Origin of the sequence: Umezawaea sp. NPDC059074 (assembly GCF_042738955.1) — a bacterium.
Lineage (GTDB): Bacteria > Actinomycetota > Actinomycetes > Mycobacteriales > Pseudonocardiaceae > Umezawaea.
In genome coordinates this window covers 85,186-247,072 of the sequence record NZ_JBHYHC010000002.1, presented here as the reverse complement: position 1 = coordinate 247,072, position 161,887 = coordinate 85,186, and the positions used below count along the sequence as shown (strand labels likewise).

General features: G+C 72.5%; 66 protein-coding genes and 1 riboswitch. Of the genes, 30 read left to right on the top strand and 36 right to left on the bottom strand.

Going from position 1 to position 161,887, the window contains the following annotated elements; genetic code table 11:
• Positions 1–90: 90 nt before the first annotated feature.
• Positions 91–4,413, bottom strand: coding sequence for a GDSL-type esterase/lipase family protein (locus tag ACFWW9_RS01915; RefSeq protein ID WP_390370491.1), 4,323 nt, complete (start codon positions 4,411–4,413; stop codon positions 91–93).
• A 285-nt stretch (positions 4,414–4,698) separates the two neighbouring features.
• On the opposite strand from ACFWW9_RS01915, the gene ACFWW9_RS01910 reads away from it, so the two are divergent.
• Positions 4,699–5,400: a GntR family transcriptional regulator gene (locus ACFWW9_RS01910; protein ID WP_390370490.1), complete on the top strand. Its 702-nt coding sequence runs from the start codon at positions 4,699–4,701 to the stop codon at positions 5,398–5,400.
• A 187-nt stretch (positions 5,401–5,587) separates the two neighbouring features.
• The gene (locus ACFWW9_RS01905; RefSeq protein ID WP_390370489.1) at positions 5,588–6,247 is read left to right on the top strand and encodes a restriction endonuclease; all 660 of its coding nucleotides are present in this window, start codon (positions 5,588–5,590) and stop codon (positions 6,245–6,247) included.
• On the opposite strand, the gene ACFWW9_RS01900 is transcribed toward ACFWW9_RS01905, so the two are convergent.
• Genes ACFWW9_RS01900 through ACFWW9_RS01880 form a run of 5 tightly spaced genes read right to left on the bottom strand, consistent with a single transcriptional unit; the run spans position 6,180 to position 11,817 of the window.
• Positions 6,180–7,679, bottom strand: a complete 1,500-nt coding sequence (locus ACFWW9_RS01900; protein ID WP_390370488.1) for a sugar ABC transporter ATP-binding protein — start codon at positions 7,677–7,679, stop codon at positions 6,180–6,182. The genes ACFWW9_RS01905 and ACFWW9_RS01900 overlap by 68 nt on opposite strands.
• The gene (locus ACFWW9_RS01895) at positions 7,679–8,626 is read right to left on the bottom strand and encodes an ABC transporter permease (RefSeq protein WP_390370487.1); all 948 of its coding nucleotides are present in this window, start codon (positions 8,624–8,626) and stop codon (positions 7,679–7,681) included. The genes ACFWW9_RS01900 and ACFWW9_RS01895 overlap by 1 nt, the downstream gene beginning before the upstream one ends.
• The gene (locus ACFWW9_RS01890; protein WP_390370486.1) at positions 8,623–9,642 is read right to left on the bottom strand and encodes an ABC transporter permease; all 1,020 of its coding nucleotides are present in this window, start codon (positions 9,640–9,642) and stop codon (positions 8,623–8,625) included. The genes ACFWW9_RS01895 and ACFWW9_RS01890 overlap by 4 nt, the downstream gene beginning before the upstream one ends.
• On the bottom strand, positions 9,639–10,727 hold the full coding sequence (locus ACFWW9_RS01885) for a mandelate racemase/muconate lactonizing enzyme family protein (RefSeq protein ID WP_390370485.1): 1,089 nt from the start codon (positions 10,725–10,727) through the stop codon (positions 9,639–9,641). Before ACFWW9_RS01885 ends, ACFWW9_RS01890 begins: the two co-directional genes overlap by 4 nt.
• Before the next feature lie 28 nt (positions 10,728–10,755).
• Positions 10,756–11,817, bottom strand: a complete 1,062-nt coding sequence (locus tag ACFWW9_RS01880) for a sugar ABC transporter substrate-binding protein (protein WP_390370484.1) — start codon at positions 11,815–11,817, stop codon at positions 10,756–10,758.
• A gap of 194 nt (positions 11,818–12,011) precedes the next feature.
• Between ACFWW9_RS01880 and ACFWW9_RS01875 the strand changes: the two genes are divergently transcribed.
• Positions 12,012–13,088 (top strand): VanZ family protein, encoded by a 1,077-nt coding sequence (locus ACFWW9_RS01875; RefSeq protein WP_390370483.1) that lies wholly within the window; start codon positions 12,012–12,014, stop codon positions 13,086–13,088.
• Here the strand turns inward: ACFWW9_RS01875 and ACFWW9_RS01870 are convergent.
• Together ACFWW9_RS01870 and ACFWW9_RS01865 are read right to left on the bottom strand one after the other, a co-directional pair.
• A complete protein-coding gene (locus tag ACFWW9_RS01870; protein WP_390370482.1) occupies positions 13,060–14,814 on the bottom strand; it encodes a sensor histidine kinase in 1,755 nt (584 codons plus the stop codon). The genes ACFWW9_RS01875 and ACFWW9_RS01870 overlap by 29 nt on opposite strands.
• The gene (locus tag ACFWW9_RS01865; RefSeq protein WP_390370481.1) at positions 14,804–15,508 is read right to left on the bottom strand and encodes a response regulator transcription factor; all 705 of its coding nucleotides are present in this window, start codon (positions 15,506–15,508) and stop codon (positions 14,804–14,806) included. The genes ACFWW9_RS01870 and ACFWW9_RS01865 overlap by 11 nt, the downstream gene beginning before the upstream one ends.
• 100 nt (positions 15,509–15,608) lie before the next feature.
• Between ACFWW9_RS01865 and ACFWW9_RS01860 the strand changes: the two genes are divergently transcribed.
• The 4 genes from ACFWW9_RS01860 to ACFWW9_RS01845 are packed head-to-tail and all read left to right on the top strand — an operon-like array spanning position 15,609 to position 19,072.
• Positions 15,609–16,148 (top strand): hypothetical protein, encoded by a 540-nt coding sequence (locus ACFWW9_RS01860; protein ID WP_390370480.1) that lies wholly within the window; start codon positions 15,609–15,611, stop codon positions 16,146–16,148.
• Positions 16,141–17,199 carry a peptidoglycan-binding protein gene (locus ACFWW9_RS01855; protein WP_390370479.1) on the top strand — a complete coding sequence of 353 codons (1,059 nt, stop codon included), beginning with the start codon at positions 16,141–16,143 and terminating at the stop codon, positions 17,197–17,199. The genes ACFWW9_RS01860 and ACFWW9_RS01855 overlap by 8 nt, the downstream gene beginning before the upstream one ends.
• Positions 17,196–17,876, top strand: a complete 681-nt coding sequence (locus ACFWW9_RS01850) for an ABC transporter ATP-binding protein (RefSeq protein ID WP_390370478.1) — start codon at positions 17,196–17,198, stop codon at positions 17,874–17,876. Before ACFWW9_RS01855 ends, ACFWW9_RS01850 begins: the two co-directional genes overlap by 4 nt.
• A complete protein-coding gene (locus tag ACFWW9_RS01845; RefSeq protein WP_390370477.1) occupies positions 17,873–19,072 on the top strand; it encodes an ABC transporter permease in 1,200 nt (399 codons plus the stop codon). Before ACFWW9_RS01850 ends, ACFWW9_RS01845 begins: the two co-directional genes overlap by 4 nt.
• Here ACFWW9_RS01845 and ACFWW9_RS01840 read toward each other — a convergent pair.
• Positions 19,069–20,349 carry a cytochrome P450 gene (locus tag ACFWW9_RS01840; protein ID WP_390370476.1) on the bottom strand — a complete coding sequence of 427 codons (1,281 nt, stop codon included), beginning with the start codon at positions 20,347–20,349 and terminating at the stop codon, positions 19,069–19,071. The two genes, ACFWW9_RS01845 and ACFWW9_RS01840, sit on opposite strands and share 4 nt — an antisense overlap.
• A gap of 253 nt (positions 20,350–20,602) precedes the next feature.
• On the opposite strand from ACFWW9_RS01840, the gene ACFWW9_RS01835 reads away from it, so the two are divergent.
• Positions 20,603–23,545 carry a BTAD domain-containing putative transcriptional regulator gene (locus ACFWW9_RS01835; RefSeq protein ID WP_390370475.1) on the top strand — a complete coding sequence of 981 codons (2,943 nt, stop codon included), beginning with the start codon at positions 20,603–20,605 and terminating at the stop codon, positions 23,543–23,545.
• A gap of 99 nt (positions 23,546–23,644) precedes the next feature.
• Here ACFWW9_RS01835 and ACFWW9_RS01830 read toward each other — a convergent pair whose 3' ends face one another.
• Complete coding sequence (locus ACFWW9_RS01830) at positions 23,645–25,051, bottom strand: FAD-dependent monooxygenase (protein ID WP_390370474.1); 1,407 nt, start codon at positions 25,049–25,051, stop codon at positions 23,645–23,647.
• Positions 25,052–25,882: 831 nt separating this feature from the next.
• Here ACFWW9_RS01830 and ACFWW9_RS01825 point away from each other — a divergent pair.
• On the top strand, positions 25,883–26,698 hold the full coding sequence (locus tag ACFWW9_RS01825) for an SAM-dependent methyltransferase (protein WP_390370473.1): 816 nt from the start codon (positions 25,883–25,885) through the stop codon (positions 26,696–26,698).
• A gap of 54 nt (positions 26,699–26,752) precedes the next feature.
• Positions 26,753–27,934: an NAD(P)/FAD-dependent oxidoreductase gene (locus ACFWW9_RS01820; RefSeq protein ID WP_390370472.1), complete on the top strand. Its 1,182-nt coding sequence runs from the start codon at positions 26,753–26,755 to the stop codon at positions 27,932–27,934.
• A gap of 82 nt (positions 27,935–28,016) precedes the next feature.
• On the opposite strand, the gene soxR is transcribed toward ACFWW9_RS01820, so the two are convergent.
• On the bottom strand, positions 28,017–28,472 hold the full coding sequence (gene soxR / locus ACFWW9_RS01815; RefSeq protein ID WP_390370471.1) for a redox-sensitive transcriptional activator SoxR: 456 nt from the start codon (positions 28,470–28,472) through the stop codon (positions 28,017–28,019).
• Between the two features lie 52 nt (positions 28,473–28,524).
• Here soxR and ACFWW9_RS01810 point away from each other — a divergent pair, with 52 nt between their 5' ends.
• Together ACFWW9_RS01810 and ACFWW9_RS01805 are read left to right on the top strand one after the other, a co-directional pair.
• Positions 28,525–29,106: an NADPH-dependent FMN reductase gene (locus tag ACFWW9_RS01810; RefSeq protein ID WP_390370470.1), complete on the top strand. Its 582-nt coding sequence runs from the start codon at positions 28,525–28,527 to the stop codon at positions 29,104–29,106.
• A 15-nt stretch (positions 29,107–29,121) separates the two neighbouring features.
• Positions 29,122–29,709: a hypothetical protein gene (locus ACFWW9_RS01805; RefSeq protein ID WP_390370469.1), complete on the top strand. Its 588-nt coding sequence runs from the start codon at positions 29,122–29,124 to the stop codon at positions 29,707–29,709.
• A 176-nt stretch (positions 29,710–29,885) separates the two neighbouring features.
• On the opposite strand, the gene ACFWW9_RS01800 is transcribed toward ACFWW9_RS01805, so the two are convergent.
• Positions 29,886–30,329: a CGNR zinc finger domain-containing protein gene (locus tag ACFWW9_RS01800; RefSeq protein WP_390370468.1), complete on the bottom strand. Its 444-nt coding sequence runs from the start codon at positions 30,327–30,329 to the stop codon at positions 29,886–29,888.
• A 112-nt stretch (positions 30,330–30,441) separates the two neighbouring features.
• Here ACFWW9_RS01800 and ACFWW9_RS01795 point away from each other — a divergent pair, with 112 nt between their 5' ends.
• The 4 genes from ACFWW9_RS01795 to ACFWW9_RS01780 all read left to right on the top strand — a co-directional run bounded on the left by ACFWW9_RS01795 (position 30,442) and on the right by ACFWW9_RS01780 (position 34,847).
• Positions 30,442–31,425 (top strand): zinc-dependent alcohol dehydrogenase family protein, encoded by a 984-nt coding sequence (locus ACFWW9_RS01795; protein ID WP_390370467.1) that lies wholly within the window; start codon positions 30,442–30,444, stop codon positions 31,423–31,425.
• Between the two features lie 77 nt (positions 31,426–31,502).
• Complete coding sequence (locus ACFWW9_RS01790) at positions 31,503–33,272, top strand: peroxidase family protein (RefSeq protein ID WP_390370466.1); 1,770 nt, start codon at positions 31,503–31,505, stop codon at positions 33,270–33,272.
• A 10-nt stretch (positions 33,273–33,282) separates the two neighbouring features.
• The gene (locus ACFWW9_RS01785) at positions 33,283–34,242 is read left to right on the top strand and encodes a sensor histidine kinase (protein ID WP_390370465.1); all 960 of its coding nucleotides are present in this window, start codon (positions 33,283–33,285) and stop codon (positions 34,240–34,242) included.
• On the top strand, positions 34,242–34,847 hold the full coding sequence (locus tag ACFWW9_RS01780) for a response regulator (RefSeq protein ID WP_390370500.1): 606 nt from the start codon (positions 34,242–34,244) through the stop codon (positions 34,845–34,847). Before ACFWW9_RS01785 ends, ACFWW9_RS01780 begins: the two co-directional genes overlap by 1 nt.
• Here the strand turns inward: ACFWW9_RS01780 and ACFWW9_RS01775 are convergent.
• The gene (locus tag ACFWW9_RS01775; RefSeq protein WP_390370464.1) at positions 34,844–35,674 is read right to left on the bottom strand and encodes an SDR family oxidoreductase; all 831 of its coding nucleotides are present in this window, start codon (positions 35,672–35,674) and stop codon (positions 34,844–34,846) included. The genes ACFWW9_RS01780 and ACFWW9_RS01775 overlap by 4 nt on opposite strands.
• A gap of 124 nt (positions 35,675–35,798) precedes the next feature.
• Between ACFWW9_RS01775 and ACFWW9_RS01770 the strand changes: the two genes are divergently transcribed.
• The 5 genes from ACFWW9_RS01770 to ACFWW9_RS01750 all read left to right on the top strand — a co-directional run bounded on the left by ACFWW9_RS01770 (position 35,799) and on the right by ACFWW9_RS01750 (position 40,375).
• Positions 35,799–36,614, top strand: a complete 816-nt coding sequence (locus ACFWW9_RS01770; protein ID WP_390370463.1) for a helix-turn-helix domain-containing protein — start codon at positions 35,799–35,801, stop codon at positions 36,612–36,614.
• 526 nt (positions 36,615–37,140) lie between these two features.
• Positions 37,141–37,722 carry a TetR/AcrR family transcriptional regulator gene (locus tag ACFWW9_RS01765; protein WP_390370462.1) on the top strand — a complete coding sequence of 194 codons (582 nt, stop codon included), beginning with the start codon at positions 37,141–37,143 and terminating at the stop codon, positions 37,720–37,722.
• Positions 37,723–37,921: 199 nt separating this feature from the next.
• Complete coding sequence (locus ACFWW9_RS01760) at positions 37,922–38,359, top strand: cupin (protein WP_390370461.1); 438 nt, start codon at positions 37,922–37,924, stop codon at positions 38,357–38,359.
• The gene (locus ACFWW9_RS01755) at positions 38,356–39,558 is read left to right on the top strand and encodes a cytochrome P450 (protein ID WP_390370460.1); all 1,203 of its coding nucleotides are present in this window, start codon (positions 38,356–38,358) and stop codon (positions 39,556–39,558) included. Before ACFWW9_RS01760 ends, ACFWW9_RS01755 begins: the two co-directional genes overlap by 4 nt.
• A 31-nt stretch (positions 39,559–39,589) precedes the next feature.
• Positions 39,590–40,375, top strand: coding sequence for a maleylpyruvate isomerase family mycothiol-dependent enzyme (locus tag ACFWW9_RS01750; protein WP_390370459.1), 786 nt, complete (start codon positions 39,590–39,592; stop codon positions 40,373–40,375).
• Between the two features lie 3 nt (positions 40,376–40,378).
• Here ACFWW9_RS01750 and ACFWW9_RS01745 read toward each other — a convergent pair whose 3' ends face one another.
• On the bottom strand, positions 40,379–40,855 hold the full coding sequence (locus ACFWW9_RS01745; protein ID WP_390370458.1) for a molybdopterin-binding protein: 477 nt from the start codon (positions 40,853–40,855) through the stop codon (positions 40,379–40,381).
• A 178-nt stretch (positions 40,856–41,033) separates the two neighbouring features.
• On the opposite strand from ACFWW9_RS01745, the gene ACFWW9_RS01740 reads away from it, so the two are divergent.
• The 6 genes from ACFWW9_RS01740 to ACFWW9_RS01715 all read left to right on the top strand — a co-directional run bounded on the left by ACFWW9_RS01740 (position 41,034) and on the right by ACFWW9_RS01715 (position 45,587).
• Entirely contained in the window at positions 41,034–41,432 is a 399-nt protein-coding gene (locus ACFWW9_RS01740) for a molybdopterin-binding protein (protein ID WP_390370457.1), read from the top strand.
• Complete coding sequence (gene modA, locus ACFWW9_RS01735; protein WP_390370456.1) at positions 41,433–42,230, top strand: molybdate ABC transporter substrate-binding protein; 798 nt, start codon at positions 41,433–41,435, stop codon at positions 42,228–42,230.
• On the top strand, positions 42,227–43,030 hold the full coding sequence (modB, locus tag ACFWW9_RS01730) for a molybdate ABC transporter permease subunit (protein ID WP_390370455.1): 804 nt from the start codon (positions 42,227–42,229) through the stop codon (positions 43,028–43,030). Before modA ends, modB begins: the two co-directional genes overlap by 4 nt.
• Positions 43,027–44,076 (top strand): ABC transporter ATP-binding protein, encoded by a 1,050-nt coding sequence (locus tag ACFWW9_RS01725; RefSeq protein WP_390370454.1) that lies wholly within the window; start codon positions 43,027–43,029, stop codon positions 44,074–44,076. The genes modB and ACFWW9_RS01725 overlap by 4 nt, the downstream gene beginning before the upstream one ends.
• 9 nt (positions 44,077–44,085) lie before the next feature.
• On the top strand, positions 44,086–44,499 hold the full coding sequence (locus ACFWW9_RS01720; protein WP_390370453.1) for a VOC family protein: 414 nt from the start codon (positions 44,086–44,088) through the stop codon (positions 44,497–44,499).
• A gap of 98 nt (positions 44,500–44,597) precedes the next feature.
• Positions 44,598–45,587 (top strand): hypothetical protein, encoded by a 990-nt coding sequence (locus ACFWW9_RS01715; protein ID WP_390370452.1) that lies wholly within the window; start codon positions 44,598–44,600, stop codon positions 45,585–45,587.
• Positions 45,588–45,637: 50 nt separating this feature from the next.
• On the opposite strand, the gene ACFWW9_RS01710 is transcribed toward ACFWW9_RS01715, so the two are convergent.
• From ACFWW9_RS01710 to metE, 4 genes are all read right to left on the bottom strand, one after another.
• Entirely contained in the window at positions 45,638–46,843 is a 1,206-nt protein-coding gene (locus tag ACFWW9_RS01710; RefSeq protein ID WP_390370451.1) for a glycosyltransferase, read from the bottom strand.
• An 85-nt stretch (positions 46,844–46,928) separates the two neighbouring features.
• A complete protein-coding gene (locus ACFWW9_RS01705) occupies positions 46,929–47,756 on the bottom strand; it encodes an arylamine N-acetyltransferase (protein ID WP_390370450.1) in 828 nt (275 codons plus the stop codon).
• A 151-nt stretch (positions 47,757–47,907) separates the two neighbouring features.
• A complete protein-coding gene (locus ACFWW9_RS01700; protein ID WP_390370449.1) occupies positions 47,908–48,648 on the bottom strand; it encodes a hypothetical protein in 741 nt (246 codons plus the stop codon).
• A 222-nt stretch (positions 48,649–48,870) separates the two neighbouring features.
• On the bottom strand, positions 48,871–51,120 hold the full coding sequence (gene metE / locus ACFWW9_RS01695) for a 5-methyltetrahydropteroyltriglutamate--homocysteine S-methyltransferase (protein ID WP_390370448.1): 2,250 nt from the start codon (positions 51,118–51,120) through the stop codon (positions 48,871–48,873).
• Between the two features lie 125 nt (positions 51,121–51,245).
• Positions 51,246–51,465: riboswitch (cobalamin riboswitch) on the bottom strand.
• 197 nt (positions 51,466–51,662) lie between these two features.
• Between metE and ACFWW9_RS01690 the strand changes: the two genes are divergently transcribed.
• Positions 51,663–52,220: a hypothetical protein gene (locus ACFWW9_RS01690; RefSeq protein WP_390370447.1), complete on the top strand. Its 558-nt coding sequence runs from the start codon at positions 51,663–51,665 to the stop codon at positions 52,218–52,220.
• Positions 52,221–52,461: 241 nt separating this feature from the next.
• On the opposite strand, the gene ACFWW9_RS01685 is transcribed toward ACFWW9_RS01690, so the two are convergent.
• From ACFWW9_RS01685 to ACFWW9_RS01670, 4 genes are all read right to left on the bottom strand, one after another.
• A complete protein-coding gene (locus ACFWW9_RS01685) occupies positions 52,462–53,340 on the bottom strand; it encodes a hypothetical protein (RefSeq protein WP_390370446.1) in 879 nt (292 codons plus the stop codon).
• A 324-nt stretch (positions 53,341–53,664) separates the two neighbouring features.
• A complete protein-coding gene (locus ACFWW9_RS01680; protein ID WP_390370445.1) occupies positions 53,665–54,258 on the bottom strand; it encodes a type VII secretion system-associated protein in 594 nt (197 codons plus the stop codon).
• Between the two features lie 47 nt (positions 54,259–54,305).
• A complete protein-coding gene (locus tag ACFWW9_RS01675; protein WP_390370444.1) occupies positions 54,306–54,845 on the bottom strand; it encodes a type VII secretion system-associated protein in 540 nt (179 codons plus the stop codon).
• 70 nt (positions 54,846–54,915) lie between these two features.
• On the bottom strand, positions 54,916–94,152 hold the full coding sequence (locus ACFWW9_RS01670) for a hypothetical protein (RefSeq protein ID WP_390370443.1): 39,237 nt from the start codon (positions 94,150–94,152) through the stop codon (positions 54,916–54,918).
• On the opposite strand from ACFWW9_RS01670, the gene ACFWW9_RS01665 reads away from it, so the two are divergent.
• Positions 94,112–94,450, top strand: coding sequence for a hypothetical protein (locus ACFWW9_RS01665; RefSeq protein WP_390370442.1), 339 nt, complete (start codon positions 94,112–94,114; stop codon positions 94,448–94,450). The genes ACFWW9_RS01670 and ACFWW9_RS01665 overlap by 41 nt on opposite strands.
• Here the strand turns inward: ACFWW9_RS01665 and ACFWW9_RS01660 are convergent.
• The 14 genes from ACFWW9_RS01660 to ACFWW9_RS01595 all read right to left on the bottom strand — a co-directional run bounded on the left by ACFWW9_RS01660 (position 94,447) and on the right by ACFWW9_RS01595 (position 157,608).
• On the bottom strand, positions 94,447–136,044 hold the full coding sequence (locus ACFWW9_RS01660; RefSeq protein WP_390370441.1) for a hypothetical protein: 41,598 nt from the start codon (positions 136,042–136,044) through the stop codon (positions 94,447–94,449). The genes ACFWW9_RS01665 and ACFWW9_RS01660 overlap by 4 nt on opposite strands.
• 92 nt (positions 136,045–136,136) lie before the next feature.
• A complete protein-coding gene (locus tag ACFWW9_RS01655) occupies positions 136,137–136,604 on the bottom strand; it encodes a hypothetical protein (RefSeq protein WP_390370440.1) in 468 nt (155 codons plus the stop codon).
• 9 nt (positions 136,605–136,613) lie between these two features.
• Positions 136,614–137,021, bottom strand: a complete 408-nt coding sequence (locus ACFWW9_RS01650; protein ID WP_390370439.1) for a YbaB/EbfC family nucleoid-associated protein — start codon at positions 137,019–137,021, stop codon at positions 136,614–136,616.
• 134 nt (positions 137,022–137,155) lie between these two features.
• Entirely contained in the window at positions 137,156–140,479 is a 3,324-nt protein-coding gene (locus ACFWW9_RS01645) for a right-handed parallel beta-helix repeat-containing protein (protein ID WP_390370438.1), read from the bottom strand.
• Between the two features lie 14 nt (positions 140,480–140,493).
• The gene (locus ACFWW9_RS01640) at positions 140,494–143,202 is read right to left on the bottom strand and encodes a hypothetical protein (protein WP_390370437.1); all 2,709 of its coding nucleotides are present in this window, start codon (positions 143,200–143,202) and stop codon (positions 140,494–140,496) included.
• A gap of 5 nt (positions 143,203–143,207) precedes the next feature.
• Positions 143,208–144,560 carry a type VII secretion protein EccB gene (eccB, locus tag ACFWW9_RS01635; RefSeq protein WP_390370436.1) on the bottom strand — a complete coding sequence of 451 codons (1,353 nt, stop codon included), beginning with the start codon at positions 144,558–144,560 and terminating at the stop codon, positions 143,208–143,210.
• A gap of 7 nt (positions 144,561–144,567) precedes the next feature.
• Entirely contained in the window at positions 144,568–145,983 is a 1,416-nt protein-coding gene (gene eccD, locus ACFWW9_RS01630; protein WP_390370435.1) for a type VII secretion integral membrane protein EccD, read from the bottom strand.
• 37 nt (positions 145,984–146,020) lie between these two features.
• The gene (gene eccCa, locus ACFWW9_RS01625; protein ID WP_390370434.1) at positions 146,021–150,004 is read right to left on the bottom strand and encodes a type VII secretion protein EccCa; all 3,984 of its coding nucleotides are present in this window, start codon (positions 150,002–150,004) and stop codon (positions 146,021–146,023) included.
• Between the two features lie 37 nt (positions 150,005–150,041).
• On the bottom strand, positions 150,042–154,058 hold the full coding sequence (locus ACFWW9_RS01620; protein WP_390370433.1) for a hypothetical protein: 4,017 nt from the start codon (positions 154,056–154,058) through the stop codon (positions 150,042–150,044).
• Positions 154,059–154,215: 157 nt separating this feature from the next.
• A complete protein-coding gene (locus tag ACFWW9_RS01615; RefSeq protein ID WP_390370432.1) occupies positions 154,216–154,899 on the bottom strand; it encodes a hypothetical protein in 684 nt (227 codons plus the stop codon).
• A 195-nt stretch (positions 154,900–155,094) separates the two neighbouring features.
• Positions 155,095–155,391 carry a WXG100 family type VII secretion target gene (locus tag ACFWW9_RS01610; RefSeq protein WP_390370431.1) on the bottom strand — a complete coding sequence of 99 codons (297 nt, stop codon included), beginning with the start codon at positions 155,389–155,391 and terminating at the stop codon, positions 155,095–155,097.
• A 49-nt stretch (positions 155,392–155,440) separates the two neighbouring features.
• Positions 155,441–155,785 carry a WXG100 family type VII secretion target gene (locus ACFWW9_RS01605; RefSeq protein WP_390370430.1) on the bottom strand — a complete coding sequence of 115 codons (345 nt, stop codon included), beginning with the start codon at positions 155,783–155,785 and terminating at the stop codon, positions 155,441–155,443.
• Positions 155,786–156,054: 269 nt separating this feature from the next.
• A complete protein-coding gene (locus tag ACFWW9_RS01600) occupies positions 156,055–156,390 on the bottom strand; it encodes a response regulator transcription factor (protein WP_390370429.1) in 336 nt (111 codons plus the stop codon).
• 333 nt (positions 156,391–156,723) lie between these two features.
• Entirely contained in the window at positions 156,724–157,608 is an 885-nt protein-coding gene (locus ACFWW9_RS01595) for a DUF2199 domain-containing protein (protein WP_390370428.1), read from the bottom strand.
• A 375-nt stretch (positions 157,609–157,983) separates the two neighbouring features.
• Here ACFWW9_RS01595 and ACFWW9_RS01590 point away from each other — a divergent pair, with 375 nt between their 5' ends.
• Positions 157,984–161,673 (top strand): BTAD domain-containing putative transcriptional regulator, encoded by a 3,690-nt coding sequence (locus ACFWW9_RS01590; protein WP_390370427.1) that lies wholly within the window; start codon positions 157,984–157,986, stop codon positions 161,671–161,673.
• Positions 161,674–161,887 lie beyond the last annotated feature (214 nt).

Here is a 161,887-nt window from a genome sequence, read left to right as displayed (position 1 = left end):
GTGGTGGGGGGGGGGGGGGGCTTCTTCGCCGCGGGGGGGTGGGGGGGGGGGGGGCGTTGGTCTTCGGGGCCTCCCGACCGCTCACGGCCGCTAGAGCGTGCTCAGGTCGACCACCGCGGCCAGCGCGGCGTTGCCCGCGTCGGACGGGTGCAGGTGGTCACCCGAGTCGAACTCGGCCTTGAGCCGCAACGGGTCCTGCGGGTCGCGCAGGGCCGCGTCGAAGTCGAGGACGCCGTCGTACAGGCCGCCGGTGCGGATGAACTCGTTGATCGCGCCGCGAGTGGCCTCCATCCCGTCGGTGTAGGCGCCCCAGCCCTTGATGGGCGTGATGGTCGCGCCGAGCACCCGAATCCCCTTGGCGTGCATGCGGGCGACGAGTTCCTGGTACCCCGCGATGAACTTCCGCGGATCGGCTTGGCGCGGATCCTGGTGCAGGTCGTTGACGCCTTCGTAGAGGATCACCGTGCGCACGTTGGTGCGGTTGAGCACGTCGTCGTCGAGCCTGGCCAACGCGCTGCGCCCGTACGCCAGCTCCCCGCCGTCGAGCAGCACGCGGTTCGCGCTGATCCCGGAGTTGACCACGCCGAGCCGGGACGCGGCCGGGAGCTGCTTGAGCCGGTCGGCCAGGTAGTCCGGCCAGCGGTGGTTGGCGTCGGTGGTCGAGTACCCGCCGTCGGTGATCGAGTCGCCGAGCGCCACGACGGTGCCCTTGGCACGGGAGTCGCGGACGTCGACCTCCTCGACGTAGAACCAGGACCCGGTCCGGCGGTCGAACTTCGCGCCGGAGGTGTCCATCGTGAAGTCGCCCGCGTTGCTGAGGAACGACGTCTGCTGCGCCGACGGGTGGTAGCTCACCGGGCCCGCGGCGTACGTGCTGTGCGTGCTGATCAGCAGGTCCGCGTCCTCGGGCACGGTGAAGTCGAGCGGGTCGCTCTGGATCTCCGCGCCCGCCGGGATGCTGACGCTCTGCCGCCCGCTGAACGTCAACGGCCGCACCGATCCCTCGACCGCGTCGGCGTTGTCGGCGTTGGCCCGCAGGGCGATGGACGTGTGGTCGAGCACCAGCGGGCCGGTGCCGAACTTGTTGGAGAACCGCACGCGCGCCGCCGTGCCGCCGACGCTGGTGTGCACGACGCTGCGGATCGTCTCGCCGGTGAACCACCCCTGCGAGCCCACGATCGGCGCGGCCTGCGCCGTGCCCCACGTGCCGACCCAATCACCCGCCGGGGCGGGCTTGCCGCCATAGACCTCCACCTCGGCCAGCGTCAGGTAGTCCTTCTTGGACAGTTGGACCATCACGTACCGGCCGGCGACGCCGGGCTTCTCGACCGTCACGACCGGAGCGGGACCGGTGCGGTGGCTCGACCAGACCCCCGGCCTCGCGGCCTGCTGGGTCGGGGTCAGCGAGGTGTCGAACGGCTGGTCGGACACGAACGTCCAGTGGTCGTCGAGCCGTTGCGTGCAGCAGTCGGTGCGGTTCCACACGTTCACGGTGGAAAGCGGTGAACTCGCGCCGAGGTCGACCTGCCACCACGCGTACTCGTTCTCGTCGGTGTGGCTCACGGAGTTGTTGCCGAACACCCCGTTCGTGTCGCCGTCGACCACGCGGGAGGCCGCGCCGCCGTACGCCTCGGAGGACGAGACGGCGGGCTTGCCCTGCGCCAGGTTCGGGCTGCCCGCCAGCGCCATCGCGAAGATGTGCAGCGCGGGCACGTCCACGCCGACCTCGGAGCCCACCATCGGCAGCTTGACCGACTTCACCGTCTTGGCCGGGTCCAGCTTCACCTCGGCGGCGAAGATGTAGACGTTCCTGTTGTCCCGCCCGTTGTTCGGGGTGTTCCGGTACGGCATCGTGATCACCGGCGTGTGCCCGTCCGGCGGGGCTTCGGCCCAACTCGGGGCACCGATCGTGTAGTCCAGCGTCGTACCGTCGGTGTAGTTGACCGTGCCCGTGCCGGAGGTGGCGTAGGTGCTGGTCAGCAGGAAGCCCAACGTCGGCGACGACCCGATCAGGCCGACGGTCTGGCCCGCCGCCAGGGTGTTGTTCGGCGTGCCGGGGGACGCGGTGGGCCAGGTGTAGGTGATCCCGTTCCAGCGGACCGGGCCGCCGGGCACGACACCCTTGGTGGCCAACGCCTCCGCGGAGTAGGTGTAGCCGAAGCCGTCGACGTTGCCCGGCCCGGTGTTGCCGTCGTTGGTGACGCCGACGTTGCTCGCCGTCGTGCTCAAGCCGCGGCACAGCGTGGTCGTGGCGTCCACGTCGACCGCGCTCGTGCCCGCGCGAGTGGTGACCGAGACCGCGCCGCCGCTGGAGTCCTTCGGCAGCTTCACGGTCAGGTGGTTGGACGACACGAAGGTGACCGGCCGGACCTGCCTGCCCGCGACGGTGACCTTGGCCTGCGGCGTGAACCCGGACCCGGAGATGAGGATGTCGTCGGTGCACGTCGGACTGGCCAACGCCACCACGGGTGCGCGCTTCGTGGTCAGCTCGCGGTACTTGCCCTGCAAGCCCGCCGCCGCGAACACGGCGTTGGGCACCTCGCCTGCCTGCGGGTTCTGCCCGATCAGCTTGTTGCCGCCGAGGTCCTCCAGACCGACCGGCGCGGGCGCGCAGCCGAACGAGTTCATCGTGCCGACGCGGTAGTTGTCCTTGCGCCGCAGGTGACCCGTGGTCGAGCAGCCGCCGTTGAAGCCGCCGTTGTCGTTGTACTGGACGTTGCCGGTGATGGTGACGTAGTCGCCGCCCTCGTCGTTGTAGATCGAGTTCGCGGTCTTCCGCCCGCTGAAGTTCACGTTTCCCTGCACCGTGAGGCCGTGCTCGTAGCTCTTGCCCTGCGGTCCGCTGGTGTAGACGGCTCCACCGTCGTAGCGCACGAGCATGTCGCGGTACACCAGGTTGTAGGAGATGGTGTTGTCCCCGTTGTTGTTGGGGTTCTCGTCGGGGAACGTGGAGTTGGTGCGCCACCCGCCCCAGCCGGAGGAGATGCCGCTGTAGGGCACGTCGGTGATCTCGTTGTGGGTGATGCTCGTGCCGCGCGAGTAGCCGTTGACGATCGCGGGCGCGCCGGTGAACTCCACGCCCGTGTGGTGCACGCGGTTGTTGTCGATCGTGTTGCCGGTGGGGAACGCGTCCCCGGTGGCCTGCGGGTCGTCGACCGCGCCGAGCAGGATGCCGACGCCGGAGACGTCGGTGACCGTGTTGCCCCGCACCACGTTCCCGGTCACGCCGTGCTGGAAGCCCAGCCCGGCCCCGCCGAGGTGCTGGAACGTGTTGTCCAGGAAGGAGACGTTCTTGGTGCCGGTCAGGTCCACGGCGGCGTCGGGCCGGGTCCACGCGGCGAACGGGCAGGTGCCCTTGGGCTCGGAGTAGTTGCAGAGGCCCTGGGACTTGGAGCCGCCGACGCCGGTGATCGTGAAGTTGGCCTGCATCTCCACGAAGCCCTCGTCGGACGCCGGGCGCAGCCACGTCGAGTAGGCGAACTCCAGGCCCTGGAACGTGACGTCGTGCAGCGGCGCGGCGGCGGTGGTCGTCGTCCGGACCAGCCCGTCCAGCTTGGCCGCCGTGAAGTTCATCCGCCGCGGGTCCTCACCTTGCTTCGCCTGGTAGTACAGGACGTGCGTGGTGTCGTCGAGGTACCACTCGCCGTCGCTGATGAGCTCGAACGCGTTCTCGATCAGGCTCGGCTTCGCGTCGGTCGGGAAGGTCGGGAACCCGCCGTGCGGGTTGTCGCCGTACGGGCCGCGCGGGCCATCGGGCAGGTCGAGGTTGTCCCAGCACGGCTGGCGCATGGTGACGGCCGTGCCGCTGATGCCCGCGACGGCGCACCGCGGCTCGCTCCACGAGCCGTGCCCGTCGGCGAACACGAACTCCAGGCTTCCGGGGTTGCGCCAGGAGGCCATCGAGGTGTCCGCGGCGGTGTACCCGGTCGCCGTCTGCGTGAGGTCGACCGGGGCCGTGCCGCTCGCGCGGGTCAGCCGGGAGCCATCGGCGTAGAGCTGGCGGGTCTTCAGGTCCTTGGGGGCCTTGGCGCTCCACAGGTTGTTCGAGCCCTTGGTCCACCCGGAGATCGGCACGCCGCCGCTGAGCACCGGGGTGCGGCCGCCCGCGGCCTCCCAGCGGACCCGGTGGCCGTGGGTGCCGGAGTCGGCGGCGGTGAACGTGAGCTGCGAGGCGAGCTGGTACGTGCCGCCCTCCAGGCTCACGACGAGGTCGCCGCGCATCGACGGCGCGAGGTCGCGCACCCGCTGCTGGGCCCGCGTGATCGAGCAGGGCGAGCGGTCGGTGCACTGGGACCCGCCGCCTCCCGGCGAGACGTGCAGGGTGGTCGTCTGAGCCGCCGCCGCGGGCGTGGCCGCGACGGCCAGCGCGACGAGCGCGCCTGCCAGGACGGCGCTGAACGATCTCGACACCATTGTCGGTCTGTCCTTCCGGTGGAACCAGGGACCGGGACGATCAGATATCAGATATGAAACTGCTCCTTCCTACCGCCGCCTCGGGAGTGCGTCAATGGTCCGGAAGTCGGGCTCGTCAGGGCCCGCGCGATTCCTCCGGCCCAAATCGCCCAGATGCGGTAAGATCGGATATCAGATATGAAGTAGCCCTCTCCCGCCGCGAGCCGACTCGCTCACGGCAGCGGTCGGCGAACACCAGGCGCGGGCCTAAGATCGAACGACCGGGTCGGGAAGGAACGAGGGAGGATGACCACAGTGCCCAAGGACGCGCCGTCACGTCTGCCGCGGTTGACACCGCCCCCGCGGACGATGCTGCGCGACACGGTCTACGAGGCCATCAAAGGCATGCTGATGGACAACGACCTCGCTCCCGGCGCCCGGCTGTCCATCGACGGCATCGCGCGCGAGCTGGAGGTCTCCCCCACCCCGGTCCGCGAGGCGATGACCAAGCTCGAGTCCGACGGCCTGGTCGCGAAGCGCCCGCACGCCGGCTACATCGTCGCCCCGCTCATGGACCAGGTGTCCCTGGACAACCTGTACGAGTTCCGCCTGCTGATCGAACCCGCCGCTGCGGGCCTCGCCGCGGGCAGCGCCTCCAAGGCGCAGGTGAACCAGCTGCACAAGGTCATCAACGACATGGCGGGCCGTCCGCACGGCGAGAACTACCAGGGCTACCGGGACTTCGCCGTGCTGGACGCGCTGCTGCACCGCACGATCGCCGAGGCGTCGGGCAACCACCTCATCGTCGACGCCCTCGCCCGGCTGCACGCGCACACCCACAACTACCGCCTGTACTTCCGCACCGGCATGGCCGACGAGACCAAGCGGGAGCACGAGCTGGTGGTGCAGTCGATCGCCGACCAGGACCCCGCGGCCGCCGAGGCCGCCATGCGGGCGCACCTCGACTCCTCCAGGGCCCGGCTCCGCGCCGCCTACCCCCGGCAGTGATCCAGCCGCACGACGGCAGGCAGTGACCGCGGACCTCCTGGCACCACTGCCGATCCTCGGTCGGACGAGCAGCGGCCGAGGCGGGGCCCGCCCCCGAAACCACCCGATCGACGGCGTGCTCCCACCCGTCGGGACCTGTCCGCGTCGCCCGGCCGTCCAGCACCCTGGACGGCTACGAGGGGGGACGATGGCAGCACGCCGCCGCAAGAAGGCGTTCAGGGGTTGGCGGGTCGGCGGGTCGGTCGCCGCGGTGTGGCTGGGGGTGCTCTTCGTCCAAGCGCATCCGGGGTGGTCGGCCGCGATCTTCGCCGTGCTGTCGGTGATCGGCACCGCCGTGCTGGTGGTGCGGCGGAGGAGGCGGGTGGCCGCGGAGGCGTGGCAGGCCGAACTCGACCGGGCGATCGAGGTCACCGACGGCATGGGTGGGACCGAGTTCGAGTTGTGGACCGCTCGACTGCTGGGTCGGTCGGGGTGCGTGGACGTCGAGGTCGTCGGTGGTTCCGGGGACCTGGGCGCCGACGTCACGGCCATCGCGCCGGACGGTGGCCGGATCGTGGTCCAGTGCAAGCGCCACGGCACCGGCAACAAGGTCGGGTCCCCGGCGTTGCAGCGCTTCTCCGGCACCGCCCGCGCCGTCCACGGGGCGCACCACGCGGTGGTCGTCACGACGTCGACGTTCACCCGGCCCGCTCAGGACTTCGCGACGGCCATGGGCATCGTGCTGGTCGACCGCGATGCCCTGGCCGAGTGGGCGCGCACCGGTGTCGCGCCGATCGCGTTCACTCCGCGTCCTGGTGGATCAGTCCCATCACCTGGTGGCTGGTCGGCTCGTAGTCGTGGTCGTTGACGACCTCGCCGCACACGTGGAAGTCCCGCATCACCACGATCCGGTCGGCCAGCGTCACCATCTCCACCAGGTCGCTGGTGATCAGCAGCACCGCGAGCCCGTCCGTGGCGAGCTGCCAGATCAGCTCGTGGAACGCGGCCTTGGTGCGGACGTCGATGCCGACGGTCGGCTCGTCGATGATCAGGATCTCGGTCTCGGCCGCCAGCCACTTGGCCAGGCTGACCTTCTGCTGGTTGCCGCCGGACAGCTCACCCACGAGCTTGTCCGTCGAGGACAGCCGGATCCCCAGCCGTTCCACGTACTTCTCGGCCAGTTCCCGTTCGCGCTTCGTCGACACGCCGCCGAACGGCTTGGAGATCCGGTCCCACACGGCGACGGCGATGTTCTTCGTGACCGGCTGGTCCAGGAACAGGCCCTCCTCCTTGCGGTCCTCGGGCACGTACCCGATGCGGTGCGTGCGCAACGCGTCGCGCACGTCCTTGATCCGCACGGCCTTGCCGCGCACCCGGACCTCGCCGGAGGTGATCGCGGACAGCCCCAGCACGGCCTTCGCCAGCTCGCTGCGACCCGCGCCCACCAGCCCGTACAGACCGAGGATCTCCCCCGGCCGCAACGAGAGCGACACGTCCTCGTGCCCGACGGCGGTGGACACGCCCGCCAGTTCCAGCACCGGCTCGGCGACCACGGGCGGCCGCGCGGGCAGGTCGACGGCGCTGTGCGCGCGGCCGACCATCGCGGTGATGAGGTCCTGCTTCGCCAACTCCTTGAGCGGCATGGACTCCAGCACCGACACGCCGTCGCGCAGCACGGTCACGGTGTCGCAGAGCTCGTAGACCTCTTCCAGCTTGTGCGACACGAACAGCACCGCGGTCCCGTTGTCCCGCAGCTTGCGGATCACCTCGAACAGCCGCTCGACCTCGCTCGGCGTGCTCGCGGTGGTCGGCTCGTCGAGCAGCAGCACGCTGCTCTCCATCGACAGCGCCTTGGCCACCTCGATCAGCTGGAGCTGCGACACCGGCAGGCCCCGTACCCGGCGGTCCGGGTCGAGGTCCAGGTCCAGCAGGTCGAGGCACCGCTTGGCCTCCGCGCGGATCGCGGCCCGGTCCAGCAGGCCACCCTTGGCGGGCAGCCGTTGCAGCGCGATGTTCTCGCCGATGGAGAACTCCGGCACGAGGTTGCGCTCCTGGTGCACCACGCCCACGCCCGCGCGGGACGCCGCCTGCGGCGAGTCGAGGTGGACCTCCTCGCCGCCCACCGAGAGCGTGCCGCCGTCCGGCCGGTACACGCCGGTCAGGATCTTGATCAGCGTCGACTTGCCCGCGCCGTTCTCGCCGAGCAGCGCGTGCACCGAGCCGGGCTCGATCCGCAGGCTCGCCTTGTCCAGCGCCCGAACACCGGGGAACAGCTTCACCAGGTCCTGTGCGATCAGCATTACGCCGCCCCTCGACGGTGGGTGAGCACGACGGTGCCGAGCACCACCGCGCCGACGACGAAGTTGACCCAGCTGGGGTTGAGCGAGAACTGGGCGCGGGCCACGTCGACGAGCCGGATGATGATGGCCGCCAGCACGGTCCCGGACACCGACACCGCGCCGCCGGACAGCGCGACGCCGCCGATGATCGGGGCCGCGAAGCTGGCCAGCAGCCAGTCGCCGCCGATGCTCTGGTTCACGCCCGGCGCGGACGCCAGCGTGACGACCGCCGCCACGCCGATCAGCAGCCCGGACAGCGCGTGGGCCAGCACGATGGACCGGTTGTTCGAGATGCCGGAAAGCCTGGCCGCCAACGGGTTCCCGCCGCTCGCGAGCAGGTACCGGCCCCAGACCGCCCGGCGCAGGAACACCGCCAGCACGACCGCGACCGCCAGTGCCACCAGGAACACCACGGGGATGTGGAAGATCGCCGCGCGGCCCAGCGACCGCAGCACCGGCGAGTAGTCGGACACCGTGGCGGTGCCGACCATCTCGTACTGGAGGCCGGTCAGGATCGTCATGGTGGCCAGCGTGACGATGAACCCGTTGATGCGGGTGAGCACCACGAGCACGCCGTTGACCACGCCGACGAACGCGCCGAGCAGCAGCGCTCCGGGCACCGCGAGCCACACCGGCACCCCGTGCGTCGCCATGGCCACGCCGCCCGCGCAGGCGACGAACCCGCCGAGCGCGCCGACGGAGAGGTTCATCTGCCCCACGGCCAGCGCCACCAGCTGCGCCAGTCCGATGAGGACGGGGACGGCCAGGTAGGCGAAGAACGTCTCGATGGCCGAGCCGCTGAGCAGCGAGCCGCCGGACGTGACCGCCAGCGCGGCGTAGCCGACCACGGCCACCACGGCGAGCGTGGTCTCGTTGGACTTGAGCCGAGCAGCGTCGAGGGTGATCACCGCCGGACCGCCTTCCGCTCCGTGACGACCTGGCGCACGCGGTCCAGCGACAGCGCGGCCAGCAGGATGATGCCCAGCGAGATCGACAGGCTCTGCACGCTGGCGCCCAGCATGGTGAGGCCCTGCCGGATGACCTGCGTCAGCGACGTGCCGAGGAACGTGCCGATGATCGACACCGCGCCACCGGTCAGCAGCGTGCCGCCGAGCACCGGGCCGAGGAACGACGGGAGCATGAACTCCGAGCCGATCGTCGCGGTGAACGACCCGCTGGTGACCGCCAGCATGAAGCCCGCCAACGCCGCCAGCCCGCCGGACAGCGCGTGGGCGCCGACGATCCGCCGGTCCACCGGGATGCCGGACAGCTCGGCGGCGACGGGGTTGCTGCCGACCATGAGCATCTCGCGCCCGGTGCGGGCGCGGGAGAACAGGTAGCCGACCACGAGCATCGCCAGCACGGCGAAGATCGCGAGCTGCGGGATCGCCCCGGTGCCGCACACCGGGCCGACGCACACGTCCGCCAGCGAGAACGTCCGGAGTTCTTGCATGCCAGGCGGTTTCACCGTGAACGCGGCCGAGGTGGTCAGCTCGGAGTACACCAGCGACACGAACCCCAGCAGCGCGAAGTCCATCGCCAGCGTCACCACGAACGAGTTCACCCCGGACGAGGTGATGATCAGCCCGGTCAGCGCGCCGATCGCGGCCCCCGCGGCGACGCCGATGACCAGGCCGACGTACAGCGGCAGGTGCCACTGCTCGTAGGCCAGGCCCATGAACATCGCGCCGAACGCCGCCATCCGCCCGACCGCGATGTTGAGGTGCCCGATGGACAGCACCGCGAGCTGCGCCAGGCCGACCACGGTCAGCGTGGCCACGTCGCGCAGCAGCGGGAACACCACGAACCGCTCGTTGAAGAACGTCGGGATCAACGAGCCGAAGACGACGGCCAGCAGGACGAGCAGCAGCACCAGACCGGTGCGCTGGTCGGCGATGGACCGCCGGAGGAACCGGAGGGTCACGCGACTCTCCGGTCGTCCATGGCGTCGCGGTCCCAGGCGATGCCCAGGCCGGGAGCCTCGGGCGCGACGGCGTGGCCGTCCTCGACGGCCATCTCCGCCGTCGTGATCGCCCGCAGCTGCGGGATGTGCTCGACGTACCGGCCGTTGGGGATGGCCGCGGTGAGGCTCACGTGCAGCTCCATCAGGAAGTGCGGGCACACGGCGACGTTGAACGCCTCGGCGAGGTGCGCGACCTTGAGCCACGGCGTGATGCCGCCGACGCGGGCCACGTCCACCTGCACGACGGACGCCGCGCCGCGTTCGAGGTAGTCGCGGAACTGGCCGACGGAGTACAGCGACTCCCCGACCGCCACGGGGATGCTGGTGGAGCGGGCGAGCCGCTCGTGCCCGGCGACGTCGTCGGCGGGCAGCGGCTCCTCCAGCCAGAACAGGTCGACGGGCGCGAACGCCTCCGCCCGCCGGATGGCCTCGGCGGCCGTCATCGACTGGTTGGCGTCGACCATGAGGTCGAAGCGGGGGCCGACCGCGTCCCGAACGGCTTGGAGCCGTTCGAGGTCCTCGTGCGCGGTCGGCTTGCCCACCTTCACCTTGACGCCCTTCCAGCCGGCGTCGACGGCCGCCTTCGCGCCGACCACGAGCTCCTCGGTGCTCAGGTGCAGCCAGCCGCCTTCGGTGTCGTACAGGGGGACCTTCGGTCTGAACCCGCCCGCGACCCGCCAGAGCGGTTCACCGGCGCGTCGGCACTTCAGGTCCCACAGGGCCGTGTCGACCGCCGCGAGGGCGAGCGACGTGATCGCCCCGACCGTGGTGGCGCGGGTGGACGCGAACAGGTCGTGCCACACCCCCTCCACCCGGCGGGAGTCCTGGCCCACGAGCCTCGGCAGCAGGTGGTCGCGGAGCAGCGCGTGCACCGCGGACCCACCCGTGCCGATCGTGTAGGAGTAGCCCAGTCCGACAGCGCCGTCGTCCGTGGTCACCTCGACGAAGATGGTCTCCTGCTTGAGGAAGGCCTGCACCGCGTCGGTGCGGACCTGCTCGACCTCCAGGTCGACGACGAACGCCTCGGCCTTGCTGACGACAGCCACCGGCTGGTCCCCTCTTCGCTTGATCAGGTCAGGAGCACTTGAGGACGCTGCTCTTGAACTGCTCGGTGAGCTGCGTGGTCTTGGCCTTGCGCTCGGTGTCGTAGGTGTCGACGTTGGCCTTGGTGATCACGAACGAGCCGGAGTCGACCGTCGTGCCGGGGGTGGCCATGGTGCAGGCGCCGGTGGCGAGCTGCACGAGCGCCCAGCCGCCCACGTAGGCCTGGCCGGTCGGGTTCTGCGCGATGGTCGCCGCCACCGAGCCGTCCTTGATGCCGCTCAGGATGGTCGCGTCGTCGTCGATCGCCACGACCTTGATCGGGAGCCCGGAGGACTTCACGCCCGCCGCCGCCGCGACCGCCGGGTTGTACGCGGTGGTGACGATGCCCTGGATCTGGTTGCCCTGCGCGGAGAGGAGGTCCGCCACGGCCTTCTGCGCGGTCTGGAGGTCCTTGTCGATGTCCGGGATCGTGGTCAGGATCGTGACCTTGCCCCCGGTCTCGTCCACGGCCTTCTGCACGCCCGCGATCCGGCGCTGGGTGTTGGCGTCGACGTTGTTGCCGGTGAGGTGGACCAGCTTCCCGCTGCCGCCCATGGCCTCGATGGCGGTCTTGGCCGCCTTGTACGCGGCCTCGCCGACGTCGGTGGAGAGGCAGAAGTCGGCCTCGTCCTTGTCACCGGCCGGGCAGGAGCCCAAGGAGGCCACGGTGACTCCCTTGGCCTTCAGGTCGGTGAACGTGCTGTTGATGTCCGTCGGCGAGACGCCGAAGATGCCCATCGCGTTGTAACCCTGCGACGCCAACGAGTTCAGGGCGCTGTTCTGCTTCGCCTGGTCCCACTGGCTGGTCTCGTCGAACGTCGTCCCGCCGACCTTGAAGTCGGCCTTCACCTGGTCGGCGGCGGCCTTCCACGGCTGGAAGTACGGGTGCGGGCCGCCCGGCACGAGGGCGACCTTGACGCTCGACGCGTCCTTCTTGTCCGGCCCGGCAGCCGACTGCCCGGCGTCCGATCCCTTGGTGGTGCATCCGACCGTGACCGCGAGGAGCCCTACGGCCACCGCGCACAGCCTGGTCCGCTTCGCGAACGGCCTCATTGCCAGCCTCAATCCTATAGGATATTGGATAGCTGATTTCTACGACACGGTGAACGCGGTGTCAACAGGGGCGGCGGGCGGCACTGGGACAATCGTTACCAGCCGGCACGATGCGTGTCACGCCTGTGACGTAGGGGTGCCACCTCGGTGATCCACACCGGGCGGGAACGCCGCTCCGTGCTTACCCTCCGGTGATGTCTCAGTGGACCGGGCAGACCGTCTTGGCGCTGATGGGCGGGTTCGCCCTGGCGTTCGTGCTGGTGCTCCCCTTCGTGGCCCGCAGCTACCGGATCCGCGGGAGCGTGGGCGTCGGACGGGCGCTGACGGGGTTGGCGTTCCTCGTCTACGCGCTCGCGCTCGTGACGTACACGCTGCTGCCGCAACCGGTGGTCGACGAGGCGTTCTGCGCGGCGAACACCGCGCTCACGCACCCCGTGTGGAACCCGCTGGAGTTCCTCTCCGACATGCGCAAGTTCCACACCGGACTCCTGCGCAACCCGGCGTTGCAGCAGGTCGTGTTCAACGCGGCGCTGTTCGTGCCGTGGGGCTTCTTCCTGCGCAGGCTGTTCGGCCGGGGCCTGGCGACGGCGATCGGCACGGGGTTCCTGGTGTCGCTGGCGATCGAGTGCACGCAGCTCACCGGCGTCTGGTTCCTGTTCGAGTGCCCGTACCGGCTGTTCGACACCGGCGACCTGGCGGCCAACACGCTCGGCGCGGCCGTCGGCGCGCTGCTGACCCGGCCGCCCGCCGTCGTCGCCGCGGCCGACGCCGCCGCGCCCCGGCCCGTGACCACCGCGCGGCGGGTGCTCGGGATGGCGCTGGACCTGATCGCCGTCACCCTGACGGGTGCCGTGCTCGTGGTGGCGGCGGAGGCCTTCGAGTACCTCCGGTCCGCGGACCGGGTGCTCGCGGCGCACCCGCTGCGGGACGCGGTGCTCGGCACGTGGCTGCCCACCGTGGTGCTGCTGCTGGTCGTGCCGCTGCTCGGCAACGGGGCCACGCCCGGTCAGCGGGCCGTGCGGCTGCGACCCGCGGGCGACCCGGTGTTCGGAAGGGCGCTGGTCCGGTTCCTCGTCGGCTCCGGCGGGTACCTGCTGCTCAGCGGCCTGGACATGGCGAACTCGTGGAACGGGGTGCTGTCGCTGTGGCTGCTCGTGCACCTGGTCGCGGCGTGGCGGACCCGTGGCCACCGAGGGCTGTCCGGGGTCGTGGCCGGGCTGGAGGTCGTGGACTCGCGCTCGGTCAGCCGCGAACCGGTAGCCGCAGGGTGAACGTCGACCCCTGACCCAGCGCGCTGACGACGCCGACCGTCCCGCCGTGCGCCTCGACGAGGTCGCGGACGATGGCCAGCCCGAGCCCGCTGCCGCCCGCGTCCCGGTTGCGGGACTTCTCGGCCCGCCAGAAGCGCTCGAACACCCTGGGCAGGTCCTCCTCGGCGATGCCCGTGCCGGTGTCGGCGACCTCGACGACGGCCAGGTCGCCCTCGCGGCGGGCGACCACCGTGACGACGCCGCCGCGACCGGTGTGCCGCAGGGCGTTGCCGACCAGGTTGTCCACGATCTGCCGCACCCGCTTCGGGTCGGCCACCACGTCCACCTCGGCCGACCGCACCCGCAGCTCCACGCCGACCGCGTGGGCGCGCGCGGCGTGCGCGACGGCGACCTGCGCCAGCACGTCGGCGAGCCGCACGTCCTCCTTGCGCAGCCTCAGCTTGCCCGCGTCGGCCAGCGACAGGTCCTGGAGGTCGTCCACGATGTGCTGGAGCAGCAGGGTCTCCTCCAGCAGCGAGGCCACCAGTGCCTCGTCACGGTCGACCAGCCCGTCCTGGGTGCCCTCCAGCCACGCGCGGATGTTGCTCAACGGCGTGCGCAGCTCGTGCGCGACGTCGCTGACCATGGTCTTGCGCAGCTCCTCGTACTTCTCCCTGCTCGCGGACATCTCGTTGAACGCCGCCCCGAGCCGCGCGACCTCGTCCCGGCCGGTGACCGCCACCCGTGCGGTCATGTCGCCGTCCTGGAGGCTGCGGGCCGCGTCGGTGAGGGCGCGCAGCGGTCGGACGAGCCGCCGCCCGACCAGCACCGTGGCCACGACGGTCAGCAGCAGCACCAGCCCGGCGACCCCCGCGACACGGGCCTGGTTGCCCGCGGACAGGTCGAAGCCGAACGTCGCCGACGCGGGCGGGTTCGCCACGAACAGCAGCGCGGCGGGAGCGACGAACGGGGCCAGCTGCTCGCGGCGACCGGTCGTGACGCAGGACTGGACCGAGTCGTCGGCCTGGGCGGGGACCTCGGCGGGCACGGGGGCGGGCTCGGTCTGCCCCTTCCAGTGGAAGGTGGCGTCCACGGTCACCGGCGGCAGGTTCTTGCGCTTCAGGCAGGCGTCGACCACGGCGTCGAGCTGGTCGAGGGCGGCCTGCTCGGTCGGCGTGGCGGCCTCCAGCGCGTCCCCGCCGCAGGAGGAGTTCGAGGCCGGGAACCGGCTGTCGACGTACGGGTGGCCGTTGGGCCGGGTGAGGACCTCGCCGCTCTGCGTTCGGCCACGCACGCAGTAGAGGACCTCGTCGGCCTTGCCCGTCAACCGGTCCAGCTCGCCCTGCGGCAGCCGGTACGGCCCGACCGCGCGGGGGTCGATCCGGTCCGGGCCCGCGCCGGGCACGAGGGCGAGGTCCACGGCGAGCGGGTCGACGACGGCCGACGGCTGCGTGGCCGGGTCCGTTCCCGCGATCGGCTTGCGGTCCTGGCCGGTGAGGGTGATCCGCCGCCCGGTGGACCGCGCCAGCTCGTCCACCAGCGCGTCGACGCCCTCCCAGCTCGGGTGCACGGCCGCGTAGCCGAGGAGTTCGTTGTAGATCCTGGTGTCCTCGGCCAGCGCCCGACCTTGCTGCTGCTGGACCGCGACCGTCGCCGTGCGGGCCGCGAGCCACGCCGTCGCGGCGACGCTGCACAGCGCCACCAGCACGGAGACCAGCAGCAACCGGGTGAACAGGCTACGACGCACCCGCCCGCCTCCCGCCGCCGGTGAGCTTGTAGCCGACGCCGTAGACGGTCACGAGGTGGGCGGGTTTGCGCGGGTCGGGTTCGATCTTCTTGCGCAGGTTCATCACGTGCACGTCGATCGTCCGCCCGGTGATGTACCGGTCGAACCCGTGCATGTGCTCCAACAGCTGCTCCCGCGTGAACACCCGCTCGGGCTGCGCGGCCAACGCCTCCAACAGCCGGAACTCCCCCGGCGTGCACTCCACGGCCACGCCCTCGCGCGTCACCTCGTGCCGCAGCGGATCGACCACCAGTGGCCCCACCCGCAGCGCCGAGTCCTCCGGCGCGGCGACCCTGGCCCGCCGCAACAACGTCCGCACGCGGGCCATCAGCTCGCGCGGGCTGAACGGCTTGGTCAGGTAGTCGTCGGCCCCGAGGTCCAGCCCGAGCAGCAGATCGTCCTCAGTGGACCGAGCGGTCAGCATCAGCACCAGCACGTCGGACTCCGCGCGCAGGATCCGGCACACGTCGAGCCCGTCCACCTTGGGCATCATCACGTCGAGCACCAGCAGATCCGGCCGACTCGCGCGAACCACGTCGATCGCCGCCCGCCCGTCGTGCACGACGACCACGCTGTGCCGCTCGTGCTCCAGGTACCGGCGCACGATCTCGGCCTGCTTCTCGTCGTCCTCGGCGAGCACGATGTGTGCGCACATGCCCCGATCATAGGGACGCCCAAGCCCAGGTCAGGGCGGCGCCACGGGAGCACCACCAGCTCCTGACAGGTTCCTGACATCCGTCGGCGAGGGTCGCGGCATGACCCGATCCGCCCGGTGGGGCGCTCCCTGGTTCCTCGCCCTCGCCCTGGTGGCCGCCTGTTCCGCCACCGACACGGGCTCGGCCCCCAAGGTCGCCTCCATCCCGACGTCGTCCAGTGGCTCCCCCACGCTTTCCTCCGCGCCGCCCAGTGGCGAGTCACAGCGCCCGCAGTTGCGGCTGGACTCGTCCGACGAGGAGGAGAACCGGTACTGGGGGGCCTACGGCGACTGCAAGGCCGCGCACGGCGCGCCGATCGTCATGGGTGGCGACCAGGGCAAGAGCCCGAACGAGGCCGCGGCGACGAAGGCGTGCGAGAACCTGCTGCCGTTGCAGCCGCCGGAGCTGGACGAGTCCAAACCGGACTACAAGGACAAGTACCGGGTGTACCTCAAGTGCCTCAACGACGCCGGGTTGGCGATCGAGCCGGTCGAGCCGTTCGGCACGGGCTGGACCTACACCGACCGGTCGCCCGCGGACGCTTCCGAGCGCAGCCACGAGCTGGGGAAGAAGTGCCAGCTGGAGGCGTTCCGTGGCTAGGACCACGATCGTGGTGGCGCTGGTCGTCACGGCCGTGATCGGGACCGGGGCCGCGCTGCTCGTGGCGCGCGCCCAGACGCCGACGGCCGCGCCGCCGTCGTCGGCCCCGCTGAACACCACCGCGGTGGTGAAGGTCGACCTGTCCGACACGCAGTCGTTCGCGGGCACGCTCGGGTTCGGCGGGGCGCAGCCGGTGAAGGGCGCGGGCACGGGGTTGCTGACGAAGCTGCCGAAACCCGGTGACACGACGGAGCGGGGCACGTCGCTGTACTGGGTGAACGACCGGCCCGTCCCGGTGTTCTTCGGTGACACCCCGCTGTTCCGCAAGCTGGAGAAGCCCGAGAACGTCGGGCGGGACGTGGCCGTGGTCGCGGACAACCTCGTCGAACTCGGCTACGCCATCGGCACGCGCGCGAGCACCCCGGAGAAGACCGCGTACACGGAGGCGCTCGGGGCGGCGGTGAAGCTCTGGCAGCGCGACACCGGCCTGGAGCAGACCGGGACCCTCGACGTCGGCCAGGTGCTCGTACTGCCCGGCCCGGCGCGGGTGAACTCGGTCAAGGCGCAGCCCGGCGACGAGGTCGCGGGCGAGCTGATGTCGGTCACGTCGACCGCGAAGGTCGTGACCGTGCCGGTGGCGGCGACCGAGGTCTCGAAGCTGAAGGTCGGCGCGGCCGTCACGGTCGTGCGGCCGGACGCCAAGGAGGTCCCCGGCACGATCACCGCCGTCAGCACCACCGCCGTGGACCAGCAGAACGGCCAGTCGCAGCAGGGGACGCCGAAGGTCGACGTGACGGTCACGCCCGCCGACGCGGCGGCCGTCGCCGACCTCGACGCGGCTTCCGTGCAGGTGAAGGTGACCACCGAGACGCACGCGGGCGTGCTCGCGGTGCCGGTCGGCGCGCTGGTGGCCCTGCGCGAGGGCGGCTACGCCCTGCAACTGCCCGGCGGCGAGCTGAAGGCCGTGCAGACCGGCATGTTCGCCAAGGAGCTGGTGGAGGTCAAGGGCGCGGGCGTCGAGGCCGGGCTGAAGGTCGTGACGACGTCGTGACGCCGGTGCTGGCCGTCCACCGGGCGACCAAGAGCTATCCGGGCGGCGTGACGGCGCTCGACGACGTGTCGCTGTCCGTCCACGAGGGCGAGTTGCTGGCCATCGTCGGCCCGTCCGGGTCGGGGAAGTCCACGCTGCTCAACATCATCGGCACCCTCGACCTGCCCACCAGCGGCACCGTGGAGCTGGGCGGCCAGGACGTGACGCGGCTGAGCGACCGGCAGCTGTCGGCGTTGCGCGGCCGGTCGCTGGGGTTCGTGTTCCAGCAGTTCCACCTGACCGACGGGCTGAGCGCCGCGGACAACGTGGCCACCGGCCTCCTCTACGCCGGGGTCGCGCGCAAGCATCGGCGGCCGTTGGCGTTGCGGGCGTTGGACCGCGTCGGTCTCGCGCACCGCGTCGACCACCTGCCGCACCAGCTCTCCGGCGGGGAACGCCAGCGCGTCGCCATCGCGCGGGCCGTCGTGAACGAGCCGTCGCTGGTGCTGGCCGACGAGCCGACCGGCGCGCTGGACGTCGCCAACGGCCACGCGGTGCTGGAACTGCTGGCAGGTCTCAACCGCGACGGCACCACCATCGCCGTGATCACGCACGACCGGGACATCGCCGCCGCGCTCCCCCGCCAGGTGCGGATCAGCGACGGCCGGATCGTCTCCGACACCGGGAGCCCCTGTTGATCTCCACCACACCGGTGCGGCTGTCGTTCGGCGACGTGCTGCGCCTCGGGCTGCTCGGCGTCAGCACCCGCAAGACCCGTGCCGCGCTGTCCGCGCTGGGCATCTCCATCGGGATCGCCACGATGATCGTCGTGACCGGCATCCCCGCGTCGACCCAGGCCGGGTTGACGCGCGAGCTGTCCGCGCTGGGCACGAACATGCTGCGCGCCGAGCCCGTACCGAACCGCGACTCGCCCGTGCTGGTGCCGGAGGGCGCGGAGCGCAAGGCCGCCGCGATCGGGCCGGTGCTGTCGTCGGCCGCGGTCGCCAACGCCCACAGCGTGGTCCGGCGGTCCGACCGGGTGTCGCCGACCGACGGGTCCGGGCTGACGGTGCTGGCCAGCACGGCGAACCTCCTGGACACGGTCAACGGGAAGGTGCACTCGGGGAAGTTCCTGGACACGGCCACCGAGGACTTCCCGACCGTCGTGCTGGGGTTCAAGGCCGCGAGCAGGCTCGGGTTCGCCGAGATCACCCCCGGCCACGCCCCGCAGGTGATGATCGGGCAGACGTGGTTCACCGTGATCGGCGTCCTGGAGCCGATGCCGCTCGCGCCGGACCTCGAGCGGTCGGTGCTGATCGGGTGGGACGTGGCCCGCGCGGAACTCGGGTTCGACGGGCATCCCACGGTCGTCTACGTGAAGTCCCGCGAGGACGCGCTGGAGGACGTGCGCGCGGTCCTGCCCGCCACGCTCTACCCGCAGCTGCCGGGGCTGGTGCAGGTCAGCCGCCCGTCCGACGCGCTGGCCGCCAAGCGCGCTGCGGAGAACAGCTTCTCGTCGCTGTTCCTGGGACTGGCCGGGGTGGCGCTGCTGGTCGGCGGCATCGGCGTGGCCAACACCATGTTCATCTCGGTGCTCGAACGCCGTCGCGAGATCGGCCTGCGCCGAGCACTCGGGGCCACGCGCGGGCACATCCGCGGCCAGTTCCTGACCGAGGCCGTGGCGCTGTCCGGGCTGGGCGGCGTCGCGGGCACGGCCCTCGGCGTCCTGGCCACGATCGGCTACGCCGCCTACCGCCACCTGCCGCCGGTGATCCCGCTGTGGACGCTGGGAGCGGGGTTCGGCGGCGCGGTGGTCGTCGGCGTCCTCGCGGGCATCCACCCGTCGATCCGGGCGGCCCGGCTGACGCCGACGGAGGCGCTGGCGACGGTCTAGTCGGACAGCACCACGGGCAGGGCCTCGACGCCGTAGACCACGGACGTCTTGCGGAACACCAAGTCGTCCTGGGTGCCGTGCAGCCTCATGTTGGGGAACCGGCGCACCAGCGCCGGGTACGCGGCCCGCAGCTCCATCCGCGCCAGCTCCGCGCCGATGCAGCGGTGGATGCCGTGCCCGAACGCCAGGTGCGACGGGGACTTGCGGGTCGGGTCGAAGACCTCCATGTCGTCGCCCAACGACTCGTCGCGGTTCGCGCCGCTCAACGAGCACACGACGACGTCGCCCTTCGCGATGTGCTTGCCGCCGATCACCAGGTCGGTGCGGGCGAAGCGCGGGAACGCGACCTGCACCACGGTGAGGTGGCGCAGCAGCTCCTCGACGAACTGGTTGATGGCCGAGTCGTCGTCGCGGACCGTGGCGAACGCCTCGCGGTCCTCCAGCAGCACGAGCGCGCCGAGGGCGAGCATGCTGGCGGTGGTCTCGAAGCCGCCGGTGAGCACGCCGTCGGCCAGGCCCGCGAGCTCGCGGTCGCCAACCTCGTCGCCGTGCTCCTTGATGATCATGCCCAGCAGCCCGTCGCCGGGGTGTTCGCGCTGCTTCTTCACGACGTCCATGAAGTACGCGAGCGACTCGGACATCGCGCCCAGCGACGGGTTCGCGCCGGCGAACAGGTCGAACCTGGCCATGCTGAGGCGTTGGAAGTCGTCGCGGTCCTCGTAGGGGACCCCGAGCAGTTCGCAGATCGCCAGCGACGGGATGGGCAGCGCGAACGCCGACACCAGGTCGACCGGGCCGTCGGTGGCGGCCATCGCGTCCAAGCGCTCGGTCACGATGGCGTCGATGCGCGGCGCCAGCCTGCTCAGCCTGCGCATGGTGAACTCCGGCGTCAGCAGCCTGCGCAACCGGGTGTGCACGGGCGGGTCGGCCATGCCGAGGCCGCCGGGGTTGCTGTCCGACGAAAGACCGCCCGAGGTGCCGACCAGGTTGACGAAGTCGTTGCTGAATTCCTCGATCTTGCCGAGTACTTCTTTCGACTCCTCGTAACCGGTCACCAACCACACGTTGATGCCGAACGGCAGCTTCAGCTTGCTCACCGGCTCGCGCCTGCGGCGAACCCCTAGTTCCGGCACGGGATCGAGGCCGTCCCGGCGCAGCGGCATGAGCGCGGATTTCGGGAAGAACGACAACGTCGAGAGGTCGAGCGGCTTTTTCTGGAGCCGGGCGAAGTACCCCCGCCCGAGCCTGGCCAGCACGCGAGAGCGCAGATTCGCCATAGTCGACATTAACCCCACCGTCGTTCGGTTCTCAGTTCCGTCGGTGGGAGCGGCTCACCACCGGCGGGCCTCGCGACCCCTGGTAACGATAACCAACGATGCCGGAACGGACGACGTTCCGTCCGGCGCGTCCGGTTCGTTCGCCGGTGTCCCGCCCTTCGGGAAGTCGGAGGTCCCGCCGGTGATCCGGATAGGACGAACGCGCCACCGCATTCCGCGCGCGAGTTCTAAGCTGCCGTGGAATGGGGGCGTGATGCGGATCGGGATCCTGGGACCGCTGGAGGTGCACGGCGCCGACGGCTCGCCGATCGCGGTCGGGGGCGGCGGCCCGCGAGCGCTGCTGGTGCGGCTCGCGCTGGCGTCCGGCCGGGTCGTGGGGACGGCCGCGCTGTGCGCCGACCTGTGGCCGGACGAGCAGCCCTCGGACCCGACGGCGGCGTTGCAGTCGCTGGTGGCGAGGCTGCGGCGGGCGTTGGACGCGGACACCGGCGTTGGCAGGGCGGCCGTCGAGTCGCGGCCGACCGGGTACCGGCTGGCCCTTCCGGCGGACGCCGTGGACGCGTGGGAGTTCGAGCGGCTGGTCGCCGAGGCCCGTGCGGTCGAGCCGGCACGGGCGGCGGTGCTGCTGCGGGACGCGCTGGCGTTGTGGCGCGGCGACCCGCCGTCCTCCCGGCTGGTCGAGCTGCGGACCTCCGCACTGGAGGACCTGGCCGACACGGGCGTGGACGGGCTGGTGCCGGAGCTGACCGAGCTGTGCGCCGCGCACCCGCTGCGGGAACGGGCGCACGCGCGGCTGATGCGGGCGCTGTGCGCCGAGGGCAGGCACGCCGACGCGCTGCGGGCGTTCGACCGGGTCCGGCGCGCCCTGGCCGACGAGCTGGGCGCGGATCCCGGTCCGGAGCTGCGGGACGCGCAACGGGTGGCGCTGCGGGCCGAGGCGGCGCCCGCGCGGGGCAACGTGCCCGCGCGCTGGACGACGTTCGTCGGGCGGGACGCCGACCTCGCGCTCGTGCTGGACCGCCTGCGGGACACCAGGTTGGTGACGCTGACCGGGCCCGGTGGAGTCGGCAAGACCCGGCTCGCGGTCGAGGTGGCGGCCCGGTCGGGGGGCGAGGCGTGGGTGGTGGAGCTGGGGGCGGTGACGGATCCGGAACGGGTGGCGCCGACCGTGCTCGCGCAGCTCGGACGGGCGGGCGTCGGCGTGCTGCCGGGGCTGGTGGACGCCGTGGACCGGCTCGTCGAGGTGGTGGCGGACCGGCCGCTCCTGCTGGTGCTGGACAACTGCGAGCACCTGGTCGACGCCGTCGCGGCGCTGGTCGGGGCGCTGCTGGCGCGGTCGGTGGTGCGGGTGCTCGCGACCAGCCGGGAACCGCTCGGGCTCACCGGCGAGGCGCTGCACCCGGTGTCCACTTTGGACTCCGATGCGCAGGTCGCGCTGTTCGCCGACCGGGCGGCCGCCGTTCGGCCGGGGTTCACCGTGACGCCGGACGTCGAACGGGTGTGCCGGGAACTGGACGGGCTGCCGCTGGCGATCGAACTGGCCGCGGCCCGGCTGCGGTCGATGACCCCCGGTCAACTCGCCGCGCGGATCGGGGACCGGTTCCGGCTGCTCGACCGGGGAGAGCGCACGGCGGCGGCCCGGCACCGGACGTTGCGCGCGGTGGTCGACTGGAGCTGGGACCTGCTGGACGACGCCGAACGGCTGCTGCTGGCGCGGTTGTCGGTGTTCGTCGGCGGCGCCACGGCGGACGCGGTGCGGCGGGTGTGCGGCGAGGACGACCCGCTGGACCTGTTGTCCGCCTTGGTGGACAAGTCGCTGGTCGTGGTGTCGGAGCACGGCGACGAGGTGCGGTACGGGCTGCTGGCGACCGTGCGGGAGTACGCGGCGGGGAAGCTGGTCGAGTCCGTCGGCACGCGGCACGCGGCGTACTACGTGGAGCTGGCCGAGAGCGCGGACCCGTTGGTGCGCGGGCACGACCAGGCGCGGTGGATCGCGCTGCTGGACCGGGAGCGGGGCAACCTGGACGCCGCGCTGGACCACGTGCTGGCCGTCGGGCAGGGGGACCTGGCACTGCGGATGTTCGCGGCCCGGCTGTGGACGTGGTTCGTGCTCGGGGCGCGACGGGAAGCGGCCGAGCGGGCGGCGGCCGTGCGGGCGATCGCGCCGCCGGGGTCCTCGGACGCGCACGCGTTGTGCCGCTTGGCCTGCGGGGTGCCGGAGGTCGTGACGGTCGTGCACCCGGCGGTGTTCGCCGCGTGGACCATCAGCTCGTGGATCCCGGACGACCCGATCACTCAGGTGACCGCGCTGGCCGACCGGTTCGCCGGGCACCCCGACCCGTGGATGGACGCCTTCGGGCACCTGCTGCACGGGATCGTGGCCGCCGAGATGACCCCCGGCGGGACGCCGTCGGCGGAACGGCACCTGCTCGACGCGCTCAAGGGGTTCGATGTCGCGGGCGACCGGTGGGGGCGGACGTTCGCCTGCTACGAGCTGTCCGTGGTGCTGGACAACCGGGGTGACGCGGCGGGGGCCGTGACGGCGTTGGACGACGCCCGCGCGAGCAGCGCGGTCCTCGGCGGGGACGACGCGCTGCTCGGGCCGGTGATGCTGCTGACCACGTCGGCGCGGATGCGGGCGCGGGCGGGGCGGTGGGACGAGGCCGACGCGGAGGTGGAGCGGGCGGCGGAGGTCGCCGAGAAGGCCGACGCCACGGCGTTGGCCAGGGTCTTGCAGGCCCGAGGCGAAGTGGCCCGCCGCCGAGGTGACTGGGTCGCGGCGGAACGCTCGCTCGCCGAGGCGGGGCGGCTGGTGCGGGGCGCGGACTCCCGGCCGACCCCTCACTTCGTGGCGCTGCTGGACACGACGACCGCCGTGGTGCTGGGCGAGTTGGGACGCCTTGAGGAGGCCCGCGCCCTGCACCGGTCGGCGTTGGAGGGGTCGGCGGCGATCCTGGACGGGCCGGTGCGCGCCGGGGTGCTGGAGAACGCCGCCCGGTGGTGCCTTGACCGGGGGTTTCCCGAGTCGGCGGCGGTCGCGCTCGGTGCCGCGTTCGGGTTGCGCGGGATCACCGACACGCTCGATCCGGACGTCCTCGCCCTGCGGGACCGGTGCGTGGCCGCGTTGGGCGAGGAGGGGTACCGGACGGCACTGGCTCGCGGTCGTTCCGAGCCTCGGGCGGCGCTCCCGTTCTAGTTGTCCACAGGTAGTTATCCACAACCCCGGTAGTTATCCACAGTTCCAGGATTGCCGCTTTCCGCTTCCCCAGCCCGACCCTAGTTTCGAGTCATGCCTCTAACCCACGGACTCCAGGTACTCACCGACGGCACTCCGGTCCTCCGTCACCAGCCCGATGTAGCCGTCGGGCCGCACCAGCACGAACCCGTCGACCCCGTACGCGGCCCGTGCGTGCCCGCCGGTGTCCGCCAGCGTGCGCTCACCGGCCAGCACCGCACCGTCGCGGAACTCCAGCAGGGTCCACTGTGGACCCTGGAACACGTCGAACAGCCGCACCGCCTTGCCGTCCTCCTGGCAGGGCGCGTCCGGGGCGCGGTCCCCCGCCCGCACCGCCCCTGGCGTCGCGCGGTCGTCACGGCTCAACGGGCCGCCGCGGTAGTTCAACGCCAACTGGTGGAACTCGGAGCCGCGCTGGAGCGCGTCCTCGCCGCCCTCCATGTGCCGCCGCAACGTCCGCGCGGCCAACTCCAGCACCCCGTGCGCGATCGGCACCCGCTCGACCGCGTAGGTGTCGACCAGAGCGCGCGACCCCGCGAGCTTCCAGCCGAGGTTGTAGGCGTCCTGCACCCCGGTGTTCAGGCCTTGCCCACCGGTGGGCGGGCACACGTGCGCCGCGTCCCCGATCAACAGCACCCGCCCGTCCTGGAACCGCTCGGCCACCCGGACGTTGGATCGCCACACCGTCGCCCAGACGATCTCCCGCACCCGGATGTCGGTCCGCCCTGACGCCTCGTCCACCAACCGCTGCAACAGTTCCAGCGTCACCGACGCCCCGTCGGCGGGCGGCTGGCCCGAGATCGTGAACAGGTCCGTCCCCGCCAACGGCGACAGGGCGATCGTCCCGTTCACCCACGCGTACCCGAACGCGGAGTCGAGCCCGTCCACCCGAACGTCGGCGAGCATGGCGCTGATCGCCTCGTCGGTCTCCCCGGCGAACGCGATACCGGACCGCTTCCGCACCGTGCTCCGCCCCCCATCAGCCCCGACGAGGTAGTCGACCCGCACCTCCTCGTCCACCTCACCGCGGCGCAAGGTGGCCGTGACCCCGTCAGCGTCCTGCCGGAACTCCACCAACTCGGTCTCCAACTCGACCCGTCCCCCGAGTTCCTCCAACCGCGCCCGCAGGATCTCCTCGGTGCGGAACTGCGGCACGAACCACAGGTTGGGGTAGGGCACGTCCGGCGTCGGCTCGGTCGGCTCGGCCATCCGCATCTCGGCCACGACCTCCCCCGAGTCGAACACCCGCATCACCGGCGCGAAGTCCCCAGCGGCCAACACCGCCTCCAACACCCCAAGATCCTCGAACACCTCCAACGTCCGAGGCTGCAACCCATCCCCCCGCGACCCGAGGAAGAACGCGGCCGCCCTGTCCACCACCCTCACCCCAACCCCTCGCCGAGCAAGATCACACCCCAACACCAACCCAGACGGCCCCGCCCCAACAACTAACACCTGCACACCCATAACCACTCCACCCTTATCCATCAAAACCCACTCATTTCCACGAAACCGACAACCCCATCGACTCCACCAACCAGACCTCCACCCCAACCCCCGCCCCCCACTCCTGCCCTTTCCTCCTATTCCCCATTTCCCAACCCTCCCCTACCTCACATCTCACCTATCCACCCTTTCCCGAATCCCACCTACCCCACCCCTCCGATCTCCCCACCCCGCTCATCCCCCAGCCCCCTTCCTTCACCTGCCCGCATCACCCCTCCCTCTTCCCCTCTCGCTTCCCTCACCTCCCCACACCTCCTCCCCTTCACATTCCTTCTTCCCCCTTCCCTCTCACTCTTTCCCTCCCGCTCGCTCTCCCTGCTCCTTGCCGCTTCCCTCCTGCCACCCCTTCCAGCCGCACCCAAAGCGCTCCCCCTTTCCTCTCGCCCAAGACATCTCCCCTGCACCCCACCTCAGCCCTTCCACCCCTTCTCACTTCTCCTGCCTTCCTGCTTCCCCACCCCCGCCTCCCTACATCCCTGGCCTCTCCTCCTTCCTTCCACATCCCCAGCACTTCCCTCCTTCCTCTCCCAACGCATCTCCCCAGCCCCCAGCAGTTCTTCCCGGCCCCCTACTTCCCCTTTTTCAACCGCCTCTACGACTTCCCCTATCACTTTCTCCGCTTCAAGTTCGACACCCCGTCCGAATCTCCGCCTCACCCTTTCCCTTCAGTCCTCCTCTGGAGACTTCGCGGGCCCATCACGCGAACAGTCCGTTCCCGCTCTCGATCAACTGTGGATGGTGGCGCTGTCGAAGTTCCGTCAGTCCGCTGTCAAGGGCTGTCATGATGGGTGGGTGGCGCGACCTGATTGGGCACCGAACGAGATCGACCTGGAGCGACCGAGCATCGCGAGGGTTTACGACTACTGGTTGGGCGGTGCGCACAACTTCGCCGCTGACCGGGCGTTGGCCAACCAGGCGGTGGGGATCATGCCGAGTCTCAAGTCGGCGATCATGACGAACCGGGCGTTCCTGCGGCGGGCTGTGCGGTTCCTCGCGGGGGCCGGGGTTCGGCAGTTCCTGGATCTCGGGTCGGGGATTCCGACCGTGGGCAACGTGCACGAGGTGGCGCGGCAGGCCGCGCCGGAGTCGCGGGTCGTGTACGTCGACCTCGACCCGGTGGCCGTGGCGCACAGCCGGGCACTGCTGTCCGGCGATCCGCTCGTGACCGTGCTGCAAGCCGACATCCGCCACCCGGCGGATGTCCTGGACTCCCCGGAGGTGCGCGACCAACTGAACCTCGACGAACCGGTGGCGGTGCTGATGGTGGCGTTGCTGCACTTCGTCCCGGACTCCGAGAACCCGGCGGGCATCATCGCCGGCTACCGGGACCGCATGGTGCCCGGCAGCTATCTGGCGCTGTCCCAACTGGGCACGGAACCGGGTGAGGAACCCGAGGGGTGGCAGCGGTACCGCGACCTCTACGCCGCCTCGGTGACACCGCTGTCGTCGCGCCACCGGATCGAGGTCGAAGCGTTCTTCGACGGCTACGAGCTGGTGGAGCCCGGTGTGGCGCGGATGCCGCTGTGGCATCCCGAGTCGCCGGACGACCTGGAACCCGACGCCGACCGGTTCCCCGGCTTCGCCGGAGTGGGTCGCCTGCGCTCCTAGCCCTACCCCGTTCGCGTCCAGCCGACCGGTCGCGAAGGGTGTAGGAGTGGACCCATGACGATCGTGATCGTGGGTGGCGGGCTGGCTGGGGCCAAGTCGGCGGAAGCCCTGCGCGAGCAGGGGTACGAGGGTGCTCTGGTGCTGGTGGCGGGCGAGAACCACCACCCGTACGAGCGGCCGCCGTTGTCGAAGGGGTACCTCGGCGGCAAGGACGACCGGGCGAGCTTCAAGGCGTTGGACGACGGGTGGTACGCCGAGCACGACGTCGACCTGCGGCGCGGGGTGACCGCGACCTCGGTGGACTTCGCCGGGCACGAGGTGGTGCTCGACGACGGGTCGCGCCTCGGGTACGACAAGCTCGTGCTGGCCACCGGGGCGTCGCCGAGGGTGCCGTCGATTCCCGGAGCCGAGTCGGCGCTGTACCTGCGGACCGTCGAGGACTCCGACCGGTTGCGCGAGAGCTTCACGGCCGGGTCGCGACTGGTCGTGGTGGGTGCGGGCTGGATCGGCCTGGAAGCGGCCTCGGCGGCGCGACAGGCCGGGGTCGAGGTGACGGTGGTGCACTCGTCGTCGGCGCCGTTGCGACGTGCGCTCGGTGACGAGGTGGCGAAGGTGTTCGCCGACCTGCACGTCGAGCACGGGGTCGAGTTCCGGTTCGACGCCACGGTGGAGGAGATCACCGCAGGCGGGGTGCGGCTGGGTGACGGCACCGAGGTGCCCGCCGATCACGTGCTGGTGGCGGTCGGGGCGGTGCCGAACGTCGACCTGGCCGAAGGCCTGGACGTCGACAACGGCGTAGTGGTGGACGCGACGCTTCGCACCAGCGACCCGGACGTGTACGCCGTCGGCGACGTCGCGAACGCCTTCAACCCGACGCTGGGCAAGCACATCCGGGTCGAGCACTGGGCGAACGCCCTCAACCAGCCCGCGACCGTCGCGGCCGCGATCCTGGACAAGGGCGCGAGCTACCAGGCGCAGCCGTACTTCTTCACCGACCAGTACGACCTCGGCATGGAGTTCGTCGGCGACATCACGGGCTACGACCGGGTCGTGTTCCGCGGCGACGTGCAGGGCCGCGAGTTCATCGCGTTCTGGCTGAAGGACGGCACGGTCGTCGCGGGCATGAACGTCAACGTCTGGGACGTCAACGACACCCTCAAGTCACTGATCGGCACAACGCCGGACCTCGACCGCCTCGCCGACCCCGACGTGGACCTCGCCACCCTGGCCGGCTGAACCACCCGAACCCATCGCACTCCCCGGCACCAAGTCAGCCGGGGAGTGCGATGAGTTCGCTGCGCCAAGGGCCCGCAGATGGCTACGGGTCGAGCAGGCGTTTGGGGCCTACGCCCAGTGCGCCCAGGCGGTCGTCGGGGTTGACGAGGGCGCACTTGTCGAAGGAGAGGCAGCCGCAGCCGATGCACTCGGTGAAGCGGTCGCGCATGCGTTGGAGCTTCTCGATCCTGGCGTTGATCTCCTCGCTCCAGCAGCTCGACGCGCGTTCCCAGAACTCGCGGGTCGGGGGGACGCCCTCCGGAAGCAGGGCCAGGACGCCGCCGATCGAGGCCAGGGGGATGCCCAGGTGGTGGGAGGCGCGGATGAAGGCGACCTGGCGGAGGACCTCGCGGCCGTAGCGGCGCTGGTTGCCCGGTGTGCGGCGGCTGCGGATCAGGCCCTCCCGCTCGTAGAAGCGCAGGGCCGAGGTGGGGACGCCGCTGCGTTCGGAGAGTTCGCCGATGGTGATCTCGTGGACGTTCGCCGGGAGTTGGGCCATGGTGATCACGATAGCTTGACTTAAACCTCTGTTTAAGTTTGATGCTGGGCGCATGACGACACCACTTCGGCTCGCGGTCATCGTGAGCAGCACCCGTGACGGCCGGTTCGGTCCGGTTGTCGGTTCCTGGTTCGCCGACGTGGCTCGGCAGCGGCCGGAACTCGACGTCACGGTGGTCGACCTGGCCGAAACCCCGTTGCCCGCGACCATGAGCCACCATCCGTCGCCCGAGGACGCGGCGCTGCTGGGGGCGGTCACGCCGGTGTTCGCGGCGGCGGACGCGTTCGTGGTCGTGACGCCCGAGTACAACCACAGCTTCCCGGCGTCGCTGAAGAACGCGATCGACTGGCACTTCACGCAGTGGCAGGCGAAGCCGGTCGGGTTCGTGTCCTACGGCGGGGTGTCCGGCGGGCTGCGGGCGGTGGAGCACCTGCGGCAGGTGTTCGCCGAGCTGCACGCGGTGACGGTGCGCGACACGGTCAGCTTCCACAACGCGGGAGGGCTGTTCGACGGCGACGGGCAGCCGAAGGAACCCGAGGGCTGCGGGCGGGCGGCCGAGGTGCTGCTCGACCAGCTCGCCTGGTGGTCGAGCGCGTTGCGCGACGCCAAGACCAAGAACCCCTACGCGGCCTAGGAAAGCGAGCACACTATGCCTGATCTCGAACGTGGAGGGGTCGAGTCGATCCTGGTCACGCGCTGGACCGCACACGATCCTGAGGCGGCCGTAGCGGAAGCCATCGCCGGACCGAAACCGGAGGGGCTCGTGTCGGCGTCCGGGTACGCGGGGTTCGACGGGACATCAGCGCTGGTCTACCAGCAGTGGGAGGGAGATCCGGGCGAACGGCGGGCCGGGGCCGTCGAGTACCGGATGTACCGCGGCGCGACCCGGCCCAATCCGCCGGAGGTGGGGTGCGTGGTCATCGTCGAGGTGGAGTTCGCCGACGGCGTCGACCCGCGGACGTGGATCAACCTCGTGTTCGACGCACTGGAATCCGACGAGAACCCTGCGGAGGGTGGAATTTCCGCGCACTTCCACGTCAGCGTCGACGGACGACGGGCGCTGAACTACGCCGAGTGGACGTCCGAGGCCGCACACATCGCGGCACTGGCGAACTCCGGCCAGGGAACCGTGGGCAGCGGCGAGAAGTGGCTGCGGGTCAAGGAATACCCAGGTGTCATCCGCAACGGATTCACCAGATTCCGCCCAGCGCAAGAGAACCCAGAGCAAGAGATCTGACACCACCCGCGGGGCTCGACCCCGAGCCCCGCGGGCCAGACCGCGCGACTCGGCGGCAAGCCATGCGCCTCAGACCCGGCAGCAGGGTCGTGGTGCAGGCGACACGACCCAGTTGCAAGCCATGCGGCCCAAGCCGAGCAGCGGGGTAGGGCGCGTGTGGCTTGGGGACGTGGGGGTCAGGTTGTGCGGGCGCGGTGGGCTGCGACGTTGGTGCGGTTGCCGCAGATTTCGTACGAGTGCCAGCGGCGGGTGCGGCTGCGGGTGGTGTCGTAGAAGGCTGCCGCGCAGGGTTTGTTGGCGCACAGGCGGATGCGGGACCAGTTGCCTGACTGGACGAGGGTCGACACGGCGTTCACCAGGGTGCCTATGGTGGGGTCGCCCGCTGTTTGGTGGTGGTGGACCTCGCCTGGGGTGGAGAAGTCCTGGCGGAATTCGATGGTCGACACCCTGGCGCTGAAGGCGGCCCAGGCGTGGGTGGCGTCGGTCGGGTCGGCGATGACCGCCAAGAGGTCCGATCGCAGGGCGCGCAGGAGGTCGGCTGAGGGGTCCAGCGTGTCCTGGTGGATCGAGTGTTCCCGTGTGTTGAGCAGGTCCACGACCACTTGCGCGGCGTCGGTCATGGCACCGATCCTACCGTGAAATGGTCTAAACGCTGAGGAGCTTTACAGAGCTTCTTGTCACGTGCTAGACCTGTAAGTGTCTTCAGAAGAAAGCCACTTACGGGAGTGCAGCATGAGCCAGTTGGTCATCACCGAGTACGGCGACGTCGCCACCGCCCTCAAGCTCGACGAGAGCCCCGATCTGACCTTGGGGGCGGACGACGTGCTGGTGGCGCTCGAAGCCGCGTCGATCAACCCGTCCGACTTCCTCCTCGCGGGCGGCTACTACGCGTACCGACCCGAACTGCCCGCGCCCATCGGTGGTGAAGGGGTCGGGCGGGTCGTGGAGGTGGGTGCAGATGTCGACGCGGCGTTGGTGGGGCGGCGGGTCGTGGTGCTGCCGACGCAGCGGCAGGGCACGTGGGGCAGTCGGATCGTCGCGCCGTCCGGCAGTGTCGTGCCGGTGTCGGAGACCGCCGACGCGCTCCAGCTCGCGATGCTGCCGATCAACCCGGCGACGGCGTACCGGCTGCTGACCGCCTACGTGGACCTGAAGCCGGGCGACTGGGTGGGGCAGAACCTCGGCAACTCCGCCGTCGGCCAGTTCGTCATCGCGCTGGCGAAGCGGGCCGGGCTGCGGACGCTGAGCGTCGTGCGGCGCGAGGAGGCGGCCGAGCAGGTGCGGGCTCTCGGTGGGGACGTCGTGCTGGTGGACGGCGACGACCTGGGCGGCCGGATCCGCGAGGCGTTGGGCGGTGAGGAACTCAAGCTCGTGCTCGACGGTGCGGGCGGGTCGAGCTACAACGCCCTCGTCGGTGCACTGGAACTCGGTGGCACGTCGGTCGTGTACGCCTCGATCGGCGGCGAACGACCGGTGCTGCCGTTCCCGGACTTCCTGTTCCGCGACCTGCGGACGCACGGCATGTTCGTCGTCAACTGGGTGCGCGACGCGCCGCGCGAGGAGCTGGAGGCCGTCTACGCCGAGCTGTCCGGGCTGGTCGAGGACGGGGTGCTCAGCGCGGCCGTCGAGGCCACCTACCCGATCGAGCGGTACCAGGACGCCATCGCCCACGCGCGGCGCACCGGCCGCGGCGGCAAGGTCCTCTTCACGTTCTAGCGGCCGTTCGGCCTAGGGGATCGGCGCGGGCCCGCTACGGATGTGGTGGGCCGCGGTCCCGATCCAGCATGGTCGCCATGGGACACAGGAGAACGCTGGCGGTCGCGCTGGTGGTCGTGGCGGGGTCGTCGTTGCTGACCGGCACGGCGGAGGCAGGGGTCCCGTTCGAGGTGCAGAGCCTCGACGGGACGGGGAACAACCGGAGTCATCCGGGGTGGGGTGTGGCGGGGGCGAACTACTCGCGGGTGGCGCCCGCCCACTACGCGGACGGGATCGGCGTGCCGGTGGGCGGGCCCTCCGCGCGGTACCTGAGCAACCGGGTGTTCGCCGACGGCGGGGTGACGACGCCGTCGGCGCGGGTGACGCAGTGGGGCACGGCGTGGGGGCAGTTCCTCGACCACTCGTTCGGCCTGCGGGCCTCGGGGAACGAGCAGGGGAACATCCCGTTCGTCAACGGGGCCGCGATGGAGGACTTCCACAGCGACATCCCGTTCGTGCCGTTCGGGCGCAGCGCGGTGGCGCCGGGAACGGGGGTCACGACGCCCCGCGAGCAGCCGAACGAGCTGAACTCGTACCTCGACGCGGAAGCGGTGTACGGGACAGGGCCCGACCGGCTGGCGTGGATGCGGGACGGCGCGAAGCTGCTGATGCCCGACAACCTGCTGCCGCGGCGGGACGCCCGTGGGGACGTCAACACCGCCCCTGGGGCCGACGACCCGGTCGGGATGGGCGCGCGCGCCGTGGTCACCGGGGACGACCGGGGCAACGAGAACGTGTCGTTGACGGCCGTGCAGACGCTGTTCGCCCGCGAGCACAACCGGATCGTGTCGCTGCTGCCGTCGTGGCTGCCGGAGGAGCAGCGGTTCCAGCTCGCCCGGCGGGTGGTCATCGCGACGCAGCAGCACATCACCTACACCGAGTTCCTGCCCGCGATGGGCGTCCGGCTCGCGCCCTACCGCGGCTACGACCCGTCGGTCGACGCGACGCTGTCGAACGAGTTCGCGACCGTCGGGTACCGGGCGCACAGCATGTTGCGCGGCAACGTCCTGGTGAAGACGTCGGCCTCGCGCTACTCCCCCGCCGAGCTGGACGCCTTGCGCGCCAAGGGCGCCACGGTCGTCACGTCCGGCAACCGGGTGGAGATCACGATCCCGCCCGCGCTGGGGGCGTTCCGGCCGGAACTGGTGGGCGAGGTGCGGCTCGGGCCGCTGTTGCAGGGGCTGAGCCTCCAGGCGCAGTCGCGCAACGACGAGCGGATCGACGACGTGGTGCGCAGCCTGGCGTTGACGCCCGGCGGGTGCGCGCCGAACTGCCCCACGGCGATCTTCGACATCGCCGCGATCGACGTGGAACGCGGGCGGGACCACGGGATCGCGTCGTACAACGAGCTGCGCAAGGCGTACGGGCTGGCGCCGAAGGCGTCGTTCCAGGCCGTCACCGGCGAGGCGACCGAGGCGTTCCCGGTCGACCCCGAGCTGACGCCGGGCGCGGAGATCGACGACCCGGACAGCCTCGACTTCGTCGCGCCGGACGTGCGGCGGACGAGCGTCGCGGCCCGGCTGAAAGCCTTGTACGGGGACGTTTCCACGCTCGACGCGTTCGTCGGGATGGTGTCCGAGCCGCACGTGCCGGGCACGGAGTTCGGCGAGTTGCAGCTGGCGATCTGGACCAAGCAGTTCACCGCGATGCGCGACGGCGACCGGTTCTTCTCCGGCAACGACCCGGTGCTCGCGATGGTGAAGCAGCGGTTCGGCATCGACTACCGGCACGACCTGGGCGACCTGATCGCGCTGAACACCGACGTCCCCCGGCGCGATCTGGCCCGCGACGTGTTCCGCACCTCCTAGCATCCGCACCATGGGGACGCGCGGCTTGATCGTGCTGGGGTTCTTGGGGCTGCTGGGTTTCGGCGCGCTGTGGTGGGCCATCGTCCACACGCCGCGGCCGAGCCTGCCGGTGGTCGTCGTGATCATGCTGGCCGTGGTCACGACGACCGTCGGGCCGTGGGTGGCGCTCGCCCACCGGAAGGTCCGCCACGACGACGAGGCGGGCGGGCTGTCACGGGCGGCGGTGGCGACCGCGGTGGTGATCGCGGTCGGCGGGATCGCGGTGGCGGTGGCCTTCCGCGGCGACCTGTCGTCGCCGACGGTGATGCTGTCGGTGTTCGCCGCGGGCGGGATCGCGCTGGTCGGCGCGGCGGTGTTCCCCTGGCTGTTCGTCACGACCCGGATGCTGGCGCGGGAACGCGCCGCCAGGGCCCGCGCGGAGGAGCGCGCGGACCTGGCGGCGCACCTGCACGACTCGGTGCTCCAGGCGTTGACGATGATCCAGAAGCACGCGGAGACGACCGAGGTCCGCAAGTTGGCCCGCGGCACCGAACGGGACCTGCGGGCGTGGCTGTACGGGCGGCAGCCGGTGGCGGGCACCGACTTCGCCGCCGCGCTGACGGCGACGGCCGAGGTCGTGGAGGACACGTTCGACGTGGTGGTGGAGCTGGTGTCGGTCGGCACGTGCGAGCTGGACGCCCGGTCGCGGGCGGTGGTCGGCGCGGTGCGGGAGGCGCTGGCCAACGCCGCGAAGCACGGCGGGGTGCCGAGGGTGTCGGTGTTCGCGGAGGTGACGGAGGCGGAGGTGTTCGCGTTGGTGCGGGACCGGGGCCGGGGGTTCGACCCGGCCGTGCACGCCGGGTCGGGGCGGCGGGGCATCGCCGACTCCATCGAACGCCGGATGCGCCACGAGGGCGGTACGGCGGTGATCCGCACGATGGTGGGCGAGGGCACCGAGGTGGAGCTGCGGATGCCGGTGGGGCGTCCGTGATCCGGGTGCTGGTGGTCGACGACCACGCGCTGGTCAGGTCCGGGGTGCGGGCCGAGATCGGCGCGGAGGTCGAGGTGGTCGGCGAGGCCGAGGACGTGGCGTCCGCGCTGGCCGCCGTGCGCGCGCTGACGCCGGACGTGGTGCTGCTGGACGTGCACCTGCCCGGTGGCGGCGGGCGGGCGGTGCTGGAAGCGGCGGTCCCGGAGTTCCCGGCGGTGCGGTTCCTGGCGCTGTCGGTGTCCGACGCCGCGCGGGACGTGATCGCGGTGATCCGCGCGGGGGCGCGGGGGTACGTGACGAAGGCGATCACCGGCGCGGACCTGCGGGCCGCCATCCGCCAGGTCCACGAGGGCGACGCCTGCTTCTCGCCGCACCTCGCGGGTTTCGTGCTGGACGCGTTCCGCGGCGACCCGGACCTCGACGGCCTCACGCCGCGCGAGCGGGACGTGCTGCGGCTGGTCGCCGCGGGCTACACCTACCGCGAGGTCGGCGACCGGCTGTCGATCTCCGGGCGCACGGTCGAGACGCACGCCGCCGCCGTCCTGCGCAAACTGCAACTCCCGAACCGCCGCGCGCTGTCCCGGTGGGCGCGCTCGCGCTTCTAGCGCCAGTCGGTCGACGCCGCCCGCTCCTCCTGCGGCTCGATCTGCGCCAACCGGTCGCGCAGCGCGGTCGTGATGATCCGGTAGGAGTCGCTGCCCAGCACGAGCCGCAGTGGAGCCGGGGTCTCGTCGACGCTCGCGATGATCAGCTCGGCCATCTTCGCCGGGTCGCCGAGCGACGGGCGGCTCCGGTCCTGGATGCCGCGCACCAGCGCCGCGGGCGTGCCGTCGTAGGCGGCCATCGGGGTCGCCAGGGTGAGGCCGCCGTAGCGGAAGTCGGTGCGCGCGCCGCCCGGTTCGACGATCGTGACGCCGATGCCGAACGGCTCGACCTCCTTCGCGACGGCCTCCATGAAGCCCTCGATCCCCCACTTGCCCGCGTGGTAGAGCGATCCGCCCGCGTTGGTGGCCTGGCCGCCGTAGGTGGAGAGCTGCACGAGCCTGCCGCCACCCTGCGCCCGCAGGTGCGGGAGGGCCGCGCGGACGACCTGCATCGAGCCGAGCAGGTTGGTGGTGATCTGGTGCACGACCTGCTCGTCGGTCGCCTCCTCGGCCGCGCCGAACACGGCGTACCCGGCGTTGGTGACGATCACGTCGATCCGACCGAACTCGGCGAACGCGCTGTCCACCACGGGGCGCACGGCGGGCAGGTCGGTGAGGTCGAGGTGGTGGAGCCGCAGCCGGTCGCCGTGCTGGGCCACCAGGTCGTCGACCGCGCCTTCGCGGCGGACCGTGCCCGCGACGCGGTCGCCGCGGTCGAGGAGCTGTTCGGCGAGGTGGCGGCCGAAACCGCTGCTGACGCCGGTGATGAACCACGTGCGCTGAACCATGGACGTGCCTTTCCGAGGGGGTGCCCCGAGTCTGCGAGCCCGCCGCGGGCCGCGGCAGATCCCCCGTGTTCCGGGTAGTGCCAGGGGATACCCACGGCGTCCGGAGTGGACGTACCGTGGCCTGGTGGAGTCCGACAACGTCCTCGGAGCCTTCCTGCGCGCCCGCCGGGAACTGGTGCGCCCGGAGGAGGTCGGCCTGCGGTCCGGCGGTCTGCGCCGGGTGCCGGGGCTGCGGCGCGAGGAGGTCGCCCTGCTCGCGGGCATCAGCGCGGAGTACTACCTGCGGCTGGAACGGGGCCGGGATCGAAACCCCTCCACCCAGGTCTTGGACGCACTCGCCGCCGTGCTCCAGCTCGACGCCGAGAGCGCCGCGCACCTCGCCGAACTCGCCCGGCACCGGCCGCGCGCCCGCGTTCCCCAGCCGGTGGAGGAGGTGCCCGACGGCGTGCGGATGCTGCTGGACACGCTGACCGTGCCCGCGTTCGTCGTGAACCGGTACCGGGACGTGCTGGCCGCCAACCGCCTGGCGCAAGCGCTGTCGCCGCACATGGCGCCGGGCGAGAACCGGCTGCGCGCGCTGTTCACCGACCCGGACGGGGTGCGGTGCCACCCGGACTGGGAGGAGAACGCCGCGTCCCTCGTCGCCCAGCTGCGCGCGGAGGTCGGGGCCGACGTCGACGACCCGCACCTCGCGGCGCTCGTCGAGGAGCTGTCGCTGCTCAGCGACCGGTTCCGCAGGCTGTGGGCGCGCCACGACGTCCAGCGGGGCGGCAGTGTCACCACCGTCGTCCGACACCCCCGGTTCGGCGACCTGGAACTCCGGCTGGAGAAGTTCGCCGTCGTCGGGGCGGACCGGCTGCTCCTCGTGGTGTACCACGCCGAACCGGGCAGTCCGGCCGCCGAGGCGCTGGCGCTGCTGGACGCGGGCACGCGCGTGTAGCGACTCACTGGGTGTGCTCATCGTCACTCGCCGTTACCCCCCACTGGCGGCTGCCCTGGGGCTGGTTCGGTGAGTACCGTCCCTCTCGCCCGTTCCGCAGGGGGTGGACCGGGCGTCACACAGGGGGGACCACTTTGTCGACAGCTCTCTTCGGCGTGCCCGGAGGACACGGGCCGGACCGCGGCCGGAGTGCTCGCGGGGGTGCGCCGGTCGGCCCGCGGCGAGCACGCGGGCCGAGCGTCGGCGGCGCGACGAAGAACTGATCCGCGACCGGTTATCGGGTACCGTTCATTTTCCATTGTTCGGTGCCCTGATTTCGCGTGCCGAGGACTTCCCTCGCGCGGACGAGTGCCGCAGAAATGCGGAAATACCACCCCGGTGCCGAAAACGGGAGAGTTCACCGTTTCCGGGCACGGCCACCGGGTTCGCCCACCTCGCAGGCCCTCTCGGGCGTTACCTCCTACCGTGGCGAGATCGTGTGGGAATTCCACGTGAAATAGCGGAAAGCGATCGGTACCATAAAGCAATGGGGACTCCAAGCGCAGATGTCGCACCACCACCACTCAGCCCTCGCAAACGCCTGCTCGCGGCGTCGATCAGCCTGTTCTACCGGAACGGGATCCAGGCGACCGGTGTCAGCGAGCTGTGCGAGGTGGCGGGGGTCTCCAAGCGCACGCTCTACCAGCTCTACGGCGGTAAGGACGAGCTGATCGCCGCGTACCTGGCGCACCTGCGCGAGAAGCGGGTGTCGCCAGCCGAGCGGAACCTGTTCGACGACGCGCTCGCGCCGCGGGAGCGGTTGGCGCAGCTGTTCGACCGGCCGGACCCCGCGCGCTTCCGGGGGTGCGCGTTCCACAACGCGAGCGTGGAGCTGACGATGCCCGGCCACCCGGCGACGCCGGTGATCCACGAGTACAAGGAGAGCTTCGAGCGGCGGATCGCGCAGTCCGCGCGCGAAGCCGGGTGCAAGGAGCCCGAGGAACTGGGCCGGGCGCTGATGCTGCTGTTCGAGGGGGCGACGGCGCTGGCCACGTCGACCGGCGACCTGGCGGCGTTCGACGCCGCGAGGCCGGTGGCGGAGAAGCTGATCGGCGACGCGGCCGCCTGACCCGGTTCGGTCCACTGTGGAGCGGCATTCCTCGGGTCGGGAATGGCGACTTCACGCCACTCCTCCGGCCGGAAAACCCGGTGCTTCGCCTGGTAGGGCCGCGGGACGGGTTGTGGGGGGCGCGAACACCGCGCCCGCGCCACCGTCCGGGGCTCCTAGCATGGGGTCGTCCGGTACCGGCGAGGGAAGAAGTTCGGGGATGCGCAGCAACGTTTTCGGTCGTGCCGTGGTCGTCGGAGCCGTCGCGGTCGCCGCGTTGGGGGCCCTCACCGGGGTGTCGTCGGCGACGCCCGGCACGGGGGTGTCCGCGAAGCTGCTGTTCCAGCACACGGTGGGCGACAAGGACTACGTGGTCCGCGAGATCACCATCCAGCCCGGCGGCGCGACCGGGTGGCACTTCCACGAGGGCGAGCTGTACGGCCTGGTGAAGTCCGGCACGCTCACCCACTTCGGCCACGACTGCGCCGTGGACGGCGTGTACCCGGCGGGCGCGCCGATCACCGAGCCGAGCGGCGCGGACAACGTCCACATCGGACGCAACCTCGGCACGACGCCGATGGTGCTGGAGGTCCTGTACGTCCTGCCGACCGGCGCGCCGCTGTCGGACGACGCGCCCGCGCCCGCGTGCGACCGATGACCGACCTGCGCGCGGAGGAGCAGCCGCTGCGGGTCACCCGGCGGTTCGCGTTCTCCCCGCACGAGGTGTACCGCGAGATCCGCGAGACCGGGCCCGTGCGGCGGGTCACGATGTCCGCGGCCCCGGACGCCTGGCTGGTCACCGACTACGCCGAGGCACGCGCGCTGCTCGCCGACCCGCGCTTGGCCAAGGACCACAACCGTGCGCTGGAGCTGTACCCGGACGACGTGAACTCCGCGCTGTCGAGCGACCTGTCGCACAACATGCTCCAGAGCGACCCGCCGGACCACACCCGGCTCCGCAGGCTGGTCACGAAGGCGTTCACCGGCAAGGCCGTGGCGCGCCTGGCCCCGCAGGTCGAGCGGATCGTCGACGGCCTGCTCGACGACGTGGCCGCGCGGGGCCGCGCCGACCTGATCGAGTCGTTCGCCCTCCCGCTGCCGATCGAGGTCATCTCGGAACTGCTCGGCGTCCCGCTCGCGGACCGGGCGAAGATCCGCGACTGGTCGATGCCGTTCGTCGTCGGCTACTCCGAGGGTGTGGAGCGGGCGGGCCGGGAGATCAAGGCGTACTTCGCCGAGCTGATCGCGGTGAAGCGCGCCGACCCCGGCGAGGACCTGCTGTCGGACCTCGTGCACGTCATGGTGGACGGGGACCGGCTGTCCGAGGCGGAACTCGTGGCGATGGCGTTCCTGCTGGTCTTCGCGGGCCACGAGACGACCGCGAACCTCATCGGCAACGGCGTGCTGGCGCTGCTGCGGCACCCCGAGCAGCTGGCGGCGCTGCGCGCAGACCCGTCCGGCCTGCCCGCCGCGATCGAGGAGTTCCTCCGCTACGACAGCCCGATCCACATCGCGACCACGCGGTTCACCACCGAGCCGGTGCGCGTCGGCGACGTGGAGATCCCGGCCGACCAGTTCGTCATGATCTCCCTGCTGGGCGCCAACCACGACGGGGCGCGGTTCACCGACCCCGAGGTGCTCGACACCACCCGTGCCGCCGCGGGCCACCTGGCCTTCGGCCACGGGATCCACTACTGCGTCGGGGCCCCGCTGGCCCGGCTGGAGGCCCGGATCGCGCTCGGCGCGCTGCTGGCCCGGTTCGAGGTGCTGGAGCTGGACGCGGAGCCGGACGAGCTGGAGTGGCGCAAGAGCACCTTCGTGCGCGGGTTGAGCACGTTGCCGGTGCGCGTGCGCTGACCCGGTCCCCATGAACCAAAGGACGATGGCGATGGCTTCCACGAACACCCCGGTCGGCGCGCTGCGCCGCGGTCACGACGACCTGGTGGAGGTCGTGTCCGGTCTCTCCCCGGACGACCTCCTGCGCACGTCCGGCTCGGAGGACTGGACCGTCGCGCAGGTGCTGAGCCACCTCGGCAGCGGCGCGCGGATCGGCCTGGCCACGCTCGAGGCCGCCGTGAACGGGACCGAGGTCCCCGACCTCGAGTTCAACAGGTCCGTGTGGGCGCACTGGGACGCGCTGTCCCCGGCCGAGCAGGCGGCGGAGTTCGTCACCGCGAACGAGGACCTGACGGCCCGCTACGAGGGACTGGACCAGCGGACCCGTGACGAACTGCTGATCACGTTCCCGCACTTCCCCCGGCCGGTCGACGTCACGACCGCCGCCGCCATGAGGCTGAGCGAGTTCGCGCTGCACTCGTGGGACGCGCGGGTCGCGGTCGACCCGGCGGCCACGATCGCGCCGGAGGCCACCGGGATCCTGCTGGACGGCCTGGGGATGCTCGTCTCCTTCGCGGGCAGGGCCGACCGGTACGACGGCGGGCTGAGCCTGGTCGTGCGCACCTCGGAGCCGACCCGGACCCTCGGCCTGGTCGTCGGCGAGTCGGTGACCTTGGAGCCGGACGCGCCCGACGCGGCGGACGGCGACCTGGTCACGCCCGCGGAGTACCTGGTCCGCCTGGTCACCGGTCGCCACCAGCCCGCGCACACCCCGGCCTCGGTGTCGGCGACCGGCGTGGACCTGGACGACCTGCGGAAGCTCTTCCCCGGCTACTGAGGCCTACCGCTGGTCGACCCGCACCAGGTGCAGGCCGCACAGCCGCCGCACGTAGCGGCTGGAGCGGCCGTCCGTCGGCACCACGAGCGTCGGCCTGGTGAGGACCTCGCCGTTGTAGCGGGTCGCGAGCAGGGCTGGGCAGCCGCCGAACTCGGGGTCGACCTCGGCCCACGACAGCAGCACCTGGAAGCCGTCCTCGGAGCGGGCCTGGACCACGAAGTTGAGGTGGTCCATCTTGCGCCGCTCGTCGAGCAGGAGCCGGGTCCGCTGGAGCACCTGGTGCAGCGGGACGCCCTGCACGTGGTGGACCTCGCGGCGGCGGGTGGTGACGTAGTGGACGTCCACCGGCAGGCCCGCGTGGGCGTGCAGGTCCGGTGTGGTGATCACCCACTCCTGCCGGACGGCGCCGCTGACCAGCACCTCGTCCGCGCCCAGCGGCGGCCGCTGAGCGGGGACCCGCACCTCCGGCAGTAAGTCCATGACCCCCACGGTAAGTCCGGAGTGGTCGATCGCAGAAGCCACCAACAGTGGACAGTTTTCGCTCCGCGAATACGCATCGTCAATCGCTGATCACCGGCTTTTGCGGAGGTTGATCACGATTGGTGCCGCAGGTGCGGATGGCGTGGAATCCCGTGGTCGCGGCGATAGACTCCGCGGTATGCCGAATCTGCGGATCAGTGAAGCCGCGTCCCTCCTCGGGGTCAGCGACGACACCGTGCGCCGATGGGCCGACCAGGGCCGCCTGCCGGTCGTGAGCGGCGACAACGGGCGGATGGCCGTCGAGGGCAGCGCCCTCGCCGCGTTCGCCCAGCAGCTCGCGGACAACCCCGAACCGGGGGCCACGGTCGCGTCGACCGCCAGGAACCGGATGCGGGGCATCGTGACCCGCGTGGTGAAGGACGGCGTGATGGCCCAGGTCGAGATGCAGGCCGGACCGTTCCGGGTGGTGTCCCTGATGAGCCGGGAAGCCGCCGAGGAGCTCGGTCTGGAGGTCGGGGTGGTCGCCGTCGCCTCGATCAAGTCAACGCACGTCGTCGTCGAGATCCCGGAGGCCTGAATGTTCCGTCGCACAGGTGTGGTCGTGCTGGCCGCGGCCCTGTCGCTGGTCGGCTGCTCGGCGCAGGACACCGCGTCCACCGTCGCACCGTCCGCGTCGCCCACGTCCAGCGCGCCCGCCGTCACCGGGGCGCTGACCGTGTTCGCGGCCGCGTCGCTGACGGAGTCGTTCACCCAGCTCGGCAAGGACTTCGAGGCCGCGAACCCCGGTGTGAAGGTGACCTTCAACTTCGCGGGCAGCTCCGCGCTGGCCACCCAGATCAACTCCGGCGCGCCCGCGGACGTGTTCGCCTCCGCCGCGCCCGCCAACATGAAGACGGTCAGCGACGCGGGCGGCATCACCGGCACCGCGACGACGTTCGTGAAGAACAAGCTGGAGATCGCCGTCCCGAAGGGCAACCCGGCCAAGATCACCGGGCTGGCCGACTTCGGCAAGGCGGACCTGAAGATCGCGCTGTGCGCCGAGCAGGTCCCGTGCGGCGCGGCCGCGAAGAAGGTGTTCGAGACCGCGGGCATCACCGCCGCGCCGGACACGCTGGAGCAGGACGTGAAGGCCGTGCTCACCAAGGTGAAGCTCGGCGAGGTGGACGCGGCGCTGGTGTACAAGACGGACGTGAAGTCCGCGGGCGGTGACGTCGAGGGCATCGAGTTCCCGGAGTCCGACAAGGCCGTCAACGACTACCCGATCGCGCCGCTGGCGAAGGCGCCGAACGCGGCCGCCGCCAAGGCCTTCGTGGACTTCGTGCTGTCCGCCAAGGGCGTCTCGGTGCTGTCCGCCGCGGGCTTCGCCGCTCCGTGACGAAGCGTGCGGGCACCCGAGGGCGGCTACCGCTCGTCCTCGTGGTGCCCGCGGTGCTCGGCCTCGCGTTCCTCGTGGTCCCGTTGGCGGGACTGCTGGTCCGAGCCCCGTGGCCGACCCTGTTCGACCAGCTCTCCAGCCCGGCCGTCGGCCAGGCGCTCGGCCTGTCGCTGCTCTGCGCCAGCCTGGCCACGGTGATCTGCCTGTTCTTCGGCGTGCCGCTCGCGTGGCTGCTGGCCCGCGGCGACGTGCCGGGGCGCGGCCTCCTGCGGGCGCTGGTGACCGTTCCGCTGGTGCTGCCGCCCGTGGTCGGCGGCGTGGCGCTGCTGCTGGTGCTGGGGCGGCGCGGGCTGATCGGGTCGTACCTGGACTCGTGGTTCGGGCTGTCGCTGCCGTTCACCACGACCGGTGTCGTGATCGCCGAGGCGTTCGTGGCGATGCCGTTCCTGGTGATCTCGGTCGAGGGCGCGCTGCGCGCGGCCGATCCCCGGTTCGAGGAAGCGGCCGCGACGCTCGGCGCGTCGCGGTGGCTGACGTTCCGGCGGGTCACGCTGCCGACGATCCTGCCGGGCATCGTGGCGGGCACGGTCCTGTGCTGGGCGCGGGCGCTCGGCGAGTTCGGGGCCACGATCACGTTCGCGGGCAACTTCCCCGGCAAGACGACGACGATGCCGCTCGCGGTGTACCTGGCGCTGGAGACGGACCCGGACGCGGCGATCGTGCTGAGCATCGTGCTGCTGCTGGTGTCGGTGGTCGTGCTGGCGAGCCTGCGCGACCGGTGGATCAGCGGGGCGACATGACGTTGACGGCGGAGATCCAGGTCTCGCGGTCGGAGTTCCAGCTGGACCTGGGGCTGACCGTGGCCCCCGGTGAGGTGGTCGCGCTGCTGGGGCCCAACGGGGCCGGGAAGACGACGGCGCTGCGGGCGTTGGCCGGGCTGCTCCCGTTGGGGGGCGGGGAGATCCTGGTCGACGACGCGGTGTGGGACCGGCCGCCGTCGGTGTTCCTGCGGCCGGAGAAGCGGCCGGTCGGCGTGGTGTTCCAGGACTACCTGCTGTTCGGGCACCTGACGGCGGTGGAGAACGTGGCGTTCGGGCTGCGGGCACGGGGGATGGACCGGCGGGCCGCGCGGAAGATCGCGTTCGAGTGGCTGGAGCGGGTGGGGCTGGCCGAGTACGGCGGGACGCGGCCGGGGGCGTTGTCCGGTGGGCAGGCGCAGCGGGTGGCGTTGGCGCGGGCGTTGGCGACGGCGCCGTCGGTGCTGCTGCTGGACGAGCCGCTGGCGGCGCTGGACGCCGGGAACCGGCTGCTGGTGCGCACGGAACTGGGGCGGCACCTGGAGGAGTACACCGGGCGGACGCTGCTGGTGACGCACGACCCGCTGGACGCGATGGTGCTGGCCGACCGGCTGGTGATCGTGGAGCGGGGCCGGGTGGTGCAGACGGGGTCGCCCACCGAGGTCGCCCGGCAGCCGCGGACCGAGTACGTGGCGCAACTGGTGGGGCTGAACCTGTACCGGGGCACGGGGTCCGGGTCGGTGGTGGCGCTGGACGACGGCGGGTCGTTGACGGTCGCCGAGCCGGTGTCCGGGGCCGTGCACGTGGCGTTCCCGCCCTCCGCGGTGAGCCTGCACCCGACTCGGCCGACGGGGAGCCCGCGCAACACGTGGGAGGTCGTGGTGGTGGGGGTCGAGCAGCACGCGCACACCGTGCGGGTGCGGCTGGCCGGGGAACCGCCGGTGCTGGTCGACGTGACGACGGCCGTGGTGGCCGAACTGCGGCTGGTGCCGGGCGTGCGGCTGTGGGCGGCGCTGAAAGCCACCGAGGTGCACACGTACCCGGCGTAGGTTGCTGTCATGACGATCGGGTTGACGTTCGACTGCGCGAACGCCGCGGTGATGGCGGCGTTCTGGAAACTGGCGCTGGGCTACGAGGACGAGCCACCGCCCCCGCCCTTCGCGACGCGCGAGGAGTGGCTGGCCTCGTTCGACCTGCCCGAGGACGACGAGGGCGGCGGGGCGTGGCTGCACGACCCGACGGGCGTGGGGCCGCGGTTGTCGCTGCTGGAGGTGCCGGAGCCGAAGACCGCGAAGAACCGGCTGCACCTGGACATCCGGGTGTCCGGGCAGGGGACGGACGAGGAGCGGTGGGCGCGGGTGCTGGACCGGGTGGCGGTGCTGACGGAGGCGGGCGCGCGGACGTTGTGGGTCGCCGAGGGGCACCACGTCGTGATGGCGGATCCGGAGGGCAACGAGTTCTGCGTCTGCTGACCCCTTCGCGTCGTCTCGTTTGGTTGAAGGTTGAACGATCTGGGGCATAGTGGGGTGCCGCGACGTCACCACGGCGTCCCGGACTGAGGAGTGCTTCCGTGTCCCCACAACGGATTCTCGCGGTGTTCCTGCTCGCCCTGCCCCTGGTGGCCGTGCCCGCGGCGTCGGCGGCGAGCTCGAAGTTCTGCGACGGCGGCGGGTTCACCGTCCTGGGCAAGAGCGGGGCGTCGGAGTTCCGCGGCACCGTGCCCGCGCCCGCGGGCCGGTTCACCGTGCAGGGCAGGTACACCAGGTTCGACGTGGACCCGGCCACGCTCGGGATCTACGACTACGCCTTCACCGGCAGCCCGAACGTGGGCGACATGACCGGCGGCGTGGCGACCCCGGTGTACGCGAGCAAGGTGCCGGACCACCGCGGGCTGGCGTTGACCGGCGGCATCGACCTGCGGGTGCGCAAGGAGACCGTGGAGATCGGCCGGGCGGGCTCCGGGGTGAGCATGAAGATCACCGCGAAGGACTGCGCGCAGGGCGGGATCTTCCAGATGGAGCCGGAACGGGCGGACGGCACCCGCACGCGGATCGTGCACACCTTGGCGGACAACGCCTTCTACTACGACAACCCGGCGTTCCGCGCCCAGTTGGGCCAGTTCCTCGGTTCGGAGTGCACCAGCGTCACGGCAGGCCCGCCGTCGCAGTTCTGCGTGCAGGTGACCCCGCGGGTGAACATCGGCTCCGACGCGGCGCCGAAACTGGTGCTCCGCGACAGCGCCCAGGTCGCCACGCGCGTCCGGCAGGCGTCCTGCGGCCCCGACTTCACGAACCCGCTCGGCCTGTCCGAGACCCGCGACCACTGCGGCGCCACGAGCGTGTGGGACGTGGCCAGCGGAGGCCGGATGGGCATGGTCACCGGTGAGGACGCCACCGAGGTCGCCAACCCGCCCACCCCGTGCACCACCGACTGCAACGCGGGCAACGGCGTGAACGGCAGGCTCGCCGTGCTCGGCTTCCCCGCCACCGTCCCCGCGGACAGCCGCCTCACCCCCCGCACCTCCCCCGACGGCCTGGACAGCCCCCTCACCGCACCCTGACCGGGTCCGTCGTCGGGGGCGCGGCTCACGAAGCCGCGCCCCCGACGACGTCAGGCCGGCCCGTCGAGCAGCAGCTTCGCGGCCACCGCCGCCCCGTCGGAGCGGATCGAGGCCGCGACGGTCCTGGCCCGTGCCGCCGTCTCCGGGGCCAGTGCCGTGGTCAAGGCGGTGGACAGGGACGTCGGGGTCGGGTCGTCGTGGGTGGTGCCGATGCCCAGGTCGGTCACCCGCGCGGCCCAGTACGGCTGGTCCGCGATCAGGGGGATCACGACCTGGGGCGTTCCGGCTCGGGCGGCTGTCGTGGTGGTGCCCGCGCCGCCGTGGTGGACGACGGCGGCCACCCGGCTGAACAGCGCCTGCTGGTTGACCTCCCCCACGACGAGGCAGTCGTCGGCGTCGTCGATGGTCTCCAGGCCCGCCCACCCGCTGCCGAGCACGATCCGGCGGCCGTGGGCGCGGCCCGCTTCGATGGCCGACCTGGCCACGTCACGGGGCGCGTAGGCGGCCATGCTGCCGAAGCCCACGTACACCGGGGGCGGGCCCGCGGCCAGGAACGCCTCGACGTCGTCCGGCAGGGGGCGGTCGTCGGGGAGGATCCACGCGCCGGTCTGCACGACGTCGAGATCCGTCATGCCCTTCGACGGGCACAGCAGCGGGTCGGCCGCGAGCCACGGGTGGTCGGTGAAGACGTGGTCGCGGACGTTGTCCACCGGGGGCAGGTCGAGTGCCACACGGTGGGCCGCGAGGGCCGGGCCGTACAGGGCGTTCACCCGCTGGGCGTCCTCCTCCCACAGGACGCGGTGGTCGGTCTCGTCGGGCGAGGACGGCGTCCCCGGACGCCGACCGGGGCGGAAGTGCCGGGACGGCAGGCCCGCGAGGTGGAAGCACGCGTACACGTAGCGGATCCCCCGCTTCTCGGCCACGTCCCGCGCCCCGGCGGGCAGCAGACCGGTCGCCACCACGACGTCGCAGTCCTCGGCGGCCTCGCCCAGCACGGTGAACCGCGCGGCGACCAGGTCGGCGGCCAGGCGGAACGCGTCGTCGGCGGTCGGCGGCCGGGTGCCCGCCACGACCGAGCGCACCGTCGGCCCCAGCGGCACGAGCGGCACGCCGACCCGGTCCAGCAGTGCCGCGAAGTCGTCGTCCGGCGGCGCGCACACCCGGACCTCCGCCTCGAGATCGCGCAGGGCCACCGCCAAGCCGGCCAGCGGCTCGACGTCCCCGCGAGAACCCCACGTCGTCAGCAGAACACGCACAAGAATCCCCGTTTCCCCACGTCCTGGCGTCAAGGCGGGCAATTCTGGAGCACGCACGGGGTCTTGCGGCAAGCCCCCCGGTCGGCTATACGTTGAAGTGGGCGGAGAGCACTTCGCGCACGACCTTGGCGTCGACCTCGTCCAGCACCACGCCGAACACGTCGGCCAACGCCCCGACCACCTCGTCGACCCCAAGTTCCACGTCCACCCGCTCCTCCCCCGGCCGGTGGGTGGTCAGGCGGGTGTTCTCCAGCACGGTCAAGGAGTTCGCGGCCATCTGCTGCGCCATCACGCGGCCGTGGAACAGGGACCGGGGGTGGGTGGCCATGTAGTGGTTGGTCACCGCGAAGTCGATCGGGTAGCGGCGGGTCTCGGTGAAGGCGTGGACGTCCAGCCACCGGCCGTCGCGCCAGGAGTGCAGGACCCACTCCCCCGCGTCACTGGACAAGCGGTAGCGCCAGGCGTCCTGGGTGGATTCCGCGCCGTCGGCCAGCTCCACCGGTTCCAGCGGGCTGCTGCCGAAGCCGACGTCGCAGAGCCACACGCGGTCGTCCGCCACGACCCGGAGCACGTTGTGGCTCGACGGGCGGATCTCGGTGGAGCCCAGGCGGACCCGGCCCTGCATCCCGGTGAACGAGAAGCCGAGGCGGTCCAGGGCCGCGGCGAACAAGGTGGTGTGCTCGGAGCAGGTGCCGCCCCGGCCGCCCCGGACCAGCTTGGCCTGCAACGGTTCCAGTGCCAGGTCGACCGGGCGGGCCAGGACCATGTCCAGGTTCTCCCACGGGATCGCCGTGACGTGGGCGCGTTGGACCGCGCGCAGCACCGCCGCGGTCGGTCGCCGGTCGCCCTCGTACCCGATCCGGGCGAAGTAGGCGTCCAGGTCCAGCTCGTCCCCACCCCACAGCACGCTCATGCCTCGAACCTAGCCGGTGGCCACGACCTCCCCGAACGGTGCTCCACCGGGGCTCAGGCGAACCGGTACGACGACGCGGCGAAGCCGCCGGGCCCGAATGGCCCGGCGGCTACGGCGCACCGTGTCGGCGGTTCTCACACGTCCCCCGCGATCAGCCCGCGAAGCGGATGGAGGCGACCTGGCGGTCGAAGCCGAGCGCGCCGAGGTCGTTGACGTTGCCGGTCACGACCTTGGACTCGCCCTTGCAGTCGCCGCCCTTCCAGATCTTGTACGTGCCGCTCGCCTGGATGGAGCGGACCAGCGTGGGGCGCGTGACGTTGACGCAGCCGACACCGCTGACGCCCTGCGAGCCGTCGGGCTCGGACAGGTTCAGGCCGCTGTCGAGGATCGCGCTGGTCGCCGTCAGCGCGGCGTTGCCGGTGTTGCCGGGCGCGGTGCCGTTGTTCGAGCCGTTGTTGACTGGCGCGGGCGCGGTCTGGGTCGGCGCGCCCTTGGCCGGGGCGAAGCGGATCGACTGGATGGAGTTGTCGAACTTGCCGAGCCTGTTCACCTTGCCCTTGACGATCGCGGACTCGCCGGTGCAGTTCGGGCCGAGCCAGATCTTGATGGTGCCGTCGGCCTCCAGCGAGGACGCGGGCGACTTGCGGCCGAGGTCGACGCAGTCGTTGCCGCCGAGGGCCTGCGCGGCGCTGGTGTCCGGGAGGTTCTTGTCCTCGACGAGGCGGACCGACGTGCCGGTGAGCGTCACCTGGCCGCCCTTGACGCTGTCGACCTGCTCGACGCCGTCGGGCTGGTCGGTGGGCGCGGCGGCGTCCTGCGAGCCGCAGGCGGAGAGGAACGCGGCGCCCGCGGCGACGAAGGCGGCCAGAACCAGAACAGGTTTGCGGTACAAGGGGATTCTCCGATTTCGCGAGTGGTGCTTCCGTGTCGCTCGAACAACGTCAACACGGGAGCGGGTCGCGAACGGTTCAGCGGAACTTCCCCGGCGATCTCAACTGGAGGCCCGACGTTCGGGGCGCGAAGGCGTTGTGCGGCAAGGAGGTCTTGGCACAAGTGCGCCACTCCACTGTGGACCCCGAGGGGACGGTGGGCGTCGCCGTCCCCTCGGAGCGGATCAGCCCCGCGCGCGGTGCGCGGCGGCCACGAGGTGCCGCAGCGCCGGTTCCACCTCGGCGTAGCCGCGGGTCTTGAGGCCGCAGTCCGGGTTCACCCACAGGCGCTCGCCGGGCACGGCGTCCAGCGCGGCGCGCAGCAGGTCGACCACCTCGTCCTCGGTCGGCACGTTCGGCGAGTGGATGTCGTACACGCCAGGCCCGACCGCGCGGCTGAACCCGATGGCCTTCAGGTCGTCGAGCACCTCCATGCGGGACCGGGCGGCCTCGATGGTGGTCACGTCCGCGTCCAGCCCGTCGATGGCGTCGATGACGTCGCCGAACTCCGAGTAGCACAGGTGGGTGTGCACCTGGGTGGACGTGGCCGCGCCCGCCGTGGCCAGCCGGAACGAGCCGACGGCCCAGTCCAGGTAGGCCTCGCGGTGCTCCGCCCGCAGCGGCAGCAGTTCCCGCAGGGCGGGCTCGTCGACCTGCACGACGCCGATGCCCGCGGCCTCCAGGTCGCGGATCTCGTCGCGCAGCGCCAGCGCGACCTGCTCGGCGGTGTCGCCGAGCGGCTGGTCGTCGCGGACGAACGACCAGGCCAGGATGGTCACGGGGCCGGTGAGCATCCCCTTGACCGGCTTGGCCGTCAACGACTGCGCGTACGACGTCCACGCCACGGTGATCGGCTCCGGGCGGGACACGTCGCCGTGGATGATCGGCGGTCGCACGCAGCGCGACCCGTAGGACTGCACCCAGCCGAGTCGGGTCGACGCGAAGCCGTCCAGGTGCTCGGCGAAGTACTGCACCATGTCGTTGCGCTCGGGTTCGCCGTGCACCAGCACGTCCAGCCCGATCTCCTCCTGCAACCGGACGACCCGCTCGATCTCGGCGCGCATCCGCTCCGCGTACCCGGCCTCGTCCAGGGTGCCGTCGCGGAGGTCCGCCCTGGCACGGCGGACGTCGCCGGTCTGCGGGAACGAACCGATGGTCGTGGTGGCGAGCGGCGGCAGCGCGAGCCGGGCCCGCTGCACCTCGGCGCGCTCGGCGTAGGGGGCGCGGGTGCGGTGCTCGGGGCGCAGCGCGTCGATCCGGGCGCGGACCCGGCCGTCGAACGACGGGGCGCCCGCGGCGGCGTGGCTGATCCCGGTGTCGTTGTCGCGCAACGCCTTGCCGATCAGCACGACCTCCGCGACCTTCTGCCGGGCGAACGCCAGCCTGGCCACGACGGCCGGGTCCAGGTCCGTCTCGGCGTCCAGGTCGTACGGCACGTGCAGCAGCGAGCACGACGTCGACACGGCGAGCGAGCCGACCGACCCGAGCAGCGTCGCGGCCTTCGCCAGCGCGGCGGTGAGGTCCGTGCGCCACACGTTGCGGCCGTCCACGACCCCGGCGACCAGCGTCTTGTCCCGCAGCCCCGGCAGGCCCGCGATCCGGTTCACCGCGGCGGGCGCGGTGACCAGGTCGACCGCAACGGCCTCGACCGGGGTCTCCACGAGCACCGGCAGCGCCTCGCCGAGGTCGCCGAAGTAGCCCGCGACCAGGATCGCGGGCCGGGCGGTCGCCTCGCCGAGGCGGGTGTACGCGCGGCGCAGCGCGGCCAGTTCGGCCTCGGTGCGGTCCGCCGCGAACGCGGGCTCGTCGAGCTGCACCCACTCCGCGCCCGCGTCGGCCAGCGCCGCCAGCAGCTCGACGTACCGGTCGACCAGCCCGTCCAGCAGGTCCAGCGGCGTGAAGCCCTCTGGCGCGTCCGCCGAGGCCTTGGCCAGCAGCAGGAACGTCACCGGGCCGACGAGCACCGGCCGGGTCGGGACGCCGAGGTCGAGCGCCTCGCGGAACTCGGCGACAGGCTTGTCCCCGACCAGCGCGAACCGGGTCGACGGGTCCAGTTCCGGCACCAGGTAGTGGTAGTTGGTGTCGAACCACTTGGTCAGCTCCAGCGGCGGCACGCTGTCCCGCCCGCGGGCCGCGGCGAAGTAGGTGTCCACCGGGGACAGGCCTAGGTCGCAGAACCGCCGGGGCACGGCGTCGAACAGCACGGCCGTGTCGAGCACGTGGTCGTAGTAGGAGAACGTGTTGCCGGGCACGGAGTCGAGGCCGGCGGCGGCCAGCTCCCGCCACGTGTCCGCGCGCAGCTCGCGGGCGACCGCGGCCAGGACGTCCGCGTCGGCGCGGCCCGCCCAGTACGCCTCCACCGCGCGCTTGAGCTCGCGGCGCGGGCCGATCCTGGGGAAGCCCAGCACGGTGGTCCCGATTTCGGGGGTGTTCACAGCTCTCTCCTCGCGAGCGTGCCGACGAGACCGGGCCGTCGTGGGGGCACGCGAGAAGGGGCGGCGCGTGGCGCCACCCGTGTCCGCGCGGACCTTCCCACGAGGTCCCGGACTCCACGCGCACCGGTGGTGCGCGTGCCGGTGGCAGGTCTTCGGACTCGCGGGCACCCACCGGAGGACCGGTGGACCTACTGGCCGTCGCTTCCCAGGCCCGTCGGGCCCAGTGCTCTCGTGACGGCGGTCGTTCCCGCTCACCGCTGCGGGGCAGTCCCGGATTCCCACCGGGTTCCCTCTTGCCTCGCCGCGCCCCGAGGGGATCGGCGAACCACCAGCGGGCCGAGCCTAGCCGAGTCCCGACAGGCGGTCGGAGGTCGTCCGGATGGTGGGAGCCGGGTGGTTGCCAACGCAATGACCAGGGCCGGAGGGTGCGAAAGTGCAGTGCCGGGAGTACGGGTGACCACAGATCCCCGGTTTCCCGGCCGTCGGCGGAGCGCGGTGGTCTACTCGGGGGAAGACCACGTCCACGAGGAAGGCGTACGGCCATGATCTGCTGGGACCGGGTCGGCGACCACCTCGTGCTGGGCTTCTTCGACCAGGCCGAGGTCGACCGGCTGCGAGGCTACCTCGTCGGGCTGCGCGAGGTCCTCGACGCCAGGTTCGCCGAGTACACGACGGACTGCCCGCCCGGCAAGAAGCTCGGCGTGGCCTACCCGTTGGCCGAGACCGGCGACCGACGGCTGCGGGCGATCCTGCGCCGCCGCGTCGGCGAGGTCGGGCCGTGGCGGGAGCCGGAGGTGTTCCGGCCGCTGCACAAGGCGATCACGCGGGTCCTCGCGACGCTGCCCGACAAGGGCGGACTGGTCCAGCTGCACTCGATCGACTGCGCGGGCGCGTGGTCGCGGTCGTTGACCGACCTGCGGGTCGCGATGGCGGCCTCCGCCAGGGAGGCCGAGCCGGTGCTGGCCAGCCGCACCCGGTTCACCACCCGCTGGCTGAAGTCCGTGGTGCGCACGCTCGACGCCACGGCGACCAAGGAGGTCCAGCCGGTGCCGCAGGACCTGGTCGACAGCATCAACCAGGTCCGCACGTACTGGATCTGAAACGCCGAGGAGGCCCCGTTCCCGAGGCCCCTCCTTGAGCAGCAGGACACCTGCTGCGTGACTGCCTGGCGGCGCGTGCCTGCTGTTGAGAGGCCGGCTTTACTTGGGGGATTTGAGCCTTAAAATTTGTCGGGCTGCGGCTTCTGAACCTGCCGTTTTGGCCCGACAAAGGCTCAAATCTAGGGGCCCCAAGTCAAGCCGGCCGTCGCCAAACCTCTTCCGACGATGCCGTAGGCCAAGATCACCCGAGGAACACCGACGAGACTGCGTTGTCGAAGCCGACCGTCGACAGGTCCGCGATGTCCTTGTCCACGACCAGGGACTTGCCCTTGCAGTCCTTTTCGGACCAGAGCTTCACCTTGCCCTTGACCTTGACCGAGGACGCGGCCTTCGGGGAGGAGGCGTTGCGGCAGTCCAGACCGGACAGGCTCTCCCGGTTGCCGTCGACGAAGTCCTTCTTGTCGAACAGGTTCGCGGTGTTGTCGCTGCCGTCGCGGGTCACCGGCGTGCCCGCGGTCGCCTTGCCGCCGTCCGGGCGCAGCCCGAACCAGGTGCCGCCCACGCCCTGGCCGTTCGCGTCGCCGATCTGCGTGTCCTTGCTGTAGAAGTACGCGGGCCAGCCCTCGACCGTCAGCTGACGGGTGCCGTCGGCGCGCTCCAGGAACCCGATCGCCTTCTTCTCCACGTCCTTGAGGTAGATCGTCGCGCCCTTGCCGACCACGACCGGCGGCCACGTCTTCGCGCAGGCGTCCTCGCACGCGGACTTCGACGGCTTCGCCGTGTCCTTGTCGAACCGGTACATCGCCCGGCCACGACCGTTGAACAGCAACGGGTTCAGCTCGAACGTCGACCCCGACGCCACCTGGAGCCACTGCGCCTTCGCCTCCGGGGAGGCGCCCGGACCGGCCAGGTCGCCGGTGCCCGCCTCGACGCCGTTGGCCGTGGCCAATCCGTCGACGAACTTCACGTCCGTGTCGGACACGGCGGCGGCGCTCCCCGCGGGGGCCTTGACCTCCGGGGCGCCGGCCGACGCGGAACCCTTCGTCGGACCGCAGGCGCTGAGCAGAACCGCGCCCGCCGCAAGGAGGACGGCGACGGACGCAAGACGCTTGCTGATCATGGCGGTTGTCTCCCAAGTGGACCGGGTGGGCGTCGGAGTCGTTCCGAGCCTTCGGCCCACAACACGGGAGCGGACGGGAAACGGTTCACCGGACGATCGAGCAGATCCGACGGCACGAAAGAACACACGTGCGCCACGAAGATCGTCACGCGGGCACGGGCGCGCTACCTTCGACCAGGACGCGGAGCCCGACGCCGAACGGGCAGCCCCACCCGCGCCGACAAAAGGGCCCCGCGACTCCCGTCGCGGGGCCCTTTGGCGCACAACGGCCACCCGGCCGTCATGTACTCCGTGAAGATGTCGCCGGATCGACCGCCCGAAGACCTACTCGGCCACGTTGCGGGCGAACACCTCGCCGATCAGCCGCATCGACGACGGCGCGCCGGGGTTGAGCAGCAGGTCGACCCGCTGCTGGACCAGGAGGTCCGCCAACTCGACGGCGCTCACGTCGCGCCACTTGTCGGTGCGCACCCGGCCCTGGTGCAGCGGCGCGGTCGTCACGAGCAGCGACGGCACGTCGTCCGGCGACGGCGCCACCACCGGGGTGTCGTCGTCGTCCAGCGCCACCGCGAAGGTCGACTCCTTGATCACCGCGAACAGCATCTCGCTGGTCGACTCGCCGCGCACCACCAGTTGCAGCGTGGCGTCCACCGGGTCCGTCGGTGATCCGGGCGTCGACGGCTCGTAGTCCGGGTTGGGGTGGAACCGGCTCAGCGTCCCGTCGGCCGACGCCAGCCAGCCGCCCACGATCGCGGCCAACGGCACGCCGTCGTCCGGGTTCTCCGCCTGCCAGCCGGGGTCGACGAGGAACGCCCACTGATCGCCGGTCTGCTCGCCGGGGGTGAACCCCTGCCCGGTCAACTGGTCGACGACCTGCCGGATCTGCTCGGCCCTGTCGTCACTGCTCGGCGTGCTCATCACTTGCCCTTCTCGTCTGGCGCGGTCGGTTCACGTGGCGCACCGGGTCACTCCGCGACGTCGGCGAGGCTCTCCGCGAACACGTCGCCGACCAGCCTCGTGGACGCGGGGCCGCCGGGGTTCAGCAGCAGGTCGACGCGGTGCTCGCGGAGCAGGTCGCCCAACTCCGCCGCGGACACCCCGGTCCGCCAGTCGTCGGCGTGGACGCGGGGGCGCTGCGCGGGAGCCGTGGCCACCAGCAGCGACGGCACGTCGTCCGGCGAGGGCGCGATCAGCGGACTCCCGTCGGCGCCGAGCGCCACGTCGAACGCGCCCTCGCGCAGGACGGCGAACAGCGCGTCCGAGTCGACCTCGCCCCTGGCCAGCAGGTGCAGCGCCGCGTCGACGGGGTCCGTCGGCGACCCCGGTTCGGATGGCGCGTAGTCGGGGTTCGCGTGGAACCGGCCGATCCCACCGTCTGCCGCCGACAGCCACCCGCCGACGACGGCCTCCAGAGGCGGTGACGGCACCTCGCCGCCCGCCGGGGTGTCCGGATCCCACGCGGGGTCGATCAGGAACACCCACTGGTCGTCGCCTGCCGCGGTCATGTCGCACCCTTCTCGTCCGCCGGAGCCCCGACGAGTGTCCCCCACAGCGCTCCGGCCGCACGGCGGGCGCTCATCGGCGCAGCCGCCTGGCCAGCGCCGCGGCCGCGCTCTCGCCGCGCTCGTCGAGCAATGCCCTGATCTCCAGGACGTCCTGGAACACCTCGGCGGTCACCACGCCGGTCGCGGGCACAACGCCGTACCGAACGGCGATGGCGTACGCCCGCGTCGTCACGGCGGCCAGCGCCTCCGCCGCGGCGACGTCCTCGGCGAGCACGTCCTCCACGTCGCCCGCGAGCGCGTTCAGCTCGGTCCGCGCGCCGTCGTCGACGGCCGAGCCGTGCAGCAGGCCGCCCACCATGCCCGTGGTGTCGAGCAGCTCGAACGCGCGCGCCGTCCGCTCGGCCACCTCGGCCGCGACCGCGTCACCGTTCTGCACGACCTCGTAGGCGACCGCGCCGACGACGGCGAACAGCGCGGCCCCGAGCACCTCCGGGTCGGTGTCGCGGTCCAGCAGGAAGTCCGCCAGGCCGTGGTGCCACACCAGGTCCACGGCGGTGGCCAGCGCCCGCGCGGTGGCGGCCGCCGAGTCCAGGCCCTGCCCCTCGAGGGTGTCGCGCACGGCCCGGACGGCCGAGTCGAGCACGACCCCGATCCCGTCCGCGTGAACACCGCCGGCCGCCAGCCGGTCCACCAGGCCCGCCGAGTCGACGAGCACCATCGTGTCCGTGGTCAGGTCGAGGTCGCCGACCCCGCCGGTCGGTTCCGCGCCGGACCCGGTCTGGACCAGGCCGATCGTCCACAGCACGCCGCCGTCGGCCAGGTCGTCCGCGGACCTCGTGCGCGAGACGACCTTGAAGTCCGTGCCCGGCGCGAACACGATCTCGGCGTCCTGCCGGACACCGGTCGTCGAGTGGACGACGAAGACGACGTTCTCGCCGCCGAGCCACACCGGCTCCTCCGTGGCGCGGACGGCCGCGGTCTCCCGCACGACCGAGCCCGGCGCGTAGCGGTCCGCCAGCGCCGCCAGCCCGTCGACCGGGACGTGCCGGGTCAGCACCACGGCCCCGACGTGGTCCTCCCCGACCGGGTCGTCCGCGACCGCGGCGGGCTCGGGTTCGACGGCCGGAACACCGGCCTCGGTCGCCGCCAGGTCGTCCAGGTAGTGCCGGGCAGCGGTGTGCTGCTCGCGCACCTGGTGGGCGAGCACCACGTCCACGACCTCGGCGAAGCGCTGCCGCGCGGCGTCGCCGGAGAGGTCGGCGAACAGGGTGCCGAACAGCCCGTGCTCGCCGACCGCCTCGATGGCGGCGGCGATCCGCTCGGTGGGCTTGATGCCGCCGGTCGGACCCTCGATCGCCACCTCGCGGGCGATCACGTCGACGAACCGCGCCACCACCGCGCGCGCCGACTCCGGGTCACCGGTGGCGTCCGCGATGTGCGCGGTGACGCCGTGCAGGTCCAGCAGGTCGAGCGCCGTCCGCCTGCTGTCCTCGGACAGCTCCAGCTCGTCGTCGGACTCCACGACGTCGTCGACGGGACTGTAGACGCCGGGCAACCCGTCCTCCAGCGCCCGGCCCTGGCCCCAGCGCAGGGCGTCCGCGATCTCCTCCACCGTGAACCCGCCGGAGAACAGGGTGGACATGCCGGGCACGATCACCGGCTGGAAACCGTTGGCGAGCAACAACCTCGGCAGCAGCAGGTACACGTTGAGCCTGCCGTTGCCGTCGCCGAACAGGTGCATCACGTGCAGCGCGCGGATGGCGCGGGCGATGGCGCGCAGGCGGTCCTGGTCGCCGCCCGCCTCGGCCAGTTCGGCGTAGTACCGCTCGAACACGGCGTCGACCAGCGCGGGCACCTCGGCGGCGAGGTAGTCGGTGTTGACCTTCCAGCGGCCGCCCTCGACGGCCAGGAACGTGATCACGTCCGCCCGGCGCCCGGCGTCCACCTGCTCGGGCGCGGCCAGCGTCACGAGCGGGCGGCCCGCGACGGTCTCGTCCAGCAGGTCGGCGGCGGCGTTGCGGGCCAGCAGGTTGTGGCCGATGAACGCGTTCGCGCCCTGGCCGACGATCTCGAACAGGGTGTCGTCCGACTGGGCCAGCCGGGCCCGGCCGGTGGCCACGCCGTGCATGCGCAGGTACTCGGTCCAGTCGACCCGCGCGGCCAGCGCGGCGGGCGCGTCCAGGATCGTCCGGAACGCGGTGGCCATGTCCCTGCGGAAACCGGGTGAGCGGTCGGTGTCGTAGTAGCTGGCCGGGTTGCCCCGGTTGTTGGCCAGCGCGGCGGCGTGGTGCGCGGGGTCGATCTGGAGCAGCCACCACGACCGCTCGGGCAGGAACGTGCTCAGGGTGACCGGATCGGCGCTCGCCACGTCGCGCCTGTCGTGGTCGGCGTCGTGCAGGTCGTCCAGCCAGTCGCGGACCACGTCGGTCTGCTCGACCGGGTCGGCGATCCCGGCCAGCACCGGGAGGTCCGCGACCGGTGCGGTGGTCGGCTCGGTGACGGCGGGCGACGGTGCGGCACCGGGGTCGGCGGGGGCGACCGCGGGCGACGACGGGCGCGGGATGACGAGGGACGAGGGCTCGTCCCTCGGCGGAGCGGTGATCCGGGCCTCCGGGCTCGGGGAAGCCGAGCGCTGGGCGACGGAGTCCGAGACCCCGGTGCTCGGGCCGGCTTCCGGGACATCGGTGGTCCGGGACGCGGCGCGGAACTCGGCCAGCGCCGTCTTGAGCGCCGACAGCACGCGCGGGCCGACCTCGATCGTGACGTGGGCGCCGTTCGGGTCCGGCTGGGCGAAGACCCGCGTCGCGGGCAGCACCGGGTCCACGGACAGCGGCTCGGTGCCCAGCGGCGCCAACTTCGCCAGGTGCGCCGCGGTCACCTCGCGCAGGTCGGCGTGAACGGCCCGCGCCGAATCCCCGTCCGCGTCGTGACCGGTGACCGTCACGATCGGCGGCGCGAGTCCGTCCGCCCGGTGCTCGACGGCGAGCCGCGCAAGCGCCTCGCCCACCTCCTCGATCCGGGCCCGGTCGACCTCCCCGGCCACCAGCGGCAGGACGACCGGCGCGACGGTGGGAGCGGCCGAAGACCGCGACGGCGCGACGGAGGTCGTCGGCACGAGCCGCACCGGGCGGCTGACCTCGCCCTCGTCGTAGTCCCACGACCAGTCGCCGGTCACGGTGAACCGGGCCCTGGCCAACGGGGTCAGCGGCACGTGCTCCCACCGGCCCTCGTCCGCGAGGAACTTGCGGTCGGTCACCGACGTCACGGACCACGGCAGCCCGTCGTGCACCAACGTCAACAGCACGACCACGGCGGCCACCACCAGTTCCGGCCGCTCGTGCCGCTCCCGCGCGTCCCGGAACAGCTCGACCAGGTCGAGGTCGCCCCCGCGATCGGGCACCGAGACGTCCAAGCCCTGCAGCAGCTCGTCGACCAGCGCGAGCGTGGCCGCGCGGTCGTCGAGCGGGATCGGCTCGTCGTCGCGGCGCTCGGACGGCTCCGCGTAGTCCCACCGGCCCACGTAGGCCGTGGCCAGCTCCCGCACCACGTTGTCGTCGTCGGCCTCGGTGGCGCCCAGGACGGTGAGGTGGCCGCCGTCGACGACCACCAGGTCCCGGTCGGTGGAGCCGACCATCCTGGTGCTCGCGGCGACCCGGCGGCGGAACCCGAGGTCCGCCAGCGTGTCCTTGAAGTCGTGGGCGAACCCGCCCGGCTTCGGCGTCCGGCCCGCCTCGCAGGCGACCAGCAGCACGAGGTCGTCCTCGTGCCCGCCTTGGAATCCGCCCGCGTGGACCGCGATCCGGCCGAACGCGTCGGCGGCGACGTCGACGTCGCCGATCGACCCGATGTGGACGGTCGCGCCCTTGCTGTCGGTGTGGACGCCGAAGACCGTCGTGCTGTCGTCCTCCAGCCCGCGCAGGAGGACCGGCAGACCACCGGACTGGCTGCCCGCCTCGGCCAGCAGCAGGGTGTTCGCCCGGTTCCGACTGCCCGCCCAGGTCTGCACGTCGGCGTCACCGGACGAGGCGGTCCCGAACGTCGCGCCGATGAGCTTGCCGTTGCGGTGCAAGGGCTTGCTGGTCACCTGGGTAGCCGTGATCCGGCGTTCGCGGCCGAGCGCGTCCGTGCCGGACTCCCACCGGACCGCGGAGGTGTCCGGCAGATCGGCGTGCGCGAGCCCCGGCGGCGGCGTGGCGCCCGCTTGCCCCTCCAGCGAGGCCAGGTCCGTCGCCGACAGCGCGCCGACCGTCGACGAGCCGCCGCCGAGCAGGTCCACGACCCGCCGCGCGAGGACGACGGGGCTGTCACCAGCTCCCCACCGGGTGCGGTCCGCGCCGCGGCCGACGTGGACGGTGACGTGCGCTTCGAGGTCCGCGACGACGGGCACGAGCTGCACCCGCATCCGGTCACCGCTCGTCGGCAGCACGGCGTCGGCGAAGAGGGCGTCGACCCCTCGTTCCAGGTCGAACCAGAACCGCTGCCGGTCCCGGTACGACAGGTCCGCGGGGAACTCCACCTTGAGCCGCAGCGTCGCCTCGCGCACCCACACGCCGGGGCTGGTCTCGACCCGGCGCACGTCGAACGCGACCGGTCCGCCGTCGGTCGTCGTCCGGACCTCGGTGACCGGCGCGCTCGACCGCACCACGTCGAGGTCGGCGACCGTCACCGGGGCGAGGTCGGCGGTCGTGCCGTCGCCGAGCACGTCGACCTGCTGGCCCGCGGGCACGGCGGTGACCGGTCGCATCGCCCGCACCGCGGCGAACGCGGCCCGCACGGACATCGCCACCCGCGGGTCGATCTCGACGGTGGCGCGCGAGGCGCGGGCCCTGTCCGCGCTGCGGGGCTCGAACCAGCCGGTCACCCCGCTCTCGGGGAGCACCAGGTCGGCGGAGATCGGCCGGGTGCCCTTGGGTGCCAACTCCTCGAGATGGCCGGAAGTGGCGCGGTGCAGGGCGTTGTAGGCGGTCTGGGCCCGCCGGTCCGCCTTGCGGATCGTGTCGTCCGACGAGCCGAACCGGGAGTCCCTGGCGTACCCGGTGATCTTCACGACGGGCAGCGCGAGCCCGTCGGCCTCGTGCTCGACCGCGAGCTGCGCCAACGCCCTGGCCAGCCCGTCGATCTGGTCCTGGTCGGCCACGCGGTCGGTGCCCACGGTGAAGGCGACGTCGGTCCGCTGGACGTCGCGCACGGTCGGGATGCGGAGCAGCGCCGTGGAGCCGACCGGCACGAGCCGGACCGGGCGGCGGACCTCGCCCGCGGCGAAGTCCCACGACCAGTCGCCGGTCACGGTGAACCGGGCCCTGGCCGACGCGGTCAGCGGCACGTGCTCCCACTCCTCCTCGCGCTCGAGGAACTTCCGGTCGGTCAGCGACGTCACCGGCGTCGTCAGCAGCGCCGGGCGCGTGGCCGCGAACGCGAGCACGGCGGACGTCACCAGGTCGGGACGCTGGTGCCGCGCCCGCGCGGTCCGGAACACCTCGACCAGGTCGAGGTCGCCTCTGCGGGCGGTCACCGACGCGTCCAGCCCGAGCAGGAGTTCGCTGATCAGCGCGAGCGTGCCCGCGCGGTCGTCGAACGAGATCCGGGCGCCGCCGGGCCGGGCGGGCGACGGCGCGTAGTTCCACCCGGCGCCGAGCGCCTGCACCAGTTCCAGCACCGCGTTGTCCTCGTCCGTCGCGGTGCCGCCGACGACCGCGAGGTGCCCGCCGTCCTGGATCGTCAACGAGGGCGCGGTCGTGGCGCCGTCGCCGTGGCTCGTGCCGACGATCTGCGTGCCCCCCGCGACCCGGCGCCGGAACTTCAACGCGGCCAGGGTGGCCTGGAAGTCCCAGGCGAACCCGCCGGGCTTCGGCGTCTGGACCGCCGAGCAGGCCGCCAGCACGACGAGGTCGTTCTCGTCCTGGTCGGCCAGGCCGCCCGCGTCGACCGCGATCCTGGCGAACGCGTCACCTCGGACGTGCAGGTCGCCGATCGTCCCGACGTGCACCCTGCCGTGGCCCTTGCTCGCGTGGACGGCGAAGACCGCGGTGGTGTCCTTCTCCAGGCCGTCGACGACGACCGGCAGCCTCCGGGCACCCGTGGCCTCGGTGAGGAAGACGGCGTTGGCCCGGTTCGGGCTGGCCGCCCACGCCTGCTCGGACGAGTGGGTGGCTCCGGAGTTCGCGAACGTCGCGCCGATGAGCTTGCCGTTGCGGTGGATCGGCTTGCGGGCCACCTGTGCGGCGGTGAACCGGCGGTCGCGGCCGAGCGCGTCGACACCGGACTCCCACGTCGTCGCGGAGGTGTCGGGCAGGTCGGCGTGCGCCAGCCCCGGCGGCGGCGTGGTGCCCGCCTGCTCCTCCAGCGCGACCAGCTGGTCGGCCGACAGCGGCGCGTCGGCCCAGGCGAACGGGTTGCTGCCGGGGAGGTCGATCCCGCCGAGCAGGTCGGCGACGTGGTGCCCGAGCACCGAGCCCGACTCGGTGGACAGCCACGCCCCGCGGCTCGTCGCACCGGACCGGTCGACGCCGATGACCGCGTGCGCCTCGGCGGTCGTGGCGACGCGCACGACCTGCACCCGCACCAGGTCGCCGCTCGCGGGCAGGGTGAGGCCGCCGTTGAAGGCCGCCTCGACGGCGGTCTCCAGCGCGGTCCAGAACTCCCGCTGCCGCGACCTGCTCGTGGTCGCCGGGAAGTCCATCCGGAGCCGGAGCGTCGCCTCCCGCACCCACACGCCGGGCCGGACCTCGATCCGGCGCACGTCGAACTTGACCATTCCGCGCCGGGTCAGCTTGCGGATCTCGGTGACCGGCGCGCTCGGCCGCACCAGGTCCAGCTCGGCGGGCGTCACCGGGCTCGCGGGAGCGGGGGTGGCCTCGTCCACGTCCGGGAACGTCGTGGTCCCGTCCGAAGTGGACGCCGTCTCGTCCGGGAACGTCGCGGTGGACGGCGCGGGCACGTCGTCGTCGGAGAACGTCGTGGTCTCCGGGGCCGGGCGCGGGGCGAGCGCGATCTCGGACCGGGCGGCCGCGGCGCGGTCGGTGGAGCGCGGCTCGGCGGCGCCCACCAGCTCGAGGCCGCTGAGCACCGGACCCGCCGTCAGCGGCGTCGAGCCCGCGGTGGCCAGCGCGTCGAGGTGCCGGGTGACGCTCGCGCTCAACGCGGCCAGCGTCCGCTCCGCGCGGCGCACGCCCTTGGCGACCGCGTCGGCCGTCGACCTGCGGAACGACATCCGCCCGTGGCCGGTGATCGACCCCACCGGCAGTGGCCCGCCGTCCTCGGCGTGCTCCACGGCGATCTCCGCCAGGGTGCGCCCGAGCCGGTCCACCTCGGCCCCGTCCTTGATCAGGTCGGCGTTGTCCGGCGCGTCGACGTCGAACCGGACCTCGGCGCGCAGCGTCCCGAGGTCCCACGCCGCGGTGGGCGCGGGCGTGCCGGGCTCGGTCATGACGACGGGCCTGCGCACGGTGCCCGCGGCGTCGTCCCAGACGGCCTTGCCGGTCGTGGCGAACAGCGCGCGGGCGGCGGCGGTCAGCGGGACCCGCGTCCACCTGCCCGTCGCGCGAGCCGTGCCGCGGTCGACCACCCAGCGGACGGCCCGTCGCAGGTCGGTGTGGTCGGCGGCGATGTGCGCGAGCAGCACGGGCAGCAGCAGATCGGGGTTCTCGTGCCGGGCGGCGAGGTCGGCGCGCACCTCGACCAGGTCGAGCACGCCGCCGTCGCGGGGCACCGAGACGGCGAGCTCGGCGACGAGACGGGTGAGCAGCTCGACCGTGGCGGCGCGGTCGGCGAGCGTGCGGATCCGACTCGAGTCGGCGTCCGGCGCGTACCGCCAGTTCGCCGTCAGCGCCCGCGCGATCTCCGCGACCGCGGCCTGCTCGTCGGGGCTCCCGCGGAAGCGCGCCAGGTGAGCGCCGTCGCCGAGCACCAGCACGGCCTGGCCGGTGGAGTCCACCTCGACGTCGGCGTGACCGGTCGACGCGGCGGCGCCCAGGTTCAGCCCCTGCGCGGCCAGGCCTTCGGCGAGGTCGGACGCGAAGCCGGTGGGCCGCCCGGCCGACGGACCCAGCAGCAGCACGGGATCCGTCGTGTCCCAGCGCAGCAGGAGCGGCGTGACGATCTTGGCGAGTTCCCCGCCGGTCACCCGGACGTCGCCGACGTCGCCGACGTCCAGCGCGGCCGTGCGCTCGTCGGTGTCCAGCGCGAGCACCACTCCGGACGGCGGCGGCGTGCCGTCCATGCCCCGGCCGGTGCCCGACTCGCCCAGCCGGACCGAGGCGACCCCGGACGTCCCGAGCGCCTGGGCCACGTCCGGGGCCAGGTCGTACGACCCGGACGGGAAGACCGCTCCCCGGTCGCCGCCCAGCGGGAGGCCCCGCACCTTGCCCGCGGTGAACCGGCGCTCGGCCCCCGCCGCGTCGGTGCCGGAGATCCACTGCTGCCGCCAGTCGGCGTTGTCCCGGACGGCCGAGTACGGCCTGCTCGACAGCTTGGCCGCGGGCGCGATGACGTCGAACTGCTCCCACTGGCGCCGGGTGAGGTCCTCGCCCCCGTCCGGGTCGTGGACGCCCAGCAGGTCGGCCACGTGCTGGGCCAGCGCGGCCGGGACCTCGTCGGCGCCCCAGTCGGTCCGGGACGGCGCGGTCTCCGCTCCCGGCGGGAGAACGGACACCGAGACGTGCGCGTTCTCGTCGGCCCGGACGACCTGCACGCGGAACGCGTCCCCGCTCGTGGGCAGCCGTCCGCCGGTGTTGAAGGCGCGCTCGACGCCCGCGACGAGCTTCCGCCAGAAGGCGTCCTGGTCCGCGGGGGACGTGCCGTCGGGGAACGTCGGCCGGATCCTGATCAGCGCCTCGCGCATCCAGACGCCGGGGTAGACCTCGACCCGGCGGACCTCGAACGCCACCGGCAGCTTGCGGGCGTCCCGGCCGCTCAGGTTCGCCTTCGGCGCGCGCCAGCGCACCACGTCGAAGTCCGCCGCGCCGACCGACGCGGACGCCATCCGGTCCCACACGTCCTGGATCGTCGGGGCGGTGAACAGGTGCGAGGCGAGCGCGTGCAGCAGCACCTCAGGCCGCCGGTGCCGGTCCCGCAGCCGCTGGTACATCCCGAGCAACCGGTCCGCGAGGGGCTTGTCGAGGTCGTGCCGGTCCGACAGCTCGGCGACCTCCCGCATCAACGCGAGCGTGGCCGCGCGGTCGTCCAGCGGGACGAGCCCGGTCGTGGACGAGGTCGACGCGCCGTACTGCCAGCCCATCCCGTACGCCTGCGACAGCTCCGCGGCGACCCAGGTGTCGTCGGGGTCGCCGACGACCCGCAGGTGCCCGCCCTTCGGCACGACCAGCTCGGTCCTCGGCGCCTCCGACTCGGGGACGAGCCGGGTGCCCACCGCGACCGCGCGGCGCAGGCCGAGGTCCGCGAGGGCCCGCTGGAAGTCCTCGGCCAGCCGCTGCTGGTTCGCCGCGGCCGCCGTCGGCGTCGCCGCGAGCACGATGAGCGCCCCGTCGGGCTGACCGTCCAGCGCTCCGCTGTCGCGGACGAGGAGGGCGAGGCTCGCACCGTCCACGGTCTTCGGCTTCCGACCGGGCAGGTGCAGCAGGGCGCGCGCGCCGTCCACCCGCACCCCGACGACCAGCACGTCGTCGGCGTCCACGCCAGGTGGCGCGACCTCGATGCTGCGCACCGCGCGGGCGCGGTGGAAACCGCCCTCCTGGAGGTGGATCGCCGTCGTCCGCCCCGGCTGGACCGCCCACGCGCCCTCGGGGGACCGGTCGCCGGAGGGGAAGTCGAGACCGACCACGCGGCCGTCGCGGCGCAGGACCGTGCGCGTCACGTCGTCCAGCACGACGCGGTCCTGCGACGAGTCGGCGGCCCGCTTGCCGGGCACCCGCTCCACGGTCCAGTCCCGCTCCTCGGGCAGGTCGAACCGGACGCCCTGCGCCGCGGCGCGGCGGTGCGCCGTGCGGCGGGGCGGCTTCAGCGCCGAGCGGAGGGGTGCGGAAGCCAGGTGGCCGCCGCCGGTCGCGGACAGCGACCCGGCGAGCAGGGTGCGGTCGAACACCGGCCGGGCGGGCAGGGGGTCCTGCCGGATTCCCCACTCCGCGCGGCGCATGTGGCTGTTGTCGGGCATCCGCATCCGGGAGGACGTGAAGTGGAACAGCGCCAGCGCGGCGGCGGGCGTGGCGGCGGAGTCGGTCACGCCTGCCAGGCGGTGCGCGTAGCGGCCGGAGCTGAGCAGGCGCACCGCCGCCGCCCACACCAGGTCCTCGCGGTCGCCCACCGCGAGCCGGGCGACCCGGTCGAGGTCGATCACGCCGCGGCGGCTCTGCGAGCCGAGCTGGTTCTCCAGCGCCTCCTGCACCTTCGCCGCGCGCTCGACCACCGAGAACAGCGCGGTCCGGCGGGAGTAGTGCCTGCGGGTGGCGTCGGACCTGGTCCGCCAGTCCTGGAGGTGCGCCAGCACCTCGTCCAGGTCCAGGTCGTCCGCCGCCGGGGTGCCGCCGACGGTCACCCAGCTCCCGCCCGCCTCGACGAAGGTCGCGGTGTGCCGGATGCCGGTCGCCGTGGAGCGGTGGAACACGGTGAACTTCTTGCTCGGCCCGTGCACGTCGCGGGTGACCCCGTTCCGCGCCATCGTGTCCCGGAACCGCTCCGCCACGCTCGACCCGGTGGTCGGGACGGCGGTCGCGGAGCAGATGTACAGCGCGAACTCGTCCACTGTGGACGAACCACGCCGCCGGAACGCCGCCGACGCCAGGACGATCTCGGCCAGCACGTCACCGGACACGGTGAGCACGGTGGTCGTGTCGCCCTCGTGCACGGTGATCTGCATGGAGCCGGGCAGGCCGTGGCCGTCCACGAAGAACGTGCGGGTCTCGTCGAGCCACGGGAACGGCGTGGCCACGATCTCGGCGTCCGACGGCAGCGAGCCGTCCGTGCCGATCCGGCCGGTGGTGATCGCGGACTGCCGGTTCGGGTCGGTGGGGAACCCGTGCAGCAGCGGGGACGGCCGGTCGGGGGTGGAGAACGTGACGCCGACGATCGTGCTGTTGGCGTCGAAGAGGCCGCGGACGACCACCTGGGACGGGCTGAAGTAGCGGGTGGCCCCGGTGCTGTCGGTGCCCGCCAGCACCGTCGGAGCGGTGGGCACGGACGAGGTCTGGGCCGCGAGGTCGACCAGCGCGGTGGCCGTCGTCCGGACGCGGGCAGCCCGTTCCGCGAGGTGCTCACCGCGCGCGGAGGCGACGGGCGCGATCACGTCGGCGCTGAGGCGGGACGCGCCGGGCGGTCGCGTCGGCTCGATGGCCGCGAGCGCCGGGCGCAGGCGCGTGAGCACCCGCTGCCGCACCAGGTCCGCCCGGCGCTGCCCGCTGGTGGCGCCGGGCGTCGACTTCAGGGCGAACCTGCTGCCGTGGCCCTGGCCGACGACGTCGAGCACCGGGGAGGGCAGGCCGTCGCCCTCCAGCTCGACCGCCGCCTCGGCGAGCCACGTGGCCAGGTCGTCGGCCGACCGCGCGGAGTGCGCGTCGAGCGCGGCGTCCGACCCCGTGAAGCCGACGTCCAGCCGGGGCGCGGCGAAGCCGCCGTTGTCCACGACCGACGGCCAGTCCTGCCCCGCGGGCACCAGCACCGCGGGCCTGGTGACCGTGCCCTGGCCCCACCGGCCCTTGCCGGTGACGGCGAACCGGCCACGCGCCGCCGCGGGCAGCCGCACTGGCGTCCACACCGAGCCGACCCGAGCGCGGTCCACGACGGTGGTGATCGCGTCGACCGCGTCCTGGCGGGACGCGAGGTAGGTCAGGGCGGCCGTCCAGACGAGGGCGGGGTCCGCCGTCCGCTCCACCGCGGCGGAGACCGAGACGAGGTCGAGGGTGGAACCCCGCCACATCGCCCCCGCCTGCCGGTACGCCTCGACGGCGACCCGGTCGCCGTCGGTCGCCGTGCCCGCGTCCACCCGGACGCGAGCCGCCTCGAGGGCGACCGGGTCGTTCATGACGGCCACGACGGCGGCGACGACGACCGCGGGCCGGGCCGTGTTCGCCCCGACGGTCGAGCGCGACGACGCGGGCATGCCGTCCGACGGCGCCCGCGTGGCGACGGGTTCCCGCTCCACGTAGCTCAGCAGCACCTGGTCCCCGGTGCCCGGCGCGGTCATCGTCCGGCTCAGCTCGCCGCCGATCTGGGACGGCGACACCCCGGCGTTCGGGTAGCGGGCGAGCGCGGTGGCGAGCGCCGACCGGTACAGGCTGAACACCTGGTCGATCCGGTCCTTGGCCCGCCGGGCCTCGACGTGGTCGGTCGCGGGGGCGGGCGGCGTGGTCAGCGTGAGCCACGGCCGGGCGGTGCGCCCTTCGAGGGCCGCGGTGACGGCGGCCTCCGCGACCTCCTCGGCGAACTCGACGATCCGGTCCTGGGCGACCGGGTCGAGGGTGCTGTGGTGGGGGGCGAAGGACACGGCCACCGGGACGCCGGGCGCACCGGACGTCATCCGGACCGGGCCCTCGGCCTGGTCCTCGGTCGACGCCACTGGGGCGGTCTCGACCGGGGGCGGCGGGGCGACGGGCGCCGTCAGCGCGCCACCGCGGAGCACCCGGTCCGTCGCGAACGACGCCAGCAGCACCGCGGCCGCGGAGCGCGCGGTGGCGACCCTGGTCGGACCGTCCTTGTCGGCGTCGGTCCGGAGCCGGTTCGCGACCAGGTACGCGATGTCGACGAGCACCTCGTCGGGCAGGTTCGACCTGGGGCCGGTCCACGGCGACACGATCCGCACGGCGTGGTCGAACAGGGCGTCGCGGTCCGGCGACTCCAGCACGGAGGCCTTGGCCAGCTCGACGGCCCGTTCCCACTCGGCGCCCGTCGTCCGCGTGATGGCCGGGGCGTCGTCGTCGAACGCCAACCGCACGCTGACGACGACCCTGGCGGGCGCATCCGGGTCGGACTCGAAGCGGCCGGACGTGGTCTCCTCGGGCAGGGTCCGCGCCAGGTCGAAGGTCGGCCCGTCCTCGCCCACCAACTGGCGGAGCCGCGCCGCGAGCACGCGCCGCATCCCCTCGCGGACGGCGAGCGCCCGGCCGTGGCCCTTCTGCTCCCCCGCCGCCGACCGCTCCCTGGACAACTTCGAGCCGTGACCGGTGCCGACGATCTCGACCACCACGCGGGCCCGCCCGTCGCGGCCGAGCTCCACCGACGCCTCGGCCAGCCACGTGATCAGCGCGCCCAGGTGCTCGCGGACCTGCTGGACCGAGATCTTCTCCCCGCTCCAGGTGAACGTGACGGGCACGGGCGCGACCCGGTAGCCGTCGACCAGTTCCTGCCGGGTCGCGCGGTCCCCGGTCGTGGACAGGCGGGCGGGCCGGGTGACCACGCCCCGCTCCGCGTCCCAGGTGCCCTTGCCGGTGGGCACGACCCGGTCGCGCATCGACTCCGGCAGGACGACCGGGAACCACTCGCCGTTCTCGTCCAGCACGTGGTCGGTGACCGAGCGGACCGCGGCCACCGACTCGGGGCGCGCGGACAGGTGGGTGAGCAGCGCGGTCCACAGGACGTTCACGGCGGTCGGGTCGTTCCCGAGCGCCTTCGCGACGGTCGCGAGGTCGAGCACCCCCGTCGTGTCCACGGTGGACACGAAAGTCCCGGCGACGGAGATCGTGGTCCCGGAGAGGCCGTACCTCTTCGCGATCGGGCCCTCGGGGTCGGCGAAGCCCTCCACGAGCACGTCCAGGTCGGTCGCCGTGCCCCAGAACTCCCACGTGCCGCCGTCGCGGAGGACCAGCGCGGGCGGCAGGCCCGCGTCGCCGGTGTTGTGGCCGGAGAACTCGGCGCCCGTCGTCGACGCGTAGAACGCCATCCGGTGCCCCGCGGCCTGGAACCGGGTCGCGAACTCCTCCAGCGCGCCGACCCAGGCCGCGGCCGACGCGGGGTCGGCGACGAGGACGACCGACGTGAGCGGCGCTGTGCCCTCGTCGATCAGGTCCGTCCTGGCCCGCTGGAACGCGGTCGAGCCGAGCACGGCGTCCACCACGGTCCGCACGTCGACCGCGACCGGCACGACCTCGGTCCCGGAGTGGACGAACAGCTCGCCGCGCAGGTGCCGCAGGTCGACCACGAACGTCCGCGTCGGCCGGGACGCCGACGCGGCCCACGGCGACGGGCGGTCCACGGGGAAGCCGTCGGAGCCGAGCACGATCGTCCGGTCGACGCCGCTGGACATCGACCAGTCGCCGAGCCTCTTGGCCGCGTCCAGGTCGCCGAACGACACGCCCGCCGTCGTCCCGTCGATCGACCTCGCGGTGAAGGAACGCACCTCGTGCGGCGCGAACCGGATCGGCTCGCCGTGCCTGCCGACCCCGCTCAACGTCCTCAGCCGGTCGGCGGAGGGCGCGGGCAGGACGGCGTCGGTGGCCAGCGCGTCCCAGTCCACGAGCGCCAGCGCGTGCTCGTCGGGGAACTTCCCGTCCACCGCGACGTGCTCGCGCAGCTGGGCCTCGGTCAATGGCGCGATCGAGTGGTACCGGCCCCAGTTGTTGTAGTAGGGCAGCTCGGGGCGGGTGAACTGGACGCTGCGCGCGACCTCGTCGAACGAGTGCGCGCCGCCCTGGAACATGACCGAGAACAGCGCCAGCCTGATCAGGCCGAAGTCGACGTCGACACCCGCCAGCTCGGCGAGCCGCCCCACGACCTGCATGACGCCGTCCGACGTGCCCGAGACGCCCGTCCACACCAGCGCGCCGGTCCGCTGACCGTCCTGCTGGAGCGGCCGGCTCATCGGGATCGGGCTGAGCATGAAGCCGAGGCTCCACTTGACGTGGCCGTCGGGGCCGAGCGCGATGGCCCGCTCCCGGTCGCTCAGCGGCGGGACGACGTCGGCCGCGCGCACCCGTGGACCGAGGTCGACCTGGAGCGCCCTGATCTCCGCCAGCTTGTCGTTCCTGCTCAGGAACGGGTCGGCGAGGATCTTGAAGTACTCCTCGTACGCGGTGTTCGTGGCGCGCTGGTCGCGTTCCACCCGGCGACCCGCGACCATGCGGATCGGCCGGTCGACGAGGTGGAAGTTGTCGGCCAGCAGGGCCAGCACCAGCAGCCGCTCGCGGATGTTCCCGTGCGACACGACGTCCGCGAGGTCGTCGATCGTCCCGGACACCGCGCCGAACGCCGACCGGCTGCCCCCCACCAGCATGTAGCGCCTGCTCGGCGTGACGGCCTTCCACACCAACCGGAGGACCTTGCCCAGTTCGGCGTCGACCTCGCGCAGCGTGCCGATGTAGGCGGCAAGGCGCTTCTCGAACGCGACGGCCTGTTCGGCGTACTCGATGCGCGCGGCGTCCCACTGGGAGATCGGGAGCCCCTCGACCCCGCTGGGGACCGGGCCGGGGGCGACGCCGCCGTCGACGCGGTCCGACCCGAACTCGACGCGCAGCTTCTCGGACAGCTCACGCGCGCCGAGGTCCGGGGTGGACAGACCCCGGTCCTGGCGGAGGCGGTCGGCGATGACGGTGACCATCCCGGTGTGGACCCGCCGGTAGGCGGCCTCGCCCTCGGAGGTGGTGAAGGTGGCGGGCGGCTCGTGCCGCTCGTCCACGATCGACCGGGCCCGGTCGAGCAGCGCGTCCCGCTCCGGGTCCGCGTCCACGGACCTCTTGGCGGACGCGAACGTCTTGGCCCACTTGGCTTCCTGCGCCACCGTGACGGCGGGGGCGTTGACGGCGAGGACCTGGCCGGACGGCGGGGCGGGGGCGGCGGGCGGCGGCTGCTGGCCGCTGGTCACCCACCGGACGGGCACGACGGCCTGCCCGTCCTGGCCCGGCGGCAGCGCCGCGCCGGTCTGCTCCCAGCCGATGTAGGCGTGGTGCGACAGCTCGGGGGACAGCACCACACCGTGCAGCAGGTGGCTGTGCGGACCGGAGCTGACCAGCGCGATGACGGTCAGCCACACCAGGTCGACCCTCGGACCGATCCCGGCGAGCCGGTTCACCTTGGCCAGGTCGAGCACGCCGTGCACGCGCAGGTCGTTCTCCAGCACGTCCCGGATGAACGCCACGCGGTCCACGACCGAGTAGAGCGCGACCCGCTGCGCGAAGGCGTCGCGCAGCGCCTGGTCCTTGGTGTCCCAGTCCGAGAGCTGCTCCAGCACGTCGGTGACGGTGAGCTGGTCCTCGGCGGGCGCGCGGCCGACCGACACCCACGTCCCGCCGCCGTCGACCAGGGTGGCCACGTGCTTCGGGCCCGCGGGGTCGGTGATGTCGATGTCCGCGACGAGCTTCCTGGTCGGCGCGTCCACCGGGACCGCGATCCCGGCGGCCTGGACGGCGTCCCAGAAGTCGGTCGCCACGGACGACTGGCCGCTGACGTCCCCCGCGTAGCAGATGTAGAGCGCGAACGAGTCCAGCAGCGCGGTCCCGTGCCGCTGGAACGCCTCGGAGCCCAGCACGAGCCGGGCGAGCGTGCCGCCGTCCACCGACAGCTCGGTGCTGGTGCCGCCGTCGTCGACCGTGACGGTGACCGTGCCCGGCCTGCCGTGGGTGTCGACGAAGAACGTCTTGCGGCTGCCCGCCCACGGGAACGGCATGGTCAGCCGGTGCCCGGCTTCGGGCACGACCACCTTGGCCGGGTCGATCCGCTCCTCGATCAGCGACGCCTGCCGGTCGTCGTTGACCGGGAACCCGGCGAGCATGATCGTCGGCGCCGCGGCGGTGCCGAACGTGACGCCGACGGCCTCGCCCGACGCGTCGGTCAGGGTGCTGACCCGCACCTGGCCGGGGGTGAAGTAGCGGATCGCGCCCCCGCGGTCCCGACCCGACATCGGCTGCGCGGCGGTGCTCGGCGTCGGCGACCCGGCGACGGGCAGGCTGGTGGTCGCCGTGACCGTGTTGGCGTCGTTCCGCGCGCGGTTGCGCACACCCGCGACACCGGTGGCGGGCACGACCTGGTCGACGTCCACGCCGCCCGCGCGAGAAGGCGCCTCGATCCGGTTCAACGCCGCCGTGACCTGGTCGCGCACGTGGACCCGTGCCGCCTCGGCCCGGCGGGTGCCGCTCGCCACGGCGGACCGGTCCCCGCCCACGTACCTGTTGCCGTGGCCCTCGCCCGCGAACTCCACCCGCGGCGGGCGCACACCGTCGCCGTCCAGCTCGACGGCGGCTTCCGCGAGCCAGGTCGCGAGCGCGTCGAACTCCCACGTCGAGGACGCGCCGTCGATGCCGGTCCGCTTGTCGGCGAACTCGACCTCGGTGGGCGGCGCGACGAACCCGCTGGTGAGCACGCGAGGAGCGCTCTCCCCCGGTGCCACGAGACCGATCGGGCGCGACACCTGGCCGTAGGTGTGCCAGAAGCCCTTGCCGGTCACGGTGAACCGGTCGCGCGCCAGGTCCGGCAGCACGACCGGCACCCAGGCCCCGCCGTCGCGGTACCGGTCGCGAACGGTCGTGATCGCGCCCACCGCGTCCTGGCGGGACGCCAGGTGCGTGAGCGCGGCCGTCCACACGAGCGCGGGGTGCGGGCCCGACTCGATCCCCGACCGGGCCGCCACCAGGTCGAGCACGGCGCCCTGCCAGAGCGTCGGGAGGTGCCGGGTGGCCTCCACGGCCACCAGGTCCGTCGGGGTGCCCTCGTTCGCCGCGACGCGCGATCGGGCGGCGTCGAGCGCGTCCGGGTCGGCCATGGTCGCCACCGCGGCGGCGACGTCGTCCGCGGTCACCGGGCGGGCCGGGGCCTGCGGAACGGACTCCGCGTACTCGACGAGCACCCGGTTCGCGCTCCGCGGGTCGTCCTGCGCGGGCCAGTTGTAGTCGAGCGTGATCTCCTGGTCCGGCGAGCGCAGGTGCGACGCGCCGCGCAGGGCGAGCGCCACGTCCACCGCGTCGCGCAGTTCGGTGATCACCTCGGCCGTGCGGCTCCGCGCCACGTCGCCCAACTCGCCGTCGACGTAGTGACCGGTGACGGTGATCGCGGGCGCGGGCAGGCCCGCCGCGGCGGCGCGGATGGTGGCGTTGGCGATCTCGCGGGCCTGCTGCCGCAGCAGGTCCCGCGCGGAGCCCTCCGAGGGGATCCGCGACCGGCCGGAACCGAACGGGATCGCCGCGGGGACGCCCGGCTCGTTCCAGACGACCGTCCGGCCCGCACCCGTCACGGGGACCAGGCCCGCGTTCGGGCCGGACCGCAGCACGGCCAGCGCGGCGGCCAGGACCAACTCCTGGCGGTGGCCCCCGGCCGTGATCGCCCGCGCGGCGTCGAGGTCGAGCACCCCGTGCCGGAGCAGCCCGCTCTCCAGGACGTCGTGGGCGCGCAGGGCGCGATCGGCGGCGGAGAACAGCGGGGTCGCGGTCGCGTACCGCGCCCGCACCTCGGGGGTCTTGGTCGCCCAGTCGGTCGCCGCGGCCACGACCCCGTCCAGGTCGAGATCGGCGGAGTCCGCCCATCCGCCGAAGGTCACCCACGTGCCACCGCCGTCGACCAGGGTGGCGAGGTGGTCGAACCCCCCGTCGGGCCGCCTCCTCGGGTTGACGGCGATCACGCCGCTGGGGGCGTGCACCGGGGCGTCGACCCCGGCGTCCTCGACGAGCCTCCGGAAGTCGGCGCCCACGACGTCGTCGGCGTCCGTCCCGGCGTCGCAGATGTAGAGGGCGAAGGCGTCCGGGTCGGCGGGGCCGAACGCGCGGAACTCGGCCGAGGCGAGCACCAGCGCGGCCAGCACGTCACCGGTGACCATGAGCTGCGTGTCGCTGTCGCCGATCCGGACCGTGACGGCGACGCCGCCCGGCTCGCCGTGCGCGTCCACGTGGAAGATCCGGCCGGTGGTGTCCCACGGCATCGGCGTGGTCACCGAGCCACCGGGCGTGACGGTGGGCCTGCGACCGGGGACGAGCCGATCGGGCACCAGGGTGGTGCGCCGGTCGGTGTTGCGCGGCACCCCTCTGGTCAGCGGCGACGGGTGCGCCATGGTGGAGAACGAGATGCCCACGACCGCGTTGGAGGCGTCGCGCAGCGCGTTCTGCGTGACCTGGCCCGCGCTGAAGTAGCGGGTCTCGCCGTGAGCGTCGACGCCCTCGAACACGACGTCCTGCGGACGAGCCCCGGCGCGCGGCGGCTCGGGGCCGAAGTCGACGTGCGTGGCCACGACGACCTTCGGCGCGGCGAGCGGGTCGACGGCGCCGGACGCGGCCCGGACCGGCACGATCCGCCGGGCGTCGACCCGCACCTGCGGCGAGAGCTGGTCCAGCTTCTGCTGGAGCAGGTCGACGACCTGCTGGCGCGCCACCTGCGCGTGCTGCGCGCCGACGTGGCCGTTCTGGTCGACGCCGATGAACGTGAGCACGGGCAGGGGCGCGAGGTCGGCGTCCAGTTCGAGCGCGACCTGCGCCAGCCACGTCGTCAACGCCTCCAGGCGCCAGTTGCGACCGCTGCCGTCCAACTCCATCCGGCCGCCTGCGAACGACACCTCGACCGGCGGCGGCTGGAAGCCCGCGCCCATGGCCACCCACGGGCGGGAGCGGCCGGGCGGCAGCAGCCGCGCGGGCCGGTCGACCCGGCCGTCGCGCTGCCAGACGCCCTTGCCGATCACGACGAACCGGTCCCGTGCCGCGTCGGGCAGCGACAGCCATCCGGTGTCGTCGCGGTACCTGTCGACGACCTGGGTGACGGAGTTCAGCACCGAGGGCTGGGAGCTGAGATAGGTGAGCGCCGCCGTCCACACCAGGTCGGGGTCGGCGGTGCGGGCGATGCCCGCGGCGGCCTCGGTGAGGTCGAGCTTCTCGTCCCGCACCATCGCGTGCGCGTAGTGGCGCGCGAACACCGCCACGTGGTCGGCGAGGGTGGCCGTGCCCGCGTCGACGCGGGCACGGGCGGCGGAGTGCGCGGACGGGGTGGCCATCACCCTCAGGACGGTGTCGAGGCTGACCGGCACGGCGATCCGCGACTGGCTCGACGGCATCTGCGAGAACGAGACGAAACCGCTGCCCACCGGCGGCAGGTCGACGCCGAGGTCGATCCCGAGCCCGAGCGGGGGCGGCTCGACCGGGAGCACGCCGAACTCCGGGTCGCCGAAGTCCAGCCCGAGACCAGTCCCCTGGTAGCCGAAGCCCGGACCGCCCGACTGCCCGAACCCGAGCAGCCCGAACCCGTCGCCGGGGGTGTCGTCCTCGTCGCCACCGGGCAGGTCGACGGTCGCGCGCGACCGGGTCATGGGCGGGAAGCCCGTCAGCCCGAGCCCGGACACCTCGTCGTCGCCGTCCACGTCGGGCAGGTCGATCGTCAGCCCCAGCCCGATCGCGGGCCCGAAACCCGTCAAGCCCAGGCCCGACACCTCGTCGTCACCGTCGACGTCCGGCAGGTCGATCGTCGCGCCCGGTCCCCGCGGCCCGAAGCCGGTCAGGCCCGGACCCGAGGTCCCGTCGGTCGGGCCGAAGCCCGCGAGGCCGAGGTCGTCGAGGTCCGACAGGTCCGCGTCGTCCGCGTCGGCCAGGTCGATGCCGCTGGTGCCCGCCTTGAGCCGCACGACCTCCAGTTCGCCGTCTTCGACCGGGTCGAAGCCGAGGCCGTCGTTCGGGCCGTCGATCAGGCCCAGCGCGTTGCCCGCGGGGATCACGACGTCGTCGCCGGGCACGTCCTCGACGTCGATGTCGGGATCGCCGGTCTCCAGCGGGCCGGGATCGGCGTGGCGGTAGCCCGAGGACGCGGGGTCGGCGATCGTGCCGAGGGCGTCGGCGGTCCGCTCGACCACGTAGAGGTTGCGCGGCTTGAGACCCGCGTCCGGCTCGGCGTAACCCGCGGTCATCAGGCCCTTGTCGTCGTGCACCCGCGACTGGCCGCCCCGGTGGCGCAACGACGACAGCTGGTCGAGGTACTCGTCCGACAGCCCGAGCAGGTGGCCGATCTCGTGGGCGAACACGGACGTGGTGGCGTGCACCCACCACTGCGCGGAGTTGGAGCGGAACCGGTCGGCGGTGTCCACGACCTCGATGCTGTGGTGCGCCTCGTCCTCGGTGGCGACGAACTGGACCGTCACGTGGAACTGGTCACCGGACGGCAGCCGGAGGCCCTTGTTGTAGTGCTCGTTCACGCCGCGCAGCACGGTGCGCTTGAGCTGCGCGATCCGACGCGCCGAACTGCCCGGCGGCACGGCGAGGTGCAGGCGCACGGTGTAGTCCTGCACCGGCGTGCCGTCGACGGTGAACCGGCGCCGGTCGTAGCCGATGGTGCTGTGGAAGTAGCCCAGGCCGCCCCGCGCGCGTTGCTCGTCGGTCGGGTCTTGCGGACGTTCGCTGAAGACCTCGCGGTAGACCTCCACGAACCGGCCTTCGACGACGGACACCGGCGCGGTGGCGCGGGCGGCGCGGATGTCGGCCTCGCCGACCGGGTTCGACGGCTCGAACCACGCCGCGGTCTGCTCCTTGCTGCTGATCCACGCGTGGTCCGCCGACACCGGTGGGACGGTGGGCACGGGCACGCGGGTGTGACCGGCCAGCTCCCGCGAGGCCGCCACCACCGCGGCGCGCTTCACCCAGGCCGTGTACTCGGTGGCCAGCAGCGCGCCGCCGAGGTCGGTCCGGCGCTTCAGCGCGGCGACGCGGTCGGCCTCGGTGGGCACCGGCGGCGGCAGGCCCGGACCGGCGGCCCTCGCCCGTGCGACGGCACGGGTCTCGGCCTCCAGTTCGGCGCGCACGGCGACGAGGTTCCGCCGGGCCGCGGCGTACTCGGTGCGGGCGGCACGGAGTCGGTGCTCGGCCGCGGCGAGGAGCACGGGGGACGTGGGGACAACCGGGATGGGCCGCGCCGCGGGCAGATCGGCCACGGCGTTGCCGGTCGGCTGGGGGGACGGCCGGGTCTGCTCGGTGGCGGGCGCCGGGGCGGGCGAGACGTCCGACAGCTCCTTGGACGGGGTCTCCAGCGCCGCCGTGCCAGCCTCGTGGGCCTGCTCGGCGACAGCGCGCGCCAAGTCCGCCGGGTCGGAGAGCCTGTCGCCGCCGTCCGCGGACGGCACGTCGACCGGGCTCGAGGTGTCGGTGGTCGTGCCGGTCGCGGGCGTGCCCGCCTCGCGGTGCGCGGGGGCGAGCGGGTCGGCGGGGACGGCCGACGGGGTCTGGAGGAACGTCGGGTGGATCGCCAGGTCGACGGTGCCGTCGGGGAAGTCGTAGGTGACGTCCTCGTCGACGGTGGCGTCGTCGTGCGACGTGCCGGACGGGCCCGCGCCCGGCGACGAGAACTCGTCGTCGGGGTGCCCGGTGGGCCGGGCCGGGCCGTCCACGGACCCGCCGAACCCGCCGCCGAAGCCGCCCCGCGTCCGCTTGGTGCCGAAGGCTCCGCGCAGCTCCTCGGACACCGCCTCGGCCTGCGTGCGACCCCACTGCTCGTTCTGCCCCAGCTCGGCCGCGTGTCGCAGCCGGTCCGCCACGACGTACCGCATCTGGTCGTAGAGCTTGCGGTACGCGGCCGCGTTCGGCGTGAGCCCAGTCCGCGTCAGCGGCGGCGACTGGTGGCGGGACACCATGATGTCGCCCGCCAGCCGCAGGACGCGGTCGCGGTCGCGCGTGGGCATCGCGTCGACGGCGGACCTGGCCAGGGTGAACTTGTGGTCCCACTGCCGCGCGATCTTCTGGCCGACGACCGGGTACGACCCGGCGGGCGCGTACCCGCGCGGCGGCTCGCCGACGACCTCCGTCGTGACGGTCGCCCGCTCCCTGGCGTAGCGGTCGTGCAGGTGCGCGCCGGTCAGCCCCGACGTCGGCATGATCTCCAGGACGTCGACCGACGGCATCTCGTCGTCCAGCCCGAACAGGGCGGCCTCGCTCCGCAGCAGCCCGCGCAGGTGGTCGCGGACCTCGTTCGCGTGCCGCTCGCCCGCGGCCACGCCCGTGCGGGTGATCGGGCCGAACTGCGTGCCGTGCGCGTAGCCGACGATCGAGGACAGCGGCGGGCTGTAGCCGTCCGCGCCGAGTTCGACCGCCGCCTCCAGCAGCCAGCGCGCGAGCTGGTCCAGTTCCCGCGAGGCGCGCACCTCGTCGCCGAACACCAGCCTGCGCCGGAACTCGGCGTCAACCACCGGGGCGTGGAAGTTCGCGAAGTCGACCTGCGTCGTCTCGTCGAGACCCGGCGCGAGCAGGTGCGCCGGGCGCGTCACCGAGATGACCTTGCCGGAGCGCTCGCGACCCCAGGTGCCCTTGCCGTCCACCACGATCCGCACCCGCGCGGCCTCCGGGAGGTGGACGACGCGCCACTCCCCCGTGGTCGTGCGGACCATGTCGGTCATCCAGTGGACGGCGCTGAGCGCGGCGGTGTTGCGCGCCAGGTAGTCGAGAGCCGCGGTCCAGGCGAAGTTCACCATCCGCTGGGTCTCGTTGGGGCTGAAGTGGATGGACGTGAGGTTGAGGTTGCCGCGCGAGGTGTTGACGCCGTTCGCCAGCGTGGTCGCCACGTGGCTGACGGCCGGGATCACCGTGCGCAGGTGCTCGGGAACGGTCACCACGCCGGGGGTGGTCAGCTCGGTCACCACGACGTTGAGGTCGCTGCGGCGGCCCGCGGTCGTCCACACCCCGTTGTCGGACAGCACCGCGGCGGGCGGCAGCACCCCCAGCGGGGACTGGGGGCTCGACAGCGCCACGCCGGAGGTCGGCACGTACACCGTCAGGTCGTAGCCCTGGCGCAGCGCGACGTGGCCGATGGCCACCGCGAAGCTGTTCGGGCCGTTGCCCGCGTTGACCGGGTCGACGAGCAGGACGATCGAGCCCAGCGGCGCCTTCGGGTCGGCCAGCGCCCGGCGGAACGTCGGGGAGCCCAGCACGGCCCGCGCGAAGGTGTCGAACGAGACCTTGACCCGCACGGTGCCGCGCGGCGTGTCGATCCACAGGTTGCCGTCGAAGGTGCGCAGGTCGACGACGAACGGGCGGGTCTCCTTGACCGAGCTGTACGTCCACGGCGACGGGACGTCCGCCCAGAGCCCCGGCCGCTGCGGCGTCGCGTCGCGGCGGATCCGGACCGTGCGGTGCGCTCCCTCGGACGCGGCCCACGCGACCGCGCTGTCCACCGCGGCCCGGTTGCCGACGGACACGCCGAGCACCAGGTTGTCCGCGCCCGACAGCGCGGCCAGCCGGACCTGCTCCGGGGTGAACAGGTGCTCGCCGCCGTACTGGTCGACACCGGCCAGCCGGGCGGTCCCCGGCCGCGCGGCACCCGCCCGCAGCTGGTCCCAGTCCAGCACCTCGGTCGCGTACTCGTCGGGGAACTTGCCGCCGACGGCGACGTTGCGGCGCAGGAAGTCCTCCGACAGCGGCGCCAGGTTCCGGTACCGGCCCCAGTTGTCGTAGTAGGCGAGTTCCTTGCGCGCCAACGAGATCCCGCGCATCACCTCGTGGTAGGTGTGGTGGCCGCCCTGGATGTAGGCCGACAGCAGCGCCAGCCGCACCAGCCCGAAGTCGAAGTCCACCCCGGCCTTGGCGGCGATCTGCTCCAGGATCTGGACCGTGAAGTGCGCGGACGACGACGGCCCCGTCCACACGATCGCGCCGGACTGCTGGCCGCGCGCCTGGAGGGTGCCCGCCATGGTCAGGGGCTTGTAGACGCGCGGCAGCTTCCAGGCGACCGTGCCGTCGCCCATGCCCATGGTCTCCCGCTCGCCCCGGCTCAGCGGCGGGAAGATCGCCGACATGCGGTCGCGCTCGTCGGCGAACGAGTCCAGCTCGCGGAGCTTCGCGTTCTTCAGCCGCGGCGACATCGCCTCGTTCTCGAGCACCTTGAAGAACGAGTTGTACGTCTTGTCGAACCGCCGCTCGGCGTAGATGTCGTTGATCTCGGGCACGAAGTCCGAGTGGTTGCCGAGTTCCTTCCACAGCTCGTTGCGCCGGTAGAACAGGTAGACGCGCTCGCGCACGTTGCCGTCCTTGACGACCTTCCAGACGGCCCGCTCGGTGCCGGGGAACCAGCCGCTCTCGAAGCGGTCGCCGCCGCCGAGCTTCGCCCGCAGCGCCGTGGGCGTGGTGTCCCAGATGACCTTGGCGATCCGGCCCAGCTCCGCGTTGACCTCGGGCAGGGCGGCCAGCACCTGGGCGAGCTTGCGCTCGTACTCCGCCGACCGCTCGGAGAACACGATCTGGGCCCGGTTCCAGGCCTCGGTGCTCCACGGGCGCAGGACGTCGGTCGGCTGCGCCGCGACGGCCGGGCTCTCCTGGACGTCGATGCGCACCGAGCGGCGGAAGTCGCCGCCGGGACGTCCGACGTGGTCGCGGAGGACGATGTCGTCGACCGAGATGCCGTGGCGCGACCGGTCGCCGAGCGCGGCGATCAGCTCGTTGAGGAAGACCCGGCGCACGTCCCGGAACCGGTCGCGCATCGCGTCGGTGGCGTAGGACCCGCTCTGGTCGGACACGAAGTACCCGGTGAAGGTGACCTGCGGGAGCGCCCGGCCGTCGCGGCCCGCGCGGATGGCCGCCGCGGCGACGTCCCTCGCGGCGCCCTGCACGCGGGCGAGGTCGGTGGGCTGCTTGCGCAGCCGCGTGATCCCGGACTCGAAGACGACCTCGACCGGGCCGACGGGTCGCGGCGGCGGTGGCTGGCCTCCCTGGATGCTGGTGGTCCGCTGCCGCGTCGTGGGAGCGGGGGCGGGCGCGACGCTGTTCGACCTGAGCCTCTGCCTCGGCGCGGGCGCGACGCTGTTGGACCTGCCGCGGAACATCCCGCCGCGCGGCATGACCCCGGAGGTCAACCGGGCGCCCAGCGCCCGCGCGATGCCGTCGACGAGCGCGTCGACCTTCGCGTCGACGTCCACCTCGCCACCCCGCAGCAGCGCGAGGGACCTGGCCGCGACCGAGCGGACCACCAGGCCGTAGAGCGCCTGGTAGTTCCGGTCCGCGGGCGTGTAGGCGGTCTCGTCGAACTTCGGCAGCTCCACGAAGTCGGCGACGACGTCCGCGGCGTCGGCGAGGGCGCGGGCCCGGTCCTCCGACGACTGCTCGTCGAGCATGAGCCGTTCCCACTTGAAGGTGTCGCGCAGCTGCGCGATCCGCTCGGACGGCACGAGGGAGCCGGACGGCGTCCGCACCTCCCCGGTCGGGCCCGCGTCGACGTCGCCGTCCACGACCGGCGGGGGCGGGGGCTCGGGGTCGGAGTCGTCCGGACCGCCCTCGCCGCCGTCCGGGTACTCGACGAGGACGACGACCTGCGAGTCCACACCGCCGCCGAGGGGCTCGGGCGCGGTGACGACGGAGTCGGCGTCGATCCCGAGACCACCGTCCAGCAGCCCCAGCTCGGCGTCCAAGCGCGCGACGAGGTCCAGCCGCGCCGCTTCCGCGTCGGCGGCCAGGCCGTCGCGGTCGCCGAGCACCGCGATCCGCACGACCGGCGCGGGCGAGCCGTCCGACACCCGTTCGACGACCAGTTCCGCCACCTGCCGGACGGCGGAGTCGTCGAGCAGGTCCGCACCCGGCTGGAGGTCGACGATCCGCGGCTCCACGTCGACGTCGGCCGACGGCGCGCGCCTCGGCCGGTCGCCGCCCGCCGGGACCAGCGCGACCGGGCGGGAGGACAGCCCCGTCTCGTCGTCCCAGTCGGCCTTGCTCAGCACCGTGAACCGCGAGCGGACGTGGTCGGGGAGCGCGACGGACACCCACGTGCCGTCGTCGCGCCGACGCCGGTCGACGATCCGCACCGGTGTACGAACCCCGGCGTCGGCCACGGCGAGGACCGCGGCGGCCAGCAGCACGTCGGGAGAACCGTGGTCGCGCACCTGCTCGGCCAGGTCCACGAGGTCCAGCACGCCGTCGGTCGCGATGGACGTGAGGGCGGCGTCGACCACCTCTCGGGCCAGGCGCAGCGCCTCGCCGTGCCGCTCGCCGGGGTCGGCGACGGCGGCCGCCAGGTCGCGCGCGGCCGAGGCGTCGTCGACCGGGGCCGGACCGCCGACCGGGCTCGGGCTACCGGTCGCGGGGGCGCCTGCCTCGCGGTGTGCGGGGGCGGCCGGGTCGGCGGGGGCCGGTGAGAGCGACTGGAGGAACGTCGGGTGGATCGCCAGGTCGACTTGGGCGGCGTAGGTGCGGAAGTCGTCGAGGCTGAGGAAGCGGACGCCGGAGCGGCCGGGGTCGGCGATGCGGATCAGGCGTTGCTGGCCGTCCTTCGCGGCGGAGATGACGGCGCGGTGGCTGACGCCGCCCTGGCCGTCCATGGCGACGTCCGCCCAGCCGGTGGTGCGGAGTTCGGCCCACAGCAGGCCGAGGTCGACGTTGTCGGTGACGCGGCGGGCCACCCGCTCGTAGCGGGCGGTGTCGGCGAGGTCCTCGGCGGTGGGCCTGCCGGGCTGGTCGGCGAGGTGGGCGCCGAGCTGCACCGCGTAGCGCTTCGTCTCCTCGTACAGGCCGCGGGCGGGCTCGACGCCGGGGCGGCTCGCGGACGCGCCGGTGAACGCCGAGTTCAGGCCCGTGACGATCCTGGCCATCGCCGGGGACGACCCCGAGTAGGTCTTCGGGCGGACGTGCAGGCGCGGCACGGAGTTCTCGTCCAGCAGCGCCACGGCGGCGAGCTTCTGGAGCTGGCGGTTCCAGTCCTCGCGCCACTTGCGCCCGGCCTGCTCCCAGCGCTCCCTGGTCTGCTGGTCGGCGGGCGCGACGGCCAGGTCGGCGATCTCGGCCTCGATCGCGTCGAACAGCCGCTTCGCCTTCGCCGTCCGCCGGGCCACGGTCCTGGTCAGCCGGTCGGCGCGGCTCGGCCGCCACCGCGACCCCGTCGTGTCCGGGTTCGCGAACGCCGCGAGCCGCTCGTCCAGGTCCGCCACGACGCCGCGGCCGATCATCAACGCGGCCATCATGGTCGGCGCGCGGTCGACGACGGCGGTGTTCATCGCGGTGGGCACGCACGTCGTGGTGAAGAACTGCCGGTCGTGCCCGACGGAGGAGAACAGCGCCTCGGTCAGCGCCGCCGGGTGGGCGAGCAGCGAGCGGTACGTCTCGTTGCCGAGCAGCGCGGCGCGCGCGTCCGGGGTCAGCTCGGCGAGCTTGAGGGACGCCAGACGACGGGGCAGGGCCGCGTTCGGCTGGTAGTCCAGGCCCGTCAACGACCGCGGGACCCGCCCGGCCGCCACCTCGGTCGCCACGTGCGCGAGGAAGTCCGCCGCCGCGGCCGGGGTCATCGTGCGGATGTGCTGCTCGTCGCGCACGCCCTGGTTCGCCGGGCCCGTCCTGGTCGGCACCAGCGTCGCGGACAGCAGCACGTCGTTGACCAGCGCGACGACGGTCGCCTGGTCGCCGCGGGAGAGCAGGCCGAGCGACCTGGAGATCGCCGTGAGGGACGCCTGGGTGTCCGCGGCCCCCAGCACCTCCCGGAGGTGCTCGTCCAGGTGCCCGCCGTCGGCGAGCGCCACGAGGGACGCGATCCGGGCGTCCAGGTCGGCGGCCACCAGGTTCGGCGTGTCGCCCAGGAGTTCCGCGAGGGCGTCCCGGTAGTCGGTGGCCTGGGCGGGCTCGGGCGTCGGCTCCACGTCGAGCGGGGTTTCGACGGCGGGCGTCACCGAGGTGTCCGCGCCGAGCCCCAGCAGCCCGCGCGCGGTGGCCACGGCGTAGTCGGCGGCCGTCGTCGACGACACCGGGCCCTGCCGGTCCTGGTGCAGGCGCAGCGCCACGTTGTCCGTGATCACGGCCAGCAGGTCCCGGTAGGCGACGTCGGCGAAGGAGTCGTCACGGGTCGGCCGCGGCAGCGCCTGGTCGACGATGTCCTCGGCCTCGGTCACCAGCGCGTCCCGCTCGTCCACCGCGCCCAGCTCGGCGAGCACCCGGTCGTGGCCGCGCCGGACCTCGTCCACCGCGCCTGCGTCGAGTTGCACGCCACCCGGTCCGCGCACGCCCAGCGGCGTCGGACCGCGCCGGTTGCGGGTGTCCAGCGGGACGTGCAGCGAGTCGGTGTCGGACCCGTGGAGCACGACGTCGAGGTCGGGCTCGCGCGGCGTGCGCGGGTCCGGGGCGCTGTCGTTGAACTCCGCGATCCGCCGCTCCAGCTCCAGCTTCGCGTTCCACCACGTCGTGCGCGCGGCGTCGGCCTGGGCACGAGCGTCCGTGAGCGTCGCGGCGAGGGCGTCGCGCGGGTCCTGGAAGGGGGCGAGGTCCGCGGTGGCCGTGGCGACGGCCGCGCGGGCGGTGTCGATGGCCGCGTCGGCGTCGGCCATCCGCGTCTGGACGGCGGCGACCCGCGCGACCAGCGCCGCCCGCGCCGCGCGGATCGCGGCCAACTCCCGTGCCAGCTCGTCCATCCGCGCCTGCGAGAGGGGGTCGTCCAGGTCGGTCATCAGGCCGGTGAACTCGAGGTCGACGCGCCCCTCGGCCTCGTCGTACGCGGCGTTCCGGAGGCGCTGGTCGTCCTCGGCGGCGTCCAGTTCGGCCAGCACGACCTGCCCGCGGTCCAGTGCCCGGTCCAGGTCCCGGTTCGCGGCGTTGAGGGCGTCGTCCAGTGCCTTGCGGGCGCCCGCGTCGGCGTTCACCCGGTCGTCGAAGGCGCGCTGGGCCGTCTCGACCTCGACCTCGCGCTCGCGCCACGCCTTGCTCGCGTCCTTGACCGCGGCCTGCGCCTCGTTCACCGGCGCGGTGACCTCGCGGCCGTCGAGCGCGCCGGTGAGCTGGACCTCGCTGACGCGGATCTGCCCGGACGCGGTCTTCACGACCTCGAACACGGCGGTCCGGCCGTCGACCTCGGCGACCACGCGGTACTCGACGTCGTAGGTGACCAGGCCGGAGCGGCCGCTGTCGCCGGTGCCCTCCAGGCGCGCCGAGCCGCCGTCGCCGCCGATCCCGTCGGACTGCCCGAGCGCGGTGCTGCCCTGGGCCGCGATCGACGCGCCGGGGTCGCGGACCAGCTTGTCCTTGGGGGTGCTGCTGCCCATCTCGCCGGTGACGCCGAACGCGGTGTCCACGCCCTCGCCCGCGCTGAACTCGGTGCCGATGCCGCCGATCATCGACTTCGGGTTGGTCGAGTTCACGTCGTCGCTGAGCCCGGTGAGCCTCGGCCGGACCAGGCGGGAGTGCACGGACAGCGTGGCGTGCTTGCCGGACAGCAGCGCCGTCTCGTGCAGCTCCGGCAGCCCCATGCCGTCGCCGGTGGTCTCGATCAGGTTGGTGCGCACGTTCTCCGCGCCCAGCCCGGACAGCACGGTGTTCGTCAGGCCCTTGGTCGCGCCGAGCGCGTCGTCGCTCAGGCCCGCCGCCTTCAACGCCGCCAGCCCGGCCTCGCGCAGGTCCTTGGCGCCGATCGCGGTCTGCGGGTGCACGGTGCTCGGGAGCGCGACGCCACCGGCCTTCCACGCCCTCATCCGGTCCGGGTCGGCCTCGGCGGCGGGCAGCCGGAACTTCGGCCCGTCCTTCGGGGCTTCCGTCGGCGTCGACGACTGGTCGTCGGCCAGCACCCGGACCGTCAGGTCCTCGTCGAGCGACACCGACACCTTGCGGCCGTCGGGGAGGGTGACCTCCAGCTCGAACTCGGTCGGCACCGTGTACCGGGCGGCGGGCCCGTCCGCCTCGATCACGTGCACGTCGAGCGCGGTGTAGCCCTCGGTGTTGGACTGCGACCGCGACTGGGACGCGCCGCCCGCGAGGCCGCCGGTCACGTTGCCGTTGAAGTCCGGCCGGGTGGAGTGCGGGGCCACGCCGAACAGCGCTCGGATCGACGCGCTCCACGACCGGGACTTCGTCCTCGTCTCGGCGTCGCGGCGGAAGTCCACCAGGATGTTGTTCATCTTGACGCCGTCGTTGACGACGTCGCGGAACACCGGCTTGCCCGTCTTGGACTTGAGCAGCACCGGGTACGAGTCGCGGCCGATGAACCTGGGGTTGTGCGCGACCAGCGGCGTGCCGCCGTCGGACGAGCTGTCCATCAGCGCGCGCACGGTCTCGCGGTCGGCCAGGTCCGCGAGGCGCTGGAGGTTGTTCATCGCGTCGTCGAGCACCGACGCCGGGATGATCCTCTCGCCCTCGGGGCCGAGCTTCGCCCGCAGCCGGTCGACGAGCGGGGTGAGGTCCGGCAGCTTCTCGTACACGCCGAAGCCGAGCGAGCTGGGCTCGTTCTCGCGCAGGGTCGACGGCGGCGCGAGCGTGCCGTCCTCGGTCCACTCCCGCGTCTGGGCCTCGGGCAGCAGGCCGAGTTCACGGGCCTGGTCCTCGCTCACCCGCAGGAACACCGCGCCGGGCAGCAGCACGTTGACGGCCTCGCGGCCCTGCGCGCGGCTGTGCAGGATGCTGCCGACGCGGCTCTCGGCCACGATGTCGACGTCCGCGTCCACCTGGATCAGCACGGTCCGGCCGGTGCCGGGGATGTTGCGCTTGCGCTCGCCCAGCCCGGTCATCTCGCGGACCTTCGCGAACGTCTTGCGCCACGACAGGAACTTGTTCGACAGCGCCGCGCCGCCGCGCCCGATGGTCGGCTTGCTGACGCCGGTCGCTGGTGACGCGATCAGCACCGCGCCCCAGCTGAAGTCCCAGCCGGTGCTCTTGGACTTCGACGACCCCGCCTTGTAGCCGCCGACCGACGAGTACTCCATCGCCGTGATGTCCGAGATGGACACCAGCTTCGGGTTGAGCAGGGTGATCTTCGTGCCCAGCGCGCCGAAGCGGTCCTCGAGCCTGCGGTTGTACTTGAGCCCGTTCTCCTGCAACCCGCTGTTGACCGCGTGGTTCAGGTTCGACTTGAGCTGCTCGGGCGCGTACATCAGGTCGGCCGCGCGCCGCGACGGCGAGCCCGGCAGCGTCAGCACGCCGTCGTCGCCCGCGGCCTTCTCCAACGCCGCCAGCGCGGCCTGCTCCAGGTCGGCCGCGCCGGTGAAGGCCTCGACGTGCAGCCACTCGGTGACGGCCCTCTGCCCGTCCGGCACGATCTTCGGCCGCAGGACGAGCTGCGTGATCGACGGCTGCGTCGGGATCCGGGTCGGCTCGCCCGGCTTGCCCGGCACGAACTCGGTCGGGTCCTCGGTGAACACCGAGCTGTCCGGCAGGTACAGCTCGACGTCGCCCTTGACCTGGTCCAGCTCCAGGTAGCCGGGGTCGACGAGCGTGGTGGCCTCGCTCGCGGTGTCCGGCGTGACGGCGTCGACCGGGGTGACGGCGTCGGCGGGGGCCGTCGCGGTGGTGTCCGGGGTGACGGCGGCGGCCGGGACCGTGCCGGTGGTGTCCGCGGCCGTGGTGTCCGCGGCGGGCGTCGGGGTCTTCGGCTTGGTCTTGGCGACCGTGGTGACCTTCGGCGTGTGCTGCCCCGGCAGGCCCGGCGTCATCCGGCGCACCCACGCCTTGGGCCGCGAGTAGGTCTCGACGAGGACCTCGTACTCGACCTCGCCGCTGAACCGGTGGTTGACCGAGCTGCCCGCGTTGACCATGAAGTTGACCGAGGCGGGGCCGAAGGAGTTCGTGTCCGCGACCGTGTGGTTGTACCGGATCGACGTGTTCGGCACGACCGTGAGCGACGACTGGTCCGGCGTGGTCGGGATGATCAACCGGGCGTCCGCGCCCACGGAGTAGCCGACCTCGCGCGTGCTGCTCGCCGAGATCTTCGCCTCGCGGGTGTCGGAGGTGCGGACCACGCGGTCGGCGACCTCGCCGTCGTACTTCGACGTCGGCAGCTTCGCGCGGACGGTGACCCGCACGTAGTCGTTGGTGAACCACCCGCGGCGCTTGAACACCATCGGGATGCCGACCTTGCCGAACAGGCTGTCGCCCTGGGACTTCACCGCGGCGGGCGAGAGGCTCGTGTCGAGCATCCGCTGGTTGGTCATCATCTCGGCGAACTCGGCGTAGTCGTCGCCGGGCCGCCGCTTGCCGGTCGACCGCCTCGTCCACGTCGGCAGGAACTTCTCGAACCCGCTGATGCTCTTGAGCGCGGTCTCGATCTGCGCCTTGACCTGCGCCATGCCGTCGAACCGGCCGAACTTCGCGTTGCCGCTGGCCAGTTCCTCGCCCAGGTACGGCGGCAGGTAGCGGGTCTTGCCGTCGGCGGGCGGGGTGACCTCCTCGCCGTCGAAGTCGGCGGGCACGGCGAACCCGAGCTTGCGCGCCTCGGCGAGCTGGAGCCGGACGACGCCCTCGACCTGGACCGCCACGACCTCGCCGTCGGGCGTGCGCACGTGCACGGTCGCCGTGACCTGGTAGGCGCCGGTGCGGCCCTTCACGTCCGTGCCGATCTCGTGCTTGCCCGACGCGCCCGCGGGGGTCGACTCGCTGGCCGTCACGTTCACGCTGGCCACGGCCAGCGCCGCGCCGCCGACGGCCAGCGTGGTCGCGCCGCCACCGAGGCCGACGGACCCGCCGATGCCCTTCTTGGACGTCGGCGACGTGGTGACGCCCCTGGTCGACGCGTCGTGCAGCGCGATCGTCGTGTCGGCGAAGTCGTCGAGCAGCTTGGCCTCGCGGATCACGGCCTTCATCTGCACCGCGCCGCCGTGGCTGCCGTGCGGGCTGACGACGTCCGGCGAGGACACCCAGTTGTCGACCATGCTCGGGAACTCCTTGGCGATGTTCACCGCGCTGAGGAAGTTCTTGAGCGTCGTGCGGCCCGGAGCGCCGAGCTTCGTGGCCGAGGGGTGCAGGCCGCGGGCGATGTCGTCGAACTTGTCCTCGACGTGGGTGACCAGCTCGCCCATCAGCGTGATCAGCCGCGGGCTGACGTCCTCGCCGATGTGGTGCCACTGCGTGTAGGTGCCCTCGGGGAGCGTGTTCTCCTTCTGCGGCACGTGCAGCGTGACGGTGTGGTCCAGCGCCAGCGCTTCGGGGGTGACGGCGACCCAGCCGTCCTTGGTGTCGACGGACTCCACGGCGTCGTCCTGCGCGTCGACCAGCTCCACCGACCAGCGCACGGGCACGTCGGTCTGCACCGCCGTCTCGCCGGGGAACAGGCCGCGGAACGTCTGCGTGCCCGTCGACGCCGACTGCGACACCGCGGGCGCGCCCAGCGGCGTCCGCACGCTCACCGTGGCGAGCGGGCCGACGCCCGACGTGAACTGGGCGGTCGCGCTCAGGTCGCCGCCGGTGGCCAGCGTCGACGACGCCGACACGCCCTTCGGGTCCAGCCCGCTGAGGTCGACCTTGTGCTTCGGGCTCACCCCGTCCCTGGTCATCGGGGTCTCGGGCACCAGCAGCTCGGCGCGGACCGTCGCCGCGTACCACTTCTTGCCCACGCGGACCTGGAACTCGCGGCCGGGCAGGAACGACTCGAACTCGCCGTCGGCGTCGACCATCGTCTTGATGGCCTCCAGCCCGTCGACCTCCTGGCCACCCAGCCCGGTGGTGACGAGCCCGGCGACCTGCTCGCCGATCTTGTCCTCCGTGGTCGCCTTCACCAGCCCGAGAGCCCGGCTGTCCCGCACGTGCTGGGGCACGGTCACCGGTTGCGGCACGAAGTCGGGGACCCGCACGGTCTCCACGTCGCCGTCTGGGTTGGTGACCACGAGGTGCGGCCAGTAGGAGTCGACCGACTCGCTGTCGTCGGAGTGGGCGACGTTGAGCGGGTTGGCGAGCGCGGCCGTCACCGACGGCCCGTCGCCGCCGAACACGACACCCGCGTCCAGCGCCGCCTCGACGTCGGCCGGGTCGGCGGGGTCGATCCCCCACAGCCGGACCTCGGCGTCCGCCGCGCGGAACGCCTCGCGCGCCCGGTCGACGTCGGCGCCCGCCTCGCGCAGGTCGAGGTAGGCCGCCTTGTAGTCCGTCCACGCCTGCTGCGCGGTGGTGGGCAGCCCCGCGGGCCTGCCTGCGACGTCCGGCGACTTGGTCTCGTCGCGCAGCAGCACCAGCCCGTCGTCCGGCTCGGCCGCGGTCGGGCCGTCGAACTCGGGGCCGTCGACCACGACGGTCAGGAAGACGTCGTCGACGTCCGGGTCCGCGTCGCCCACCAGCAGCTCGGACCGCTCGGTCGACGGCAGCACCATCGCCGCGTCGAGCGCCGGGCCGCCGCCGTGGAAGTGCGCCACGACCGGGCTCAGGTCGCCGAACGCCGGGGGGTTCCCGCCGGTCGGCTGCGCGGGCGGCGGCACCAGCACGACCACGGGCTGCTGGGTGATCGGCGCTTGCCCCGTTCCCGGAGCGGCGGTGGTGGCCCACCGCGCGGGCGCCATGACGAACCCGCCCTGCGCCTGCGTCGGAGCGCCCGTCCGCAGCAGGGCCGCCGCGCCCGCGGGCACCGGCACGGCGGCGTAGACACCCGTGGTCTGGTCGACCCGGCCGGGCACGACGCCCGCCAGCGCCTTCAGGCCGGGGGTCCGGAACAGGGCGACGAACGTGGCCCGCCACACGAGATCGAGGTCGGCCCCTGGCCCGAGCAGGTGTCGCACGTGCAGCAGGTTCAGCACGCCGTGGTCGCGCAGGTCGGGCAGCAGCGCGTCGTACATCGCCGCGACGCGGTCGACCACGGCGAACAGGGGCAGTTCGCCCGCGTAGTGCGCGCGCACGTCGGCGTTCTTGGCCCGCCAGGTCTGGTGCTGCCCCAGCACCTCCGGGAGCGTCGGGGTCTCCCCCGGCGACGCGCCGCCGAAGGTGATCATCAGGCCGCCGCCGAACACCAGCGGCATCCGCGTGCCGCCGAGCGTGGGCGCGGACATCGGCCGGGTGGACGAGTTGACCTGGATGTCCGGGTAGTGCCTGCGCATCTCGTTGTAGAACTCGGCGGCCACGCCGGACACGCGGTCGTCGGCCACGTCGCAGATGACGAGGTTGATCACCTTGAGGGTGCCGAGCGCCGCCACCTCCCGGAACTCGGCCGTCTCCATCATCGCCCTGGCCAGCACACCGCCGCGGACGCCCACCGCGCTCCACGTGGTCGGCGCGGCGTCCGGGCCGACCGACATCTGGGCGACCGAGCCGTGGCCGACCCCGTGGGTGCCGAGCGTGAACGTCTCGCCCGGCTGGTTCTCCCTGATCTGCGGCGCGTGGACGGTCAGGAGGTCGTTGTTCGTGAGGCCGACCGCGTTGGGCCGCAGGCTCAGCCCCACGGAAGCACCGCTCGCGCTGGCCGCGTACCTCGTGAGCGCCTGGGCCGCGCCCGCGTCCTCGTGGAGGAAGCCGACGCCGATCGCGCGACCCGTGCTGTCCTCCAGCCGCTGCGACCGGAACTGGCCGCGCGCGAAGTAGTGCAGGTCGCCGCGCGAGTCGACGCTCGGCCACACGGTCTGCGCGGGCGTCGGGTAGATCGGCGGGGCCGTGACGTCCGGGTTCGCGTTCAGGAACCCGAAGGCGCCGCGCAGGTAGATCGCGAGCTGGACGGCGTTGCGCTCCGGCTGGTCCGCGTCGTCGTCCAGGGAGAGCTGGAGCGCGACGAGGTCGACGATCTTGGCGTAGACGAGCATGTTGTCGGTCGGGTTGTCCAGGTCCAGCGCGATCCGGCCGTGGTAGACCTCGACGATCTCCTCGGCCCGGTCGATCAGGTCCTCGACGTCCTGGGAGTCGACCGAGTCGGCCAGCGCCAGCCACGCGCTCGTGTCGGTGATGTCCTCGGGCCAGAACGCGGGCCTGCTGTCGCGGACGGTGGCCGTGATGCGGTGGCCGTCGTCGATGTCCGGCATCGTGCCGTCGGAGGAGAACCGGACGTCGGCGTCCACCATCGCGTCGGAGTCGTGGTCCTCGTCGGTCTCCATGTCGGAGTCCCGCTCGGACTCCGTGCCCATCTCCTGGTCCGAGTCGTCGTCCTCCATGTCCTCGTCGGACTCGGTGACGGCCCACTCGACGGGCGCGGTCATCACGCCCGCCTCGGACAGGCGGAAGGCCCCGGTGCGGGTCAGCGCCTCGTCCACGGCGGGCGGCAGGGTCAGCTTCACGATCCGGTTGCGGGTCGTGTCGAAGTGGCCGCCGACGATCGTCGTCAACGGCGGCAGGCCGGGGGTCCGCCGGAGGTGTTCGAGCGCCGCGGCCCACACCAGGTTCGCCTGCGGGCCGGCAGGACCGGCCAGGTGCCCCAGCGCGAGCAGGTCGAGCGTGCCGGAGGCGCGCACCCCGGCGACCAGCGCGTCGTGCAGGTCGGCCGCCTGGTCGACGGCGGCGAACAGCGGCAGCTCGTGCGCGTAGTGCGCGCGGAGGTCCTCGTTCTTGCTCCGCCAGCCGGGCAGCTGGTCCAGCACGTCGTCCACGGTGGGCGCGGTGCCCGACGACTCGGCCCCCAGCGTGACCCAGTACCCGCCCTCGACGAGGTGCGGCACGCGCTTGCCGTCGACGACGTGCAGCTCGATGGACCGGGTCGGCGCGTTGACCACGATGTCCGGGAACTCCCGGCGGACCTCCTCGTAGAACTCGACGGCGACACCCTGCACCCGGTCCTCGGCCACGTCGCAGATGAGCAGGTCGATCGAGCGCAGGTCGCCGCGCCGGACCGCCTCGTCGAACTCGCGCGACGCCATGACCTGCCTGGCCAGCACCACCCCGTCGACGTCGTGCTTCACCACCCGGTCCGGTCCCGACCCGCGGTCGACGGACAGCTCGGCGAACTGGCCGCCGTGGGTGCCGTGCGTGTCGACCAGGAACGACTCGCCGTCGCGCGCGCTGTCCGCGTACGGCGTCCGGATCTCCAGCGTGGCCTCGATCGGCAGCCCTTGGGTGTCCGGAGCGAGCGTGAGCACCGAGTGCCCGGTCTCGGTGGCGCGGCCGAACGTCTGCGTCCGGTGCTGCTCCTGCGCGTCCTGGAGGTAGCTGACGCCGACGGTCCGGCCGAGCGAGTCCCGGATCGTCCGCGTGCGGACCTGCCCGGTGGCGTAGTACTCGGTGCCGACGGCCGGGGTCCAGCTCTCGTGGACGTCCTCCGTCGGCCCGGCCAGGTCGGGATCGGTGGTGGTGTTGAAGTCGCCGAACGCCGCCCGCAGGTAGATCGCCAACTGGGTCGCGTTGCGCTCCGACCCGCGGTCGGCGGCGAGCTGGTTCGCCACCAGCGTGGTCATGCCCGCGTACAGGCGGTCGGCCTCGTTCAGCCCGCTCTCGGGGACGTCCCGTTGGCCGTGGTAGACGGCGAGGATCTGCTCGGCCCGAGCCTCGTCGGTGTAGCGGGGCGCACGCCCGTGAGCCGCGTCGGCCATCGCGGTCCGCCACCCGGCCTGGTCGGTGATGTTCGCGGGCCAGTGCGCGGGCCGCGCCGCCGGGGCGGTCGCGATCTGGGACCCGGTGCCGGTGAGGGACGGCATCGCGACGGCCGGGGCGCTGCGACGGCCGGCGTCGGCCTCGCGGGCGAAGCCCCACAGGCCCAACTCGTGGTCCGCGCGGCGGAAGTCCGCGAGCGCGCGGGCCGGGTCGCCGGGTTCGCCGGTCGCCTGCTCCGCGGTCAGCACGACCGCGGGCCTGGTCGTGTCGCCGTCGGTCCCGATCACCAGGGTCACGCCGTCGGACGGGAGCCCGCGCGACGTCAGCAGGGCGACGTGCGCCGCGAGGTAGTTCGCCAGCGCCGCGTCCGGTGAACCGGGGAAGCCCTCCCGACGGCCGTCGAGCGGCGGGGCCGCGTGCTCGGTGTCCCGCCGCACGGTGACCGGGCCGTCGACCAGCGCGTCCTCGTCCGCCACCGGCGCGTAGGCGACGGGGGCCGCGGACGTCACGTCGACCAACGTCGGGTCCGTCGGCGCGAAGCCCCACGCGCGCAGGTCGCGGTCCGCCTGGGTGAAGTTCTCCACGGCGGTGGCGAGGTCGAGGACGCGGTCGGGGTCCGCCTCGACCGGCAGCACGGTGGCGGGGCGGTCGCCCTCGCCCTCGACGACCACGGCCACGGCGTCGTGCGCGAGCCCGCGCGCCGCCCGGAGGTCGGCGTACGCGGTCGCGTAGTCCAGCAGCGCCGTGTCGGCCGAGGCGGGGAACCCGTCCCGCCGCGCGTCCACGTCCGGCCGGACGTCGCCGTTCCGCTGCCCGACGACCAGCGCCTGCGAGGCGGCGTCCAGGTTGGCCAGGTCCCGCGAGGGCACGAGCAGGACGGTCAACGGTCCCGCGGCGACGACCTCGGTCACGGCCAGCGCGGGCGTCAGCGGGGTCCTGGTGCGGGCGTGGGCCTCGTCGATCGCGGCCGCCACGGTCCCGCGCGACTCGGCGTCCCCGCCGAGGACCACCACGCGCACGTCCTCCGGGGCGGTCGCCAGCGCTTGGACGACCCGCTCCGCGACCGCCGAGTCCCCGGCGTCGGTGACCTCCAGCGCGAAGGCGGTGTCCTCGACCTCGGTGGCGGGGCGAGGCGGCGGGGCGATCGACACGGTGATCGGGCCGTCGCCCGGCGCGGTGTCGATCGTCAGCGCGGGCCGGGTGGGGGCGCCCGTCGCCATCGCCGTGGCCACCGCGGCGGCGACCGTCTGCCTGCGGTCGGCGTCCTGCTCGCCGCCGCCGTGGACCAGGACGGTGGTGGCGGGCGAGGCCACGAGGTGCGCGAAGAACCGGTTCACGGCGGGCGTGTCGACGAACTGCCCGTCGTCATCGAACTCGACGACCAGGCGCGGCGCGGGCGTCCTCGGCTCCCGCGGGGCGTCCTCGACCAGTGCGCCGCCGACCTCGTCGGCGAACCGGAGGCGCCGGGGCCGCTCGACCGGGGCCTGGACCTCCGGGGCGGGGGCGACGCGCGTGCCGTCGACGGTGACGATGACCTGGTCGGTGGCCGTCGGGGCGTTCGACGTGGTGATGATCAGGTCGACCTGGCCGCGGCCGACGCGCTCGCTCGGGTCGCGGTCGGCCTGGACGAGTTAGAGCTTGTCGTCGACGGCCAGCGCGAGCAGCGCGGCCGTGGTGGCCCGGCGGTCGCGGCCCAACTCCTGGCCGCCGCCCTCGACCACGACGACGGGCATGGGCAGCCCGGCGCGGTGGCGGGCCACGACCGCGTCGGCGATCTGCTCCGCCTGCGCGGTGAGCCGGTCGACGTCCGCGAGGTCGGCGGTGCCGTCGGTGAAGTCGTGCGCCACCGAGCGCTCGGAGCCGGGGAACTGGGCGTCCTGCTCGGGTGCGGGAGCGAGCCGGCCGTCGAACCGCCTGCTGCCCTCGGGGTGGGGCTGGTCGACGGCGATCTCCAGCAGGTCCGCCACGTGGCCGACCGGGTTGTCCGGGTCGTCCGGCGGCATCTGGACGGTGATCACCTGGGCCACGCGGGCGGCGTCGGAGGCCAGCGCCAGCGTGGCGGCGCGCAGCACCAGGCCGGGCTCCTCGTGCTCGGCCGCCAAGCGCACGGCCGTGTCGAGCGGGAGTTCACCGGTCAGGTCGACGCCGTCGCGCAGCACCGTGCGGATGCGCAGGGCGAGGTCGAGCGTGCCCGCGGAGTCGTCAGAGGTGATCAGACCCAGCGGGAGCGGGCCCTCGACGCGGTCGGCGGTCGTGTGCTGGACCCGCACGGCCAGCTCGGACGCCCGGTCCAGCACGGTCCGCGGCGTGGCCTCGGCCGCGTCGACCAGGTCGAAGTCCTGCTCCCCCGCGAGCGTCGAGGCGAGGTCCGGGTCGGGGTGGAACGCGGCGGGCGCGACCAGGCCGCGCGTGGTCGACCGGGCCTCGGGCGAGATGGCCAGCCACTTCTCCGCCTCGGCGGAGAACTTCGGCTGACCCGGCTTGCGGACGGGCAGCGTGACCGTGCGGATCGCGTCGCGCCACGCGGGCTTGCGGGCCAGGGTGGCGACCGCCGCCTCCAGCACGACCGCGCCGCGCGGGTGGTCGCGCAGCGCCTTCTCGACGCCCGCGAAGTCCAGGTCGCCGCGCGCCCGCAGGCCGCGCGCGAAGGTCTCCACGACCTCGCCGACGAGGACGTCGAGGTCCGCCCTGGTCGGCATGGGCTCGGGGTCCTTCGGCGGCACGCGGTGCTCGACGCCCTCGGCCACGTGGAGGTCGCCGATCTTGACGGCGGCGAGGACGGCCGAGTCGGCCGCCGTCAGCGCGCTGCCCGAGCGGGCGTCGTCCACGAGCTGCCGGGCGTAGAAGTCGACGAACGGGGTGCCGCGCGGCGCGACGACGACCGGGGGCGCGGTGCTGGCCTGGGGCGCGGCGACCTTGAAGCCCCGGTCCGTGTCGAGCACGCCCTCGATCGACGCGAGGTCGGTCAGCGCGTACTCGCCGGGCGCCACCGCGCCGCCGAACCGGCGCAGCACCTCGGCACCGAGGACCGCGCGGGCGAGGTCGCGGTGCTCGTCGGTCTCGTTGTCCAGCGCGGACTCGTACAGGTCCCGCGCCTCCATCGGGGCGTCGGCGTGGAAGACCTCGTCGACGCCGACCACCAGGAAGCCCAGCTCGTGCGCCCGGCGGTCCATCTCGCGGATCGCGTCCAGGTCGGCGGTGGTCGTGGCCCTGGCCGCGACGAACAGGTCGCGTGACACGTCGGTGAGCAGGACCGGCGTCCAGCCCTGGTCACGGGCGGTGCGCGCGGTGACGGCCAGGTTGTCCCACGTGGCGTCGTCCACGACCGGGCCGCCCAGCGCGGGCACGTGGACGATCTTCGCCAGCTCGCGCGCCTCCGTGGCGATCACGGTGTCCGGTCGCGCCGCGAGGGAGTCGAGGTCGAGGGCGGTCCGGTCCGGCGCGGGCGCGCCGAGGTCGAGCGCCTCGAAGAACGACACCTGCCGGTCGGGCGCGAGGTCGCGGTGGTCGAGGCCCGCGAGGAACGGCGGCGGGGTGTCGGAGCGGACCGCTCCGGTGACGCCCTGCGCCGCCTGCTCCGCCTCGGGGGTCCGCTGCGCCACGGCCAGGTCCAGCGCGGTGTGCCGTTCCAGCTCCTGCGCGGCGGCGAGCTTCGTGAGGTAGTCCTGCTTCGCCGCCCACCACGCGGTCTCCGCGGCCTCGACCGCCGCGGCCAGTTCCGTGACGTCCGCGTCGGGGTCCGCGGCCGTGGCCGCCTCGACGAGGCCGACCGCGTCCGCCCACTCCTTGCTGATCCGCGCGAAGTCCGCGACGGACTTCGCCAGCGGCGCGGGCAGCTTGCCGACCAGCGCCTCGGCCGCGGCGTCGCGCATTCGCACGAGGTAGGCGTTGTCGACGGACAGCTCGACGACGCCGATCTTCGAGCTGTCGTCGGACTTCTTGGCCACGGCCTTGAACTCGACGTCGGCGAGCAGGCCGCGGGTGGTCAGGTCCGGGTGCGACGTCCGGTGCGAGACGTTCGGGTCGCGCTCGGAGGTGCTCTCGGTGTGGGCGTGGGCTTCCAGGACCAGGTCCGGCCGCCGGGACAGGGCCGACCGCTCCAGGATGCCGACCATCTGGACCGAGCCGAAGTTCGACTTCCCGCCCTCGCCCGCCGGGTGCTCGCTGCCGCCGCCACCGCGGGCGATCAGCGTGGACGAGTAGGTGCTGCCGCTGCTGAGGTCGACGCCCTCGCTCTCGCTCCCGCCGCGGAAGCTGTCCATCTCGACCCGGCCGCTGGCGGACGCGAGCTTCGGGTTGGGCTTGAGCCGGGCGTGGAACTCGACGGTCCGGTCGAGCCCGCCGATGGGGAAGCCGAAGTCGCCCGTGCGCATGGCGGGCAGGCCCGCCTTGACCGTGCTCGGCGTGATGGCGTTGTCGACGGCCAGCGAGATCCGGGTGTCGATGGTGACCCCGGACGCGGCCAGCGCCGCCTTCGCCGCCGACCGCAGCGTCTTCACCAAGCCGAAGTAGTGCTCGACCTCGTAGTCGCCGGACTGGGGCAGCGGGAGGCTGTGCTCGGCGTCCTGCCGCCAGCGCAGGAGGTGCTCGGCCTTGCCCTCGGCGGACGGCCGCGCCCGGATGCCCTGCTCGTCGCCCAGCTGCTCGGTGCTGTCCGGCGGCAGGAACGTCTCCTCCGCCATCTTCCGGACCTTGACCGGGCGGGTGACGGAGTGGTTCGCGACGGTCCGGCCGACGATGTCGGTCCCGGTCGCCGGGTCGAACCCGAGCTTGCGCTGGATCTTGGTGGTGACCCGGACCTCGCCGCCGTAGACGCCGACCGGGCCGCGGATCGCGCCGTAGGAGCCCGCGGACTCCGACTTGGACGCGGACTCGGTGTAGGTCTGCGCGAGGTGGACGTAGCCGACCGCGAGACCGTTGGCCATGACGCCCGAGTTCGGCACCGAGGTGTCGGAGTTGGGGCCGTGGACGGCGGTCGGCGCGTGCTCCTGCTTGAGCACGCCCTGGTCGCGGGCGACGGCGGTGACGTCGAGGATGTTCTGGCCGTACACCTCCTCCTCGGTCTCGCCGGTCGAGACGACGTCGCGGGCGGCGAGCTTGCGGACGACCTCCACCTCGCCGCCGCTCGGCGGCGCGACCCACTCGCCCTCGATGGAGAACACGTAGGTGTTGCCGCGGAAGCGGAACTCCACCCGCAGCGGCGTGGCGACGCCGCCGTTCATCATCGTGGCGAACATCCGGTCCACGTTGGACAGCTGCTCGTCGACGACCCTGGTGTTGTCGTGGGAGCTGGTGAGCGGCGAGCGCGGCAGCAGCTCCTCGGCGGCCTCCGCGCCCAGCTCGGCGGTGATCTGCGCGCGCAGCTGCGGCAGCACCTCGGCGGCGATGTCGAGGTGCCCGTCGACCGCGCCGATGCCCAGCGACATCACGCCCGGCTTCTGCAACGACGGCGGCGCGGGCAGCGTGCGGTCGGCCTCCGCGTCGACCTCGACGTCGACGGCGGGGGCCTCGACCGCGTCCTCGTGCGCGACCACCACGAAGTCGTCGGTCGCGTCGTCGTCAGTGGGCGCGTCGACCACGACGAAGTCGTCGGTGGCGTCGTCGTCGGTCGGGGCGTCGACCACCACGAAGTCGTCGTCGGTGGCCGCGGCGGCCTCGCGCTCGGCGTCCTGGCGGACCAGCTCGTCGAACTGCTCCTGCGTGACCCACATCAGCACGTTGCCGTCGAGCTCGAACTTCTCGCCCGACGACGTGACCGGCCTGCGGCCGCGGAACTCGAACAGGTCCAGGTTGCCGCGCACCTGCGACTCGGCCACCACCGACGCCTCGACGCCGACCGAGATCAGGAACCGCTTCGACGGGATGGGCGTGAAGTAGGTCTTCGCCGTGCCCTGGAGGCGCTGGGCGCGCTTGCTGCCCCACCGGGCGTTCCACGGCGAGAACCGGAAGACGAACACGCCCTCGGGCGCGCCCTTCATCGTCTTCGTGTGCGCCACGGGGTCGCCGCTGATCGCGACGACGTTGGTCGCGTCCGGGTCGATCGACGTCATGCCGCCCTTGCCCGCGCCGACCTGGGTGCCGCTGACCGTGGTGTTCTTGGTCCGCTGGAACTCCTCCGGGCCCAGCTTCACCGGCCGGATCGGCTTGAGCTCGACGCCGATCCTGGCGCGCGAGTCGGCGCGGCGGCGGTCGTGGTGCAGGCCTTCGACGGTGTGCCTGCCGAACATCCGCGGGTCCTTGCGGAACGCCTCGGGCGCGAACTTCTCCGCGATCAGCTCCGCGTTCGAGCCGACCCGGTCCCGGAACGCGACGTCGCCGGTGGCGCGGTCGAGCATCCGGTACGCCGAGTCGACCAGGTGCTCGGTGCCGACCACGGTCAGCACGTCCGCGCCTTCGAGGGTCCGGTCGCCCCTGGACAGGTCCTCGATCAGCGTGCCGTCGGGCAGCGGCGCCACCGCGGTCGGCGTGACGGCCAGCGGCGCGGGCGGCTCGTCGGTCGTGATGTGGTCGGGGACCAGGAACTCGACCGGCACGAGCTGCGTGCCGTCGGGCCGCAGGCCGGGGAAGTCGCCCTCCAGCGGCACCGGCCGGACGTCGAGCCTGCTCCGCCCCGGCCACCCGAGGGTGAACCGGCGCAGCGCCTTGCTGGTGCGGGTGTAGGTCTGGACCTCGGGGGTGAGGACCAGGTCGCCCTTGAAGTGGCGCAGCGGCGTCTCGCCCTGGCCGCCAGTCGGGTCGAGCATGCCCGCGTGCTTGTGCTCGGTGACCTTGCCGGTGTCGTTGCCGACCGCGACCGACGACGACCAGGTGCGGCCCAGCCGGACGGTGGCCAGGAAGATGTTGGCACCCTTGGTGAGCGCGGCCGTGACCCGGCCCTGCGGCCCGATGCCGACGCTGGTCGACTTGGTCGCGGTGAACGTGCGGGTCTCGTACTCCTTGGTCCTGGTCTCGGTCGTGGACTCCAGCAGGTCGATCTGGAGGTCGCCGTCGACCAGGCCCTGCATGGTCGCCCTGACCCGGACCGTGACCACGGTGTCGGTGAACGTGCCCTGCTTGACCAGCGGGATGACCAGGCCAGCGCCGAGCATCTGGTCGATCAGCTGCATCATCTGCTTGTCCGACAGGCGCGACTTGGCCGTGCGCTGGCGGCGGGAGATGTCGTTGACCAGCGGCTTGAGGCCCGCGGCGAAGTCCGGGTCGTCGAAGTACTTGATGAACTCCGACGAGCTGAAGTGGTACAGGCGGTGGTTCGGGACCTTGCGCAGCGTGTCGGCGAGCGCGGCGAAGATCCGGTCCTTGCCCCGGAACGAGTGGACCTTCGCGCCCGCGGTCGACAGCCCGGACTCCAGGTGCGCGGGCGCGTACCGCTCCCGGTCGTCGGGCGTGCGGTACTCGGGCGCGTGCTCGCCGGGGGCCGGGTCGACGAGGCCGGTCCCGAGCGCGCGCTCCCGCGTCGCCCACTGGATGCCCGTGAGGTCGCCCTCCAGGAACACCGGCGGGTTGCCCAGCACCCGGACCTGGAGCTGGTAGACGGTCTTGTAGCGGACGGCCTTGCCGCCGAAGTCGTGCTCGAACCGGATGCCGGTCTCGCGCTTGAACCGGCTGCCGAACGTCCGCTGGTGGCTGAGGTCGATCGCGCCGCCGAGGGTCACCAGGAACGCGCCCACGGTCGTGAACGCGCCCGCGAACACGCTGAGCCCGCCGCGGCGCTTGGCCGCCTTGCTGTCGGTGCGCGCGGTCTTCGTGTTGTCCCAGTCCAGCAGCACGGGGCCCTCTTCGGCCTCGTCGAGGACCTCGACCTGGCGCGCCACGGCGCGCATCTCGACCGCCGAGCCGTTGCGGAACAGGTCGAGCGGGCTGCTCGCCGCCCCGGCGATCAGCGGCTCCGACCGCCGCCAGCTGGAGTCCGGGTGGTCGATCGGGTCCGCCGTGACCATGCTCATCAGCTCGGCCTTGACGTGGGTGCGGTGCAGGAACTCCAGCAGCACCTCGCGGCCCGGCGTGCCGACCGCGGTCAGGTGCGGCGGCAGCATCCGCGCGACCTGGTCGAAGAAGGACGAGCCCTCCGGGGTGTTGACGAGCAGTTCCTCCAGCGCGAAGTCCTTCGGCGGCGACCCGGCGAGCGGCTTGAGGCCCTGCCCGGTGTTGGTCCGCGGCGCCTTGGGGTGGCCGAAGCGGAACGTGCCGCGCAGACCGGGCTGCTCGCCGTGCTCGACCCTGCCGACGACCTTCTCGTCGGCGTCGAGCAGCTCGAACTCGTACGACACGTGCGCCTCGGACACGCGCACGTCCATGTCGAGCACCAGCGACGCCCGCTTGTGCTCCTCGGAGACGTCCCGAGCGGTCTGCTGGTTGACGTTCGTCGTGCCCGAGGGCGTGACGATGAGCAGCATCGGCGGGGCGGCCGTCATCGCGATCGGCAGCGCGGCCGACGGGTCGTTCGAGTAGTCGGAGTGCGCCTGCTGGAACCGCCGGTAGCGGGTCTCGGGCGGCATGGTCCAGCGCGGCTTGCCCTCGACCGTGCCCGCCTGGCCCCACTCCAACTTCGCCTTGACGACCAGTTCGTGGTGCTTGCCGTCGACCACGACGCTGAACCGGCGGCCGTCGCCGAGCATGCTGGGGACGTCGTTGCGCATGGCCCGCTGGACGTGGCTCAGGCCCTTGACCTTCTGCGCCCGCTTGCCGACCGGCATCGACGTGCCGTCGGCCGACTTGCGCAGCACGCCGCGGCTCGGCGGCAGCATGCTGCGGAAGGCCCGGTCCACCCTGATGTCCGTGACGGCGCTGTGCTGGACGGCCTCGCCGAAGCCCTCGCCGTCGACGAAGTAGTCCGGCATCCCGCGCAGGACCTCGGCCGACGGGCCGCCGGGCTCCTCGTCGGTCGTCACGCCGAACTCGGTGGCCGCGGCGGGCGCGTCCTCGACGGCCCTGCCCGCCAGGCCGAGGTCCGCGAGTCCCTCGTCGTCGACCTCCAGGTCGACCGGCTGGTCCGGCTCGCCGCGCAGCGTCGTGGACCACACCGCGTTGTCCGACGAGGAGCGGTAGGTCGGCGTCACGTCCCAGCGGGGCGTGGCGCGGACGCGGTGCCGGGTGCTGCCGTCGGGGGCCTCGAACGACTCCAGCAGCTGCCGGTCACGCATGTCGACCTTGAGGTTCAGCGAGGACAGCTTGCCGCCGACCTCGACCACGTGGCCGTCCGACGACATCGCCGCGCGGAGGGTGGCGTTGTCCCACAACAGGTCCGGGGTGGTGGCGGCCATGATCGTGGCGGCGCGCGCGGAGCCGGGGGTGGGCCGCGACTTGCCGCCGCGGACGGGCGGGTCGGACGGGTGCAGGACCCGGCTGAGCGTCTTGTTCAGCTCCACGGAGGGCGCGGGCGTGACGGTCAGGTGGGCCGTCGGCCGGATCCCGAGCTCGCCCTTGCGCGCCTGGTCCCCGCGCAGCGACCCCGGTTCGGTCCGGAGCGGCTCCGGGTCGTCGGCGGGGTCGGGGGCGGCGGGCAGCGCCTCGGTCACCGCGATGGCGGAGTCGACGGCGCCCGCGATGACGGCCCGGCGGTTGAGCTCGCCCTCGGGCGCGTCCATCGTGATCCGCAGGTCGTGGGTGAACCGCGCCTGCTCCTCGGTCGGGACCGCGACGGCGGGTCCCGTGCCGAGCGCGGTGGGCACGGTGTCGGGGTTCGTGCTCGACCCGAAGAGGCCCGTGGTGAGCCTGCCGAACCAACTGGTCTCCGGCGTCGGGGCGACGGGCGGCAGGCCTTGGCGGGTGCCCTGGAACGTGCCGGGGCCGAGCGTCGCGCGGACGATGACGTCCTGCTCGACGACGCCCAGCGGCGTCCGCGTCTGGACCCGGACCGGGAAGCCGCCGTTGAGCATCGCGTCGAGCAGGCTCTGCGGCGTCCGGTCGGAGTCCGGGCCGAGCAGGTCCGCGATGGCCCGCTCGTTGAACTCGGCGATCCCGCTCGCCGGGGGGAGCGAGGTGAACGTCAGCCCGCGGATCATCCGGTCGAGGAAGGACTCGCGGGCCTGGAGGGTGCGCTGGCGGTCGTTCACCGCGACGCGGATGGCGTTGGCGATGCGGTAGACCGTGGCGGCCTCGTCGCGCAGCTCGACCGAGCCGCGGCCCTGGCCCAGGCCGTGCGGCGCCTGGTAGGCGACCCCGTCGTCGGTCCGGACGTCCAGGTCGCCGCCCTCGGACCCCGCTTCGGCCTCGTCCTCGACGTCCAGGGGCAGCGCGTCGTCCCGCTCGACCTCGGCGTCGTCCTCGGCGTCCAGTTCGACCTCGACGTCCGCCTCGGCTTCGAGCGCGGCGGCGGTCCGGGTGCCGTCGACGGTGATCAGGACGGCTTCGGTCGGGGTCACCTGCGCGGGTGCCGTGACGATCGTCAGCTCGACGTCGTCGCGGCCGATCCGCTCGCTCGGGTCGCGGGTGACCTGGGCCCGCTGGAGCTGCCGGTCGACCTCGACGGCGAGCAGGGCCGTCATCGCCTGGCGGCGGGCCTCGCCCAGCTCGACACCGCCGCCCTCGACCACGACGACCGGCATCGGCAGGTTCGCGTCGTGCCGGGCGAGGATGGCGGCCGCCAACTGCTCGGCCTGGTCGCTGAGCCGGTCCAGCTCGTCGTCCGTCGGCCGGGACGACTCGTCGTCGAACCCGTACGCGACGGTCTGCGAGGAGCCGGGCAGCTGCGCGGCGGTCTCGGGCGTGGGCACGAGCACGGCCGGGTAGCGGTGGGCGACGACCGGCCGGGTCGTCGCGGTGAACGCGACGAGGTCGAGCACGGAGGTCACCGGGTCGGTCGACGCGATGCCCTTCGTCAGGTCCGGCATGGCCACGGTCCGGACCTGCCCCGCGAGCCCGGTGTCGGCGGCGAACGCGACGACGGCGGCGCGGAGCACGACGCCGGGGCGTTCGTGCGCCTCGGCCATCCGCACCCCCGCCCGCAGGTCGAGCACGCCGTCCACGACGACGCCGGTGGTCAGCGCGTCCTTGATCCGCACGGCCAGATCGACCGTCGCGGCCTCGTCGTCGAGCGCGATCGGGCCGCGTGGCCTCGGCACCGCCACCAAGTCGCGGTCCGCGTGCTGCACCTTGACCGCCAGCTCGGCCGCCAACTGGTCGTCCGCCGCGGGCTCCGGCGCGACCCGCTCGGCGAAGTCCTCGTCGTCCTCCACCTGCACGTCGACCTGGACGTGGACGCCGGTGGCGGGCGCGAGCGTGCCGTCGGGAGCGGCCTCGGAGACGGCCTCGGCCGCGTCGATGACGTCGATCGGCTCGTGGAAGCTCGCCGCGTGCCGCCCGCCCCGGTCGGTGAGGGTCTCGGCGGGGTCGATGTGCAGCCACTGCTCGGCCTCGGCGGTGACGCTGCCGACGCCGTCCGGCCGGACCGGGAACGTGACGGTCTTGACCATGCCGCGCCACGTCGGGCTGGTCGCGATGGTGGCCACCGCGGCCTCCAGCACGACCCGGCCGCGCTGGTGCCCGCGCAGCACCTTGTCGACGCCGGTGAAGTCGAGGTCGCCCCGCGCCCGGATCCCGCGGACGAGGGTCTGCACGACGTCGGCGACGAGGTCTTCCATCTGCTGCCGGTCCGGGATGCCGTCGACCGCCGCCTCCGGCGGGGCGAACCGGACGCCGTCCAGCACGGGCACGTCGCCGAACCGCCCGGCGGCCGTGGTCGCGGCGCGCGTCCCGGTGCCCGTCGGGTCGGCGGTGCGGCTCGCCACGACCAGTTGCTCGGCGTAGTCCGCGGTGAACTCGTGGCCCTTCGGCGCGACGACGACCGGCGGCGCGGCGTTGTCCAACGAGCCCGCGAGCCCGTAGCCCTGCTCGGTCGCCAGCACGCCGCCGAGGCCGTCGAGGTTCTCCAGCGCGTACTCGCCGGGGGCGACGACACCGCCGAATCGGCTGGCGATCTCCGCGCCGAGGAAGCCTCGGCCCTGGTCGACGTGCAGGTCCGTCTGGTTGTCCACGGCGGCGTCGTAGGACTCCTGGTGGGTCATCGGCGCGGCGCTGTGGAACACCTCGGCCGTGTTCACCAGCAGGAAGCCGTGCTGCTCCGCCAGTTCGACCATCCGGCGGACGGCCGCGAGGTCGTCGGCGTCGCTCGACTTGGCCGCGAGGACCATCTCGCGCGACACGTCGGTCCACAGCACCGGGGTCCAGCCCTGGTCGCGCGCGGTGTCGGCGGTGGCCTCGAGGTTGGCCCAGGTCTCGGCATCGACGACGGGGCCGCCCGCGGTGGGCACGTGGACCAGCTTCGGCAGCCGCCGCTCGCCGGACGTGATCACCGAGTCCGGGTCCGCCTGGGGGTCGAGGACGCCCGTGGGGGCGTTGTGCCCGAGGTCCAGCGCGCGGAAGAAGTCGCGGTGCCGGTCGGGGTCGAGCGCGTCCTGGTCGACGCCCGCGAGGAACGCAGGTGCCGGGGCGATACGCGTCCCGGTGACCTCCGGGAGTTCCTGCGCCAGCGCCAGTTCCTGAGCCGTGACCTGCTCGGCCTGCTGCGCCAGCGCCAGCTGCTCGCGGTAGGTCCGGGTGGCGTCCCACCACGCGGTCTCGGCGTCGGTCACGGCCGTGCGCAGCTCGTCGAGGTCGGCGTCCGGGTTCGCGCCCTCCTCGGCGCCCTGGAGCCTGCCGACGGCGTCCGTCCAGTCCTTGCTCGCCTGGGCCTGCGCGGCGACGGCGGCCGTGAGCGGCGCGGGCAGCGCGCCGACGATCCGCTCGGCCGCCGCCTCGCGCATCCGGACCAGGTAGGCGTTGTCGACCGCGAGGCCCGCGACGCCGATCTTCGACGAGTCGCCCGGCTTCTCCGCGACCACCCGGAACTCGACGTCGGCGAGCAGGCCGCGGCTGTCCAGCTTCGGGTGCGTGGTGCGGTGCGACGCCGTCGGCTCGCGGCCCGCGCTGCTGTTCAGCGCGGCGGCCGTGCTCAGGTACCGGTCGGGCCGGGTCTCGGTGATGCCGCGCTCGTAGGTGCCGACCGTCTGCACGGCGCCGAACAGGTGCGGTCCGTCGGTGGGCTGGTCGGTGCCGCCACCGCCGCGCGTCATCAGCGAGAGCGAGCCCTGGCCGCCCTGGCCGATCTGGACGCCCTCGGCCGACGACGTCGACACCGAGCTGTCCATCTCGACGCGGCCCGTCGCCGACGCCAGCGTCGGGTTCGGCTTGAGCCGGGCGTGGATCACGAGGTCGCGCTCCAGGCCCGCCACGGCGAACCGGAACTGGCCGTCGCGCATGGTCGGGAGGGCGCCCTTGACGCTGGCGGGCGTGATGGCCGCGTTCACCGCGAGCGTGACGGCCGTGGTGATCTCCACGCCCGACTCGACCAGCGCGACCTTCGCCGCCTTGCGCAGGGTCTCCATCAGGCCGAAGTAGTGCTCGACCTCGTAGTCGCCCGGAGTCGGCAGCTCCAGCGCCAGGTCCGCGTCGCCGCGCCACCGCGAGAGCTCCTCGGCCCTGCCGTCGGTCGCGGGCAGCACCCGGATGTCCTGCTCGTCGCCGAGTTCCTCGTCGCTGCCCTGCGGGAGCAGGGTCTCCTCAGCCATCTTGCGGACCTTGACCTGCTCGACGACCTCGATCGACGCGATCGGCTCGCCGATGACGTCGGTCTGCGTGTCGGCGTCGAAGCCGAGCTTGCGGTCGATCTTGACGGTCACCCGCAGGTCGCCCTGGTAGACGCCGACCGGACCGCGGATCGCCGCGTAGGAGCCGTCGCCGCGACCCGCCGCCGACGACGTGTCGTGCGTGGCGACGTTCGCCGTGTAGCCCGCGATCAGGCCGCCGCCGAGCTGGCCCGACCCCGGCTGCGAACCGTCGGAGTTGGGGCCCTGGTGGAGCTTCGCCGCCGGTTCCGAGACGCCGTCGAGCGCGCCGTGGCCGCGGGCCACCGCGCCGACCGACAGGATCGAGTGGGTGGTGAGGTCCTCCTCGACGCCGCTGGTCGCCACGATGCTGCGCGCGGCCATCTTGCGGATGACCTCGATCTCGCCGTCGGTGGGCGGGGTGTCCCAGTCCGCCGAGACGGTCATGACGTAGGTCTCGCCCCGGAACCGGTGCTCGATCCGCAGCGGCGTGGTGACACCACCGTTGAGGGCCGCGCCGATGTACCGGTCGATGTTCGCGAGCTGCTCCTCGGCCGCCCGCACGTTGTCGTGGGAGCTCGCCAGCGGGGACCGCGGGAACAGCTCGTCCGCGGTCTCCTGGTCCACCTCCCGCGCGACCTCCGCACGCAGCTGCGGCACGAGGTGGCTGAGGTCGATGTGCCCGTCGACCGCGCCGATGCCGAGCGAGGAGGCGCCCGCCTTGCGGAACGACTCCGGCGTCGGCAGGGCCCGCTCGTCGGCGTCGTCCTCGGCGTCGTCGGCGTCGTCGACAGCCACGTCGACGTCCTCGTCCGGGATGTCCGGGATGTCGTCCAGGTCGGGCACCACCACGTGGTCGTCGCCCTCGGCGGCGAGGACGGCCTCCCGGTCGAACCGGCCCTCCGGGGCGTCCTCGTCGGCGTCGGGCTCGACGGCGACGTAGCCCGGCTCGTGGACGACGGCGGCCGCGGCGCGCTCGCGGTCCTGCCGCTCCAGTTCCGCGAACTCCTCGTCGGTGACCCACATGGTCACGGCGTCGTTCATGGTGAACTTCTCGCCCGCCGAGCCGACCGGCTTGCGCGAGAACAGCTCCAGCACGTCCACGTTGCCGTGCACCTGCGTCTCGGCGACCATCGACGCCTCGACGCCCACCATGACCAGGTACTTCTTCACCGGGTTCGCGGCGAAGTGGGTCTTCTCGGTGGCCTGGAGCTTGCGGGAGCTGCGGTTGCCCCACTTCGAGGCCCACGGCGTGAAGCTCGCGATGAACACGCCGTAGGGCGACGACTTGACGTTGCCCACGTGGCCGGAGGTGCTGCCGAGCGCCACGTCCACGTTGTCGAACGAGACGTCGGCCGACCAGACGCCGCCCTTCGAGCCGCCGACGGTCGTGCCGCCCACGTTGGTGTTCTTGGTGCGCTGGAACTCCTCCGGCCCGAGCTTGCGCGGGTTGACCGGCTTGAGCTCGACGCCGACGCGGCCGTAGACGTCGGCGCGGCGGCGCTCGTGGACCAGGCCCTCGATCGTGTGCCTGCCGAAGATCCGCGGGTCCTTCTTGAACGACTCGGGCGACAGCTTCTCGGCGATCAGCTCGGCGTTGGTGCCCACGCGCTGGCCGAACACCGGGTCGCCGTCGGACGCCCGGACCAGCAGGTCGTGCGCGGCGTCGACCAGGTGCTCGGTGCCCGCCACGGCCAGCACGTCCGCGCCCTCGACCGTCCGGTCACCCCGACCGAGGTCGTTGATGAACGTGCCCAGCGGCAGGTCCTCGCGGCCGGTCGGCGTGACGTCGACGTCCGCGGGCTGGGTCTGGCTGGTCACGTTGTCCGGCACGAGCATCCGGATCGGCACGACCTGGGTGTGGTCGGGCTCGATGCCCGGCCAGGTGCCGTCGAGCGCGACCGGCCGCACGTCGAGCGGGCTGCGGCCCCGGCCGCCGAAGCTCATCCGGCGCAGGCTCTTGCTCAGTCGGTGGTAGGCCTCGACCTCGGGGGTGATGACCAGGTCGCCCTTGAAGTGCCGCAGCGGGGTGTCGCCCAGACCGCCGGTGTCGGTGAGGACCGCGGCGTGCTTCTGCTCGGTGACCTTGCCGGTGTCGCTGCCCGTGGTGAGCGACTTCGTCCACGTGCGCGCCACCCGGAAGCCCGCGATGAAGACGTTCTCCGCCTTGGTGAGCGGCGAGCTGATCCGGCCCTGGAGGCCGAGCCCGGCGGTCGACGCCGTGGACGTGCTGAACGCGCGGTGCTCGTACTCCTTCGTCCGGGTCTCGGTCGACGGCTCGGTGATGTCGAGCTGGACGTCGCCGTCGAGCAGGTTCTCCAGCCGGGCCCGGACCGTGACGGTGACGACGTAGTCGTGGAACAGGCCCTGCTTCTTGAGCGGGATCTTCAGGCCCGGTCCGAGCATCTGGTCGACGAGCTGCATCAGCTGCTTGTCCGACAGCCTGCCCTTGGCCGTCTTCTGCCGCTTGATCACGTCGTTGACGAACGGCGACAGGCCGCCCGCCAGGTCGGGGTCGTCGAAGTACTTGAGGAACTCCGACGAGCTGAAGTGGTACCAGCGGTGGCCCGGCACCTTGCGCAGCGTGTCGGTGAGCGCCGCGAAGATCCGGTCCTTGCCCTTGAACGACTCGATCTTCGCGCCGGACGTGGACAGGCCCGCTTCCAGGTGCGGCGGGGCGTACCGCTCCCTGGTGTCGGCGTCGCGGAACTCCGGCTCGTGGTCCTGGTCGCCGCGGGAGTCCACGATGCCGGAGGCGAGCGCGCGTTCGCGCGTCGCCCACTGGACGCCGGTGACGGAGCCCTCCAGGGTGACCGGCGCGTGGCCGACCGGCCGGACCTGGACCTCGTAGACGGTCTTGTACCGGACGAAGTCGCCGAAGTAGTCGTGCTCGAACCGGATGCCGGTCTCGCGCTTGAACTTGCTCTCCCGCGACTTGGAGCGGGAGAAGTCGCCGACCAGGCCGCCGGTGAGCACGAACGTGCCCGCCGCCAGCACGGCCGCGGCCAGACCGCCGATGCCCGCCCGGCGCTTGGCCGTGAACGTGTCGGTGCGCGCGGCCTTCGAGGTGTCCCAGTCCAGCAGCAGCGGGCCGTCGGTGGTCTCGTCGGTGATCGCGACCTCGCGCGCCACCACGCGCATCTCGACGGCGCTGCCGCGGCGGAACAGGTTCAGCGGGTTCGCCGAGCCGCCGGGGAACAGCGGCGCGGACCGCACCCAGCCGGTGTTCGGGTTGTTCTCCGGGTCGAACACCGCCATCGCGTACAGGTTCGACTTGATGTTCGTGCGGTGCAGGAAGTCCATCAGGACCTCGCGCCCGTGCGACCCGACCTTCGAGACGTGGTCGGGCAGCAGCCGGACCACCTGCTCGAAGAACGAGGAGCGCTCCGGAGTGTCGACCAGCACCTCCTCCAGCCCGAACTCCTTGGGCGGGGCGGAGGTCAGCGGCGTGGTCGGCTGGTCGGTGTCGGACCGGCCCTTCTTCGGGCGGCCGAACCGGAACACGCCCTCCATACCGGGGTGCGTGGTGTGGTCGACCGGGTTCACGGCCGTGCCCTCGGGCACGACCGGCCGGTCGTCGGTGTCGCGCAGCTCGAACGAGTACGACACCCGCGCGTCGCCGATCCGGACGTCGAGGTCGACGGGCAGCGACGCCCGCTTGTGCTCCTCGGACGTGCTGCGCGACATCGACTCGTTGACGTTCGTGGTGAACGACGGGGTGGCCACGACGAGCAGCGGCGGCGCGGCCGTGATCATCACCGGCACCGTCAGCGACGGGTCGGACGAGTAGGCCGCCTGCGCCTCGGTGAACCGCCGGTAGCGGGTCTCCGGAGGGTTGGTCCAGCGCGGCTTGCCCTCGATGTCCGCGCCCTGCTCCCAGTGGAACTTGGACTTGACGACGAGGTCGTAGTCCTTGCCGTCCACGGTCACGGCGAACCGGCGGCCGTCGCCGAGCATGCTCGCGGGGTTGTTCGCCATCTCCCGCTGGATGCGCACGACGTCGGTCCGCTTGACCTTCGGCCCGCGCCGGTTCCTCGGCGCCCCGTCGGGGCGGGGACCGCCGTCGGGGGTGTCCTTGGACAGCACGCCGACCCGCGGGAACAGGCTGCTCAGCGCGCGGCGGATGTCCAGGCCCTGCACGGCGGTGTGCATCGCGGTCTCGCCGACGCCGAGGCTGTCCCGCATGTAGTCGGGCATGCCGTCGACCACGTGCTGCGCGGGCTGGGCGTCGGGCTGGACGATCGCCTCGTCCTCGTCCTCCGACTCTTCGGTGATCGTCCCGAGTCCGCCGGGGGTGTGCGTGGCGTTGGTGCCGGTCACGGCCACCGGGGCGGCCGGGGCCGCGGTGAGGCCGAAGTCGGCGAGGCCGACCGCGTCGACCTCCAGCAGCACGGCCTCGTCCGGCTCGCTGCGCAGCGTCGTGGACCAGGCGGCGTCGACCGACGACTTGCGGTAGGTCGGCGTGACCTCCCAGGTGGGGGTGGCGCGCACCATGTAGCGCGGGCCCTCCGGGGTCTGCCGGACGGCCAGCAGCTCCCGGTCGCGGAAGTCGACCTTCACGGCGACCGAGCTGAGCGGGCCGCCCTCGGTCCTGGTGACCAGGCCCTCCGGGGACATGGCCGCCCGCAGGTCGGTCCACACCCCCCGCGAGCCCTCGCGGACGCGCTCGGCCTGGAGGCGGCTCGGCGCGGGGCGGCGCTCGTCGCGCGGGGTCGGCCGGTCCGCCGGGTTGAGGATCCGGTCGAGCACCTGGTTCAGCTCGACGGCGGGCGTGGGCGCGGCTTCGAGGTGCGCGGCCGGGCTGACGCCGACGGGACCGCGGCGGGCCTGCTCCTGCCGCAGCGAGCCGCGCTTGGTGTCGATGGCCGGGTCGGCGCCGGTCCACGGCGCGTCCACCGTGGTCTCGTCGGTGGGCACCGCGGAGTCGACGGCGTTCGGGATCGTGACGGTCTGGTGGAACTCGCCCTGCGCCGTGTCGATCGTGAGGCGCAGGCCGTGCGTGAACATCTCCTGCTGCTCCAGCTGGAGCTGCTGGTCGGCGTCGGCGTCGAGCGCGGACGGCCGGGCGTCGGGGTTGCCGGAACCGCCGAACAGGCCGCGGGTGATCGTCGTCCACAGGCTGGGCTCGACCGTGCGGGTCCGGCGCACGCCAAGGCCGTTGCCCGTGTGGTCGCCGTCGTCGAGGGTGGCGCGCAGCACCACGTCCTGCTCGACCTGGCCCAGCGGGGTGTCCACCGCGACCCGCAGCGGGACACCGCCGTTGAGCAGCGCGTCCAGCAGGTCGTTCGCCGGTCGGGCCCCGAGCGCCGAGTTCACGGCGAGCTGGTTGGCCTGGTCGAGCGTCAACGGCACCGGCCGCGGGGTGCGGGTGATCGTGCGGAACGCCGAGTCCAGCACCGCCTTCACCTTGTGCCCCAGCGTTTCGCGGGCCTGGACCGACTTCGGCCGGGTGTCGAGCGCGGCGGTGACCGCGGTGGCGATCCGCGCGGCCAACGTGGTGTCGTGCGGCTCGACCCGTCCGACGCCCTGGCCGACGCCGTGCGGGGCCCGCCGCCGCGGACCGCCGTTCGGCAGGTCGTTCTCGGGGTCGTCGACGAGGTCCCAGTTCTCGGCCAGGGTCCGGTCCTGCTCGCCGTCCTCGTCGGTGTCGCCGTCCTGGTCGTCGTCCTGGTGCAGGACATCGCCGTCCTGGTGCAGCACGTCCCCGTCCTGGTGGAGGACGTCGCCGTCCTGCCCGACCAGGTTGGGGTCGTCGTCCAGCGCCAGGTTCGGGTCGAAGTCGACGTCCAGCGGCCCGTGCCACTGCTCGACCACCCAGTCGGCGAGCGCGCGGGCGCGGGGCAGCCTGCCGTCGTCCTCGGCGATCTGCTGCGCCACGAGGCGGGCCATGTCCTCGGTGAGCTCCTGCTCCTCGCCGAACTCGCCCGCGACCATGCCCCAGGCCGCGTCGAGGTAGGCCTCCTCGAACTCGTTGTCCCTGATGGCGTCGAACACCCCGCCCCACGCGTCGGCGCGCTCGGCGTCGTCCTCGAAGTTCGCGTGCTCCAGGTGCGCGAGCTGGTCGCGCACCGGCGGGTCGATCCGGTCGGTCTGCTCGGCGACGAACAGCGCGAGGTCCATCGCGGACTCGGTGTAGACGCCGCCGTCCGCGACGACCTGCTCCGCGATCAGGTACCGGACGCCGGTCCGGAAGGCCCGCTCCTCGCGCAGCGCGGCGGCGAAGTCCGCCGCGGACTCGTCGTCGCCGCGCGTCGGCAGCGGGCCGAACACGTCCTCGACGCCGTCGCGCGCGATGGTCAGCATCTCCCGCGTGCCGCGGAACTCCGCGCGGACGCGGGCGAACTCGGCGTTCCAGTCGCCGTCGAACGCCGGGTCGCCGGGCACCAGCCTGGCCAGCCGCTGCCGGAAGTCCTGGAGGGCGTCGTCCTGCTCGTCCTGCTCGACCTCGGAGTCGTCGTCCGGGAAGTGGACGCTGCGCTCCTCGGCGTCCTGGCCGTCGTCGAGCCGGACGTCCGACGCGATGGTGTGCTCGTCGTCCTCGGGCTCGGGTTCGGCCTCCAGGTCGACGTCGCCGTCCAGGTCGACGTCGTCGCCGTACGGGGCGTGGTCGATCACCGAGCCGCCGTCGTCGTCGAGGAAGGACTCCCCGTCGTCGACCACGACCGGCGCGTCGAGTTCAGCGACCTGGGTGTTCAACCACTGGGCCAGGTCGCGGGCCCGGTACGTGGAGCCGTTGTCGGCGTCGATCTGCCGGGCGACCAGGTACTCGGCCCCGGTGCGGCGCGTGCCGTCGACCCGCGCCTCGGGCGAGGTGTCGGCGTCGGTGAACGGCGACGGGCCGAACGCCGTCGTGACGAGTCCGCGCGCCCTGTCCAGCACGTCGAGCCCCTGCTCGGGGTCCACCGCGACGATCGAGGCGAACTCGGCGTCCCACCCGCGCGCCCACGCGGCCTGGTCGGTCTCCGCGTCCAGGTGGGCCAGGTCGCCGCGCACCGGCGGGTCCAGCCGCCCGGTCTGCTCCGCCACCCACACGAGGAGGTCGATCGGGCCGGTGGAGACGGCTTCCTCGGCTTCCATCGCCTCTGCTACGAGGTGCTGGAGGTCGGTGTGGAAGTCCGCGTCGGGTTCCGAGCCGGTCATCCGGACGCCGAGGACGTCCTGCACGAACTGCCGGGCCGCGTCCAGGGCGTTGCGCGCGTTGTGGGCGCGGTCGAGGTCCTGCTCGCGGGACTCCTCCAACGCCGAGTCGACGCTCGCGTCGTCGTCGGGCTCGACCTCGGCCTGCGCGCCGTTCTGGGCGATCTCGGCGTAGTCGGCCCGCACGCGGTCGAACTCCACCTGCCACGCCGCCTCCACGTCGGCGTCGAACGGGGCGTCGCCGCGATCGAGGTGCGCGAACCGCTCGATGTGGTCGACCTGCTCCGGCAGGTCCTCGGCGTCCTCGACCGCCAGCTCGCCGATCGACCCGTGGGCGTCCACGGGGTCGTCCGAGAGGCGGGTGATCACCGCGTCCGCCAGCACCCGCGCGCGACCGGGCAGCCCGCCGTCGGCGGCGATCTGGTCGGCGACCGCGGCTTCCAGACCGTTGCGGGTCAAGGGCTCCAAGGCGTCGGTGTCGAGGCCCTGGTCGGTGAGCGCCTGGTCCACGAGGTCCCCCGCGGTGGCCAGGTCGGCCCGGTCGCCCTCGTACTCGTCGAGGCCGGGGAACCCGAGGTCCTGCTCGTTCGCGACGTCCCGGACCGGCGGCCCTTCGAGGAAGCCGAACCGCTCGGCGGCCTCCACGGCGACCGCGTAGGTCTGCCCGGTGACCCGGCCGTCGGAGTTGACGATCGCATCGGCCACGACCAGCCGGATCTCGTCGCGGCGCACGTCGTCGTCGGTGCCGGACGGGTCGCCGAGGACCTGCCGCACGACGTCCTCGGCCCGGTCCAGGTCCACCTCGTGGTCGCCGTCGGCGAGTTCGGCCCGGATCTCGTCGGCCCGCGCCTCCCACCGCACGGTCGCGGACGCCGTGGCGAGCAACGCCGCGCGCTCGCCCAGCCAGATCGCCAGGCTGCGCGCGCGGCCTTCGAGACCGTTGTCGGCCTCGATCTGCCGCGCGACCAGCCCCACGGCCCCCGCGCGGTAGGTGGGCAGGGTCGGGCTGTCGACGTCGGCGGGGAACTCGACGGCGACCAGCGTCTGGGCACGCCGCTGCACGTCCTGCGGCACGTCGAACTCGGCCTCGGCGGCGAACCGGGCGTCCCACCCGGCCACCCACTCGGCGTCCGGCGTGCCCTCGGCGTCCAGGTCGGCGTGCAGGTCGCCGCGCACGGACGGCGAGTCCAGGAAACCCCACTGCTCGGCCGCCCACACCGCCACCTCGAACGCGCCGGGCGTCACCACCCCGTCGTTGGCGAGGATCTCGTTGGCGACGAGCATCCGGGTCTCGACGTGCCGGCCGAAGTCCGCGTGGTCGGCGGCGGGGAGGTCGCCCAGCACCTGCCGGACCACGTCGTCGGCGAGATCCGTCTCCGCCGTGACGTCGACGCCCTGGTAGCGCTCCTCGGCCTCGGCGACCTGGGCGTTCCACGTGGCGGTCCAGTCCTCGTCGCCCAGCTCGGAGCGCCGGAGGTCGATCAGCGGCACCACGTCCTCGACGTCGGACCCGATGATCGACACGACGTCCGAACCGACCTCGTCCTCGACACCCCGCTCGGTCTCGGCATCGACATCCGGTTCGGTCTCGGCGTCGACGTCGGCCGTGGAGCCCGGTGCGACCCGGTTGTCCACCTCGGCGAGCGCGGCCACCTGGTCGCCCAGCCAGATCGCCAGCAGGTGCGCGCGGCCCTCCAGACCGTTGTCGGCCTCGAGCTGCTGCGCGACCAGCCCCACCGCGCCGTCCTGGCGCAACTCCAGGTTCGGGCTGTCGACCGCGCGGTCGGCGAACTCCCGCTCCACGAGGTCGCGCGCCGCGTCCAAGTGCGCCGTCTCGACCTCGACCTGGGCGGCCGCGGCGAACTCCGCGTCCCACGCCGCCGCCCACTCCTCGTCGGTGTCGAAGGCGTCCTCGGCGTTGACGGTGGTCTCCAGCCCGCCGCGCACGGAGGGCGTGTCCAGGAAGCCCCACTGCTCGGCCGCCCACACCGCGATCTCGTACGCGCCGAGCATCACCTGGCCGTCGCTGAGCACGATCTCGTTGGCGACCAGCACCCGCGTGTCCACGTGCAGGTCGTGGTCGGTCTCCCCCGCCTCGGGCATCGGCCCGATGACCTCTTCGACCAGGTCCGCGGCGGCGACCATCTCCTCGTCGAGGTCGACACCCGCGAGGGCGTCGTCGACCGCGGCGACCTCGCGGTCCCACGTCTCCCGCCAGTCCTCGTCACCGAGTTCGTCGCGGCGCAGGCTGGTCAGCGGGGTCGGCTCGGCGTCTTCTTCCTCATCGGTCTCGGCGTCCTCGTCCTCGTCGTTCTCGGACCCGTCGTCGAACTCGCGCTCGGACCCGCTGTCCGAACCCTCGTCCTCGTCCGCGTCGCGCTCGACGTCGTCTTCCTGCTCGACGTCCTGCGGCGCGTCCTCCTCGGGCGTCCCGGACCGGTCGCCGGTGTGGTCGCCCGCCTGGTCCTCGACGTCGCTCGTGCCGTCGTCGTCCATGTCCGGCACGGACTCCGGGTCGAAGTCCGCCTCCACCGGCGAACCGGACAGCGCGACCGGGCTCGGCTCGGCCCACTGCTCCACCAACCGCTGGACGAACTCCTCGCGCGCGGGAGCGTTGGCGCGCAAGGTGTCCTGGTCGAGGAAGTGGAACATGACCGCCTCGGCGAAGTCCTCGTCCGAGTCGGTGGCGCCGTACTGGGTGACGGGGCGTTCCGCCGCGAAGTTCGGCCAGCCGTCCGCGGTCCACGCACCGACGGCCGTGCCGAACGCGGGCAGCTCGTCGCGCAGCACGTCGGCCGTGCGGGCCACGGTGAACGGGGTCGGCCTCCCGGTGAAGGCCTCGGGCCGCCGCGCCATGATCTCCTCGATCGCGGCGGCGTGCCGGGGGGCGCGGTCGCGGAACGCGTCGAGGTCCGTGAGCGCGGCGGTGATCGAGTCGTGGAAGTCCTGCACCGCCGACGTGGCGCCGTCGACCGGCGCCTCGGCGTCGTCCACCAGCACCGGCCGCTCGCCGGTCTCGTCCCAGGTGCCGAACTCCGCGCGGAACCTCGCCCCGTCGTAGTCGAGCAGCGCGTGCGTCAGCTCGTGGACCACGAGCCCCTCGATGCCCCGGCTCCCGCCGCCGACGCCGTACGCGTGGGCGAGGCTGAAGACGTTGAAGCTGTTGGCGTTGGTGTAGTACGCGCCGAGCGCGCCGAACGAGAGCCCGTGCCCGCCGAACCCGATGCCGAAGGTGACGGCGCCGACCGACTTGATCTCCTGCTCGACGTCCGCGCGGGAGCTGGTGGCGCGCTGGTCGCCGAGGATCGCGGCGTAGTGGGCGAACCCGTCCCGCAGACCTCGCAGCTCGTCGAGCCTCCACGACCGGGTGCGGACGGCCGCCTGGTCGGCGGGCGACGCGGTCGGCTCGGCGTCGAGCTGCGCCCGGACGCCCGCCGGGGAGTCGAAGACGATCCCGTGGTCCTGCTCGACCTGCTCCATGATCTCGACGGCCTCGGCGATCACGGCGTCCGCGTCCGCACCCGGCGGAACGGTCACCTGCTCGGCCGAGAAGCGCCCCGGCAGCGGCACGCCCCAGGACGCCGTGCCCCGGCTCGTCATCGCCCAGTTCGCGAACTGCCGCGCGCCGTCCAGCCGCAGTCCCGGAGACAGGTCCCGGTCCTGGGCGATCTGCACCGCGGCCATGGCCACGATCCCCTGCAACCGCACGGCTTCCCGCACGCCCTCCGGTCCGCGGGTGGCGACCTCGCCGTCGGCGCGGACGATGCCCGTGGCCACGTGCGCGGCGCTGAGCAGCCGCTCGGCGTCGGGCCGCGCGGCGAGCTGCTCGCGCGCCGCCTCGATCCGCGCGTCCCACGCCGCGTTCCAGTCCTGCTCACCGCTGAAGCGCGCCGGGTCGAGGTCCGCGTGCACCGCGGCGAAGTCGCGCACGGGCGCCACCGGTGCGGGCGCCACCGGCACGTCGTCGTCCACCGGCGCCTCGAGCACCGGGTCGCCCTCGTCCTCCGCCACGACCACCGGCGGCGCGGTGGTGCCGACCTCGTCGACCACGTCGTCGGTGCGAACGCTCCAGTCGCTCTGCTCGGAATCCGAGTCGTAGTCGAGCGCGGGCGGCCGGTTCGGGTCGTCGTCGACCTCGCTGTCCGACCCGAAGCCCGGCGGGATGAACGGCGGCACGTCGTCGTCCGAGTCGGCAAAACCGCGCGACGGCGGGAAGAACGGCGGCAGGTCGTCATCGGACTCGCCGAAGTACCCGACCGGCGAGTCCGACCGGAACTCCGTGGGAGGCAGGAAACCGGGCGCGTCGTCGAAGACGTCGTCGACGAACAGGTCACCCGCGTCGAAGACACCGTCGCCGAGCGGCAACTCGGAGTCCCGGTCCCCGTCCACCCCACTGCGCGGGCCGGGCACGAACGGGACGCTCTCCGCGGGCCCCTGCGGAGCGTTGTCGTCGTCCGAGTCGTCGTCGGACTCGCTGCCGGAGTCGTCGGGCCGGTGGTCGCGGGGGTCGAGGTCGGGCTCGCTCGGGGCGTCGTGGTCGACCCGGCTCGCGGCCTCGTCCGCGACGGCCCGGTCGAACAGCGCCAGCAGGTCCTCGTACTTCTTCTCGTACGGGGTCTTGCCCGAGGTCTCGGAGGTCGAGTCGTAGAGGAATCGGCGGCCCTCGTCGACGAGGACCAGGTTGTTCTCCGGGTCCCGCGCGAGGCCCTTGAGCGGGTTCTTGCCGAACTCCTCGACCTGTTCGGTGCTGTCGTTCACGAACACCGCCTTCTCCGTGTAGGAGGAGAAGTCGGCCTGGTAGTACTGGTGGAACTCGACGAAGAACTCGCGCACGTCGACCGCGGTCACCGGGCCGCCGTCGGGCCTGCGCGCCGTCTCCGCGACGCCCCGGATGAAGTCGTAGGTCCGGTCCGCGTCCATGCCGCCGAGGCCGCGCAGGTAGAACCCGAACGGGTCGGAGTCCACCATCGCGCGCACGAGCCGGAACTCGCGCTCGTCGCTCCACAGGCCCTCGTGCCGGTTGAGCTGGCGGACGGCGCCGACGTGCTCGGGCTCCCGGTCGTGCCTGCCCTGCCCGTCGCCGTACTGGTTCTTCGAGTTCACCTTCTCGATGTCGTGGAACAGGATCGCCTTCGCCACGGCTTCCCTGGACACGAACCGGTCGGTGTCGGCGTCGGCCTTCGTCAGCGCCAGGTACTGGTTGAGCACCATCTGCCCGTGCTCGCTGAAGGTGTTCGGGTTCGCCCGGTCCCCGGCGCGGTACGGGCTGCCGGGGTTGTTGTTGTCCGGCACGACGACCTCGGCGAACTTCCGCTTCAGACCGCCGTCCTCGTCCACCCCGTCGACCAGCGTGGTGAGCAGGTCCTTCGCCGACGTCGGCCGGAGGTCCGCGTACTGCCGCCGGACCTCCGCGCTGAGGTCGTCGCCGACCTGCCGGTGCCGCTCGAACACGGCGGAGTCGTTGTGCTGCGTGTACCCCTTGGTGTGCTCGACCCGCCAGCGGCCGTACTCGTTGAGGTAGGGGCCGTCGGTCGCGGTCCGGGTGTCGAAGTCGATCTTGGTGCGCCGGGCGTCGGTCGCGATGAGGGCGCCGATCTCGGCCTGCGTCGCGACCGCGGGGAGCTTCGTCATGAACGCGGCCACCTCGGACCGCTCCACGCGCGTGAACACGGCCTGGTCCAGCGCGGTGGCCACGGCGGCCTCGACGCCCTGCCCGATCTCCGCGGCGAGCCGTTCCCGGAACGGCTTGTCCACGACGTCGAGGTCCTTGGCGTCCTTGAGCTGCTTGTCGATCTTGCCCTTGAGGTCGGGCAGCACCTTCTGGCCGATCTCGGTCTTCAGCGCGTCCGGCTCGAGGCCCCACAGCTCCGAGGTCGTGAGGGTCTCCAACGACTTGGCCGCACCGGCGCGGGCCTTCGTCCCGAGCGCGGCCACGACGGCCTGCTTGTCGATCTCCAGGCCGAGACCGGTCAGCCGCGAGGTGAAGCCCTGGTCCTTGGCGACCTCCGTGACCACCTCGGTGAAGAACAGCCCGACCCGCGTGCCGCTGAACCACGCGCTGGTCTTGGCCGCGCCGGGCCTCCCCTTCACCTCCCACCCCTGGAGCTCCGCGTCCTCGTCGGCGAACTCCCGGAACTTCCGGTCGACGACGGCCTTGACGTGCTCGCGGAGCAGGTCCTCCACGCCGGGGACCGTGGTGCTGCCCGCGGGCTTCGCGATGAGGGCGAACCTCGGGTCCGCGGCCGCCACCGAGGCGACGGTGGTCACGATCGGGTCGACCACGGCCTCGACGAACGTCCCGCGCGGACCGCCGTTGTCGATGAGGTCCCGCAGGCGCGCGTCGTCGACGCGGGGCGGTGCGCCCATGAAGTCCCGGGGGACGCCCGCGTTGTTGATGGAGTTCTCGATGTCCTTCTTGACCCGGTCGAACGAGGCGTTGAGCGCGTCCTTGACCAGCTTGAGCGGCTGCCCCTTGCCCAGCGGGACGGTCGCCGCGTCCTGGACCTGGTCGGCGATGATCGACTCGACGCCCGCCTCCACGACGGACGTGACCTGGGCCAGGTTCCTCGACGGCGGGCCGTAGGTGTTGACGAACCGGTTGAACTCCGCGGTGCGCTCGTCCGGGGTCGCGGCGGGCTTGGCGCCGCCCTTGGGCTTCGCGTTGGGCAGCGGCGGGATGGAGTCCGTCGCGGGCTCGACGAGCGCGTCACCCGCCCGGTTCGCCGGGTCGGGGTCGGACTTCGTCCAGGTGACGTGGAAGCGCGTGAGCGACTCGGCCAGGTCGCGGAGGCCCTCGGCCTCGTTGCGGAACCCGACGAACCGCCACTGGGGGTTCGCCTGCACCGTGTTGGTCACCGGCTTGAGCCAGTCGAACCACGGGTCGTTGCGGTGGCCGAGCGCCGTCGAGTCGAAGTCGGGGTCGAGCCCGAGCCTGGTGTAGAGGTCCGCGACGTGCTCGGGGCGACCGGCCACGTCCGGCAGGCCGTACCCGGCGCTGCGGTCCGGCGCGTAGGTCACCAGCGAACCGGGGACGACGTCGGTCTGCAGGGAGTCCCAGTCGACGCCGCGGATGCCGAACTGGTTGACGTCGGCGGACTGGTCGACGTTCGTCGTCCTGTCGCCCGCCGCCGTCGCCGCCGGGTCGCCCTCGATGGTCGACTTGGCGGTCACGTCGAGGAAGGTCGCCAACGGGACCAGGTAGGACCGCAGCACCGGCTTGAGGTGCGGCGACGCCGCCCACTCGTGCTGGTACTTGGCCACCCACTGGATCGCCCGGAGCGGACGTCCCGCCCCGGCCCAGAACTCCTGCGCGGTGCCCTTGGTGAAGGTCACGCTTCCGTCCGCGGCCTGGTGCACGTCCTTGCGGCCCGAGTCGATCGCGGCCGGGTTCGCCACGGCCGTGTACATGCGGACGAAGTGCTCGCCCGCGACCGTCTCGACCTCGAACTCGCCGCGGTGCAGCAGGTGCTTCCCGTCGCCCCACGAGTCCGTGGTGGATCCGGGGTAGGCGATGTTCATCCGTCCGATGTGGACGTTCTCGCGGGTGGCGAGGAACTGCGGGTCGCCGTTCACGTCGCCGCGCGCGAGGTGCACGGGGCTGCCCGCGAGCGGCCCGGTGGACGTCCAGCGGCCGTCCTGGTCCACCACGTGGATCCGGACGTTCGCCGCGTCGGCGATGGCGGCGAGGTCGACGGTGCCGCGGTCGGTCGTGGTGAAAGCGGCGAGGGCGGCGGTGATCCGCGCGTGCTCCCTCGGCCGGTCGGTCGGCAGGCTCCGCGCGACGGCGTCGAGCGCGTTGTCGACGGGGGTGTCGTTGGCGGCCACGACCACCTCGACGCCCTGGACGTCGAGCTGCGCGCGCTGCGCGGGCTCGAAGGCCTCCTGCGGCACCGAGCTGCCCGGTGTCGTGTCCGGCACCTGCCTGCCGTTGACCCGGTCCCCGCCCGGCCGACGGCTGTCGTCGTCCTCGTCGTCGGAAGACTCGTCGTCGGACGAGTCGTCGTCCGAGGAGTCGTCGTCCGACGGCGGGCCGTCGTCCTGGTGGCCCCGCCCGTTCTGCTCGGAGTGCTCGTCGTCGGAGTCGGAGTCGTGCTCCTGCTCTTGCTCCTGCTCCACGTCGAAGTCGGTGTCCTGCGCGGCCGCCAGGTGGGCCACGGCGTCGTCCAGCGACGCCGCTCCCGAGAGCACCTCGTGCGTGCCGGGCCCGGTGACCGTCGAGAAGTCGTTCTCCTGGAGCATCCGCTGCAGGACGAGGTGGACGTCGAGTTCGGTCGCCACGCCCGCGTAGGGGCGCAGCACCTCCAGGGTCACGACGGCCTTGGCGATCGCCCGCAGCCGGTCCTGGTCCGTGGTCGCCGTCGTGACGGCGTCGCGGTAGTCGTCGAAGACGGTGTCCACCAGCGAGGGCACGTCCTCGGGGCGGTACCTGGCCGTGAGGTGGCTCGCGCCCTCGACGTCGACCGCGACGACCAAGCCGGGCGAGTCCTGGTCGGGGGCCAGCAGCGGGACGCCGCCGATCGTGATGGCGGCGACGTCGGTGCCGGACGGGTCCACGTCGGACGTCCACGGCGACGCGCCGAGGAACGACTGCTCCCACGCGGTCGCCGTGCCGATGTCGTCGACGTCGCGGACCAGCTCGGAGTACATCGCCCGGTAGCCGTCGAAGGTCAGCGGCGCCAGGGTCTCCTGGTTGGCCAGGAAGGCGAAGGCGGCGAACTCGTAGTTGGCGTCCAGGGCGCCGTCGAACCGGTCTCCCGGACGTCGGCCGAAGTCCTCCACGAGCGCGCGGTGGCCGCTGGGCTCGGCGTGCCGGGTCAGCGGCGCCAGTTCCGCCGTGATCCGGGTGGCGAACTCCTCGGCCGCGGTCCGCGGGTCCTCGTCCGCCGTCGCCGCGCGGTCCAGTTCGCGGGCGACCATGTCCAGCGTGCCGGGCAGCCGCGCGAGGTCGAACGCCGTGTCCGGTCCCGCGTCCCGCAGCGGCTGGAACCGCGGCTGCGCCAGGACCTCGAACGCCTGGACCCGCAGGTCCTCCGCGTTGTCGAGCCGGTCGACGTCGCGGGTCGCCCGGTCGAACTCGCCGAGCCACCGGTCCCGCATCGCGGGCCGGGCGGTGTGCTCGGGCGTCGTGTCCCGCTTGCCCGCCAGCGCTTCGGTGAGCACCTGGTACGCGGTGACGACGTCCTGCTCCGGCGCGAGGTCGCGGCGCGGCCGGTCGCCCTCGAAGGTCGCCGGGTCCTGCTTGAGGATCGGGTACGACAGGTACTCGGCGAGCGGGTCGAACGTCTCGTTCGCCAGCGCGTCGCCGAGCAGCGGGCCGTTGAAGCCCAGCGGGCCGTCCTCCGCGAGCGAGAGGGTCGTGAACCGCCGCCCCCACTCGGCCCGCTCGTCGGGCGAGGTGTCGGGTCGCACCACCGAGTCGGTGGTCTCCTCCAGCGACTCGGTGGCGTCCTCGCCGCCGCCGTGCACGGCCAGCGCCTGGACGACCGTGCCGGGGCCGCGGCGGGCGTCCAGGTGGTTCTGGAGGTGGTGCTGCGCCGAGACCAGGGACAGCCCGGTCACCGTGTAGTCGATCAGCACGACGTTCCGGTCGGCGGGGAGACCGCCGAGGAACTCGTCGAAGTGCGCGTCGAGCATCTCCCGCTGGACGTCGGTGAGCGGCTTGAAGTCCTCGGCGAACGCGTCGCCGAGGAAGTGGTCCGGGTCGGTGGGCCGCGGCCGGAACTGGGACAGCGGGACGGACACCGCGTCGTGGCCCCGCGACTGGAGCACGGCCATGACCGGCGCCGGGCTGCGGCCGAGGCCGACGTAGGCGAAGTCGGTGTCCGGGTAGGTGGCGGTGATCCAGTCGACGAGGTCGTTGACCGCGTCGACCACGGCCTGCTGCTCGGCGGCGAACCGGTCGCGGGACGTGTCGAGCACCAACCGGTGGAAGTCGGCGGCCTGCTCGGGGCCGAACACCGTCGGGGTGTCGGTGGTCGGTCCGGTGATCGCGTCGCCGTAGAGGATCCGCATCATCGTGTCGACGACCGGACCCGCCAGGGGGAGGGTGATCCCGCTCCCGGCCAGCCAGTCGCGCGCGGCGCGCGGCGACAGCCCGGTCGTGGTCCCCTGCTCGTCGCGGACGAGGACCAGGTCCGACGGTCCGGTCAGGTTGCTCCTGGCGACGTCGAAGCCCTGGTCCTCGTCCGAGACCCGCGCGATCTCGACGTCGGGCCGCGCGGTGCCGAGGACGGTGGCCAGCCGCGTGGACAGGGCCTGTGCCTGCTCGACGTCCGGGTTCCGGTGCAGCTGCCGCGCGACGACGGCCACGACGCCCCGGTGGCGCGCCTCCTCGTCCGGCGACGGCGACCGGTGGCCCGCGTCCACGACGGACTGGGCGCGGGCGGTCAGGTCGGCGCTGTCGGGCAGCGCGTCGACCTCGGTCTCGGCGCGGGCGAACTCGGCGTCCCACTCGGCGTGGGAGTCCTCGTCCGAGGTCTCGACCTCCGCGTAGAGGGCGTCGATGTCGAGGTCCTCGGTGATGTCCCGCGTCTGGCCCCACTGGAGCGCGGCGGCGATCTGGTCGACCGAGAACCCGCCGCTGAACAGGTTCGCCGCGTTCGGCAGGGCCACGGGCCGGAACCCGTTCCGCAGCAGCAACAACGACAACTCGGTGCTGGTGAGCAGCGACTGGTCGCCCTGGAAGGCGTGGGTGATGTGCAGCGCGCGGACCGCCTTCGCGATCGCGCGGAGCTGGTCGCGCTCGGTGGTCGCCGCGTCGAGTTCGGTCCGCAGGCGCGTGCCGATCTCGTCGACGATCGCGCGCGCGTCGGGGTGCTCGTACCCCACGGTGACGCGGTCGCCGATGTCGAGCTTGGCGATCGAGGTCGCGGGGTCGTCGAACGAGGTGACCAGCGGCCTGCCCGCGATCACCTCGGTGTGCGCGTCCGGGCTCAGCGCGGGGGCCTGCAACGGGAACGTGTTCGTCTCGGTGTCGCCGAAGGTGCGCGTGCGGCCGTTGACCGGCGGCGGGGCGGTGAGGTGCGCCGACAGGGCCTGGTGCAGCTCCAGGTGGCTGTCCCAGCCGAGCGGGCCGAGGCGGGCGGGGTCGTCGAGGTACCGCGCGAACACGTCGGCGGTGCTCCGGCTCGCACCGGGCTTCCGCTGGTCGAGGTGCGCCGCCGGGTCGTCCTTCGCGTCGCCGTGCTCCTCCGGCGGCACGACCAGGCGCCACTGGTCGGCGGTGTCCACCACGTCGGACAGCCGCGACGGCGGCCCGTCGCGGCGCGGGACGTCGACCGCGGCGTCGCGCTGCTGCCGGACGAGGTCGTCGTACCAGGTGCTCGGGCCCTTCGAGGCCTGCCCGAGGCTCGCGAGGAACGCGTCGAGGTCGAACGGGGCGGAGTCGTCGTCCTGCTCCACGTCGGGGCCGCGCGACGACCCCGCGCCCGGCGACTGGAGGTCGTCGTCGAGGGTCGTGTCGCCGTCGTTCCAGCGACCCGCACCGCGCTGCCGCTGGACCGCCCCGGAGACGAACACCTCGGCGATCTGCCTGCCCATGTCCTTGGCCTGCCGCGACAGCGTCACGTTCCGGTCGGCCAGGTCCTGCCGCACCCGGTCGACGTCGGCCGCGGTGACGTGCCCGCCGGGCCACTCGAACCGGTCGAGGTTGCTGTTGACCCACATCAGCACGTCGGTGTCGAAGTCGAGCCCGGTCCTGGTCGACGGCGCGCTCTCCTGGACCGCGTCGCCCAGCACGGTGTACGCCGTGGTGTCGGGACCCCGCTGCCCGTCGCGCTTCGGGCGGTCCTGCTCGAACGTCGCCGGGTCCTGGTCGAGGATCTTGTACGACCCGTACTGCGCCAGGTCGTCGAACACCTCTTGGCGCAGGGAGTTGCCGAGCAGCGGGCCCTTGTCGCCGAGCGGGCCGGTGTCCCCCAACGAGAACGCGGTGAACTTCGACGCCCAGTCCTGCCGGTCGGCCGCGCGCCCGGTGTCCCAGATCCGTTCCCACAGGCCCTGGAACGCGGTCTCGGGATCGGTGGCCGCGTGCACGGTCTTGCCCAGGTTCCCGCTGTCGATGTCCTGGTGCATGGCGACGGCGTGCACGACCACGTCCGGCTTGCCGTGCGACGCGAGGTACTGCTGGAGGTAGTACTGGGCCGAGACCAGCGACAGGCCCTTCTGGGTGTAGTCGATCAGCACGACGTCGCGGTCGGCGGGCAGATCACCCAGGAACTCGTCGAAGTGCGCGTCCACCATCGCCCGCTGCTCCGGTGTGAGCGACGGGACGTCGGAGTCCTGCACCTTGTAGGACCCGATGAGGATCGAGTTCGGGTCGTCCGGGGCGGGCCGGAAGTTCGACAACGGGATCGACACGGCGTCGTAGCCCTTGCCCTGCAACGCCGCCACGACCGCGGCGGGGCTGCGGCCGAGCCCGACGTAGGAGAAGTCCCGCGACGGGTAGGTCTCGGTCACCCAGTTCGCCATCCGGTCGACCGCGTCCACCACGCCCTGCTGCTCGCGCGCGTGCTTGTCGGCGGCCGTGTCCAGGAGCAACTGCCGGAAGTCGGCCGCGTCGTCGACGCCGAACACCCGGACGTCCCGATCCCCGCCACCGAGGTTCGCGTCGTACAGGATCGGGATCAACGAGTCGACCAGGCCGCCGCCGACCCTCGGCACCTCGATCCCGCTGTCCGCCAACCACTTCCGCGCCACGACCGGCGTCAGGCCGACCGTGGTGTCCTCGTCCACGCGGATCCGCACGAACTCCGACGGCTGGTTCGGCAGGTCGGTCAGCACGCCCTTGTCGTTCGGCTGCCACCGCCGATCGCGCTCGGCCGGGTTCGACGGGTCCGGCTGGAAGGAGGCCAGCCGCTCCGCGACCGACGGGGTGCCGCCGGTCCCACCGAACCGCGAGGGGCCACCGTCCCGCGACCCGCCACCCGACCGGGTGTCCGTCCGGTCGGAGTCCGCCTGGTCCGCGTCCGACTGGTCCGAGTCGCGGTCCTGGTCCGCGGTCGTGTTCGGGCGGCCGGAGTTGCCGGGATCCTGGTCGTCGTCCGAATCCGAGTCCGAATCGGAGTCGGAGTCGGAGTCGGAGTCGGAGTCGGAGTCGGAGTCCGACTCGTCCTCGGTGTCGGTGTCGGTGTCGGTGTCCTGGACGTCCTCGGCGGGCGGAGTGGCCTCCAGGACCGCCTCGGACAGCACGTCGTACGCGGTGATGTCGCCGCCGTTGTCGACATCGCGCCGCGGCCGGTCCTGGTCGAACGTCGTCGGGTCCTGGTCCAGGATCTTGTACGAGCCGTACTGCGCCAGGTCGTCGAAGACCTCCTGGCGGAACGAGTTGCCCAGCACCGGACCCTGCTCGCCCAACGGCCCCGCGGTCCCCAGGGACACCGCGGTGAACTTCGTGCCCCAGTCCTGTCGACTGGCAGCCCGACCGGTGTCCCAGACGGACTCCCACAGCCGCTGGAACGTCGACCCCGGATCGGTCGCCGCGTGCACCGTCTTGCCGAGTTTGCCGGTGTCGATGTCCTGGTGCATCGCCACCGCGTGCACCGCCATGTCCGGCCCGTGCCGCTCGGCGAGGTACTGCTGGAGGTAGTACTGCGCCGACACCAGGGACAAGCCCTTTTGCGTGTAGTCGATCAGCACGACGTCACGGCCGGGCGGGAGGTCGCCCAGGAACTCGTCGAAGTGCGCGAACACCATCGCCCGCTGCTCCGGCGAAAGCGACGGAACATCGGAGTCCTGGATCTTGTACGACCCGATCAGGATCGAATTCGGGTCGTCCGGAGCAGGCCGGAAGTTCGACAACGGCACCGAAACCGCGTCGTGGCCCTTGCCCTGCAACGCCGCCACCACGGCAGCCGGGCTACGACCGAGACCGACGTACGAGAAGTCCTCCGAGGGATAGGTCTCGACGACCCAGTCCGCCATCCGGTCGACCGCGTCCACCACGTCCTGCTGGCTCTGCACGAGCTTGTCCGCCGTGGCGTCCCGCAGCATCTGGTGGAACTGGTTCGCGTCGTCGATGTCGAGCACGCGAACCTCACGGCTCGCCGGATTCCCGTCGTACAGCACGGAGATCAGCGACTCGAACACGCCGCTGTTCACCCGCGGCACGGTGATCCCGCTGTCCGCCATCCACTTCCGCGCCACGACCGGCGTCAGGCCGACCGTGGTGTCCTCGTCCACGCGGATCCGCACGAACTCCGACGGCTGGTTCGGCAGGTCGGTCAGCACGCCCTTGTCGTTCGGCTGCCACCGCCGATCGCGCTCGGTGAAGTCCGCCGGGTCCGGCTGGTAGGACGCCAACCGCTCCTCGACCGTCCGGGTGTCGACCACCTCGGCCGTGCTCTCCGCGTCGAAGAACTCGTCTGTGTCGCTGTCCTCGTCGGTGTCGACGTCGACCGGCGGCGCTTCGGTGGTGACGTCGTCGTCCAGGCTCGGGCCGCTGTTCGACGGACCCGCGCCCGCCGTCTGGAGGTCGTCCTCCCAGGTCCCGTCGTCGACCCGCGCACCACCTCGACCACGCGCGATGTCGCCCGAGACGACGACCTCGGCGATCATCCGGCCCATGTCCTTCGCGTGCCGCGACAGCGTCACGTTCCGGTCGGCCAGGTCCTTCCGGATGTCCGCCAGTTCCTCGGCGGTGATGTGCCCGCCGTCCCACTTCACCCGGTCGATGTTGTGGTTGACCCACTGGAGCAGGTCGGTGTCGAAGTCGAGCACCGCCCGAACCGGCGTGGAGGTCTCCTGCACCGCTTCGGACAGGACCTCGTAACCGGTGATGTCGTCGCCGTTGTCGACGTCCCGACGCGGCCGGTCCTGCTCGAACGTCGTCGGGTCCTGGTCCAGGATCTTGTACGAGCCGTACTGCGCCAGGTCGTCGAAGACCTCCTGGCGGAACGAGTTGCCGAGCACCGGGCCCTTGTCGCCCAACGGCCCCGTGTTCCCCAGGGACACCGAGGTGAACTTCGACGCCCAGTCCTGCCGGTCGGTCGCCCGGCCGGTGTCCCACACCGACTCCCACAGGCCCTGGAAAACGGTCTCGGGGTCGGTGGCCGCGTGGACGGTCCTGCCCAGGTTCCCGCTGTCGATGTCCTGGTGCATCGCTACCGCGTGCACCGCCATGTCGGGTCCATGGCGCTCGGCGAGGTACTGCTGCAGGTAGTACTGCGCCGAGACGAGCGACAGACCCTTCTGCGTGTAGTCGATCAGCACCACGTCGCGGCCGGGAGGCAGATCGCCCAGGAACTCGTCGAAGTGCGCGAACACCATCGCCCGCTGCTCCGGCGAAAGCGACGGGACGTCGGAGTCCTGGATCTTGTACGACCCGATCAGGATCGAGTTCGGGTCGTCCGGCGCGGGACGGAAGTTCGACAGCGGGATCGACACGGCGTCGTGGCCCTTGCCCTGCAACGCCGCCACGACCGCGGCGGGGCTGCGTCCGAGCCCGACGTAGGAGAAGTCCTCCGAGGGATAGGTCTCGGTGACCCAGTCGGCCATCGTGTCGACGGCGTCCACGACGTCCTGCTGGCCGCGCACGTACTTGTCGGCGGTGGCGTCCCGCAGCATCTGGTGGAACTGGTTCGCGTCGTCGATGTCCAGCACCCGGACATCGCGGCTCGCCGGATTCCCGTCGTACAGCACGGGGATCAGCGACTCGAACACGCCGCTGTTCATCCGGGGGACGGTGATGCCGTTGTCGGCCAACCACTTCCGCGCCACGACCGGCGTCAACCCGACCGTGGTGTTCTCGTCGACCCGGATCCGCACGAACTCCGACGGCTGGTTCGGCAGATCCGTCAGCACACCATCGGCGTTCGGCTGCCACCGCCGATCGCGTTCCGCGGGGTTCGACGGGTCCGGCTGGTAGGACGCCAACCGCTCCTCGACCGTCTGGTCGGGCACGTCCTGGAACACGTCGGAGTCGTCGTCGGAGTCTGACTCCGAATCGGACCCGTTCTCCGCGTCCTGGAACTGGGTGTCGCTGTCGGTGTCCGCGTTCGACGGACCGGCACCAGGAGTCTGGAGATCGTTCTCCCAACTCCCGTCATCGGGCCGCGCACCGCCCCGACCACGCGCGATGTCGCCCGAGACGACGACTTCGGCGATCATCCGACCCATGTCCTTCGCGTGCCGCGACAGCGTCACGTTCCGGTCGGCCAAGTCCTTCCGGATGTCCGCCAGTTCCTCGGCGGTGATGTGCCCGCCGTCCCACTTCACCCGGTCGATGTTGTGGTTGACCCACTGGAGCAGGTCGGTGTCGAAGTCGAGTGCGTGCGTGGTCGTGGTCGAGGGATTGCTCTCCTGGACCGCGTCGCCCAGCACGGTGTACGCCGTGGTGTCCGGACCCTGGGTGACGTCCCGCCGGGGACGGTCCTGGTCGAACGTCGTCGAGTCCTGGTCCAGGATCTTGTACGACCCGTACTGCGCCAGATCGTCGAAGACCTCCTGGCGGAACGAGTTGCCCAGCACCGGACCCTTGTCGCCGAGCGGGCCGGTGTCCCCCAGCGAGAACGCGGTGAACTTCGAGTTCCAGTCCTGCCGGTCGGTCGCGCGCCCGGTGTCCCAGATCCGCTCCCACAGGCCTTGGAGGGCGGTTTGGGGGTCGGTGGCCGCGTGCACGGTCTTGCCCAGGTTGCCGCTGTCGATGTCCTGGTGCATGGCGACGGCGTGCACCGTCATGTCCGGACCGTGCCGCTCGGCCAAGTACTGCTGCAGGTAGTACTGCGCCGAGACCAGGGACAAGCCCTTTTGCGTGTAGTCGATCAACACGACGTCACGACCGGGCGGCAGATCGCCCAGGAACTCGTCGAAGTGCGCGAACACCATCGCCCGCTGCTCCGGCGAAAGCGACGGGACGTCCGACTCCTGCACCTTGTACGACCCGATCAAGATCGAGTTCGGGTCGTCCGGGGCAGGCCGGAAGTTCGACAGCGGGATCGACACGGCGTCGTGGCCCTTGCCCTGCAACGCCGCCACCACGGCGGCCGGGCTCCGACCCAGGCCCACGTAGGAGAAGTCCTGCGACGGGTACGTCTCGGCGACCCAGTTCGCCATCTGGTCGACCGCGTCCACCACGTCCTGCTGGCCCCGCACGTGGGTGTCGGCGGCCGTGTCCAAGAGCATCTGGCGGAAGTCGGCCGCGTCGTCGATGCCGAACACCCGGACGTCGCGGTTCCCACCACCGAGGTTCGCGTCGTAGAGGGTCGGGATCAGCGACTCGACCAGGCCCCCGCCGCCGCGCGTGGGCAGCACGATCCCGTTGTCCGCCATCCACTTGCGGGCCATCACGGGCGTCAGGCCGACCGTGGTGTCCTCGTCCACCCGGATCCGCACGAACTCCGACGGCTGGTTCGGCAGGTCCGTCAGCACGCCCTTGTCGTTCGGCTGCCACCGCCGGTCCTGCTCGGCGAAGTTCGTCGGGTCGGGCCGGTAGGACGCCACCCGCTGCGCGACGGACGGGGTGCCGTTCGGGGTGACGTCCGTGTCGGTGTCCGGACCGCGGGTCGGGCTGTCGGGACGGGTGTCCGTCGACCCCTGGTCGCGGTCCTGGTCCGCGGTTGTGTCCTGGTCGACGGCCTGGTCCGTGTCCTGGTCGTCGTCGGAGTCCGACTCGGAATCGGAATCCGAGTCGGAGTCGGAGTCGGAGTCGTTGGTGGAGTCGTCGTCCGACTCGGAGTCCGAGTCGCGGCCGGGATCGGGATCCGGTGCGCCCTCGGCGGTCTGCGAGGTCTCCTGGACCGCCTCGGACAGCACGTCGTAGCCCGTGATGTCACCGCCGTTGTCGACGTCCCGACGCGGCCGGTCCTGCTCGAACGTCGTCGGGTCCTGGTCCAGGATCTTGTACGACCCGTACTGCGCCAGGTCGTCGAAGACCTCTTGGCGGAACGAGTTCCCGAGCACCGGACCCTTGTCGCCCAACGGACCGGTGTCACCCAGGGAGACCGCGGTGAACTTCGAGTTCCAGTCCTGGCGGTCCGCCGCACGGCCGGTGTCCCACACCGACTCCCACAGCCGCTGGAACGTCGACCCCGGATCCGTCGCCGCGTGCACCGTCTTGCCCAGGTTGCCGCTGTCGATGTCCTGGTGCATGGCGACGGCGTGCACCGTCATGTCCGGACCGTGCCGCTCGGCGAGGTACTGCTGCAGGTAGTACTGCGCCGACACCAGGGACAAGCCCTTTTGCGTGTAGTCGATCAACACGACGTCGCGACCGGGCGGCAGATCACCCAGGAACTCGTCGAAGTGCGCGAACACCATCGCCCGCTGGTCGTCGTTCAACGACGGGACATCGGAGTCCTGCACCTTGTACGACCCGATCAGGATCGAGTTCGGGTCATCCGGCGCGGGCCGGAAGTTCGACAGCGGAATCGACACGGCGTCGTGGCCCTTGCCCTGCAACGCCGCCACCACGGCGGCCGGGCTCCGACCCAGGCCCACGTAGGAGAAGTCCTGCGACGGGTACGTCTCGGTCACCCAGTTCGCCATCTGGTCGACCGCGTCCACCACGTCCTGCTGACCCTGCAGGTGCTTGTCCGCCGTGGCGTCCCGCAGCATCTGGTGGAACCGGTTCGCGTCGTCGATGTCGAGCACGTGCACGTCGCGGCTCGCCGGGTTGCCGTCGTACAGCACGGGGATCAGCGACTCGAACACGCCGTTGTTCACCGGAGGCACGGTGATCCCGCTGTCGGCCAACCACTTCCGCGCCACCACCGGCGTCAACCCGACCGTGGTGTCCTCGTCCACCCGGATCCGCACGAACTCCGACGGCTGGTTCGGCAGATCCGTCAGCACACCCTCGGCGTTCGGCTGCCACCGCCGATCGCGCTCGGCGAAGTTCGCCGGGTCCGGCTGGTAGGACGCCAACCGCTCCTGGACGGTGCGCTCCGGCGCGTCGACGAACACGTCGGAGTCGTCGTCGGAATCCTCGTCCTGGGACTCGTCGGAGTCCTCGGCGAGCGCCCGCGCGACCTCGTCCGGGTTGTCGAAGTACGGGTTCTCGTCGAGGTCGTCATCGGTCGTGACGTCGTCGTCGAGGTCGACGCCCGCCGGGACCTGGACGGACGGGACCGACGGGGTGCCGGTCGTCGCGTCGTCGACGACGAAGTCGGTCTCCAGGCTACCCGCGCCCAGGGGCGGAGCCGTCCACGGGCCGTGGCCGCGGGTGACGTCGGCGACCATCGCGTGCACGGCGGTGTAGTCGGGCTGCTGCTCGGGATCCGCGTTCTGGACGGCCTTGTGGATCTCGAACGCCACCAGCACGCGGTCCTGGTTGCGCTTGCGGACCTCCTGCGCCCGCACGGGGTTCGCGCCGCGGTACGGCATCGGCGGCTGAGCGCCCGCCCGGTTGAGCAGGCCTTCCGCCTCGACCAGCAGCTTGACGCCGTTCTTGCTCTTGCCGACGACCTTGTCGGCCTTGACCACGTCGCGGATCCGCTTGCCCTGGTCGTCGAACCGCCGCCTGCCCCGGTCCATCGCCAGCTTCGCGCCGATGGTCAACGGCGGAGCGGACGTGATGTCGGCGCGCTTGCCGTCGGGCTCGAGGTGGGTCTTGGCGTCGACGAACTCGTCGGTGTCCGACTCGACGTCGGAGTTGGAGTCGAAGTCGGAAGCCGAGTCGACGTCCGTCTGGTCGCCCCGGTCCGGCTCGACGTCCGTCTCGGCGTCCTCCGACCAGAGCCCCGGCTTGGCGTCCTCGTCCACGGGCGGCGGCGTGACCGCGGCGGCCGCGTTCTCGTCGACGCCGGTCGACGGGGGCGCGACCTCCGTCGGCGCCTTGGGCGTGTCCACCGCGGTGTCCACGGCCGGGCCCGAGGTGGAGGTGGTCGTGGTCGACGGCGCGGTGGGGGGCGGCACGGACGACGACACCGACGGGCCGTTGGTGGACGTCGAGGTCGTGCTGACCGCGGGCTTCGGCGTGCTCGACGGCGGGGTGTTCGACTGCCCGCTGTTCGACTGCCCCGTGTTCGTCTGCGAGTTCGTGGTGCTCGGGCTGTTCGACGGCGTGGTCGTCGTGGTGGTCGTCGTGTTCGAGGTCGTCGTGGTGTTCGACGACACGGCGGGGTTCTGACCGGGCGTCTGCTGCGGGGTCTGACCGGTGGTGACGGTCGTCTGGGGCGCGACCGGTGGTGGCGTGACGGGCGTGTCGGTCTCCGTCGTCACGTCCGACGGGGCCCGCACCTCCGTCGGCACCGGCGGAGCCTCGGTCGAGGTGTGCGAGTCCACAGTGGATGACGTGTTCGGCGTGTTCTGCGTCGACGTGGGGCTCGACGTGACGGGGGTGTTCGTCTGCGTCGAGTTCGGGTTGGGCGCGTTCGTCGCGGTGGCCACGGGAGGCGGCGTCGTGCCCTGCGGCGGGCCCGGCACCTGCGTCGTGACGGAAGGCGGTGCCACCGGGGGCGGGACCGACGTCACCGTGGAGTCCACAGTGGACGACGGGACCTCGACGGGCGCACCGTGCTTGTCCACGAACTTGTCGATCGCGCTCGGCGAAGGCGTGGTGTTGGTCGACGTGTTGGCAGGCGTGTTCGACGTCGAAGCCGGGGTGCTGCTCGGCGTGTTCTGCGAACCAGGCGTGTTCGTAGGCGTGTTGGTCGGCGTGTTCGTCGCCGACGACGGCCCGTTCGTGGACGTGCTCGGCCCATTGGTCGAAGTGCTGGGCCCATTGGTCGACGTGGCCGGAGCGTTGGTCGAGGTGCTCGGCGCGTTCGTGGACGTGCTGGGCGAGTTCGTGGACGAACTCGGCGTGTTGGTCGACGAGCCCGGCGTGTTCGTGGACGAACCCGGCGTATTGGTCGACGAACCCGGCGTGTTCGTGGACGAGCCCGGCGTGTTGGTCGACGAACCCGGCGTGTTGCTGGACGAGCCCGGCGTGTTGGTCCCGGTCTGCCCCGGAGGGGGCGTGCTGGTCTGCGACCCGTTGACACCGCCCGGCGTAGTGCTCGGGGACCCCGGAGTGTTGCTGGGCGCACCCGGAGTGTTGCTCGGAGCGCCGGGGGTGTTGCTCGGAGCACCCGGAGTGTTGCTGGGAGCCCCAGGCGTATTGCCAGGCGCACCAGGGGTGTTGCTCGGCGCGCCAGGCGTGTTGCTGGGAGCACCTGGAGTATTGCTGGGGCCGCCGGGCGTGTTGGTCGGAGCGCCAGGCGTATTGCTAGGCCCACCAGGAGTGTTGCTCGGAGCGCCAGGCGTATTGCTAGGCCCGCCAGGGGTATTGGTCGGCGCGCCAGGGGTGTTGCTGGGTCCACCGGGCGTGTCGCTCGGTGCGCCGGGTGTGTTGCCGGGGCCGCCGGGAGTGTTGGTGTTGCCCGTGTTGCCCGTGTTGCCCGTGTTGCCGCCGCCGGTGTTGCTCGCGCCGTTGCCGCTGCCGGGGTTGCCTCCGCCGACGGTGTTGCCGTTCGGTCCACTTTGGACCGGCGAGTCGGGGGACGGGGTGCCCTTGATGTCGTTGGCGGGGTTGGGTTTCGCGTCGCCGCCGGTGTTCGTGATGTCCGACGGGATGTCGATGGAGCCCTTGCCGTCGCCGTCGATGTTGATGCTGCCGGGGCCGTTGAGCTTCTCCTGCTTGAGGCGTTCGTCGCGCTCGTGCTTCCAGTTGTGCAGTGCCGTGGTGCCCGCGCCGGAGACGGCGCCGTTGAGCATGCCCTTCCAGATGTCGCCGGGGTCGCCGCCCTCGGGGATCGTGATCGCGCCGACGAAACCCTCGGTGAGCATCTCGATGGTGCCCGACGTGATCGGCTTGCCCATCCAGCCCGGCTTGAAGTGGCCTACGCCGCCGCCGAGGAGGCCCGCGAAGGCGCCCGCCGCCGCGCCGTACTTGAACGAGTTGAGGGTGTCGTCCCAGTCCCACTTCTTGTCGCTCTCGATCTTCTGCCAGATCTGGACGATCGCGTCCTCGTAGACCTCCTCGAAGCCCTCCTCCAGGGCCTGCTGGGTCATCTCGCTGATGATCTTGCCGATGGCCTTGGTGACCGACTCCACGGTGATCGTGTTGACGGCCTTGCCGAGGAAGTTGGAGCTGGTGCGGATGACGACCTGGAGCGCCTTGGCGATCCACTCGGCGAAGCGCGAGAAGATCAGCTTCACGACGCCCTGCATCATCCCGACGAACGGCCCGATCAACGGCCACTCGAAGGGGTCCACCCACATGCGGATGATCTCGGTCGCGGCGAAGACCATCTGCACGATCATCGAGATCTTGGCGCCCTGGACGTTGAGCGAGTAGCCCCGCGCCATCTCCGCGAGGTCGCGGGCGCCCTTCCCGTAGAAAGCGGGCTGTTCCGCCAGCTTCTCGCCGTAGCGCCAGAAAGCGCGACCGACGGTGGGGTCGACGTGGTTCATCACGTCCTGCAGCGCGATGACGAGACCGTCGACCACGCCGTCCAGGTCCTCGGCGGCCGCGTCGAGGGCCTCCGAGATCTGCCAGATGTCGCCCTCGAGGCCGGGGGGCCAGTCACCGCCGGCGAGGATCCACAGGATCCAGTTGAGGTCTTCCGGGAAGAGCATGTTGCCGTGGACGGCCATCAGCCGCTCCCCCCGGCACGGCGGGAACCGGATCGGGGCGCGTGCCCCAACCTGGTTCCCGCCTGACTCATGTCACTGCTTTCGCTCGATGCCTAGTGGCGCACGTGGTGACCGCCGCCGTCGTTCCCGCCTCCGCCGCCGCCACCGCCGTTCCCGCCGGGGTTCGGCACCTGGTTGGGCGGTAGCCCACCACCGCCTCCGTGGCCCCCGAGGGGCGGGAGTCCGTCGCTCAGGTACTTGTCGAGGCCGTCGGCCATGTCCGTCGTGTCGTCGTCGGCGCTCTTGAACGCCCGCGCCATGTTCGTCACGCCGTACCCGGTGGCGATGGTGCTGTCCATGACGCCCCGGACGCCCTCGTCCCAGTCCTTCACGTCACCGGACCACTTGGCGTAGAACTCGCGGCCGCCCTTGTCGTCCCCGAACACGGCGGGGTCGATCAGGTTCACCTGGCCGTAGAGCCGGGAGAGGATCTCGAACTGCTTGCGGCCCTGCGCGTCGATCCCGTCGGCCGCGCGGAACAAGCCCTCGACGTTGACCCAGTTGACTTCGCTGCTCGGCATCGGCGTCCCCTATCCCTCGTTGAGACCGCGGAAGAAGACGCCGTCCTCGGGGTTCTCCGGGAACATCCGGTCGATGTCGAGCTTGCCCGGCTCCTTGCCGCGCATCGACATGCCCGGCGGCATCATCGGTTCCATCAGTTCGACCAGTTCCTCGCGGGCCATCGTCTGCGCCTTGCGCACGGTGTCGCGCACCACGGCCGCGAGTTCCGCGGGCGCCATGTTCTTGTAGGCGTTGGTCGGGAACGCCACACCGGTGATCTGGCCGTGGGTGTCGACGGTCGCCGAGACGACGTTGCGCGGAGCGGTGGCGGTCGACGACATCTCGGCCATCTTCGCCTGCATCTCGCGCAGGTCCGCGCGCTTCTGCCGGTACTCGGCGAGGGTCTGCTCGAGCTGGTCTTGCAGCGACGACGACATGACGACTCCTCACCGGAGGACCAACGGGATAACAGCCAGTAAAGAACCTGGTCCGAAGCTTAAGCAAGTGACCTGACACACCTGTGCCCGGCCCGACAACGCCCCCTGCCCTAATCACCACCCGTGCATGTCGATCACCCGACGGAGGCTAGTCCCTGACCGACGGGGCTGCCATTCACGGCCGCGGGCGGCAGGTCCGCCACGGCCAGCGTGCGCGACGCGGCGGTCCTGGCGAGCCTGCGCGCGAGCTGGAACGCCGGGTAGACGGTCTCCCGGTCGGACGTGTCGGTCAGCCGCGCCAGGACGGCGTCGCGCACCTCGTCCGGCACCTCGTGGCCGCGCCGGACCAGTTCCCGCACGGCCAGCTCGGCCAGCTCGTCCACCGAGTACGTGGCGAGGTCCCAGCCCTCCAGGAAGCAGTCCGCGAGCGTTTGCACCTGCTGGAACAGCGGCACCAGCCGGGTGTGGTCGCCGACCAGGACGACCACCGGGTCGGCGGGCGAGCGCTGCATCAGCGCGACCATCGTCTCGACCACCTCGAGTGCGTGGTCGGGGTCCAGGTCGCCGTCCACGTCGACCACGAGCACCCCGCCCTGGGCGTCGGCGAACGCGGTCGCGACCAGGCTCTCCGCCTGTCCGGGCCACTGCGACACCAGGTCGGAGGCCACGGACGTGCGGACCACGTGGCCGACGCGCACCAGCCCGAGCTCCGAGAGCGCCTGCGCGTACAGGCGGGCGACCTCGGTGCGGCCGCTGCCGCGCTTGCCACCGATCACGACGTTGGCGGAGTTGCCGAGGACCTGGTTGTTCTTCTTGGTCGTGGCCAGGCGCACCAGGTTCGTGCCCGCGGCCTCCCGGATGGACGCCTGCCCCACGAGACCGTGGAACTTCTTCCAGCTCAGGCTGTTCTGCACGGCCGCGACGGGGTCCACCGCGTCGCCGCCGACCTGGGCGGGCGCGGTGTCCATCGTGGTCTGGAGCACGTCGATCTCGGACTGGAGGTCGGCCGCGGTGAGGCGGTTCATCTCCGAGTCCTTCGACGGCGGGGCCATCGCCAGGCGCGACGCCTGGTTGTTGACCATCGCCTCGAACAGCTTTCGGGCCACACGACCGTTACCGAACGTGGAGTTCTTCGGCACCCGTTCGAAGTACTCGGTCAGCGCCTGGAGGCCGTCCTCGGTCATCTCGTAGTAGTGCTTGCGGCACAGCCCGAGGGTGATCGTGACCAGCTCGTCGACGCTGTAGTTGGGGAATTCGATCGTTCGGGTGAACCTGGACGCCAGACCGGGGTTGGACTCCAGGAACTGCTCCATCAGCTCGGAGTACCCGGCGACGATGACCACGATGGACTCGCGCTGGTCCTCCATGATCTTCATCAGCGCGTCGATGGCCTCCTGGCCGAAGTCCGGGCCGGAACCGCCCGAGCCCGCGGACAGGGTGTACGCCTCGTCGATGAACAGCACGCCGCCGATGGCCTTGGTGACCACCTCGGTGGTCTTGATGGCCGTGGAGCCGATGTACTGGCCGACGAGGTCCGCGCGCGCGACCTCGACCATGTGGCCCTTGGACAGCACGCCCAGCTCGGCGAGCACGGTGCCGTAGAGGCGGGCGACCGTGGTCTTACCGGTACCGGGAGGACCGGCGAAGACGAGGTGCCGGGACATGGGGGGCATCGGGAGCCCCATCTCCTTGCGCACCTGGGACATCTTGATCAGGTTGATCAGCCCGGTGACCTCGCGCTTCACCCCGTGCAGGCCGACGAGGACCTCCAGCTCGGCCAGCGGGCCGGACAGCGGGACGTCCGACTGGGCCTCCTGCGCCGGGGCCGGTGCGGACGCCTCGCGGTCGGCGGCGCGCTCGCTCACGGCCGCGGCGACCGACGCGTGCCGGGGCTGCTCGGCCCGCGCCACCGCGGGCTCCTCGATCGTCACGCGGTCCTCGCCGAAGCGCCGCACGTCGGTGCCGCGGGACTCCTTCACCACGCACCGGCTCAGCAGCACCGGCTCGGCGGTGTCCAGGCTGATGCCGTCCTCGCCGCTGCCGACCACCTCGCAGCCCGTCAGCGTGCCGCCCGCGCCCGAGGCGAAGTTCACGCCCGTGCGCTTGGACGACATCACCCGGCACCGCGTCAACGTCGCCGTCGTGCCGGACCCCAGGTCCACGCCGTGGCCGGACGCGCCGACGAACTCGCTGTCCTGCATGGAGAACTGGGTGTCCGCCGCGCGCAGCCCGCCGCCGCGCACGAGCAGCGACGTGAGAGACGCGCGCACGCCGCCCGCGAACGAGATCGCGGCCTCGGCGGTCGACTTGATCCGCATGTCGGAGGCGTCCACCGAGGACCCCTCGGAGACGTCCAGCGCCGTGGCGCCGGTCGAGTCGATCTCGGTGTCGGCCAGCCGGATCACGCTCTTGCCGACGATGACGAGGCCGGGACCCTTGTTCCCGACCACGCGCAGCCCGGAGAACACGGGCTTCGACTCCGCTCCCACGTGGACGGCGGTCTGGCTGATCCCGTTGACCGACAGGCGGTCGAACCGGGGCGAGCTGCCCTCGTCCACGGCGACCGCGACCGGCGACCCGCTGACCTCGCAGTCGGTGAACCGGGGCGCGGACCCGCCGTTGACCTGGATCGCGTTGCGCCCGACACCGGAGAACTCGCAGCCGGTGAACACCGGCTCCGAGGCGCCCGCGATGTGCGCGGACTGCACGGCGGCACCGTCGAACTTGGAGTCCGAGATGACGACCTTGCCCTTGCTCATCAGGTACAGGTCGACGTTCTGGCTGCCGGTCACGGTGAGCCGCGACAGCGTCAGCCTGCCCTGCTGCTCGGCCACGACGGCGGGCTTGGCCGCGCCGGTGATCTCGCACTGCTCGGCCACGATGGACCCCGCGCCGTTGACGCAGATCCCGTTGCCCTGCGGGCGGGTGATCACGCAGCGGCGCAGCACCATGGCCCCGCGCTCGGTCGCGACGACCGCGGAGGAGCCCGCGTCGATGATCTGGGTGTCCTCGATGGTGCTGACCGACGGCGAGGACGTGACGACGCCCGCTCCCCCGGTGCTGGTCACCTTGCACCCGCGCAGCGCCACCGCGCCGGTGCCGCGGGCGTACATCGTGGCCCAGGAGGTGCCGCCGACCTCGCAGTGGTCGAACGCCACCTCTCCGCGGACCACGTCGACCCCGGCGAGCTGGGTGTCCTCGCAGCGCAGGATCAGACCGTTGAGCTGCACGGCCTCCGCGCTCGCGACGAGCACGGAGCCCTGCTTCGCGACGACCTCGACAGTGCCGTTGCCACCCTCGGCGCTGAGCGTCACGAGCTTGTTGACGACCAGGTTCTCCTCGTACCGGCCGGGCGCGATGGTGATCATCGCGCCGGGCAGCGCGTTGCCGAGCGCGGCGCCGATGGACGCGAACGCGCCCGGCCGATCGCCCGCGACGACGAGCAGCTGTCGATTCATCGGTCCACCAATCCCTACGCCAAGCCGGGCAATGCGCCGAAACGTTCCGCCGAGGCGGGGTTGACCTGGACCGACGGCGAGCCGTCCGCCCACTGCTCGAGCTGCCTGCGCAACGAGTTCAGCGCCAACTCGTCGAGCGAGATGCGGTTCTGGTCGACGCGTCCGTCGGCGTCGATCTCGACCGCGGTCAACTCGCGGAGCAGGATCTGGCCTCGGCCGCCGCCCGCTTCCGGCTCGGTCATCTCCAGCACCTTGAAGCTGGTGCCGGGCACGAACAGCACGCGCTCCTGCACGCCGTCCGCGGCTTCCAGGAGCCGGGTGCGGCGGGCCGTCATGGACCACACGAGCACGTCCACCTCGCCCGCGGGCTCGGCGGGCGGAGCGGTCATCGCGTGCAGGAAGCCCCACTCGGTGACCAGCTTGTGGTCGCGGTAGAGGTCCCACTGGCCGGGCGTGGGCGAGGCGGTGAACACCGCGGGGCCGCGGTGCGAGGGCAGGCGGCTCAGGCCGGACACCACGCAGCGGGCGAACGGCACGTGCGGGCCGTTCGCGGCGGTGCGCAGGGCCTCGTCGACCGCCTTGCCGCGGACGGTCAGGTAGAGCTGCACGGCCACCGCGTCGGTGAGGACCTCGGCGGAGCCGCGCGACAGCGCGCCCTGGAAGCCGGGGTGCTCGGACAGGATGCGGGCGACGGAGTTCGTCATCGTGCCGAACTCCGTGGCCAGCGTGCGGCGCAGCCAGGCGCGCTCGTCCTCGATGCCGCGCTTGGGCAGCAGGCCCGTCGCCTCCGGCGGGGGCACGGGCTGCAGGCGGGCGATCTTGGGAGCGGCCTGCTCGGCCGGGGCGGCCGGTTCGGGCTCCGGCTCGGCGGCGGCTTCCGGCTCGGTGGGCTCGACGGTCTCGGCGGCGGGCTCCGGGACGTCCGGAACGGGCTCCGTGACGGGCGGCGCCACCGGGGCCGAGGCCGCGGGCGTGAACTCCACCGGCGTGTACTCGGCCGGGGCGGGGGGCTCGGCGGGGCCGAGGTCGACCGACGACGATTCGAGCGACGGCGGCGCGACCGGGGCCGACCCGAGGCCCGGCGGCCGGACCGGGGCGTCGAAGACGACCGGCGCGGACTCCGTCATCGGCGGCCCGACGGGAGCGGACGGGGGCATCGGGGGCGTGGGCGGGAACTCCACCAGGTCCGCCACCGGCATCCCGACCGGCGGGGTCAGCGGGGCGTGGTCGCCGAAGTCCACCGGGGCGGACAGCTGCGCGCTCTCGTAGCGCGGGGCCTCGATCTCGGCGGGCGCCGACGGGGCCGACACCTCGCGGAACGACGAGGGCGCCTCGGTGGGGGCGGGCAGCGCCGCGATCGACGGGGGCAGCGCGGCGTAGGACGCCTGCGCGCTGATCTCGAAGATCCCGGCGGACGACTTGGTGTCCGCGAACCCGGACGCCACGTGCGAGAAGGTGGGCTTGGCCTGCTCGTTCAGCACGGACCGCGCGCTGAGCACCCGGCTCATCGTGCGCACCGAGTTGTCGAGCCGCTGGGCGAGGTCGCCCGCGAGGTACTCCATGCGGTCGAGGTCGGCCTCGGTGTCCGCCTCGAACATCAGGTTGTGGGTGGCCGGGTCGGTCGGCACCGACCGGATCGCCTCGACGTTGGCCGTCGCGGCGGGCGGGCGGACCAGCAGACCGGACTGGACGACCTCCACCACGGCGTCGACCGAGTACCAGTAGACGCCGGGCGAGATCATCTGGCCGCCGGGGATGGGCGCGCGGTGCGTCACCACGGACGGCACCTTGGGCGGCTCGTTCTCCGAGCCGCGCGGCCGGTAGGACATCTCCCGCGCGTAGGCGTGCCAGCCGAGGCTGCCGTCCGGGCGGACGGTGAAGATCTCCGGCGCGACGGCGGGGCCGATCGGCATTCCCGCGTAGAACACGACCTCGCGGCCGAGCGCGTCGGCGACCACCTGGCCGAGCAGGCCCCTGGGGACCGACATCGGGCCGTACTGGACGAACCGCACGCGGTCCCGCACGTGCTCGGGCAGCTCGCGCCACATCATCGCGACGTCGTCCTGGCTCAGCGGCACGCCGCCGGGGCTGCCGAGGACCACGGTCACGTACTCGGGCTGGCACGGCATGATCTCGATCAGCCGCATCCGGTGCGCCCGCAGCTGCGGGTCGTCGCCGATGGGCCGGATCCACACGCCGCTGGGCAGCGGTTCGGCGATGCCGCGCGCGCTGGTCGGGAAGTTCTCCGAGACGACACCCCCGTCCCACGTGGGCCGGGGAAAGCGCTTGGCCTCGAACTTCGGCGGCTTGCCGGGGCTGCACCGCACCCAGCCGCTGCCCTGGCCGGAGTGCACGAACAGCGACCCGCCCGCGCCCCGGACGACCGGGCCGTCCGGGACGAGCACGGTGCGCTTGAGGCGTTCGGCCAGCCAGTGACCCGCAAGTGCCGTGGTCTCCCGCGAGCGCCCCCCGATGACGAGGCGCACTCCGCGCCTGCGCTTGGGCAGCACCTGCGCCACCGACTCCCACATGGAGATCGGCGAGCTGATGGGCAGGTCGACCACGACGAGGTCGTTCTCCGTGTCCGCGGCGACGGTGAGCGCGAGGTCCTGCGCCGCCTTGGTCATGTTGCCCACCGGGTAGACCACGAGGGCGTTGCCGATGATGTGCTTGGTCAGACCGACATCACCGCCGGACTCGCGGTTGCGGGTCATAATGGCCATCGCCGTCATCCTCCCTGTTCGACGACCACGTTGGACCGGCTCAGCGCCGGGCCCGACGGGATCGTGGACAGCACCTCGGTGCGCATCGGAACGGGCTGCACACCACCCAGGCCGAGCGCCTGGATCGAGTCGTTGTCGGGCACCAGGTACCGCTTGCCCCGGTCGCTGATCAGGTACCGGTTCGGCGTCTTCTGCCCTTCGGGGATGGGCAGCTCGGCGACCAGCAGGCCGTGGTTCGGCGGCAGCAGCACGCCGTCCTCGGCGACCGAGGCCCACTGGTCCGCGCCGGGGGCGAGGACCACGGACGTGGTCACCTCCGCTCCCGAGGCGCTCTGCCGGAGGCACACCTGCCGGAGCTGCGGCTCGACCAGCGGCTGCCGACCGATCAGGTCGGGCAGGCGGGTCAGCATCGAGTGGTCCGGGGAGAACGGCGCCGTCAGGATGGACTGGGCGTCGATCTCGACCGGGGGCTTGCTGCCGGGCTTGGCGGCCATCAGCGCGTACTCGGTGGCCGACACCGGGGCGAGCCCCTTCTCGATCAGCACGTAGTACTGCTTGGTGTCGTTGCCGGGGCTGTGGAAGAACAGGTCGCCGATCCTGGCCGGGCGGCCCGCGACCGGCAGGCCGGTGTCACCCGCGTCCGGGATCTCGGCGGCGGAGAGGGCGGGACCGCTCTCGACCAGGCTCAACCACAGGTTCGACACGAACGGCGACTTGGTCGCGGCCAGGCCGAGCGCCACGAGCGAGTTGACGTCCGGGACCTGGAACTTGGTGTTCTTCCAGATCAGGTAGAGCTTGCCGTCGGGGGCCTGCACCGGGACGTAGAACAGGTCGGACACCTTGGCGTTCGGCGAGCCCTGGGCGTTCATGCTCATGCTCGGACCGCCGTTGGGCGCGGCGGCGGGGCACAGCAGCCACTCGCCCGGCATCAACTCGTTCGGCCTCGGCACGGTGTCCGGCGCCCCCTCGATCCCCATCTGCGGCCCGCGCGCCAGGCCGGCGAGCGAGTTGCGGGAGATCACCGAGATCTTGGAGCCCGCGCCCTGCACGAGCATCGCCGACGCCTGGTTCGGCGTCGGCATCAGCTTGCCGTCAATGTAGACGTACCGGGAGCCGGATTCCTTCTCGACGAGGATGGCGCCCTTCTGCTTGTAGGCGGTGTTGCCGCCGGGCACGATCAGCCCGTAGACGCCGAAACCGACGACGACCAGCAGCGCGATCACCGCGCCGGTGATCATGCCCGACCGGCCGCGCCGGGTCGGGAGCTCCATGTTGCTCGGATCGCCGACCACGAGGGCGGTCGTCATCCGGTGCATCAGGAACTGGTAGGCGTGGACGTGGTCCTTCTGCGTCTGCACGGTCGGCTCACCCGGCCAATCCGCGAGCCCAGGCGTAGACGCCCAGGATCTGGAGCAGCACCGGGATGGTGGCGGCGGCCACGAGCGACTCGATCCACTGGGCGCGCTGCACCCAGATCGGCACCAGTCGGCGGGTCGGCGGGCGCAGCACGGCGAGCATGAGCGCGATGAGCGTGATCACCAGCAGGACGAGCACGACGGACCGCCAGCCCAGCGAGATCGACTCGCCGTAGGTCAGCACGAGCTGGACGCAGCCGACGACACCGGCCACGACGAGCGCGATCCGCTGCCACGCGCTGAGGAAGCCGCCGGAGCGGACCAGCGCGGACACGGTGACCAGCAGCGCGAGCGTCGTCGGGGCCCAGCCGGGGGCCTCGAACAGCGCCGGGTAGCTGAAGATGAAGACCAGCGACGCGGCCACCATGAAGACGGTCAGGTAGCGGTCGGCGTTCTTGGTGCGCTCGATGATCTGCTCGGCGTCGAGCGGGTCGATGTCGGTCTGGAGCTCCTCGGCCGTACGAGGCAGCTGCGGTCCGCGCAGCCGCGCCATCCGGATCACCAGCTTCGGCACGATGACCAGGATCGCCAGCGCGATCGTCGCGTACACGCCGGAGGCGCTCGCGGGCGTCAGCTCCATGTCGAGGTAGACCCGCATGGTGAGGAACGCGGTGAAGCCGGTGGCCAGCAGCACGCCGATCGGCACGACCGGCAGCTCCTTCGCCCACAGCATCGCCGCGCCCAGCAGGACCAGCGAGGCGATGGCCATGGTGAGCCCGCCCAGCGAGACCGACGCGGGGCGCAGGTCGAACGCGGCCGACACGCCGTCCGCGGCGATGGCGCCCGCGAGACCGGTCAACATCAGGCCCGGCACGGCGAGCACCAGCGCCAGCGGCTGGTCCTCGACCTTGCGGGACACCGGGATGGAGGCCCCGGCGAGCAGCCCGCCGAGGATCGCCGCGGTGATCGTGGACGACAGCGTGGTGCCCGCGCCGACGGCCATGGCGCCCATCAGGGCGATGGCGCCGACGCCCAGCGTCAGGAACAGCCACCGGCTGAACTCCGGGCGCCAGCGGTCCTTCTGCCTGCCGACCGCCGTGGCCATGCCGTCGGCGATGTCGTCGAACGCCAGCTCCGGCAGCGGGTTGGCGGCCGGGCGGACGTAGAACGTCTCGCCCTCCAGCCACTCCAGGCTCTCCGGCGTGCCCTCGGGGTCCAGCGGGGGCTCGCCCAGCCGCTGGAGCACCCACGACCGCTCCCCGGTCACCTCGACGCCCGCGACGATGTGCTCGTTCGGGTCCGTCGTGTGCTTCAGCAGCACCGGGAGGAGACCCGCCACCGGGATCGAGACGGGCACGGCGAGGTCCGCCCGACCCGCCGGGCCGAACACGGTGATGCGGCAGAGCTCGGCCTGCGCACTCGTCATGACTGCTTCTGCTTCCTCTTGCTCCGGGTAGTCCTGATCACCACGACGCACCACCGCTCGTGGACGGCACCTGTGCGGTCACGTACCCCGTCTGCACGAGCCGGACGCCCTTTCGGTTCACCAGCTGCGCGCGACCCGCGACCATCTTGCGCGGCATGGCCTCGCCGAGGAACTTGCCCTCCTCCTTGGGGTAGGAGAAGACGATGCCCGGCGTGCCCAGCTCCCACATGCGGCGGATCACCGGGTCGCTGAGCGACCGCATGGCGCCCGACGTGCTGCGCGCGATGATGACGTGCAGTCCGATGTAGACGCCCTGGGCGAGCATGGGCAGCAGCGCGTCCAGCGGGGACTGGCCCATGCCGAGGCCGAACAGCTCGTAGTCGTCGATGACGAGGAAGAACTGCGGCCCCTCCCACCAGTCGCGCCTGCGCAGGCGGTCGGACGTGACGTCCTCGCCCGGCACGCGGCGGGACATCGAGACGGCGGCCTTGCCGACGAGGTCCTTCAACGTGTCGCCGGTGATGGCGTAGCCGACGCGGTACGCCTCCGGCACCACGGTGTCGAGCTGCCGGTTGGGGTCGCCGAGCAGGATCTTCGCCTGGTCGGGACCGTAGTTCGCCATGACCGACTGGAGCACCAGCCGGAGCATGTTGGTCTTGCCGGTCTCGCTGTCGCCGAACACCAGCATGTGCGACGTCGACTCGAAGTCGTGCCACACCGGCTCCAGCCGCTGCTCGTCAAGGCCGATGGCGATCCGGACGTCCCGCTCGGGCCTGGGCAGCTGCTCGAACGGCAGCATGGGCGGCAGCATCCGCACGGGCGGGGCCGACGGGCCGGGCCAGAACGTCGCGACCTCCTCGGCGAGCGCCTTCGTGGCCGCCGCCAGGTCCTCCGTGGCCGAGCTGCCGTCCATGCGGGGCAGGCCGGACAGGAAGTGCATGCCCGCGGGGGTGAGGCCGCGGCCGGGCTGCGCGGGCACGGTCTGCGCCTTGCGGGAGCCGACCTCGGACTCCATCGGGTCGCCGAGCCGCAGCTCGAACTTGGTGCCGATGACGTCGCGCAGCGCGGGCCGGATCTCCGACCAGCGGTTCGCGCCGATGATGACGTGGATGCCGAACGACAGGCCGCGGATCGCCAGCTCGTTGATCCGCGGTTCGAGGTCCGTGTAGTCCTGCTTGATCGTGTACCAGCCGTCGACGATCAGGAACACGTCGCCGTACGGGTCGTCGATCTCGCCGGTGCGCCGCAGCGCGCGGTACGCGCTCATCGACTCCAGGCCGCGGGTGGTGAACACCTCTTCCCGGTGCTCGACCAGCAGCAGCAGCTCCGCGATGGTGCGGACCACGCGGTCGTGCTCCAGCCGGGTCGCGATCGAGCCGACGTGCGGCAGCCCGGAGATCGACATGATGCCGCCGCCGCCGAAGTCCAGGCCGTAGAACTGGATCTCCGACGGGGTGTGGGTCATCGCCAGCGAGAGCACCATGGTGCGCATCAGCGTCGACTTGCCGGACTGCGGGGCGCCGACCACGGCCACGTGGCCGTCCGCGCCGGACAGGTCGGCGACCAGCAGCTCGCGGACCTGCTCGTACGGGCGGTCGACCATGCCGATGGGGGCGCGGAGCTTGCCCTGCATCGTCGTGTCCTCGACGCTCATGCCGCGGAACTGGTCGGGCAGCACGCTGGGGAGCAGCGAGTCGAGGCTCGGCGACTCGGCCAGCGGCGGCAGCCACACCTGGCGGGCGGCGGGGCCGGAGCCCTGGAGCCTGCCGATGAACGCCTCGGCGAGGCTGACCGTGTTGGCCTGCGCCACCGGGTCGACCTCGACGACCTCGGTCGCCTCCTCCTCGTCCACCACGATGAGCTGGCGGATGGGGCGGGCGTGCGTGACGAACGGCACGACCTCCTGGGCCGCCTTCTCCTCGTCGCCGGTCTCGGCCTTCGCCAGCGGCGCGGGGCCGGACACGTACGCGCCCTTGAAGCGGACCAGGTTCGTCGTGTCGATCTTCAGGTAGCCGTTGCCGGGCTCGGAGGGCAGCTCGTAGGCGTTCGCGACGCCGATGACGCTGCGGGACTCCATCGAGGAGAACGTCCGCAGCGCGATCCGGTAGGACAGGTGGCCCTCGACCCGGTGGATGCGGCCCTCGTCCAGGCGCTGGGAGGCCAGCAGCAGGTGCACGCCGAGCGACCGGCCCAACCGGCCGACCGACACGAACAGGTCCATGAACTCCGGCTTGCTCGCCAGCAGCTCGGAGAACTCGTCCACGACCAGGAACAGCGTCGGGAACGGCGGCAGCGGCTCGCCCGCGCCGCGCGCCTTCTCGTACTCGAACAGCGACGGGTAACCGCTTTCCCGCAACAGCTCCTGGCGGCGGATCATCTCGCCGTTGAGGGAGTCCTGCATGCGGTCCACGAGCGGCAGCTCGTCGGCCAGGTTCGTGATCACGGCGGACGTGTGCGGCAGCTTGTCCATGCCGAGGAACGTCGCGCCGCCCTTGAAGTCCACCAGCACCAGGTTGAGGATCTCCGACGAGTGCGTCGCCGCGAGGCCGAGCACCAGGGTGCGCAGCAGCTCGGACTTGCCGGAACCCGTGGCGCCGATCACCAGGCCGTGCGGGCCCATGCCGCCCTGCGCGGACTCCTTGAGGTCGAGCTCGACGACCTCGCCCTCCTCCGTCACGCCGATCGGGACCGACATGCGGGCGCGCTGGACGTTGCGGGGACGCCACTGGTGGTTGATGTCGAACGTGTTCACGTCGCGGATGCCCAGCAGCGTGGTCAGCTCGAAGTCGGAGTCCAGCGACCGCTCGACCAGCTCCACGGTGCCGCTGGTGCGCTTGGGCGCGAGCGAGCGGGCCAGCACCTCGGACTCGACGAGGCTCAGCTCGTCGCGGGAGGCGACGCCGACCCCGTCGCCGGAGGGGAACTCGATCCGGTCGTCGACGGCCGTCAGGCGGAGGACCTTCGCGCCACCGGGCAGCATGCCGGTGATGTCCAGCAGCACCACGTTGCGCAGGCCGACGTCGAACAGCCGGGAGGACTCGGGGATCGTCGCCAGGTGGGCGATCACCACGATGAACGGCTCGGTGCCGCCGGGAGACGCGGCCTTGTCGTGCGGGCCGCGGTCGGTGACCTCCTTGCCCAGCAGGTCCATCAGCTCGTCGTGGTCGCAGGCGAGCATCCGCACCGGGCCCGCGTCGTCACGGGCCGTGGGGTGCGAGTTGTGCGGCAGCCACTTGATCCAGTCCCACTCGAAGCGGGTCTCCTCCGAGGTGAGCACGGCGATGCGCAGCTCGTCGGGGGCGTGGAACGTGACGAGCTGGCCGACCATCGCGCGGGCCAGCGCCAGCGCCTTGCCGACGTCGCCCGCGAACTCGACGCTGGTGAAGCTGCGCAGCCCCACCGCGATCGGGATGCCCGCCACCGTCCGGTAGGCCTCGCTGAACCGCCGCAGCGAGATCGCCGCGAGCGGTTCGAGGTCCTCGATCGGCTTGGTCGTCGGCGGCACCAGCTCGAGAGCGGCCTGCTGGGTGCCGAGGCCGATGCGCACGCGGCCGAAGTCGTCGTGGCTCGCCCGCCGCTCCCACAGCCGGGAGCCGCCCGCGATGTACCAGAGCCAGCCCGGCGCGGGGTTGTTCCACAGCACCGCGGCCCGCTGCTCGTCGGCCGTGGCGCGGGTGCGGGTCCGCATCTGGCCGATGTAGCGCAGGTAGTCGCGGCGCTCGGCCGCCATCTTCTTCTTGCGGTCGCCCGAGGCCCGGCCCATCTGGCCGAGCCCCATGCTGATCATGGCGATGCCCATGCCGCCGCCCATGACGTAGGTCATGGGCGAGCTGCCCCCGGCGCCCGAGAACGCCAGGATCATGACCATCGAGCCGATGCCCATGGGCAGGAACATCATCATGGACGCCATGTCCCGCGTCGCGGGCTCGGCGAGCACGGGGGGTTCCTGGAGCTCGATCTGCCCCGTCGGCATCTCGGGACCCGCCACCCTCGGCGGGCGCTTGACCGTCACGGTCGCCATCAGACGGTCTCCATCCGGTACTGCGTGGTCGTGGTGGTCATTCGAGGACCCCCGTCGGGCGGGAGACCTTGCTGCCGCCCCACGCCGATCCGCTCTCGTTGAGCAGGTCGGCCGCGGACTTCTCCTCCGGCTCGGCGTCCGGGTCGTCGTCGTCCTCGTCCTCGACCGGCGGCTTGTTCATGAGGGCGAGGTACTCCTCGCGCTCGTCCTCGGGGAGCGAGTACTCGTCGCCGCACGCGGACGGGGCCACGAAGGAGTCGACGACCGTGTAGGCCTCGCCCCCCTTGCGGCGCCGGTAGGTGGCGTGGCCGGGCGTGGGCTCCGGCTCCCAGGGCTCGGTCGACTTGAGCACGATGTCCGGCGGCGCGTCCTCCTCCTCGCCCCAGCCCGACTTGTCGGACGTGGCGACGACGAAGGGCACGACGACGCCGGGCAGCAGGAAGTCCGCCGTCCCGGTGTCCCACGCGCTGGTGTTCGGCACCGCGTCGTCCGGCCGGACCACGGCCACCCGGTCGATGCCGGGAGTCGCGGTCTGGCCGCCCTGGAGGACGAGCCCGGCGCCCGCGGCGCGGTCCTCGTCGCGGTTGTCCTCGACGAAGCCGTCGCCGTCCACGTGCGGGAACTCCGAGCCCTGCGGCTGGGTCGAGCCCGTGGGCGCCGTGCCGTTGGTCCCGACGCCGGGCGAACCCGTGCCGGAGCCCGTGGGCGGGGCCGCGACCGGCGGGGTGCCGCCGACCGCGGGAGCGCCGGGGACCGAGGGGGTCATGGAGCTGAACGCGGCCGCCGTGACGGCGCTCGCGCCCAGTGCCGCGGCGGTCGCCGCGGCGGCGGGCACGCCCGGCGTCGCGGGAACGACGTCGGAACTCGCCGCCCAGCCAGCGGGGGCGGCCGCGGGGGTCAGGTCGACCTCCTCGACCGGCTCGGCGACCTCCGGCGTGCCCGCGTCCGGCGTCATGACCTCGGGGGCCGTGACGACGTCGACGGGCGCTTCTGGGGTCACCGCGCCGACCTGCGGGTCGAGCGCGGTCTCCGGCGGGAGCACGGGAGCGGTCTCGGTGCCCGCGGGAGGCGGGGTCACCTCCGTGCCCGCCGGGGGCAGCGCGGGCTCGGTGCCGCCGGGCGGCAGCACGGGCTCGGTGCCGCCGGGCGGCAGCACGGGCTCGGTGCCGAGCGGCGGGGCGACCACCTGGTCACCGGGCGCCACGACGCCGACCTGCGGGTCGAGCACGGTCTCCGGGGGGAGCACCGGGGCCGACACGGGGTCGGTGGGCAGCGCGACGACCTGCTCGCCGGGCGTCACCGCCCACGGCGCGGACGGCGCCGCCGGGGTGTCGCTCACCTGGTCCGTCCCCATCGGGGGCAGGGCCGGTTCCCACGAGCTGGTCTCGCCACCGAGCAGCGCGGACGAGCCCGAGTGCTCGGCGGCCGCCGGGGGCGTTGCGCCCGGAGCCATCGGCGGCGGCATCATCGGCGTGCCGGGCTGCGGCGCGCCGGGTGCCGTCGTCGAGTCGGCGGGCGTGTTCGCCCAGGACTCGGGCTTGTCGGACGCGGGCATGAGGTCGGAGTTGCCCCCGATCTTGCCCACGTCGTCGGACCCGGCCCACGGCTCGTGCAGGCCGCCGAGCAGACCGGACGAGTCCGGCCGGTCGGAGCCCGCGCCGGGCTGGCCCGCGCCCGCTCCGCCCGGAGGCATCATCGGGGACTGCGCGCCGGGCTGGCCGGGCGTGGTCGTGCCACCGGGAACCGGCGGGACGACCGGGGTGTTCGGGGACAGCGGGGTCTGCACGCCGAGGGGCGGCAGGACGCCGACACCGGGCGGCACCGGGACGCCGGGGCTGTCGGGGGACCCGACGCCGCCGGGACCCGACACGTCGACCGGGGGCGGCACCGAGCCCGTGAGGCCCTCGGGGCCGCCGGGCACCTGGACGCCGGGGGGCGTCGCCCAGTCCTCGGGCTTGACCACGGGCGGGTTGACGCCGCCCGTGGGGTCGCCGATGACCGGGGGCGTGAGCCCTTCCCACGGCTTGTTGACGCCGCCGAGCAGACCGGACGAGTCCGGCCGGTCGGAACCGGAGCCACCGGGCTGACCGCCGCCCATGCCGCCCGGAGGCATCATCGGCATGCCGCCGGGACCGCCGGGCACCTGGACGCCGGGCGGGGTGCCCACGCCGGGGGGCGCGGCCCAGTCCTCGGGCTTGACGACCGGCGGGGCGACCTCGCTGGGACCGCCGATGGGCGAGGGCGAACCCGCCTCCCACGGCTTGTTCACGCCGCCGAGCAGACCGGACGAGTCCGGGCGGTCGGAACCGGCGCCGCCGGGCTGACCGCCACCGGCGCCACCCGGAGGCATCATCGGCATGCCGCCGGGGCTGCCCGCGCCGGGGCCCTGGATGTCCAGTGCCGGGGGCTTGCCGATGCCGGGGGGCGCGGCCCAGTCCTCGGGCTTGACCGCCGGGGGCTTGATGACGCTCGGGTCGCCGACGACCGGCGGCTTGAGCGACTCCCACGGCGACTTGACGCCGCCGAGCAGACCGGACGAGTCCGGCCGGTCCGAACCGGAGCCACCGGGCTGACCGCCACCGGCGCCACCCGGAGGCATCATCGGCATGCCCGAACCGGGGCCCGCCTTGTCACCACCGGCGCCGGGGCCGGAGCCGGGCGCCTGGATGTCCACGGGGTTGGGCAGGGCGGGCGGCTTGGCCGCGCCGTTGTTGGAGCCGTTCTCGCTGCCGGGAGGGCCGTTGACGTCGAGCGCGGGCGGCGGCTTGAGACCGCCGGTGCCGCCGGGACCGCCACCCGTGCTGGAACCGGGCGGGGGGTTGACCGCGAGCGACGGCGGCGGCTTGAGGCCACCGGTGCCGCCGGGTCCACCGCCCGTGCTGGAACCGGGGGGCGGGGGCACGCTGACGGACGGCGGGGGCTTGATGCCGTTGGAGCCGCCGGGACCGTTGGACCCGCCGCCGGGGGGCGGGGGCACGGTGAGGGGAGGAGGGGGCGCGATGCCGTTGGGGCCGCCACCGGTTCCGCCGGGACCGCCACCAGGGCCGCCACCGGGGCCACCGCCGGGACCGCCGCCGATGTCGAGGGGCGGAGGGGTCGCCAAGAGGTTCTTGGGACCGCCCGCACCGGGACCACCCGCGCCGGGACCGCCACCGGGGCCGCCGCCAGGGCCGCCACCGACGTCGATGGGCGGGGGGAGCTTGGGGGGAGGCGGGGCTCCGCCGCCGCCACCCTGGCCCCCGCCACCGCCGCCACCCTCGCCACCGGGCGGCGGGGGGAGCGAGGGAGGGGGCGGGGGCGGAGGGGCGCCACCACCGGGCGGCGGCTCACCGCCACCGGGGGGCGGCGGGGCGCCGGGAGGCGGCGGGAGGTCGTCCGGGCCGGGCGGCTTCGGCTTGGTCTGGAAGTCCGCGGCGTTCGGCACCGTCACGCTGTCGGTGTTCATCGTGTACTGGGCCGCGAGGATCCGCACGACCTTCTTCATGTCCTCGCCCAGCTGCGCGACGAGTTCCGGGTAGTCGGAGATCCGCGCCAGGCCGCCGTTCATCGTGACGCCCACGGAGCGCACGTAGTCGGCGTAGTACCCGTCGATGTACTTGATCGTGTTCTGGGCCCACTCCAGGTAGTTGCCGCTCTCCCAGATCTGGGCGGGCACGTTGTTCGTGCCGACGAGCTCGCCGCCGTTGATCTGGTCGGCCTTGGCCTGGAGCTTGGCCGCGAAGAAGGTGTTCATGCCGTGGAAGGCGTCGGCGGCCGGGCTCTTCCAGGCGCCGTTCTCACCGGCCAGCGCCTCGGTCTGCAACCGGATGTTGTCGCTCAGGTACTCCAGCGCCGCACGGGCGCGGTTGAAGACGTTCGACGCCTTGCGGATCGAGGCGGGGTCCGCGCCGGGCACGCTCGCGGGCACGTCGCCGGTCGCCGCGTAGCCCACGACGGCGGCCCGGACCTGCTTCCAGTCCCAGCTCTCGAAGTCCCGGTTGTCGGTCAGGTTCGCCGTGGGGTCCGGGTACACCCCGCCGGTCGGACCGGGCTTGAACCCGTCTTTGTCATACACGCCGGGAGCCATCGCGCACCCACACCTTTGCTCAAGACAGGCCGCCAGGCGAGCGTCGACGCCTGGCAGGCACCGGAACCGCGCACCGCCGATACAGCTTTGTCGGGTCCAACCTGGCCGGCTGGACCCGACAGGGGTCGAACTTAGAGCGAGCTGGTCAGCTGGCTCCACCCAGGGGGAGGTTGTCCACCTTGGACTTCACGCCGCTCACCATCCGGCCGAACTCCTCCGCGTCCAACCCGGTGAGCTCGTCCGCGGTCTTGTACTTCTGGGCGATCTCGCGGCAGCGCAGCGCCACCGACTTGATGATCGACTCGGCCTCGGTGAAGACCGTGCGGGTCGAGGCCAGCAGCGTCGCGGTGTTCGCGGAGTTGGCGCCGCCGAACACCTTGGACTTGAAGTTGTTCGCCGCGCCGAAGTAGCCCGCGCCGAAACCGCTGGCCGACAGGTCGTCCAGCTCGGTGATCGTGGACGTGATCGTCGGCAGCAGGGCCTCGATGTTCGTCGCGTACAGCGTGATCGCGTCGACGCTGATGACGTGCACGCCCTTGCCGGGCGTCTCGTTGCCGCCGGGGACGGCGGGCGGGGCGGCCAGGGGCGGCTCGGTCGTGCCCTTGGTGCTGTCCCACGGGTTGCCGTTGGCGCCACCGGTGTCCGGCCGCCAGTTGGGGTCCGGCTTCGCGACGGTCGGGGTGCCGAAGTTCGTCGTGTCACCGTTGTCGTACTTGATCGTGTAGGTGCCGTCCGCGTGCTTCGTGGCACTTACGAAGTCGCCGTAGGCGTGCCCGGTGGGTGACCACCCGTCCGGGGGTTCGTACTGGACAACGTCGCCGTCCGCCATGGGTCCTGCCTCCTGTACCGCTCAGCCAGGGCGGGGTCACGCCGTGGCGGCTCGCATCGGGTGGTGTCGCTGAGGTCCTGCTGCGCACGCCACCGCGGCAGCGGAAGTCGTGGCCGGGTGTCACTGGGACTTCCCGGCCACGACCTCCCCGCCGCGGCGCGTGCTCGGACGGCGGAGCCGTCGGTGGCGAACTGCCTAGGACCAGCTGTCGGTGACGGCGTCCTCGGTCTTGTTCATCCGCAGCGTGATGTTCTCCAGCGTCGACGACGCGATCTGGAGCGACTGCGGCATCGTGTCGGCCGCGTTGTCCCAGCGCTGCTTCGAGAGCTCGTACTGCTGCTTCGACGTGGGCGTCTGCCAGTGGGTCAGCGACTGCCGCATGTCCGTGTCGAGCGCGAGGAGCTCGGCCTTGATCTTGCTGTGGGCGTCCATCATCTCGCTGGACACGCCGGCGTTGATGCCACCGCTGTAAGTGTATGTGGGCTGGCTCATGGTGCGGTTCCCTTCCTGGGTGCGAAGCTGCTTCTACCGGTGTCCGCGGTCAGAGACCGGACAGCCCGCCGCTCGTCACGGTGGAGATCTGACGATCCATGTCGTCGGCCTGGTCCGAGGTGTCGCGGTCGCCCTGGCCGACCAGCTCGGCGCCCTGGTCCATGACGGTCTTCATGCGGTTGAGCTCGTTGACGATGGTCTCGACGTTGCCGAACCAGTTCGTCATCGCCCGGCGGTAGCCCGTCGCGGCGGAGCCGGTGAAGGTGCCGAAAAGGCGGGTGATCGCGTCCTCGACGTCCTGGCGCTCGGCCTGGACCTTTTGCGAGGCTTCCTGCATCCGCTGCCCCGCAGCGATCATGCCCTCTTTTGTTACCGAGTTCTCAGCACTAGTCATTGCAACTCCTCACTAAAATCTCACGAAGTCGTCGATCAATGCCCGGTAACCCGGATAACACCCACCGAAACATCGTTCTCGTGTCAACTAAACGTACAGACCGGCGAAGCCGTTCAATGCGGATGGGCCCGCCGTGACTCTGCCGTAAAGCAAGGAGCTGCCACCCCTTGAGCGGACGCTAACCAGCGAGATGCAGCTCACGCAACAAAGACTGCCCGAACGTGTTACCCCCACCTGCCCTTCCGCACATCGGCCGAGGGCCGGGCCCCCTACACCACCCCTACACGCGACCTAACAGGCAGTTCTCCGGCGGTTGGCTCGTCGATGATCCCCAGCCGCTGGGCTGCCACACCCGCCTGGAAGCGGGTGTCGACACCCAGGATCCGGTAGATCTCGGAAATCCGCCTGGCGAGGGTACGGGGGGCGAGGCAAAGGCGTCGGGCGATCGAACGATCGGGCAGCCCACCCGCCAACAAGCGCATCAGTTGGAGCTGCTGATCGTTGAGCATCGCCGAGACGGGGTGGAACTTGTGGTCACCGGTGGGGCGGAGGGAATTCATCCTGGCCACCCGAGATTCATCCGAAATTGTCATGGTCTTCTCCATACCCACGAGAGCAGATCCCAGGACCGAAACCTTCGGGCCCGCTTCCCTGCGGAGGGGGAACCGACAAAGGCAGCCCAAGCGTGTCAACAGTTTAAGAAGCGGGTGTGGAGAAACAGTGACCAAGTAGTGACGACGGGTCTCGGCGGTCGCAGGGGTCAGGGCGAGACTGTCACACGGGACCGCCGCACACCACCCCACGTGCAACAACTCGCCACCGGACGGCCTGGTCAGCGCCACTTTGGACCACCGGGGCGGAAGCACTGGACCACTGGGCGACCCGCTCCGGGGGCTCGTCACAACCGGCGGCGGGAGTCCACCGCGCCCGGTCGGGGCTCAGCCGTGGTGCCTGATCGAGCGCAGCACGTGGAGAGCCCACGTGTGGTCGTCCGGGTCGCTGTGGAAGACGCCGAGGCTCAACGCCGTGCCGCGCCGCACCACGTGGGCGTAGAAGTCGTGCTGCGGCCGACCGTCCACCACGGTCTCCAGCCAGAACGCGTGGGTGATGTCGTCGGCGGTCGGCGTGATCAGCGTCTGGCCCGCAGGCACCTCGGGAGCGCCGTCGAGCAGCTCGTGCAGGAACTCGCCCGGCGGGCGCTGCTGACCGTCGGTCAGCACGTCGACGAACACGCTGCGGCCGGGCGCGACGAACCGCCAGGTGCGGTTGTCCAGCCCCGCCGCGAGCCCCGCGCTCCGCTCCAGGCTCCAGTTCCGGGAGATCCGGGCGCGCAGCGCCACCGGCAGCGGATCGCTGAACCAGCTGAGGACGACGTCGCGGTCCCAGGTCTCGGTCAGCATCCGCCGCAGCAGCTCGTGGTCGGAGTTCTGCACGGTCGGCGGCTCGTCGGGGGCGCCGACCGTGGCCATGACCTCGGCGCCGCGCAGCTCCTTCTCCCACGGCTTGAGGTCGTTGCCCAGCTTCCCGTAGAGCACCAGGTCGGCCCAGCCCTCGCCGCGCCACTCGGCGGCGGCGCGGCGCAGGTCCTCGTCGCTGATCTCCATCCAGGTGAGGTAGACCAGCGTCGTGCCGCCGGTCAGCCGCACGGGCAGCAGGCACCGGGCGAACGCCTGCCCGCTCTCCAGGCGCAGGAACGCCGCGTTGGGGTCGGTGTCCGGCGACCGCGTCGCGCCGTCGGGCAGCGGCACGACGTAGTCGACGCGGCCGGGGTTGCTGATGGCGGCGCCGCAACAGGAGCACTGCTCGACCGGTGGTGTCGTCACGGCGTGAGGGTATTCCGGCGGCGCGCGTCCGGTCCGCGGGCGGGACCAACGACACCCGATCGCGCCCGATAAGTCCGACTAGTCCGTTTATCCCGCGCGGCGCGCCCGCGGCTAGCAGAGCACCCGTGATCAGGACAAGACCCGAATGGCGGTGCGGGTGACACCGGACGTTATCCGGACGTGCGTAGGATCCGCCGGTGGAAGCGACGGCCTCGGGTGAACCTCCTTCGCCCCTCGGTCGTTGACGGTGGTGTGGGTTTCCCGACGAGCCGCGAGGAGGGTGCAGGTGACGTCACGAGCCCTGGCCCGCCGTTCCCCCCGCCACCCGACGACGCCGCGACGAGCACACCGACGCCTAGAGGGAATCGAGTGAGCGTGCAGGAAGCAGCGAGCAACAGGCGTCTGCGCGTCGAACTGCTGGGCCCGGTGCGCGCGGTCCTCGGCGACGCGGAGATCCCGCTGGGCCCGAGCAGGCAGCGCGCGGTCTTCGCCCTGCTGGCCTCCAGGGCCAACCAGACGGTCACCCGCGAGGAGTTCATCACCGCGGTGTGGGGCGAGTCCCCGCCGGTCAGCGCGGCGGGCAGCGTCTACACCTACATCTCGGCGCTGCGCCGCACCCTCGGGGACGCGGGCGTCGCCGAGGGCCGGGACGTGCTGCTCTCGACCAAGCTCGGCTACGCGCTGCGGCTGGACCCGGCCGAGGTCGACGCCGTGGCGTTCGAGCGCCGGGTCGTGCACGCCGAGGAGCTGGCGGGCGCGGGCGAGCACCGCGACGCGGCCGACGAGCTGGAGCGGGCGCTCGCGCTGTTCCACGGCGAGCCGTACGCGGGCGTGCCGGGACCGTACGCGGAGCACGAGCGCGACCGGCTGACCGAGCGCAGGCTCTCCGCCGTGGAAGCGCTTGCCACGCTCCGGCTGGTGCTGGGCGCGCACGTCGAGCTGGCCGCCGAACTGGGCGCGCTGGTGCAGAGCCACCCGCTGCGCGAGTCGCTGTACGCGCTGCTGATGACCGCGTTGAGCCGCGGCGGACGCCAGGCCGAGGCGCTCAAGGTGTTCCGCGAGGCGCGGGACACGCTGCTGAGCGAACTCGGCGCGACGCCGGGACCGGCGCTGCGCCAGGCGCACGCCGAGGTGCTCCGCGGCGCGGAGGCCCTGGTCGAGGTCGAGGAGCCCGAGGACGACGAGGAGCCGGTCGAGACCGGCGTGCTGCGCAAGGCGAACAGCACCGTCTTCGTCGGCCGCGAGGCCGAGACCGAGCGCCTGCGCACCAGGCTGACCGACCTGGCGCTGGGCGTCGGCGGCACGGTGTGGATCGAGGGCGAGCCCGGCATCGGCAAGTCCGAGCTGCTGGCCGTCGCGCTCGCCGACGCCGAACGACTGGGGTTGCAGATCGGCTGGGCCGTCGCCGACCAGCTCGCGGGCCGGTTCCCGCTCCAGGTGCTGCTGGAGTGCCTCGGCGTCGACCAGTCCTCGCCGGACCCGGACCGCGCCGAGCTGGCACGCAGGCTGCGCACCGGCGAGCCGAGCACCCGCGACACCGACGACAACGACCCGATCCAGAGCGCGGTGGACCGCCTCCTCGCGCTGGTCGACCGGATGTGCCACAAGGCCCCGACCGTGCTGGTGCTCGACGACCTCCAGTGGGCCGACGAGTCCACGGTGTCGCTGTGGCGCCGACTGGCCGCGGCGACCCGCCAGCTGCCGCTGCTGCTGGTCACCTGCTCGCGCTCGCGGCACGGCCGCACCGAGCTGGACCAGCTGCGGTCGCGCGTCCGCGCCAACGACGGCGACGTGCTGGTCCTCGAACCGCTGACCTACGCGGACGTGGACTCGATGACCGCCGACCTCGTCGGCGGCAGGCCGGGCCACCTGCTGCGCAGGCTGACCGCGCGCGCCTCGGGCAACCCGCTGTACCTGCGGGAGATGGTGGGCGCGCTGGTCCGCGACCGGGCCGTCGACCTGATCGACGGCGTGGCGCACGTGGACGAGGCGCAGGCCGACGACGCGCCGCGCACGCTGTTCGCGGCCGTGCAGCGGACCTCGCAGGCGCTGCCCGAACGCACGCGGGAGGTGCTGCGCTGGGCGGCCGTGCTCGGCGCGGAGGCCACGATCGCGCAGATCGCCGTGCTGTCCGGCAGGCTCGTGCCCGAGGTGGCCCGCGCCGTGAAGGACGCCATGGCGGCCAACGTGCTCGGCCACGGCGAGCCGCGGCTGGTGTTCCGGCACCCGCTGCTGCGCGAGGCCGTGTACGGCAGCATCGCCGTGCCGATGCGCGGGGTGCTGCACAAGCAGGCGGCCAAGGCGCTGGCCGACGTGGACGCGCCCGCGAGCCGCGTGGCCGAGCAGCTCGTGGCCGCCGCGTCCGACCTGGACGAGTGGGTCGGCGACTGGCTCGTGGAGAACGCGGCCGAGCTGGCGAACCGCGCGCCGCTCATCGCCGCCGACCTGCTGGAGCAGTCGCTCGACCTCGTCGGGCCGCGCGACCCGAACCGGGAACTGCTGCTCACGGCGCTGGTGCGGGTGCTGTTCCGGCTGGCGCGCAACCCGGACGCGGAGGCGCGGCAGGCGTTGGCGATCTCCACCGACCCGGCGCGCTCGGCCGAGCTGCGCCAGCTGCTCGCGGCCACGCTGCTGCGGCAGGACAAGCGGGAGCTGGCCATCCGCGCGCTGACCGAGGTCGAGGTCGACCCGTCGGTGCCGAAGATCTGGCAGCTCCGGCACAAGTCGCTGCTGGCGCACCTGATCCGCGACGTGACGGACATCGACCAGGCCGAGGTGACCGGCAAGGCCGCGCACGCCGAGGCCGTCTCCAACGGCGACGCCTACCTGATCGCGCACGCCCTCCAGACGCTGTGGCTGGTCGAGTCGGTGCGGCGCAACCACCGGACCGCGCTGCGGTACGTGGACGACGCCATCACCGCGCTCGGCGGGGCCCCTGAGCTGGCGGGCATGCACTTCAACCTGCTCGACAACCGGATGTTCACGTTGCAGAACCTCGACCAGCTCGACGAGGTGGACGTGGCGCTGGCGACGGTGGACGAGCTGACCGTGAAGCACGGCCTGCCGGTCGGGCCGCAGATCTCCGCGGCGGTGCACCACTACTGGACCGGCCGCTGGGACGAGGCGCTGCTGGAGCTGGACACGGTGACCGAGGACGGTCCCGCGATCAGCTACAGCGGCCTGGTCGACCCCGGCCCCAACGGGCTGCTGCTGCACGGCGTGTCCGCGCTCATCGCGCTGCACCGCCACGACGGCGCGGCGTCGGCCGCCCACCTGGACGCCGCGGACGAGCTGCTGGTCGTGACCGCGGCCGAGCGCGAGGCGTGCGACTTCCTGCTGCTGGCCCGGTCGCTGGCCGCGGTGCAGAGCGGCGACGTGCGGCGGGGCCTGGACGCGGTGAAGCGCATCCTCAACCCGGCGTACGCGGACATGATGCTGCGGCACCAGTGGCTGCCGGACATCCTGCGGCTGGCGCTGGAGGTCGGCGACCAGGAGCGGGTGGCCGAGGTGATGGAGGTCGCCGAGCTGGAGGCCGCGCGCGAGGCCGTGCCGACGCGGGCGTACACCGCGCTGCACCGGTGCAAGGCGCTCGTGACCGGCGACCCGGAACCGGCGCTGGTCGCGGTCGGGCACTACCGCCAGGTCGGCCGCCGCGTGGAGCTGGCGGCGGCGCTGGAGGAGGCGTCCGTGCTGCTGGCCCAGGTCGGGATGCGCGCCGACGCGCGGGCGGCGTACGCCGAGGCGGCGGAGATCTACACCGAGCTGGACGCCCGGTGGGACCTGGCCCGCGCCAGGACGAAGATGGACGAGTTCGACATCCACCACGACATCGCCGCGTCCGCGCGGGCGACCGGGGGCTGGGACACGCTCACGCCGGTCGAGCGCCGGATCGCGGAACTGGTCGCGAGTGGTCAGTCCAATCCGGACATCGCGGTGCGGATGTCGTTGCCGCGGCGCATGGTGCAGGCGCACGTCACCCGGATACTGGGCAAGCTCGGCGTGCGGTCGCGCTCGCAGATCGCCGAACGCCACCACGAGATGGGCCGCTCGGCCACCAGCCGCTGACGGTCGTTCCCCGGTACGCCTTGAACGCCACCCGTTCGCGGGTGGCGTTCGCCTTGTGCGGATGCACGTGCAGGGCGAGGAGGTCCTGAACGACCAGTGGCCGGGGCGTGCGGTCGCCCCGGTCCCTCGTCGGGGCGGCGGACGCGGCCGACGCCCAACCACGTGTAGATCTGGGTGGGGGCGGGGTCCGCGATGACGTGGGGGGGGCGGCGGG

Coding starts and splice junctions, on each gene's coding strand:
- ACFWW9_RS01740 (WP_390370457.1), top strand. CDS start 41,034: ATGCCGAATCTGCGGATCAGTGAAGCCGCGTCCCTCCTCGGGGTCAGC.
- ACFWW9_RS01705 (WP_390370450.1), bottom strand. CDS start 47,756: ATGAGCGTGCTGTGGGGTGGGGACGAGCTGGACCTGGACGCCTACTTC.
- ACFWW9_RS01660 (WP_390370441.1), bottom strand. CDS start 136,044: ATGGCCGTCCACGGCAACATGCTCTTCCCGGAAGACCTCAACTGGATC.
- ACFWW9_RS01790 (WP_390370466.1), top strand. CDS start 31,503: ATGGGACACAGGAGAACGCTGGCGGTCGCGCTGGTGGTCGTGGCGGGG.
- ACFWW9_RS01685 (WP_390370446.1), bottom strand. CDS start 53,340: ATGATCAGCAAGCGTCTTGCGTCCGTCGCCGTCCTCCTTGCGGCGGGC.
- ACFWW9_RS01835 (WP_390370475.1), top strand. CDS start 20,603: ATGCGGATCGGGATCCTGGGACCGCTGGAGGTGCACGGCGCCGACGGC.
- ACFWW9_RS01760 (WP_390370461.1), top strand. CDS start 37,922: ATGCGCAGCAACGTTTTCGGTCGTGCCGTGGTCGTCGGAGCCGTCGCG.
- ACFWW9_RS01775 (WP_390370464.1), bottom strand. CDS start 35,674: ATGGTTCAGCGCACGTGGTTCATCACCGGCGTCAGCAGCGGTTTCGGC.
- ACFWW9_RS01720 (WP_390370453.1), top strand. CDS start 44,086: ATGACGATCGGGTTGACGTTCGACTGCGCGAACGCCGCGGTGATGGCG.
- ACFWW9_RS01820 (WP_390370472.1), top strand. CDS start 26,753: ATGACGATCGTGATCGTGGGTGGCGGGCTGGCTGGGGCCAAGTCGGCG.
- ACFWW9_RS01865 (WP_390370481.1), bottom strand. CDS start 15,508: ATGTGCGCACACATCGTGCTCGCCGAGGACGACGAGAAGCAGGCCGAG.
- soxR (WP_390370471.1), bottom strand. CDS start 28,472: ATGGCCCAACTCCCGGCGAACGTCCACGAGATCACCATCGGCGAACTC.
- ACFWW9_RS01750 (WP_390370459.1), top strand. CDS start 39,590: ATGGCTTCCACGAACACCCCGGTCGGCGCGCTGCGCCGCGGTCACGAC.
- ACFWW9_RS01610 (WP_390370431.1), bottom strand. CDS start 155,391: ATGAGCCAGCCCACATACACTTACAGCGGTGGCATCAACGCCGGCGTG.
- ACFWW9_RS01755 (WP_390370460.1), top strand. CDS start 38,356: ATGACCGACCTGCGCGCGGAGGAGCAGCCGCTGCGGGTCACCCGGCGG.
- ACFWW9_RS01785 (WP_390370465.1), top strand. CDS start 33,283: ATGGGGACGCGCGGCTTGATCGTGCTGGGGTTCTTGGGGCTGCTGGGT.
- eccCa (WP_390370434.1), bottom strand. CDS start 150,004: ATGGCGACCGTGACGGTCAAGCGCCCGCCGAGGGTGGCGGGTCCCGAG.
- ACFWW9_RS01675 (WP_390370444.1), bottom strand. CDS start 54,845: ATGACCGCGGCAGGCGACGACCAGTGGGTGTTCCTGATCGACCCCGCG.
- ACFWW9_RS01650 (WP_390370439.1), bottom strand. CDS start 137,021: ATGTCGTCGTCGCTGCAAGACCAGCTCGAGCAGACCCTCGCCGAGTAC.
- eccD (WP_390370435.1), bottom strand. CDS start 145,983: ATGACGAGTGCGCAGGCCGAGCTCTGCCGCATCACCGTGTTCGGCCCG.
- ACFWW9_RS01640 (WP_390370437.1), bottom strand. CDS start 143,202: ATGGCCATTATGACCCGCAACCGCGAGTCCGGCGGTGATGTCGGTCTG.
- ACFWW9_RS01805 (WP_390370469.1), top strand. CDS start 29,122: ATGCCTGATCTCGAACGTGGAGGGGTCGAGTCGATCCTGGTCACGCGC.
- ACFWW9_RS01680 (WP_390370445.1), bottom strand. CDS start 54,258: ATGAGCACGCCGAGCAGTGACGACAGGGCCGAGCAGATCCGGCAGGTC.
- ACFWW9_RS01900 (WP_390370488.1), bottom strand. CDS start 7,679: ATGCTGATCGCACAGGACCTGGTGAAGCTGTTCCCCGGTGTTCGGGCG.
- ACFWW9_RS01725 (WP_390370454.1), top strand. CDS start 43,027: ATGACGTTGACGGCGGAGATCCAGGTCTCGCGGTCGGAGTTCCAGCTG.
- ACFWW9_RS01880 (WP_390370484.1), bottom strand. CDS start 11,817: ATGAGGCCGTTCGCGAAGCGGACCAGGCTGTGCGCGGTGGCCGTAGGG.
- ACFWW9_RS01830 (WP_390370474.1), bottom strand. CDS start 25,051: ATGGGTGTGCAGGTGTTAGTTGTTGGGGCGGGGCCGTCTGGGTTGGTG.
- modA (WP_390370456.1), top strand. CDS start 41,433: ATGTTCCGTCGCACAGGTGTGGTCGTGCTGGCCGCGGCCCTGTCGCTG.
- ACFWW9_RS01810 (WP_390370470.1), top strand. CDS start 28,525: ATGACGACACCACTTCGGCTCGCGGTCATCGTGAGCAGCACCCGTGAC.
- ACFWW9_RS01605 (WP_390370430.1), bottom strand. CDS start 155,785: ATGACTAGTGCTGAGAACTCGGTAACAAAAGAGGGCATGATCGCTGCG.
- ACFWW9_RS01905 (WP_390370489.1), top strand. CDS start 5,588: ATGGCAGCACGCCGCCGCAAGAAGGCGTTCAGGGGTTGGCGGGTCGGC.
- ACFWW9_RS01840 (WP_390370476.1), bottom strand. CDS start 20,349: ATGGCGAATCTGCGCTCTCGCGTGCTGGCCAGGCTCGGGCGGGGGTAC.
- ACFWW9_RS01600 (WP_390370429.1), bottom strand. CDS start 156,390: ATGGAGAAGACCATGACAATTTCGGATGAATCTCGGGTGGCCAGGATG.
- ACFWW9_RS01915 (WP_390370491.1), bottom strand. CDS start 4,413: ATGGTGTCGAGATCGTTCAGCGCCGTCCTGGCAGGCGCGCTCGTCGCG.
- ACFWW9_RS01800 (WP_390370468.1), bottom strand. CDS start 30,329: ATGACCGACGCCGCGCAAGTGGTCGTGGACCTGCTCAACACACGGGAA.
- ACFWW9_RS01860 (WP_390370480.1), top strand. CDS start 15,609: ATGACCCGATCCGCCCGGTGGGGCGCTCCCTGGTTCCTCGCCCTCGCC.
- ACFWW9_RS01795 (WP_390370467.1), top strand. CDS start 30,442: ATGAGCCAGTTGGTCATCACCGAGTACGGCGACGTCGCCACCGCCCTC.
- ACFWW9_RS01765 (WP_390370462.1), top strand. CDS start 37,141: ATGGGGACTCCAAGCGCAGATGTCGCACCACCACCACTCAGCCCTCGC.
- ACFWW9_RS01875 (WP_390370483.1), top strand. CDS start 12,012: ATGTCTCAGTGGACCGGGCAGACCGTCTTGGCGCTGATGGGCGGGTTC.
- ACFWW9_RS01910 (WP_390370490.1), top strand. CDS start 4,699: ATGACCACAGTGCCCAAGGACGCGCCGTCACGTCTGCCGCGGTTGACA.
- ACFWW9_RS01655 (WP_390370440.1), bottom strand. CDS start 136,604: ATGCCGAGCAGCGAAGTCAACTGGGTCAACGTCGAGGGCTTGTTCCGC.
- ACFWW9_RS01645 (WP_390370438.1), bottom strand. CDS start 140,479: ATGAATCGACAGCTGCTCGTCGTCGCGGGCGATCGGCCGGGCGCGTTC.
- ACFWW9_RS01615 (WP_390370432.1), bottom strand. CDS start 154,899: ATGGCGGACGGCGACGTTGTCCAGTACGAACCCCCGGACGGGTGGTCA.
- ACFWW9_RS01745 (WP_390370458.1), bottom strand. CDS start 40,855: ATGGACTTACTGCCGGAGGTGCGGGTCCCCGCTCAGCGGCCGCCGCTG.
- ACFWW9_RS01690 (WP_390370447.1), top strand. CDS start 51,663: ATGATCTGCTGGGACCGGGTCGGCGACCACCTCGTGCTGGGCTTCTTC.